Source organism: Lysinibacillus sp. NPDC093210 (genome assembly GCF_044753985.1).
Lineage (GTDB): Bacteria > Bacillota > Bacilli > Bacillales_A > Planococcaceae > Lysinibacillus.
This window is the reverse complement of record NZ_JBIVOE010000002.1, coordinates 57,672-248,946: the sequence shown is the minus strand read 5'-3', so window position 1 is coordinate 248,946 and position 191,275 is coordinate 57,672. Positions and strand designations below refer to the sequence as shown.

Annotated in this window: 182 protein-coding genes, 1 other RNA gene, 1 pseudogene, 1 riboswitch and 5 other annotated features (1 of these 190 running past the window's edge); of the genes and pseudogenes, 150 read left to right on the top strand and 34 right to left on the bottom strand. The window is 36.8% G+C overall.

Annotated elements, in window-relative coordinates; translation table 11 throughout:
• Positions 1-190: 190 nt before the first annotated feature.
• Positions 191-796 carry a trimeric intracellular cation channel family protein gene (locus ACIP9C_RS06800; protein ID WP_340825716.1) on the bottom strand — a complete coding sequence of 202 codons (606 nt, stop codon included), beginning with the start codon at positions 794-796 and terminating at the stop codon, positions 191-193.
• A gap of 147 nt (positions 797-943) precedes the next feature.
• Here ACIP9C_RS06800 and ACIP9C_RS06795 point away from each other — a divergent pair, with 147 nt between their 5' ends.
• The 4 genes from ACIP9C_RS06795 (at position 944) to ACIP9C_RS06780 (ending at position 4,779) form a co-directional block, all read left to right on the top strand.
• Entirely contained in the window at positions 944-2,194 is a 1,251-nt protein-coding gene (locus ACIP9C_RS06795; RefSeq protein ID WP_401009392.1) for a methionine gamma-lyase family protein, read from the top strand.
• A gap of 325 nt (positions 2,195-2,519) precedes the next feature.
• A complete protein-coding gene (locus ACIP9C_RS06790) occupies positions 2,520-2,894 on the top strand; it encodes a MerR family transcriptional regulator (RefSeq protein WP_340825714.1) in 375 nt (124 codons plus the stop codon).
• Between the two features lie 91 nt (positions 2,895-2,985).
• Positions 2,986-4,320, top strand: a complete 1,335-nt coding sequence (gene glnA / locus ACIP9C_RS06785; protein WP_401009391.1) for a type I glutamate--ammonia ligase — start codon at positions 2,986-2,988, stop codon at positions 4,318-4,320.
• 168 nt (positions 4,321-4,488) lie between these two features.
• Positions 4,489-4,779, top strand: a complete 291-nt coding sequence (locus ACIP9C_RS06780; RefSeq protein WP_401009390.1) for a hypothetical protein — start codon at positions 4,489-4,491, stop codon at positions 4,777-4,779.
• 28 nt (positions 4,780-4,807) lie between these two features.
• Here the strand turns inward: ACIP9C_RS06780 and ACIP9C_RS06775 are convergent, their stop codons facing one another.
• Complete coding sequence (locus tag ACIP9C_RS06775) at positions 4,808-5,110, bottom strand: hypothetical protein (RefSeq protein ID WP_401009389.1); 303 nt, start codon at positions 5,108-5,110, stop codon at positions 4,808-4,810.
• 397 nt (positions 5,111-5,507) lie between these two features.
• Here ACIP9C_RS06775 and ACIP9C_RS06770 point away from each other — a divergent pair, with 397 nt between their 5' ends.
• Positions 5,508-5,822, top strand: a complete 315-nt coding sequence (locus tag ACIP9C_RS06770) for a hypothetical protein (protein ID WP_401009388.1) — start codon at positions 5,508-5,510, stop codon at positions 5,820-5,822.
• 39 nt (positions 5,823-5,861) lie between these two features.
• On the opposite strand, the gene ACIP9C_RS06765 is transcribed toward ACIP9C_RS06770, so the two are convergent.
• On the bottom strand, positions 5,862-6,749 hold the full coding sequence (locus ACIP9C_RS06765) for a LysR family transcriptional regulator (protein WP_401009387.1): 888 nt from the start codon (positions 6,747-6,749) through the stop codon (positions 5,862-5,864).
• A gap of 106 nt (positions 6,750-6,855) precedes the next feature.
• Here ACIP9C_RS06765 and ACIP9C_RS06760 point away from each other — a divergent pair, with 106 nt between their 5' ends.
• From ACIP9C_RS06760 to ACIP9C_RS06750, 3 genes are all read left to right on the top strand, one after another.
• On the top strand, positions 6,856-7,680 hold the full coding sequence (locus ACIP9C_RS06760; RefSeq protein WP_401009386.1) for a sulfite exporter TauE/SafE family protein: 825 nt from the start codon (positions 6,856-6,858) through the stop codon (positions 7,678-7,680).
• 207 nt (positions 7,681-7,887) lie between these two features.
• Positions 7,888-8,775: a hypothetical protein gene (locus tag ACIP9C_RS06755; protein ID WP_401009385.1), complete on the top strand. Its 888-nt coding sequence runs from the start codon at positions 7,888-7,890 to the stop codon at positions 8,773-8,775.
• A gap of 436 nt (positions 8,776-9,211) precedes the next feature.
• A complete protein-coding gene (locus ACIP9C_RS06750) occupies positions 9,212-10,006 on the top strand; it encodes a phosphotransferase family protein (RefSeq protein ID WP_401009384.1) in 795 nt (264 codons plus the stop codon).
• 359 nt (positions 10,007-10,365) lie between these two features.
• Here ACIP9C_RS06750 and ACIP9C_RS06745 read toward each other — a convergent pair whose 3' ends face one another.
• Positions 10,366-11,217 carry a helix-turn-helix transcriptional regulator gene (locus ACIP9C_RS06745; RefSeq protein WP_401009383.1) on the bottom strand — a complete coding sequence of 284 codons (852 nt, stop codon included), beginning with the start codon at positions 11,215-11,217 and terminating at the stop codon, positions 10,366-10,368.
• Positions 11,218-11,338: 121 nt separating this feature from the next.
• Here ACIP9C_RS06745 and fabF point away from each other — a divergent pair, with 121 nt between their 5' ends.
• The 4 genes from fabF (at position 11,339) to ACIP9C_RS06725 (ending at position 16,700) form a co-directional block, all read left to right on the top strand.
• Positions 11,339-12,574 (top strand): beta-ketoacyl-ACP synthase II, encoded by a 1,236-nt coding sequence (gene fabF, locus ACIP9C_RS06740; RefSeq protein WP_401009382.1) that lies wholly within the window; start codon positions 11,339-11,341, stop codon positions 12,572-12,574.
• 370 nt (positions 12,575-12,944) lie between these two features.
• Positions 12,945-14,093, top strand: a complete 1,149-nt coding sequence (locus ACIP9C_RS06735; protein ID WP_401009381.1) for a YhgE/Pip domain-containing protein — start codon at positions 12,945-12,947, stop codon at positions 14,091-14,093.
• Positions 14,094-14,187: 94 nt separating this feature from the next.
• The gene (locus tag ACIP9C_RS06730) at positions 14,188-14,727 is read left to right on the top strand and encodes a PadR family transcriptional regulator (protein ID WP_401009380.1); all 540 of its coding nucleotides are present in this window, start codon (positions 14,188-14,190) and stop codon (positions 14,725-14,727) included.
• Positions 14,728-15,137: 410 nt separating this feature from the next.
• Positions 15,138-16,700 (top strand): sensor domain-containing diguanylate cyclase, encoded by a 1,563-nt coding sequence (locus ACIP9C_RS06725; RefSeq protein WP_401009378.1) that lies wholly within the window; start codon positions 15,138-15,140, stop codon positions 16,698-16,700.
• A gap of 55 nt (positions 16,701-16,755) precedes the next feature.
• On the opposite strand, the gene ACIP9C_RS06720 is transcribed toward ACIP9C_RS06725, so the two are convergent.
• The gene (locus ACIP9C_RS06720; RefSeq protein WP_173478152.1) at positions 16,756-17,088 is read right to left on the bottom strand and encodes a CotD family spore coat protein; all 333 of its coding nucleotides are present in this window, start codon (positions 17,086-17,088) and stop codon (positions 16,756-16,758) included.
• Positions 17,089-17,417: 329 nt separating this feature from the next.
• Positions 17,418-17,960, bottom strand: coding sequence for a DJ-1/PfpI family protein (locus ACIP9C_RS06715; RefSeq protein ID WP_401009377.1), 543 nt, complete (start codon positions 17,958-17,960; stop codon positions 17,418-17,420).
• Positions 17,961-18,064: 104 nt separating this feature from the next.
• On the opposite strand from ACIP9C_RS06715, the gene ACIP9C_RS06710 reads away from it, so the two are divergent.
• Positions 18,065-18,502: a DUF4362 domain-containing protein gene (locus ACIP9C_RS06710; protein ID WP_401009375.1), complete on the top strand. Its 438-nt coding sequence runs from the start codon at positions 18,065-18,067 to the stop codon at positions 18,500-18,502.
• Between the two features lie 29 nt (positions 18,503-18,531).
• Entirely contained in the window at positions 18,532-18,864 is a 333-nt protein-coding gene (locus tag ACIP9C_RS06705; protein WP_401009373.1) for a hypothetical protein, read from the top strand.
• Between the two features lie 125 nt (positions 18,865-18,989).
• Here ACIP9C_RS06705 and ACIP9C_RS06700 read toward each other — a convergent pair whose 3' ends face one another.
• Positions 18,990-21,095 carry a sialidase domain-containing protein gene (locus tag ACIP9C_RS06700; protein WP_401009372.1) on the bottom strand — a complete coding sequence of 702 codons (2,106 nt, stop codon included), beginning with the start codon at positions 21,093-21,095 and terminating at the stop codon, positions 18,990-18,992.
• A 1,065-nt stretch (positions 21,096-22,160) separates the two neighbouring features.
• Here ACIP9C_RS06700 and ACIP9C_RS06695 point away from each other — a divergent pair.
• The 4 genes from ACIP9C_RS06695 (at position 22,161) to ACIP9C_RS06680 (ending at position 26,556) form a co-directional block, all read left to right on the top strand.
• A complete protein-coding gene (locus ACIP9C_RS06695) occupies positions 22,161-23,498 on the top strand; it encodes an ABC transporter substrate-binding protein (RefSeq protein ID WP_401009371.1) in 1,338 nt (445 codons plus the stop codon).
• Between the two features lie 183 nt (positions 23,499-23,681).
• Positions 23,682-24,572, top strand: coding sequence for a carbohydrate ABC transporter permease (locus ACIP9C_RS06690; RefSeq protein ID WP_340825698.1), 891 nt, complete (start codon positions 23,682-23,684; stop codon positions 24,570-24,572).
• Positions 24,569-25,402 carry a carbohydrate ABC transporter permease gene (locus ACIP9C_RS06685; RefSeq protein WP_401009370.1) on the top strand — a complete coding sequence of 278 codons (834 nt, stop codon included), beginning with the start codon at positions 24,569-24,571 and terminating at the stop codon, positions 25,400-25,402. The genes ACIP9C_RS06690 and ACIP9C_RS06685 overlap by 4 nt, the downstream gene beginning before the upstream one ends.
• Before the next feature lie 29 nt (positions 25,403-25,431).
• A complete protein-coding gene (locus ACIP9C_RS06680; RefSeq protein WP_401009369.1) occupies positions 25,432-26,556 on the top strand; it encodes a Gfo/Idh/MocA family protein in 1,125 nt (374 codons plus the stop codon).
• A 233-nt stretch (positions 26,557-26,789) separates the two neighbouring features.
• On the opposite strand, the gene ACIP9C_RS06675 is transcribed toward ACIP9C_RS06680, so the two are convergent.
• The 4 genes from ACIP9C_RS06675 to ACIP9C_RS06660 form a co-directional block, all read right to left on the bottom strand.
• Positions 26,790-27,506: a CPBP family intramembrane glutamic endopeptidase gene (locus ACIP9C_RS06675; protein WP_401009368.1), complete on the bottom strand. Its 717-nt coding sequence runs from the start codon at positions 27,504-27,506 to the stop codon at positions 26,790-26,792.
• 63 nt (positions 27,507-27,569) lie between these two features.
• Positions 27,570-28,265 carry a hypothetical protein gene (locus tag ACIP9C_RS06670; RefSeq protein WP_401009367.1) on the bottom strand — a complete coding sequence of 232 codons (696 nt, stop codon included), beginning with the start codon at positions 28,263-28,265 and terminating at the stop codon, positions 27,570-27,572.
• On the bottom strand, positions 28,262-29,128 hold the full coding sequence (locus ACIP9C_RS06665; RefSeq protein ID WP_401009366.1) for an ABC transporter ATP-binding protein: 867 nt from the start codon (positions 29,126-29,128) through the stop codon (positions 28,262-28,264). Before ACIP9C_RS06665 ends, ACIP9C_RS06670 begins: the two co-directional genes overlap by 4 nt.
• A gap of 3 nt (positions 29,129-29,131) precedes the next feature.
• The gene (locus ACIP9C_RS06660) at positions 29,132-29,491 is read right to left on the bottom strand and encodes a GntR family transcriptional regulator (protein ID WP_401009365.1); all 360 of its coding nucleotides are present in this window, start codon (positions 29,489-29,491) and stop codon (positions 29,132-29,134) included.
• Positions 29,492-29,964: 473 nt separating this feature from the next.
• Between ACIP9C_RS06660 and ACIP9C_RS06655 the strand changes: the two are divergent.
• Positions 29,965-30,065, top strand: a pseudogene (locus ACIP9C_RS06655) (IS3 family transposase); the annotation flags it as partial.
• 128 nt (positions 30,066-30,193) lie between these two features.
• Here ACIP9C_RS06655 and ACIP9C_RS06650 read toward each other — a convergent pair.
• Positions 30,194-30,664: a DUF2975 domain-containing protein gene (locus ACIP9C_RS06650; protein WP_401009364.1), complete on the bottom strand. Its 471-nt coding sequence runs from the start codon at positions 30,662-30,664 to the stop codon at positions 30,194-30,196.
• A gap of 717 nt (positions 30,665-31,381) precedes the next feature.
• Here ACIP9C_RS06650 and ACIP9C_RS06645 point away from each other — a divergent pair.
• Positions 31,382-33,343 carry a methyl-accepting chemotaxis protein gene (locus tag ACIP9C_RS06645; RefSeq protein WP_401009363.1) on the top strand — a complete coding sequence of 654 codons (1,962 nt, stop codon included), beginning with the start codon at positions 31,382-31,384 and terminating at the stop codon, positions 33,341-33,343.
• A 191-nt stretch (positions 33,344-33,534) separates the two neighbouring features.
• Here the strand turns inward: ACIP9C_RS06645 and ACIP9C_RS06640 are convergent, their stop codons facing one another.
• Positions 33,535-33,747 carry a hypothetical protein gene (locus tag ACIP9C_RS06640; RefSeq protein WP_401009362.1) on the bottom strand — a complete coding sequence of 71 codons (213 nt, stop codon included), beginning with the start codon at positions 33,745-33,747 and terminating at the stop codon, positions 33,535-33,537.
• Positions 33,748-34,341: 594 nt separating this feature from the next.
• Between ACIP9C_RS06640 and pdxR (ACIP9C_RS06635) the strand changes: the two genes are divergently transcribed.
• Both pdxR (ACIP9C_RS06635) and ACIP9C_RS06630 read left to right on the top strand, forming a co-directional pair.
• Positions 34,342-35,790 (top strand): MocR-like pyridoxine biosynthesis transcription factor PdxR, encoded by a 1,449-nt coding sequence (gene pdxR / locus ACIP9C_RS06635; RefSeq protein WP_401009867.1) that lies wholly within the window; start codon positions 34,342-34,344, stop codon positions 35,788-35,790.
• Positions 35,791-35,794: 4 nt separating this feature from the next.
• Positions 35,795-36,706, top strand: coding sequence for a D-alanine--D-alanine ligase (locus ACIP9C_RS06630; RefSeq protein WP_401009361.1), 912 nt, complete (start codon positions 35,795-35,797; stop codon positions 36,704-36,706).
• 274 nt (positions 36,707-36,980) lie between these two features.
• Here ACIP9C_RS06630 and ACIP9C_RS06625 read toward each other — a convergent pair whose 3' ends face one another.
• Entirely contained in the window at positions 36,981-37,925 is a 945-nt protein-coding gene (locus ACIP9C_RS06625; protein ID WP_401009360.1) for a helix-turn-helix transcriptional regulator, read from the bottom strand.
• 191 nt (positions 37,926-38,116) lie between these two features.
• Between ACIP9C_RS06625 and ACIP9C_RS06620 the strand changes: the two genes are divergently transcribed.
• Positions 38,117-38,620: a DinB family protein gene (locus ACIP9C_RS06620; protein ID WP_401009359.1), complete on the top strand. Its 504-nt coding sequence runs from the start codon at positions 38,117-38,119 to the stop codon at positions 38,618-38,620.
• Positions 38,621-38,875: 255 nt separating this feature from the next.
• Here the strand turns inward: ACIP9C_RS06620 and ACIP9C_RS06615 are convergent, their stop codons facing one another.
• Complete coding sequence (locus ACIP9C_RS06615) at positions 38,876-39,304, bottom strand: HEAT repeat domain-containing protein (protein WP_401009358.1); 429 nt, start codon at positions 39,302-39,304, stop codon at positions 38,876-38,878.
• Positions 39,305-39,795: 491 nt separating this feature from the next.
• Positions 39,796-40,047: a binding site (T-box leader), on the top strand.
• Positions 40,048-40,128: 81 nt separating this feature from the next.
• Between ACIP9C_RS06615 and ACIP9C_RS06610 the strand changes: the two genes are divergently transcribed.
• The 4 genes from ACIP9C_RS06610 to ACIP9C_RS06595 all read left to right on the top strand — a co-directional run bounded on the left by ACIP9C_RS06610 (position 40,129) and on the right by ACIP9C_RS06595 (position 44,105).
• Positions 40,129-41,490: an amino acid permease gene (locus ACIP9C_RS06610; protein WP_401009357.1), complete on the top strand. Its 1,362-nt coding sequence runs from the start codon at positions 40,129-40,131 to the stop codon at positions 41,488-41,490.
• A 376-nt stretch (positions 41,491-41,866) separates the two neighbouring features.
• On the top strand, positions 41,867-42,127 hold the full coding sequence (locus ACIP9C_RS06605) for a transposase (RefSeq protein ID WP_401009356.1): 261 nt from the start codon (positions 41,867-41,869) through the stop codon (positions 42,125-42,127).
• Between the two features lie 77 nt (positions 42,128-42,204).
• Positions 42,205-42,801 (top strand): DDE-type integrase/transposase/recombinase, encoded by a 597-nt coding sequence (locus ACIP9C_RS06600; RefSeq protein ID WP_401009355.1) that lies wholly within the window; start codon positions 42,205-42,207, stop codon positions 42,799-42,801.
• 260 nt (positions 42,802-43,061) lie between these two features.
• The gene (locus tag ACIP9C_RS06595) at positions 43,062-44,105 is read left to right on the top strand and encodes a zinc-dependent alcohol dehydrogenase family protein (protein WP_401009354.1); all 1,044 of its coding nucleotides are present in this window, start codon (positions 43,062-43,064) and stop codon (positions 44,103-44,105) included.
• Positions 44,106-44,502: 397 nt separating this feature from the next.
• On the opposite strand, the gene ACIP9C_RS06590 is transcribed toward ACIP9C_RS06595, so the two are convergent.
• Positions 44,503-44,994, bottom strand: coding sequence for a hypothetical protein (locus ACIP9C_RS06590; protein ID WP_401009353.1), 492 nt, complete (start codon positions 44,992-44,994; stop codon positions 44,503-44,505).
• Positions 44,995-45,388: 394 nt separating this feature from the next.
• Here ACIP9C_RS06590 and pnuC point away from each other — a divergent pair, with 394 nt between their 5' ends.
• The 12 genes from pnuC to ACIP9C_RS06530 all read left to right on the top strand — a co-directional run bounded on the left by pnuC (position 45,389) and on the right by ACIP9C_RS06530 (position 54,594).
• Positions 45,389-46,069 carry a nicotinamide riboside transporter PnuC gene (gene pnuC / locus ACIP9C_RS06585; protein ID WP_401009352.1) on the top strand — a complete coding sequence of 227 codons (681 nt, stop codon included), beginning with the start codon at positions 45,389-45,391 and terminating at the stop codon, positions 46,067-46,069.
• Entirely contained in the window at positions 46,066-47,076 is a 1,011-nt protein-coding gene (locus tag ACIP9C_RS06580; RefSeq protein ID WP_401009351.1) for an AAA family ATPase, read from the top strand. Before pnuC ends, ACIP9C_RS06580 begins: the two co-directional genes overlap by 4 nt.
• 26 nt (positions 47,077-47,102) lie before the next feature.
• The gene (locus ACIP9C_RS06575) at positions 47,103-47,990 is read left to right on the top strand and encodes an NUDIX hydrolase (RefSeq protein ID WP_401009350.1); all 888 of its coding nucleotides are present in this window, start codon (positions 47,103-47,105) and stop codon (positions 47,988-47,990) included.
• Positions 47,991-47,992: 2 nt separating this feature from the next.
• Entirely contained in the window at positions 47,993-48,550 is a 558-nt protein-coding gene (locus ACIP9C_RS06570) for a riboflavin biosynthesis intermediates N-glycosidase (RefSeq protein WP_401009349.1), read from the top strand.
• Positions 48,551-48,614: 64 nt separating this feature from the next.
• The gene (locus ACIP9C_RS06565) at positions 48,615-48,890 is read left to right on the top strand and encodes a hypothetical protein (RefSeq protein ID WP_401009348.1); all 276 of its coding nucleotides are present in this window, start codon (positions 48,615-48,617) and stop codon (positions 48,888-48,890) included.
• Positions 48,891-49,024: 134 nt separating this feature from the next.
• The gene (locus tag ACIP9C_RS06560) at positions 49,025-49,450 is read left to right on the top strand and encodes a DUF6508 domain-containing protein (protein WP_401009347.1); all 426 of its coding nucleotides are present in this window, start codon (positions 49,025-49,027) and stop codon (positions 49,448-49,450) included.
• Positions 49,437-49,745, top strand: coding sequence for a hypothetical protein (locus ACIP9C_RS06555; RefSeq protein WP_401009346.1), 309 nt, complete (start codon positions 49,437-49,439; stop codon positions 49,743-49,745). Before ACIP9C_RS06560 ends, ACIP9C_RS06555 begins: the two co-directional genes overlap by 14 nt.
• A 79-nt stretch (positions 49,746-49,824) precedes the next feature.
• The gene (locus ACIP9C_RS06550) at positions 49,825-50,088 is read left to right on the top strand and encodes a hypothetical protein (RefSeq protein ID WP_401009345.1); all 264 of its coding nucleotides are present in this window, start codon (positions 49,825-49,827) and stop codon (positions 50,086-50,088) included.
• A gap of 72 nt (positions 50,089-50,160) precedes the next feature.
• A complete protein-coding gene (locus tag ACIP9C_RS06545; RefSeq protein ID WP_401009344.1) occupies positions 50,161-50,541 on the top strand; it encodes an Imm10 family immunity protein in 381 nt (126 codons plus the stop codon).
• Between the two features lie 310 nt (positions 50,542-50,851).
• On the top strand, positions 50,852-51,907 hold the full coding sequence (locus ACIP9C_RS06540) for an ankyrin repeat domain-containing protein (RefSeq protein WP_401009343.1): 1,056 nt from the start codon (positions 50,852-50,854) through the stop codon (positions 51,905-51,907).
• A gap of 60 nt (positions 51,908-51,967) precedes the next feature.
• On the top strand, positions 51,968-52,996 hold the full coding sequence (locus ACIP9C_RS06535; RefSeq protein WP_401009342.1) for a hypothetical protein: 1,029 nt from the start codon (positions 51,968-51,970) through the stop codon (positions 52,994-52,996).
• A gap of 392 nt (positions 52,997-53,388) precedes the next feature.
• Positions 53,389-54,594 carry a YwqG family protein gene (locus ACIP9C_RS06530; RefSeq protein ID WP_401009341.1) on the top strand — a complete coding sequence of 402 codons (1,206 nt, stop codon included), beginning with the start codon at positions 53,389-53,391 and terminating at the stop codon, positions 54,592-54,594.
• Positions 54,595-54,691: 97 nt separating this feature from the next.
• On the opposite strand, the gene ACIP9C_RS06525 is transcribed toward ACIP9C_RS06530, so the two are convergent.
• Positions 54,692-56,074, bottom strand: a complete 1,383-nt coding sequence (locus ACIP9C_RS06525) for an SMI1/KNR4 family protein (protein ID WP_401009340.1) — start codon at positions 56,072-56,074, stop codon at positions 54,692-54,694.
• Positions 56,075-56,368: 294 nt separating this feature from the next.
• Here ACIP9C_RS06525 and ACIP9C_RS06520 point away from each other — a divergent pair, with 294 nt between their 5' ends.
• The 8 genes from ACIP9C_RS06520 to ACIP9C_RS06485 all read left to right on the top strand — a co-directional run bounded on the left by ACIP9C_RS06520 (position 56,369) and on the right by ACIP9C_RS06485 (position 63,770).
• Entirely contained in the window at positions 56,369-56,596 is a 228-nt protein-coding gene (locus ACIP9C_RS06520; RefSeq protein WP_401009339.1) for a hypothetical protein, read from the top strand.
• A gap of 189 nt (positions 56,597-56,785) precedes the next feature.
• The gene (locus tag ACIP9C_RS06515; RefSeq protein WP_401009338.1) at positions 56,786-57,604 is read left to right on the top strand and encodes a MerR family transcriptional regulator; all 819 of its coding nucleotides are present in this window, start codon (positions 56,786-56,788) and stop codon (positions 57,602-57,604) included.
• A gap of 62 nt (positions 57,605-57,666) precedes the next feature.
• Positions 57,667-58,338 carry a DUF554 domain-containing protein gene (locus ACIP9C_RS06510; RefSeq protein WP_401009337.1) on the top strand — a complete coding sequence of 224 codons (672 nt, stop codon included), beginning with the start codon at positions 57,667-57,669 and terminating at the stop codon, positions 58,336-58,338.
• A 337-nt stretch (positions 58,339-58,675) separates the two neighbouring features.
• The gene (locus tag ACIP9C_RS06505) at positions 58,676-59,344 is read left to right on the top strand and encodes a GntR family transcriptional regulator (protein ID WP_401009336.1); all 669 of its coding nucleotides are present in this window, start codon (positions 58,676-58,678) and stop codon (positions 59,342-59,344) included.
• Positions 59,328-59,999: a DUF2848 family protein gene (locus ACIP9C_RS06500; protein ID WP_401009335.1), complete on the top strand. Its 672-nt coding sequence runs from the start codon at positions 59,328-59,330 to the stop codon at positions 59,997-59,999. The genes ACIP9C_RS06505 and ACIP9C_RS06500 overlap by 17 nt, the downstream gene beginning before the upstream one ends.
• Positions 60,000-60,015: 16 nt before the next feature.
• Positions 60,016-61,284 carry an MFS transporter gene (locus ACIP9C_RS06495; protein WP_401009334.1) on the top strand — a complete coding sequence of 423 codons (1,269 nt, stop codon included), beginning with the start codon at positions 60,016-60,018 and terminating at the stop codon, positions 61,282-61,284.
• Between the two features lie 5 nt (positions 61,285-61,289).
• Positions 61,290-62,450 carry a nitrilase-related carbon-nitrogen hydrolase gene (locus tag ACIP9C_RS06490; protein ID WP_401009333.1) on the top strand — a complete coding sequence of 387 codons (1,161 nt, stop codon included), beginning with the start codon at positions 61,290-61,292 and terminating at the stop codon, positions 62,448-62,450.
• Positions 62,451-62,927: 477 nt separating this feature from the next.
• Positions 62,928-63,770: an aldo/keto reductase gene (locus ACIP9C_RS06485; protein ID WP_401009332.1), complete on the top strand. Its 843-nt coding sequence runs from the start codon at positions 62,928-62,930 to the stop codon at positions 63,768-63,770.
• A gap of 54 nt (positions 63,771-63,824) precedes the next feature.
• Here the strand turns inward: ACIP9C_RS06485 and ACIP9C_RS06480 are convergent, their stop codons facing one another.
• Positions 63,825-64,214: a winged helix-turn-helix transcriptional regulator gene (locus ACIP9C_RS06480; RefSeq protein WP_401009331.1), complete on the bottom strand. Its 390-nt coding sequence runs from the start codon at positions 64,212-64,214 to the stop codon at positions 63,825-63,827.
• A gap of 109 nt (positions 64,215-64,323) precedes the next feature.
• On the opposite strand from ACIP9C_RS06480, the gene ACIP9C_RS06475 reads away from it, so the two are divergent.
• The 4 genes from ACIP9C_RS06475 (at position 64,324) to ACIP9C_RS06460 (ending at position 70,140) form a co-directional block, all read left to right on the top strand.
• On the top strand, positions 64,324-65,511 hold the full coding sequence (locus tag ACIP9C_RS06475; RefSeq protein ID WP_401009330.1) for an MFS transporter: 1,188 nt from the start codon (positions 64,324-64,326) through the stop codon (positions 65,509-65,511).
• Between the two features lie 713 nt (positions 65,512-66,224).
• Positions 66,225-67,211, top strand: coding sequence for a LacI family DNA-binding transcriptional regulator (locus tag ACIP9C_RS06470; RefSeq protein ID WP_401009329.1), 987 nt, complete (start codon positions 66,225-66,227; stop codon positions 67,209-67,211).
• A 256-nt stretch (positions 67,212-67,467) separates the two neighbouring features.
• Complete coding sequence (gene hisD, locus ACIP9C_RS06465) at positions 67,468-68,751, top strand: histidinol dehydrogenase (RefSeq protein ID WP_401009328.1); 1,284 nt, start codon at positions 67,468-67,470, stop codon at positions 68,749-68,751.
• A 66-nt stretch (positions 68,752-68,817) separates the two neighbouring features.
• On the top strand, positions 68,818-70,140 hold the full coding sequence (locus tag ACIP9C_RS06460) for a GntP family permease (RefSeq protein ID WP_401009327.1): 1,323 nt from the start codon (positions 68,818-68,820) through the stop codon (positions 70,138-70,140).
• Between the two features lie 130 nt (positions 70,141-70,270).
• On the opposite strand, the gene ACIP9C_RS06455 is transcribed toward ACIP9C_RS06460, so the two are convergent.
• Positions 70,271-70,501, bottom strand: a complete 231-nt coding sequence (locus ACIP9C_RS06455; RefSeq protein WP_401009326.1) for a phosphoglycerate mutase — start codon at positions 70,499-70,501, stop codon at positions 70,271-70,273.
• Positions 70,502-70,666: 165 nt separating this feature from the next.
• Between ACIP9C_RS06455 and ACIP9C_RS06450 the strand changes: the two genes are divergently transcribed.
• From ACIP9C_RS06450 to ACIP9C_RS06430, 5 genes are all read left to right on the top strand, one after another.
• Positions 70,667-71,677, top strand: a complete 1,011-nt coding sequence (locus tag ACIP9C_RS06450; RefSeq protein WP_401009325.1) for a linear amide C-N hydrolase — start codon at positions 70,667-70,669, stop codon at positions 71,675-71,677.
• A gap of 230 nt (positions 71,678-71,907) precedes the next feature.
• Positions 71,908-73,338 carry a MocR-like pyridoxine biosynthesis transcription factor PdxR gene (gene pdxR / locus ACIP9C_RS06445; protein ID WP_401009324.1) on the top strand — a complete coding sequence of 477 codons (1,431 nt, stop codon included), beginning with the start codon at positions 71,908-71,910 and terminating at the stop codon, positions 73,336-73,338.
• A 553-nt stretch (positions 73,339-73,891) separates the two neighbouring features.
• The gene (locus ACIP9C_RS06440; RefSeq protein ID WP_401009323.1) at positions 73,892-74,338 is read left to right on the top strand and encodes a YfmQ family protein; all 447 of its coding nucleotides are present in this window, start codon (positions 73,892-73,894) and stop codon (positions 74,336-74,338) included.
• Positions 74,339-74,769: 431 nt separating this feature from the next.
• Positions 74,770-75,027 carry a hypothetical protein gene (locus tag ACIP9C_RS06435; protein WP_401009322.1) on the top strand — a complete coding sequence of 86 codons (258 nt, stop codon included), beginning with the start codon at positions 74,770-74,772 and terminating at the stop codon, positions 75,025-75,027.
• Between the two features lie 23 nt (positions 75,028-75,050).
• Positions 75,051-75,611, top strand: a complete 561-nt coding sequence (locus ACIP9C_RS06430; RefSeq protein ID WP_401009321.1) for a DUF4256 domain-containing protein — start codon at positions 75,051-75,053, stop codon at positions 75,609-75,611.
• 251 nt (positions 75,612-75,862) lie between these two features.
• Here the strand turns inward: ACIP9C_RS06430 and ACIP9C_RS06425 are convergent, their stop codons facing one another.
• From ACIP9C_RS06425 to ACIP9C_RS06415, 3 genes are all read right to left on the bottom strand, one after another.
• Positions 75,863-76,030: a YjcZ family sporulation protein gene (locus ACIP9C_RS06425; RefSeq protein ID WP_401009320.1), complete on the bottom strand. Its 168-nt coding sequence runs from the start codon at positions 76,028-76,030 to the stop codon at positions 75,863-75,865.
• A 169-nt stretch (positions 76,031-76,199) separates the two neighbouring features.
• On the bottom strand, positions 76,200-76,355 hold the full coding sequence (locus ACIP9C_RS06420; RefSeq protein ID WP_401009865.1) for a VanZ family protein: 156 nt from the start codon (positions 76,353-76,355) through the stop codon (positions 76,200-76,202).
• 293 nt (positions 76,356-76,648) lie between these two features.
• Positions 76,649-78,385 carry an ABC transporter ATP-binding protein gene (locus ACIP9C_RS06415; protein ID WP_401009319.1) on the bottom strand — a complete coding sequence of 579 codons (1,737 nt, stop codon included), beginning with the start codon at positions 78,383-78,385 and terminating at the stop codon, positions 76,649-76,651.
• A gap of 168 nt (positions 78,386-78,553) precedes the next feature.
• Here ACIP9C_RS06415 and ACIP9C_RS06410 point away from each other — a divergent pair, with 168 nt between their 5' ends.
• The 15 genes from ACIP9C_RS06410 (at position 78,554) to ACIP9C_RS06340 (ending at position 94,722) form a co-directional block, all read left to right on the top strand.
• Positions 78,554-79,984 carry an ABC transporter permease gene (locus ACIP9C_RS06410; protein WP_401009318.1) on the top strand — a complete coding sequence of 477 codons (1,431 nt, stop codon included), beginning with the start codon at positions 78,554-78,556 and terminating at the stop codon, positions 79,982-79,984.
• Between the two features lie 13 nt (positions 79,985-79,997).
• Positions 79,998-81,494, top strand: coding sequence for an ABC transporter permease (locus ACIP9C_RS06405; protein WP_401009317.1), 1,497 nt, complete (start codon positions 79,998-80,000; stop codon positions 81,492-81,494).
• Positions 81,495-81,519: 25 nt separating this feature from the next.
• A complete protein-coding gene (locus ACIP9C_RS06400; protein ID WP_401009316.1) occupies positions 81,520-83,331 on the top strand; it encodes an ABC transporter substrate-binding protein in 1,812 nt (603 codons plus the stop codon).
• A gap of 151 nt (positions 83,332-83,482) precedes the next feature.
• Entirely contained in the window at positions 83,483-83,821 is a 339-nt protein-coding gene (locus tag ACIP9C_RS06395) for a hypothetical protein (protein WP_401009315.1), read from the top strand.
• A gap of 220 nt (positions 83,822-84,041) precedes the next feature.
• Complete coding sequence (locus ACIP9C_RS06390; protein ID WP_172772247.1) at positions 84,042-84,242, top strand: hypothetical protein; 201 nt, start codon at positions 84,042-84,044, stop codon at positions 84,240-84,242.
• 209 nt (positions 84,243-84,451) lie between these two features.
• A complete protein-coding gene (locus ACIP9C_RS06385) occupies positions 84,452-85,630 on the top strand; it encodes a beta-ketoacyl synthase N-terminal-like domain-containing protein (RefSeq protein WP_401009314.1) in 1,179 nt (392 codons plus the stop codon).
• 12 nt (positions 85,631-85,642) lie between these two features.
• Positions 85,643-88,051 (top strand): sensor domain-containing protein, encoded by a 2,409-nt coding sequence (locus tag ACIP9C_RS06380; protein ID WP_401009313.1) that lies wholly within the window; start codon positions 85,643-85,645, stop codon positions 88,049-88,051.
• A gap of 303 nt (positions 88,052-88,354) precedes the next feature.
• Complete coding sequence (locus ACIP9C_RS06375) at positions 88,355-89,563, top strand: SH3 domain-containing protein (protein ID WP_401009312.1); 1,209 nt, start codon at positions 88,355-88,357, stop codon at positions 89,561-89,563.
• Between the two features lie 32 nt (positions 89,564-89,595).
• A complete protein-coding gene (locus ACIP9C_RS06370) occupies positions 89,596-89,763 on the top strand; it encodes a hypothetical protein (RefSeq protein ID WP_401009311.1) in 168 nt (55 codons plus the stop codon).
• A 241-nt stretch (positions 89,764-90,004) separates the two neighbouring features.
• Positions 90,005-90,382, top strand: a complete 378-nt coding sequence (locus ACIP9C_RS06365; protein WP_401009310.1) for an SET domain-containing protein — start codon at positions 90,005-90,007, stop codon at positions 90,380-90,382.
• Between the two features lie 295 nt (positions 90,383-90,677).
• On the top strand, positions 90,678-90,881 hold the full coding sequence (locus ACIP9C_RS06360; RefSeq protein WP_053582012.1) for a cold-shock protein: 204 nt from the start codon (positions 90,678-90,680) through the stop codon (positions 90,879-90,881).
• A 342-nt stretch (positions 90,882-91,223) separates the two neighbouring features.
• Positions 91,224-91,826, top strand: coding sequence for a TetR/AcrR family transcriptional regulator (locus ACIP9C_RS06355; protein WP_401009309.1), 603 nt, complete (start codon positions 91,224-91,226; stop codon positions 91,824-91,826).
• Positions 91,827-91,883: 57 nt separating this feature from the next.
• Complete coding sequence (locus tag ACIP9C_RS06350) at positions 91,884-92,756, top strand: alpha/beta hydrolase (RefSeq protein WP_401009308.1); 873 nt, start codon at positions 91,884-91,886, stop codon at positions 92,754-92,756.
• Positions 92,743-94,137 carry a dihydrolipoyl dehydrogenase gene (gene lpdA, locus ACIP9C_RS06345; RefSeq protein WP_401009307.1) on the top strand — a complete coding sequence of 465 codons (1,395 nt, stop codon included), beginning with the start codon at positions 92,743-92,745 and terminating at the stop codon, positions 94,135-94,137. The genes ACIP9C_RS06350 and lpdA overlap by 14 nt, the downstream gene beginning before the upstream one ends.
• Positions 94,138-94,308: 171 nt before the next feature.
• A complete protein-coding gene (locus ACIP9C_RS06340) occupies positions 94,309-94,722 on the top strand; it encodes a YugN family protein (protein ID WP_340823280.1) in 414 nt (137 codons plus the stop codon).
• Between the two features lie 127 nt (positions 94,723-94,849).
• On the opposite strand, the gene ACIP9C_RS06335 is transcribed toward ACIP9C_RS06340, so the two are convergent.
• Positions 94,850-95,263 (bottom strand): NUDIX hydrolase, encoded by a 414-nt coding sequence (locus ACIP9C_RS06335; RefSeq protein WP_401009306.1) that lies wholly within the window; start codon positions 95,261-95,263, stop codon positions 94,850-94,852.
• Between the two features lie 143 nt (positions 95,264-95,406).
• Here ACIP9C_RS06335 and ACIP9C_RS06330 point away from each other — a divergent pair, with 143 nt between their 5' ends.
• Together ACIP9C_RS06330 and ACIP9C_RS06325 are read left to right on the top strand one after the other, a co-directional pair.
• Entirely contained in the window at positions 95,407-96,483 is a 1,077-nt protein-coding gene (locus ACIP9C_RS06330; protein WP_401009305.1) for a PQQ-dependent sugar dehydrogenase, read from the top strand.
• A gap of 52 nt (positions 96,484-96,535) precedes the next feature.
• Positions 96,536-96,958 carry a universal stress protein gene (locus ACIP9C_RS06325; RefSeq protein WP_401009303.1) on the top strand — a complete coding sequence of 141 codons (423 nt, stop codon included), beginning with the start codon at positions 96,536-96,538 and terminating at the stop codon, positions 96,956-96,958.
• 152 nt (positions 96,959-97,110) lie between these two features.
• Here ACIP9C_RS06325 and qoxD read toward each other — a convergent pair whose 3' ends face one another.
• The 6 genes from qoxD to ACIP9C_RS06295 all read right to left on the bottom strand — a co-directional run bounded on the left by qoxD (position 97,111) and on the right by ACIP9C_RS06295 (position 103,252).
• A complete protein-coding gene (qoxD, locus tag ACIP9C_RS06320; RefSeq protein ID WP_069508640.1) occupies positions 97,111-97,392 on the bottom strand; it encodes a cytochrome aa3 quinol oxidase subunit IV in 282 nt (93 codons plus the stop codon).
• The gene (qoxC, locus tag ACIP9C_RS06315; protein ID WP_401009302.1) at positions 97,392-97,991 is read right to left on the bottom strand and encodes a cytochrome aa3 quinol oxidase subunit III; all 600 of its coding nucleotides are present in this window, start codon (positions 97,989-97,991) and stop codon (positions 97,392-97,394) included. The genes qoxD and qoxC overlap by 1 nt, the downstream gene beginning before the upstream one ends.
• A 1-nt stretch (position 97,992) precedes the next feature.
• Positions 97,993-99,936, bottom strand: coding sequence for a cytochrome aa3 quinol oxidase subunit I (gene qoxB, locus ACIP9C_RS06310; RefSeq protein ID WP_401009301.1), 1,944 nt, complete (start codon positions 99,934-99,936; stop codon positions 97,993-97,995).
• Positions 99,937-99,963: 27 nt separating this feature from the next.
• Positions 99,964-100,905 carry a cytochrome aa3 quinol oxidase subunit II gene (gene qoxA, locus ACIP9C_RS06305; RefSeq protein WP_401009300.1) on the bottom strand — a complete coding sequence of 314 codons (942 nt, stop codon included), beginning with the start codon at positions 100,903-100,905 and terminating at the stop codon, positions 99,964-99,966.
• Positions 100,906-101,674: 769 nt separating this feature from the next.
• Entirely contained in the window at positions 101,675-102,517 is an 843-nt protein-coding gene (locus tag ACIP9C_RS06300) for a DUF2785 domain-containing protein (protein WP_401009299.1), read from the bottom strand.
• A gap of 270 nt (positions 102,518-102,787) precedes the next feature.
• Positions 102,788-103,252, bottom strand: a complete 465-nt coding sequence (locus ACIP9C_RS06295; protein WP_401009298.1) for a hypothetical protein — start codon at positions 103,250-103,252, stop codon at positions 102,788-102,790.
• Positions 103,253-103,448: 196 nt separating this feature from the next.
• On the opposite strand from ACIP9C_RS06295, the gene ACIP9C_RS06290 reads away from it, so the two are divergent.
• The 39 genes from ACIP9C_RS06290 (at position 103,449) to ACIP9C_RS06100 (ending at position 146,158) form a co-directional block, all read left to right on the top strand.
• The gene (locus ACIP9C_RS06290) at positions 103,449-104,438 is read left to right on the top strand and encodes a DUF3196 family protein (RefSeq protein ID WP_401009297.1); all 990 of its coding nucleotides are present in this window, start codon (positions 103,449-103,451) and stop codon (positions 104,436-104,438) included.
• 287 nt (positions 104,439-104,725) lie between these two features.
• Positions 104,726-106,015, top strand: a complete 1,290-nt coding sequence (tig, locus tag ACIP9C_RS06285; RefSeq protein ID WP_401009296.1) for a trigger factor — start codon at positions 104,726-104,728, stop codon at positions 106,013-106,015.
• Positions 106,016-106,624: 609 nt separating this feature from the next.
• Entirely contained in the window at positions 106,625-107,896 is a 1,272-nt protein-coding gene (clpX, locus tag ACIP9C_RS06280) for an ATP-dependent protease ATP-binding subunit ClpX (protein ID WP_172772230.1), read from the top strand.
• Between the two features lie 230 nt (positions 107,897-108,126).
• Positions 108,127-110,451: an endopeptidase La gene (lon, locus tag ACIP9C_RS06275; RefSeq protein ID WP_401009295.1), complete on the top strand. Its 2,325-nt coding sequence runs from the start codon at positions 108,127-108,129 to the stop codon at positions 110,449-110,451.
• 4 nt (positions 110,452-110,455) lie between these two features.
• Positions 110,456-111,037, top strand: a complete 582-nt coding sequence (gene yihA / locus ACIP9C_RS06270; protein WP_401009294.1) for a ribosome biogenesis GTP-binding protein YihA/YsxC — start codon at positions 110,456-110,458, stop codon at positions 111,035-111,037.
• A gap of 209 nt (positions 111,038-111,246) precedes the next feature.
• Positions 111,247-111,420 carry a YjfB family protein gene (locus tag ACIP9C_RS06265; RefSeq protein WP_401009293.1) on the top strand — a complete coding sequence of 58 codons (174 nt, stop codon included), beginning with the start codon at positions 111,247-111,249 and terminating at the stop codon, positions 111,418-111,420.
• A 166-nt stretch (positions 111,421-111,586) separates the two neighbouring features.
• A complete protein-coding gene (locus ACIP9C_RS06260) occupies positions 111,587-113,239 on the top strand; it encodes a hypothetical protein (protein ID WP_401009291.1) in 1,653 nt (550 codons plus the stop codon).
• Between the two features lie 76 nt (positions 113,240-113,315).
• Positions 113,316-114,764: an S-layer homology domain-containing protein gene (locus ACIP9C_RS06255; protein ID WP_401009290.1), complete on the top strand. Its 1,449-nt coding sequence runs from the start codon at positions 113,316-113,318 to the stop codon at positions 114,762-114,764.
• Positions 114,765-114,781: 17 nt separating this feature from the next.
• Positions 114,782-117,709 (top strand): VWA domain-containing protein, encoded by a 2,928-nt coding sequence (locus ACIP9C_RS06250; protein WP_401009289.1) that lies wholly within the window; start codon positions 114,782-114,784, stop codon positions 117,707-117,709.
• Positions 117,710-118,060: 351 nt separating this feature from the next.
• The gene (gene hemA / locus ACIP9C_RS06245) at positions 118,061-119,425 is read left to right on the top strand and encodes a glutamyl-tRNA reductase (protein ID WP_401009288.1); all 1,365 of its coding nucleotides are present in this window, start codon (positions 118,061-118,063) and stop codon (positions 119,423-119,425) included.
• Between the two features lie 222 nt (positions 119,426-119,647).
• Positions 119,648-120,475: a cytochrome c biogenesis protein CcsA gene (gene ccsA, locus ACIP9C_RS06240; protein ID WP_401009287.1), complete on the top strand. Its 828-nt coding sequence runs from the start codon at positions 119,648-119,650 to the stop codon at positions 120,473-120,475.
• A gap of 18 nt (positions 120,476-120,493) precedes the next feature.
• Complete coding sequence (hemC, locus tag ACIP9C_RS06235; RefSeq protein WP_401009286.1) at positions 120,494-121,426, top strand: hydroxymethylbilane synthase; 933 nt, start codon at positions 120,494-120,496, stop codon at positions 121,424-121,426.
• Positions 121,416-122,177 carry a uroporphyrinogen-III synthase gene (locus ACIP9C_RS06230; RefSeq protein ID WP_401009285.1) on the top strand — a complete coding sequence of 254 codons (762 nt, stop codon included), beginning with the start codon at positions 121,416-121,418 and terminating at the stop codon, positions 122,175-122,177. Before hemC ends, ACIP9C_RS06230 begins: the two co-directional genes overlap by 11 nt.
• Positions 122,174-123,154: a porphobilinogen synthase gene (gene hemB / locus ACIP9C_RS06225; protein WP_401009284.1), complete on the top strand. Its 981-nt coding sequence runs from the start codon at positions 122,174-122,176 to the stop codon at positions 123,152-123,154. The genes ACIP9C_RS06230 and hemB overlap by 4 nt, the downstream gene beginning before the upstream one ends.
• Positions 123,155-124,447 (top strand): glutamate-1-semialdehyde 2,1-aminomutase, encoded by a 1,293-nt coding sequence (gene hemL, locus ACIP9C_RS06220; protein ID WP_401009283.1) that lies wholly within the window; start codon positions 123,155-123,157, stop codon positions 124,445-124,447.
• Between the two features lie 118 nt (positions 124,448-124,565).
• Positions 124,566-125,012: an SRPBCC family protein gene (locus tag ACIP9C_RS06215; protein ID WP_401009282.1), complete on the top strand. Its 447-nt coding sequence runs from the start codon at positions 124,566-124,568 to the stop codon at positions 125,010-125,012.
• 136 nt (positions 125,013-125,148) lie between these two features.
• Positions 125,149-125,832, top strand: a complete 684-nt coding sequence (locus tag ACIP9C_RS06210) for a valyl-tRNA synthetase (RefSeq protein ID WP_401009281.1) — start codon at positions 125,149-125,151, stop codon at positions 125,830-125,832.
• Between the two features lie 275 nt (positions 125,833-126,107).
• Positions 126,108-126,431, top strand: a binding site (T-box leader).
• Positions 126,432-126,609: 178 nt separating this feature from the next.
• Complete coding sequence (locus ACIP9C_RS06205; protein WP_401009280.1) at positions 126,610-129,255, top strand: valine--tRNA ligase; 2,646 nt, start codon at positions 126,610-126,612, stop codon at positions 129,253-129,255.
• 122 nt (positions 129,256-129,377) lie between these two features.
• A riboswitch (cyclic di-GMP riboswitch) is annotated at positions 129,378-129,479 on the top strand.
• A gap of 85 nt (positions 129,480-129,564) precedes the next feature.
• Entirely contained in the window at positions 129,565-129,966 is a 402-nt protein-coding gene (locus tag ACIP9C_RS06200; protein WP_401009279.1) for a hypothetical protein, read from the top strand.
• A gap of 130 nt (positions 129,967-130,096) precedes the next feature.
• A complete protein-coding gene (locus ACIP9C_RS06195) occupies positions 130,097-131,389 on the top strand; it encodes a bifunctional folylpolyglutamate synthase/dihydrofolate synthase (RefSeq protein ID WP_401009278.1) in 1,293 nt (430 codons plus the stop codon).
• A complete protein-coding gene (locus ACIP9C_RS06190) occupies positions 131,386-132,645 on the top strand; it encodes a bifunctional folylpolyglutamate synthase/dihydrofolate synthase (RefSeq protein ID WP_401009277.1) in 1,260 nt (419 codons plus the stop codon). Before ACIP9C_RS06195 ends, ACIP9C_RS06190 begins: the two co-directional genes overlap by 4 nt.
• 353 nt (positions 132,646-132,998) lie before the next feature.
• Positions 132,999-133,649 (top strand): hypothetical protein, encoded by a 651-nt coding sequence (locus ACIP9C_RS06185; protein ID WP_401009276.1) that lies wholly within the window; start codon positions 132,999-133,001, stop codon positions 133,647-133,649.
• A gap of 98 nt (positions 133,650-133,747) precedes the next feature.
• Positions 133,748-134,341 (top strand): Maf family protein, encoded by a 594-nt coding sequence (locus ACIP9C_RS06180; RefSeq protein WP_401009275.1) that lies wholly within the window; start codon positions 133,748-133,750, stop codon positions 134,339-134,341.
• Between the two features lie 33 nt (positions 134,342-134,374).
• Positions 134,375-135,046, top strand: a complete 672-nt coding sequence (gene radC, locus ACIP9C_RS06175; RefSeq protein ID WP_401009863.1) for a RadC family protein — start codon at positions 134,375-134,377, stop codon at positions 135,044-135,046.
• A 639-nt stretch (positions 135,047-135,685) separates the two neighbouring features.
• Positions 135,686-136,705 (top strand): rod shape-determining protein, encoded by a 1,020-nt coding sequence (locus tag ACIP9C_RS06170; protein ID WP_340823403.1) that lies wholly within the window; start codon positions 135,686-135,688, stop codon positions 136,703-136,705.
• 13 nt (positions 136,706-136,718) lie between these two features.
• Positions 136,719-137,630 carry a rod shape-determining protein MreC gene (gene mreC / locus ACIP9C_RS06165; RefSeq protein ID WP_401009274.1) on the top strand — a complete coding sequence of 304 codons (912 nt, stop codon included), beginning with the start codon at positions 136,719-136,721 and terminating at the stop codon, positions 137,628-137,630.
• A complete protein-coding gene (mreD, locus tag ACIP9C_RS06160) occupies positions 137,630-138,154 on the top strand; it encodes a rod shape-determining protein MreD (protein WP_401009273.1) in 525 nt (174 codons plus the stop codon). Before mreC ends, mreD begins: the two co-directional genes overlap by 1 nt.
• Positions 138,155-138,183: 29 nt before the next feature.
• Complete coding sequence (minC, locus tag ACIP9C_RS06155) at positions 138,184-138,852, top strand: septum site-determining protein MinC (protein ID WP_401009272.1); 669 nt, start codon at positions 138,184-138,186, stop codon at positions 138,850-138,852.
• Between the two features lies 1 nt (position 138,853).
• Positions 138,854-139,651 (top strand): septum site-determining protein MinD, encoded by a 798-nt coding sequence (minD, locus tag ACIP9C_RS06150; protein ID WP_172772210.1) that lies wholly within the window; start codon positions 138,854-138,856, stop codon positions 139,649-139,651.
• A 142-nt stretch (positions 139,652-139,793) separates the two neighbouring features.
• On the top strand, positions 139,794-140,348 hold the full coding sequence (locus ACIP9C_RS06145) for a peptidoglycan DD-metalloendopeptidase family protein (RefSeq protein WP_340823410.1): 555 nt from the start codon (positions 139,794-139,796) through the stop codon (positions 140,346-140,348).
• A complete protein-coding gene (locus ACIP9C_RS06140) occupies positions 140,338-140,949 on the top strand; it encodes a zinc metalloprotease (protein ID WP_340823411.1) in 612 nt (203 codons plus the stop codon). The genes ACIP9C_RS06145 and ACIP9C_RS06140 overlap by 11 nt, the downstream gene beginning before the upstream one ends.
• Positions 140,950-140,994: 45 nt before the next feature.
• Positions 140,995-141,070, top strand: a sequence feature (ribosomal protein L21 leader region).
• Positions 141,071-141,084: 14 nt separating this feature from the next.
• The gene (gene rplU, locus ACIP9C_RS06135) at positions 141,085-141,393 is read left to right on the top strand and encodes a 50S ribosomal protein L21 (protein ID WP_010860053.1); all 309 of its coding nucleotides are present in this window, start codon (positions 141,085-141,087) and stop codon (positions 141,391-141,393) included.
• A 16-nt stretch (positions 141,394-141,409) separates the two neighbouring features.
• Positions 141,410-141,766, top strand: a complete 357-nt coding sequence (locus ACIP9C_RS06130) for a ribosomal-processing cysteine protease Prp (protein ID WP_401009271.1) — start codon at positions 141,410-141,412, stop codon at positions 141,764-141,766.
• Positions 141,763-142,062 (top strand): 50S ribosomal protein L27, encoded by a 300-nt coding sequence (gene rpmA / locus ACIP9C_RS06125; RefSeq protein ID WP_024363181.1) that lies wholly within the window; start codon positions 141,763-141,765, stop codon positions 142,060-142,062. The genes ACIP9C_RS06130 and rpmA overlap by 4 nt, the downstream gene beginning before the upstream one ends.
• A 137-nt stretch (positions 142,063-142,199) precedes the next feature.
• Positions 142,200-142,727 (top strand): Spo0B domain-containing protein, encoded by a 528-nt coding sequence (locus ACIP9C_RS06120; protein ID WP_401009270.1) that lies wholly within the window; start codon positions 142,200-142,202, stop codon positions 142,725-142,727.
• Between the two features lie 5 nt (positions 142,728-142,732).
• Positions 142,733-144,022 carry a GTPase ObgE gene (gene obgE / locus ACIP9C_RS06115; protein WP_401009269.1) on the top strand — a complete coding sequence of 430 codons (1,290 nt, stop codon included), beginning with the start codon at positions 142,733-142,735 and terminating at the stop codon, positions 144,020-144,022.
• Between the two features lie 24 nt (positions 144,023-144,046).
• Positions 144,047-144,502 carry an ACT domain-containing protein gene (locus ACIP9C_RS06110; protein WP_172772204.1) on the top strand — a complete coding sequence of 152 codons (456 nt, stop codon included), beginning with the start codon at positions 144,047-144,049 and terminating at the stop codon, positions 144,500-144,502.
• Between the two features lie 367 nt (positions 144,503-144,869).
• Positions 144,870-145,748 carry a prephenate dehydratase gene (gene pheA, locus ACIP9C_RS06105; RefSeq protein WP_401009268.1) on the top strand — a complete coding sequence of 293 codons (879 nt, stop codon included), beginning with the start codon at positions 144,870-144,872 and terminating at the stop codon, positions 145,746-145,748.
• Positions 145,749-145,768: 20 nt separating this feature from the next.
• Entirely contained in the window at positions 145,769-146,158 is a 390-nt protein-coding gene (locus ACIP9C_RS06100) for a thiol-disulfide oxidoreductase DCC family protein (protein ID WP_401009267.1), read from the top strand.
• 283 nt (positions 146,159-146,441) lie between these two features.
• Here the strand turns inward: ACIP9C_RS06100 and ACIP9C_RS06095 are convergent, their stop codons facing one another.
• The gene (locus ACIP9C_RS06095) at positions 146,442-146,972 is read right to left on the bottom strand and encodes a transcription repressor NadR (RefSeq protein WP_401009266.1); all 531 of its coding nucleotides are present in this window, start codon (positions 146,970-146,972) and stop codon (positions 146,442-146,444) included.
• Positions 146,973-147,114: 142 nt separating this feature from the next.
• Between ACIP9C_RS06095 and ACIP9C_RS06090 the strand changes: the two genes are divergently transcribed.
• The 8 genes from ACIP9C_RS06090 to ACIP9C_RS06055 all read left to right on the top strand — a co-directional run bounded on the left by ACIP9C_RS06090 (position 147,115) and on the right by ACIP9C_RS06055 (position 154,294).
• A complete protein-coding gene (locus ACIP9C_RS06090; protein WP_401009265.1) occupies positions 147,115-148,152 on the top strand; it encodes a LysM peptidoglycan-binding domain-containing protein in 1,038 nt (345 codons plus the stop codon).
• A 70-nt stretch (positions 148,153-148,222) separates the two neighbouring features.
• Positions 148,223-149,020, top strand: a complete 798-nt coding sequence (locus tag ACIP9C_RS06085; protein ID WP_401009264.1) for a phosphotransferase — start codon at positions 148,223-148,225, stop codon at positions 149,018-149,020.
• A gap of 112 nt (positions 149,021-149,132) precedes the next feature.
• Positions 149,133-149,753: a Holliday junction branch migration protein RuvA gene (gene ruvA / locus ACIP9C_RS06080; protein WP_401009263.1), complete on the top strand. Its 621-nt coding sequence runs from the start codon at positions 149,133-149,135 to the stop codon at positions 149,751-149,753.
• Positions 149,754-149,771: 18 nt separating this feature from the next.
• On the top strand, positions 149,772-150,776 hold the full coding sequence (ruvB, locus tag ACIP9C_RS06075) for a Holliday junction branch migration DNA helicase RuvB (RefSeq protein ID WP_340823427.1): 1,005 nt from the start codon (positions 149,772-149,774) through the stop codon (positions 150,774-150,776).
• An 18-nt stretch (positions 150,777-150,794) separates the two neighbouring features.
• Positions 150,795-151,841 carry a tRNA preQ1(34) S-adenosylmethionine ribosyltransferase-isomerase QueA gene (queA, locus tag ACIP9C_RS06070; protein ID WP_401009262.1) on the top strand — a complete coding sequence of 349 codons (1,047 nt, stop codon included), beginning with the start codon at positions 150,795-150,797 and terminating at the stop codon, positions 151,839-151,841.
• Positions 151,842-151,955: 114 nt separating this feature from the next.
• Positions 151,956-153,101 carry a tRNA guanosine(34) transglycosylase Tgt gene (gene tgt / locus ACIP9C_RS06065; RefSeq protein ID WP_401009261.1) on the top strand — a complete coding sequence of 382 codons (1,146 nt, stop codon included), beginning with the start codon at positions 151,956-151,958 and terminating at the stop codon, positions 153,099-153,101.
• Between the two features lie 147 nt (positions 153,102-153,248).
• Entirely contained in the window at positions 153,249-153,515 is a 267-nt protein-coding gene (gene yajC, locus ACIP9C_RS06060; protein WP_401009861.1) for a preprotein translocase subunit YajC, read from the top strand.
• 143 nt (positions 153,516-153,658) lie between these two features.
• Positions 153,659-154,294, top strand: a complete 636-nt coding sequence (locus ACIP9C_RS06055; RefSeq protein ID WP_401009260.1) for a DUF421 domain-containing protein — start codon at positions 153,659-153,661, stop codon at positions 154,292-154,294.
• Here the strand turns inward: ACIP9C_RS06055 and ACIP9C_RS06050 are convergent.
• Complete coding sequence (locus ACIP9C_RS06050) at positions 154,291-155,808, bottom strand: putative polysaccharide biosynthesis protein (protein ID WP_401009259.1); 1,518 nt, start codon at positions 155,806-155,808, stop codon at positions 154,291-154,293. The two genes, ACIP9C_RS06055 and ACIP9C_RS06050, sit on opposite strands and share 4 nt — an antisense overlap.
• Positions 155,809-155,901: 93 nt before the next feature.
• Here ACIP9C_RS06050 and ACIP9C_RS06045 point away from each other — a divergent pair, with 93 nt between their 5' ends.
• Both ACIP9C_RS06045 and secDF read left to right on the top strand, forming a co-directional pair.
• Entirely contained in the window at positions 155,902-156,240 is a 339-nt protein-coding gene (locus ACIP9C_RS06045) for a post-transcriptional regulator (protein ID WP_401009258.1), read from the top strand.
• A 356-nt stretch (positions 156,241-156,596) separates the two neighbouring features.
• Entirely contained in the window at positions 156,597-158,864 is a 2,268-nt protein-coding gene (secDF, locus tag ACIP9C_RS06040; protein WP_401009257.1) for a protein translocase subunit SecDF, read from the top strand.
• A gap of 609 nt (positions 158,865-159,473) precedes the next feature.
• Here the strand turns inward: secDF and ACIP9C_RS06035 are convergent.
• The gene (locus tag ACIP9C_RS06035) at positions 159,474-159,704 is read right to left on the bottom strand and encodes a hypothetical protein (RefSeq protein WP_401009256.1); all 231 of its coding nucleotides are present in this window, start codon (positions 159,702-159,704) and stop codon (positions 159,474-159,476) included.
• A gap of 107 nt (positions 159,705-159,811) precedes the next feature.
• Here ACIP9C_RS06035 and ACIP9C_RS06030 point away from each other — a divergent pair, with 107 nt between their 5' ends.
• The 9 genes from ACIP9C_RS06030 to ACIP9C_RS05990 all read left to right on the top strand — a co-directional run bounded on the left by ACIP9C_RS06030 (position 159,812) and on the right by ACIP9C_RS05990 (position 169,410).
• The gene (locus tag ACIP9C_RS06030) at positions 159,812-160,000 is read left to right on the top strand and encodes a hypothetical protein (RefSeq protein WP_401009255.1); all 189 of its coding nucleotides are present in this window, start codon (positions 159,812-159,814) and stop codon (positions 159,998-160,000) included.
• 147 nt (positions 160,001-160,147) lie between these two features.
• Positions 160,148-160,439 (top strand) — a binding site (T-box leader).
• Between the two features lie 102 nt (positions 160,440-160,541).
• Entirely contained in the window at positions 160,542-161,915 is a 1,374-nt protein-coding gene (locus tag ACIP9C_RS06025; RefSeq protein WP_401009254.1) for a chorismate-binding protein, read from the top strand.
• Entirely contained in the window at positions 161,915-162,946 is a 1,032-nt protein-coding gene (gene trpD / locus ACIP9C_RS06020) for an anthranilate phosphoribosyltransferase (RefSeq protein WP_401009860.1), read from the top strand. Before ACIP9C_RS06025 ends, trpD begins: the two co-directional genes overlap by 1 nt.
• Positions 162,943-163,734 carry an indole-3-glycerol phosphate synthase TrpC gene (trpC, locus tag ACIP9C_RS06015; protein WP_401009253.1) on the top strand — a complete coding sequence of 264 codons (792 nt, stop codon included), beginning with the start codon at positions 162,943-162,945 and terminating at the stop codon, positions 163,732-163,734. Before trpD ends, trpC begins: the two co-directional genes overlap by 4 nt.
• Positions 163,731-164,345 carry a phosphoribosylanthranilate isomerase gene (locus ACIP9C_RS06010; RefSeq protein WP_401009252.1) on the top strand — a complete coding sequence of 205 codons (615 nt, stop codon included), beginning with the start codon at positions 163,731-163,733 and terminating at the stop codon, positions 164,343-164,345. The genes trpC and ACIP9C_RS06010 overlap by 4 nt, the downstream gene beginning before the upstream one ends.
• Positions 164,345-165,556 carry a tryptophan synthase subunit beta gene (gene trpB / locus ACIP9C_RS06005; RefSeq protein WP_401009251.1) on the top strand — a complete coding sequence of 404 codons (1,212 nt, stop codon included), beginning with the start codon at positions 164,345-164,347 and terminating at the stop codon, positions 165,554-165,556. The genes ACIP9C_RS06010 and trpB overlap by 1 nt, the downstream gene beginning before the upstream one ends.
• A complete protein-coding gene (gene trpA / locus ACIP9C_RS06000) occupies positions 165,553-166,335 on the top strand; it encodes a tryptophan synthase subunit alpha (RefSeq protein ID WP_401009250.1) in 783 nt (260 codons plus the stop codon). Before trpB ends, trpA begins: the two co-directional genes overlap by 4 nt.
• A gap of 208 nt (positions 166,336-166,543) precedes the next feature.
• The gene (gene recJ / locus ACIP9C_RS05995; RefSeq protein ID WP_401009859.1) at positions 166,544-168,883 is read left to right on the top strand and encodes a single-stranded-DNA-specific exonuclease RecJ; all 2,340 of its coding nucleotides are present in this window, start codon (positions 166,544-166,546) and stop codon (positions 168,881-168,883) included.
• Positions 168,884-168,897: 14 nt separating this feature from the next.
• A complete protein-coding gene (locus tag ACIP9C_RS05990; RefSeq protein WP_401009249.1) occupies positions 168,898-169,410 on the top strand; it encodes an adenine phosphoribosyltransferase in 513 nt (170 codons plus the stop codon).
• 77 nt (positions 169,411-169,487) lie between these two features.
• Here ACIP9C_RS05990 and ACIP9C_RS05985 read toward each other — a convergent pair whose 3' ends face one another.
• Positions 169,488-169,940 (bottom strand): MarR family winged helix-turn-helix transcriptional regulator, encoded by a 453-nt coding sequence (locus ACIP9C_RS05985; protein ID WP_401009248.1) that lies wholly within the window; start codon positions 169,938-169,940, stop codon positions 169,488-169,490.
• A 189-nt stretch (positions 169,941-170,129) separates the two neighbouring features.
• On the opposite strand from ACIP9C_RS05985, the gene ACIP9C_RS05980 reads away from it, so the two are divergent.
• From ACIP9C_RS05980 to ACIP9C_RS05955, 6 genes are all read left to right on the top strand, one after another.
• A complete protein-coding gene (locus tag ACIP9C_RS05980; RefSeq protein WP_401009247.1) occupies positions 170,130-171,386 on the top strand; it encodes an MFS transporter in 1,257 nt (418 codons plus the stop codon).
• A 192-nt stretch (positions 171,387-171,578) separates the two neighbouring features.
• Positions 171,579-172,670, top strand: coding sequence for a carbohydrate kinase (locus ACIP9C_RS05975; RefSeq protein ID WP_401009246.1), 1,092 nt, complete (start codon positions 171,579-171,581; stop codon positions 172,668-172,670).
• Between the two features lie 3 nt (positions 172,671-172,673).
• Positions 172,674-173,588, top strand: coding sequence for a pseudouridine-5'-phosphate glycosidase (locus tag ACIP9C_RS05970; protein WP_172772180.1), 915 nt, complete (start codon positions 172,674-172,676; stop codon positions 173,586-173,588).
• A 206-nt stretch (positions 173,589-173,794) separates the two neighbouring features.
• Complete coding sequence (locus ACIP9C_RS05965) at positions 173,795-175,990, top strand: RelA/SpoT family protein (protein ID WP_401009245.1); 2,196 nt, start codon at positions 173,795-173,797, stop codon at positions 175,988-175,990.
• 81 nt (positions 175,991-176,071) lie between these two features.
• Positions 176,072-176,512, top strand: coding sequence for a D-aminoacyl-tRNA deacylase (gene dtd / locus ACIP9C_RS05960; RefSeq protein ID WP_401009244.1), 441 nt, complete (start codon positions 176,072-176,074; stop codon positions 176,510-176,512).
• Between the two features lie 71 nt (positions 176,513-176,583).
• Positions 176,584-176,793, top strand: a complete 210-nt coding sequence (locus ACIP9C_RS05955; RefSeq protein ID WP_401009243.1) for a DUF2642 domain-containing protein — start codon at positions 176,584-176,586, stop codon at positions 176,791-176,793.
• Positions 176,794-176,850: 57 nt separating this feature from the next.
• On the opposite strand, the gene ACIP9C_RS05950 is transcribed toward ACIP9C_RS05955, so the two are convergent.
• Positions 176,851-178,434 (bottom strand): N-acetylmuramoyl-L-alanine amidase family protein, encoded by a 1,584-nt coding sequence (locus ACIP9C_RS05950; protein WP_401009242.1) that lies wholly within the window; start codon positions 178,432-178,434, stop codon positions 176,851-176,853.
• A gap of 163 nt (positions 178,435-178,597) precedes the next feature.
• Positions 178,598-178,840 (top strand) — a binding site (T-box leader).
• A 121-nt stretch (positions 178,841-178,961) separates the two neighbouring features.
• Between ACIP9C_RS05950 and hisS the strand changes: the two genes are divergently transcribed.
• The 13 genes from hisS to ACIP9C_RS05885 all read left to right on the top strand — a co-directional run.
• Positions 178,962-180,227, top strand: a complete 1,266-nt coding sequence (gene hisS, locus ACIP9C_RS05945; protein WP_401009241.1) for a histidine--tRNA ligase — start codon at positions 178,962-178,964, stop codon at positions 180,225-180,227.
• Positions 180,228-180,245: 18 nt separating this feature from the next.
• Positions 180,246-182,015 (top strand): aspartate--tRNA ligase, encoded by a 1,770-nt coding sequence (gene aspS, locus ACIP9C_RS05940; protein WP_401009240.1) that lies wholly within the window; start codon positions 180,246-180,248, stop codon positions 182,013-182,015.
• 137 nt (positions 182,016-182,152) lie between these two features.
• Positions 182,153-182,356: non-coding RNA, 6S RNA (gene ssrS / locus ACIP9C_RS05935), on the top strand.
• Between the two features lie 324 nt (positions 182,357-182,680).
• Entirely contained in the window at positions 182,681-183,838 is a 1,158-nt protein-coding gene (nagA, locus tag ACIP9C_RS05930; RefSeq protein WP_401009239.1) for an N-acetylglucosamine-6-phosphate deacetylase, read from the top strand.
• 30 nt (positions 183,839-183,868) lie between these two features.
• Entirely contained in the window at positions 183,869-184,591 is a 723-nt protein-coding gene (locus tag ACIP9C_RS05925; protein WP_340823470.1) for a GntR family transcriptional regulator, read from the top strand.
• Positions 184,592-184,595: 4 nt separating this feature from the next.
• Positions 184,596-185,315: a sugar isomerase domain-containing protein gene (locus tag ACIP9C_RS05920; protein ID WP_401009238.1), complete on the top strand. Its 720-nt coding sequence runs from the start codon at positions 184,596-184,598 to the stop codon at positions 185,313-185,315.
• Positions 185,316-185,333: 18 nt separating this feature from the next.
• On the top strand, positions 185,334-185,603 hold the full coding sequence (locus ACIP9C_RS05915; protein WP_401009237.1) for an HPr family phosphocarrier protein: 270 nt from the start codon (positions 185,334-185,336) through the stop codon (positions 185,601-185,603).
• Positions 185,597-187,309 (top strand): phosphoenolpyruvate--protein phosphotransferase, encoded by a 1,713-nt coding sequence (gene ptsP / locus ACIP9C_RS05910; RefSeq protein ID WP_401009236.1) that lies wholly within the window; start codon positions 185,597-185,599, stop codon positions 187,307-187,309. Before ACIP9C_RS05915 ends, ptsP begins: the two co-directional genes overlap by 7 nt.
• Positions 187,310-187,348: 39 nt before the next feature.
• Complete coding sequence (locus ACIP9C_RS05905) at positions 187,349-188,524, top strand: GNAT family N-acetyltransferase (protein WP_401009235.1); 1,176 nt, start codon at positions 187,349-187,351, stop codon at positions 188,522-188,524.
• Between the two features lie 261 nt (positions 188,525-188,785).
• The gene (locus tag ACIP9C_RS05900) at positions 188,786-189,097 is read left to right on the top strand and encodes a PTS sugar transporter subunit IIB (protein WP_401009234.1); all 312 of its coding nucleotides are present in this window, start codon (positions 188,786-188,788) and stop codon (positions 189,095-189,097) included.
• A gap of 12 nt (positions 189,098-189,109) precedes the next feature.
• On the top strand, positions 189,110-189,430 hold the full coding sequence (locus tag ACIP9C_RS05895; protein WP_401009233.1) for a PTS sugar transporter subunit IIA: 321 nt from the start codon (positions 189,110-189,112) through the stop codon (positions 189,428-189,430).
• Positions 189,431-189,466: 36 nt separating this feature from the next.
• Complete coding sequence (locus tag ACIP9C_RS05890) at positions 189,467-190,798, top strand: PTS sugar transporter subunit IIC (protein WP_401009232.1); 1,332 nt, start codon at positions 189,467-189,469, stop codon at positions 190,796-190,798.
• A 26-nt stretch (positions 190,799-190,824) separates the two neighbouring features.
• Positions 190,825-191,275, top strand: partial view of a DUF871 domain-containing protein gene (locus ACIP9C_RS05885; protein WP_401009231.1) — the 5' end (the start) only. Its footprint extends 632 nt past the window's final position; the window shows 451 of its 1,083 coding nt (coding positions 1-451); its start codon is at positions 190,825-190,827; its stop codon lies off the right edge, out of view.

The following is a 191,275-nucleotide window of genomic DNA, read 5'->3' as shown; positions in this document are numbered from 1 at the left end:
AACGCACGCAGCGTAAGACGCAACAAACCGCGCGTTAGCGAGGGTTGCGGCTTACGTCGTGCCCGCGGAAAGCGCACACCGAAGCGGACATCAACGGTATAGCAGAAAGAGTTCGACTAATATGATGACATTTTTACGTTGTACCCGCGGCAAGCACTCGCCGAAGCGGACATCAACGGTAAAGCCTCTATTAAGCTCGGTTCAACTTCCGTAAAGGCAAACGCCATTTCTTCATATATGAAAGAACTCGTAAAACCGTAATGACACCGAATAATACATATAAGAAAATATCCCCCGGTAGTAATTCCAGTCCAATAAGAAGACCTGCAAGTGCGGCCCATACACCGTAAATTTCATCGCGTAGTACGAGTGGCTTACGTCCAGCTAATAAATCCCGAACAATACCACCTCCTGAACCAGTTAAAACAGCAGCAACAATTACTGCACTAATGGGCATATTGAGTTTGACAGCGTACAATGCACCTTGTATAGCAAAAGCCGATAAACCAATAGCATCTGTGAAATTGCCCCAACGATGCCAATGCTGTATTAAATGATGCGGAAAAATAAAAAATATAGTAATTGCAGCAATCGCAATTTGGAACATCATATCTTGCCCCCACAATGTTGTGACAGGTAGACCAATCAGTAAATTACGAATGGCACCTCCACCAAAAGCAGTTACAATGCCAAGTATATATACACCGAATAAATCGTATTCTTCTTCCATTGCAATTATTGCTCCGGAAATAGCGAAGGCAATTGTCCCGATGATGCTAAAAACTTCCCAAGCCATCACTTTCCCCCCTTATACGAGAATAATTTGTAGTAAGTCCGCCCCTTAGCTTAGCGCATTTAACAGCTAGACACAATAGCAATTTTTGCAGGGTTGCAAACAAATTGATAAGATAGGAAAGAACAATTTGAAACGGAGACGAAAACAATGACTTTTACAACCCATTTAACAGCAGAGACGTTAACATTAGCGGAAAAAATAGAAGAAAAGGTGCGCCCTTATCACACGAAGGTAGAGAATATGGCGTTCATCAATCAGCAAAAGGTACTTGCCGCATTCAGAGCGCATCAAGTAAGCGATTTTCATTTACATCCATCGAATGGCTATGGCTATGATGACGAGGGTCGTGACAATCTTGAGCGTGTTTATGCACAAGTTTTTGGAGCAGAGGCAGCGATTGTCCGTCCGCAAATCATATCTGGTACACATGCGATTACGCTTAGTCTATTCGGTGTGCTACGACCAGGTGATGAATTGCTTTATATTTCAGGTCAACCATATGATACGCTACAATCGATTGTCGATGGTGGTGACAAAGATACGGGATCGCTGAAGGATTATAAAATTGGTTATCGCCATGTAGATTTGATTGATAACAAAGAAATTGATTGGACTGCAGTTGCTGCAGCTCTTACACCAAACACGAAAATGATAGCTATTCAACGTTCAAAAGGCTATGCAACTCGTCCATCCTTTACCATCTCACAAATTGCAGAAATGTGTGAGAAAGTAAGAGAATTGGCTCCAAATGCCGTTATTTTTGTTGATAACTGCTATGGTGAATTCGTGGAGGCACAGGAACCTACAGAAGTAGGTGCTGATTTAATGGCAGGTTCTCTTATTAAAAATCCTGGTGGTGGCTTAGCAAAAATAGGTGGCTATATTGCAGGCCGAGCTGATTTAGTAGAAAAATGTGCTTATCGTATGACATCACCAGGTATTGGGGCAGAAGCAGGTGCAACATTAAATACACTTGGTGATTTCTATCAAGGCTTTTTCCTTGCACCGCATGTTGTTAGTCAAGCATTAAAGGGTGCCATTTTCACAGCAGCAATGCTGGAGGAAATAGGCATGAATACTTTCCCAAGTTATCATGCGGAGCGTACAGACTTAATTCAATCGGTATCATTTAAAACAGCAGAGCAAATGATTGCTTTCTGTCGAGAAATTCAAGCAAACTCTCCAATAAATGCGCACTATGCTCCAGAGCCTGCTTACATGCCAGGCTATGAAGACGATGTGATCATGGCAGCGGGTACATTTATTCAAGGCTCAAGCATTGAACTTACAGCGGATGGTCCAATTCGTCCGCCGTATACAGCATTTATTCAAGGTGGGTTGACATACGAGCACGTGAAATTTGCCATTTGTAGCGCGGTCCAAAGCATACGGAAATAGAAAATGAATAGAAGTTAGACAAGCCCTATCACAGTTTTGTGATGGGGCTTGTCTCGTAATAGTGGGAGGTTGACACTTCAGTACGAATGGAAATTACATTTTGTATAGAACCTTGAAGTGAAAATTAGTATAAAAAGGAGCGAATGGAACTGAAATCTACTGTTTCTTACAAGTTATTAACAAGAAAAAAACTGTAATTTGTATAGTTTTTAACAATTTTTCATCAATTCAAAAAAAAATTAAAAAACCATGTTAGGAAACCTTACATCTTTATTGACAGTGAAAATTATTCGTTATATGATAAGCGGGTATTGGGGGGACTTAAATGAGTCGTGAAATTAGACGAACGATGCCGTTATTATCCATGAGTATCGTGATGCAATTGACCGAGCTTTCGGCACGCCAAATTCGTTATTATGAAGAACACCATTTAATTGAGCCACACCGAACAGAAGGTAATCGTCGAATGTTTTCATTAAATGACGTCGATACGCTTCTTGAAATAAAAGATTACTTAGAGCAGGGTATGAATATGGCGAAAATTAAAAAATTATTTGCTAAAAAATTAGATCCTGTTGCAGCAGAAGAACCTGATTTAACTGACACAGAATTACGTCAAATTATGCGCGAAGAAATGCGTCAAGCACAGCGCATGCAAAAATCATCTATCCGACGTGGGGATTTATCCCGATTCTATTAAATAAATACAAGTATTTTTCAATTGGTCTGTTTTTATTTAGTAGGGTAGGGTAAAGATATAAGCTAGACAATTTATAGGAGTGTGGAAAACTGTGGGTAAATACACAAAAGAGGACATCAAGAGTTTAATCGAAGAAAAAAATGTTAGTTTCATTCGTTTACAATTTACGGATATACTAGGTACAATTAAAAACGTTGAAATTCCTGTTAGTCAACTAGACAAAGCATTAGAAAACAAAATGATGTTCGATGGCTCATCAATTGAAGGTTTCGTGCGTATCGAAGAATCAGATATGTATTTATATCCTGATTTAGATTCTTTCGTAGTGTTCCCTTGGACTTCAGAAAAAGGGAAAGTAGCACGTTTCATCTGTGACGTATACACTGCTAAAGGCGAACCATTCGCTGGTGACCCACGTAACAATTTAAAACGTATCCTTAAAAAAATGGAAGATATGGGCTTCACAAGCTTCAACTTAGGGCCTGAGCCAGAATTCTTCTTATTCAAATTAGATGCAAAAGGTGAACCTACGTTAGAAGTAAACGACCACGGTGGTTATTTCGACTTAGCACCTACTGATTTAGGTGAAAACTGTCGTCGTGATATCGTTTTAGAGCTTGAAGAAATGGGCTTTGAAATTGAAGCTTCTCACCATGAAGTAGCACCTGGCCAACATGAAATTGACTTTAAATATGCAGATGCCATTACAGCATGTGACAATATCCAAACGTTCAAGCTAGTTGTTAAAACAATTGCACGTAAACACGGCTTACATGCAACATTCATGCCAAAACCGTTATTTGGTGAAGCTGGCTCTGGTATGCACTTTAACGTGTCATTATTTAAAGGTAAAGAAAATGCATTCTTTGATGAGTCTACAGAGCTAGGCCTTTCTGAAACAGCAATGCAATTCATGGCAGGTGTCCTTGCACACGTACAAGGATTCACAGCAGTAACAAACCCAACTGTTAACTCTTATAAACGATTAGTTCCTGGTTATGAAGCGCCATGCTACGTTGCTTGGTCTGCACAAAACCGTTCACCACTTATTCGTATCCCATCTGCACGCGGACTTTCAACTCGTGTAGAAGTACGTTCAGTGGACCCAGCAGCAAACCCATATTTAGCGATGGCTGTTATTTTAGAAGCGGGTCTAGAAGGTATTCGCCAACAATTAACACCACCAGCGGCAATTAACCGCAATATCTACGTAATGACGGAAGAAGAGCGCAAAGCAAACGGTATTGCCAATTTACCACCAGCGCTTGACGATGCGTTAACATTACTTGCGCAAGATAAAGTGGCTCAAGCTGCTTTAGGTGAGCACATTTACGCAAACTTCAAAGAAGCAAAAGAAATCGAGTTCGACATGTACCGTACAACAGTACACCAATGGGAACGCGACCAATATTTAAAAATGTATTAATTAAAAGCGTTGGGGCTTTATGTTATCTAGGGTGAAATATTTATAATCAAACTACCAAAAAGGTATTACATTTTAATGATGTAGTACCTTTTTTATTGTATTTATATATAAATATCTATGGTATTATACATAACATTATAATCAAAATATAGGTATAGGAGGATATATATGAGATTTGTTCAGGTATCTTCAAAAACATATAGGGATAATACAGGAAGGAGCATAGACTTTCCTACTCTTCTAGTTGAGTATAATAGAGAGACCATGCTTTTTGAACAATTACACAGATATCAAAAAAAGAATCGTAGGAAAAGCAGAACTTGGCATAAGAAGTTAGTACAAGCAATTGGACTATTGCTTGATTATATGGAAGCTAATCAGAAATATAATTCTTCTCCAAAAGAATTCTTTGATACATTTACGGAGTCTGTTTATTCAGGAACAACTCCTGAATTGTAAGCTAGTTGATTGGATGTTGGCGACCATTTTATTTCATTTGCTCAATTATAGGATACGGCTTATAACTTTCCTTTTTCTTTACATCATAAATATATAAATTCGATTTTCCACCCTCCTCCTTACCTGCTAAATAGGCAATAAATTGACCGTCTTTTGACCACTTTGGAGAGGATACATACTGACCTGTCGTAAGCTGTAGTTCCTTATCACCCTCTTTTATCCAAAGTTGGTGGTCTCGTATGAAAGCAGCTTTAAGTGGGCCTTCAGCAGAAACACCTATTGAAAAATTAAAACCAATAAATAGTATTAATAATAAAACCCTAATTGCCATTAATCCCACCTCTTTATCATAGGATGTTCTTTTGAAGAGATTAAATTCATCCATCAATCATAACAAATGCTGGATTGTTGCTTTTCGCTGATACCATCCTCCATTACCTACACGTTATTTGAATAGCAACAATCTTTTTGGAAATAGCCTTTAATAAAGATGGATAATTTATTATTAAGTTCGATCAATTTATAATAAAGTTTGGTAAAAACTTGTATGGAAATGTAGGGTTTTTACTTATTCAGCAATCGGGCCAGATTGTTGAATAACGATTTTTTAAGATATGTTACCAAACGGCACTTTGGGAATGATATACTTTAAATAATTAATAAAATAGTAAATTTAATCATAAAATGTAATTTTAGTACAAACGGAAAACAATGTGGGAGGCAATATGTTGTTTATAATTAGAACAATTATTTTTTGGTTTGTTATAACAATTAGTATTAATGCATATTTAATGACATTACCTATACTTGTTTTACGCAAAAGAGATTATCCACCTAATTATCTTATTCAACAAAATAATCGAATTGATTTACAAAAAAATACGGAATGTGCAGCATTTTCAACAGCATATCTACTACGGCATTTCGGTATAGAAGCTGAGGGAGAATCGTTATATACACATTTTCCTTGTAAAACGAGACGGGCGCTATTCTGTAACAAGAATCAGCGCTCATTTGCATTAAAGGGCCATATTGTTGAATAACATTCTTTATGAAAAGTTACCAAACGGCTGTTTGATAACTTATTGTTTGTTATTTAAAAGAAAATCTAAAAACAATTCAGAACTAGTATTTAGCTGCATGTTTAATCGTGTGCATACATATACAGGGCGTATAATTTCTATGTTTTTCACATAAATCCTCTGCAGTTGATTAGTATCTAAATACCTTTCAACAGCAATAGATGGAGATAAAGTAATACCATAACCTGAAAGAACTGCATGAACCGATTCCGTTAATCCATTAAAAACTAATCCTATTTTAGGAAATGGCACACCTTGAGTATGACAAATAGATTGAAAAAGTTTTTTTGTTGAACTCCCTTCTTCTCGCATAACAAATGAGTATTGAACAAGTTCATCTAAAGTGACCTCTTTATTTGCTAATTTATGCTTTGGGTGAGTAACAAAATAAAACTCAATATCTTTCCAAGGTTTACTTACTATATTAGACTCATCTATATTTTCAGTAACAATAATTCCTATATCTGCCTTATAATTCAGCAAATTATGAATCATGTCTTTTGTGTTTCCTGATTGAAGTACAAATTGAATATGCTCATTTTCACCTTTATACTTTGAAATGAATGGTGGAAGTATAGCTGTAGCTGGTAAATATGTCGACGCAATGACAATTGTTTCAGCTGCTTGTTTTTTTATATTCGCGATTTTTGTTTCTATCGAGGTTTCTAATGAAAAAAGGTTTTCCGCCTCTTTTGCAAGAATGCGTCCTACTTTCGTTAATTGAATTCCTCTACCTTTCGATTGGATCAATGTCACATCAAGCTCTTTTTCTAAATGGCGAATTTGTATCGTTACAGCTGGCTGACTTAAACATAGATACTCTGCTGCCTTTGTTACATTTTCAAATTCAGCTACCGTTTTAAATATTCTTAAAGCGTGTAGATTCATGAAAATCCCCCTTGTATAAATATTATTTATGAATATTACTTAATTATATATTAGATTAATTGATAATAGCGTTGTATGGTTTGTATAAAAAGTTGAGGGGAAAATAATGAAAACATTGATTAATCTTTCAATGATATTTGCAGGTGGAGTTTTTCTATTATTACAAATCAATTCTACAACAAACATCTCGTTTCTCAGTATCCTGATTTGCATTGGCATGTTAGGTTCATTTATAGGGACACTTGCAGGAGGCGGGGGCTTAATTACGTTACCTGCAATGCTATTACTTGGAATTCCTATTCATTTTAGTATCGCAACAAATAAATTTTCTTCAGGAATCGCATCATTTTCTAGTTTATTTGTTCTTCTAAAGACAAAAGAGTTGAATATGAAAATAATGAAATCCTACATTATTTCTTCGATTATCGGAGGAGGCTTTGGTGCGCTAGTTACGTCAATTCTTCCAGAGAAATGGCTAAATCTAATTGCAATTTGTTTGCTCATATTTACATTCGTTGTATCTATTAAAAGTAAGAAATGGTATAGCGAACTACAAGCAAATAATACAAACCTTAATAATAATCGTTCTTCTAAAGTGATGTCATTCTTGATTGGGATGTATGATGGTGGATTTGGTCCTGGGTCAACAACATTCAGTATTTTATACTTTATAAAATCTAAAAATACTTATGTAAAGGCAACACAAATGAGCAAAGTGTTGAATTTCGGTAGCTGTTTTGGGGCATTTTTCATTTTTTTTAAGACAGGTTTTTTACAATGGGATTATGCAATTGCTATGGCTACTGGATCTATCATTGGTACACAAGTTGCATTAAAAATCGTTTCAAAAATACCATTAAAAATTGCTAAAGGGTTAGTAACTACCATCCTAATTTTATTAATCGTTCAAGTAGCATGGCAATTTAAATAGATATGCAGTACTAAATCATGATCTTCCGCAATCGAGCGCGTTTCTTTAATAAGGAATGCGTCTTCCTCTATTAAAGGGCCAGATTATGAAGTGACTTTATTAATTGTTTCGTTAAGATTGTGAAGAAGTGTACTTATGCCAACATGGCAGTTTAGTTGAATCAAAATGTTATAATATTATTAAAATTCAAGAAATGGAGTTTGGATAATGAAGAGTATTAAAAGATTGATTCAAGTCATCTTAGCAAGTACATCAATCCTAATTCTTAGTGGATGTTTCTCTAAAGATGATCTGAATCAACCAATACAAGAATATTTAGATACAAACTATGGAATACAAGGTGAGTTTTCTGTTATTCGGACAAGTAATAATTGGTTTGAAGGGATTGACCATCAAACTTATATAGAAATGAAAAAGCCATATCGTGCTTATCCGTACCTAATGATTGATAGAGATACTTTGAAGATTTTAGAAAAAGAAAGTCATGACGATATTTACCTTTCACAATTCAAGGGTGCATATATTGAGCAACATCCAAAGGTAGTTCAAGTAGTTGAACAGATAATAACAAAATATGGTTTAGTGAAATACCCTAATGAATATGCACCAGAAAGAAATGCCCCAGTTTCAATATTTCCCTACGACAATATTGAGATAGGTGTAGCTAATTATCAAGAGCTACTTGACGATTTTAAAACGACACAAAAGATAGATACTGCTAAACTTTTACCTACACTGATACCAAGTGACCCAAAAAATAATATTCCTGATGATGAGCATGGCAGGTTTGCAACGAAACTAGGAGTGGTGAATTTTTATTTTAAATTTGACATAAATGAAAATAAACACCCTATTCCAAACGCCAAAGAATTAATTGAGGACTTCCAAAAAAGTGAAGTATTAGCAAAGGGTATATACAGTATCTATATGCTCGTAGATGACTCAAAACATTTTGGGGGATGGGGACATAATAGTGTAGTTTTGTTTGAAGTTGACGAAAATGGGGAATATACAATAATTGCCACTCCTGAATATGGTGATTTTTGGGACACTTACTTTTATGGTGATTACGCAACAAAAAAATATATAGAATAGAATTTTAGGTTGAATTACTTAATTGGAATTGACTAAAAATACACATGGTGCTACCCCTATTAGTAATATTTTGTAATTAGGATTAGCGCTTGTTTTCATTAAAGGGGAAGATTAATTTAATATAAAACTGAGTATGAAAACTGCGCTTATATTCGTTATGGAGAACTGTATGTAATTAAATGTCGAGTCTATATGGTACCAAGATTTAATATTCGTTATTCAACAATCGGGCGCATTTCTTTAGTAAGGAGGAATGCGTCTTTCTTCATTTAAGGGCCCGTTTGTTGAATAACATCGTTAAGGAAATTCAGGATAATTATGTTAAAATTTAGGTTAGAGTGTGTATTAATGTAATTAAACTAACGAAGCAGGTTAGTTTAAAATTTAAATGTAGATAAGAAATATTACAATCATTTACTAGATGGGGTGTACTCAATTGCTACCAATTCAAACCGAAGAAATTCCAAGTGAAATACAAGAATATCTAAGCAAGATTAATTCTTTGAGATTTCCTCGACAAGGTTATAGTTCGAATGTTGGATTGATTGAAAATAATCAAGGATTTTATGCACTCAAGCGAACAAAGGGAAAATTAAATTGTTCTTTGCTAAATCGAGAAGTAAAAGTTATAAACTGTTTGACTCATGAAACAAAATTACCTATTCCGAAGGTTAAGAAATTCATTGAACAAAATTCGCAGAAGGAATCCTGGGCTCTTATTGAGTTTATAGAGGGGGAAACTCTAAGAACAGCTTTATTTAACGAAAAAAGTAAGGAAAAACGACAAGAAATAATATTTAACTTTGGAAATCTATTGTGGCAAATCCATTCAACCCCTTGTCCTAATGAACTTATAGGTGAAAGACCTTGGCTAGATCAAATGTTATATCAGGCAGAAATAAATTTGAAAAAACACAATGTGGATGGAACTGAAGAATTATTAGAAAAAATTAAATCCATTAAACCGAAAGTATATAACCAAACGCTCATACACGGAGATTTTACGATTGATAATGTTTTAGTTTCCAACGGATTAATTACAGGCGTAATAGATTGGGGTGGTGGAGCTTACGGAGACCCGAGATATGACATATCATTAGCTATTCGCCCTAAACCCAATGCCTTTGAGAATGAAATAGATAAACAAATTTTCTTTGAAGGGTACGAGGGGGAAATAATTGATGATAATGTTTACGATTATTTTGTAAAAGGGTTATATGAGTTCTTTTAATTAATGATTCATTGTTACTCAACAATCGGGCGCGATTCTGTAACAAGAATCAGCGCTCGTTTTCATTAAATGCTATCGTACCAAAATGATTTTAGAAAATGATGTAGTGGCGCAATTTCCGCAGTTCCAAAGAATGCAAACTTATATAAGTATGCCAGATTATTGGAAACCTTGGATTACGGAGAAATTAATGAAACTCCACTTTGGTTGATGAATTAAAGGAAAAGTTGGTTAGCGTTGCAGACAAATTAAGAAATAAATTTCAAAAATCATAGTAACAAGAACTTTAAATGTTCTTGAATGAAGTTTAGGAAGTTACAAATGCCCAAGAAATGCTGTGGTCTGCCAACAAATCCGTTTTATTTTTCAGCGGATACCTTCTTCATTAACCGCTTTAATTTATCCTCTGTTTCTGTTTCCTCTGCAGGTGTATAAATACTGCAACGTAAATCCATATCACCTTGAACTTGAAGAGAAGTTAGATTAAACAACATTTTTCCTGCTTTTGCATGTCTGAACTCGATAATCATTTCTGGCGCCTTACTCACTTGACTTTCTTGCCATAAATCTCGGAATTCTTGATGGGAATGACTCATGTCCTCAATAAATTGGTTGTACCATTCATCACCTAAATAGTGTCCATAGTAGGTACGAAAAATAGCAAGAAAACCTTTCGCAAAATGTTCCCAATTGACGGCTAACGCTTTAAATTCTTTTCTAGTGAACACTAAACGAATCAAATTTCTTTCATTGTATGGTACTTGGTCAAAGTCTAAAAAAACATGCGCAGCAGCAGCGTTCCAACCGACAATATGACAATGGCGATCCGTAATAATCGTTGGACAAAATGTTAATTCAGCTAATATTCGTTTTAATGCAGGGCTAAGCTCTGAAGAATTCTTTTTTAGATTTGTCATTTCAGATTTTACATCTAATGCAAGGTTGTATAAGTAGTCTGTTTCATCATTACTCAATTGCAAAGCAGTAGCAATACAATCAAGCACACTTGCAGATACTTTAATATCTCTTCCTTGCTCTAGCCATGTATACCAAGTAGTACTTACACCTGCTAATTGGGCAACTTCTTCTCTGCGTAACCCTGGTGTTCTTCTCCGCGTTCCGGCAGGCAAACCGATAGACTCGGGCTTTATTTGGGCACGTTTCGATTTTAAAAATGTCGACAAAGCTTCAAGCCTATTTTTATCATTCAAGTTAATAACACCTCAGTATCATTTTTTTCCTAGTAGTTATTATACCAGGATAAACAGTGTCTTGTAATAGGATATTAACGATGTAAAATACAACTATAATATTGATTTGGAGGAATGAAAAATGGAGAGAGTTGTGATTACTGGAATGGGAGTAGTTTCTCCTTTAGGCAACGACGTTAAAACATTTTGGAACAATTTGATGAATGGGCAATCGGGCATATCAATGATTGATACATTTGATACTACAAATCAAAAGACAAAAATTGCAGGTATTATTAAAGATTTCAAAGCAGAGGAAGCGTTAGGTAAGAAAGAAGCAAGAAGTTTAGATCGTTTTGCTCAATTTGCCTTAGTTGCGGCAGAACAAGCATGGCAAGATGCCAATTTAGACCTCAATCAAATAGATGCAGAAAGATTAGGCGTATACGTCGGCTCAGGTATAGGTGGAATTGAAACTTTCATTGAAAATATTGATGCGCTTAGACAGAAAGGGCCACGAAGAGTTAGCCCAACTTTAGTACCTGCCATGATGGCTAATGCTGCTGCAGCTCAAATTAGTATTAAGTGGAAAGCGATGGGTCCTTCCATGTCACCTGTTTCAGCTTGTGCAATCGGAAATACAGCTATCGGAGAAGCATTTAGATTAATTCGTTACGGTGAAGTAGATGTTATGTTTGCAGGTGGAACAGAGGCTGCGATAACAGATTTATCGATAGCTAGCTTTGGAAATGCTACGGCATTATCAACAAGAAACGATGAACCTGCTATGGCTAGCCGTCCATTTGATGACAACCGTGATGGATTTGTTATGTCAGAAGGGGCTGGCATTTTAATTTTAGAATCTTTATCACATGCATTATGTCGAGGGGCAAAAATATATGCAGAAGTAATTGGCTATGGTGCAAGTTCAGACGCACATCATATCGTAGCCACGCATCCAGAAGGCGAGGGAGCCTATCTTGCCATGAGATCAGCTTTAAAAAATGCCAATATATCGCCTGAAGAAATTGATGTCATTAGTGCTCATGCGACAAGTACAAAAGTAGGGGACATTTCTGAAACGATGGCTATTAAGCAGTTGTTTGGCCAACAAGCTTATCAAATCCCAGTAACAGCAAATAAATCAATGCTTGGTCATATGCTAGGAGCGGCTGGTGGAGCGGAGGCAATTGCATTAGCGATGAGCTTAAAGGAAGGAATCATTCCTCCTACTATCAACTTAGAACATCCCGATTCATTATGTGATCTAGATTATGTACCATCTGTTGCTCGTCATGTGAATATAAATACCGGATTATCGAACTCATTTGGCTTTGGCGGTCATAACGCAGCAATTGTTTTAAAGAAATATGAATGAATTTATTAATCAATTGAAATAATTCTTTTCATACAGAAAATGAGACGGGATAGTAATAAAACTAAAAAAGCGTTGGAGCTATACGTCCAACGCTTTTTATTGTTCAAATATAAATATCTTTATACGCTCCCTGATTACAAATAATACCTAAATTTCTAAGTCTGAACTTGTAAACGTTATCAAAGAGATTCTATTTCACACTTTAGACAAATTATAAAAATTAATATTAGTAGGCTATATGTATTGATTGCAAAGTAAATAGTATTTTTGTAGAATTACACTCACGGTTTAATTAAACTACTTAAATTAAACTATTCTGTTTAAATTATAAATTGGAAAAACAGGTTTGTAGAAGGGGAGTACTAATTAAATGAAGTTTAAAGAGTTTTTGAAAACGAAGGGTGCAAAAGGCTCTATTTTTATGGGGATCTTATATGCGGTCTGTATGTTGGGTATCTTTTTACCAGGGTACACAGCAATACCAGGCAATATAGATCAATTACCGATTGCCATTATTAATGATGATAAAGGGGAATATGGCGCTCAAATAGCTGATAGTTTAACTGAACAGCTGCCATTCGAGGATATTCAAACAGACATCTCAAATAAAGAGGCTATAAAAGATTTAGAAAAAAACGACTTAGCTTTAGTTGTTCACATTCCAGAAACGTTTTCAGCTGATTTACAAAAAGGAGATATATCATCTAGCATTGATTTCTCAATCAATGAAGCTGGTGCAACAGCAGTGTCATCTTCTATGCAACAAATCGTAATGCAAATTAATGCACAACTCAGTGCACAATTTTCACAACAAACAGCTCAAGGAATTTTAATGAACTTACATATTCCAAAAGAGCAAGCAGCAGAACTAGCGGCGCAAATTGAAAATAGTTATGTAGGAAATATTGTTACAATAAATGACGTGCCAGATGGTATGCATAACAATATGCTACCAATGTTCTTAACAATGGCAATTTATGTTGGGGCTATGATTGGTGCGATGCAATTAGTAGGTGCATTTAAAGCGAGTCGTGGGAAAGCAACGAAAACACGTTTATTTATCTACATGCAATTAACATCAATTTTTATCGGTATGTTAGCTGGTTTAGTATCAACAGCAATGTCATTTGCAATCAATGATTTATCTGGAGCAGATTCATTCTTCCAAATTTGGGGTCAACAAATTTTAAACTATTGGGCATGCTTTAACTTCACTGCAGTTTTCGTTTTATTAGTTGGTGAAGCAGGTATGATTTTAAATATTCCAGTTCTATTAATCCAAACAATCGCAAATGGTGCAACAATCAATCGCGATATGATGTATTTACCGTATAAATGGATGAGTCATATTTCACCAATGTATTATTCTGTTCAAGCATACTTTAACAGTATTTTTGGTAGTGTGAGCGCGGCTCCGTTCGTTTTAGGATTAACAACAGTTGGTTTTGTAGCAATGGTCATTAATGTTCTTATTGTTTGGGTACTTCATAAACCACTACCAGTAGCTGTGGAGAAGTAGTTTTTTTAGAATTTATCAAAGGCTTAAAATTCTGATGAAGTAAATCGTTAGTTTTGATAAAATAGAACTAATATTTGCCTAAGGAGCTGAAACAATGGCAATTCAAATTTTCATTCTTAGCAAGCTTATGCAAGGAGATAATTATCCTTATAATTTAAAAAAACAAATCTCAGAATTACAGTCCCTTGATTCGATAAATGGTTTAACGGAAAGTAAGTTATATTATCATTTTGAATCATTAGCGAAGCAAGGACTAATTGAGACGAAAGAAGTTATAAAAGAGGACAATCGACCAGATAAGCATGTGTTTTCCATTACGGAAAAGGGCCGCGATGCCTTGCCAAAAAAGATTTATAAATCTCTTGAAAGTGCAAATACGATAGGTGATATGGTTATCGGTTTAGCGAATATGGAATATGTTGATCGTGATAAAATCATCCATATTTTAGAAAAAAAGTTAAGCGGTATGCATTCGAAATGGGACAATCTTTTTAAAATGGACAGACATCATTTAGTTAAACCTGGTGTAGAAGTACTGGCGGATTTTGTTAGCGACTATGCGAATTTTAGAATACAAGGTTCTATACAGTATTTAGAAAGATTAATTGAGCATGTTCGAAAAGAAGAAATATAAGAAAAAGACTATTTACAATTATTGTGAATAGTCTTTTTTGTAATGAATTATCATCTCGTACATAAAATTCGGTTGCTATATAATAGAATAGTTGCGTTTCAAGTAACGTATCTACTTTTAAAAGAGATATCTAAATAATCATAAAAATATACATTAATTTAGAGAATTTTACTAAAAATAATAAAATATTGAGTTTATAGTTTCGTATTTAAACCAAAAAAATGATTAAAAGTTTAGTTTTACAATTACGGTATAGGTCTTTAACAATACTTCTTTTACAAATACTTTTAATATATACAAGAAATTTGTAAAATAAAATGAAATTTGTGTTTTAATAGATAGTGGAAAGTGAGTCTTTCAACTTAATTAATAAGATGTCCAAAATACATAAATAGGAGTAATAAAAAACAATGAAATCAACACAATTAAGGCTAAAGCATTTAATAATGGGTTTAGCTATGGCAGCATTTTTCCTTACAAGTATCGGTAGCTTATGGAGTGGCTATCGCATGAATGTTGATTCGATCAAGGAAAATTCGCTTGAAACCAATCGTGTATATGCACAAAAATTAGCAACTACCGCAAGTGCATACTTAGAAGAAGCCTTTCAAATTTTAGGATATAGTGCGGGCAATATAGAATCTATCATGAACGACGAGGCTGCCTTGGATCAGGAAACAGATCGTTTAAAAATGCAAAATAATATGTTTAACTCTGTCATTGTGTCCAATGCAGATGGTTTAGTATTGTCTGTATCACCTCCTTCTGTAGATGTCAAAGGTAAGTATTTAACCTCTGTAGGGGGGAAAGAGGCATTATCTAAAAGAATCCCTCTTGTATCCAAACCATATGAAGGCATAACAGGAAGACTAATTATCTTTATTTCATATCCTATATTTTCAGCGAACAAAGAATACTTAGGAATGGTAGCAGGTACAATTTATTTAAAGGAAAAGAATGTATTTAACTTGCTATTAGGAGAGCATTATTACCATGACGGTTCGTATGTTTTTGTAGTAGATGCAGATGGACGTATTATTTACCATCAAGATCCAACGCGCATTAACGATGTTGTCATAAAAAATAAAGCTGTTCAAGAAGTTGTTGCTGGAAAAAATGGCGCAAAGCTAGTAACGAATACAAAAGGGGTAGAGATGCTGGCAGGATATAGTGCAGTACCGTTAGCAGGGTGGGGAGTCGTTTCCCAAAGACCGCTAGATGTAGCGCTAGAGCCTTCGTTCGATCGAGTACAAGATGTAGCGATTAAGGCTATCCCTCTTATGCTATTATCAATCATCATTTTACTATGGACAGCGGCGCGAATTGCCCGCCCATTGCAACAGTTAGCAACGTTAACGGAAGAAAGTTTAGATTCACGAAATGTAGAAGGGTTAAAGTCCGTACGCAGTTGGTACTTTGAAGCGTATTATTTAAAAAGTGCCCTTATTCGAAGTTTGTCCTTTTTGCAGGGGCAAGTATCTTATTTTAAAGATCAATCGACAACAGATCCTTTAACTGGTGTAACGAATCGACGCACAATGGATGCCATGCTATATGAATGGCAGAAAAAACATATGATGCATTCGATTATTTTACTTGATTTAGATCATTTCAAGAGCGTTAATGATACCTATGGTCATGCAGTAGGAGATAAAGTACTGCAATTTTTAGCAAAGAAGATGAAAGCTGTAGCACGGGAACACGATATTTGCTGTCGGTATGGTGGTGAGGAATTTATTATCTTATTGCCAAATACGTCTGTTGAAGAGGCAGCAACTGTAGCCGAAAATTTAAGACAACAATTAGCAAATGCGAATAGCCCATGTGGACGTCCAGTAACATTATCAGCTGGGGTTGCGGAGTATCCGAAAATGGCTAGTACGACAGAAGCCCTTTTTGAAGCAGCAGATGGTGCCCTGTATCTTGCTAAGCAAGCGGGTCGAAACCAAGTGAAGATTGCTGGAAAAGAATAGTGCAGCCTATAGATGAGAAAAGCGATGAGACAAAAAGTGTCTCATCGCACAAAAATTAATACCCCATACCCATGCCCATATGTTTATGGTGACCCATATGGTGTTGTGGCATATGGCAGTGATTGTGTGGCATACCGCATAGTGTATGGTTTTCACAGCACTCGTTTACTACGTTTTCAGTGCATGGGAAGTAGTATTGATGATCAATGATATGTTTGTTAACAGTTGTGATATGTGCTGGCTGAACGTGTGGTACAACTGTATGGATATAATTTGTGCGAACATATTGCTCTGGTGGTAAAAATTGTGGTGGATCAAATTGTGTTGGCATTGTTTGTGGTGGGCAGCATTGTGGTCCTCTTCCATGGTGACGCTTACGATTAAACATGTTATTACCTCCTGTTTTGATAAGTTGTGGTTCATAATTAACATATGAGATGTAAGACTAAGTGGTCTATTTGTATGCCTATTAAGGGCTAGTTAAATCTCTTAACTGCCACAGAGCAGTGAAATTTCGTGGCATGTAATGTTTATTTTCCAAAAAGGAAAGCTGTTGTATTTGAGGAATGTATCAATTTGTGAAAATCATTTATCGTTGGATACAGCCAAAAAGTGAAAACCTGCAGCCTTCTGAAAATAATAAGAGCAGTTGGGATAGAGCCTAGAGAAAAAGGATAGTTCTCGTCAAGAACTTGGCGACAGAACTATCCTTTATTTTTATGCTTGATACCAATTTTCATCAAAATTAAGCTGTAGCGCCTTACCAAAAGCAACACCAAACTGAATAAAACCTCTTCCTCTTGCAGTAATAATCGGACCATCCTGGACGATTAAATCGTCAGAGTAATAGTTTAGGTCAAAAACCCCTAATTGCTGCATACCTTCAATTGACAAGCCAACTGTATAATTTTTGCCCTTTAATATACCAGCCTTAGCTAAAAGGTATGGAGAGCTTGAAATACTAGCAATGATTGCTCCATTAGAACTCATTTTTCTAATAAAATCGATTAGCTCTTGCGCATCTACTAATGTCATAATGTCCAAACAGCCAGGTAATAACAGACTATCAAACTCGTCTAAATTGACTTTGCAAAGTTGTATATCTGCTAAACAAGATAAACCTGACTCACCTTTAATGCTGCTATTCTTATTTAAACCAACTGTCACAATAGGTTTATTCCCTTGCATTAATATTGATAATGCTACACTTAATTCATATTCACTAAATTGCGGGTATAACAATACGGCAGTTTTTTTCACTTTAATCACATCTCCAATAGGTTCAAGGATACAATATTAATTTTACAATATATTGGAAATTTAGTGTATAATATATAAAAAAGATGAAGGACATATACTAAATAATGATGAAAAATGTAATGTTTTTAACGTTTATTTTCATAAGTATGCTTGTCTTAATGGGCTGCTCAAAAAGTAGCTATAGTTCAGCAGATGCCATTAAAAAAGGGGATATTACGGTTACACCTAGTGAGGTTCACAACCTAGAGCGTTTTGAGCAATTTTTGCAGAGCATATCAAAGCAGCAAGAGGACAAGATTCGGGTGACATCCTATACCATCGAAGGTGATCCTATTTTTCAGGATTTACATTATGATGGGGACACCATTCAATATTCATACGATAACACTAATGATGCATTCGGTGGACAAGATAAAGGAATTAAAACAGAAATTTGTACATCGATAACTAGCAAAGGTAAGATGCAAGGCAAAATAGAATATTATATTGCTGGTTGTGAGGACAATTTCGACTATTATCTATTGGAGGTAAGCGATCGCTGATAAAATATGAGAACCAAGGAGATAGGCTATTGAAATACATTGTGACTTTGATGTGCCTGCTACTATTGCTATTGTATTTTTATAAGACACCAATTTTAGATAGTAAAGATGCAGTTTTAAAGGCAGAAATGTATTTAAATAATCCTCCTCAACATACCTATACTGCGCAAATGAATGTGAATGTAAAGGAACTGACTGCTGAACAAATAAATACACAATTACACAATCAAACTGGCATGTTAAATCTAATGTTTAACCGTAAAGAATGGGTAATTATGCTCCAATTTGATAATAGAAATCCAACTGTCGTGTTAGATGCTCATAATGGGAAACTTATTCAAATAATAGGAGCAACCAATTAGATTACAAAAAAATATCAAGGGCTTCTGGAGGCCCTTGATATGCTACTACTATATTATTGTACGAATGCTTTTTTCTTAACTTGTCTCCATTATCAAATAGCAATACAACGCTCGGAATGGGTGAGTTAATTCATAATGTCATCAATAGTTAAAGTTGTGTACTTCAATACATTTTTTAAATGTAACTCATTTCTAGACCACGCATCATATTTTTCATACAATAAACCGATTTCATGATTTGGTAACTCGGTTAGTGCTGAATATGAATATCCATATTGCGGATAATCGACATCATACTTGTGATTCCAGTCGATTGTATTTGTAGATTGATTGATGAATCCTACCCATAACTGTCCATTTCTCCGGCCATTTGTGGAATTTGGTGTACTTAATATTACTGCCTCTTTGCCATTTATTAGCTGAGAATATTTAATAATCGACAGTTGTGTACCATAAGAGGTATTTTCCACGATGTCTAGATATTTCACTTCACTCCAACTATCTCCACTATCTAAACTCGTCATATATCCTATTTTGCCTGTTGTCGTTCTTAAATATGTTTGAATGACACCTGGTTTAATTTCCACCATTTGTGCTTCGGCAGTTGCATTCGTAAACGGCAGTGGAGCGGTTTTATGTGTCCAAGTTAGCCCATTGTCGTCGCTAATAATATATACCATTTGCTTACTTGCATATGATGAAAAGATAATACGATTCGTGTCAGCTAAGACCAAACCTTGTCCAGGGCTTAAGTATGAAGCGTTAGAATTTAATCCAAGGAAAGGCGGTAATAATAGCGGTGCATTCCAAGTTTCCCCTGAATTATTACTTGTCGTATAGCCTATATAGTTCGTAGGTGTAATTTTCAATAAGGAATCTTTGTAAAAGATATTCATTTTAACTTGATTGCCATTTTTGAATTCAACTAGATTACCGTTTTCAAACTTGACAGAGTACTGCTCCACATTTAAATATTCATGGTTCTTTTTTATATTGTAGTAACTATCCACACTATATTCAGTTGGTGTATTTGAAATATCATTATAAATTACACCGTTTTCACGAATGGAATAATTATATGCCGATTCAGAGCCATATTTCAATTTTAGATAGAACTGTCCATTTATTGATTTGTAACCTGAATCCGTTTTTAATGCATTCTGATTTCCAATACCCGCAGGCATAAAATCAGACATCAAAATTACCTTATTGTTCTGTTTATCCTCCACTAATGCAGAATCAATAAAAGAGGCACTACCACTTATTTGAATATTTTTACCTACGTCATCCCTAGGCCAATCAATTGTTTGTTCTGCATAGTCATCAAATTTTAAGGCTAGTTTGGGATTGGACCAAGTCACCCCATTATCATCACTATATGAGGTAGCAATATTTATTTTACTTTTAGAATCATGTGTCCCTCCGTATCTAGCGTCTACACTTGCAAGAACTCTTCCATTACTTAGCGTATATAAAGCAGGAATTCTGAAATAATTAGCTTTTGTTGTATCCCCAGCTTTAAAAATCAAGTTGTTTGTAGTGGAATTTGTCGTTTCATTGATCAGTTGGTCATTAGATAACGATTCATTAAATATTTTTAGTGATTCTATTTCTCCATTAAACTTAAAGTCTAGTTTCCCTTCTCGGTTAACCCCACCTAAAATAAAGGAATTTGCTCCTGAAATTTTGTTAATTGGTTTAAAATTTGAAGCTTTACTTTCAACAATTTTTTCACCATTAGCATATAACGTATACGTACCTTGTTGTGAGTTTGAAACAAATGCTACAGTGTTAGAAACCTCTCCATTCTCATCTTTTCCCCATAGAGAAGCGGGTCTTGCAATCAAATAATTAATACTTTCATTGGCGTCTCTTACTTCGACACCCAATTCACCATTATTTCGTAAAAAAATATCAAAATAATTATTTTTATAGCCAATGTCTTTATTTGATATTCCAAACAAAGCTTGCAATGCATTTTGATTGTTGGACTTAAACTTAATGATTATTGTAGAACTTTCCGATGTAAGAGCTTGTTGTAGTTCATTCGTTACATCTAATCCTTGGTTATTTAACACTATATTATTCTTTTCAAAAATTGGTGTACTAACGTATTGTGTTTGATTACTTGTAACATTAGTTTCTGCACTTGCATAAGTTGGACTCACTTGACCAAAACCAAGCCCTAAGAGCAGTGTAGAGATACCGATTACCTTAAAAGTATATTTCATATTTAAGCCTCCCTCGTATATTTGTTTAAGAGTTTCTGTGAAAAGAGTTTTCAGTTGATTCAAATTGTCTTACATGTGCGCTATAATCCTAAATTTGTGAAACGAAAGCAAGTACGTGTTAAAGATATGTTGTTACGCCTTACAACTTTAAGTTACTAGCTTTATTCTTTTACAGCAAAACGACAAAATCGAATATATTAACACCTCCTTACAAAATCAACGCATTAAAATATACTGAGTAATAAGGATTTTATCCTACATTTTTAAGTGTAGGAATATATTTTCCTCAAATGAAATGCGTACACATGTGAATTATACATATATTCCGAAAATTCTCAACATTAACATTTTTAAAAAATCCTTAATGAAATCAACTTGTCATTCACAGAAAAAGATTGGTGGAACCTATGCGTTGCTTACAATATTCTTTATGTAAGTGCGATGAAAATCGGATTATTATTGGTGGATTTTTTTTTCAAAAACTTAAAATATAAAGAAAATTATTTACAATTAATTTTTAATTTGGTATATTTCATTTGAAAGCGGTAACAGATAAATATTGAAAAAAGAAAGGGGGAAAATGACATTAAAGAGATTTAAATAAGTTTTTCCAGCTTTTTATGCTTGTTAAGACGACCCGAAAAATGGGGTGCACGGGTATTATGTAGGCATGAGTATTGGAGAATATATTTATGGAAAGTTTGAATCTCGAATGAAAACGCACATTAATTGCCCACCTAGAAGCATTAACAACAGAGGAATGTACGGCGTTTGCGCGCTAGTCCTTTAACTAGATATATCTGAAATTTCAGTTTTTGTGTTGTTCCAATCTTTCTAGAAAGCTTTTTAAGAAGTTAATAGAAAATAAAAGAAGTATTGGTGCGTTCCATGTTCTTATGGGAAGTATAAGTGCTCCATGAGAAGAAATTCCAGCAGGGAATTACATACCATAGAGGTCATGAAGGATAGAATCGATGGAGCAATTGCTTAACGTTTTACATGCATTGTTATAAGTTAGTTTGTATTACTTTTCATACCTATAAATATTTAAGGGGTGGTATTTGAATGAAAAAGAAATTGTTAGTGCTGTTCGTCATATTAGCTATGATGATTACTACTGCTTGTAGCAGTGGAGAAAAAGAAGCAACAACAAACCAAAGCTCTTCAGGAGAATTTGAAGGTGAAATCACAGTTTGGCATTCCTTCACACAAGGGCCAAGACTAGAATTTATGCAAGCAGCTGCAGATTCATTTATGAAAGAACACCAAAAAGTAAAAATAAAAATCGAAACGTTTGCGTGGCCTGAATTTTATACGAAATGGACAACAGGCTTGCAATCTGGACAAGTTCCAGATGTGAGTACAGCATTGCCAAACCATGTTGTTGAATTAATTGATGTTGATGCACTTGTGCCATTAAATGATGTCATTGATAACATTGGTAGAGATCGTTTTTATGAAGCCCCACTAAAAGAAGGAACAGTGGATGAAAATAATTACTCCATCCCATTGTATTCACATGCGCAAGTTATGTGGTATAGAAAAGATTTATTAGAAGAAGCGGGATTGGAAGTTCCAAAAACATGGGATGAACTATATGAAACTGCTAAAAAGTTAAATAATGCTCCTGATGTTTATGGATTATCAGTGCCAATGGGATCTGGCGACATGATGGCAACAAGATTCCTAAATTTTTATGTTCGTTCTGCTGGTGAAACATTAATAACGAAAGATGGAAAAGCAAACTTAACAAGTAAAGCCGCAATTGACGGTATTAATTACTGGATAAATATGTATAAAACTACATCACCTGAAGGTTCAGTCAATTATAAAGTATTAGATCAAGCTAATTTATACTATCAAGGAAAAACTGCGTTTGACTTTAATAGCGGTTTCCAAATCGGTGGAGTGGAAACGAATTCTCCGCAGTTGCTCGATAAAATTGATGCTGCGCCAATGCCAAAAATAAATGCGAATGATCCAGAAAACGGAATTGAAACTTCTAACATTCCAGTTGTAGTGTGGAAAAATAGTAAGCACCCTGAAATTGCTAAGGCATTTGTAGAAAGCTTATATGAAAAAGAAGAATACATTAAGTTCTTACATTCAGTACCAGCAGGTATGCTACCAGCTTTAAAAGACATTGCTGAGGACCCAGAATTCTTAAATAATCCGACAATCCAGAAATTTGATAATGCCGTAAAAGTTATTAGCGCAGCCGTAGATAAAGGGACTGCAATCGGTATGGAGAATGGTCCAACCTTACAATCAGGTATTATCGTGAGTCAAGGCGTTATTGAGAAAATGTTCCAGGATATTGTTCTTAAAGATGTACCTGTAAACGAAGCTGCTGAAAAGGCCGAAAAGGAATTAAATGACTTATTTAAGATGTTAGGTAAATAAGCGGGGCTCGGAATACACAACTTACGACGCTCTCATGAATTATGAGAGCGTTTGTTTTTTAACTGGTTTCATAGAAATCCTCTACTTCTTAAAGTGTGCGATGGCTCAATAAAATTTAGAGACAATTACACTGAGGCGTAATTGATATCACAGTTCTTTACATAACAGGAAAGGAGACGAGACATGGAAAAAAAACTTAAGTCTTTTAATTTGACAGGTATGCTGTTCGTTTTACCTTCTGTACTAATAGTTATTTTACTATTAATCTACCCAATCTTTTCGAGTATCTATTTTAGTTTTACTTCGAAAAATTTAATCCGTCCATTTTATGACTTTGTATGGTTAGAAAACTTTAAATTTGTTTTAACCAATCCAGATTTTTATAGGGCTTTTATGAATTCCATAAAATGGACAGTTTTGTCGTTAGCAGGGCAATTATTTATTGGTTTTACTGCTGCATTAGCCTTAAATAGAATTCCAAAATTCACCGGACTTTATCGAACTTTATTGATAATTCCGTGGGCATTTCCAGCAATCGTCATTGCCTTTTCGTGGAAATATATTCTAAACGATGTATACGGATTTTTACCTAATTTACTTACTAAACTCGGAATAACAGACGCAAATATTAACTTTCTAGCTAATCCAGATTTGGCTTTTATCGTTGTAGTATTAATAAATATTTGGTTTGGGGCACCGTTGTTTATGGTTAATATTTTATCTGCTTTGAAGACGGTACCATCAGAACAGTACGAAGCAGCCCAAATGGATGGGGCATCCTCGTTTCAAGTATTTTGGCATATTACGCTAAGACATATTCGTGTCGTTATCGGGTTATTATTAGTTTTAAGAACGATTTGGGTCTTTAATAACTTTGACATCCTCTACTTAATTACTGGAGGGGGACCTTCAGATATTACAACAACACTGCCAATCTTTGCATTTAAAGCAGGATGGGGTATGAAGCAACTTGGAGTCGCTTCTGCCATTACCGTCATTCTATTATTATTTTTACTTGGTATTTGTTTCTTGTACTTTAAATTACTTGATAAATGGGAAAGGGAGGATCGATGATGGTAGGGAAAAGCAAACTATCTACAACAATGAATTATATTTATCTGACTTTATTAGCCATCGTGTCGGTCTTCCCGTTACTTTGGATTATTTTATCGTCAGTAAAGTCCTCAGGGGAAATGGCTAATAATCCACTCTCGTTCTTTCCTGAAAAAATAACATTTGATTACTATTTCAGAGTGTTAAATGACTTATCGTTTACTACCAATATAAAAAACAGCTTATTAGTATCTTTTTCAGCTACATTCATTACAATCGTAGTGTCCGCATTAGGGGCATATGGCATTGTTCGTTTCTTTCCGAAGGCAGGAAAGAAAATGACGAAAATCTTAATCACGACTTATATGTTCCCGCCTATTCTTTTAGCAGTCCCATATTCGATTATTATCGTATCTGTAGGTCTAGTAAATACATGGACGGGACTAGTCATAACATATCTTTCCTTTTCAATTCCTTATGCGATTTGGATGCTTATTGGATTCTTTCAAACCGTGCCATTAGAAATAGAGGAAGCAGCAAAGGTGGATGGAGCAGGGATAGTGCGTACCTTTGTGCAAGTCGTGCTACCAATCGTAGCGCCAGGTGTAGTGGCAACAGCTATTTATACCTTTATCAATACTTGGAATGAGTTTTTATTTGCCTTGCTACTTATTAATAGTTCTGAAAAGATGCCAATATCAGTGGCATTGTATTCCTTAACAGGTTCAGAAGTATTGGATTGGGGAGAAATGATGGCCGCATCTGTGATTGTCATTTTACCTTCTATTATATTCTTTATGATTATCCAAAATAAGATTGCAGGCGGTTTATCCGATGGAGCAGGAAAATAACAATTGTTTAAATAGAGAGGAGAATAAATATGAGTCAAATCAACTATGGAGTAGTAGGGACAGGCTATTTTGGAGCAGGTCTTGCAAGAATACTTAACAGTTTAGAAGATGCGAAGATTGTAGCGGTGTATGATCCAAATAATGCTGAAGTGGTTGCCAAAGAACTAGATTGTGAGGTTGAACCTGATATTGAAGCATTGTGCCAACGAGCAGATATTGATGCGATTATTATAGCTTCCCCTAATGGATTCCATAAGCATCCCGTTTTAAGCGCTGCACAAAATAATAAACATGTATTTTGTGAAAAACCAATTGCCTTATCCTATGAAGATTGTAATGAGATGATTGAAGCTACGAAACAAAATGGCGTTACATTTATGGCAGGGCATGTTATGAATTTTATGAACGGGGTACGTACAGCTAAAAAATTGATTAACGAAGGTGAAATTGGTGAAATTCTTTTCTGTCACGCAGAACGTAATGGCTGGGAAGAAGCACAAAAAGAAGTAAGTTGGAAAAAGCAAAGGGAACTTTCAGGTGGCCATTTATATCATCATATTCATGAACTTGATTTTATTCAGTTTTTAATGGGTCCAGCTAAACGTGTGTCAATGGTTGGGGGAAATGTTGCGCATCAAGGGGAACAATTCGGTGATGAAGATGATATGTTATTAATTACGCTTGAATTTGAAAATAAACGATTTGCAACATTACAATATGGGTCTGCTTTTAGATGGAGCGATCATTATGTAAAAATCCAAGGAACAAAAGGTGCAATTTTAATCGATTTGCAAGATGTAAAAGTAGTTTTAAAAACACCTGAAAAAGAAGAAAGATATTTATTGCATGAATCAAAAGAAGAGGATGAGGATCGTACAAGAATTTATAGTGGGCTAAAGTCTGACCAAGCGATTGCCTATGGTAAACCTAATCAAACACCACCAATGTGGCTGCATTCAATCATGGAGAAAGAGATGAAGTATTTCCATAGTATTATGCAGGGGGCAGAGGTTGAGGAGGAATTTATTCCTTTACTGGACGGTACTGCTGCGAGAGCATCAATTGCTACTGCAGATGCTCTTACATTGTCTCTAAATGAAGATCGAAAAGTAAGTGTTGAAGAGATAGTGTCTAAAGAAGCTTTTCAAAAATAAGATTGAAAGAAGAATGAACCGATGTGAATGGGGCATTATCGTGGGCAACCTTTATAGGACAGCTCATGGTAATGCCTTTTTATTAACTGCATGCAGATAGTAATAAGAGAAGTAACTATGCAACGTTCAAACGTATAGAAAAATACGAGAGATTGTAAACGATAGAAAAACACCTCCTAATTGAAATTAAGGTATTTATACCAGAATTCAATCGTAGATGCTTTTAATTTGATCTATGCTGTTGGGAGTAGCCCCTTTTCTTTTTTCTTAACACGTCTCCATAAAAATAACATATAAACAAATAGGACAATAATGATAATATACGCTGTTAGCATAGAGCTTTCAGCATTCCCCATAAAGTTGAAGAAATTATTAAAACCATGGAAGAGAATTGTCAAAATAATGGATTGGCCATCGATAATTAGTAATGAAAGAACAAGACCTACGAGAAGGGCATAAATAATTTGAATGACGGTATCTTCAACCGATTGCCCTCCAATTAGTTGCAATGAATGTGTGACGCCAAACAATATGCTCGAAATCCATACTGCAACAAAAGCTCCCTTAGGTTGCAACATACGAAGAAGGATTCCTCTGAAAATTGTTTCTTCAATGAACGCAACAATAAACATTTGCATGATAAACATAAGAAATAAATTGCTAATCGATTCGAAATTTAAACCTTTCGTGCCTATTAAAATAATACATAACACAATAAGAAGCGGTGAGAATACTATAATATTTTCTTTATTGATTGCAACAAAAAAGTAATGGTTCCATTTTTTTTTGACAGTAATATAAAGTAAGAGGCCAACTGCTAAAGGAATCAAAAAGGAAAATTGTAGAAACGGACTAGATGGCTGTTGAATGGATACGTAGGCGCCATTTGCAACATAAAAAAATATAAGAAGCATTTCTAATCCAATAATTTTAAAAATGATTTTTTTCATTTTGTTGATTCCCTTCAAGGTTAATGTTTTACTTTTCTTTATTTAATGTTTTCCTGCACCTTTTTATGATGGAATTGCAGAAGCTTTTCTTAATGCACTTGATATTACGATATAGATGAAAATAATAATAACTAGTAAGCTAGCAATGATAGTAAAAGCAGAAACCTCTGATACTAATTTAAACAGCGGTGTATACCATTTGAAAATGACCATCATAATCGGAATCAACGCAAGTACACCAATAAAACTATAGCCACCTAATGTTCCGAAGCGGTAAAAGACGACATTTAAAAGTAAGCTTGAAATTAGACAGAGTAGAAGTAACACAGTATCCATAGACATGGTTAAAAAAAAGGAATCAGAATTGCTGAAAAATAAAATAGGGTGGATAATAATCATATTTTTATAATCAAATAGGTTAGAAACGAGGGTAATAATTTTATGCGTACAAGCGATTACGAATGCACCAGCAAGGCTCCAAATGATAAAAAATATGCCAACGTTACACACATACTGCATACGACTTAAGCCAAGCTTTAAAAAATAGGGCAATGTTTTATTTAAAATTTTCGCTCCCTTCACACTATAAAAAATATAGACAGGTATTGAAATCGTCATGGCAAAGGATACATACTGCCCAAAAAAAGTGTCTATAAAAAAGGACAGTATGACGATTGAAAACAGAATGCACCAAAAAATAATATTACTTTTTTTATAGCTTTGAAAAAGAACGTATAAGCTACCCTGTACTGTTTTCATTTCACTAACCTCGCTTTCTGCTGTTTACTTAAATACACTAATAGGTCTTGTAAAGATACATTTTCTAGTGTGATGTTATCATCTTCAATAGGCTGACCACTGGCATACACAACGGCTGTCATCTCTTGCATAAAAGTATGTTTATAAATTACTTTTAAGTTTTTAATTACTAGCTCAACATCTTGTGCGCTTCCTTTTACTGCAACAATATACTTTTCCCATTCCTTCGCTGTTTTTTGAAGCAATAATTCACCTTCATGGAGGATAAGAATTTCCTCGAACAATTTACTAGCTTCATCTATTAAATGCGTTGATAAAAGAAATAGCCTTGGATTTTCTATTTGTTGATCGATTAATAAATCATAAAAAGTACTTCTTGCAGCCGCGTCTAATCCAATATAAGGCTCATCGAAAATCGTGATTGAAGCATTACTGGCAAACCCTGTAATAATACCGAGTGCAGATACCATCCCTTTGGAGAGATTGCGCACCTTATCTTTGGGATTAAGTGCAAACACTTGAAGTAGTTCATTTGCAAGCTGTTCATCCCACTTTGGATAGAAAAAACTATTAGTCTTTAAACTTTGCGCAACTGTCATATCTTCTTGAAAATTCCCACTCTCTGCAACAAAACAAATGTCTCGTAATATAACAGGTGCATTAAAAACATGCTCACCATTGACACAAATTTGCCCTTCAGTTGTAGAAATAAGCCCCGCTAAAAGGTTTAAGAATGTCGTTTTACCAGCGCCATTATGGCCTAAAAAACCGATAATTTTTGGTCCTTCTATAGTAAACGATACATTTTTCAAAGCACGCTTCTGTTTATATAATTTGCTTACATTTCTCACATCGATTTTCATAAGTTATCCCCTTTGTAACATATTTTGTAATTCTTCATCTGAGATACCTAAACGTATTGCCTCTTTTTTCAACGGTTCAATATGTTGTGCAAAGAAGATTTCCTTACGTTCTGCTATTAAAATCTTTCGTGCGTCAATACTAACAAACATGCCTACGCCTCGTTTTTTATAAATGACACCCTTTTCCACTAATTCGTTCACACCCTTTCCTGCTGTTGCAGGATTTATTTGATACTCTTTGGCAAATTCATTTGTCGATGGAATGCGATCTTCAGATTGTAAATGCCCATCAAGAATTGCATCTTCAATCCGTTCCCGAATTTGTTGGAAAATTGGTTTTTCATTGCTTAAAGAATAAATCACAATCCACCTCCTAGTTAATCGGTTCATTACTTGTGTAACTAACCATACAACGTAGTGAATTAAATGTCAAATTTTTGTTGGTAAAATTTATATGTAACGTATAGAACAAATAAAGTGGGAAACTGTGGATTAGTTTTATGCCACCTTATTATCAGAATAAATCTAGAACGTGATGAACTGGTATGGAAAAAGGAAATGGACAGTACTACCAAGAATAATGAGAAAGATTCACAGATAAATAAGTAGTTTTAGAGAGGATTTAAAAGCATGAATTGATAGTGAAATAAATGTTTTGAAAAGAGTGAAAAATATGCTGGAAGATAAGAGTAATGTTCAGTTTGAAGTAGGATTCGAAGAGCAAAAACAGGAGGCCGAGATAACAAAGTTCGTTTTTATAAATAAAGATTGATTAAAAATCCTGTGTTGATATGCAGGATTTTTTTATTTCTAATCGGTCCAGATTGTGGAGTAATAAGCGTGAACTTGAACTATATATTGAATACATAATCACAAACGTATAAAAGAGGAATTAAAAGGATTGAGCTCGGTACAATACCGATTTCAACCCTTCTAGCTGCTTAACTTAATATAATAGCTAAATTTATGGTGTCTTTTCGAAAAAGAATAGGCGTCCATTTTTCATTTATGGGTAATACATAATTCAGTTGGGGAAAGTGGTTATTATACTTGCAAAATAAACACCTACATTTTTTCTAGGATATTTTTTATGGGCTTTTGAAGTACGTCTATAATGGCAGCAATGATAGCTGTTACTAAAATTCCTATTAGACCAAGTGCTATCGGACCTGCTGCGTCTTCACCCGTGAACATAGCAAAAACCCTTAAGTAAACGATTAAAAACAAAATGAAGATAATCATTGTAAAAGCACACTTTTTTATAACCTTCAAGGATTTAAGGGATAACTCAGAAAAAGCATTGTTTATATTGATATAACTCAATAGTTTATATGCTTGATACAACGCAACAGAAAACGTAATGCATACTCCATAAGCACATATTAACAATGGATATATCGAGTAATCTCCTGGATGCATTTTCGCATCTCGTATAGCTGCTTGAGGTAACCAATATATACATACAGCAAGTACCGCAACTCCAATTAGAAAAGCAACGGTCTTTAAGAAAAAAGCTGAACTTAGTTTAACATTCATTTGAAGCACCTCACTGATTTAATAATAATATGATTTAATACGATAGTAGTCTATTTTTTATCGTTTATCAATATATTTATTTTGTTTTTCATTAAATAATTGTTGTTATTCACATAATTATTTAATAATCATGTGGGAATCGTACTTCAGTTAAATGGGATTTTAATGCATTACAAAACTCAACAGGTTGTGCTGTATAATCAAAACTCTAACTTTAAGGGGTCACTACCTCCTGGAACAAGGATTAGCGCTCGTTTGCATTAAAGGGCCATGTATTTGAATAACATTTCTAAATTAAAAAGGGGATTTGAACTGCACCTTTATTAGATTTCCCTTTATCGTTGGAGAGTGCAGATAAAAAGTATAAGGAAATAAATAATACAAAAATGTAAATGTTAGTTTTTTTCTTTTCATCATAGATCAGCCTTAATAGTTAATATTCAAGAAAATTTAACATTTGCTGATGATTCAATAGACTTGTTATTTACTTTGACTGAAAGCGAATTCTCCTTATATTGTCATCAAAATTGTGGTGAATATAGGAGATTTTTATTTTTCCTTAAAAACTGAATAGTAGGAAAATCATAAAGTTTGTTTGAAAAACAATTTTTCGTCCGATAAAAGTTTAGTGAGAAATGTTAAATAGATAAAGAGAGGGAAAGGTAGTGGAAAATAGTTAGTAATTTTTCACGAATTGAATCAAAAGGAGATTGATATATGAAAAAATTATTTAGCAGTTTTAAGGTCAAACTTTATACGCTATTTGCATTTGTATTACTTATCCCAGTTATAGCTGTAGGGAGTTTATCTTACTTATCTGCAAAAGATTCCATCGAAGAAGAAATTTTATTTAGTGCCAATGAAAGTGTAGAAATTTTAAATCAGCTTATAGATAAAACTATTAGTGAGAAAATCAGTGACGCTAACGTGTTTAGTAGTGAAATAGACGCTTTGCAATATAAGCAATCGCATGCATCTATTCTGTTGAAGCTTCAGCAATATGCGAAGCTCCACCCAGATGTTTTAAGTATTTATATTGGTATGAACGACGGCGATTTTACACAGGAGCCCAGATTAAATGATGCGGACTATAATCCTTTAGATCGTGATTGGTATAAAGAGGCAACAGCTTTAAAAGGAGAAACCTTAATTACGAACCCATATAAAGATGCGGGAACTGGAGATATGGTTGTCACAGTTGCCAAACAGATTAAGGATCACTCTGGTGTTTTAGCAATTGATATCAAGCTAACAGACCTGCAAAAAGTTGCGGAATCTATTCAAATCGGGAGAAATGGTTACTCCTCTATTTTCGGCGAAAATAACTTAGTAATCTCACATCCGTCTTTAGAAGCAGGCGGGGAGCTGAAAGAGAGCTTCCTTGATGAAATGTACGAAAACTCATCGGGTACTTATAATTATATCTTTGACAATGATGACCGGATACTATTTTACACAACAAATGAATTAACGAATTGGAAAATTACCGGAACTATTTTTGCTAAGGAGATTGATGAATCAGCTTCATCCATTTTGTATCACACAATCCTTATATTAGTAGCAGCTATTATTATTAGTTCCATCGTCTTTTATTTTGTAATGAAGGCCGTTATTAACCCAATTAAAGCCTTAAAGGATAGTGCCGTTACAATTAGTGAAGGTAATCTGACAGAGTCAGTTACGGTTACTTCAAATGATGAGATTGGTCAATTAGGACAAGCCTTTAATGATATGCAAAAAAGTTTACGGACACTTATTCAAAAAATTGAACAAAACGCAGAGGAAGTTGCTTCCTCGGCAGAAGAGCTAACAGCTAATGCGAATCAGACAAGTATTGCTACTGAAAAAGTAGCCATTTCGATTCAGGATGTTGCAACAAGTGCAGATTCTCAAACGATCAGCGCCAATAAAAATGCTGAGTCACTGCACGAACTTTCAACAGCTATTCTTCATATTGCAGAAATATCCTCTGCTGTGACAGATCTTTCACAACATGCAACATTACAAGCAGATGAGGGCGGACAATCCGTTCAAAATACGAAAAATCAAATGCAATCCATTCATTTATCAGTTGCGGATTCCAATGCGAAAATCCAAACATTACATGAACGATCTCAGCAAATTACGACCATATTAGATGTCATTACAAGCATTGCAGATCAAACCAATTTACTGGCGCTAAATGCGGCTATTGAGGCAGCAAGAGCGGGTGAGCATGGAAAAGGCTTTGCAGTCGTGGCAGATGAAGTGCGCAAGCTAGCAGAGCAGTCACAGGAATCGGCAAAGCAAATTTTTGAGCTTATTCGAGGAATTCAGCAAGAAACAGAGCAATCAGTTAAGATTATGGCGAAGGTGACGGAGGATGTGCAAAGTGGTTTGCATATTTCTGATGAAGCCATTACAAAATTCCAAGTAATCATGACAAGTATGAATGAAATTACACCTAAAATGGAGGAAGTATCTTCCGCCTCGGAACAAATGTCAGCAGGTGTCCAAGAGGTAGCAGCAGTCACGGAAGATTTGGCATTCTCAGCGAAAGGCAATTCAGCTGCGTCTGAGGATGTGGCCGCATCGACGGAAGAACAATTAGCTTCAATGGAAGAAATTAATGCTTCCGCTCAAGCACTCGCCCATATGGCAGATGAATTAAAACAACTCATTAGTCAATTTAAATATTAAAGCAAAACGCCACTCCTGTTAAACTAGGAGTGGCGTTCGTTGTTTTTATCAATCTTCATCCTAAAAATCCGAATTTATTAAAAATCGATTTTCACTTTCGCTCCTGCTTCTTGCATTTGTTTAATTTATTCTATTTTTTCGTTAAATTTGTTAAGAGATTTAATCGCATTTATTAATTAACTGGTTTTAAATCATTTATTTTCTATTTCTAGGGTTTCACTATTTTTAGTAACTGGTAAATCTGGTAAACCCTTGTATGTATCGCTCTTTATTTGATAAACTTTTTCATCTATTTCAACTGAAGTCGTAGCAATACTTTTGCCATTATCATTAAACTCAATATAGCAATTACCCTGTGCTATTTGTACTTCTCCAGCTTGCAAATTTAAAAAAGTCGAATCCATATATACCTAAAATGATTCCAGTTAAAAGTAATAGAGAAGATAAAGCTAGGACATTACCACCTGTTGCCCTATTATGTTTTATGAGATGGAATAAATAACCAAGCGTGAAAATGAATAAAATGAAAAAGATAATGAGAGTACTATAAAAAGCTATTAACATCTTTATCACTCCGTCTGATAAATAGTTACTATACATACGTTTTGTAATCGTGAGAATTTAATAAAAGTTGCACAAATTCACCCAAACACCGCTTTTTGTCTATTTTCATTCTTCAACAAACAGGCGCTTTCCTTGATAAGGAAAGGGTCTTTCTTCATGAAGAAGGTCAGATTGAATTCGCATAATTTCAGCATTATTTATAATGTTCAACTGGAATGGCATATTAAAGTTTTTCCAACTTCACTAGATGCAATGTCATAATAATTACTTTAAATTTCAAGTTTCAAAATATTGTATTAAAATAAAATGAACAAATGGATATTTAAAAACATGATAGTTCCACACAGCTACCACAAGACAGTAAAAATACATATTGGGTGGACCTTTTGAAATCAGTACAGGAATGTAAAAATGTTAGCAAGGAGATGAATGGAGTGTTTAACGATTTTAAGATTACGGAAGGTCGTCCTGTCTATATCCAACTTAAGGAATATTTAAAAAGAATGATAACCAACGGGCATTTACTTGAGCATCAAAAGCTTCCATCCACTCGTGAACTCTGTTCTTTATTATCAATTAGCCGAAACACCGTTCTAACAGCTTATGCGGATCTGGAACAAGAAGGGCTTATCTATGCGGTAAAGGGAAAGGGAAACTTTGTCAGTCATGTTGAGATAATCAAATCCCCATCCATCCAGTTAAATTGGACTGAAAAAGTTAACGAGCAAACCTTTTTGGCAGATGAATTGGACCTTAAAAAGCAAGGTGTACGCTGGAATAAGGAAATTATTTCATTTAATAGCATCGCACCCGATGAAAAGCTTTTTGATATAGAAAATTTTAAACGGGCTTTTTTAAATCGAATGTCTATTGAAGGAGACATCGTTCTTAACTATGGATATGCAAAAGGCTATAAACCACTTATCGAATACTTGCTTCGCTACATGGAAATTAAAGGAGTAGACACTCGAAATAAAGATATTTTAATTACCAATGGATTCACGGAAGGTCTGGATCTCATTTTATCCTCTTTAAATAAAAAGAGCGGCCGTGTTATTTGTGAAAATCCAACTAATGACTCTGCTCTTAAGCTCTTTCGATTACATGGCTTCGAAATTGATGGAATTGCAATGGATGATGATGGTGTAAATATTAGTAATCTGGAAACAAATCTATCGAAAAAAGAATATGATTTTGCGTACTTAATTCCGTCTTACCATAATCCAACTGGAATCGTAACGTCTTCAAAAAAAAGGAAAGAAATCATGGATTTGTTTTCTGCATATCATCTTCCTATCATTGAAAATGGATTTAACGAAGAATTACGTTATTCAGGGTCACATCTCGCATCATTGGCATCCTTCGCTGGACAAGGAAATAATGTTATTTATATTAGCAGCTTCTCTAAAATTCTTTTTCCTGGTTTACGGATTGGCTGGATATTGGCAGATAAAGATTTGATTAATTACTTAGAAAGTATGAAAAGAGCTCGAACAATTCATACGTCTACATTAGATCAAGCTGTGTTATATCAATATTTGATTGATGGATACTTTGAGAAGTATATAAAAAAAGCTAAATCAGTCTATAAGAAAAAGTATGAAATAACCGTTAGTTATTGTAAGCAATTTATTCCATTCAAACGACTAACTGGTGACGGAGGACTTCACATTTTTATAGAACTAGAAGACCACATTGATTCACGAAAACTTTTAGAAAAATGTTATCAAAGGGGCGTTGTTTTCTTACCTGGTAATGTTTTTCACACGGACAATAGTGGAAACAATACTTTACGATTAGGATTTTCTAGGCTGAATGAAAGAGAGATTATTAAGGGTATAAAAATCATAGGCGATACGTTAAAAAATAATTATGGGGGCTAGAAAAATGAGAGTTGGCGTAATTATGGGAGGGGTTTCTTCCGAGAAGCAAGTTTCAATTATGACAGGTGAAGAAATGATCGCGCATTTAGATAAAAATAACTATGAAATTGTACCGATTCACATAGAGCACAAAGAAGACTTAGTGGAAAAGGTGAACGAACTTGACATTGCACTACTGGCGCTGCATGGCCAATTCGGTGAGGATGGTACTATTCAAGGTACTCTTGAAACCATGGGAGTTCCTTATACAGGGAGTGGCATTCTGTCCAGTAGTTTATGCATGGATAAGAATATCTCAAAAAAAATCATCCGCTTTGAAGGCGTGCAAACACCAGATTGGATTCACCTTACGAATATGGAAGAACTTAAAATGGATGAACTAGACAAAATGGGCTTTCCACTAGTTGTGAAACCTAATTCAGGCGGTTCAAGTGTGGGAGTCAAAATTGTTTATAATAAAGAAACACTAAAGCCAGCTATTGCGGAAGTATTCAAATGGGATACCGAAGTGATAATTGAAAAGCTAATTATGGGAGAGGAAATCACTTGTTCCATTTTGGATGGAAAGCTTTTACCGGTGATTTTGATTCGTCATCAGGGAGAGTTTTTTGATTATACCTCCAAATATAATGATGTGGCTACGATTGAAGAGGTGGTCCAGCTCCCTCCCGAAACACATGCCCGTGTCTCTTTAGCTGCTATGACTTGCTATAATTCATTAAAATGTAGTGTTTACGCCCGAATCGACATGATGATGCAAGATGGTATCCCTTATGTGATGGAAGTTAATACATTACCAGGGATGACGAAAAATAGTTTACTGCCAAAAAGTGCACAGGGAGCGGGTATTCCTTATCATAAGCTACTTGACTTAATCATTGAACATTCACTTGAATTGAGGAAAAAGGGTATTTAGAATGTACGGAAGTTAGTCCTAAAAATATTTCGCATAATACTAGATTCAGAAGGATGACTCTTAAATCCGCAGCAGTTTAGTTGAAATTAACAGTCATAAATGGAATCACCAAAAGATCTTATTAAAGTGTTACCTCAATCTGAATAATATCTATGGAATCTTCTCGATTTCATTAAAGGGCCATTTAATGGAATAATTACAAATGGAACTTACATTTTGATTTATATTATTTATAAATGTAAGTTCCATTTGAGTATAAGAGTTTAATTTTTAGTTAATTATACTGATTTAAAATATTATTTAACTTTTCCTTCATACATTCAATTAATTCAGATGGACTTTTAATAAAAGCTTCTTCACCAAAAGTAATAAAATAATTACAAAAAAAGTAAATGTCACTTTTGGAGATATTACCATTCAAAATGCCGGTACCATCTTCTCTTTTAGACAACTCTATATTTGCCCATTTCTCGGATTTATACATTTCCACTCCCTTGTTAGTTAGTTCCACATTTAATTGGAATGTACATTCTTTAGTATTAATAAGGCTAAAACGGTTTTTTAAATAAATATTTGATAAATCTATAGGGCCATTCTTTTCATCACGTTCTAAGGATGTTATACGATCACATCTAAAGACTCGATAATCCTTATTTAAAAAACTATAAGATGGACAATACCACTTTCCTCCATTTGCATAAATACCAATTGGTTGAATACTTCTATAAGTTAATTCCCCATTTTTTTCATATTCTATTTTCAGTACTTCCTGTTCGATTGATGCCTCCAATAATCGCTTTAAAAACGGGATTTTTTCCTGTTGGTAAACAGATACAAAATCAACTCGATTTTTCATTTTATCAATCGCATCTCTTATGTCTCCAGAAAGAGTTAAATAAAATTTCTTTTTTATAGATTCATATTCAGTATCAAATGGAAGGGAAATATAGTGTCTTAAAGCATGAATCGCAAAAAAAATAGAGATAGCTTCATCTTCACTAAAAGCAATTGGAGGGAGAATTCTTTCATTTAGAACTTGATAACCACCATGAGGGCCTGCTTCAGAATATAATGGGACACCCATCTCACTTAATTCTTGCAAATCTCTTAAAATGGTTCTTTTTGAAACTCCAAATTCTTGCGCTAGTTCCCTAACGGTAAATCTTTTCTTTCGATTAACCATCATTATCATTTCATTTAATCTTTTTGCCTTTGACATACATACCTCCAAAAAATAACAGTGACATAAGTTGTCACTATCATAATATATAATCACAAATAGATAAAGAATAAGGGAGATGTGAGTCTAATTAGATTTTCCTAACAGATAATATGGGAGTAACTAGTAATAAATAACTCATTACAGCTGTCTTAGAATTATCAATTGAATGGAATGTGGAGGAATTAATTATGTATGAAACGATTTTAGACTTTATTGAAGAATGGAATTTGGAAGCAATGCTAACTCAAAAAGTGTTGGATAGTTTAACGGATAATTCATTAAAACAAAAAGTTTATCCAGAAGGTCGTACTTTGGGAAGGATTGCATGGCATTTAACGACTAATATCCCTGAATATTTAGCAGATTTCGGGTTGAGGATAGATTGTTTTGAAAATGGTGAGAGCGTCCCTTCATCGGCAAAGGAAATCGCTGAAACCTTTAAAAAAATAAGTTCTTATGCAGCCGAAGTTATTGAACAACAATGGACAGATGATTCTCTGAAGCAAGTACAAAATGCATTTGGAAGAGAACAATCAAATGCTCGAATTTTAATGGGTCTCATTAAGCACATTGTTCATCATCGTGGACAAGTTACTATTCTTATGCGACAAGCAGGAATAAAACCTTTTGGGGTTTATGGTCCGCCAAAAGAAGATTGGATTCATTTTGGGGTGGAAAATCCACCACTTTAATAATATTGAGCTAATGGGCATTTCTCTAATCAGGTTATCTTTACCAATTGCGTGCTTTCAAGGAAAGTGACTCATTTCTAATTTTTAACTGGATGCGGAATAGCCACGCTACTTCTCCCATTTATTTTAATATTGAACTAACGGAGCAGGTTAGTTTAATAAGGTGTTTATACTATCATTAAAAAAGATAAGAAAAAGTCATTCCCTCCACAAGCGGAGAGAATGACTTTCCTTTATAAATCGCAAAACTACTGATTACAGTTTTACCCAACGTTCCTCTAACCAGTTCATAAATTCTTTACCTTTGTCACCTTCATACGCATCAAAGACATCTAAACGCATACGTTTTAGTTTATCAGCAAAGTCTGCCACTGTATGGTCCTTCGGCAAGCTCTTTTTCACCCTAAGGAAAATTTTGTCTGTTCCTTTAATAATATCAAAACGTGCAGGTGATGGCTTCTCTACGTCCTCACCGAGCGCCACAAGTGCTTCATAGGCGGCTAATTGCACCTTGTTGACAGTATCATTCTGCATACGATTTTTTAATAAATCTATGATTTTGTCATGTTGATAAGCCGATAATATTTCGACTGCATCTAAACGCTCTCGCCAGCTAGACGTATAATTGGCTTGTTTTTTTAATGCTTCATACTGCTCAGGTAATGCTGTTTCAAACTGTTTCAAGTAATAGCACCTCTTTTTTTAACTAGAGGAAAAATGAATTCTTCTTCTGCTTCTCTTATTATACGTTGTTTTGGAGAAAATAGCGATGAATCGCTGGTAAAGATATATATAGAAGATGGAAACTAACTACATTAAGGTGACCTGTATCATAAGTAGGTAGTATTCTTTATTAGATTTGCTTTTCTTCTTAAACTAACGGGGTGCAATAGTTAAACAAGAAAGATGCTTATACTCTCCCACAATCACAATCGGGCTCGATTCTGAATAAGGATCAGCGAACGTTTTTATTAAAGGGCCAGATTGTTGAATAACATTCTTAAAAAACTTTTGTTGTAATATTTCCTTTAGCTTATATATTTAAATGGTGAGTTGTTTTTATATGGTGAATTGTCATATATAAATTAAGAGGTTATGAAGAAATTTTGAAAATTATATTGACAAAATATTTTTTTTCTGTAAAATGAAAAACAATTCAAAAATATTTGTATAGAACAAAGGCTATGAAAAGAAATAGTATCAATTACTTTTACGAACAGAAAGTTACCGGTTGATGAGAGGTGCATGTAAAACGATTGAGAATTCATCTTGGAGCCGTGTACCGAAAAGATTATTCTAAGTAGGCTACGCCGGTAAGCACCCGTAATCATGTGCGAGAGTATCGTCAAATGACCGTACTTCTTAAGGTAAGTAATGTGAATTGCTTATAAATTAAAGGTGGTAACACGAGTTGAATCGTCCTTTTGGTTAATCCAAAAGGGCGTTTTTTTTTATTCCTTTTTTGAGCAAAGTATTTGAAAATCTAAACGTATTAGGAGAAAAACATTATGAATGACAATCATCAAGATTCACAGCTAAAACGCGGATTAAGTACTCGTCACATGCAACTAATTGCACTGGGCGGTTCCATTGGGGTCGGTTTATTTTATGGCTCGAGTTCAACGATTCAAATGGCTGGGCCATCTATTTTACTAGCTTATTTAATTGGCGGATTAGTTATTTTCACAATTATGCGTGCATTAGGCGAAATGGCAGTAGAGGAACCTGTATCAGGCTCGTTCAGTACGTACGCGAATAAATATTTAGGCCGCTTTGCAGGGTTCTTATCTGGTTGGACGTATTGGTTCATGTGGATTGTCGTTGGCATGGCAGAATTAACAGTAGTCGGTGTATACATTAACTACTGGTTCCCTGATATTCCACAATGGGTAACTGCCCTTGTAGTACTTTTTATTATGATGCTTGTAAACTTAGCAAATGTAAAAGCTTACGGAGAATTCGAATTCTGGTTTGCGATGATTAAAGTTGTTGCGATTATCGGTATGATCGTTCTAGGATTAGCCATTATTTTCTTCGGAGTCGGCAACCACGGTGAAGCAATTGGCTTCGATAATTTATGGGCACACGGTGGCTTCATGCCAAACGGTTTCCATGGTATTTTAATGTCACTAGTATTAGTAATGTTCTCATTCGGTGGGGTTGAATTAGTTGGTATTTCTGCAGGAGAAGCAAAAAATCCTAGCAAATCAATTCCTTCAGCTATTAACAACATCGTTTGGCGTATTTTAATTTTCTACATTGGTGCATTAGGTATTATGATGGTTATTTATCCTTGGAACGAAGTAGGTTCAGAAGGTAGCCCGTTCGTTCAAATTTTCGATTACGTCGGCATTCCTGCTGCGGCTCACATTATTAACTTTGTTGTAATTACAGCAGCAATGTCAGCATTTAATAGTGGTTTATACGGTTCAGGACGTATGCTACACAACTTATCGGTACAAAAAAATGCTCCAAAATATTTTAAAACAGTAAGTAAAAACGGTAGTCCGCGTAGAGGAATTTTATTTTCTTCAGCGGTGTTATTAATTGCAGTGGTCTTAAATTATATAGTACCTGAAAAAGTGTTCATCTATATTTCGGCTGTTGCGACTGTTGCAGTCATTACAAGCTGGATGATTATATTATTAGCACAATTGAAATTTAGAAAGTCAAAAACGAAAGAGGAAGTAGCCGAACTGAAATTCAAAATTCCGCTATATCCACTTTCTACGTATATTGCCATTGCATTCTTATTAATGGTTATTGTGTTAATGGCGTTTATTCCAGATATGCGTGTTGCCCTATATGTCGCACCAATTTGGTTTTTAATCTTATTTGTTGGATACAAAACAATAAATGCTAAAAAGTAGTTAAATCATTTCACTTTAACTGATACTTCTTCAACGAAGACATATATTAAAAAGTCCTTTTGGTTAACTCGATTGGTTACACCTATCTCTAGTTGGTTCTCAAGTTCAGGCGTTTATAGAAGTCGGAAAAAGAGATTCCTGCAGGAGCGTCTCGTAAAGCCTTACAGCCATAATGGCTGTAAGGCTTTTTATTTTTATACGTAGTTATGGATAGCTTAAAAATTTGCCTAAAATTTGTCCAAATCGATCTTCTTGGTTATAGGTTGAAGAAATGAGAACTTGCTCATTGGTCAGTTTCTTGAAAAAGGTAGCCATTAACATATCTAGACATAAATATGACTAGATACTATGATAAATAGAAAATGGGGGGCTCAAAATGGGGAGAAAACGATATTCATCAGATTTTAAATTAGAAATTGTTAAACAATATCGCCTCGGCACTGCTGTAAGTAAATTATCAAGCGAATATGGTATATCAGAGGTTACGATTTATAAATGGATTAAATTATACGCACCTATTGATGGTGTAGTCGACATGACTAAGGCAGAGGTATTAAGCGTACAAAAAGAAAACGAGCGCTTAAAACAAGAGGTTGATATTTTAAAAAAGGCTATAACCATATTCGCAACCAAATAGCTGAAATAGATATAATTGACTATATAGAACGAGAAAGTGAAAAATATGCTGTTAAAGTACTTTGTGCGCTACTAGACTTGCCGAAAAGTACTTATTACAGCGCTTTGCCAAAAAAAGCAACAGACATACCTCCAAAGTCAGCATCAGAGGTATTATTAGAGGAAATTGAGCAGATTTTTATTGAAGATGGACAACTTTACAATGGTGCACAGCTATATGAAAGATTAAAAAAGCGAGGCTTTCAGGGAAGTTTGCGGAAAGTACAGCGGGTGTTAAAAAAAGCTAAGGAAGTACAAGTAGTAGAAGCGCAGAAGCCAATAGTAAATAGGGGATTTGAAACAACAAGAGCGAACGAAAAGTGGGTAATCAATGTAAGTTATGTACCAACGTGGCATCAGGGTTGGGTTTATATGGCATCTATTATAGATGTACATACAAAGAAGTTAACAGGATTTAGCTTTGATCAATCAATGAATGAAAACTTAGTTGTACAGGCACTACAGAAAGCATATGCCCAATTTGCAATGCCAGTTGTATTGTATACAAGCCTACAACCAGCGTTTATTGAGCACTGCAAAGAAGCAAGTAAAGAAAAAGAATTGTTATTACCACCAATTGTTTATAAGGATTATTTGTATGATGAGGAATGTTTACAAGCAATTGTCCCTTTTTAACAGGTACGGAAAATCGACTGCGCCGAGGTCATGCTTCCATCAGCGATTTAAAATGAACATAATGAGAAGATGAAAGCTTCCTTACTTGGCATATATGATGCCATTTAAGGAAGCTTATTTTGTTAGGCATTATATGGTGTTATAAAAATTAACTAAATAGTGTCCTAAATATTGACGTTTTCTGAAAAATTAATTATATTTATGGTGTATTAGGATTTTGTAAGCCTAATCAAATTCTATTGAGAGAGGAGACATTCTAAATGAAAGCACTTGTATTTGCGGGACCAGGTAAAAAGGAATTGCGTGAAGTTGAAAAACCACGTGTAGTGAAAGACGGCGATGCAGTTGTTCGTCTTGTAAAAACAACAATTTGTGGTACGGACTTACACATTTTAGGCGGCGATGTACCTGCCGTTAAAGAGGGTACAATTTTAGGTCATGAAGGTATCGGAATCGTAGAAGAGGTAGGCGCAGGCGTATCAAACTTCAAAGTGGGCGATAAAGTAATTATTTCTTGCGTGACTTCATGTGGTAAATGTCATTATTGTAAAGAATCATTATATGCACACTGTGAAGACGGTGGCTGGATTTTAGGTCACTTAATCAATGGTACTCAAGCAGAATATGTTCATATACCACATGCAGATAATTCTCTTTATCACATTCCTAAAGGGATATCAGATGATGCAGCCGTAATGATTTCTGATATTTTACCAACTGGTTTGGAAATTGGTGTATTAAATGGTCAAGTATCACCTGGTGATGTAGTAGCCATTGTAGGTGCTGGCCCAATCGGTATGTCTGCATTATTAACTTCGCAATTTTATTCTCCTTCTAAAATCATTATGATAGATCTCGACGATAACCGTTTAGAAGAATCCAAGAAATTCGGTGCGACAGATACAATCAATTCACGTGATGCGCAAGCTGCAATTGATAAAATTTTTGACATTACCGATGGTCGTGGGGTGGACGTAGCAATTGAAGCTGTAGGTTATCCTGCAACATTCGATATTTGCCAACGTATTTTATCACCTGGAGGCCGTTTAGCAAACGTTGGTGTGCATGGCAAACCTGTCGATCTACATTTACAAGATCTATGGATTCGTAACGTTACAATTTCTACGGGCTTAGTTTCCACAAGCACAACGCCAATGTTAATTAAAACGTTGGAAACAGGGAAGATTAAGCCAGAGGGATTAGCAACACATCGTTTCAAATTTGATAAAATGATAGAAGCGTACGAAACATTCGCTAATGCTGCGAAAGAGAATGCTTTAAAAATCATTATTGATTTTGAATAATCGAGAATTATCTTAAAAAGTCCTTAAAGTTCAGTGGGGACAAGCTCCAAAAATTTGTTTTAAAAGTAAAGGAAAAAGGCTGTGCCCACAGGGGCCTAAATAAATATATATAGAAGAAATCTTCTAAAGTAGCATTTCAAGCTAGATGTTAACAGTTTAGTAAGCACCATATATATGTTTTTAACAATATGAAACCGTGTATGTCGTCGGTAGGTAGTGGAGTATAAGGTGCTACGTACATGGGAAGTTGTGAGAACGATTTAAAAAGGACTTGCATAGATGCGTATAAGTCATACATGCAAGTCCAATTGGTATTAAATTGACGCACCTGATAGCTCAAAATGCGAACTGGATGTCAAAAAAGATTGCTCGGTCCACTACGCATTCGTACGGTAGTTCACCCATGCAGGAAATTTTCAATCTTATTTCGTACTACTGCTGGGGGTATTAGTTGGATATGTTCACCTTTATCGTCACATGTGAAAATGCCTTTGAAAACTTCGGGCATGGCATCGTACTGATTCTCTAACTGTTCATTAAATTTCTTAAAACAGTCATAAGAATATTTTTCTAGCAGGTAGGGTAACAAAAAAGCTGACCTTAAGATTTCATATTCCTGATAATTATATGGTGTACTTTCGGGACGCTTCTTTAAGATTTCCAACATCTTATTCATTAAATGGACAACCTCTTCTTCGCTTGCAAATGCAGCATATCCTCTAACGGCAGTAAGCCGCATATCCAAATACCGTTCTTTTTTAAAGACTTTTAGAAAAAAGTCCTTTCCGTCCTCTGGCAAGTCAAATACTAATTGCTTTAATAAGGTATTACGTTTAGCAATATCCTTTGTCTTCAAATATGTTTCCATTTTTGTGCTTTTATCATCCATATAATTCACCTCCATTGCTGAGCTGTAAGCTTACATCTTTAGAAAGAATATGGTGAGGGAGCTTGATAGTTCTATTGCTTCGAGTGTTCCAATTTCCCTCTTTTAATCATCCCCTTTAGTATAACCTGTATTATTTCCAAAGTGCACCATGTGATGGATTTCTTCAACTAAGCATGGAAGTAGCAGTGAAAGGGTTTTGAGGCGATATATGCTCCCCTTTGATATCGAACCATAATCAATAAATAAAAATCTGCCAGTAAAAAAGGGAAAATTTACTTGACCCTCGTAAGATTTTCTGTTAATTTTGATAGTAACAAAATGTTATTAACAAATTGATACTAAGAAGAATTGTTTGTTCACTCTATGAACGAGTGGGAAAGCGGAGGGATGCAAGATGAAGAAGATGGCGGGTAGCTGGAATCTTTTTGAAATTACATGGTTAGTGCTGTTTACCTCAATCGCTGTCGGGTTTACGGTAATTTCAAAGGATTCTTTATTTGGATTTACAGTTTTTATTACCGGTGTGTTATGCGTGGTGCTTGCGGCGAAGGGGAACCTCATGAGTTATGTTTTCGGTATGTACAATACAGTTGGTTACACTTATTTGGCCTTTATTAATGGTTTGTTTGGAGAGGTGATGTTGAATCTGCTATTTTTCGTTCCAATGAATGTCATTGGCTTTTACATGTGGAAAAATAACCGCCAAGAAGACGGTAAGCTAGTCATGCGACAGATGAATCTAAGCGGTTTATTTCTCGTTGTAATGGTCAGTGTCATTGGCTGTTTGCTACTTGGATTGGGGCTTTCGTTCATTCCAGGTCAGAATTCGCCATACATCGATGCTACGACGACCGTGCTGTCCATTGTGGCAACCATTTTAATGGTTCGAAGATTCAAGGAACAATGGCTGGTCTATATTATGCTAAATCTCTTCACAGTGTTATTATGGGCGATTCGTATGCTGGATGGTAGCGGCGAAGGCTTACTGATGATTGTGATGTGGAGCGCGTATCTAGTCAACGCGGTTTATGGGTACTATACTTGGAATAAAGTGGTTAAGGAGGTGGCGGTATGAAAACACTAGGACTAACATTGGGGAAGTTTGCCCCGCTGCATAAAGGACATCAGTTGATGATCGAAACAGCACTACAAGAGGTTGATGAATTGATTGTAGTCATTTACGAAACAACGGTCAGCCCGATTCCGCTTCATATACGAGCAAATTGGATTCGCAAGCTTTATCCGCAAGTCCGTGTCATCGAAGCTTGGGATGGTCCGGACGGCTATTCGGATGATAGAGAGCATGAGATTCGAGAAGAACAGTATATACTCGGTTTGCTGGACGGAGAGCAAGTAACGCATTTTTACTCAAGCGAGTTTTACGGCGAGCATATGAGTCTCGCTTTGGGTGCGGTAGATCGACGTGTAGATGAAGCGCGCGAGCTAGTTCCAATTTCCGCGACGATGGTCCGTTCCAATCCATATAAGTACAGGAAGTTCGTAAGTGATATTGTGTACAGGGATTTAATCACGAAAGTCGTCTTTGTAGGCGCAATGTCGACGGGAAAATCGACAATCACAGAAGAGCTGGCACGGCGATATGGCACGACGTTCGCAAGCGAATATGGACGCGATTATTGGACTGAGCATCAGGTGGATCGCCGAATCAACTTAGAAGCGTTCGATGAAATTGCGGTGGGTCATATCGAGCGTGAAGAACAGGCATTGCTTGCGGCGAATCGCTATCTTTTTGTCGATACGAATGCGATTACGACGTATATGTTCGCTCTAGACTACCACGGGCGGGCTCCTGAGTTGTTAACACGGATTGCTTTGGAAAACGCGCAGCGCTACAATTTGTTCTTCCTGTGCGATGACGATATACCTTACGATGATACATGGGACCGCAGTGGAGATCAGAAGCGGCAGATTTTTCATAAACAGATTATTGCGGATTTAAAGGAGCGACGCATTCCTTATATTACGCTGCGGGGTAGCCTGGAGGAACGTATGCACAAGGTTGACGAGGTGCTAGCGAAGTTTGAGCCCTTTGGAAACTATTTCGGAGAGATGAATGGTTAACTTATTAAAATAGGAGGCGAACCCAATTGGATTTGTTAGATAAAGATGGGCTTACGGAACGAGAATTTTTACAGCAGTACAGTGCAGGAGATTACGAGCGGCCTTCATTGACGACGGATATGGTTATTTTCACTGTGACAGAAGAGGAGGCTGACAGTTATCGCAAACTGCCAGAAAAAGAGTTACGCGTTTTGCTTATTTGCCGGGCAGGGCACCCTTACTTAGGCAAATGGGCTCTACCAGGAGGCTTTGTCCGTTCGAATGAGACGACTGAGCAGGCAGCAGTAAGAGAACTATGCGAGGAAACAGGCGTGGAAGACGTTTATTTGGAGCAGCTATATACGTTCAGTGATATTGGGCGTGATCCAAGAACCTGGGTGATAAGTTGCAGCTATATGGCTTTAATCAATAGCGACAAGTTAGAGCTTAAGGCGGGAGATGATGCAGCAGACGCCGCCTGGTTCAAGGTATCCTATCGACCGCTACGGGAAGAAAAAGAGCTGATTGAGGACGGATACATTAAGAAGATGGAGTACGAACTCAAACTAAGCAGTGAAGAAGAAGAACTTTCGGCGGTTGTGGCGAGGACTATAACAGCGAAGACGACATCGACTGGGACAGATTATGAAATCGTATCGAATGACGGATTAGCATTCGACCATGCTAAAATCATCGCATGTGCTATTGAGCGATTGCGGGGAAAAGTAAATTATACCGATATTGCACTGCACTTGATGCCGAAGTTATTTACGCTAACGGAACTACAGCAAGTTTATGAGGTAGTGATGGATAAAGAGTTGTTGAAGGCGGCATTCCGACGTAAAGTGGTCGATCTTGTGTCGGAGACTGATCAATACACCGAAAATGCGGGGCATAGGCCATCTCGCCTGTATCGGAGAAATTGGGAGGATTAACGATGATTTACAATATAGATGAGTTGAAAAATGCATATAACGAGGGGAAGAAATTTAAATTCGTGTTTTTTTGGGGGCATACGCCGTCTAAGGACGGGCGTGTCGACAAAAGCTGCTTCAGCCAATGGTGGATGTGCCCGTTCACGGTAGAGGGAACGCAATACTCTTGCGCCGAGCAGTTTATGATGGCTGAGAAGGCAAGGTTGTTCGGTGATGCCGAAATGCTAGATTCTATCCTTCATGCTAAGCATCCGAAGGAGATGAAGGCTTTTGGACGCGCGGTTCGAAACTTTGACAAAGAAATTTGGGATAAGGAATGCTATGAGATTGTCAAAAGAGCCAGCTTGGCCAAATTTTCGCAAAATCCGAAGCTTGCTGATTATCTCAAATCGACGAAGAACCGCATACTTGTCGAGGCTAGCCCGCGGGACCATATTTGGGGGATCGGCATGGGTCAGTCCAATCCAGATGTGGAGAATCCAGTGAAATGGCGGGGCAATAATCTGCTTGGATTCGCGTTGACGGAAGCGCGAGACGAGTTGCTGCGGAGTGAGAAGTAAGATTTAAATCTTCTAAGTTCTAATAAATGGACATGAGGAATAAACGAAAGAATGAGTGATGACCTTGAGATACACAGAATATGTCCGTCTAAAAACAGGCAGATACCAATCTGTAGGAACATTTGGTGAAACTATTTATGCCTATGAGGTACTAACGGGGATAACTGACTCCCCAGAGTACCATCAGATTTCTAAGGATGAATTCGATTCATTTGAAACGTGGGCCCAAGAGAATATATCGGATCTTAAAAAAATGTATGAAATCATTAACCGCCCTGTTATTTGTAGCGGTTATTTGGGGAAAGAGGAATTGGATACGTCACTTTTTCGTGATTTATGAAAAACTAAGCTCCGACCACAAAGAGAATTTTTAGAATCGTGGATTTCTGAAGCTTCAATCATCTTCTTGAAGAATTCCATAAAGAAATAACTGAAAGCCATATTTTTTTAAATAGATTGATTGAGGTGAACCAGGTGTTACAACTGCCAGAAATAAAATATGAAGAGTTAAATAAGCTGGTTAAATTTCTTGATTTTTTTCAAAGACTAGACGCAATGACGAGTGAAAACGAAAAAAGAAATATGCTTGCATGTGAAGAAATTCGAGAATTCCACGATGAATTATGTAATACAGGGTTTCTCATTGTATTCGATTGGAAGAGTTGGTTGCATGAAAATGAAACTTATCAGCATATTGAAAATGATATAGAAGAGCATGTCATGAAAGCAGATTTAGCTACGCTTCGAAAATTGATGACCAGTTATATACGTGGAGATCGATTTACGGAAGGACTATTCCAAGGCGTAATTATAAATGGACATGTAACAAAGATACTAACAAGGCTTAGAGAGTTAATAGCAATGGAAGGCAATAGGAGGGACACAAATGAGTATCAGTAACTCTCAACAATGTAATTTAAATATATGGTATGACCTATCTGAAGAAGTATGGGATAAGGTAACGAATATATACGAGCGTATGCCAGGTTGGATAGGATATAAAAATGGTATTCCTTATTGGTTCGGACAGGAAGATGATGATGTTTTTATTATGGCATCAGTAGAACCAAGTGGGTTATCCTTTTTTGCACAGATGAATCAAGATGATTGGAGTTCTTGGATAGAGCGATTTAAAGTGGTAGCAACAAAAATATTAGGATTTGATGTCGGTGAACCTGAGGAAGGATTTATCTAATTATCGTAGTTAACAATGAAAATAACATATTGATAGATTTAATAAAAAGAAATGAGGGATAGCTATCAATAACAATATCATGAAAGAACATATTGAAGGGCTTTCAGAGAAATTGAAAGCTATATTACACAATGAATTATTGCTAGGGAATGTAATTACCGAGACTTGGGAAGGGTGGCCTCCTGATAGCATTGTTGTATTTTTGAAAGAGCCATTTAGGACAGATTTAAAAAAGATAGATAAAGAACTAGAGTATAGAGAAATTAATGATAGGCATTATTGGAAAGCAGAAATACATGATAGAAAGTCGAATCGTATATTGCTATGCGGATTTGATAATTAAGAATTAATAAATCTAGAAATATAGAGATAAACATTTTATCTAGGAAAATATCGGGGTGAAAGGGGTAATGACATGTCAATCTTACTAAAAGCCTCTTTTGTTTATTGTGGTATTGAGGATGAGACAATAGTAATTGGATTCGCAGATGATGAATTTGACACGAAGGACTATGTGTTATTTCAAAAGTCGTTATTTACTGATGACATACCCATTCTAAATAAGGTTCATATTACGCTTAATAGTGACAATAGAGCAGCATATGGAGGAATAGTAAGGATAATACTTAGCCAAAAATTAATTTCCATCATTTTATCAAAAGAGACTGCAAGTTCACTTGGCGTAGCTGATTCCATTGACATTGAGTATGATGTAGATAAAAAAGAATTTAATTCCTTAATAAGTCACTTTCATAAGCTGAATGTCGAGCAAGAAATGGTCATTGAAGTTAAGTAGATTCAAGCCTTCATTGAGCGAGTTTTGAATGTTATGAATGATGAAATGACAATGAAAGATAAAGTACTAAAGAACAGAGCCCTTCGTATGACCATCATATTTACGCCTCAGGCATGCTCCATCGATCCCTTATATTAAGGGAATCTCTCCATAAATATATTTATAACTATATAAGAGACTTGATGGTAGAGCTTCTCACCTTCGTAGGATGCTATATTTATGAGGGCAGGAAATAGTAGAAGAAATGAATGAGTGGTAAAATTTAGAGAATATGTAATTTTAAAATTTGAGGAAGGGAAATAAAACAACTATGAGCAAGAAGAAAAAGACCTTACCGAAAAATTTCGATGAACTAATTGAAGCAGGTGATATATTAGCATTAAAAGAGGTATTTATGAAATGCGAATTAAATGCTCGCGGCGGTTACAGCAAATCAACAGCCTTGAGCTTTTTCAATATACCGAATGAATTGGTTCACTGGCTTGTGGAACAGGGTGCTGATATAAATGCTAGTGATAGTTATGGAAGAACGCCGTTACATAAACATGCAATAAGTTCGAGCTGTACTACTGAAGTGCTAATTGATTTGGGTGCAGATATAGAAGCTAGTGATTATCAAGACGAGACACCTTTATTTGTCGCCGCAGGTTTTTGTAATCCAAATGCGGTTCACATATTGGTTGCCAAAGGGGCAAATATAAACGCAGAAAATAAGATGAAACAGACGCCTTTAGAAAAAGCTTTGGCAATATGTAAAAACATCGATATCGTCAACATGGCGAAAGTTGCCGATATTTTGCTTCATGCTGGAGTAACCGTAACGCAGGAAATGAAAAAATCTATTAAGCGAATTGGAACCGACTTTGAATTTCACAGAGAAGGCTTTAATAAAGAATATTTGAATCAAACAGATGAGGCACTTTTACATCTATATGAGCTATTTGATGTCCAACCAGTAGGGAAACGAAAGACTCACGATGGCGTCTCTCCAATAGAAGTAGTAACAGAGGGATGGCAAGCACAACATAATGAACTGTGGAGTTTATTAATTCCTTCACAAGGACATGCGAAAACTGTACAGGGTGAGGTTATCCGTATTACAGGTAAAGTATCATATGAAATTTTAGATAACGGCGGAATCAACTGGGATATTCAATATCGTAAAATGCTTAATAGCCTTAACCATTATTTTAGCTTGGGTACACCATTAAATGCTGCTGCACTTCAAGAGGCAGAAACATTAGTAAAGGAACTTCACAACGGCAACGGTAGTGATGAACCAGTGAGACTGTGCGAACTGGCAGTGCGCTGGGTACTCAGCAATTTGAATCCTATTACGTTAGAACAGCCCGACTATAAGCGATAACTTTAGTACGACGATGGTAGAAAATTAACATAAACGTATTTAAAGGGGATGCATTTCAGAATGAGTTATGATGTCCATGTTGGAAAGTTAATCAGTGGGAGAAGAAAATTGGAAGGTAGAGGGACGTATCTGCTTTGCACAACAGATCAAAGCATTCAGGAAATCTCGACATTTGGTCCCCATGAAGGAATATTCGTTAGCAGAAGCGATATTGAGAATGCGCTTTACGACTTCTGCAAATCTGCTATATCTAATTATATTGAAGAAGGAAGAAACAAGGATGTGTATACCTTCTCTATCTATACCGATAGCTATAACGGTAGTTATTTAGTGTACATGAATAATCAAGCTTCTTTAGACCACAATGTTGCTGATTGCTACGCAAATTATCAAGAAAGTTTCTCTAGAACTGGTGATGAAATCTATAATCAAACTAGAGAGCAGATATATAGTTCATGTAAATTTAGTGAAGGCGATTATCCCTTTATGTTTGAAGAAATGCCTGATTGCCTAGAAAGCTACCTTGAAATTTTTAGCTGTATTAGCCAAGAAACGCCCGAGTATTTAAGCAATGAGGAGAACTATATATTTGAGAAGACGATAATAGATTCGGAGCTCTTCTTAATCGCCATTGATGTTATTCATCGATTGGAGAACGACTTAAAACAATTGGACCGAACGGAGGACTTCATTGCCTACGTTTCAGCAGCGGATGGCGTTGGTGGTGATTATTTAACACTAAGCCAACTCGTAAGAAAATGTGTGCTCGAAGACCAATTGTATAAAGCAATGCCTGAATTAAAGATTAAAGACCATGAATTTCGGTCTGCTGTCGAAGCGCTACACCAACTCCCCCTTGTTCAGCAGATAAAACATTGGATCAATGTTATAGAAGGAGGAGAATTTGGTGAAGGTAGCATGAAAAGTTTCTGGAGAACAGATTATGAAGCCTATGAACAACTTGTTGAGCTTGGAGGTCAAGCCATCCCATATATTAAAGAATATTTGAACGGTGATCTTAAGAATGAGAGCAGGAATATTCTAAAGTTAGTATTAGAAAATCTGGACGAACAAGCTAATACCCGATAATACCGTTGCAAAATTGATTATGTAGGAAACAATGGATAGTCGAATAAACGATTCCGTAGAATGTAGGGATTATATTCATGAAGGAAACATATTAGTCTTTATTTTTTATCACCTTAAAGTATAGGGGAATTAATAGCACAAAGTTTAACAGACGAAGAAGGGAGACAAATTGAAAACTGATATTCAATTAAGTTTCCTCCAGATTTATTAAAGGTTCAGATCCTAGACCTATAAAATTTTAGGATGACTTGTTGGTTGAATTTGTCTTTCAAAAAAATCAAGGACTTAATAAAGGGGGGAATCCAAATATGACAGAACGAATACCATGTAAGATGGAAGGCTGCAGCGCAACAATTTTGCCGAGCACCGCAGCCAAAACAGGCGGAATCTGCATGCCCTGCCATCAAGAGCAGGAACGAAAAAAACAACAAGCATATATTGAGCAGCACCGAAAGACGGTCAATCTCTATGATGGATTAACAGATCGTATAGACATTCTCAAGGTGATGCATGCGCCGAGAAAGTATGAACCACTTATCCAGTATGTTTCGCATCCATTAAGCATGGAACAGATGTACTTATCATTATCAGACCAAGAAGCGGACTGTATGTTGAAATATGCATTGGAATTACTCGCTGTTAACAATGGAAGTGAAGCAGAAGATATATTATTATCTCTGGTGTGCTACCGAGATGATAATATATCAGATGCTTTGCCTGAGCTTATAGAGCGCGGCTTGTTTGATAACCCGATTCTTTATAAATATGCACCACAAGGCATACGAAATCTGCTTTTAGAGCAGGTGAAATGTGATGAAGACAATCGAAATCATCTCCTCCTAGTACTCAGCTGGATTGGTGATACTGTTGTTACAGAGCAGTTTCGGGAATGGCAAATGCAGCCACCAACATGGGCGGAGCAGTTGTTTGTAACGCCTGAAACGTACGCACTTGATGGAGGATGGGAGCTTACCCCAGACGGAAAGAAGCGTAATCTAATTAACCATTTATGTTATGCGATTAGGCAAGCAGACCAACAGTTGGATAATCTAAACGAAGACCATCATGCCCATTTTCTAGAGTCAAGCCATTCAACATGTCCATGGTGTAACAGGAAGTTAACGAAGTTGATGGACGTAGCTACCTCCCATCCTGCATTAAAATATCTACACTTGCAGATGGAGAACCTACAGGTCATAACCTGTGATGTTTGTGGAAGTTTTAGCACAATATACATGGAGTTGGACAATCATGGTGTGCCTGTTTGGAGCCGCCATAATCAAGAACCTGATTATCTCCCTGATATCGATGACCTAAGCAGTGAAGCGGAAACCGTACCTAGTTTAGTCCTTTCGCATGAACCGCAATCACCATATTATGCTGCTGTTTGGACGATGTCACAATTGGATTCGCAGATTGGCGGCCATCCAAGTTGGGTACAAGAGCCAGAGTATCCACTTTGTCCTTGTTGTGAACGAAGTATGCAGTATATCGGACAGATTGATTTTGCTGATTTCGACGAATATGCAGAAGGCATTTTTTATATGTTTATATGTCCAAAAGACAGAATAACAGCAACGGGATATCAGCAAAGTTGATTAACGTTCATGCTTTAAGGAATAAAGTAAACAAAAGAAGAAGAGACTGCTGTAAAAGCAGGCTCTTTTTATTATTAGGCATGAACCTAATCTGCAATTATGCATTTTTTAACGTATTAATTACTTCCTCTGTATAGGAATCAGTAAGGCGAATATTCCCGTGTTCCTGAACGATTCGACCTTCCTTCATTAGGTAATCAAGCCAATCCGTAATAAAGGCAGGGGCATACCCGCCTTGCCCAAATTCCCCGCCAAATGCGATGATGTCCTGATAAACTGATACATATTGATCGTAATTAGTGTTTGGATAAGACTTGGTATATAACCAAAACTGCACATCATACATATCATAGGATAATTCATCTGCATGAAAACTAAAATGGCCTTTCTCTTCGACAATTCGTGTACATAGGTTGCGAATTTTTTGTTCCACCTGAGCCACTTCAGATACCTGAGAGCACAACTCCTCTAGCAGAGGAGAAAATTTTCCGTGCGCTACTTTATCTAGTGCTTCTACTTTGTCCTCTTCAAAAGTATCGTATTGTTCTTCGCTCACTAAGCCTCTAATAAAGTCTTCAAAATTATCGGCAAGGAAGGTAATTTCATAATCATCTTCTTGATCGACATGAATAACTTCAGGTTCACCATTCCTACCGCAAGCTCGATAGTCTAACATTACGACATCATGACCGGCTGATGGACAATCGCAGATTACTACTCCAATGTCTGGATATCCCCATTCCTCAATCATAAACGGACTACCTAGATCTCCGCACAGGGAATAGCTTTTATCGCGTCCAATCCCCATGATACCGGTAATGGCAATATGATCCTCAGCCCAGGAAGTTGGCTCCTCTGTTGGAAAACAAGTGTTCCTCGGCACCCCACCATTTTGCTGCTTCATGAGATAAATATAAGAAGAGGGGAGCTTATAACCAAGTTCTTTTTCTATAGAATCAATGAGTTCGTCTGTAGGTGGCTCACATTGATAGGATGTTATTGCGTACTCGCTGTCATCCCAGAAATCAGTTAGAAACATGTCTGAAAAAGGAATCTTCTTCTCTACGGAGCCGCAACGCGCTAAGTAATCTTGCTTCTTTGCAAGCCGGAGTTCTTCTCTTTTCTGCTTCTTCGCTTTATGAGTACTCTGACTCAAAAAGTATTGTGTACTTTGTTCACCAGGCTTTAATTGATCAGACCTGCTGAAAGCTTGAGCTGCTTCATCATATCGGTTTAAATGATAAAGAGCAAAGCCCACCCGATAATGCCATAGAGAATCCTGTTTGCCAGCATCAGAAATTTTATCAAATTGATGGAGCGCTTCTTCATAAAGCCCCGAATTGTTATAGGCTCTAGCCAAAATGCTAATTAATTCATAGTCGCGCTCTTCTTCAGGAATTGCTAAAAGCGAATCGATAATTCGCTGATGTTCGTCTACTTCATGCCACTCATGCAATTGATTAATAAGCCTTTGTTCCATGTCTACCTCCAACTGATTATTTAATTAATAACTACATATGTTTCTAGTAGCCTCTACCTTAAAATAGTAACATCTATAAATGAAGGATTCTAGAATTTTCCTATAGGTTACAATTAAGCAGAAATTTAAGGGAATGAGTTTAATATTACATCGGACTCATACTTATTTTGCCTTGATACGTAATTGACTTACTCACTTTAACTACGAAGTGCCTTTTTATGATTCTTAAAATTTTTAGTTGATTACTTCATTCCCATTTGTCCCATGATATAGGTAGATGGGGGGTGTTGGCTTATGGATTATGAATATACAGTGAAGTTTCACTTCAACGAAAGTCGTGAAGAAGAATATAAAATCAAAAATAATATTGGACAAGAAACATTTGTAGAAGAAATTTTTAATGGGTTCAATGAAAAGTCCTGGTATTCATTTACTGAAACAGAAAATTATAAAACGATATTAATTAGTACAAAAGATGTTTATAAGGTATCGGTAGTACAAGATGTTGTAACCTTTGATTAATTTAATGAATTAAGCCACAACCATTTTTGGAGTGGCTTTTTATTATGATGAAGTTAGTCACCAGCAACGACAGGGAGTGATGTAGTACTACATTAGGCTAATCAGCTTTAGAAAAGTTATTTTTAGCGGGCTAATAGACATAATCGAGTATGATAGTGATAATATTAAGTTTTTTAAAAGGAGATTTAAATGAAAAATAGATTTTCAATTGGAGAAATGGCTAAGCTTCATAATACAACCATTAAAACTCTTAGATATTATGATGAAATTGACTTGTTAAAACCTGTACATACAGATAGCAACAACGGTTATAGATACTATTCGACGGAACAATTTGAACAAGTGAATACTATAAATTATTTAAAGGAATTAGGTCTTTCATTAAAGGAAATTAAAAGACATCTGGATCACAGGGATATCAACGGTTTTTTGCATCTTTTAGAGGAACAGCAACGATTAACTGAAGTAAAGATTAAAGAATTGGAACAAATTAACCGCAGATTTCAACATCGAATCAAGGATATAAAATTAGCACAAGAAATAAAGGAATTAGAAGTTCCATTCGTAAAGGAAATAAAAGAGAGAAAGATAGTAAGGTTAATGGAAAAAATTAGTTCAGAACCTCAACTGGAAGTTTCTCTGCGGCAGCTTGAGAATTCGTCCAATATGAATTCTTCTATATTTATTGGAGGAGTAGGTCTAACGATTAGTATTCGTAATCTATTGAATAACAAGTTCAATGAATATAACTCGATATTTATTTTAGTCGAGGAAAATGATATACAAAGTCCTTTAATAACAACTCTTTCAGAAGGAAAGTATGCGTGTATTTATTATAATGGAAATCATAACAATTCTCCTAAACATTATGAATCCTTGCTGAATTGTATAAAAGATAATGGCTTTCAAATTATTGGAGACTCCATTGAAAGGACAATCATTGACCATTATATTTCTGAAAGGAAAGAAGACTATCTGACAGAAATTCAAATACCAATAAAATGTTGACCCTCCCCATACAGGAGGGTTTATTTTTTACTTATGAACAATTTTCTAAAGGAGACATAACTATGTTTGGAACAATATTTAATACAATGATGATAATAATTGGAAGCATTGTCGGAAGCGTTTTTAAAAATGGGATAAAAGATGAATATCATAATATCCTTATGCAGGCTATGGGCTTAGCTGCTATGGGGTTAGGAATCAATGCACTCGTACAACATTTACCTTCCAGCAAATATCCGGTACTTTTTATAGTAAGTTTAGCTGTAGGGGGATTAATCGGCCAAAAACTTAATTTGGAATCAAAATTTAATGCTTTAGTTAATAAATATTCTAAAGGCAATTTAGCAGAAGGGTTATCGACTGCTATCTTATTATTTTGTATTGGCACATTATCTATATTAGGTCCGGTCGAGGCCGCGTTAAAGGGAGATTATACGTATTTACTTGCAAATGGTATATTAGATGGCATTACTTCAATTGTTTTAGCTACTACATTTGGTATTGGGATAGCTATATCAGGAATTGTGTTATTTGTATGGCAAGGTTCAATCTACCTAATTGCTATTTTAATGGGGAGCTCCATTAATAATGATCTTCTAAATGAATTGACTATTATAGGAGGTATATTGATATTAGCGTCAGGTTTAAGTATTTTGGGTATTAAAAAATTTAATACTTTAAATCTATTGCCAGCATTACTCATTCCTTTAATTGTATTTTTATTTATATATTAATGGCATTTATAATATTTGTAGAGGAATAAAAATGATTGATTTTTAGGTGAAAGGTACCTTAATTAAAAAAATAGATGTCAATTCTGCGATTTGATATAGAAAGAGTTATAATGCAGTGCCTCATAAATTTTTAGAGGCACTGCATTTTTATTTGAATAATTCATGTACGAGAATAGATTTTAATTTTTACAATTCAAGCTATAGATTGATTGTTCATCTTCATTTAAAATCGCAAAATAATATTTTGTTAATTCAAAAAGTACGTACAATTTTTAATTGACGGAATTTTTTGTTTGTAATATTATATGTGGTATACCACATACCAATAGGAGGAAAAATGAAAAAGATAGAGACAGTTATGCCGTTAAGAGATATTGCTTTTAGGGAAATTAAGAAATCAATTTTAAATTATGAACTTCTACCGGGACAACCAATCTATGAAAGAGAACTAAGTGAAAAATTAGGAATAAGTCGAACGCCTATAAGAGAATCTCTGTCTTTGTTAGAAAGGGAAAAGTGGATAATTTCAAAACCACGGGTTGGTACGTTTATTAAAGAAATTACAGAAGAAGATGTAATTGAAGTAATGGAAATACGAATGATTTTTGATCGTTTTGCACTTGAAAAAATATGTGGAAGTATTACTTTAGAACAAATAAATACTTTAGAAGAGTACGTTATAGAACAAGAAAAAAATAAAACAGACCACCAAAGATTTATTGAGTTGGATAAGGAGTTCCATTCTCAAATCGTTTTATTAACTAAAAATGAGCGATTAGAAAAATGGTTTGAGGAAATAGGAGATCAAATAAGATGGTTTGGGTTAAAAGCTATAACGGAAAAGTCTCGTATTGAGGAAACAATTTCTGAACATAAAGAAATTATTAAAGCTTTAAAATCACAAGATATAAATCAGATTTTGATAGCTTCAAATAACCATGTGGATAATACGAAAAAAGAACTTATTAATCAGTTAAGGAGCAATTTAAATGAAGATGGTAATTAATTTACACCTTATCAATGGTGAGGTTAAAAAACATGAAATTGAAATTAATAAAGTGATTGTTGTTGGCTATGGGGGAAGAAATATCGATAAAATTCAAGAACATATAGATGAATTACAAGAATTGGGGATTGCACCACCACCAAGTGTACCTATGATCTATCCACAAAATATTGAACAACTTAACTTTTCTAATGAATGTCATGGTAGCAAGTTTTCTTCTGGAGAGGCTGAATATGTATTATTCCATGATGGACAAGAATGGTTGTTTACCCTAGGTAGCGACCATACGGATAGAGAAGTCGAAAAAGAAAATATTTTAAAGTCTAAATTAATATGTGATAAACCGCTAGCATCTGATTTTTGGAGATTAGAGGATTTAAAAGAAGACTGGGATTCTATTATTTTACGTTCCTATGTTACTTCAAATAGTGAAAGATTTTTATATCAAGAAGACACTTTGGAAGCTCTTTTAGAGGTAGATACTTTACTAGAAAAACTAAACAAATTAGGGGAAAGAGATTTAGAACATACTGTTATTTATTCAGGTACTGTACCTACAAAAAATGGTTTTGTATTTGGAGAAAAATTTGAATACGAAGTTGAACAGCCGAAGTTAAACAGAAAAATTACACATCATTATTCGATAATCAATTAAGCAAGGGGGAGCTTTTTTGAAAGAAAAACCAACAAAAGTTAGATGGGGATTAGCATTCTTTTTCTTTATCATTGGTGTAATCGCTTACATGGATAGATCAAATATATCAATAATTGCAAAACCAATGATGGATGATTTAGGTTTAGATAAAGTACAGTTTGGTATGCTTGCATCATTATTCTCTTTAGGATATGCATTAGTACAAATTCCAGCAGGTCTACTGGCTGAAAAGTTTGGTCCAAGAAAAATGGTCACTTTTGCTCTTATATGGTGGTCAGTATTTACTGGTTTAACTGGTTTAGTTAAATCTCATGGTCTGTTGTATGCGGTGAGATTCTTATTTGGAGTAGGAGAAGGGCCAATGTTTCCGGCAAACGCGGTATTTAATACAAATTGGTTTAGACGAGATGAAAAGGCTAGAGCATCTAGTGCTTTATTAGCAGGTTCCTATTTTGGACCAGTTATAGCCCCTATCGTAACTGTATATATCTATCAATATTTTGGTTGGCAAGCTGTATTCTACATTTTTGGATTGGTAGGTATTATTATTGCGGGTGTATGGTGGGTTATAGCAAGAGACTATCCTGAAATTCATAAATTAGTTAATGAAAAAGAAAAAGAATATATATTAGAAGGCAGAGAAATTGTTAATACCACTAAAGCTAGAGCACCATGGAATACATTTTTGAAAAATTATAGATTTTGGGCAATAGGTTTGCAATATTTTGTTGTTTTGTATATCATTACATTCTTTTTAGTTTGGTTACCCACTTATTTACTAGAAGATAGAGGATTTTCACTAAGCAAGATGGGGTTTGCTGCAAGCCTACCTTGGTTAGCAATACTGATAACTGTAATGACTGGTGGTATTCTTTCTGACTACTTAGTACGTAAAGGTTTTTCAAAGCAAATATCAAGATCTTCTTTAGCTATATCAGGTTTAATCGTTTTCATTATTTCAATGTACTTGGCCGTTATGGCAGTATCGCCTTATATGAATGTTTTATGGTTATCATTATGCTTAGGTTCACTAGGATTCACAGTAGTGTGTTCATGGGCTTCTGCTACAGATTTAGGAAGAAACTTTTCTGGTTCTGTTTCAGGTTGGATGAATTTGTGGGGGAATTTAGGGGCATTCGTATCCCCATTGTTATGTGGTTGGTTAGCAGAAAAGTTTGGTTGGAATATCACATTAGGGGTGACTGTAATCCCAGTATTCATTGCAGCTATCTTATGGTTGTTTGTGAAACCAGATACTTCATTACTAAATTCACTTGAGGAGTGAGCAATATGAATTATTTAGTATTTCAAATGGAATTGGAAGTAGGAAATCCAGAAAAGAATAGGGAAATCATAGAACGGTGGTTAGAAGTTAACTACTATGATGACTTAGATGTTGTAGTTCTACCAGAAATGTGGTCAACGGGCTATGCATTGGAAGGATTAAAAGAAATATGCACAGTGGATGGCAATCAATCAATTGAATTTTTACAATTACTTAGTAAGAAGTTTAATGTAAATTTGGTGGGAGGTTCGATTGCTTATTTAGAAGGTCAAGATATCTTTAATCGAGCGATTATTGTAAATCGAATGGGTGAGATTGTTCATACATATGACAAGATGCACCTTGTTCCAATGTTAAATGAGCCAGAGTTTTTAACAGGTGGTCGCAATCAAGTTAATGTATTTGAGCTTGAAGGGGTAAAGATGGGTGTAATAATTTGCTACGATCTAAGATTTACTGAAATTATTCGGGACTTAGCATTACAGGGTATTCAAGTACTCCACATCGTGGCAGAATGGCCACTAGCAAGAGAAACACATTGGAATACCTTGCTTCGTGCACGCGCAATTGAGAACCAGATGTATGTTGTTGCATCAAACGTAACTGGGACAAAGTTAGGAGTAAAATTCGCAGGTTGCTCTCAAATTATTGACCCTTGGGGAGATATAGTTCAGAAATTAAATCAAGAAGTTGGTGAATTAAAAGCAACTTTAGATTTGGAGACAGTGCCGCAAGTCAGAAAAGATGTGCCTATCTTCAGTAGTCGTGTACCATCACTTTATAGGTCCAACCAAAGATTTTTCTTAGACGGAGTGGAGGGGAAATCGAGACCTGAAGTTGAATTTACAGACTATAAGAATTTTAAACTTGAACCAATTGATGGGCTGGTAGAAGGGCTGTCACAAAGGGTAATCTCAGAGAATTTATCAACACAGGAAATGGTTCGTATTTTGGAGTTCGCCCCTGGTACAGATACGACGCCTAATGGAGTTCAAGTGCATAATTATTGGGAAGAGCTATATGTCATTAAAGGCTCTGTCATAGATTTAACTTTAAATAAGACCTTCACTGCGGGAATGGTAGCTTCACGTCCCCCAGGAATGCAACATGGTCCATGGAAATCAACGGATGGTTGCGTAATGTTTGAAGTACGATACAGTCGATAATAAAGTGCTGAGAATTTGAGAATGACTGTAGTTTTTAATAACGGGTACCACTTATTTAGATGACAAAATGACGACAATCCAAAGGAAAGTTGTCATTTTTAACGATAATTGCGCATTTTATAATTGTTATTTTTCACTGCTAGGTTAAGTGAAAAATTTGTTTATAAATTCCCATTTTAAAAAGTTTAAGCTTTATTTTCTATATTATATTTTAAATAATATTGAGACACAGTCCATTTTGGAAGGTGTCTTTTTATTTTTATGTTTTGAAAATTCTTCGCATATCCCATTCAACTTTTAACCCAGCTCACATTCTCCCCTACAATTATAAAAATTTTTATTCCGCTAATCATTGCCAACTCACAAATGTTACCTCGACGTTACTATGAAACAAAATTGTGCGTACTTTTTTTTGCTCTTTCGAGACTACATAATGAGAAAGCAATCAAGTAAACACACATTGGAGGAATAAAATTAATGGATCATTTACAAGATACAATCACATTAAATAACGGGTTACAAATGCCTGGTATAGGTTTAGGCGTTTTTCAAGTAGAGAATGATGCTACTGCAGAGATGGTTAAAAACGCTATCGAGGTTGGATATCGAAGCATCGATACTGCTGCTATTTATGGCAATGAAGCGGGCGTAGGGGAAGGTATAAAACTAGCGCTAGCATCTACTGGTTTACGTCGTGAAGACTTGTTTATTACATCAAAAGTATGGAATGACGGATTAAACTATGACGAAACAATTGCTGCATATGAAGAGAGTCTACAAAAATTAGGGTTAGATTATTTAGATCTTTACCTTATTCATTGGCCAGGTAAAGATAAGTATGCTGAATCTTGGAGAGCGCTTGAAGATTTATATGAACAAGGCAAGATTAAAGCAATTGGCGTATGTAACTTTACTGTAGCACACTTGGAAAAATTATTATCATTTGCTCGTATTAAACCTGTTATCAATCAAGTGGAATTCCACCCACGCTTACAGCAAGTGGAGCTGCGTTCAATTTGTGACAAGCACCAAATTCAACTAGAAGCATGGGCTCCATTAATGCAAGGTGGGCTTCTTGAAGATGAAACGATTTCTAAAATCGCTACAAAATATGGGAAATCGATTGCTCAAGTTATTTTGCGTTGGGATGTCCAAAATGGAGTGATCACAATTCCAAAATCTGTGCGTAGAGAACGCATGATGCAAAATGCCGATATTTTTGACTTTCATTTAACAGACGAAGAAATGGCTACTATCAATTCAATGAACCTTGAACAACGTGTTGGACCAAACCCAGATGAATTTGACTTTGCTCTATAAGCATTAAAAAGGAAAAGAGACTGTCTAGTGTGTGACAGTCTCTTTCTTCCCTCATTATGATGTTTGCTGCATAGCGATAGCGATATCTTCATCGCGTTGTTTTAAAACGACATCTTCGCCTTTTTCCTGTAATACTTCAATATGATTTTCGCCCCAAGTGCAAAGCATGTTTAAAATAGGTTCCATTCCTTCTCCATATGGCGTTAAGGAATATTCAACTTTGGGCGGTACTTGATTAAAGACCTTGCGATCGATTAGTCCAGCTTGCTCTAACTCTCGTAATTGGCTTGTAAGCATTTTTTGAGAAATTTTTGGAATCAATCGTCGAAACTCATTTGTTCGAATTTTACCATGGTGGTTTAAATGACAAAGAATAATCGGTTTCCATTTTCCACCGATTACTTCAAGCGTCGCTTCAACACCAATATTATATAATTTTTGCATTGTAGCCTCCGTAGTATACAAAAGTAACTAAAAGTACTCTATAGGTCATTTAGGTATGTACTGAATGTTACTACACATGCAAAGAAAAATCAAAGGAGATAGTATTCGTATGTCACAAACAAAAAAGCCAAATGCTAAATTAACTTTGTTAGCACTTGCAATTAGTGCATTTGGTATAGGGTCCACTGAATTTATCAGTGTTGGCCTTCTACCATTAATAAAAGATAACTTTGGTATATCGTTAAGCACAGCAGGCTTAACCGTTTCTATATATGCACTAGGTGTAACGATTGGGGCTCCATTATTAACAGCCTTTACATCACGCCTCAGTCGCAAAACAGTTTTATTGCTTGTTATGACCATTTTTATTATTGGTAATTTAATAGCAGCATTAGCACCTATTTTCTCCATCCTGATTATAGGACGCATAATTTCAGCATTAGCACACGGTGTGTTTATGTCCATCGCCTCTGTCATTGCGGCAGATGTAGTTGAACCAAATAAACGAGCAAGCGCTATTGCCTTTATGTTTACAGGTTTAACATTAGCTACTGTAACAGGCGTCCCACTTGGTACATTTATTGGACAAGTAATGGACTGGCGTATGTCCTTCATGTCTATTGTCGTAATTGGGGTTATCGGTTTAATTAGTAATGCGATGTTAGTCCCTAGCCAATTATCGAAAGGCAACCCAATCTCATTACGTGATATTAGCAAAGTATTAGGTAATATCCGCATGTTATTAATACTTTTCATTACTGCAATTGGTTACGGTGGTGTCTTTGTTGTTTATACGTTTGTTTCGCCGATTTTAGAGCAATATATGGGGTACTCACCACATGCTGTTGTTGTGATTTTAGTTGTCTATGGTATTTGTGTTGCAATTGGTAATACATTAGGCGGTCATTTCGCTAATAAAAATCCGCTTCGTTCAATCTTTATTATTTTTGTTGGGCTTGCCTTAGCATTACTTGGCATTAGCTTTACGCTTGAATCACCAATTATCGGATTAATCATGGTGCTGCTAATGGGGTTATTTATGTTCATGAATGTCCCAGGCTTGCAATTATATGCGGTTATTTTGTCTGAAAAATATGTGCCATCAGCTATTTCCATGGCTTCCGCATTAAATATTTCTGCTTTTAACATTGGGATATTTCTAGGATCATATATTGGAGGCATTATTATTCGCCATCAATCGTTAGCGCATACACCACTTTACGGATTCTTAATGGTGATGCTTGCAGCGGTTGTTACACTACTATGGTTTCTTTTTGATAAAAAGAAAGTGGATTAATTTTAGGCGTGAGTAATAATGTGGAGATAAATAAAAAAGGAAGCACATTATGGTTTCCTTTCAGGTTATAGACAAACTCGAAAAAACTCGAGTTTGTCTATAGTCTTTTTTATTTACAACAAATATTGTTGGCTACTGCCGTTGATTTCCGTTTCGTGCGAACGCTTTCCGCGGACACACCATAAGAAGCAACCCTTGCTAGCGTGCGGTTTGTTATGTCTTTCTTTCTGTGCATACCCGCAGGAGTCGCCACCCTTCACTCCAATCATAGTTTCCTATCTTCTATTTATATCAATCTAAGTGAAAGTAGCTCAATTGTACTTTAATTATTACATGCTAATTGCCATTCCTTTAAATAGCCTTGACTTCTAGCTTGGTTTTTAGTTTTATTATAAGTATATAAATTAATTCTTTTAACTAATTGCTCTCAAATTTAAAAACAAAATTATGAATCATTTAGCTAATTTTAAAATGCAATGAACAAAGTTTTTTTGGTTACGTATAGGTAGGACCTCTAGTGTATAGATGGTCTTTTTTTGTGGGCTCATATCGGCTATACAAATCTGGGAGGACATTAAATAACCTAGAACTTGCTTTCCACCCAAGTTCTAATGTAGTTTGTTGTTAAAGAGAATCGTTTTATCGAGGACACGTGTATGCTTATAGAACAATTTGTTGAGATGAAATATTGATTGAAAGAGGTTATGTACAACATGAAACAAGGAGTTACTGCCAAAGATGTAGCAAAATTGGCTGGTGTTTCACAATCTTCGGTATCAAGAGTGTATTTTGAAGGTGCGTCAGTATCTGCGAAAACTAGAGAAAAGGTTTTAGCAGCAGCACAAGAGCTTGGCTATAGACCGAATGAATTTGCACGAAGCTTAATTACAAATCAATCCAAAATTATTGGTTTAGTGATGAAAGGTGTTCAAAATCCTTTCTACCCCCAAGTATTAAAGCTATTTACGACTTCCCTTAAAAAACATGGCTATAGCGTACTATTCGTCTACACCAATAATGATGAAATCCAAAAAGAAGATATCGAAATATTATTTAATTATAATGTTGCGGGTGTAGTTATTACCGATGCATCACTTTCTTTGTCGGTAACAGAAGATTTCATAAAGTATCAAATACCGTTAGTTCTGTTTAATCGAAAAATAGATAATAATAAATTTTATTCTGTATGTTGTAACAACTTTGAGGCAAGTAAAAAGATTGCAGAATATCTATTAAGTATCGGTTGCACAAAGATGATTTATATTTCAGGAAATGAAAATACATCTACTAGTAGAGAACGGGAAAAAGGATTTAGTGCTATGTTACAGGGGGAAGAAGTGCACTATCAGAAATACAGTTCTGATTACACTTATGAAGGTGGGTATAATATTACTCGTAAAATTATATTAGAAAAGCAATTGCCGGATGCGTTCTTTGTGGCCAATGATATTATGGCGTTAGGAGTAGTGGATGCATTAAAGGACAATAATATCGCTATCCCGAATGAAACGAAAGTAATTGGTTTTGATAATATTGAAATGGCAGCTTGGCCTACATACAATCTAACAACATGGGAGCAACCAATTACAGAAATGGTGGAAGAGACTGTGAAGTATTTGCTTAATGAACTAGAAGAATATTCAGGTGAAGCTAAAAATCTCGAAATTGACGGAGCCCTTATTTTGCGAAAAACAACATAGTGTAAAAAGGTCGTAAAGACTTATTCCATAGGCATCATGCTATATCAAAATAGGATGCATACAGCAATATGTATGTGTATCTTATGAGAGATAGTGTGATGCTTTTATTATTTTCTCATTAGTTATGGTAAATATTTATTAAAAATAACGAAAATAAATACCTGTTGACAACCTTTTATTTTTCGAATAATCTTACTTATATAATTTCTGCATACGTATGCAAAAATGAAATACTAAACAAAAAGGGGTAATAACAATGGCTAAAGTATTGAAATCTGGAAAATCAAAAGAAGAAGTAAGCATAAATGACTCGCAGGTCTCTCAAATTGTAGCGGAAGCAATTAAGGACATAGAAAAGCGAGGAGATCAAGCAGTTCGTGAACTATCTGAAAAATTCGATAAATGGTCTCCAGAAGCGTTCCGTTTAACTGACAAGCAAATAAATGAAATCGTATCCAAAGTGCCTAGCGAAGTAATTGAGGACATTAAATTTGCTCAAAAAAATATTCGCGAATTTGCAGAAGCGCAATTAGCTTCATTACATGATGTGGAAGTCGAAAATATTCCTGGGGTAATTTTAGGTCACAAAAATATTCCAGTTAACAGTGTTGGATGTTACATACCTGGTGGTCGCTATCCAATGGTTGCATCTGCGCATATGAGTGTTTTAACGGCTAAAGTGGCAGGCGTAAAACGAGTAATTGCTTGTACGCCACCTATTAACGGAGAAATTCCACATGCCACAATTGCAGCAATGTCATTAGCAGGTGCTGATGAAATTTACCTTCTAGGTGGTATTCAAGCAATGGCTGCGATGGCAATTGGTACAGAAACAATCGAATCTGTAGATATGATTGTTGGACCAGGGAATGCCTTCGTTGCCGAAGCAAAAAGACAATTGTATGGTCGCGTAGGAATTGACTTGTTTGCAGGTCCAACAGAAACATTAGTAGTTGCTGACCATACGGCAGATGCCGAAATGATAGCAACGGACCTTCTTGGACAAGGGGAGCATGGACCAACATCACCTGGAGCGCTTATTACAACATCTGAAAAATTGGCAGAAGAAACTGTAAAAGAAATTGAACGTCAATTGCAAACGTTACCAACTGCTGATGTTGCACGTGTATCTTGGGAAGATTATGGTCAAATCCTTTTAGTAGATTCTATTGAGGAAGCTAGAGTTGAAGCAGATCGACTTGCTTTTGAGCATGTAGAGATATTAACGGAAGATCCTAATTACTTCCTTGAAAAGATGACGAACTATGGTTGCTTATTCTTAGGCCCTGAGACAAATGTTGCTTATGGAGACAAAGTAATTGGCACAAATCATACATTACCGACTAAGGGTGCTGCTCGTTATACAGGTGGATTATGGGTAGGGAAATTTATTAAGACTGTTACCTATCAAAAAGTAACACCAGAGGCAAGTGCCTACATTGGGGAATATGCAGCACGTCTTTGTCAGTTAGAAAACTTTGCTGGTCATGCAGAGCAAGCTCTTCTACGTGTGAGAAGATACGGTAAAAAGAATGATTAATGCTAGGTATGACGGCAAATAATTGAAGGTTAATAAAGCGCAAAAAGGGGATTCGGGGGGAACAATATGTTAGGGATGATTGGGTTATTTGGCGGATTGGCACTATTAATATATTTAACAATGAGAGGTATGAACTTACTCATTGCTGCACCTATCACTGCATTGCTTGTAGGGCTATTAAATGGGCTGCCGCTTTTCCCGCAGCTTGCAGAAAATGATGCTGCAAACTTTTTAACTAATTATATGTCTGGTTTCACAGGCTTTATCGCATCTTGGTATTTAATGTTTTTAACAGGGGCTATATTTGGTAAAGTAATGGAAGATAGTGGAGCTGCGGACAGTGTTTCGCAATGGATTGTCAGTAAAATCGGCATGAAACAAGCTGCATTAGCGATTGTAGTTGCCTGTGCGGTTTTAACTTATGGTGGTGTGAGCTTGTTTGTTGTAGCCTTTTCTGTTTATCCTATGGCACTTAGCCTATTTAAACAGGCAGATTTACCAAGACGCTTTATTCCAGCGGCTCTTGGTTTTGGTTCCACAACGTTTACGATGACATCTGCAGGATCGCCTGAAATACAAAACTGGATTCCAATTCAGTTTTTAGGTACCTCACCATATGCAGGATGGGAAGTTAGTTTTATTGTCGCCGTATTTATGTTAGCGTTCGGTTATTGGTGGCTCAAAAAGATGATCAAAAAAGCTATGGCGAATGGAGAACGATTTGTTAGTAGAGAGACGGATATATTGACAACAACTCGGACAGATTTACCAAATCCGATTTTAAGTATTGTTCCACTATTTGTGGTATTAATTATTTCTTTTACCTTCCATAATTCATTAGGAACGTCTGCATTGATCATCGCGTTAACGGGCGGTATATTAGCAAGTTACCTCATCAACAGAAAGTTCTTTCAAAATTTTGGTGCAGCAGTAGGAGAAGGGGCAATGGGCGCTATTGTTGCGATTGCGAATACAGCTGCGGTTGTTGGCTTTGGGGGTGTCGTAAAAGCAACACCTGCTTTTGAATCTGCTGTAAAGGTTATGACAGATATTCCAGGAAGTCCATTAGTCGGTGGTGCATTAGCGGTAGCAGTTATTGCAGGATTAACGGGTTCGTCATCTGGTGGACAAGCCATCGCATTACCATTATTAGCACCACATTATTTAGATTTAGGTGTCAATCCGGAGGCGTTACACCGAACAGTTGCCATTTCTTCGGGGTCACTTGACTCGCTTCCACAAGGAGGATATGTTGTTACGACTATTCGTTCAATCTGTGGAGAAACACATAAAGATGCGTACCCAGCATTTGGTGCATTAACAGTTGTAGTGCCGGCATTAGGAGTAATATTAGCCGTAATTTTATTCTCATTAGGTTTGGGCATTTAAACGATATATGAAAACAGAAACCCAACAAATGATGATCATCGTTTGTTGGGTTTCTTTGCTTATAAAATAAAAGGAAACTTACTTGAGTATAGTTCTGCAATCGTTTTATTTCATCATAGCCAAATGTTAGTTAACGGTGTATCGTATTTTCTGTTTCATACTGTATATTTAATTTAATTTTGTTCAAGTCCCTATCAATTTTGGAAATTAACATATGTAATTCTTCATTTTCTGGAGCGTTAAACGTTTCTCCTCTTCGTTTGCTTAAAGTGACTGTTTGATTAATCAATCGCAAACAGGATTTAATTAGAGCCAAATCAGTTTTGATTGCTTCTTTGTTTATAATGTCTATTTCATCCATTAATAATCACCCCTACAAACATAATACAATATTAGTAATCATTATCCAATACGATGAAGTGTATGATACATCGTTAGATAATGTGCCTATGATTTAAAGCGTACCATTTATATTCATTTACCACTTTGAAAATGGGTTAAACAACATAATAGAGGGAGTGTATTTATGTTTGGTTGCAGTAGCTTATCAATTCATACAACAGATAAGAAAACATTATTTGCTCGGACAATGGATTTTACAATGGAACCAGATAGTAAAGTAGTTATTGTCCCACGCAAATATGGCATTCGATTGCTTGAAGAAAAAAATAAGGTGACCATTAGCAATCCATACGCGTTTATTGGAATGGGCAGCACGGATCTCGCATCTCCTGTTCTCTACGACGGTGTAAACGAAAAGGGTTTGATGGGAGCGATGCTTTACTATGCCACATTTGCGACTTATTCAGACGAACCTAAAGAAGGCACAAGAGGTATTAATCCGATTTATGTTGTTTCACAAGTTTTGGGAAGCTGTGTAACAGTCGACGATGTCGTTGAAAAATTAGGCGCTTTTACATTATTGAATGAAGCAAATAATATACTTGGCTTCGCACCACCTCTTCACTATACATTTACGGATGCTAGTGGTGAAACGATTGTCATTGAACCTGATAGAACAGGCATCACTATTCATCGCCAAACAATAGGGGTCATGACCAATAGCCCTGGTTACGAATGGCATCAGACAAATTTAAGAGCTTATATTGGTGTCACGCCTAATCCTCCCCAAGACATTACAATGGGAAATTTGAAATTAACACCGTTTGGGCAAGGGGCAGGCGGGTTAGGATTACCAGGTGATTTCACACCATCTGCACGATTTCTTCGGGTCGCTTATTGGAAGAAGTATACGGAACAAGCGAAAAATGAAATTGAGGGGGTAACTGCCTTGTTTCATATTCTATCTTCGGTTAATATTCCGAAAGGAGTTGTCTTAAATAAAGAGGGGAAGGCGGACTATACAATATATACTTCGGCAATGTGTGCGCAAAGCAAAAACTATTACTTTAAACTTTATGACAATAGTCGAATTTCAGCTGTTTCATTATTTGCCGAGGATTTGAATAGCCATAAATTAATTACATTTGAGTGGAACCGTAAACAGGATATTAAACAGTTGAATGTGACAAGCTGATATAGTACCAGGCGCTTATTACGAAGTATGAGCACCTGGTCTTTTTATGTCTTTAATAATCTCAGAAACTCATTAGTGATAGAGATTGGATTTTTTAGTGGATGGCTAAAATAACATAGTAGTGGCTGGTTCATGACAAGCAAACTTAGATTAATATATAATCTTTTAGCTTGTATAAAACTGCTAAAAGATGAAAGCATGTTTGATAGAATATTATGAGGTGAGTAGATATGGATTGGAAACCAGATAGAAAAGCAAAGAAAGCTATCTATAAACAACTCGCAGAATATATTGAAAAGGGGATTGCTGATGGTACATTCCCACCTGATAAACCATTACCCTCTGAGAGATATTTGGCTAGTACATTGCATTTAAATAGAAGTACGGTCGTTCATGCATATGACGAATTAGAATCTTTAGGGCTAATTGACAGAACTAGAGGTAGCGGTACTACCATAAGTAAAGATATATGGGGTATAACAAAAAAGCGGATTCCGAGCTGGAATCGATATATTGAGGCAGGTTCTTTTTTACCTAGTCTACCTGTAACACAAAAAATAAGAAAAGAAGCAGTTGAACATAAATTAATCAATTTAGCTTCCGGTGAATTGTCAGAAGATCTTTTCCCTAAAAGATTTTTAAGCGAGATTACTTCAACGCGTTCTTTTATTGGAAGCTTAGGGTACGATCATCCACAAGGGAATGAGATCCTTAGAAGTACACTTACAAAACATGTGAAAATAAGTCGAGGAATCGAAACAAACCCTTCTTCAATACTTATAACATCTGGAGCGCAACAAGCATTACATTTAATTGTTCAATGTTTGTTAAAGCCTGGCGATGCAATTGCTATAGAAGATCCTTCATATAATTACAATCTTCCTACTTTTAAATCAGCAGGTATCCAAATACATTATTTACCTGTAGGGAAAGATGGGGTTAATCCAGAAGATTTGCAAATGTTATATAAAAAGCACCGAATAAAAATGATTTTTTTAAATCCATATTTTCAAAATCCGACTGGCTCCTTAATGAATCAAAAGAAAAAAGAAGCGATTTTAGACATATCCTCTAAGCTTGGAATTCCTGTTGTAGAAGACGATCCTTACAGTTTAACTGCTTTTTCTGGAGAAAAAATTTCAACCCTTAAATCAATGGATAAGAATGGCAATGTTTTATATATTAGCTCATTGTCTAAAATTGTCGCTTCAGGACTAAGAATAGGGTGGATTATAGGCCCAACATCAGTGATTGAAAGATTGTCCGATGCGAAGCAACAATTAGACTTTGGTCATTCAAGCTATACACAATGGATAGCCAATGATTTTTTGGAATCAGAAAATTTCCTTTCGCATATTAAAAGTTTAATTAAGGAATTAGAAAAAAGAAGAAATACAATTATTAAAAGTCTTGATACCTATTTAAGAGGGCTTGTGGAATATTCGATTCCGCAAGGTGGTATTCATATATGGTGTAAAATACTAAAAAGCTTTAATGAAACCCAATTACTTGAAGAGTCCATTAAGCAAGGCGTCATTTATGCTCCAGGCTCTACATTGGGTTCCAAAGAAAGCTTTGTTCGTTTTACTTTCGCAAGGGAAGATGAAGATTCGATTGATGAAGGTATTAAAAGGTTTGCACAAGCTCTTCATAGTTTGTAGTTAATTGGATGACTAAAAATAAGCAAGAGTGGATGGTTTAAACGATATAGAAAACCTATATGATCGTAATAAGGGAAGTTAGCATCGTCCCTTAAAAGCATTAGCTGCTGATGAGAAAAACTCAAGGTAGCTACCTTTTATTATATTTTATATCGCGTTCATTTTATGCTTTAGAGTTATTCCCACTCTAAGCTTAAAATGAAAGAAAATAGAGTAACCCTCCAATCCTCAGGTTGGAGAATTGCTCTATTTTTATTATGTCACAATACTTTCATTTGATATTCAAATCTTGTATGGTATGGTGTTGAATGGAGCTTTTCATGAAATCCAATTACTCAATGAATGTAGCGAAAAGATCATTATATTTATTTTTAAAATAAATGGATGGTCAAAAAAGTATCAAATTGGATGGTTATAATCACTATAATTCCTTTATCATTGAGAAGTGGATGATGAGACATTCATCTAGGCATTTAGTGAAAATATCGCAATGAAGGTGATAATAAATTATTTGCTATAAAAATGATAAAATTATTGAAAGAGTTGATATGATATGACATGGGGTTTAATTATTACAATAGTGATTGGATCTATTGTTAAATTGTTAATGAGTCCTCCAAGTATCGTTGTGGCATGGACTGTAAGTAAATTTGAACTTCATAAAAAACTGGATTCAAAAGATGTTACGGTAACCTATAACGGAAAGAATTTAGAAGAGGTAGAAAAAAACAGATTTACCGACTATTTTAATGAAGCTTCCTTTTTAAAAAAGCATTATATCTTCCCAGGCAATGAAAAATTATTTCTAGAGCCAGAATCGAATGTGACGCCATTTGTCATAAACGTAAAAAAGGGTAAAAAAGAAGATGTTAATTTCTTTGTTTTTAATTATGATAATCACGTTGATGTAGTGAAGAAATACAAGGAGAAAGTGGTTTCTTATAGTATAAGTTCTGAACATCTACAAAAATTTTCTTTGTCTCCTAATGGATTAATTTAAAGGGGATAAAAATCCCTTACTATACAATTACAAAATCATTTATCCAGCCAGTTGTCGGTATTGTACCGATAACTGGTTGTTTTAAGTTTTGCTTGTATTCGAAAATGAAGTTTTGACCGCTTGTTCTATATAACTTAATTTATTCGTCTATCAGCTTAAAATCTTTACTAGAGAATGATGGGAATAATAAATAACTTCAGCTTTTTTTGAGACACATTTCATGATGGTAAATGGAGGATGGGTAAACTACCAGCCACAACAATTATGAATAAAGATAAAAAACGGTTAATATAAATTTTGCTTTTTTCATATAGAACCCTCTTTATCCTTTTTCAATAATTATAATATGACAGCAAGTAGTTGAAAACGAAGAAGAAACAGGTTATTTTATATAGATAAATGAGCGTGTTTTTCAAGGTGGAATTAATGAATTGATAGAAGATTTACTTGCAGCATTCATACCTAATGGTAGTATTGCTTTAGATACGAGAAAAATCGATAGAAATATTGGATTGTTAAAAAATGAATTATGGTTTGAAGATATTTATAATGAAGAAAAATATCGAAAGTTATTTTTCGTAAATAGAAAAGTAAGGAGATATCTACAAAATACTCATCGTGTGAAAAGAATGATAAAAAAGGAAAAAATTCAAAATGTATTTATAGCCTTTTTAAATAAACAACTATGACAATTAATATGGGGGAAACGAATATGCCAAACAAAGAGTTATCACTTGAGCAGCATGAGGAACTACTAAAAACATTGCAAGACCGATTTGAGAAAAATATGAACCGCCATCAAGGTCTTGACTGGGCTAAAGTACAAGCTAAGCTTGTAGCTAATACGGAAAAACTTTGGTCGCTTAATGAAATGGAAGTGACAGGCGGCGAGCCGGATGTTGTCGAGTATGACGAAAATACGGACGAGTACATTTTTTATGATTGTGCAACGGAAAGTCCTAAAGGTCGTAGAAGCTTTTGTTACGATCGTGAAGCGTTGGAATCAAGAAAGAAGCATCAACCAGAAAATACAGTAATCGATATGGCAACTACCATGGGCATAGAACTGTTAACGGAGGAACAATACCGAAAATTGCAGGAACTAGGGAATTTCGATTTGAAAACATCAAGCTGGGTGCAAACTCCTGCAAATATTAGAAAACTTGGCGGGGCTATCTTTTGTGATCGTCGCTACGGTACGGTCTTTATGTATCATAATGGAGCAGATTCCTACTATGCTGCAAGAGGCTTCCGTGGCTCGCTTAAAGTCTAAGTGATTAGAGCTGTTTAGACAGCTCTTTTTTATTTCTTAATATTAACATAGCAAATTAGTTAGAACCATAATGAAAACAGTCATCAATGCAACATTTGCAATGGTGACTGTTTTCGATATAAGTATTATAAAAACTTTAGCTAGTCTATTTTGAGTTACTTCTTACCGGATTAAGGATTAGATTAAAAGGGTCACCAGGCTGGGAGCAACCCTTTGATTTAGAGAGGTGCATTCCATCTAGTATGATAGTATTAACAATCTTCTCCAGAACTTATGAAAGTAGCGCCGACAATAATTAAAAGAATAAATAGCACAACGATTAGCACAAATGTTGAACCGTTATTGTTATTACCGTAATCATAGTTATTTACTCCACAACAATTATTGTTCCAATTGCCTGCATTTCCGTAGTATCCCATGGAAAAATCCCTCCTTTCTTCAATGTATAATATGTATTCTGCAAAGAAGTGGGGGGGTGTTTATCCATTAAAAATTTAAACTAGTTATATTTTGTGGGAGAAGACAAAAAGAGGTGTCGACGGAAATGCTACTCTATATATGAAATTTGCAAGCCATCTTCAACAAGTTTCATAAGGAGCCTTTAGTTTGTGAAATAGCGACCACTTTATAAACTTTCATGTAAGTTTTCCATAGGAAATAGCCTAAAACACTACTAATAAGATTTAGTAGAATATCATCAATATCAAAACTACCTAAATAAAGAATTAACTGAAGTCCCTCTATACTAAGTGACCTTTATTAATCGGAAATCGCCGATAAAATCTACAGAATCGCCGATAAGGCATGAAAAATCGCCGATAAAACTGTTTCAATCGCCGATAAGGCACTACGAATGTATCTTAGGGAGAATACTGATATAAAAAAAATCCACTAGCTTTCCGCGGGCACAACGTAAGCCGCAACCCTCGCTATGCGCGGTGTTAAGTCTTACGCTACGTGCGTTCCCGCAGGAGTCACCGTGGATTTTTACCTAAAGACCGAAAATTCAAAATTGTTTGAGTGACTGGCACTTTTCGTTACATTGCTACCCAGTGATCTTTAGAAACTTCCACAAGTTGTGTGTTGTCTATATTAAAACGATTAATCATCAACTCTTCCTCGGACATGACCTGACGTTTCTTTTGTTTTTCAATTGCTGGGTCCGGTATTGGAATGGATTGTAGTAGCATTTTTGTATAGGGATGCTGTGGGTTTGCATAGAGTTCTTCGCTTTCGGCTAATTCCACAATTTTTCCTCCGTACATCACGGCTACGCGATCACTAATATGCTTCACCATCGACAAATCATGTGCGATAAATAAATAAGTCAAACCTAGTCGTTGTTGTAATTCTTTCAATAAGTCTACAACTTGTTTTTGAATCGAAACATCTAGGGCAGAGAGTGGTTCATCACATACAATAAAATTCGGCTCGACAGCTAAAGCACGGGCAATACCAATACGTTGTCGTTGCCCCCCGCTAAATTCATGTGGATAGCGTAATGCATGCTCCTTTTTTAAGCCTACTAGTTCGAGTAATTTCTCTATACGTGCGCGACGTTCCTCAGCTGATCTCGCCAATTTATGTACATCGAGTGCCTCCCCAATAATATCAAGAACCTTTTTACGAGGATTTAATGATGAGTATGGATCCTGGAAAATGATTTGCATATGTCGTCGCATACTTTTTAATTCACTTTTAGATAAGCGTGTGACAGGAACCCCTTTATACAATACTTCACCATCAGTTGGTTCATGGAGCTGTAAAATTGTCCGTCCTGTTGTCGATTTACCTGAACCAGATTCGCCTACGAGCCCGAGTGTCTCACCAGGATAAATACGGAACGATAAATCATCTACTGCTTTCAATAGTTCACCTTTTTTTAAATCGAAATGCTTAGATAAATTCCGTACTTCAATTAACGGTACGTTTAAATCTGTACCTTCTTCGATATTAGGAGGCTGTTTTGGTTCTTTCTTTTCATGAAGCTTCGGCAGTGCATTTAATAGTTTCTTCGTATAAGGATGTTGCGGATTTGCAAATATCTCTTCCGTAGTTCCTTCCTCTACAATTTCTCCCTCTTTCATGACAATGACACGATCGCACATACCTGCAACAACACCTAAATCATGCGTAATTAAAATGATTGATGTTCCTAGACGTTCTTGCATTTGCTTCATGATGCTTAAAATTTGTGCTTGAATTGTGACATCCAGCGCAGTTGTTGGTTCGTCTGCAATCAAGAGGGAAGGGTTACATGCAAGGGCCATCGTAATCATGACCCGTTGACGCATACCACCACTAAATTCATGTGGGTACTGCTGGTAACGCTCTTCACTATTTTTAATGCCAACTAATTTTAATAATTCGATCGTTTTTTCGTAAGCTTGCTTCTTGGACATTTTTTGATGCTTCATTAAACCTTCAGCAATTTGCTCACCGACACGTATTGTTGGGTTAGTAGAAGTCATCGGGTCTTGGAAAATCATACTGATGTCTTTACCACGGATGGCTTCCATTTGTTTTTCCGATTGTGTCACTAAATTTTCCCCTTGGAAAAGGATTGTACCTGACTTTAAAAAAGAGGGCGGTGATGGGAGAAGACGCATAATGGAACGAGCGGTTACACTTTTTCCACTTCCTGATTCTCCAACAATGCCAACTGTTTCTCCTTTATTGACATAAAAGTTAACACCTTTTACTGCTTCAAATTCGCTTTCTCCCGTAATAAAAGAAACGCGTAAATCTTGTATTTCAAGAATTTTTTCACTCATCGAATACTCATCCTTTAATAAATTTCAAATATTCTTATTGACGAACTGTAGTCGTTCATACATACTATACTATACAGGTAGGTATTGTACAATATAGAGTGTGATGTAAATTTTATCATTTTATTTTCATACCTTACTACTATAGTAAGCGAAGAAAGGAGGAAATACATGAATAATTTTCAGAATATTAGAAAGCTTAATAAAAGTTACTACTTTAAGCAAATTTTTAATGAAATGACGAGGAAAAATAGTTATTCTTTTGTGTTATTTTTACTAGGATTTCCAGTGCAGATTGTTACATATTTTTTATATTTGTTAAAAAAAGATAAACATTCATATGCTCAAATGTTTGCACAAACGAAAGAACGATTTATTTCGCAAGGGAAAATTCAAGCATGGGAAGCGGAATATAGGCAGCAAGAACAAACGAAGGCAGCATTTTTTAATAAATCGCTGAATGAACAGCAACTTGCATCAGTAGTTAATCAACTAACGGAACAAAAGCTTAATAGAGAAGTAGAAAATATACTAATAAACGAAGGTATTGCAAAACAATCCTACAAAAAGTATTTTAGTGGACTACTCGAAAATCCGATTTTTTTAGCTGTGTCATTTATTCCGGGTATTTTAATGTATTGTTTCCTAATTCTATGCAGTAATGCGTTTAGTCGATTTATCGTTGAACGCTTATTCCAAAGTGCATTTGTCATTGTTGGTGTGGCGACATTAGTATTTACTATTTTATATTTATCGCCATTTGATCCAGCGCGTAATTTGCTAGGTATCGAGGCAACACCTGAACAAGTTGCAAATTTTAATAAAATTTATGGATTAGATCAGCCATATTTAGTGCAGCTCTGGCATTCCTTATCTGGACTATTTACGTTTGACTTAGGAAATTCTTTTGAAGGCAAAGAAAATATTACGCAAAGTATTATGAATAAGTTTCCAGTAACATTGGAGATTGCGCTATTTTCATTACTGATGGCGGTGGCGATTGCAATTCCTGTTGGGATTATTTCAGCGGTTCGACCGAATTCATTTGCAGATTATGCGTTTATGTTTATCGCACTTATTGGTTTATCGATACCAAGCTTCTGGCAAGGACTCATTTTTATTTTAACGTTTTCATTAAAATTACAATGGTTCCCTGCTACGTATAATCCGAATAATTGGTTATCCATTGTTATGCCAGTTGTGGTATTAGGTACTTCAATTACTGCGTCGATTGCACGAATGACAAGATCAAGCATGCTTGAGGTCATTCATGAGGATTATATTATTACGGCAAAAGCGAAAGGGTTGAGTGAGCGCAAAGTCATTACAAAGCATGCGATTCGCAATGCAATGATTCCGATTGTTACCGTAATTGGTCTTTTATTTGGTGGTATGCTTGGCGGTGCTTCTGTTACTGAAAAAGTATTTAATATTAGTGGAATTGGAAGTTATATAGTAGATAAGCAATTCATTCCGGATATTCCTGCTATCCTTGGCGGGGTAGTTTATATTGCCATTACCATTTCGATTGTCAATATGGTGATTGATGTGCTATATGCGTTTTTTGATCCACGCATTCGTTCAAAAATGAAGAAATCTTAGGAGAGGGTACATTGTGAAATTCATATCGAATGTAAAACTGCTTATGAAAATAACGCAAGAATATGTCAATGCACAGTTTACCATTGCCTTTTCTGCTATTTTTTCAGTGTTGTTTTTACTAAATAGTTTTGATTTTGTAAATGGCGTATGGCGACCTTATATCCTTACGATATTTGTTATTTATGCCTGTACGACATTGTATATATGGTTTACAACTTTTCAAATAAAAAAGGATTTAGCAAAAGAACGAGAAATCCAAACACGTACACGACTGCTTGGTTATCCATTAATGCTAACAGTCCTAGTGGGCAATGTATTTGCAGCAGGCTTCGGCTTTATGCTAGCTACGAAAAATAAAACTGCAGAATATACTTTTGCTATATATGCATTTATTACTCAGATTTTTATAATTCTTATTTCGGCATTGAATCTATTTAAGCCATATGTGGTGGATACGTTTTTATTAGCAATGGGAGCATTTTTAGTACTCGCGGTCTTTTATGCAGTAATGGCTGTACTTGTAGCTCGATACGTTACAGTAAGCGATGCCCCTAAATGGATGATACCACTTGGAGTAGTATTGCTTTTACCAGCCCTAACAGGAAATCTTTTCTCATTCCTACTTGGCTGGACATTAATTAAAAAAGCCCGAAATACGGATCCATCTGCCGTTGAAAAGTGGCAAAAAATATGGAATAAAATATTGCGTAATACGATGGCGGTATTCGGTATGTTCTTCATTATATTTATGTTCTCGCTATCGGTCGTTAGTTCATGGACATTTGATTACGATTTTGCAGTGCAAAATAATTATAGTGCGTTACTTCAAACACCTTCTTTGGATTATCCACTAGGGACGGATAACTTTGGTAGAGATTTATTTTCAAGAATCGTGTTTGGTGCTCAAATCTCCTTAATTGTTGGTTTCTTTTCAACTATTATCCCAGCTGTAATAGGAGGAGCACTTGGCGCATTTTCAGGCTATTACGGAAAAAATACAGATAACATCATTATGCGTTTACTTGATATTTTATATGCTATCCCAGGTATCTTACTGGCGATTGCAATCATTGCAGCATTTGGTGCAAACACAGTAAATTTAATTATTGCATTGAGCGTAGGGGCAATCCCGACATACGCAAGAACGATGCGTGCGAATGTCATGCAAATTGCCAATTTTGAATTTGTTGAATCAGCAAGGGCACTCGGTGTATCTGATGCTGCCATTATTTTCAAGCATATCGTACCGAACTCTCTCGCTCCGATGATAGTGAAAGCGACTTTGACAATTGGTGGAGCGGTTATTTCAACTAGTAGTTTAAGCTTTCTTGGACTTGGAATTGAGCCACATATACCAGAGTGGGGCAATATTTTAAAAGTAGGCAGTACGTATTTAGAAACAAATTCTTATGTAGCTATTTTCCCAGGTTTATGCATAATGCTACTCGTTTTATCGTTTAACTTTTTCGGTGATGGGTTACGTGATGCACTTGATCCTAAAACAAACTAAATTTATTTATTGGAGGAATAGAGAGATGAACAAAAAATTATTTACAATTGCTGCATCAGCAACCGTTGCGGCGGTCGCTTTGGCAGGGTGTGTAGAAACGAAATCGAATGTTGAAAATAAAGGTGATAAAACAGATACAGCGAGTACAAAGCCCGTTATTGAAGTGCTAGGTATGGCAGCTCAAGAACAAGATATGAATATTGTGCGCGACCAATTAGTGAAAAATGGCTTTGAAGTAAAATTAAATATTCAACCAGACTTCGGTTCATATTCAGCACAAAAAGATGCTGGCAACTATGATGTGGCCATTTCTAGCTGGACGACTGTAACAGGAAATCCAGACTACGCAGTACGTGGGTTATTTAAAACTGGTGGAGATTATAGTGTGACTGCAGATGCTACAGTCGATAAATTAATTGATGAAGCTAGTACTTTAACTGGCGATGCTGCTAAAGAGAAATATAAAGAGCTTGAGCAAGCATTAGTATTTGATAATGCTTATATTGCACCGTTATACATTTCTCAAAAATTCCAAGGTATTTATTCGAAAAAAGTAAATCCAGATACTGTACGTTTACCAAAATCACGTGCTCAGGCATGGGAATCAATTGCATTTAATGATACTGCCAAAAATGCGACAGACACTTTAGTATTGCATCAATCAATTGGCTCATTAACTTCTCTAGACCCGATTAAAGGGAATGACGGTTCCATTAATACATTAAATACGAATATGTATGTTCGATTAGTGAATTTATCTGATACCGATGAAGTAGTATCTGACGGCTCATTATCTTATAATCATGCTATTTCTGAAAATAACCAAGAGTACTATTTCGTATTACGTGATGATATTAATTTTGCTAAAGTGGAAAATGGCAAAGCAGTGGATACTGGTGATCTAGTATCGGCTGAGGATGTTGTATTCTCATTAGAACGTGCGAAAGATCAAAATTCGGTACCAGACCACCGCACATATTCTATTCATGAAAATATAGATTCTGTAGAGGTAGTTTCAGATATTACTTCACTTGAATCAGTGAAAACAGCTGACGGAAAGTCAGTTTTAGATGAACTGTCAGATAAACTACCAGCAGCAATTGCTCAAGTCGTAACAGATGAAGCGAACGTAGATAATGCAGCAGGTAAATATCAAGTTGTGAAAATTACAACACCAAATCCGTTCCCTCAAGTGCTGAATTATTTAGCTCATCAATCGGGAGGAATCGTGTCTGAAGCAGCGGTTAAAGCGGTTAATACTTTTGACGTAGCAAGCTATGATCCAAATGTAAATGTTGCATACGGTGACCAAGCAACTGTTACAGAAGGTGCAACTTATGCTAACCATTTAGCAGCTTCTGGTCCTTACATTTTAGTTCAAAAAAATGATTACGAAGCAACATTTGTTAAAAACCCTGCATACCAAGCTGGTACTGACAATGAGCCGAAAATTAATAACATAAGTGTTCGTTTCATTGAAGATAATGACAGTGCGCTATCTGCACTTCGTAATGGTGAAATTGACGTATTACAATCAGTACCAGAAACTAAAATTGATGTAGTAAAGGGCGATGCAAACTTAACGTTAAAAACAGCCGATAGCAACGCTGTCTCTTATTTACTAGTTAATCCAAAAGGTCGTGAAGTATCGAAATCGGTAGACTTACGTAAAGCAATCCTTTACTCTATCAACCAAGATGAATTTATTAGCTACTACCAAGGCAATAAAAAACCAGCGGTATCAACAGTTTCTCCACTTGTTGACACAGGCTTAAAGCTAACAGCAGATAGCTCAAAAGTAAAAGAATTCTTAAGTGCTTATAAAGCTAGCAAATAAAGTGTCAGGCAGATGAATTGAAGTGCTTCAAATCCTAATCTAAGGGTTTGAAGTGCTTTTTTTTTGAGTGCCTGGCACCTTTTTGTTTAAATTTGGAACTTAAACCAATTTTAAACGTATGTAAAGGAAAAGAATATAAGGGGAGTTGTATATGCGAAAGAAAGATTACATCATTATGATTGTCACATTGTTTGTTGAAGCGATTATTACGTACTTTATTGCATCATTTTTCTCGGTTAGATTTATCGAAATAATGTTCTTTATTGGCTTTGCAATTGCTGGTGGTATTTTTTACTTTTCGAGTAGTGGAGGCCCAATGGCTAGATTCAATGAAGTGCAAGTTACTGCTCAAACAGGGATCATTCATAAAAGCGAGCAATATATCGCAAAGAAAGGACCGATTTTTTTTGCCTCCGTACTATTTTGCTTAATAGGACTAGTTTTCTTTCTCCTTCTAATTGCAGGAATAATTCCACCTAAAGAAATTTAAATATTTGTTATTTAGAAGAGAGCATACGGCTGACGCAGCTCTCTGCAAAATAAAAAGCCTTTCTAATTTTTCAAGGATTAGAGAGGCTTGTTGTTGTTTACGAGAGGATTAGAGATTCAACAAGTATAGGTAAAAAATCACAGCGTTTTTAATCAACGTAACGAATAAATTGCATAATATTTGGAAAGTACTTTATGTAAAAAAGTTGGAGTTGATTTGTTTGGAATTTATTAAAGATAAAGAGCTTTACTGCTATAGCTGTCGCAAAAAGACGGTCTTTACATGTAAAGATGGACATCATAAAAGTGGCGTAGAAAGTCATTGTAGCGAATGTAGTGGTATTTGGTTTGAATGGCAAAATCGAGCAGTTGAAAGAGAAATGGAAAAATGGGTTGAATATAACCAAAGAATCGTAAATTAATACAAGCGCTTCACAATTTATGTTATTCTACCTTGTAAATTATTATATTAAAAGAAAGATTTTACCTTAAATTATTGCGATAATTTGCTTAAAAGTGATACAAATTATCCAAATAGTTCACTTACTTAGAACTTAAGGCTTCCGAATATAGACTATGTCCGATTTAGTTGTATATAATGGAATAAAGTTAAAGTGTGAAGGTGATATATTTGGACGACATAGTCATAACAGGATATGGCATTAAAGCTCCTGGAATTTTAGATAAATTTAGCTTTTTAAATGTATTAGAAAAAGGTATTTGTACTCAGGGCATATTAAACTATGCTCATCAGCCTCACACTAATATCGTAGCGGGTTTGATTGAAGATAGCTTCTTGGAGATAAATGGGGTAAGTTATCATCGCCATCCGCGTTCTGTAAGAATGGCAATTGCCGCTGCATTGGATGCATCTGAAATGTCAAATTTAAAAGATTTTAAATCACATCGAATTGCAGTAATTATGGGAACATCCGCTGGAGCAATTCTTGAAATCGAAAAATACGCTACAGATGCTTTTGATTTAAGGAAATTTCCGATTCATGGGGTTTCCTTAGTTGATACGCATACACTTTCAAGCTCTGTTGCCGAAGCAATCGGTTCGTGTGGTTCTGCATTTACAGTAACAACAGGCTGTAGTGCTAGTTTAGATGCTATATTAATAGGGAAACAGCTATTGGAGTCTGGAAGTGTAGATGCTTGTATTGTAGGAGGAACAGAGGCTCCATTAGGCCAATGGACAATTAATGGCTTTAAAAAAATAAGGTCACTTTCTACGGAGAGTTCTATCGAAAAAGCTGGTGTACCGTTTTCAACTCAGCATCGCGGCTTTGTTTTATCCGAGGGAGCTGGGGTAATGGTTTTAGAGCGTAGACAATCAGCAATTACAAGAGGACAGAAGATATATGGAAAAGTTGAACGTGTTGTTTCAAGAAATGAAGGGCAAAAACTATTAACCTCTGATATTACAGGTAGACATATGCTGGACGTTTTTCAAGAAACAGTCGGAGATACTATACCAAGCTATATAAACAGTCAGGCGTTAGGTATAGAGTTAAATGATCAGATAGAACGTTTTACTCTGAAAGAAACATTTGGCTCTAAAGTGCCTATTACTTCAATTAAAGGAATGATAGGTCACACATTTGGAGCAATGGGTGCGATGCAAATTATTGCATCTTTATTATCAATGGAATACGGGTTTATACCTCCAACGATTAAAACATCAGGTCATGGGTTTGAAGACATACCTATTGTTTATGAAACTAGACATCAAGCGGTAGAGTCTGTATGTATTACTACTCATGGGAGTAGCGGGAATAATGCTTGTCTATTACTGACACATACATAGGAGGCTCTTTATATGTTTTTTATATTTTTAATTTTATTATCTTTTATTCCCGTTTGTGTTGGGATTACGATTTTAGTGTTATTCAAAAAAAATAAACTTTCTAAAATTATTTTTTTATTCCTTCTTTTAGCCTCATTTTGGCACATAGATGTTTCGTTTTTGTACGCATATCGACTGTTTACCGAAGAAACTATAATGTTCTTTTTCAAGCTTTTTCGATTTGGGTCCATCATGGTCACACCAACGATTTTTTATATTGGTTATACCATTGTTCAAGAAATACTCCCTAATGAGTATCAAAAAAAGTGGCGCTATCTAGTTAATCGTACGACCGTTTTTATATCTTACGCATTTGCTCTTCTTGGTTACATAATCGGTTGGAGTTCAAAAGGGATTAGTAAATTAGAACTTATTAAAATGGATAGTAGTATATTTTATTTTCCAGTGGATGGCGAGCTGTCATGGATTTTTAATTTTAATGTACTTCTATTTATAGTATGTATCATTATTAGTTTGTTGATTAGTTTAGATGTACAAAATAAGAGTGAACGTTCGTTTTTGTTATATTTTAATATTTTCACGGCCATTGGGTTTACCATTGGCTACTTAAATATGTTTCCTAGTTCAAGATTGTATCCTAGCTCGATTGCCGTTTTAGTCTTTGCAATTTCTATATTAATTCTTTCGAGTCGCATGCATCTGGAAATCGTAAACAATATGAATAAAAAGCTATATGAGCAAAAGCAGTTTTTATTTAGGGTCATTGATTTAAATCCTAACTACATTTATGCGCAAGATGAAAATGGTCGTTATACTTTGATGAATAAATCCTATGCGCAGTTAATGGGCATGAGCTTTCAAGATATGATTGGGAAAACGGACACTGATTTACTAATCGATTTGTCTGATGAGGAAGAGAGCCTCAATCAAGAGGAAGGGATGTTCAATCTACCCGAAAAACATTTTATAAAAGAGGAAGCTATTACAGCTGCATCGGGAGAAGTCGTATGGGTCCAAACTGTCAAAGTACCTATTCACTTACATGAAAGTTCTACATTACTTGCTGTATCAACTGATATTACCGAACGCAAGCAGTATGAAGATGAAATTAAATTTCAAGCAAATCATGATGCCTTAACGGGGTTACCGAATAGAAGAATGTTTAATGATGATTTAATTGCCCTTTTAGAAAAGGCTAAAGCGGAGGGTAGTCAGAATGCAATATTGTTCTTCGATTTAGATCGTTTTAAATATATCAATGACACACTTGGTCATGATGTAGGAGATTTATTATTAGTAGAAGTTTCAAGACGTATTGAAATGCTATTAGAAGAAAAACATAACAGGGCCAACATCTATCGACTTGGTGGAGATGAATTTACAATCTTATTACCCTATTATGATGCCACTGAAAGTGAGGCATTTGCTAAAGACTTATTAGCACAATTTATTACAGGCTTTTGGATCGATGGAAGTGAATATTTCATAACACCGAGTATTGGCATTAGTACGTTCCCAAATGATGGCTATGATGCTAATACATTAATTAAGCATGCAGATACAGCCATGTACTATGTAAAAGAAAGAGGGAAAAATAACTATCAATTATTCACTTCAGAAATGCAACAACATTTCTATAGAAAAATGATGATTGAAAAGCAATTACGTACAGCTCTCGATAATGAGGAATTTGAACTTTACTATCAGCCTATTATGGATGTGAAAACGAATGAAATTATCGGTATGGAATCTTTAATCAGATGGAACAATGAAGTACTTGGACAAGTTACCCCAGATGAATTCATTTCCATTATGGAAGAGACTGGAATGATTATTCCTATCGGTAAATGGGTATTGAATACGGCAATTGCACAAACTGCTCGTTGGCATCGTGAAACAAATAAGCGATTAAAAATAAGTATAAATGTCTCAGTGAAGCAGTTACTCGAATCAACATTTGTAGATAGTGTGCAACTTGCAATAGAGAATGCAAAATTTGATGCGACCGATGTTGTATTAGAGATAACGGAAAGTATCGCAATGTATGCTGAGTCGATGATAGAAAAATTATGTGCTTTAAAAAAACTAGGTATAAGTCTATCAATGGATGATTTCGGAACAGGGTATTCATCACTTAGTTATTTAAATAAATATCCACTTGATTCTTTGAAAATTGATAAATCATTTGTTATCGGCATGAATCAAGATGATGAGAACAAAGCACTCGTAAAAACGATTATAGCAATCGCCAAACAACTCGATTTGAAAGTGATAGCTGAAGGCGTAGAAGGTAAAGAAGAATATAACTTCTTAGCTGAGATTGGCTGTGATTATGCTCAAGGGTACTTGATTAGCCGTCCAATCCCAGTTGCAGAATTTAAAGGAAAATGGCTTATAGATACTGACGTCTCGCATAAATAGTATATTCATTTAAATGATAAAGAAAAAATTGGTAGCGAGGCTTTCTCTTCATGAGGAAGCCTTTGCTTGTGGGCAACTATTTGATTTAGTAACGCCAACAACTGTGCTGTTGTTGGCGGGCAATGGGTATCATCGATAGGCATGAGCCTGAGCCTTTTTATTAATGTATCGTTTTGCTTTCTTATAGAAGTTCCATACGGGTCTTACTTCGTACAATGGACGTTGTCTACCTCTTTTCAGGGAATGGAGTAAAATGCTACGTTACAATGTTATTAAAATAGATTAGAAGGAGTGGTAGTAGATATGAAAAAGTGGATTGTATTATTTACTTTCATCTTGTGTGTAAGCTTCCAATCAAATACTGAAGCAAAAGTTATATGGGATGGAGCGGAGATTACAAAAGGACAAACGGGTAAATTAACATTTTCTAAAGACGTGAAAATATATAAAAAAAATGCCGACGGTACGTTTATTTCGCTCGTTGTGAAAAAAGGGGAGTTTTATCGCGTATATGGCCATGAGTATTCGACTGTTGGCAAAGTTTATAAAATGAGTGGCGGCTATCGTGTACAAGCAACGGATTTAGTTATTTATAAGGAAGTGCCGTTAGCTATCCAACAACAAGTATCAGGTGTGAAGTTTACTGTAGGTACGCCTGTTTTTGCTAATTCTGCAAAAGGCGTGTCCATTAAAGAAGCCCCGAATAGTACAGCTAAAACTATTTTGCATACACCTTATGGGGCTGTTTTTAAAGTGGTCGAGATAAGCGGTGATTATGTGAAAGTAGAATACAATCCAAGAACTGATACGACAATCGATTATGTATGGGGATATGTACCTCAAGACTATGTGTCGAACTTACCTGAAGGAACAATTCAATATGTGAAACAAATTGTTGATCTATCCGTTCGCCCTGGATGGCAAAGTCAGTCATTAAAGACTGGCACATCTGTTACAGTCTATTTCACAACTGCAGATGGGCGCGCATATGTGTCTTCAAATAAAGTATATGGATACCTCCCTGATAGTGCTTTATCAAAGACTCCAATTATTGACAAGGAACTGCAAACATTAGCGGAACCGTCGAGTTTATTATTTGATGCAACTAAAAAAATTTCCTTATCAGAAACAGCACCCTATTACTATTTAGCCGAGTTTTCACCGACTTCTAGTAATCGTTGGCAAGGACATATGCAACTTGTAAATGACGACGAAATTAACGGGGGCAAACAAATAGAAGGTTCACTTAGCTACACACTCGTTAATAAGAAGCTAACTTATCATCTAGAAAGCGAACTCCATGACCAAAGAATTATGATTCAGTTCCCGCTAAAAGTGAATGATTCAATTTATGTAAATGGACAACCGCAAAAGGTTACAAAAATTTATGAGCAACTGGCATTAAATATAAGAGGTAGTTATGAGTCATTTAAAAATGTAGTAATAGCTGGCGATTATATAATTGCTAAAGGATTAGTCAAGGGACGTTACGATTATTGGGTGCAATCTTAAGTACGAAGTGGAAGAGGAGTGAAGATAATAAAATGATATATCGATTTTTATTGATACTAGCTACATTAATCTTTATATTTAATTTATTTGTCCTTCCAACATTTTTTGATATTGAATCAGATGATACGGGTACTTTTATCGGTTTAATGATAATCATGGTTATTATCAATCATCTATTAAAAAACAATATTAAAAATTGATTTACTCAAAATATTACTTCGTGCAGCGCATTTGAAGGAACATGTGCTGCACGATTTTTTTATGAAAATAACGTTATTACATGGAATCTAGATGCATTAGATTACCTATTATTTCACTTTTTAAAGACAGTAAATGTATTTATTTTAAAAAAATGAACAAAAAAATTAAAAAAATGCACTCATTGACCAAATTAATGGTACAGTTAGTAAGTATATTTTAATAGTGAGTAGGAGACAAAACATGATTGAAATTAAAACATCTCCATTAAGCGATGGAGAATTCAATAGAGGGGTATTTGCTACATGTGATATCCAAAAAGGAGCGCTTTTACACGAAGCACCTGTTATTTCGTATCCAAATGAAGAGCATCAATACATTGAGCAAACATTGCTTGCGGATTATGCTTTTGAATATGGAATAGGTCGATCCGCTATTCTTCTTGGCTACGGCATGTTGTTTAATCATTCTTATGAACCGAATGCAACATATGAGATTAATTTTAGAAACCAGACATTCGATTTCTTTGCTTACAAAGATATCAAAGCGGGGGAAGAAATATTAATCAATTATAATGGCGATGTCGATAATCAAGATCAACTATGGTTTAACGAGGAATAAAAAAGAATTAAAAGCTAGACAGCCCCGTACAAGTAACTTGTATGGGGCATTTTTTGATGCCATACGGAGTAAAGAAAACATAATAATAAAGAAAAATAAAAACATTTTATATTAGTGGTAGACAAATGAGATTTTGTATTATATAATAAATGTAATAACATCGTTTGCGAAGAACAATGAATTCACATGTTACAAAGAGTAATCGTGGTTTATTCGGTACTTTTTGTAATATGTGAATTTTTTTCTTTTGAGGAAATCGGATATTATTAAATACAAATTAATGGAGGTCATTTAAATGACACAACAAGGTACAGTAAAATGGTTTAACGCAGAAAAAGGTTTTGGTTTCATCGAAGTAGAAGGCGGAAACGACGTATTCGCTCACTTCTCAGCTATCCAAGGTGATGGTTTCAAATCACTTGACGAAGGTCAAAAAGTTGAATTCTCAGTAGAAGATGGCCAACGCGGACCTCAAGCTACAAACATCGTAAAACTTTAATTTTTTATTAAGCTAACGATACACACAATAGGCAAACTCAAAGAAATTTGAGTTTGCCTATTTTTTTTTGAATGAAATTTATGTAGTAGCCTTTGATTACGTCACTATAAATTATACTTGACTGTCCTTAAAAGCGTCTAGAATACGTGTAAAGTAACAAAGCCTTATACGTGGAAACACACTTCTATTATGGAGATAAAGCGCCTTAAAAGCTTGCTAAGAAGCTTATGAACGATTTGTAAATCTAACTTTGTATTTCATTGCTGTTAAAAAGTACTTGAGTTTGTATTGGATTTCCGTTATATTAAATGAGACTAAAGGGTATCTTTTTTGGAGGTGCACATGAAAAAAGGTGAAATAACAAGGCTTAATATTATTCGAAAATCTGCTACAATTTTTAACAAAAAGGGTTATATGACAACGACGATGAGCGACATTATTCAAGAAACAAATATTCAAAAAGGGGGGATATATCGACACTTTAAAGATAAAGAACAACTGATGCTCGAATCTTTTCAGTTCTCAACCGAAACAATGAAAAACCATCTAATGTCAAGTGTTGCTCAACACGACCATGCAACGGACAAATTACTTGCATTTGTGGAGGGCTTTTTACAATTAAGTGAAGGAGAACCAATCGTAGGAGGGTGCCCTATTTTTAACGCAGCAACCGAAATGGATGATCTAGAAGGAAGTGCGTTGCTTCCATCGATTACAGAAGCAATGGATATGATGGTCATGTGGTTGGTAAAAATAATAAAGGATGGTATGAGACATCAGCAGTTGAAGCAAACGATCCAACCATATGAAACAGCAATATTTATTGTGTCGACACTTGAAGGTGGACTCGTTTTAGATAGATTAAAAAAGGATGAGCATTTAACGGAGGTCTTAATAAATCATTTAAGGCAATATATTTCAATGATAGCTACAGAGCGGCAATAAAGCCGTCTTTTTTATAATTAAAAAGAGACTGTTTGGTATCTTTTTGGAGGGATTAGAATGAGCTATTTATTATTCTTTGCTTTCTTCGTTCTTATTTTATTTTTGAGAAGCTATATCATTTTGCATATTTTTACACCAAAACGAAAAAAGGATAAAAAATATCCACAATCAACTTTTGAAAATATCGAATTTAGGATGGAAATAGGAGCTGTCAGAGGTTGGCTTATAAGAAGCGACATGGGGAAGGGATGTTTTCTACTAATTCACGGGTGGGGCTCTAATAAGTCTGATATGTTGCGATATGTAGATCCAATAGTAGCTAGCGGCTATGACATTGTAATGGTAGATGTACTTGGTCACGGGCAAAGTGACTCCGTGCAAAAACAAGTAAGTATTGAATCGTTTGTCCAAACGATAACATCCACGATTGATTATGTGACAGAAAGGCCAGATATCAACAGTAAGTCTATTTATGTTTTAGGGCATTCAATGGGAGGAATAGCAGCAAGTATTGTAAATGCACAAGATGCAAGAATACAAGCTCTTATCACGGATTCAATGCCTACATCACTAAAAAGTATTAGCAATTCAATGGCGGAAAAAATAACACTACCTTATATGCCAATTGGTTGGCTATTTGTCAGTTGGTTTTTATTAAGAGGAGGTGTTTTTATAAAAGCTAGAAAAGAATGGCGTCTTGAAAAAATATTAAAAAACCAACAGTCACCGTCTCTTGCTATCCACTCAATGCAAGATAAAAAAGTGCCTGTTTCAAATGCGGAAGTATTAAAAAATGCTAGCAACTTTAAACAAATAATTAAAGTGGAAACTAAGGGTCACCATAATTGTGTGAAAGATCCGTTTTTTTGGAATTACGTTTTTCAATTTATAGAGAGTAATAAGGGGGATATAGTAAATGAAGAATATTGATACACTCGTGATAGGTGCAGGTCCTGGAGGGTATGTAGCGGCTATTCGTGCTACTCAAATGGGGCAAAATGTAACCATTATAGAGAGAGAATTTTTAGGAGGAGTATGCTCGAATGTCGGTTGTATTCCATCCAAAGTATTGATTTCTGTAGGTCATCGTTTTGAGCAAGCAAAGCATTCAGAGGATATGGGGGTAGTTGTCCAAGAAGTAAAACTAGACTGGACAAAAGTACAACAGTTCAAAAAGGGAATCGTTTCTAAATTAGTAGGCGGCGTTGAAATTCTGCTAAAAGGCAACAAAATCGACATAGTGAAGGGGCAGGCATACTTTTTAGATAAACATACTGTCCGTGTCATCGAGGGGGATAGTACAGAAACTTACACATTTAACAATGTGATTATCGCAACAGGTTCTCGTCCAGTTGAAATTCCAACTTTTAAATTCTCTGATCGTGTCCTAAACTCTACTGGCGCACTTTCTTTACAAGAAGTACCTGGTAAATTAGTTGTGATCGGCGGAGGCTACATCGGAACAGAACTTGGCTCAGCTTATGCAAACCTAGGTTCACAAGTAACGATTATCGAAGGTGGCAAAGACATTTTAGCTGGTTTCGAAAAACAAATGACACAAATCGTGAAAAAAGGCCTTAAAAAGAAAGGCGTTGAAATTGAAGTAAACGCATCTGCAAAAGGCGTTGAAGAAACAGAAAACGGCGTAGTTGTAACATATGAAGTTGGCGGAGAAGAGAAAAAAGTCGAAGCTGATTATGTATTAGTAACAGTTGGTCGTCGTCCAAATACAGATGAAATGGGTCTTGAAGGTGTTGGAATTGAATTCGGCGAACGTGGTCTAATTAATGTTGACAAACAATGCCGTACAAACATTCCAAACATCTATGCAATTGGTGACATCGTAGCGGGTCCACAGCTTGCACACAAAGCTTCTTATGAAGGTAAAGTTGCTGCTGAAGCAATCGCTGGCGAGAAATCAATCGTAGATTATTTAGCTGTTCCTGCTGTATGCTTCACTGATCCAGAAATGGCGACAGTGGGCTATAACGAAGATCAAGCTAAAGCGGAAGGTATTGAATATACTGCAGCAAAATTCCCATTCGCAGTTAATGGTCGTGCTCTTGCTCTGAATCAAACGGAAGGTTTTGTGAAACTAGTCGCGCGTAAAGAAGATGGCATATTAATCGGTGCTCACATCGTAGGTGCTGGGGCTTCTGATATGATTGCTGAACTGACGCTTGCAATTGAATCGGGTATGACAGCAGAAGATGTTGCATGCACGATACACGCTCACCCAACATTAGGAGAAATGACCATGGAGGCAGCTGAAGTAATAATAGGGAGACCAATTCATATGATAAAAGCCTGATATTGGAGCTATAAAGGAGAGCCTGTTTTGAGCACTTTGTTCAAACAGGTTTTATCATATGTGCAGAATTAAATGAACGAGCGACATAGTAATTCAAATCATGTCGTATAAGTTGTTTGTATTTTGTCACTTTAGGATAGACTGAAATCAAGAGTAAAGGAGGGCATGCAATTGTTACAAATTGAATCTAATATTGTCGGAAAAGAAATTAGCTTTGGCTATTTACGTGATCAAATCGAGAGGCATGGTTTTACAATTGGAGGCAATTGGGAGTATCACAAGGGTAGCTTTGATACGATTTTATCGAGCGATGGAGGCGAAACAATTTATTTACGCGTACCGTTTATCGTGACACAGGGTGAACTAGATTTTTATGATGCGCAAATCCGCTTTCAAAACCCCTTTGTTATTAAACATGTCACAAATGTTGGGTTAGATTATGATGAAGGATCATTGCTTGATGCTACGGGTGCTAGTCAATTCCAAACACCGCTTGATAAAGATGGTCATATACATGATAAAAGCAAATGGATACAAGTTGGTGAAAAGGTAGTAGCTGATAAAGTTCTTCCATATTTTCACTAGCCATTACACCAACATTATTACGTTAGTCACACTTTTAATAAGTAGTGGCTTTTATTATGCTTAAAACTTTAACAATATTAAATAATAAGCTAGCAGTCTGCAGTCATGCGTAAGGAAAGCATCCTTGCTATAGCGTGCCTTCGTAGTTATAGAGAGCATGATTTTGATAGAGATTAGCAATTCCACCTATATAATACGGCATTCTAGTGCTGGCTATATCAATAGGTGCCCATTCAATGTGAGAAATTTCATCAGGTAATGTTATTTCTTCTACACCTTCTACTATTTGCGCTTCAAAAGTGAAAAATAATGCATGATGATCCCTAACAGTAAATTTTGCCTCATTAACTGCGAGTAACTTTCCTATTTCAACAATATAGCCTGTTTCTTCTTTGACTTCACGGATTGCCGCTTCAAATAGTGTTTCATCTGCCTCAACTTTCCCACCTGGAAGCGACCAATGACCTTCGTGGTTATGAACCATAAGAATTTGATTCTCGAGATTTTTAATTAAAGCATAGACGACTTTTACTTCCTCCATGTCTCTCTCCTTTTAATATCATTTTTTAGTTAAATATGTACATAATAGTTTAATGATATTTATATGGAAAGTAAATATTTTATTATCTAGTAACATAGGAAGTTGGTATGTTGAAGAAAACTTTAAGAAAAGAGGGAAAGCGATTGAAGAAAAAAATTTACTTTTTGTTTTTCATCATAATTTTGATGACGGGGTGTTCCACAAATACACAACAACAGCCTACGAAGCACAGGCAGGAGAATGTTACAGATAATCTAGCACAAAGCGATAATTTAGAAATAGTAGCAGATAATTTAGATATACCATGGGCAATCGAAAAATACAAAAATATGTTTTACGTTACAGAGAGAGCAGGGCATATTGTGAAAATTAAAGAGGGAGAAGTGGAGAGACAACGAGTCAATTTAAAAAAAGAGCTAGCGACAGCTGCTGAAGCAGGATTACTAGGGTTTGTACTTGCACCAGATTTTGTAGATTCTAAACTTGCGTATGCTTATTATACGTATGTGGATGGAGATAAACAGTTTAATCGCATTGTGACACTTCGACAAAAGGGAGATGTTTGGCATGAAGAGCATTTGCTCCTTGATCGTATAGTAAGTGGTACCTTCCATCATGGAGGAAGGCTTAAAATTGGGCCGGACGGCAATCTTTATGCAACTGTAGGGGATGCGTTGCAATCGTCTGTAGCGCAAGACCCGTCTGCGTTAGAAGGGAAAATTTTACGTATTCATTTAGATGGGACTGTTCCCTCTGATAATCCATTTCCAAATTCATTTGTTTATAGTTATGGACACCGTAATCCACAAGGGTTGACGTGGTCGTTAGATGGCACATTATTCGCAAGTGAGCATGGCAACAGCGCCAATGATGAAATAAACAAAATCGAAGCAGGACAAAACTATGGTTGGCCAATCATAGAAGGGTATGAGACACGACAACTGATGAAAGCACCGTTATTTACATCAGGAAGTAGCACAACTTGGGCTCCGTCTGGCATCGGTTATTATGATAATAAATTGTACGTAGCTACATTAAGAGGAGCAGCTGTTTTGGAATTTGATCTTGAAACGAGCAATGAAAGGGAAATAATATCGGGGCTTGGAAGAATTCGAGATATACTCGTGGACGAGCAATATCTTTATTTTGTTAGCAATAATACCGATGGTCGTGGGAATCCATTAAATAATGACGATAAACTATATCGAATACCATTATGATATAATGATTTTGAAAACTTTGAATTGGTTGGAAAAGATGAGGAGGGTAATGATGACTACGAATTATAAGACAATCGCTGTAGCAATAGATTTTTCAGAGCAGTCGTTGAAAGCCTATGAGCGAGCAGTAAAATTGGCAATAGAGTATGGGGCAACATTACAATTAGTGAATGTCATTGACACGAAGTCGTTCGGGGCTGTTACGGCATATGACTTGAAGTATGCTGAGAAATTGAAAGAAGAGAATTTTATTAAAATAGAGAAGTTAAGAAAAGAAGCTCAAACAGCAGGTGTTATAGAAGTTTTAGTTAATGTGGAAACAGGTTCACCGAAAAGTATTCTTTCACAACTACCGGCTGTAGACTTACTTGTATGTGGTGCAACGGGGTTAAATCAATTAGAAAAGATGGTACTCGGCTCAGTAGCGGAGCGTATCGTCCGATTAGCATCATGTGATGTGTTGATTGTTCGCTAATTCAGATAAAAATAATCATATAATATTAGAAACTAGTGAGAAATAATTTTTGACAAGAGGAAGCGAATCTTTGAGATTTCGATGGTTGGCTTTTTTGCTAGATTTAAATAAAAAAGGCCGAGAAAATGATTTCATTTTCTCGGCTCTTTTTATTAGTAACCCCAGATCATTGCGAATAATGTACCAAGGATTGTCACAACAGCTACGAACACTGAATATAAAATTGTTGTATATAATGTTTTTTTATCTTCAGATTCACCGATGTGCATGAATAATACTAATTGAACAGTTGCTTGTGCAAGTGCAGTCACTAATAGGATAGCAAATGCCATATTGTAAGACATATCAAATTTCACAACTGCTAAAGCGATAATAGTTAGTAATAGTGAGAAGCCGAAGCCCATCACATGTTGTTTTGGGAATAGTTCCTTCATCAGCTAATCAGTCCTTTCAAGTAGACGAAGCTGAAGATGAAAATCCAAACAACGTCTAGGAAGTGCCAGTACAGTGAGAAGATAAACGCTTTGTTAGCCGTTTGTGGGTTTAAGCCACGTCTTGCTACTTGGATTAAAATTGCAACGCCCCAGAAGAAACCAAATGTTACGTGGGCACCGTGCGTACCAAGTAAAGTCATTAATGAAGATAAAAATGCACTTGTTGTAATTGTAGCACCTTCATGAACATAAGTGACGAACTCATCAATCTCAATACCTAAGAAGCCAAGACCTAAAATAAGTGTAATGATGAAGAATGTCATCATTGCTTTTTTATTACCAAGACGCATAGCATGTACGCCAAGACCGATTGTAAAACTACTTGCTAGTAGTAAAAATGTTTCTAATAATACTGGTGTTAACTCGAAAATCTCAGCACCATCTGGGCCGCTACCTGTACGAGTGTGGAGCGTAAAATAGACAGCAAAGAGTGTAGCGAATAACATGATTTCGGCTCCAAGGAAGATCCAGAAACCAAAAATCTTTAAGCGGTTTTCCTCTGTACTATATTCTAATGGAAGTGAAGAATCGATTTTCATATTATTTATCACCTCTCAAACTTTTTTCAGTTTCCATAATTTCTTCAACTGAAATGTAACGACCATGATCATTTTCAAATGAACGATGAGCCATAAAGCCAAATACAGCAAGCATGCTGATGATGGCAGGAATCCATAGACTAAATACAGCAAAGAATGCTGCTAGGAATAAGAATCCACTTGTCCAGAAAGGAGTACCTGTGTTGTTAGGCATGTGGATTTTTTCAATTTTACCTGCAGTAATATCGCGACCTTCTTTTTTAGCGAACCAGAATTCGTCTAAACGTGACACATTTGGTACTACTGCAAAGTTGTATTCAGGAACTGGAGAATGAGTAGCCCATTCTAATGAACGACCATCCCAAACATCTGCTTTCTCGTTACGAGGCATATGTTTCCAGCTGTAGTAAATGTTATAACAGATTAACGCAAAGCCTACTGCAAGTCCAAGTGCACCGACGAACGATAGCATGTTTAATGGACCGTAACCAGTTGAAGCTGAGTATGTGTACATACGACGAGCATAACCATCTAAACCTAAGATGAATAGAGGGAAGAACGTTACATTGAAGCTGATAGCGATGAACCAGAAACCAGCTTTCCCTAATTTTTCATTTAAACGGAAACCGAACATTTTTGGCCACCAGAAATGGTAACCTGCAAGTACACCAAATACTGTACCTGGAATTAATACATAGTGGAAGTGGGCAACTAAGAACATCGTATTATGATATTGATAGTCAGCACTTGCCATTGCTAGCATTACACCTGTAACCCCACCAATTGTGAAGATTGGGATAAAGCCAAGTGCATAAAGCATTGGGGTAGTGAATTGAATCTTACCGTGCCTCATTGTGAGCAACCAGTTGAACATTTTAACCCCGGTTGGAACAGCAATCGCCATTGTTGTAATAGAGAATACACTGTTTACCATAACGCCGTGACCCATTGTGTAGAAATGGTGGGCCCATACTAAGAATGATAGTAATGAAATGACAACCATACTCATTACCATTGATTTGTAACCGTATAAGTTTTTACGTGCAAAAGTTGCAATAACTTCTGAGAAAATACCGAACGCTGGTAGGATAACGATGTAAACTTCAGGATGTCCCCAAACCCAGAATAGGTTGGCCCAAAGCATATCCATACCGCCGTCTGTCATTGCAAAGAATTTTGTACCGAATTGACGGTCTAACATCATTAATGCAAGTGCTACAGTTAACACTGGGAACGCAAATACGATAATAACGTTTGTAATTAAAATTGACCAAGAGAACATTGGCATTTTCATTAATGTCATACCAGGAGCACGCATTTTAAAGATCGTTGTGATAAAGTTCACACCCGTCAATAGCGTACCAATCCCAGATAATTGTAGTGCTAATGAATAGTAGTTGTTCCCAACAGTTGGACTAAAATCAGTACTTGCTAATGGGAAGTAAGCTGTCCAACCTGCATCTGGTGAACCACCAATAATGAATGATAGGTTCAGCAAGCCACAACCTGCTGCGAATGCCCAGAAGCTGACTGCATTAAGACGTGGGAATGCAACGTCACGTGCCCCGATTTGTAATGGAATAACAATGTTCATTAAACCGATAACAAATGGCATCGCCATAAATAAAATCATGATTAAACCATGTGTAGTAAAAATCTCGTTATAGTGTTGTGCATCAAGAAGTCCGTTATCAGGAACGGCTGTTTGTGCACGCATTAAAAGTGCGTCGATACCACCGCGGAATAGCATTAAAAGTGCTACGGCGATATACATAATACCGATCTTTTTATGATCGACTGTTGATAGCCAGTTTTTATAGAAGTAGCCCCATTTTTTAAAATAAGTAAGGCCTGCTACGACAACAACTGCACCAACTACGATACTGATAGCTGCCGCTAAAATCATCGGTTCTTGCAGTGGATGGAATAATTCTTCCATACTCATAGGATGCGCTCCTTTCAAATTTGAAAATTAGTGTGAATGTGTTGATTCGGCATCAGTGTTTGAATGGTCCATATCTTCATGATTCATGTCTTCGTCAGACATATCCATGTCACTATGGTCCATACCCCCCATATCCATATCACCATGTGCCATTGGTGCTGGGCTGAAATCTAAGTGAGTAGATGAGTAGCTTGAACGACCTACGTGTTCAGCTGCTAATAATTCTTTGAATTTCTCTTCAGTTAATGGTTTTTCGTTCGCTTTTACATCAGAAACCCATTGATCGAAGTCTGCTTGTGTCATAGATTGTGCTTCGAATTCCATTTCCGCAAATCCACGACCGTTAAAGTTTGAGTTACGACCCATGAAAGAGCCAACCTCATCAGCTGCAAGGTGAATAGTTGTTAACATGTCACTCATCGCATATTTTTGACCAGCTAACTGTGGAATCCAGAAACTTGTGATTGGTCCGAATGAATACAATTTGAACTCAATTGGACGATCAGTTGGAATGTTTACATAGTTCACAGTCTCAATACCCTCTTCTGGATAGCTGAAATGCCATTTCCAGTTTGAAGATGCTGCATAAATAACAAGTGGTTCTTTATTGTCATAACCTTCTGGTGTTGTTTCTACCGTACTAGTTGATTTAACAGTAACAATTGCTAGGAATGCTACGATAATAATAGGAATAACTGTCCACGTAATTTCAAGTACGTGACTACCTTCTTCATGAGGTGGCTCATAATCGGCAGATGCTTTTGATGCGCGGTATTTTGTTAGCATAAACGCAAAAAGCACATACACGACTAGTAAAATAACTGCCATTGTAATAATGGATAAAATAATTGTGTTTGATAATGTTTGAGCATTCGGTCCTTTTGGATTGAAAACTGTTAATGGTTCACAACCAGACAGGATTGCGATAGCGCCAAATGCTAAAAACATTAAGCTTAATTTTTTATTCATGTTTGACTCCTTTCTATAAAACGGCTATTCATAAATTTCATGTGTAGTAGTATTGATTCACATTTATAAATAGTGGGTATTGAGGTCACCTCTTTTATCTGATGTACCAATCAAGTACAGTTGCATTTACAATGACAATGGCATGGTTCAATATGAAACATAATGTCTTGTAATTGATTGGTCTGATGCAAGCGTTCACATACATGATGATTTATGCACCATAAATTGGACAAAATTTTAATGTCGATGGTCGCATCATGTCTTTGTTTGCATATAGGATTATACGCCCGCTTCACTAAAAAAAAAAATAATTAATTATAAATATGATAATGAAAGGGGGGTGAATATGAACATTTTTTGAACAAAAAAAGCTATTTTGCTATTGGTATTTTTAGGTTTTGTTAATTAAGCACTGTATAAACGTTGAAAATACTGAGTTTATCGTATTTAACTAAGTAAATAAATTATTTGTGAAAAATCCTATTTCACATTTTAGACGACGATTTGTAATAAAGTCCTTGTCATGCCTCTGTTTTTAATTCTTTTTAGTTGCGTTTTTTTTAAAAAAGGAGTATACGAAAAGACCGTTTTCTGAAGATTAAAGGATAAATTTTCTATGTAAGGGATGATTAGAGAGAGGATATTGGAACAATGATAAAATTATGTTAACATAATTAAGCGCTTTCAATATTTAACAAAAATTAGTATATCAATATTAGTGGTTCGTGAAAAAAGAACATCCAATGAGATTTGGATGCTCTATCATTAGTTAAGAACCGAGCTTCAGCCACTTTGCTACTTGGATATACAGTGTGTTTTGAAGTTTAGGTGCTTGATTATTCATTTTTAAAGCGAAATACAATGTCTTCATCACGTTTAATGTGCAAGTACGTCCGCTAAAAAAGCTTTCGTTATAACCTTGCGTTACTAAATGCATTTCGAATTTATCAAAAGCTTGCTCTACCCATTCTGATAAGGCTTCTTCAGAATAGTCCCTGGCTAATAATGCCTCAATGATATTTACAAAGCGTTCTTCCTCATCGTTTACATAGACAACATCTTTCCAAGTTGCCAATTTCAGTGCGTGTAAAATGGATGGTGCATATTGCAAGTCAAACTTAGGATGTTTAATTGTCATGGCAGCTAAATCGGCCCCATGTGCAATACTGTGTGCCCAACCTTTACCTTCGACGTGACCTCTTGTATCCTTTTCAAGTAACAAATAACGACCGATTTTTTTAAAGAAAGATTGTAAGCTTGTCTCATTTAAAATAAGGAGCTCACTATCTTTTGCAAGAATGCTTGCTACAAGTAACGCTGAAAAGGAGCGTGTGAATACACTATCTTCCATTTGTTCCCCAATTTTTGCATATAAGTAATCGTCACCTATTGCTGTATCGAACAAATGTTGGAGTTGCTGTGAATTTAGTAAGTTATCACTGAGCAGGTCGATAAATGTGCGATATATAAGGTGATCTCGTAGCTTTTCATCAGTTGAACCGATGTGCGTTAACATTTCATCCAATAGCCAGTCGCCTTCTTTTTCAAAAAACGCTTGTCTTGCTGTAAGTGTCATTGAAGAAAATGTTTGTAATGCTTCTTTTATATCCATAATAATTGCCTCCAATAATAAATCTATTTTTTTATTATACCTTCTTTATTGAAGAAATTTGTCGGATGTGATTTTTTTAATGGTTACTTTCGCAATAGGAATACCGGAATCTATCGAAAGCTGATATGATTATAGCGCAACGAATGAAGGATTAGTGTTTGATTCATGACAAAAAGACATACTTTTCAAGTATGCCTCAGACTTAACAATAGTTTATGGGCTAGTCGGTTTCAAAAGCATCCTCTACATAAAAGGTTTTTGTTTAGCTTCCTATAATATAACAGCAGACTTTATGCCGAGCGGCCATTCGATAAATGTGTTTTGATTCGTTTTTAATTCAACAAGAATACTTGCATTTTTGATGGCATCTAAAAGCCACTCACTATAATAGAGCGTTGGGTTGGAATGCTGTAAAATGCGCTCCATATCTTTTGTGTCAATATGCAAAATCTTATAATTGCATTCAATGTGCACACTTTGGGGAATAATATAAAGTGATTCCTGATGATGCCCAATTGAGATGGAACCAGGTATAGTTCCTTGAATACTCGAGATATGTGTCGTTGCTTCTTTTGTAAACGTATTAATTTTTGTATGCGTAAAAAATTCGAAGTCAATTGAATAATCTTGTAGCGGACCGTGTGCTGTTGTAATCGATATAACTTTAATTGATAGTGCCTCGAAAGCGGGGGAGATGCGACTATCGAATTCAATGATTGTATCCATTAATGGCATGTATTACACTCCTTGTGAACAACTTGTTTTCGTCTAGCTGGCAATGACTATGGTTGAAGCGCTTTCTATCAATAAGGTAAATTATGTTAGGTATTATTAATTATAATTCAATTCATTACAAAATATGAATATAAATTCAATTATTTTTGTTAAAAATAAACAATTATGAATTAGTGAGCTAAAAGAGGTGAGAAAAATGACAAAGCAAAAGCGCCATGTTATTAAACATGACAATATTGTTGTTTTTCCAGGTGCAACCCAAACGTTAATTCGTGAGGGCCATATGTATGTGGGGAAATACCAATATGAAGAGGCTGTCGCATGTTTTGAAAAGGCGTTTTTATATGACCAAGGAGATGAAAAAGCCTTAAGTGCCTATGCGTATGCTTTATATGAGCTGAAACTATATGTGAAAGCTAAAGAAGTATGTGAGCAATTGCTAGCTATGGGCACTTCTATGTATGTTGAAGTGATGGAGCTATACATTACAATTTGCATGCAGTTAAAGGAATACCATCAAGTTGAATCTATAATAACTACGTTAATAGAGGAAAACGTTCTTCCAGAAGCACAGCTAGAAAAATTTGAACGCTTAAAAAGTATAAATAGTGAAGTCGCTAAAAAACTTCAACAACGAGAAGATGTACAAGAACTGATTGAAGCGCAAGAATATGAATTGGTAAAATTTACCTCGCTTACACCGAATGAACAATCGTTGGGATTACACCGGCTAATGGATACGAATGTAAGGCAGTTAAAAATGCCGTTAAAGGCTATTATCGAATGTTCAGATATCCATCCATTTGTGCAGAGTCTTGCACTTATTTTGCTAGTAGAGCAAGAAGTGTCATTCGAAGTTACTGTTACAAAATTTGAGCAAACAAAAACTATTAATCCGATTAATCTTGCGTTACCTAATCAATTACAGCAGTATGGTGAAATAAAAAAAATTATAGAATCTAAATTAGAACAAGACCCATCAACATTAGAAATGGTACAATATTTAATGGCTAAGCATGCAATAGTTACGTATCCGTTTGAATGGCATCCGTTTGCAGCCGATGATATTGCATATAGTTATATTGATTTTGTAAAAGCGATGCTTGGTAAGGTGCAGGAAATGGACTACGAAATCATCGACTTTTTACAAATGTTAGAAAAACTAACAGAACTCCATGAAGTATGAAATAAGTTGAAACTATGCGCATCTATGATATACTAAAATGGTTGTCAAAATCGTAGTTACGAATAAATTGTCTAACATTTAAACTTGATTCAACCGAAGTCCCCTACTTAACAAGTAGGTGGATGAATGTCAAAGGTCTTTACTATTTAGTAGGGGATTAAAACTTTAACTAAATGCAAAGTCTTTGACACAAGTTGCGGATTTACAAAAAATTATCGAGAAATCGAAATCCGAACACAATTACGTCATACGTAATTGAAACTAGATTATTTTGGAGGTATTTATACATGTCAGCAAAATGGGAAAAACAAGAAGGAAATATCGGTACTCTTACAATCGAAGTACCAGCTACTGAAGTAGATGCAGCGATGGACCAAGCGTTCAAAAAAGTTGTGAAACAAATTAACGTACCAGGTTTCCGTAAAGGTAAAATGCCTCGTAAAATGTTTGAACAACGCTTTGGAATTGAATCTTTATATCAAGATGCATTAGAAATCATTGTTCCAGATTCTTATGCAAAAGCAATCGACGAAGCTGGTATTATGCCAGTTGATTACCCAGAAATTTCTGGTACAGAAAACTTCGTTCATGGTCAAGACTTCTCATTCACTGCTCAAGTAACAGTGAAACCAGAACCAAAACTTGGCGACTACAAAGGCTTAGAAGTTACGAAACTTCCAGTTGAAGTAACAGACGAAGAAGTTGAAGCTCAAATTCAAGAACAATTAGCACGTAAAGCTGAACTTGAAATTAAAGAAGATGAAGCTATCGTAGAAGGCGACACAGCGGTAATTGACTTTGAAGGTTTCGTAGGCGAAGAAGCTTTCGAAGGCGGAAAAGGCGAAGACTACCCATTAGAAATCGGTTCAGGTTCATTCATTCCTGGATTTGAAGAGCAATTAGTTGGCGTAAAAGCTGGCGAAGAGAAAGACGTTACTGTAACTTTCCCAGAAGAATATCACGCTGCTGAATTAGCTGGTAAAGAAGCTACTTTCAAAGTAACTGTTAAAGAAGTAAAAACAAAAGTACTTCCTGAACTAAACGATGAGTTTGCAAAAGAATTAGATCCTGAAGTTGAAGGCGTAGAAGCATTACGTGCAAAAATTAAAGAACAAACTGCTACTCAAAAACAAGCAGAATCAGACGCTACACTTCGCGACGAATTAGTAGAAAAAGCTGCTGACAATGCAGAATTCGAAGTACCAGCTGGCATGGTTAACTCTGAAACAGATCGTATGCTACAAGAGTTTGGCCAACGCTTACAAACACAAGGTATGAACTTAGACCTTTACTACCAATTCTCTGGTCAATCAGAAGAAGATTTACGCGGTCAAATGAAAGAAGAAGCTGAAAGCCGTGTACGTGTTTCATTAACTCTTGAAGCAATCGCTGATGCAGAAAAAATTGAAGCTACTGAAGCTGATATTGAAGCTGAATTAGAAAAAATGGCTGCTCAATTCAATATGACAAAAGAACAAATTACTGGTGCTCTAGGCGGTACTGCTGTTCTTGAAAATGACATTAAAATCCAAAAAACAGTTGAATTTTTAGTGGAAAACGCTAAAATTACTGAATAAGATTTTTTACGTAACTAGATAGAAAAATTAAGAGGACAAGGTACGGCGCTAAACCGTGCCTTGTTTTATCACACATAGCTTTTTAGTTTAGGCTAAAGGGGCCCCAACCTCTCAAGGTCAAGGACGACAAAAAGTAAGTCTGATTTTTACTAACTGTTATACTTTTGGAGGCCACTTTAGTTAATATACTTATACATAGTATTGTTGTTTAACTTTTTACACGATGCTAAATTTTAACTTCATTGTAGTAGAGCCGAAAAGTAGCAGTAATTATAGCGCCCCCATTATAATGGAAGAAGTGCGCACATAGGTTTTACGAGTGAGGGAACTAAACCTCGAAGGAATGAAGCTAAACAATCAATCAGTGGTCATGGGTTATCTGAATGGTCGCATCAACACGAATTATTTGGATAAAAACGAGCAGGCAGAAGTTAATGTTTTTAGCGAGGATGACTGCCGATTCTTAGCTTACTGTCCTCGTGCTTGAAGACTTTGAAAATAATTGAAAATCTAGCTGCATTTGCGCCATGACGTAAATGTTGCAATCAATTTATTTGATAATGGTTCAATAATCTTGTAAGATTGTAGCTTGAATAGGGGTGAAACATATTGTTCAAATTTAATGATGAAAAAGGCAATTTAAAATGCTCATTCTGTGGTAAGCCACAAGAACAAGTACGTAAATTAGTTGCAGGTCCTGGTGTTTATATTTGTGATGAATGTATCGAACTTTGTTCAGAAATCGTTGTAGAAGAACTAGGTGTTGAGGAAGAAATCGATTTCCAAGATATTCCGAAACCAAAAGAAATCCAATCGATTTTAAATGAGTATGTAATTGGACAAGAGCGTGCTAAAAAAGCCTTAGCAGTTGCGGTTTACAATCACTACAAACGCATCAATACGAATAGTAAAATCGATGATGTGGAATTAGCAAAATCGAACATTGTGTTAATCGGCCCAACTGGTAGCGGTAAAACATTATTAGCTCAAACATTAGCACGTATACTAAACGTTCCTTTCGCAATTGCAGATGCTACTTCTTTAACAGAAGCAGGTTATGTAGGTGAAGACGTTGAAAATATTTTATTAAAATTAATCCAATCAGCAGATTATGATATTGAACGTGCAGAAAAAGGAATCATCTATATTGATGAAATCGATAAAGTTGCACGTAAATCAGAAAATCCGTCGATAACTCGAGATGTTTCTGGTGAAGGGGTCCAACAGGCGTTGCTAAAAATTTTAGAAGGCACTGTTGCAAGTGTACCTCCACAGGGTGGACGTAAGCATCCGCACCAAGAATTTTTACAAATTGATACAACAAATATTTTATTTATCGTAGGCGGAGCATTTGATGGTATTGAATCCATTATTAAACGTCGTCAAGGTGAAAAAGTAATTGGTTTCGGTTCAGATCCTAATAAAGTAGAAGTGGACGAAGGTTCATTAATGGCGAAATTGATTCCTGAAGATTTGTTGAAATTTGGTTTAATTCCAGAATTCATCGGTCGATTACCAGTACTTGCAAGCCTAGAGCAATTAAACGAGGCAGCACTTGTACAAATTTTGACGGAACCAAAAAATGCGCTTGCGAAGCAGTATCAAAAAATGCTTGAACTAGATGGTGTTGAGCTTGAGTTTGATGAAGGTGCCCTTTCTGAAATTGCAAAGGAAGCAATTGAGCGTAAAACAGGTGCACGTGGTCTTCGTTCAATTATTGAGTCAACAATGCTTGATGTAATGTACGAATTACCTTCACGTGATGACGTGAAAAAATGTATCATTACTGCAAAAACAATTACGGAAAAAGAAAAACCGAAATTGCTTCTTGAAGATGGCACTGAACTCGATGAAGGTAGCGACACAAAAACTTCGGCATAATAAACAGACGTAGCGTCTATTGTTATGAGAAAAAGAGTAACTTAGCTGACTTCGATTGTGCAATGTTCGCACATATCGGGAGTCAGCTTTTTATTCATACATAAAGCTGACGACTGTAAATAGATGAAATTTTTGGCTCGTTTGAATAGATAGTGTGAATCGGTTTTTTAAACACATACTAGAAGCGCGGGATTGTGAACAAGAAAATTTTGACGGAGGTGAATACCCGCATGGTAACAATTCAAAAAACAACAAATGTACCATTATTGCCTTTACGTGGACTTTTAGTATACCCGTCGATGGTGTTACATATTGATGTGGGTAGAAATCGTTCTGTAGCGGCGCTAGAACAAGCGATGTTAGAGGACCAATTGATTTTATTGGTAACACAAAAAGAAATGCACGATGAACAGCCAGAAGAGCAGGATTTATATCAAGTTGGTACAATGGCTTTTGTAAAGCAAATGCTAAAGTTACCAAATGGTACGCTACGTATTTTAGTGGAAGGTGTAGCGCGTGCAACATGGTCCAACTATCAAGCGTTAGAGAAATATACAGTTGTTGATATTGATGTTAAAGAGGAGAAAATCGATAAAGATGTGGAAACACAGGCCTTAATGCGTACATTGTTAACGTATTTTGAAAGATACGCGAAATCCTCCAACAAAATAACAACAGAAACAATTAATACAGTTGCAGACATTGAAGAACCAAGTCGTCTTGCTGATATTATTGCCTCGCATTTACCAATCAAAATTGCGGATAAACAAGAAGTTTTAGAAATGCTAAATGTTAAGAAACGCTTAGATCATTTAATTATTCGCCTGCATGATGAGCAAGAGGTCCTGGATCTGGAAAAGAAAATTAATTCAAAAGTAAAGCAATCAATGGAGCGTACGCAAAAGGAATATTACTTACGCGAACAAATGAAAGCTATCCAAACGGAGCTTGGGGACCGAGAAGGTAAAACGGGTGAAGTAACTGAATTACGTAAGCTCATTGATGAAACAGGTATGCCTGAATCTGCAAAAGAAGCAGCGCTAAAAGAACTTGATCGTTATGAAAAACTACCTAGCGCAAGTGCGGAAAGTGGAGTAATTCGAAACTATATTGACTGGTTAGTGTCTTTACCTTGGACGAAGTCGACTGAAGATCGAATGAATATTGCTCATGCTGAGGAAATTTTAAACAGAGATCATGCTGGACTAGATAAAGTAAAGGAGCGCGTGCTTGAATATTTAGCTGTGCGTCAGTTGAAAAATTCATTACGTGGACCAATTCTATGTTTAGCTGGTCCTCCAGGAGTAGGTAAAACATCGTTAGCACGCTCAATTGCCGAAAGTTTAGATCGTAAATTTATTCGTATTTCTTTAGGTGGGGTGCGAGATGAATCCGAAATTCGAGGACATCGTCGTACGTATGTAGGTGCGATGCCAGGTCGTATTATTCAAGGAATGAAAAAAGCAGGTACGATTAATCCTGTATTTTTACTTGATGAAATCGATAAAATGTCAAATGATTTCCGAGGAGATCCTGCAGCTGCAATGTTAGAAGTGCTGGATCCTGCACAAAACAATACGTTTAGCGATCACTATATCGAAGAACCGTATGACTTATCTAACGTATTATTTATAGCTACAGCTAATGATTTAAGTACGATTCCTGGACCTTTATTAGATCGTATGGAAGTAATTTCGATTGCAGGCTATACAGAAATCGAAAAGGCGCAAATTACAAAAAATCATTTGATACCAAAGCAATTAAAAGAACATGGCTTGAAGAAAACGCAAGTAGTTATCAAAGATGAAGCAGTGCTGGACATTATTCGTTATTATACACGTGAAGCAGGTGTCCGAGGTCTAGAGCGACAAATAGCAACACTTTGTCGTAAAATTGCTAAAATTATTGTTTCTGGAGAAAAGAAACGTGTAACAGTAAATTCAAAATCCGTAATCGAATATCTTGGTAAGCACCGTTTCCGCTATGGACAAGCGGAAGAGGAAAACCAGATTGGTGTAGCAACAGGACTAGCATATACAACTGTTGGTGGTGACACATTACAAATTGAAGTTTCCTTAACTCCTGGTAAGGGCAAAATTCAGTTAACAGGGAAACTCGGAGATGTTATGAAGGAATCCGCGCAAACAGCATTATCGTTTGTCCGAACTAAAATAGAGGAACTCAATGTAGACTCAGAATATTTTGATACACATGATATCCACATCCATGTACCTGAGGGAGCAGTACCAAAAGATGGCCCATCTGCAGGTATTACGATGGCGACAGCAATTGTTTCGGCTATTTTACATCGTCCGATTCGTCGTGAAGTAGGAATGACTGGTGAAATTACGTTACGTGGTCGTGTACTACCAATCGGCGGCTTGAAAGAAAAAACATTAAGCGCACACAGAGCAGGTTTAACAACAATCATTTGTCCAAAAGATAATGAGCGTGATATTGAAGATATTCCTGAAAGTGTACGCGAACAACTCACATTTAAACTAGTGTCATCTGCTGATGAAGTATTAGCAATTGCACTGGACGGAGGTTTTTAAGGAAATGAAAGTCCATAATGTCGAAATGGTCATTAGTGCAGTAAGACCGGACCAATACCCAGAAGATGGACTGCCAGAGTTTGCATTAGCAGGTCGCTCAAATGTTGGGAAGTCATCATTTATTAACCGTATGATTGGGCGTAAGGCGTTAGCGCGTATTTCTTCTAAACCTGGGAAGACACAAACGCTAAATTTTTACAAAATTGAAGAACAGCTGTTTTTCGTTGATGTTCCGGGATATGGTTATGCCAAAGTCTCAAAAACAGAGCGTGAAGCATGGGGAAAAATGATTGAACGTTACATCACTGGCCGTGAAGAATTAAAAGCGGTAGTTCAAATTGTTGATTTACGTCATCCTCCAACTGCTGATGATCGAATGATGTATGACTTTTTAAAACATTACAATATCCCTTGTATTGTCATTGCAACGAAGGCAGATAAAATTCCAAAAGGTAAATGGGATAAGCACAAAAAAGTTGTCAAGGAAACTCTAGATATGGATAAAAATGATCCACTTATTGTGTTCTCTTCTGAAAAGGGTCTCGGTTTTGAAGAAGCTTGGCGTACCATTGAAAATAAAATGTAATCAAAAAACATCTATTGCGTTTAGGAGCACAGTAGATGTTTTTTTATTGCCTAATATTAGAACTGCACACAATATTTTTATGCTCTCTTTATATGAAAAGAAGTGAATATGCTTTTCTGCTGCTAGTCTGAAAGTTATGGATAAATATGAGGAAATTACTTTATGAATGGCAAGTTTAGCCGATAAATTAAATAGGAGGTGGACTAAAAATGGATATCGCAGCTTTATCAATTGCAATGCATCAATCAAATCTTATGCAAAATGTATCTTTAGCTGTTACAAAGCAAGCAATGGACATGCAACAGCAAAATACTGAACAGCTTGTTGAGATGCTAGATGCTCCACATCCAACTGCTGGACATACAATTGACATCCAAGTATGAAGATGGCGAGGTAGCTTGAAATTGGAAGCTACCTCTATCTTTCTGTCTAATGGTAGATTCAAAAAAATATTAAAACACGTTAAAATGTAACTTTTTGAATAAGAAAAACTACCAATAATACGATATACTATTTATAAATAACAATTTTTTAAGGAGGCGGGAATTGTTGAAGAAGATTCCATACATATTGATTGCCCTGTTTTTAATGGCACTTAGCTTGCCATCAATACCAACTGTTCATGCCGCACAGTTAGTAACAGGAACCTTCGTTGATGTAACCTATTCAGAATACACAAATTCAAACGGAGAAGTAGAAAGGCAACTTAGTAAAATTACATTAGAAAATGCTAGTGGTCGTCAAGTAACATACAATATTAACAATAATGCCCGCCTATACATTAATAACACTGAAACTACGATTGATGGCTTTAAGATGGGCATGAAAGTAGAGGCTGAAATCAACCTTCGTAGTGTGGTTGAGCTCCGCGGTACTTCCAATACCACTGAGGAATCAACGACAGTTGCTCAAAATCCTAGAGTAATTGCTGGCGTAATCACAAGTATCGACCCAAAAGGTTTGTTTATAATTGTGAAGCCGGATATTGGAAAAGAAACTACCTATTATTTGAATAAGGATACTGCTTTTCAAAAGGGTTCTTCATCGGTAGATATTAGTGGGATGTATGTAGGTGATCGTGTAAAGCTTAATTTAAAAAATAAAAGTACATCGATTGTCACAAAAGTAGATATTAGTGAGACTGGAACATTAGTTGAAAATCTATACAAAGGTGAAATTCAAGCGGTTAATATCAATGCCAACAAATTAACAGTAAAAAATCAAAATGCCTTTGTGAACTGGCAATTTGGTTCAGCGTCAACAACTGCTCTTTCAACGATGAATTTTTCAACAAAGGTACCAATTTACGTTGGAAATACGAAAATTGAAAAGGGCCAATTGAAAAATTATATTGGCAGCGAAGCATATTATGCAACGGTGAAGCAATTTGGTAAAGAAGTTATTGAAAAGATTGTCGTGTTGAAAAACAATGAACGTACTTACTACGAGCCGATGATTGCTGTCGATACAGATTATCAATTGTTAAAGCTTAAATCTGCTGGCACACTATACTTCCATGATGGGTCAATTTTAATTCGAAATGGTCGTTTTATTCAACCAACAGGATTATTGGCATATGGTACGGCGTTTGTCATTACAGATGGTACAGCGCGTGATCATTATGCGCAAGTAGTAGAAGTTACAAGTGATAGCTTTATGTCACCAAATTTAGCTTCGCATGAATTATATTATGGCCGTTTAGCTCAAGCAGATGGCTACTTAATTGAAATTGATGATGCAATGAAGATTGAATCAAATGTTTTCAAAAAAACAGCTAGTACCATACTATCTGTTAGTAATACAACAAAAGCAATGGTAGACGATGGTAATAAAACGTACAGCGTAATGCCAGATATTGAACTGTATTTATCGGAAGGCGATTATGGTTACTTCTATGTAAACAACGGGCATGTGCAGGCTCTTCACATGTTAGATAATGCAAAACCTGTTGCCCCATTAATGCTAGTCGGAAAACTACAGTCAGTAAAATCGACATATCCAGCTACTATTAATGTGAAAAGTGTGAGTCAATGGCAAAATGGCCGTTGGTATGAAGCAGGCCAAATGGTCGATATGAATATTGATCAAGCTACGCTGATTAAAGCAGGGAAAGTCATTCAACCATCTGATTTGAATCCTTCTGATCGTTTAGTCGTATTATCTGACCGATTTGTAAAAGCACATTTCATTTTAGTTGATTAACAAGATAGAAGCTATCTCTACAATACGAGATAGCTTCATCTGTGCATATGCGAAGAAAGAGAGGGGAAAAGAACAGATGCGAAACCATTTATATAAAGTAATGGTAGCCATTCTAATGGTGTTCGTTTTGGGGACGAGTATTCTAGTAGATGCCTCCGCTGCATCGGTGGAAACAACAGGTGCTGTGAAAAATGAATATACATATGAAGAAGCAGTGTTCATTACTGGAACACCGATCATTTTTAAAGGTACGAGTAAAGATATTAAAATTACACAAAAAGAAACAAAAGGTAAATTAACAGAAACCTATAATTTAAAACTAACAGCAAGTAATGGGGCAACATTAACAAGAAATATTGCCTATGAATCTGATGTTGTTAATTATGCTACGATTGGGCAAAAAACATCCAATGGAGTTGTTAAAAAATACACTGAAAAAATTGTTGATGGAAAAATTACGTATACATTAGCAGACTACCAATTTTCACAAGGTACTGTAACGGATAATCGTGCAGCTTCTGATTATTTTTCAGGTAATGTTATTTCAAGAAAAACATATACCTATCAAACTGGCTCAGGAAAGAATGCAAAAACAAATACGGTAACAATAGATATTGATAGTCGTCATGCAGGCTACGAAAATTTCTGGGGCGCAACTGAAACGCAAATTACAGAATCTATTTATACGTACAGTGATGGTACAACTAGCCATGTGAAAAACCGTTTATCAACAAGTAAATCACGTGTCCTCAATTATGAGGAAAACCCAGGTAGTTTAGGTAGCTTCGATGGGGGCTATGCGGTCGTTAGTGAAAAAGACGTAATTTCAGAATATACGTATGACTTAGCTTCTGGCAAAAAAGGCAAAGTTGATTTGGATACTGAATTTACGCCAACAATCGAACGTCTAATAATTCCGAAGTTCCGAGATTTATCTAATCATTATGCTAAAGGTGCTATCGAAAAACTATATTCTTTAGGGATCTATTCAGATACAAGTAATTTCTTTTCCCCAAACACACCGATGAAGCGAATTGACTTTACAATAGCGATTGGTAAAGCAGTGGATCTCCGTGTAATGGAAGAAAAGAATACAAAAAAAACATCCACAAGTGTCTTTAAGGATGTTAAGCGTACTGTGAAAGATTATCCATATATTGAATCAGCAGTAAATAAAGGCATTATTAAAGGTGTGACACCAGATTATTTTAAACCTGATAATGCAATTACTCGTGCGCAAGCAGCTGCAATATTTGTACGTGCATTAGGGCTTGAAAATAAAGCACCAGAACCTGGCTATGTGACGGAATTTAAAGATGATGCACTAATTCCTGACTATTCAAGAGACGGAATTTATATCGTCAATGAGCTTGGTCTAATGACAGGTGACCCTGTAACTGGGCGTTTTAATCCAAACCAACCGTTAACGCGTGCACAAGCATCTGTTGTGCTTGAACGATTCTTAAACTATTTAGAAAGTGATTTAAAACAAAACTATCGAGATGATATTTTATTCTTTAACTAATGAAAGGATTGAAACGAATGAAGTATGCGAAAAAGGCATTGCTTTTACTTGCCTGTTTTGTACTAGCCTTTATGACTTTAACACCATCAGTAACACTGGCTGCTACAACGATTCAAGATGTACCAACATCTAATAGTAAATACAAAGCCATCTCTTGGGCTGTCGATAATGATTTACTATCGTTAAATAGTGCGAATAACTTTTTACCAAACGAACAAGTAACTGAGCGAGAGCTAGTAACAATGTTTGCTAAACTTGATAAAAACTATGCGTTATCTTATAACGAGAATGTTGCCTATAATTTTTATAGTGATTTTTATTTACCGTTTGATGGAACACATGTCATGGCGAATCGTTCAAAATCTATAACTCGAGGTCATTTTGCACGTATCTATGCTGCATTTCAAGGTTTAGACTTGGATGAGCCGCAAGCCGTACAATATTTATATACAAATGATATTTCAACTGGTAATACCGGCAAAAAAACATTTGCTGATTTTAATCCCTCTACGAAACTATCTCGCGGCGATGCAGCTGAGTTCTTATATCGTATTGTGCAAAACAATGCCTTTGCTGTACAAGGATTGAAACGATCTGCAGCTGGGCGTGATAATGACAAAATAACTTTGCCAGCAGGTTTTATGGGCTCTAATAGTGGTGAGTTTGAAGAGCCAACAGATAATGAAAATGATTTTACTGGTCCCGACTATGTTAATAATGCATTACAAAGTATTGAAGTTGAAAAACCAGATTTAATTGCGAATGGTGAGGATATGACGCCAATTACTGTATCTTTAAAGGCATGTAATGGTGACCCTATTGCCGATGATAAGTCATATACGTTCCGTGTGACTTCTTCAAATGGAGCGGATATTGTAAATGCAGCTGGAGAAGCTGTTCGTAATGTACAATCTGACGGCTCAACAGTAACAGCATTTGTTAAAGCGAAAAAGCTAACGAAATCAGTGCGTGATACGATTACTTTTGAGCTTATTAACAATACAGATCCTAGTATGAAATGTCTTGGTGGAGAAAAAATAAATGCACACGTTCGTTACTTACCACAGCCAGAATTGCGCATTGATTTTAAAGTGTATGACCCAACGAACACGGATGATAACGGAAGTGTAACACCACCATATGTACAATATGAAAAGCCACCTGAGTTTTTCACCGAAAATTTGATTGATGTATATGGTCCTGTGCCATTAAATCCAGATGCAGATGAAAAGAAATTCAGCATTGGGCAACAAACAAATGTTACAAATGCTCTTGGTCAAGTAGAAAATATCTACTTACAATATGGTGGCTCAGATCCGAAGTATCCAGCACTCGGATACGAGAATGCGATTTTACAATTTGAAAACTACAATATTTCGGTATATTTATTTGAAAAAATACTGAATGATCGACTAAAAGACTCAGTGACGACGCCAGCTAAGACTGAGATTATGTACATGATTTCTGAAGATGGTCGTCCGATTTATCGCATCCAAGGAATCGATGATAATATTGCGTCACAAGTTGAAAACATCAATCCGGTTGGTGCAATCATTCAATTAATGAGTCCAAAATACATGCCGGAAGAAAAGAATTTGACATTAGAGCATTATGATAGTGTTATGAAAATTTATGCGATTTTAACGAGCCTAAGTAATTATGAGCGTACAGTATTATTGAAATACCAAGGCGGTAAATTACTAGGACAAGTAGAAGCATATAAGAAACGTGTAGAGGCGTTAAAAGAAAGTGCTGACGCTGCAGCAAGACCAACTGGTAAGGATCGATATACACAAGTAATGGTGACGTTAGTGAGTCCAGGTGGAGAAATTATTACCGACTATCAAGGAACTGTAAAGATCAAATTTGATGGTGTTGAGAAAACTGCTTCCTTTGTCACGAATACTTCGGATTATTTGAATAATACAGGTGGTCCTGGAACTGCGGTCGCTTATTTTGACTCAATCATTTATGGAAAGTCTAAAATAGAAGCAACGCTCGTCAATAAAATTGATCCGCGTTATGCCACAATATTGAAGCCACTTACAGATAAAACGATTGCGAAAGAAATTTTTACAAATCCTTACTTTAGTAAAAATGCTTGTTCATTAGCAACTGAAGTCGCATATGTAGTCGATTACTCATCTTCTATGAAACGAATTGATCAAACGAATTATCGTGGCCAAAAAATGATGGAAATGATTAATCAAATACAAGCTAAAAATAATATTGTCATTGAGACTAATACAAGTGCGAATGTATTGGGAGAAGGCAGTACAGATAATGTCTTAAAGAAAGACCTATATCGTACTTCCAAGGATAAGGGTGCTACAGATATCTTTGCGGGTATAGAGTTGGCTCTTACTAAATTCTCAAACGATACAAAAACTTCTAAATCTATTGTTGTTGTGTCTGATGGTAAAACAAGCAAATCAAAAATGACAAAAGTAATCAATGATGCGAAAAAGAAAGGCATTAAAATTTACACTGTAAGTATGGGCAAGAAAAATCAAATTAATGAAGCAATCCTTACACAAATAGCTACGGAAACTGGTGGTATTTACTATCATGCTATTGATAATTTGCAATTCCATCAGGTTGCTCAAAAAATAATTGATTCGATTTTATGTAAAACTTCGCCTTCAAGTTGTATTAATCCAGAGGACATATTTGAAGAAGCTGAAGTAACATTACGAAAAGGTTATATTACAATGAATGCAAGAATTGATGGTAATTGTTCAAATGTTGCAAATGTCATTGTTCGTTATTCTTCTGTCAGCGGGGATGTTCAATTTGAACTTAAAAAGCGTAGTGATAGTGTGTTTATGTTGACTAAAAATGTGCAAACTATGTATGACTTTAAAGTTAATGGCGACATCGAGTTTCTAGCATATGATAAAGACGGAAATGTAATTTCGCAGCAAACTGTGAAAATTACAAATTAATAATATTGCTCTTATATAGAGCGATTCTAGACTGTAGATGGACTCAAATGCTTTTTTGAGTCGTCTACAGTCTATTTATATTTTGTTGTGAAGTAGAGTTAAAAGTCATTTCTATTTAAACCATCACAATCATCTGTATTTTCCTTATTTTCGACACAAGATGCTACTGCATATTTGAGTCCAGTTTTTAAATTTGAAACAAGCAGTATAATTTGTTAAACTTAGTTTATAATAATTCTAATGTAGAAAATGAATTATAGTTCTTCATGACATGTTCACAAATTATAGATGAACTATTGTCGAACTGTGCTATAATGAGATTTGTGAATTAGAACGTGTGAGGTGTTATTCATGCATACCATCGTAGTAGGCTTGAATTATAAATCAGCGCCAGTTGAAATTCGTGAAAAGCTATCTTTCATAGAGAGCGAGCTACCACAAGCAATGGAAGCGCTGCAAAAACAAAAAAGTATATTGGAAAACGTCATAGTTTCGACTTGTAATCGGACAGAAATATATGCAGTAGTTGATCAATTGCATACTGGCCGACACTATGTAAAGCAATTTTTAGCAGATTGGTTTAACTTGCCTGTGGAGACTTTTTCTTCTTATTTAACAATTCGAGAAGAAGATGAGGCATTAGAGCATTTGTTTAAAGTAACAGCTGGAATTGATTCAATGGTACTTGGTGAAACTCAAATTTTAGGACAAGTGAAGAAAAGCTTCTTAAATGGACAAGAGATTGGGACGACAGGTACGGTCTACAATCAGTTATTTAAACAAGCAGTCACATTTGCGAAGCGAGCACATAACGAAACAGCTATCGGAGAGAATGCGGTATCTGTTTCATATGCAGCAGTAGAATTAGCAAAGAAAATTTTTGGATCTTTACAGCGCAAGCATGTTGCTATTTTAGGTGCAGGTAAAATGGGCGAACTTGCCATTGAAAATTTATATGGCAATGGAGTAGGAAAAGTAACGGTTATTAACCGTACTTTTGAAAAAGCAGAGACTTTAGCTGCTAAATTCCAGGGCGAAGCAAAATCAATGAGGGAATTACAATGCTCGTTACTTGAGGCGGACATTTTAATTACGTCTACAGGGGCAACAGATTTTGTTATTGATTATGAATTAATGCAACTTGTTGAACGTTTACGTAAAGGAAAACCATTATTTATGGTAGATATTGCGGTACCACGTGATATTGATCCACGTGTTGGGGACTTACCAAACGTTTTCTTATATGATATCGATGATTTACAAGGTATTGTAGAAGCAAACTTAGCAGAGCGTGAACGTGCAGCAGCAGAAATTACACAAATGATTGGTAAAGAAGTTGTACAATTTAAAGATTGGTTTGCAACGCTAGGTGTCGTGCCAGTTATCTCGGCTTTACGTAAAAAAGCAAACCAAATTCAAGAAGAAACAATGATCAGTATTGAAAATAAAATGCCAGAGTTAACGGATCGTGAACGTAAGATTTTAAGCAAGCATACAAAATCAATTATTAATCAATTGTTAAAAGAGCCTATCTTACAAGCTAAAGAAATGGCAAATTCATCAAAAGCAAATGAACAGTTACGTTTATTCCAACAAATTTTTGGCATTGAAGATGCTGTGGAAGTAGAAGTAGATATGATGAGCAAGCAAGAGCTTGAGCGTAAAGAACGTTTACAGTCATCGCAAACACCTACCGAACCAAAGTATTCTTTCTAGATATGTCTAGACATTCAAGCTCCACAATCGCTTGAGGTTCACGATGTGAGTCATGTAGCAATAGCGCTAATTGCGCAGTTTTGCTGACGTGTGCGAACTTGAAATTACATGAGGCGTTTTCGTATCTGTATGGTAAACTAAAGATACGAAAACGTCTTTTTTTAGGCTGGGATACTGTTTATAGTAACTTTAGCACTTTTTGAAATAAAGAAGGGATGTCCATTGGCTGATTTGACAATGACAAGGCTCTATGAAGTAATGATCGTCTTGTACGCGATCAGTCTAGTGTTTTACTTTACTGATTACTTTTATAAGCAAGTACGAGCAAGGCGTATTGCTTTTTGGCTTGTTTCATTTGTATGGGTAATTCAAAGTGCCATTATTATATTAACTTTTGTAGAAACAAAACGATTCCCGATTTTATCCTTGTATGAGGGGATTCTTTTCTATTCCTGGTTACTTGTGTCACTGTCGATTATTCTCCATTGTATAGCGAGAGTCGATTTACCAGTATTTATTATCAATATATTAGGATTTGTATTTGCTAGTATATTCACATTTATGCCGAAAAGACCAACGGGTGCAGTAGGAGAGACTTTAATTTCTGAAATGCTCTTTATCCATATTTCATTTGCGATTTTATCGTATGCTGCTTTTACATTAACTTTTGTATTTGCGATATTGTACTTAATCTTATATCGCTTATTAAAAAAGAAAAAGTGGTCACAACTATGGACACGTTTGCCGTCATTACAGCAAACGAGCAATTGGATGAACATATCATTTTTTGTTGGTATTCCAATGCTATTCATAAGTTTAATTTTAGGGTTTGAATGGGCATTATTAAGATTAGAGAGTTTATCTATCTTTGATGCGAAGATAATAGGGTCCTTTATTATTTTAGTATTATATTGCTGTATTTTATATGTGAATCGTAAAAGTAAGCTGACAGGCACTAATTATGCGTGGGTACATATTTATGCTTATTTATTAGTTGTCGTAAACTTCTTTTTAGGGAGTAGCTTATCTCGATTCCATTTATGGTATTAGAAGAAAGGTTGGAGACTGTTGAGAAAAATTATTGTAGGTTCTAGGAGAAGTAAATTAGCATTAACGCAAACAAATTGGTTCATCAATGAGCTAAAGGCAGCAGGTGCGCCGTTTGAATTTGAAGTAAAAGAAATTGTGACAAAAGGCGATCAAATTTTAGATGTCCAACTTTCTAAAGTTGGCGGTAAAGGGCTTTTTGTAAAAGAAATTGAACAGGCACTTTTTGATAAGGAAATTGACTTTGCTGTTCATTCTATGAAAGATATGCCTGCGGTACTACCTGAAGGTTTAGTCATTGGTTGTATTCCACCACGTGAAGATGCGCGTGATGCATTTATTTCTAAAGGTCATGTGAAGTTTGCAGATCTTCCTGCAGGAGCGGTAGTAGGGACAAGTTCTCTACGACGTAGCGCTCAACTCTTAACGATGCGTCCAGATATTGAAATAAAATGGATTCGTGGAAATGTAGATACACGTTTAGCAAAACTTGAAACAGAAGAATATGATGCAATTATTTTAGCTGCTGCAGGGTTAAAACGACTTGGCTGGAGCGATGATGTCGTAACAGAATTTTTATCAGTTGAAAATTGCCTGCCAGCAGTAGCGCAAGGTTCTTTAGGGATTGAATGCCGTAGTGATGACGCTGAATTATTAGCTGAGCTAGCAAAATTAACTGACAATGCTACATGGCAAGAGGCACATACAGAACGTGCCTTCTTAGCAGCTATGGATGGCGGTTGCCAAGTACCTATCGCAGGGTATGCAAAGCTTAATGGGGAAGAAATTACACTTACAGGGTTAGTTGCTGCACCAGATGCATCTGTAATTTATAAAGAGACTGTAAATGGTATTGATGCCGAAACAATAGGCAAAGAACTTGCTGAGATATTAACGAAGCAAGGTGCCTATGATTTAATTCAACGTGTTAAGGCAGAGCAAGATGCAAAATAGTTTACCTTTACAGGGTAAAACAATCGTTTTAACAGGAACATCTAAAACAGCAACAGTTGTAGAAGATATTTCCTCTTTAGGTGGTCAGGCAGTTTTTGCCCCTTTGATAGAAACTTGCGAAATTATCGATATAAATGATGGCGTACATTTAGAATGTGCGCGTCAATTTAACTGGCTAATCTTTACGAGTCAAAATGCGGTAGATGCTTTTGCTAAGAAGATGAATCGCAGTCATTTACGTGCAAGTCATTTTCAAGGGAAAATTGCATCTATTGGAGCTAAAACGACTGAGGCATTAGAAAAGTTAGGTTTTCAAGTTAGCTTCATGCCTTCAGTATTTAGTGCTGATGTATTTGTTAAAGAGTTTCCAAATATTGTAGGGGGAAATCCAACTTGTTTATTTATTCGTGGGGAAAAAGCGAAAAAAACATTAAAGGAAGGTTTGCCCTTTAAACTTAAAGAATGGACTGTTTATGAAACGATTGAGCGCCACGACCAAAAACAAGTAATTATTGATTGCATTCAGAAGCATGCAGATGTCACAGTAATATTTGCAAGTCCTTCAGCTGTGGACGTATATGCAATGGATGTAGCATCAATCGTTGGTTGGGAAATGGTACGTGTGGCAGCAATCGGTCATATTACAGAAGCAGCTATTTTAAACCACGGTGCTACTGTAGACATTAAGCCGAGTGTTTATACAATGCAAGCAGTCATCGAGGAATTAACGAAAGTAGAGGAAAGAAAATGACAAATTTACAATTTCAAAGACATCGTCGTTTACGCGCAAATGCAACGATTCGATCTATGGTAAAAGAAACTTATTTACACAAAGAGGACTTAATTTATCCGATTTTCGTTATTGAAGGCGAAAATATTAAAAATGAAGTTCCGTCTATGCCAGGTGTTTTTCAATTTTCATTAGATAACCTAGGTACTGAAGTTGATGAAGTGGTTGCTTTAGGTATACCTGCTGTTATTTTATTCGGTTTACCAGCGGAAAAAGATGCGGTTGGTACAGGTGCTTTCCATGATCATGGTATTGTACAAGAAGCTACACGCCTTATTAAAGAACGTTATCCAGATCTTTTAGTTATTGCAGATACATGCCTTTGTGAATTTACAGACCATGGTCATTGTGGCTTAATCGAGGGCGATCAGATTTTAAATGACGCTTCTCTTGATGTTTTAGCACGCACTGCTGTATCTCAAGCACAAGCAGGGGCAGATATTATTGCACCATCGAATATGATGGATGGCTTTGTTGCTGCAATCCGTACTGGTCTTGACGAAGCTGGATTTGAAAATGTACCGATTATGTCTTATGCCGTAAAATATGCATCAAGCTACTATGGTCCTTTCCGTGATGCGGCTGATGGAGCACCGCAATTTGGTGATCGCAAATCGTACCAAATGGATCCTTCAAATCGTATGGAAGCTTTCCGTGAGGCGGAATCTGATATCGAAGAAGGTGCAGATTTCTTAATCGTGAAGCCAGCTCTTAGCTATTTAGATATTATTCGAGATATGAAAAATAACTATACATTACCGATTGTTGCCTATAACGTATCTGGTGAATATGCAATGATTAAAGCTGCAGCTATTAATGGCTGGATTGAAGAGAAAAAAGTCGTGCTTGAAACATTGCTAGGCATGAAGCGAGCAGGCACTGATTTAATTATCACATATCATGCTAAAGATGTAGCACGTTGGTTGGAGGAGAAATAAATGGCGCGTTCTTATGAAAAATCAAAGCAAGCATATGCAGAAGCTATTAACTTAATGCCAGGTGGGGTTAGTAGCCCAGTTCGTGCATTTAAATCTGTAAATATGGACCCGATATTTATGGAATCTGGTCACGGTGCAATTATTAAAGACATTGATGGCAATGAATATATCGACTACGTATTATCATGGGGGCCTTTAATTTTAGGTCATACTCATCCAGACGTTGTAAAAGCTATTGCTGAAACTGCAGCAAAAGGCTCTTCATTTGGCGCACCTAGTTATACAGAAAATCGATTAGCTAAATTAGTATTGGATCGTCTGCCTGGTATGGAGATGATTCGCTTCGTATCATCTGGAACAGAGGCAACGATGTCAGCATTACGTGTAGCGCGCGGTGTAACAGGACGCGATAAAATTTTGAAATTTGAAGGATCCTATCATGGTCATGGTGACTCATTACTTATTAAAGCTGGCTCAGGTGTCGCAACATTAGGCTTACCTGATAGCCCTGGTGTACCTGCAGATATTGCACGTAATACACTAACGGTTGCCTATAATGATTTAGAAGGTGCTCAACAAGTATTCGAAAAATTTGGTGCAGAGCTAGCTGCAGTTATCGTTGAACCAGTGGCAGGTAATATGGGCGTTGTACCGCCGCAACCAGGTTTCCTAGAAGGTTTACGTGAGTTAACAACTAAACATGGTGCATTGTTAATCTTTGATGAAGTAATGACGGGCTTCCGTGTTGACTATGGCTGTGCTCAAGGTTACTTTGGTGTGACACCTGATATGACAACGCTAGGAAAAGTAATTGGTGGTGGGCTTCCTGTAGGTGCGTTTGCTGGTAAAAAGGAAGTTATGGAGCAAGTAGCACCAGCTGGTCCGATTTATCAAGCTGGCACACTATCAGGTAATCCATTAGCAATGACAGCAGGCTATGAAACTTTATCACGCCTTGATGCAAACTCCTATGAGTATTTTAAAAAATTAGGAGATCAATTAGAGGAAGGTTTCCGAGCAGCTGCTACAAAATACAATATTCCCCATACTGTTAATCGTGCAGGCTCAATGATTGGTTTCTTCTTTACCAATGAAAATGTAATAGATTTTGCTTCAGCAAAAACGTCTGACTTACAATTATTTGCGGAATATTTCCGCTTAATGGCAGAGGAAGGTATTTTCTTACCACCTTCACAATTTGAAGGATTATTTATTTCGACTGCACATACAGAGGAGCATATCGCGAAAACTGTCGCTGCTTTCCATAAAGTGTTTGAACAATTAGCAAAATAACATAAAGCCATCCATTTAGGGTGGCTTTTTTATTAAAATTATAACTTTCAGCATAGCCAAATTGTGGGCGTTTTAGTTTATAATAAAAACTATTCATAATAGAAAGTAGTGAATTAAAATGGCAACAGGCACACATTCAGTAGAAGTACCCGTAGCAATCGAGCATGTATGGGAATTTGTTAGCGATATGGAGAAATGGGCAAAGCTTGTCCCAGGCTATAGTGCACATACAATGATAGATGATAAGCAATCTACATGGACATTTAAAGGTAATGTTGGCGTACTGAAAAAAACAGTAGAAGTAGAAATTACAATTTTAGAGTGGACAGCACCATCAAAAGTAACGTTCAATTTAAAAGGGTTATCAGATAATTTCACAGGAAACGGATATTTCCTTGCTGAAAGCATTGATGCAGACAATACAAAAATGACAGGCTTTTTAGAGGTAACAGCAGGGGGCTTAGCTGGTCCTGTTTTAAACCCTATCTTTAAGCCAATCGTTCCAAAAGCTACCCAAGTTTTAACTGATCGTGTAGCAAATAAAATTAAAATGGTTAACGTCTAAGCATAAAAAGCATGCCTGATTAAATTCGGGCATGCTTTTTATATGAAAGCTAACTTGCTAGTTGTCTAGCATACATTCCAATTGCAATTCATATGATGCAAAGGGAGGGATTATTATCGAAAAGAAAACTTGGAATATGCGTGAGACATTTTGTTTTCCGGGGTACGGTTGCCCAACAGAAATTGCTGCTGTACAGATAAAGCCACAATGGCAGTCAATGCAGTTAGAAGATTCTCTAAGATTAAATGGTATTTATCATATTACAGCGCATGTACGCTTTGATTTTCAAAACATGCAAACTTTCATGGATGCTGAAGACTTAATAAGTATTGATGCACTTGATGTTCAAGGAGACACAGGTTATTTTGAGTATGCGGTCCCATTAAATGTTGATTTACCAAAAGATGCAGCAATTGAGGATTTAATGGTAAAAGACATTCGTCCGATACTTTCCAATCAAAAGTGCCAACTAGAATGGACAGTGACAAGTACGTTTAGCGAATCGGTGCCAGTAGTCGAACAGGTCGATGCTTTAGAAGAAAAGCTTGTAGAAGCTGCACATGTTGCAGTAGAAGAGTCTACATTTGTTGCGCAATCTGTTCAAGTAAAGCAACCGACAACAGTAGAAGCTAGTGCAGCTACTTCAAAATCTAAACAATCGGCACCTGCCGAGCAAAAAATCGTCCTTAGAGAGTCTTCAAGCCTTACTGCTGTAAGAGAATCAAGTTCCTGGCATGAAGTGCCGACGATGATATGGGATTTAACAGAAGGGTATACACCACTTAAAGTTCGTGTATCAAATGATATCTTTCAAAAGTAAATAGCATAGAAGCAGTAAAAGTAATAAGATGATAAGGTCGCCAGAAGTTGGGATGATTATGACACGTATAAACTGAAAACCACAAATCGGTACAATAATTGTTCTACAATAAAATCGGAATTGTCGTAGCCAAGGTGGTAAAAGCCAAGGGTTATACTTACGTCGTCGCATATGAATAGTCACTTCCTTTTCTATTTACTTTTTAAGACTAGCTGAAATTGACGAAATCACTTGAAAAAATATATGAATTTGCGGTACAATGTGTAAAATCGAATATGGATGCTATGACAGGGAAGAGTAGATTATTTGTGCATTTATAGAGAGGAAACGGTAGCTGAAAAGTTTCTAATTGTGCGTAATTGAACGTAGCCCTCGAGCAGCTTTAGTGAACTAGTAGTAGTTAAAGCCGGTTAAACACCGTTAACGAATTGAGAGCCAGCTGTAATAAGCTTAAGTAAATCAAGCATGAATCATAATTTTGAGATGATAAGGGCATTTAGAGCACTTATTAAATGACAAATAGTGATGTGTAAGAGTACTAATCTTAAAAAGCTGGAATTAAAGGTGGTACCGCGAACTTAAACTCCTTCGTCCTTTTGTTGACGATAGGAGTTTTTTTATTTGCTAAAAAGATGTATGCATTTTATTAGCGAATAAGCCACGTGCAATTGTCACGGATTTACTCGGTGTGAATACACTGAAAAATCAAGACGAGTGGTTATCTAGTTTGCCAAAGCTGACGTATGTCAAAATTATTTACCAACAGGAGGAGACAATATGACAGAAAACATTTCAATGCCAACGAAATATGATCCACAATCAATTGAAACGGGTCGCTATGAATGGTGGTTACAAGGTAAATTTTTCGAAGCACAACCTGAAAGCGGAAAGGAACCATATTCCATTGTAATTCCACCGCCGAACGTAACAGGTAAATTACACCTTGGTCACGCGTGGGATACAACGCTACAAGATATTTTAATCCGTATGAAGCGTATGCAAGGTTATGATGCACTTTGGTTACCAGGAATGGACCATGCAGGTATTGCAACTCAAGCAAAAGTAGAAGCAAAACTGCGTGAGGATAATATTACACGTTATGATTTAGGACGTGAAAAATTCCTAGAAAAAACTTGGGAGTGGAAAGAAGAGTATGCTGGGCACATTCGCTCACAATGGGCGAAGCTTGGCCTTGCATTAGACTACTCTCGTGAACGATTCACACTCGATACAGGTCTATCAGATGCTGTTAAAACGGTTTTCGTTCAATTATATGAAAAAGGCTTAATCTATCGCGGTGAGCGTATTATTAACTGGGACCCAGCAGCGAAAACAGCCTTATCGGATATTGAAGTAATCTATCAGGATGTTCAAGGTGCATTCTACCATATGAAATACCCGTTAGCAGATGGCTCGGGCTATGTGGAAGTTGCAACAACACGCCCTGAAACAATGCTTGGTGACTCTGGAGTAGCAGTGCACCCGAAAGATGAGCGTTATCAACACCTAATTGGTAAAACAGTTATTTTACCAATTGTGGGCCGTGAAATTCCAATCGTAGCAGATGATTATGTTGATATGGAATTCGGTACAGGCGTTGTAAAAATGACTCCAGCCCATGATCCGAATGACTTTGAAGTTGGTAACCGCCATAACTTAGAACGAATTCTTGTTATGAACGAAGATGGCACAATGAATGAGCTTGCTGGTAAATACAATGGCATGGATCGTTTTGAATGTCGTAAACAAATCGTAGCAGATTTACAAGAAGCGGGTGTCTTAATCAATATTGAAGAGCACATGCACTCTGTAGGGCACTCTGAACGTTCTGGAGCGGTTGTAGAGCCTTACCTATCAGCACAATGGTTCGTTAAAATGCAACCACTTGCAGATGCCTCTTTAGAGCTTCAAAAAGACGAGGAAGGTAAAGTGAATTTCGTTCCATCACGTTTTGAAAACACATATTCTCGTTGGATGGAGAATATCCGTGACTGGTGTATCTCTCGCCAATTATGGTGGGGACACCAAATTCCTGCCTGGTATCACAATGAAACAGGCGAGATTTACGTAGGGAAAGAAGCTCCTGCTGATGCAGAAAATTGGACACAAGATGAAGATGTATTAGATACATGGTTCTCATCTGCACTATGGCCATTTTCTACAATGGGTTGGCCTGACGAGACAAATGAAGAATATCAACGTTACTATCCAACAAGTACGCTTGTAACGGGCTATGATATTATTTTCTTCTGGGTTTCTCGTATGATCTTCCAAGGTATTGAATTTACAGAACAACGCCCATTCAAAGATGTATTAATCCATGGATTAGTACGTGATGGTGAAGGACGTAAGATGAGTAAATCACTTGGTAATGGTGTGGATCCTATGGATGTGATTGAGAAATACGGTGCTGATTCACTTCGTTATTTCTTAGCAACAGGCTCATCTCCTGGTCAAGATTTGCGTTATACAACGGAAAAAGTAGAGTCTGTTTGGAACTTTGCTAATAAAATTTGGAATGCTTCTCGTTTTGCATTAATGAACATGGATGGTATGACATATGATGAAATCGACTTGACTGGTGAAAAATCAGTGGCTGATAAGTGGATTCTGACTCGTTTAAATGAGACGATTGAACGTGTAACATCATTAGCAGAGCGCTATGAATTCGGTGAAGTAGGTCGTGAGCTATATAACTTCATTTGGGATGATTTCTGTTCTTGGTATATTGAAATGGCGAAATTACCAATGAATGGTGAAGATGAAGCTGCTAAGAAAACGACACGCTCTATATTAGCATATGTACTAGACCAAACAATGCGTCTATTACATCCGCTTATGCCATTCATTACAGAAGAAATCTGGCAACATTTACCGCATGAAGGTGAGTCGATTACAGTTGCAGCATGGCCAACAGTACGCACAGACCTTCACTTTGCAGAGGAAGCAGACAATATGAAGCTTCTTATGGATATTATACGTTCAGTGCGCAATATTCGTGCGGAAGTTAACACACCAATGAGCAAAAAAGTACCATTATACATTTCTGCTAAGGATGCTGCTACAGTTGCCATTCTTGAAGCCAATAAAGGCTATTTAGAAAAATTCTGTAATCCAGAGTCATTAACAATTGGTGAAGGCTTAGAAGCTCCAGGACAATCTATGACGGCCGTAGTAACAGGGGCAGAGCTATTCTTACCGCTTGTGGGACTTATCAACCTGGAGGAAGAGATTGCTCGTCTAGAAAAAGAATTAGAAAAATGGGCTAAAGAAGTGAAGCTTGTAACTGGTAAGTTGTCGAATGAGAAATTTGTTTCAAAAGCTCCAGAGGCGTTGGTTAACGCAGAACGCGAAAAATTAGCGGACTATGAAGAAAAACATACCGTTGTTTTAAAACGTTTAGAAGAACTAAAAAATATGTAATAACATAGTGATTGATAGAAATAGCAGATGGCGAAAAAGTCATCTGCTATTTTTTTATATGAGTCAAAAGATATGTGTTGAGTTAGGAAAAAATGTATAGTATTATACAATGTAGTTAGTATAATAGATAAAGGCAAACTATCCGAAAGGTTAGGACGCAAAGCCTAGGGTCTAAGGTGAAGAGAAAATTATATTCTTTTAACTACGATTGCCTGGTTACCATTTAAAGTAATTTCATTTCATTTTATGGCTATTCTATGTTGATTAGAATGGCTTTTTTGTTATGAAAAATAAAAATGGAGGTTTATCATGTCTGGAAACATTGGAACAATAGTAGTGAAGGTGAACAAAGCCTGTGATGATTTAGATTTTATTAATGCAAGAGGGTTGATAGAGGCAAATCTTCTAAAGCTATCGGAAGCGAAATATTATCGCTTATTAAACGCAAGCGGGCGCGTTCTTATTAAACATGTTTTAGCGAATAGCAATGGACAAAATGAAGTGAAAAAAACATTAACACGTACAGATTTACTAGTTATTAATAAGATTAATGAGTATTGTTCGAATTTTGATATTTCGATGTTAAAAAGAACATTAAAGAACTCGTTTGAATTAGTGCAAAGATCGGATGTTTTGCCACTTTTAAATAATGATGCAAAAATTATTTTAGATGATATGGGTGCGCTATTAGGTGTCCATCAATTACATTAATTTTGATATAAACTAGTTGAAAACACACAGATAATCACTCCTAAAGTGCTTGTCTGTGTGTTTTTAAATTGTGTCTGAATTGTTTGTGTGCCTGACACCCTTTATACTAGAGTGAGAGGGAGTGTTTCTTTTGTTTACAACGATACAAGCATGTACAGATTTTATTTTTACATTAAAAGCAGTTGATTTTAAACGTGAGCCATTAGTAATGATGCGTGAAGTATTGGCTCGTTTGGGAGACCCGCAAAACAAGCTACGAACTATACATTTAGCTGGTTCTAATGGCAAGGGGTCTACAGTAAATGTACTGAGGGAAATGTTAGAGGGTGCAGGTTATCGAGTAGGAGCTTTTACTTCTCCACATTTAACGCGCGTTAATGAACGCATGACTATCAATGGCACGCAAATTTCTGACGAGCAATTTTTACAGTATATGAACAATATCGCTTCAATTATTGAGTCACATTATAATGGGGAATATCCGAGCTTTTTTGAGGTCGTAACACTTATTATGTTCCAGTATTTTGCTGAAGAACAAGTAGATTTGGCACTAATTGAAACAGGGCTTGGCGGTCGTTTAGATGCGACCAATGTCATCACACCACTTCTTTCAATTATTACGACAATTTCATTGGAGCATACAGCATTTTTAGGCGATACGTATGCCAAAGTTGCATTTGAAAAGGCAGGTATTATTAAAGAAGGCGTACCTGTTGTGTTAGGCGTTAAAAACGATGAGGCGCTTGATATTATTCAAAAAGTTGCACAAAAACGTCATGCGAAATGCCTTGTTTTAGGAAACGATTTTCATGTAGTGGCAAAAAATCAAGGGATTGGTATGCAAACTTTTAACTATCGTAACGCAACTGTTGAAATAAATGATATCCAACTAAAAATGGCTGGTGAGCATCAAATTGCGAATGCCAGTCTTGCCATTACAGCGTTGGATATTTTACGTGAGCGAGGACATATTCAACTAACAGAACAAACAATGCGTCAAGCGCTACAAAATGCACAGTGGGCAGGCCGCTTTGAACAATTTCCAAATAATATCGTGCTAGACGGTGCCCATAATTCTGAAGGAACTGCAGCGTTAATTCATACACTTCAGACAGTCTATCCAAATCATCATTATTGTTTCATTTACGCCGCGCTTTCTGATAAGGACCATGCAAATAGTATTGCTTTAATGGATGGAATTGCTTCATCCATGTCCTTTACGCAAATAGGCCTGCCAAATGCCATGCCAGCTGAAAAATTAGCGATGCTGTCAACGCATAATGACAAACAATATGATGCAAATTGGCAAGCAATTGTCCGTTCGGTTATACAAAGCAAGGGCCTTGAAGATATTGTTGTTATTACTGGCTCACTTTATTTTATAGCGGAAGTTCGCCAATGGTTGCAGGAGGAAGTACGATGATTCCACAGTTTGATATATATAAGGAAAAATGGGCATTAACAAGCGATGATATTATTAAGCCGGGTCTAAAGGCTATTGAAGAGGCATTAGCACTCGTAGGAAACCCAGAGAGAAAACTACAGATTGTACATCTTGCAGGTACGAACGGCAAAGGCTCTACACTTACATTTTTAGAGTCAATTGCACAAGAGCATGGCTTAAAAGTAGGCAAGTTTATGTCTCCATGCATTTTAAATGTGCATGACCAAATTCAAGTAACGAAAAAGCCCATTACAGAAGTAGAGATGGATCGCGTTTTTCAACAAATGAAAAGCGCTGGACTTAGCGGAAAGCTAACAGATTTCGAGCTATTAACGGTTGCTGCATTTTTGCACTTTGTTCATTGTGATGTCGATGTAGCATTAATTGAAGCGGGAATGGGTGGCTTATTAGATAGCACCAATGTAGTGATGCCAATTGTCTCCATTATTCCAAGTATAGCGCTTGAGCATACGAAATTTTTAGGCACAACAATCGAAAGTATTGCCGAGCATAAAGCAGGGATTATTAAACAAAATCGTCCTGTTGTAATAGGTGAGGTACCCTTAGAAGCAAAGGCAATAATTAATAAAGTAGCACAAGAAAAACAAGCACCAATTCTTGAGCTGAAAAAACAATTTACGCTTGAGCAATCGGATTATTATGAGTGCTATAAAAATAATGAAAAAAACATCTGTATCTCCAATCTTACGCGCAATATGAAAGGGCCACATCAAGGAAATAATATGGCATTAGCCATCACTGCTTTTATCGAAGTGGCTACAGCACTAGACGTTGCGATTAACGAAGAAAGCATACGCCATGGTATTAAAGTGGCAAGTATTTTAGGACGATTTGAAGAAGTAATGCCTTATATTATTTTTGACGGAGCACATAATCCTGCTAGTGCAGAGAAATTGGTAGAAACTGTTCGTCTTGAATTTCCTGATGAGTCGGTTACCTTCGTTATAGGCATATTGGGTGATAAAGATGTTAAAGAAGTTTTGCAATACTTTGAGCAAATAAGTGATAGCTTTTATTTTGTAGATTTTGATAATCCACGTGCAATGTCAGCAAAAAATATGGTAGAACTAAGTAATGCACCGCACAAAGCGGTTTTAAGTGATTATATTCAATTTATACAGCAGCAATCAGAAAATAAACGTAGAACAATTGTATCAGGCTCTTTATATTTGTTAACAGAAGTGCGCAGTAGGTTGCTACAGTCAAACAATTAGGACGTTAAGCCATTTTCACCTCATTGCGTCAAATTATGTATATGTAATTGTTAGAAAGACAAGCAATTCGTCATAGTTCTACTGAAAACAACGTAACATTACTTTTGATGAATAACTGGTTTCCTGAAAGCAGCAGAGGATTGAAACAAGCTATATACACTGCTTTCTATAATACCTAGCCCAATTGACCAAGAGAACACCAAAACACAGGCTAGATATGATGACGTGACGAGCTTTGAAAGTTATGGACGATTTTTGATAGTTAATAGCGATAAATTTTTTAGGCGAGACGACAGCAGTCTCGTCTTTTTTTATGCTTATTTTGATAGGTTGAAATAAGAGGTGATGAACGTATGAAAATTGTTAGTCAGGTAATAAGAAAACAAATAGTGCGTGCAATGCTAATTGGTGGCATCGTCGGGCTTTTTGGTGTAGCCATTTTTTTAGGCGTTCTCCAGGCGAGTACCCAATTTTCTTTAAAAAAGGACAGCGAGGTAGCGAAAAACGAAACTGAAACACAAGCAAAGACAGATTCAGAAACAATACCGACAGCAGGAGGTACTGGGACCTCAACGATGTTTTATGCGAGTCAAGCTGGTGTATTTTCTAATTATGAAAGTGCAAGTGCATTTATAGCAGAGCATCCTACACTACAAGAAAGTGCAGTAGTAGAAGTAGAGAGTAAATTTTATGTATGGACAAGTATGGTGACAGAGGAAAGTGACTTAGTTTTTTTAAAGGATCCCCCAACATTTAAAAAAGCATTTAGTGTTAGTGGTGATAGTTGTAAAGAGCCGACAATTGCAGAAATAACAAATGTATTAGCTGATAAAAATACTAAAAAATTAAATTTTAGTGAGGCGGCAAATGATTCAACGCTACCTGCCGATTGGCAAAGTATTGGCAAGGCCGCAACCTCTATTTCCAGTGATATAAGCATTATACGCCTTCAAATTTTCGCGCATTACAAATCAAAAAATGCCTGTCTTCAAACAAAATTTTAAGAAGATAATTTAGCTAAAAGTGCATTATCTTGATTTTTAGAAAATTTTCAAATACCACATTCTCCGTTATGATAGAGAGAAGGAGGAATGGTGAAAAAATGTTTGAAACGAATCATAAATTAGTGCTTGCTTCCGCTTCACCAAGACGAAAAGAATTGCTTGCGATGCTTGACCTTCCGTTTGAAATTGTGACAAGTAATGTAGAAGAGACAAGCGTAACAGCAACAACAATGCATGATTATGTAAAAGGTGTGGCACTTCTAAAAACGCGGGATGTAGCACAAAAAAATCCAAATGCAACGATTATTGGTGCGGATACGATTGTCGTCTTTGACAATGAGCTTCTGCATAAGCCAAAAACACGTGAGGAAGCAATTTCTCACTTATCACGTTTATCAGGCAAGCGTCATGCGGTCATGACTGCTGTTGCCATCATTGAACCAAACGGATTGGAAACGACATTTGTGGAAGAAACAGCAGTTGTATTCCATACTTTATCGAAGGAACTTATAGAAGCGTATGTAGCATCTGGAGATCCTTTTGATAAGGCAGGCGGTTATGGTATTCAAACAGCTGGTACCCTTTTAGTTGAGCGAATTGAAGGAGATTATAACAATGTTGTGGGCTTACCACTTGCAGCGTTGTTTGCGCAATTGGTAGCACGACATATTATCCAATTTGCGAAGGAGTGAAGCTAATTGCCAATAGATGTTTTACCAGATATGATGATTCGCGACGTCAATATAGCAGATCGACCACGCGAAAGACTTTTAAGGCAGGGTGCGAAGAGCTTATCCAATCAGGAGCTACTGGCCATTTTGCTGAGGACAGGCACGAAGGAAGAATCAGTTCTTGTACTTGCCAATCGTGTTTTAAGTACATTTGAACGTTTACACCATTTAAAACATGCAACAATTGAAGAAATGGTTGCCATAAAAGGTATTGGAGAGGTAAAGGCAATTCAAATTTTAGCTGCAATCGAGCTTGGAAGGCGCTTGTCTCAAAAGCAAAATGATGACAAGTATACTGTTCGTTCTCCACAAGATGCCGCAGCATACCTAATGCCTGATATGACCTCTCTGAGTCAAGAACATTTTGTTGTACTTTTTCTTGATGTGAAAAATCAAATCATTCATAAAAAAACGATTTTTATCGGGGGTTTGAATGCTTCTATTGTGCATCCGAGAGAAATTTTTCGTGAGGCTGTAAAGCGATCCGCTGCCTCTATTATTTGTGCTCATAATCATCCAAGTGGTGTGCCTACACCGAGTCCAGAAGATATTGAGGTAACGAAAAGAATTCAAGAAGCTGGTTTTATCATTGGTATTGAACTACTTGATCACGTTATCATCGGTGACCATCAATTTATTAGCTTAAAAGAAAAAGGTTATTTTTAGCACTGTACGTTTAAGGCTTCCTGAATAAGTCTTGCTTATGGTCGAACGACGTTTACTGGACAAGCTAGAGCTGTTTTGAAGCCGTACAATTAACTGCTCCTTGTCCGCTAAATGCGCGTATTAAAAAGAAGCCTGAAACTCACGCATGAAATACGTCGTAGTGGAGCTTGCTAGTTTTACTACAGACCAGCTTTTTGTAAATTAAATACCTTTGTCGACAAGCTGAGCTCTGCAAATATTTTGCAGAGCTCTTTAGATTGATACTTTCTGTTAATACTCCCAAGTGCATTATTTTAGGAGAAAAAATTTTTCTAGTATATTTTAGCTTCAGTATAGTTTAAGTAATTTTAAGCACTTTAATAAAAAATGAACCTTTTTGATTGAATGACGTTATTGTATTCGTAGAAATATATCTATAGCATTCACAAAAATTGGTAGCCTATAATGCGTTGTTTTACATGAAAAAAAATAATATGCTAATCTATACGTACTATTTTTAGTTTAAGAGGGAATTAAAATAGTAAGTTTTCTGCAAGATGAGGTATGTGGCACTACAAATTCTTGCATTTATCCGTTATAATGAACGGTATGATTTTATGTCAACGATAGTATGGCTTAAATAGAAAGGGAGTACACAATTTGTTTGGATTAGGTAGTAAAGATGTCGGGATAGACCTTGGCACAGCGAATACATTAGTTTTTATTAAAGGGAAGGGGATCGTTTTACGCGAGCCTTCTGTAGTAGCGAAAAACACGAAAACAGGAGACATCGTTGCAGTTGGTAATGATGCGAAAAATATGATTGGCCGTACACCTGGGTCAATCGTGGCGATTCGTCCGATGAAAGATGGCGTTATTGCTGATTATGATATTACAACAGCGATGATTGAATATTATTTAAAAGAAGCTTGTAAGAATTCTGGCGGTAATTGGAAAAAACCGAATGTAATGATTTGTGTGCCATACGGTATTACATCGGTTGAACAACGTGCAGTTATCGATGCATCTCGTCAAGCAGGCGCAAAAGAAGCCTTTACAATCGAAGAGCCATTTGCAGCAGCTATTGGAGCGAACCTACCAGTTTGGGATCCAACAGGGTCGATGGTTGTTGATATCGGTGGTGGTACTACTGAAGTAGCCGTTATTTCTTTAGGTGGTATCGTTACAAGTGAGTCTGTACGTATCGGTGGGGATGCAATGGATCAATCGATTATTTCATATATCCGTAAATCGTATAACCTAACAATTGGTGAACGTACAGCGGAAGCAGTGAAAATGGAAATTGGTACAGCGTTTGCTGAAGGACCTGATGAGAAAATGGAAATTAGAGGTCGTGACCTTTTAACTGGCTTACCAAAAACAATTGAAATTTCGTCTCAGGAAATTTCAGAATCATTGCGTGAAGCGGTATCGTCTATTATTGACGGTGTACGAAAAACGTTGGAACAAACACCTCCAGAATTATCTGCTGACGTGATGGAGCGAGGTATTGTCTTAACTGGTGGTGGCGCGTTATTAACAAATTTAGACAAAGTTATTAGCCGTGAAACAAATATGCCTGTATTTATTGCTGAGGATCCATTAGACTGTGTAGCTATTGGGACAGGTAAAGCTTTAGATCATATTGATTTAATTCGTCAACAACAAGTAAAAGGGTAAGGAGGTTTAGGCAATGCCACATTTTTTTTTCAATAAGAAAGTAATACTGCTACTTGTGGGCATGGTTTTTCTTGTGGCATTGATTAGCTTCTCATTACGAGATCGGACGAACGCAACTTTACCAGAGCAAATTATTAAAGATACTGTCGGCGTCGCACAATCTATTGTCGCGAAGCCGGCGAATTACATAACTGGTATTTTTAATAATATTGACTCCCTCTTAAACACGTACGAAGAAAATAAACGTTTAAAAGCACGCTTAGAAGATTTTGCAGCTGTACAAGCCGAAGCATTGGTATTAAAATCTGAAAATGAAAAGCTACTAGAACTTACAAAGTCAGAAAGTTTAAAGGCGTTTAATCCTATTCAAGCAACGGTTATTGCTAGAAATCCTGACCAATGGGAAGAAAAAATTATTTTAGATAAAGGTTCATCTCATGGTGTAGAAAAAAATATGGCAGTTATGACAGCGAAAGGGCTAGTTGGTAAAATTACATTAGTGACCCCTTTCACCTCTGAGGTTGAGCTTTTATATACAAATAATCCTAACTATCGTGTTTCAGCGATGGTTTTAGGAGAAAAAGAGGCATACGGTTTAATCGAGGGCTTTGATAAAGAACGAAATGAACTCATTATGAAGCGAATCGATTCTAGCTTAAATGTAAAAGTAGGCGAAAAAGTAGTTTCTTCAGGTCTTGGTGGTATTTTCCCTAAAGGTGTACCAATCGGAGAAATTACGGAAGTTAGCACAGATGATTTTGGCTTAACGAAAATGGCTTATGTAAAACCATCTGCTGATTTTTCTATTTTAGAAAATGTTGTAATCGCAAAACGATCAGTAACAGTTATTGATGGTTCTGACGGAGATGCAACAAATGAAGATTTAACAAATCCACAAAAGGTTACTGAAGAGGGGGAAAAGTAATGGTTCGATTTCTTATTCCCTCAGTTGCAGTATTGCTATTTTTACTAGAACCAGAGTTTGCTATGCTCTCACCGATTGAAGTCGGAGGGCATATCTATTATCTAGTACCTCGATTTTTAATTTTATACTTAATATTTATATCCATCTATTACAGCCGTCAACGAGCGGTAATGTATGGACTTTTTTTTGGTGTCTTGTATGATGTGTTTTACATTGATATTATTGGATTATATTCGGTACTATATCCGCTTATTTGTTTTTTAGCAGGGTCTATCGTGAAAATAATTCATCAGCACTTAGTTGTGACAACGACTATTTCAGTTGTTTTAGTAGCAATTTTAGAATTCGTGCTTTATCAATTCTTCTACCTAATCGCTTTTACAACGATACCGTTAACGGAATTCTTACAATCACGACTACTACCAACAATCATTGCTAATACGTTATTTTTAATGATTCTTGGTTGGGCCTTCAAGTATCTAATTAATGCGCGTGTCTTACAGAGAGCACGTGAAGTTTCTTAATATCAAGAGCAACGTGAGGTGAGGCATTCATGAAAAAACAATTAGTTAATATGAAGGGAACAAAAGATGGTTTTGTTCTTCGTTTAGACGATCAATGTTCGTATGCCGATTTAGTAGAAGAGCTAAAACGAAAAGTTTCAGAAGGCGGTATCGATGGTAAAGTAGATGTACAATTACATTTAGGCTATCGATACTGTTCAGATGAACAAGTAAAAGAGCTAGTAAAAATTGTTGAAGAATCAGAGCAGTTAATTGTAGCAAAAGTGCAAAGTGAAGTACTGACTGTCCATGAAAGCAACCAGAAAATGATAGAAAGCCAACAAGATACATATGTAGGGGTGGTCAGATCGGGACAAATTCTACGTGCCTCGGGGGATATAGTAATTGTGGGGAATGTGAATCCGAATGGGCGTGTAGAAGCTGGTGGTAATGTATACGTCCTTGGCAGACTAAAGGGAATTGTACATGCTGGTGTACATGGGAATAAGGAAGCAATTATTGCTGCCTCTCGTTTAGAAGCCACACATATCATGATTGCAGATCAGGTTGAGGCAATGTCAGATGAACATGTAAAAGCTATCAATCAAGCAGACATGGCTTGTGCATTTATTGGCTATGATGGGCGTATTGCGTACGATCAAATTCATGCGTTAAAAAATATTCGACCATTATTGAATGTGTCTAAGGGAGGAAGCTAGTGTGGGAGAAGCGATCGTCATAACTTCAGGTAAGGGCGGTGTCGGTAAAACGACAACAACGGCTAACCTCGGGACTGCATTGGCTCTACAAGGGAAAAAAGTATGTTTAGTAGATACAGATATTGGCTTGAGAAATTTAGATGTTATTCTAGGTCTCGAAAACCGTATTATTTATGATTTAGTTGATGTTGTTGAAGGACGATGCAAGATCCATCAAGCATTAATTAAAGATAAACGTGTAGATGATAAACTATTTTTATTACCTGCTGCTCAAACGACAGATAAAAATGCTGTCACACCTGAGCAAATGGAGAGCTTAGTAGAGGAATTAAAGAGAGACTATGATTATGTTTTAATTGATTGTCCCGCTGGTATTGAGCAAGGCTATCGCAACGCAGTAGCAGGTGCAGACCATGCAATCGTTGTAACGACACCAGAAATTTCAGCTGTGCGGGATGCAGATCGAATTATTGGACTGCTTGAACAAGAAGAAATAACTGCTCCTAAACTAATTATTAATCGTATTCGTCAACATATGATGAAAAACGGCGATACACTGGATGTCAATGAAATTACAACACATTTGTCAATTGATCTATTAGGCATTATTGTCGATAGTGAAGGTGTTATCTCATCATCAAATAAAGGTGAGCCAGTTGTTATGGATCCGACTAATAAAGCATCTTTAGGTTACCGTAATATTGCCCGTCGCATATTAGGTGAATCTGTACCATTGATGGCCATCGAGGACGAGCACCGAGGAATGTTCTCAAAACTTAAAGCATTATTCTCAAGATAAACAAAACCTTTTCGTGCATGTGCGCGGAAAGGTTTTTTTATTGAAAGCGAATTGTGTGAGAATTGTGTGAGTGACTGGCACATTTTTTACGTGCATGAATGGACATGCTGCCTCATATAGTGTGAAAAAAGAGGATGAGAGCTTGTTTAAAAAATGGAAATGGATTGTCATGATATTACTTGTGGCTGCAATTATGCTTGTGATTCGATTAGAAGATCAAGGCGTAATGGAAACACCTGTGCGAAAGCTTGTAACGACATCAGCAGATTTAACATATTTAAGTGAGCTCGGAAAAAGTCTGCTAAAAAAAGAGGAAGAAACGATAATGGTTTCAAGTGATGTAGGGCAAACTGAACTATTAACGTTCACGAATGCGCAAGTTTTTAAAGAAGGGTTTTTATTACAATATGATGTGGGCCTTCCTGTATACGCAGGGCAAAGTGGGCTCGTTGTTTTTACAGGCCATACAAAATATACCGGTAAAACGATGACAGTTAGCTATGAGGATGGCACAACGGTATCCTATGGGATGCTTGATAGTTTAGCGCAGTTACCTTACACGACTATACAGGCCAATGATTTAATCGGTATGAAGCAGACTGGACAACTCTATATTTCGATTGAGAAAGACAAAACTCATTTCGATTTAGAACAAATTGTGCAGTGGCTTGAAACAACGGAGAACGATGAAAGTTAAATTGCATTTACTCTGTATCCCTCTGATTCTGTTAATGATTTTTAGTGGCCAGATAGCTTATTATGCAATTATTTTAACTTCGTTACTATGGCATGAAGCTGGCCATATATTGGCCGCGGTGCTTTGTGGCGTGAAGATAAAATCATGTGTTATCGCACCATATGGAGGGGAAATTGAATTTGAAAATCCAGCAGCTGTGCAGGCATCTTCACTACTTTGGATTGCACTAGGAGGTCCAATCGCCACTATACTGGGGATTGGTCTTGCTTTTTTCATGCCGGATTTAATTGCAATTCGACTAGTTAATGTGCAGCTAGTGTTACTAGTAATTAATCTAATCCCAATTATTCCACTGGATGGTGGAAGGATACTCTTAGCGTGTTTATTTTTATTTTATCCAAGTGTGCGAGTATTTGAATATTATTATTCGCTCTCACTTATTTTTGCCACTATACTCTTCATTGTAACCTTAGTGAATTTGCCCCAATCCATTTTTTTGACTGTCCTTTGCCTATTTATATGGTTGCAAGTACTAAAAGAATGGAATTATCGAAAGTATCGTTTAGCATTTGAGAAATATGTAATGAACAGGTTGACTTGATAGAATTCGTGTGGTAGTATTTTAATGTTATTGTTTGTAGCACCCGTGCTACTACAACCGCTCTGGGAAGGTTTAAGTATCATTGGATCACCTTCATATACAGGCGAGTCTGAGTCTAAGAGGAGGTGCAGTAAAATGTACGCAATTATTGAAACTGGTGGTAAACAAATCAAAGTAGAAGCTGGTCAAGAAATCTATGTTGAGAAATTAGGCGTAGAAGCTGACGAGGTTGTAACTTTCGATAAAGTTCTATTCGTAGGTGGCGAAAACGTAAAAGTTGGAGCTCCATTCGTAGAAGGCGCTACAGTAACAGCTAAAGCTGTTAAAGAAGGCCGTCAAAAGAAAATTGTTGTTTTCAAATTGAAAGCTAAAAAGAACTACCGTCGTAAACAAGGTCACCGTCAACCTTATACAAAATTAGTTGTTGAATCAATCAATGCTTAATTGTGAGGTGTAACATTTGATAAAAGTTACGATACATCATGATGAAAACAGACATGTGTCTGCATTTGAATTTTCAGGACATGCTGAGTACGACGAATCTGGTAAAGATTTAGTATGTGCAGGCGCATCTACCATTGCCATTGGTACGGTGAATGCGATTTATGCATTACTACAATTACAACCAGAAGTTGAACAAGCAGCTGAAGGTGGAGGCTATCTTAAGGTATCTTTACCAACAGATTTAGAACCTGAAATCGATACAAAACTACAATTAATTGTCCAAGTAATGACTGCTCAAGTGTATTCTATGGTGCAAAATTACGGACAATATATCCAAATCAACTACAACCAAGTAGGAGGTGGAACAGAATGAAATTGTTATTAGCATTAGACCTTCAACTTTTCGCATCGAAAAAAGGGGTAGGTTCTACAAAAAACGGACGTGACTCTGAGTCTAAACGTCTTGGCGCTAAACGTGCTGATGGCCAATTTGTAACTGGTGGTTCTATTCTTTACCGTCAACGCGGTACAAAAATTTACCCAGGTACAAACGTAGGTCGTGGTGGTGATGATACGCTATTTGCTAAAGTTGATGGCGTTGTTAAATTCGAACGCTTAGGTCGCGATCGCAAACAAGTATCTGTATACCCAGCTACACAAGAAGCTTAATTTTAATAAAGTAGACATAAAGCGGAGGACTGCATTTATTGCAGTCCTTTTTTTGGCTAAATTTCAATGAAGAATTAAGGGAAAAATACATCAAAACTTGTTATACTAGTTAAGATAACTTTATTGGAGTGAATGGGATGAACAATCAATCACTAACCATTAGTGAGGTATTACGTTTTGCAAATCATGATTATGTGAATCAACTTCAACTTATTCGCATGAATTTAGATTTAGGTAGAATTGATGAATCAAAAGAACTTATTCAACATTATTCGGAACAGCTACGAGTATTGTCTATCATGAGTCGTCTACAATTACCACAAACAATGGAGTGGCTACAAACAGCAGGATGGCGCTATCCATCTTTACCGCTGGAGCTTAATGGTGAGATCAAAAAACCAGTCACTAATAATATTGACAAGGATGTTGTAGAGTATTTAAACAAAACAGTTATGCATGTTTATGATACATTAGATCCATTTACGGAGCAGAGCTTAGCGCTTGATGTACGTGTTGACGATCATACATTTGTTTTGGCGTTTACGCTAAATGGACTGTGGAGTGCAGACGCATTCACCGAAAGAGGTTTGAAACAATTCGACATTCAAACAATTGTGCAGACAAATACGTGCTGGCAATATGTGTTGAGTGCAAATAGGGAGTGAAATAAATGTTTGTCGATCACGTAAAGATATATGTAAAAGGTGGCGATGGCGGCGATGGAATGGTAGCTTTTCGCCGTGAAAAATATGTACCAAATGGTGGTCCAGCTGGTGGTGATGGCGGTCACGGAGGTAACGTTGTATTTGAAGTAGAAGAAGGCTTACGTACGTTAATGGATTTCCGTTATAAACGCCACTTCAAAGCAGACCGTGGTGAACACGGGATGAGTAAAGGGATGCACGGAAAACGCGCTGAAGATTTAATTGTCAAAGTGCCACCAGGTACAGTTGTGATGAATGAGGAAACTGGAGAAGTCATCGCAGATTTAGTTGAGCATGGTCAACAAGCGATTATCGCTAAATCAGGTCGTGGTGGTCGTGGGAATTCCCGCTTTGCTACGCCGGCCAATCCTGCACCTGAGCTTTCTGAAAAAGGCGAGCCAGGACAAGAATTAAATGTTATATTAGAGTTAAAAGTATTAGCAGATGTTGGTTTAGTTGGTTTCCCAAGTGTAGGAAAATCAACACTTTTATCTGTTGTTTCTGCAGCAAAACCAAAGATTGGCGCTTATCATTTTACGACAATCGTGCCGAATTTAGGAATGATTGAAACAGATGATCACCGAAGCTTTGCAATGGCAGATTTACCAGGGCTAATTGAAGGTGCGCATGAAGGCGTAGGGCTAGGACATCAATTTTTACGTCATATCGAACGTACACGTGTAATTGTGCATGTTATCGATATGTCAGGAATGGAAGGCCGTGATCCGTACGAAGATTATTTAACAATTAACGAGGAGTTAAAGCAATATAATCTTCGTTTAACAGAGCGTCCTCAAATTATTGTAGCAAATAAAATGGATATGCCAGAAGCAGAAGAAAACTTAGTGGAATTCCGCAAAAAGGTAGGCGAAGATGTGCAAATCTTCCCAATCTCAGCAGTTTCACGCCAAGGCTTAAAAGAATTATTATTTGCTATAGCAGATTTACTTGAAGTAACGCCTGAGTTCCCTCTATTTGAAGAGGTAGAGGAGCAATCAGACGCAACAGTGATGTACAAGCATCAATCACAAGGTGAAGATTTCGAGATTACACGTGATGATGACGGTACATTTATCATTAGTGGCTACTCGATTGAACGTCTATTTAAAATGACAGACTTTAGTCGTGAAGATGGTATTCGTCGTTTCGCACGCCAATTGCGCGGTATGGGCGTGGACGAGGCATTGCGTGAGCGTGGTGCTCAAAATGGTGATACAGTTCGTCTGCAAGAGTTTGAGTTCGAATTTATAGATTAAGACAGGAGTTTTAGGGGGAAGCGTATGAAGAATGTTGCGAATCAGCGATATTATTTAGTTCGTGAAGATGTATTGACGGATGCTATGCAAAAAACATTGGAGGCGAAGCAATTACTTTCAAGTGGTTCAGTATCCTCCATCTGGGATGCGGTAAAGCAAGTGGATTTATCGCGCAGTGCGTTTTACAAATATCGTGATGCTGTATTTCCTTTTCACTCTATTGTACAGGAGCGCATTTTAACAGTCTTTTTACAGCTTCAAGATCGAAAAGGAACGTTGGCTAAGTTATTAGAAACAGTGACAAATTCACATTGTAATGTACTAACAATCCATCAAACTATACCAATTCAAGGACGTGCTAATGTGACATTGTCATTAGATGTGACGAGTATGACTTCTGAACTTGATGACTTAATACAGCAGCTAAAACGATTAGATTTTGTTGAGTCTGCTGAGGTAATTAGTTCTGGTGCATTGTAAGGGGCTATTTGAAAAAGCCCCTTTGCCTTTTATTAGTTAATGCTGGTAGCTGTTGATACAAAATTTCGCTCCCTTTCCGCATGCGATGAGCAAGCCTCTCTGAAGCTAAAAATAGCCTCTGTGAGGTTTCGCTTAAGTCGCTATCCTGCGAAATACTGCGAAATTTTTTTAAAATACCCAAACATAGTGTGTAAAAGCTGCATTTGACATAAGCAATTTTATCTTAACAGCTAGCAAAAGCAGTACATATTTTCACATTTACTCTTTTTAGGGGAGGCTATGTTACATAGCCTTTTCTTTTTATAAAGAGTTTTCCAAACATTAAAAATGTTTAAGATACTATGAATTGTAGAAGGAGGTCATTTTGATGACAGAGCGACAGTGGGAGAAACGAATTGCATATTTAGGACCGGAAGCATCATTTACATATTTAGCAACAAAATCAATCTTCCCAACTGATAGCCTTGTACCATGTACAACAATACCTGAATGCATTGAGGCAGTAGCAGAGGGCAAGGTTGATTTAGCGGTTGTACCATTAGAAAATGCATTAGAGGGCTCAGTACCATTGACGCTCGATTATTTATTCCATGAGGCAACGCTTTATGTGACAGGTGAGCTACAATTAAAAATTCAACAACATTTAATGGTCAATAAGGCGCAAAAGGACAATTGGGAATCTGTCAAAGGAGTATATTCACATCCGCATGCTTTAGCACAATGTCATAAATATTTATTTTATCGCTTCAGTGATGTGCCTTTACATCAAACAACATCAACAGCGGCCGCAGCTAAATTTGTTTCCGAAAATCCAGATGAATGTATTGCAGCAGTAGGTAATGCAGCCGCTGCAGCGAAATACGGACTAGAAATCGTGCAAGATAATATACATGATTTTCATTTTAATCATACTCGTTTCTTTGTGTTATCCAAGCAAAATAAACGTCTACCCCAGGAATTATCAGAAGGTCAAGCGAAAACAACCTTCATGATTACGTTACCGACAGATCGTTCAGGTGCTTTACACCAAGTTCTTTCCGTCTTTGCGTGGCGACAATTAAATTTAAGTAAAATTGAATCACGTCCATTAAAAACAGGTCTTGGGGATTATTTCTTCATGATTGACGTTTTAGCAGATGAAAAAGTACCCATGATGCGGGGGGCTATGGAGGAGTTAGCGGCTCTTGGCTGCAAAGTGAAATCTCTAGGTACATACTTTACGTATTTAACATCTGACGAGGACTAACAGGTTTAGGAGTGTCGAAAATGGGTGGGATTATATTGTTTGATGGTATTTGTAATTTCTGTAATAGCAGTGTGCAATTTATAATCAAACGCGATCAAGCTGCGTTTTTCAAGTTTGCTTCGATTCAAAGTGATGTTGGGCAAGCCCTTCTGGCACAATACAAAGTACCAGCAAATATCGATAGTGTGATTTATATTGAACAAGATAATATTTATTTTGAATCAACAGCAGCGCTTAAAATTAGTCGACGTTTAGATGGCTTATGGCCTGCTTGCTACTTGCTAATTGTTATTCCACAATGTGTACGAAATACAGCATATAAACTTTTTGCAAAAAATCGTTATCGTCTTTTCGGTAAAAAGCAAGCATGTCTATTACCAACCCCTTCACAACGACAACGTTTTCTTTAAAGTGCCAGGCACACAAACAATTCTGAATTGAGCACAAAATAAAAGCCGCAACAGGCGACGCGACAGCGACGGTTGCGGCTTAAACTGAAGGTGCCAGTCACTCAAACAATTTTGAAAATTTTATTACTATCCAAGTAAAAATCCACGAAAGCTCCTGGAACTTACATCGTGCCCAAGGAAAGCAAAGTGGATTTTTTACGTTCGTTATAGAAAGCCTGGATTATGCACAAGAAAATCAATGAGCTAGCTCTCGGCTCTAATTTCCGTCTGTCGCCTGACATTATTAATCTGAGACGAGATAGCCCTTTTTTTGCAACGAGTGCTCAATTAAGTCTAAAACTTCAACGGAAGGTGCTGAAATAACATGAAGATGAGTGCCGCCTGTAAGTGCAGATAAGTAGCTTGCTTGTGTGTCGTTTACACGTTGTACAAATTTTTCAACTTCATGACGATTGGAGACCATGAACGAAGCGGTAAGCTCTCCGTAAATGGGATGCTCGACAATTACATTTTTAACGGTTCCACCACAGTCCACAATTGTTAACAATTCGTCTTTAGCGTCTTCGGGTTTGTGGAAACATGGGATTGTCCGTTCAACCGTTTGACTGAGTTGCTCTTGGTGCATATAAATATAACCTTGGCTTGTTGCAATGATAGGTTCATTTCTAGCCTTTAATAATGTCATATCATTAACAATGACCTGTCTAGAAACGTTTGCAAATTTAGCGAAGTCTGTCCCAGTTATAGGTGTGTTGCTTTTTTTTAGCAGTTCTAAAAGTTGCAGTCGGCGTTCCTCGCCTAACATTTTTTTCATAAAAGATCACCTCTGCCATGTAATAAAGGAAGTGTTATTCCTTAAGCATTAGTGTACCATGAAGCATTTCCACCATGCGTAATTTTTTGTATCCAAATGAAACATTGAACATATGATACGTAGAGAGGAAGGGAGGAAAAAATTGCGTATTCATATTGTTCAAAAGGGAGATACGTTGTGGAAGATTGCGAAAGAGTACGGTATTTCGTTTGAGGATTTAAAGCGACTCAATGCCCATCTTGCCAACCCCGATTATATTGTTCCGGGCATGGAAATTATTTTGCCTGAAAAAATAAACATGGAGCCACATAAAGGATCACATAAGGAAACACATAAAGAAACACAAATGCATAAAGAGATGCCAACTCAAACAAAGCCTAAGGAAAGTGTTAAAAAAGAGGTGCAAAGACCGATGCCGGTACCGCCACCTATTGTTATTCAACCACCAGCACCGATGCCTATGCCAGAACCACAGATGATTCCAATACCGTTTCCAATGCCAATGCCGATGCCACAACAACAGCAACCGATGTGGGTGCCTCAGCCAGTAGAACTTAGCTGGAACCAACAATTAGTAATGCCACAAATGCAACAACCAGCACCGGCTCCTGCACCACCACCAGTAGCACAGCCAGCACCGCCGCCACCGCCACCGCCAGCACCAGCACCGCCGCCGGTTCATATGGTACCACATATGCCAATGGTACCTCATTGCTCTAGCTGTCATCAGCCAATGCATCATCAAATGTGGTGGCACATGCCAATGCATCCACAAGTAGAGGCATATACAATGCCACAGCAACAAATGCCATATGCTATGCCGCAACAACCAATGCCAACATATGTAGAAGGTGCGAATTTCTTAGAATCGAGCTCATCACCATTCTTTAATGAGCCACAAATGCAGCCTCAATTTGAGCAGATGCCAATGATGCCGATGATGCCGATGAATCAACCTTGCGGATGTGGCTCACAGCATGGAATGGGTCAATCTTGCGGATGTGGTTCACAACATGGGATGGGTCAATCCTGTGGATGTGGCTCTCAGCCGGTAATGATGCCTAATTGGCAATTTGACCATGGTCAATGCCCGCCGCCATGCCCGCCACCATGCCCTTCAACTGGACCATGGGTTTCACCGAACTTTTTCCCAGGCGGGATGACGCCTTATCGATGGTAAAAAGGCATTCATTGTTGAAGAAGTAAAACCGAACATTTGGAAGTATAAATATCGATCAAATCATTATTTTGTGAAACGAGCAAAGCAGTTAGAAATAGCAGATAAGGTGAGGGCAATTCATCGTCAACTTGGACGAATAGAGCCCTCCCTCGTCCTGCCTTTAGTAAAAAGTGATGATGAGCAACTTATCGTTCAAATGTGGCAAGAGGGAAGCCACAGTGCAAATTTTGCACATAAAAAAGATAGAGAACAATCTTTAAAGTTATTAAACACACTGCATGATACAAATCAAAAAATTGCGTGGCAACGAGTGCCAGGTTTGTATACCTTCTCACAGCTATTAAAATGGCAGATGCGTCATATGCGTTTTAAAAGTAGACGAAATGAATTTAGAACATTTTTAACGAGAGAAGAAGTGGATCAAATCATTCATTTTAGTGAAAAGGCTTTGCAGTTAATGGAACAAGAAAATGTGCCAGAAAAAGATATAACGTTGCTACATGGTGATGTCGTTCATCACAATTTCTTATGGTGTTCAGATGGGGAATTACGCTTAATCGATTTTGATCTTGCACATCTTGGTGAAGCCGATGATGAATATATATTATGGCTGCATCGTGTATTACCTGCAGTAGATTATAATATTGATAGTATATTGAACGAATTACCAGAGCTTCAACGGTTAGATAAGAGAAAGTTACATCGTTTAAAGTTTCCGAATGAGTTATTACGAGAGTGGTTATTTGCTGTAGATTTGCCTCTAGAACAACAGCTAGTATTTTTAGATTATTTAATACCGTTTACTAAGCGAGCCTTAACATACTGGCCGAAACTGTGGTACGATATTGATAGAGTGATGAAGAAATGACCGTCCACGAGGCGGTCATTTTTGCATGTGAACGGTACGATCGCCATTTATATAGTCGAGCATTCGTTCGCTATATGCTATAATCGAAGACGATGAATGTGAGGGATTTTACATGTATGATTATTTAAAAGGACAAGTAGTGCGTATTACGCCTGAGTATATCGTTCTGGAGCAACAAGGGATTGGCTGGCAGTTGAATACACCTAATCCATTTGCATTTCGTGCGACAGCCGTAGAACAACAAATATACGTACATCTACATGTTCGAGAAGATGCACAAATGCTGTATGGCTTTCCAAATTTAGACCAACGAGAGCTGTTCCGAAAATTAATTTTAGTGTCGGGCATTGGGCCCAAAGGTGCGCTTGCGATTTTAGCGACAGGCAACCCACAACAAGTAATCAGTGCCATCGAGCGAGAAGATGAAGCATTTTTAGTGAAATTCCCTGGTGTTGGTAAAAAGACAGCACGTCAAATGATTCTAGATTTGAAAGGCAAACTTGGTTCTTTACTTGACACAATTGAGTTACCTAGCTCTGAGGATGAGTTACCATTATTTGGCGTAAATCCATATAAGCATGAACTAGAAGAAGCCATTCTAGCATTAATGGCACTTGGCTATTCGGAAAAAGAACTCGATAAAATTCGACCGCTTCTTGAAGATAATGACAAGCTGGAAACAACAGATGCCTATATGAAGCAAGCATTACAGCTTCTACTAAAGTTAAAATAATGAAAGGGGGGCAGGTACATGTCAGAGCGCATGATAGCAAGTGAAGCAGGTAGTTATGATGAACAATTTGAATTATCTCTAAGACCACAAAGATTAGCTCAATATATTGGACAGCAGAAGGTAAAAGAGAACTTACAAATTTTCATTGAAGCGGCGAAGCTTCGGCAGGAAAGTTTGGATCATGTACTATTATATGGTCCTCCTGGATTGGGAAAGACGACATTAGCCGCGATTATTGCAAATGAAATGAATGTTAATGTTCGTATGACGAGTGGCCCTGCTATTGAACGTCCAGGAGATTTAGCCGCAATTTTAAGCTCACTGGAGCCGGGGGATGTATTATTTATTGATGAAATTCATCGCCTTCCCCGTGCAATTGAAGAGGTACTTTATCCGGCAATGGAGGATTTTTGTTTAGATATCGTTGTTGGAAAAGGCCCTGAAGCACGTTCTGTCCGTCTTGATTTGCCACCTTTTACACTCGTTGGGGCAACTACAAGAGCGGGAGCGTTGTCAGCGCCACTGCGAGATCGATTCGGTGTTCTGCTACGTCTAGAATTTTATGATGATACATCACTAGCTGAAATTGTAGTTAGAAGCGCGCATTTATTTGATGTCGATATTGAGCAAATAGCCGCAGGTGAAATGGCAAGACGCTCTCGTGGCACGCCCCGTATCGCTAACCGCCTACTTAAACGAGTGCGAGATTATGCACAAGTGCTTGGAGATGGTATGATAACGGAGGACCTTGCCAAGCAAGCGCTAGAACTTTTACAAGTTGATCCTAGAGGGCTTGACCATATTGACCATAAACTTGTGACCAATATGATTGAGCGCTTCCGTGGTGGCCCAGTAGGCTTAGATACACTTGCTGCCTCCATAGGTGAAGAACGAGTGACGATAGAAGATGTGTACGAGCCTTATTTAATGCAAATAGGCTTTATTCAACGTACACCGCGTGGACGTGTTGCAACGCATCTTGCTTACGAACATTTTGGATATGATTATCCACAACAAACATAAAAGAAGGAAGTTTTTTCAATGCGTGTAGAAGATTTTGATTTTGAATTACCAGAGGAGCTCATTGCACAAACGCCACTTGTCGATCGTACGGCAAGCCGTTTAATGGTCGTGACACCGGGCTCAGAAAAAGTCGAGCATCATCATTTTGCCCATATATTAAATGAGCTACATGCTGGTGACTGTCTTGTATTAAATGATACAAGAGTATTACCAGCACGTTTAATGGGTGTGAAAGAGGAAACAGGCGCACATATTGAAGTTTTGCTTTTAAAGCAAACAGCAGGCACTGATGAATGGGAAACGCTTGTAAAGCCAGCAAAACGTGTTAAAGTGGGTACCGTTGTGACATTTGGCGACGGTTTACTAACCGCTACTTGTACAGCTGAGTTAGACCATGGTGGCCGTATGTTTGAATTTAAATACGACGGTATTTTTTACGAAATTTTGGAGCAACTTGGAGAAATGCCATTGCCTCCATATATTCGCGAAAAATTAGATGACAGTGAGCGTTATCAAACTGTATATGCGAAAGAACGCGGCTCGGCTGCAGCACCAACAGCAGGTCTTCATTTTACGCAAGAATTATTAGACCAAGTTCGCGCAAAAGGTGTGGAAATTGTTTTTATAACGCTGCATGTTGGTCTTGGAACATTCCGTCCTGTGAGTGTCGACTCGATAGAAAATCACGAAATGCATGCTGAATTTTATAGTGTAACAGAAGAAGCGGCTGCTACGATTAACCGAGTGAAAGCTAATGGTGGTAATGTGATAGCTGTTGGTACAACATCTACTCGTACGCTCGAAACAATCGGCTCTAAGTATGGAGAAGTACGGGCAGAGCAAGGTTGGACATCTATTTTCATTTATCCAGGCTATAAATTTACTGTAGTGGATGGTTTAATTACAAACTTCCATTTACCGAAATCGACTTTAGTGATGCTTGTTAGTACACTTGCGACGAAAGATACGATTTTAAGCGCCTACAATCAGGCAGTAGAAGAAAAATATCGCTTCTTCAGCTTTGGGGACGCTATGTTTATACGTCCAAGTTCAATTCGTAAATAATGTTTGATCAACATTCTATTAAGACAGTTGAATGTTGATATTGATTTTTCAAATGAAAAATTTAAAAAATCGGAGTACTGTTTTTACTTTAGATAAGAGAGGATTTATTATTTTATGACACAACCAGCAATTCGTTATGAGCTACTTCATACATGTAAGCAAACAGGAGCACGACTAGGCATCGTGCATACACCACATGGCTCTTTTGAAACACCAGCATTTATGCCTGTGGGGACTCAAGCGACCGTTAAAACGATGTCTCCTGAGGAATTAAAAGAAATGAATGCGGGCATTATTCTTTCAAATACGTACCATTTATGGCTTCGTCCAGGCAATGATATTGTGAAGGAAGCAGGTGGACTGCATAAATTTATGAACTGGGATCGCCCGATTTTAACGGATTCAGGTGGCTTCCAAGTGTTTTCATTGAGCCAATTCCGTAAAATTGAAGAAGAAGGTGTCCATTTCCGTAACCATTTAAATGGAGATAAGCTGTTTTTAAGTCCAGAAAAGGCGATGGAAATTCAAAATGATTTAGGATCAGACATTATGATGGCATTTGATGAATGCCCACCTTACCCAGCGACATATGACTATATGCTGAAATCAGTAGACAGAACAACGCGATGGGCAAAGCGATGCAAAGAAGCGCATGGTCGTCCAGAAGATCAAGGCCTGTTCGGCATTATTCAAGGTGGGGAATTCGAGGAATTACGTCGTCGCTCTGCTGAAGCATTAGTAGAGCTTGATTTTCCTGGTTATGCAATAGGGGGCTTATCAGTAGGCGAACCTAAAGATGTGATGAACCGAGTGCTAGAATTTACGACACCGTTAATGCCATCCAATAAGCCGCGTTATTTAATGGGTGTTGGTTCTCCAGACTCTCTTATTGACGGCGCTATTCGAGGAATCGATATGTTTGACTGTGTATTACCAACACGAATTGCACGCAATGGTACATTAATGACATCTGAAGGCCGTTTAGTCGTTAAAAATGCGAAATATGCACGTGATTTTGGTCCAATTGATCCAAACTGTGATTGCTACACATGTAAAAATTATTCTCGTGCGTATGTTCGTCATTTAATTCGTACAGAAGAGACATTCGGTATACGTTTAACTTCTTATCATAACTTACATTTTTTACTGAAGCTCATGGAGCAAGTGCGTGAGGCTATTCGTGAGGATCGTCTTGGTGATTTCCGTGAAGAATTTTTCGAGAAATACGGTTTTAATGGGCCAGATGCTAAAAACTTCTAAAAATGGAATGAGTCTTAGCGAAAATTTACCTGTTATAGAAAAACTATTGATAATATAGAAAAATTTTGGGCTTGTCCATCGCTTTTTTAGGGTGAAATAGTCTATACTAAAAAAGTGAGATTTGGAAAGGGGGCTAACAATATGAATATGGAATCAATTTTAGGATTTGCGCCTATTATATTGATGTTCGTGGCGATGTGGTTCATTTTAATCCGTCCTGCTAAAAAGAGACAGCAAGAAACGCAAAATATGCAAAGTAGCTTACAGCGCGGTGATAAAGTTATTACAATCGGTGGCTTACATGGTGTTATCGACTCAATTGAGGATACTGCTATCACTTTAGTTATCGCTGATAATGTTCGCGTTAAATTTGACCGTCAAGCAATTGGACGTGTCGTAAATGACCAAGTATAATAATATAAGGCGTTGTCCCAAATAATTTTTGGACAACGCCTTTGCAATTTTAAAAGCTTTGTCGAAATGTGCGCATTTTTGACACAGCTTTTTTGTATAAAAAGCAACTGATACGGTCACCTTGATATTGTGGGGGTGTCTGGATGGAAGAATATTTAACAATTATTTTTAGAACGTGCTTTTTATATGTGTTTATACTTATTGTTTTTCGTTTAATGGGTAAACGAGAAGTAGGTGAACTTTCTGTCATCGATTTAGTCGTGTTTGTTTTGATTGCGGAAGTTGCTGCTTTTGCACTTGATGATTATGAAAATCCTTTATTTAATGCCATTTTACCGATTATTATTTTGCTCTTTATTCAAATATTGAGTGCTTATTTATCGTTAAAAAATAAAAAGATACGTGATTTAGTAGATGGTGATCCAGCATTGCTCGTTAAAGATGGGATTATCCAAGAAAAAGAAATGCGGAAGCAACGCTATAATTTAGATGACCTATGTCAGCAACTACGGGAAAAAGGTATTGCCTCAGTTACTGAAATCGCTTTTGCCTATTTAGAGCCTTCTGGCAATCTTTCCGTTTATAAAAAGGATGAGAAGGCATTTGTCTATCCGCTTATAATTGATGGTGATATACAAGATAGACATTTATTGCTAATTCATAAAGATGAGGATTGGTTAATGGATGAGCTAGCTAAAAATAATATTCAGGATACTAGTACAGTGTTCTTTTGTATATGGGAAGACAATCGACTCCATATTCAATTAAAGGAATTTTAAACCTTCTTGGCTAATTTACGAATATAAAGGAAATCTGTAAAGCGTAATTGGTTGGTCATTAATAACAGCGTAAATAGTAAAAATAATGTAACACAGCTACTTAATAGGAATGGTAGTGGCATAATTTGCATGAAGAAATATTGCGCAATACAAACGCCAATAAAACAACTATAAGGTACAACAAACATACGGAAGCCTGCGCGTAAATTTTTACGTTGTCTAACTGTAGCAATATGTAAGAACGATGTTAGTAAAACACCGAAGCCAATTGCTACAACAGCACCTTTTTCTTGTATCCCAGGTTGAGAGGCCAGTACAAACATGACGAATAGTTTGCCAAGACCACCGTATATTGAATTCATCATTGCAGCACGAGCTTCACCGACAGCTTGTAAAATCGAATGTAATGGACTTTGAATGTAATAAAAATAAAAAATGGGTGCTAAAATTTTCACATAGCCTCTATTTTCTTCTAAGTGAAATAATTTCATTGCTAAGTCATCACCGTGTACGAAAAAATACGTAGCAGCGACGCAACCTACCAATGAAGATAAGCGTAGAGAAACGGATATACGTTCCTGTAAAAGAGCGTTATGTTGACGAGCGACTGCATCACTGACAGCAGGAATAAGCACAATTGAAAGTGCTGTGGATACAAAGGCTGGGAATAATAGCAGGGGCACTAAAACTCCTGAAATAACTCCGTATAATATAGTCGCAGCAGACGCTGTCAATCCTGCCATCGTTAATGCCTTTAAAAAGATAATTGGTTCTAAAAACCAAGTGAAAGAGCCAAATAGTTTGCTTCCCGCTGAAGGTACGGCAACCCGCAACATAGGTGAAGCAGGATAGGACTCCACTTTGCTTTTTCTTGGCAATAATTTTTTCTTTGATACCGTATAATGTAGCCATAAATACAAGAAAGCAACTACTTCAGCTAACAGTGTAATACCCATTGCAGAAGCTGCAGTTATCGAAGCATTATTATAAGCAGCAACCAATGGTAACATGAAGGTAATAAACCCGATACGAACAACTTGTTCAAGCATTTGTGCCCATGCAGTTGGTGTAATTTTAGCAACGCCCTGTAAATAAGCGCGGAGTAATCCTGAACCGACCGAAACTGGCACAGCAAAGAGTGCAATCCAAAGTGTAAAGGTAGTTTGTTCATTATGTAACAGCGTAGTAGAGATATAAGGTATCGTAAGTGCAACGAGTGGCATAAAAACAATCATACCGATAAACGACCAAAGGATTGCTGTACGCATAACGCCAAAAATGCTTTCGCGTTTATTTTTTGCTAGTAATTCAGCTACAATTTTTGCTACAGCGATAGGTAGTCCAAGTTGAATGAGTGAGATGAAGAAAATAAATGCAGGATAGGCGGTCATATAAATACCGACTGCCTCTTCACCGGCAATACGCATAAACTGCATTCTATAAAAGAAGCCAAAGAGTTTAGATAAGAAAATCACAAACATTAAAAATAGTGTACCTCTTACAAAAGAACTCATGCCATCCGTCCCTTCTCAAGCCGCAAAAATTCATTTACACTATTTGTATGCAAACACTTCTTACGATACAACTTTGATTGGAGATGATTCAAAATGAGTATGCAACATGCACAACTATTTGAAAAAATTCGTCCGGCAATTGATAGTAAGATTGCAGAATTTAAGTATTATAATTATGATGCGATTACAGCAGAAGAATTATGGCGTTTTTGCGTAGAAAAAAAATGGCGGAAAAAAAATGTAGAGCAATTGCGCTTATATGAAGTTATTGCTACTATTTTTGCAGTATCACCGTCTGATATTGTCTCATTCAACCAAGTAGAGTTTTTGCAAAGTGATGATTGGTTTGCAGAAATAAACACAGAGGAGCTAAAATCATTGCTTGGTCCGGTGAAAACACAAGCAGAATATGTCGGTTCTGTAAAAGATTAATAAGAATCCTACAGTGTTGAATTGACACCAAGCGCAACGTGTTTCATAATGAGTGTGTTGCGCTTTTTTACTTTGTACAAGCCATATCGAAAAAAAGGCTGTAAAAAGTTGTAAGGAATTTTGATTTCCCTACATAAATGTTCCGCTTACTATTCATAATGAAATGGGAGACGCATCTTCTATTAGTACGGGATTTGCGCGTTATTGAACGATTAAAATAAGTAAAGCAACCCTTTTGAAGCACGAGCTACAATTATTCTAAGGTAAAGGAGGAATACAAGTTTCAAAAGGTATTGCTAGTATACTTGTTTGCAGTGTAAGGGATGCCCTTGCACCAATTCGAGGAGGATTTATAGATGAAATTAAGAAGTCGAATTGTTGCATTCGTGCTACTTTTGGTGCTATTTGCAGCTTCCATGGGTACGACTGTAGATGGCGTCTTAAAGGACATTAAGCTTGGTCTTGATTTACAAGGCGGGTTTGAGGTACTTTATGAGGTCAATGAATTAAAAGAAGGACAAAAAATCACACCAGAGGTTGTAACCGCAACGGCAACAGCGCTTAGTAACCGTGTCAATGCAATTGGGGTAAGTGAACCAAGCATACAGGTTGAAGACAAAAACCGTATTCGCGTGCAATTAGCGGGGGTTGAAGACCAAGAATCTGCTCGTAAAATGCTATCTACATCTGCGAATTTAACATTCCGTGATGTCGATGATAATTTACTTTTAGATGGTGATGATTTAAAGGCTGATGGTGCGTCAGCTTCTTTTGACCAACAAAACCGTCCAATTGTTTCGCTAACGTTAAAAGATGCGAAAAAATTTGCGGATATTACGAGTAAAATTGCTGCCAAACCACAAGGCCAAAATTTACTGGTTGTATGGCTAGACTTTGAAGAAGGTGTCGATTCATATAAAGCGGAATCACAAAAAGCGAAACCTCGCTATGCTTCTGCAGCAACTGTTAGTCAAACGTTAAATACTACAGATGTAATGATCAGTGGTAACTTTACAGTGGACGAAACAAAAAATTTAGCAGGTATTTTAAATGCAGGGGCACTTCCTGTGAAACTTGATGAGATTTACTCTACATCAGTTGGTGCACAATTCGGTGACCAAGCATTAAAAAGTACAGTATTTGCAGGTATTGTGGGCGTAATAGTAATTTTCTTATTTATGCTATTCTATTACCGTTTACCTGGCTTTATTTCAATCATTACACTTGCTATATTCACATTCCTAGTACTTGTTGTGTTCGACTGGATTAATGCCGTGTTAACATTGCCAGGTATTGCGGCTATCGTGCTCGGAATAGGGATGGCAGTCGATGCGAATATCCTAGCAGCAGAACGTATTCGAGAAGAGCTACGTGTTGGTTATTCGGTAAAACAAGCATTCCAGATTGGTTCAAAACAATCTTTATCGGCGATTGTCGATGCGCAGCTAACAACATTATTAGCTGCAGGTGTATTATTCTACTTCGGTACAAGCTCTGTTAAAGGATTTGCAACAACATTAATCATTAGTATCTTATTAAGCTTCCTAACGGCTGTTTGGGGTTCTCGTGTGCTACTAGGGTTACTTGTAAACAGCGGTTACTTTAATAATCCAGCATGGTTTGGTATACCAAAATCTAAACAACATAGCTTGGATGAAAAAATTGGTACATTAGATTTATCAACGAAATTCGATCGTTTTGACTTTGTTCACAACCGTAAAAAATTCTATACGCTCTCTTTAGCTATTTTAGTTGCAGGGATTGTCGTTCTTGGAATTTTCCGCTTAAATCTTGGGATTGACTTCTCAAGCGGTACGCGAGCGCAAATAGAAGCGGATCAAACATTAACGAAAGAAGAAGTTTCAAAATATGTGTCTAGCATCGGTTTCCCATCTGATGATATTGTGCTTTCAGGTGAGAAAAATAATATGGCGGTTATCCGTTATAAAGATGACTTATCACAAAGTGAAGTTTTAAAATTCAAGAAGGTAGTAGGCGAGAAATATGGTCATGAGCCTGCAGTTAGTACTGTATCTCCAACTATCGGTAAAGAGCTCGTGAAAAATGCTATTAAAGCATTAGCACTTGCTGCTCTTGGAATCATCATTTATGTAGCGATTCGATTTGAATGGCGTATGGGTATTGGCGCGATTGTATCGCTTCTGCATGACGTATTCCTAATCATTGCTGTCTTTAGTTTTATGCGCTTAGAAGTGGACATTACGTTTATTGCAGCCGTACTGACAATTGTTGGTTACTCCATTAACGATACCATTGTTACATTTGACCGCATGCGTGAAAACTTAGAGCAATATGATACAATTCAAGACCGAGAAGTCTTGGCGAACATTGTTAATAAATCGTTGCGTCAAACGATGGGACGTTCGGTAAATACGGTATTAACTGTAATTATCGTTGTAGTGTCGCTCCTTATTTTCGGTGCACCGTCAATTGAAACGTTCTCAATTGCGTTATTAATTGGTTTAATTACAGGTATGTATTCTTCTATCTGTATTGCAGCCCAAATCTGGTACTCACTAAAAGTGCGCGAGATGAAAAAATCAGATGGTCAATTACGCAAAAAAGAGAAAAAACAATGGGGAACAGACGAACCTACTGTTTAATAAATAGTTAAAAGAGCCATTCTCAACTGATGTTGAGATGGCTCTTTTTTTAATGTTAGGACTAGTAGTTTTATTAAATCTTAATTATTAAAATTTTTGTTTAAAATATCAATACATTTAATAATTGGATTTTATAGTGTTAATGATAGATTATTTCGTGCCAATAAGTCCCGTGTACTGTGAATATTTATAAAAATATACTTCTTCTTTATATCTTTTGTATAGTAAAGGAAACTGTTCGTTTGGTTTGGTATATCTAATGTGTTTGTAATATACACTACCTCTTTCAGAAGAAACAGAGGAAAAAATTGTTGTTGCTATAGAAGCTAGAACACCACCTATTACATTTTTCGTAAGTATTGCAGCCAGTGCTCCTATTAGTGCAGCTTTAGTTAAGCCAGTTACATTAATCTGTCCATAGTTTGTAAATTCATAGACCCATGTTGAACCAATTCCAGCTCCTTGGTCAATTGATAAAGAGACTGGTCTATGGTTTTGTAAGAGTGCAGATTGAGAGTAATTGATTATAGTATCTTCTTTTTCAATTTCTGCAAAGTATTTTAAAGATTTACCGTTTCATCAGGTATTTTTTCACCGTTTAAAAGCATTTCATTTTTTTATTGTGTCGTAAACAATATTTTCAGTTATGTATCCGTCATCTACAATCACCGTTTTTATAGCGTTATTAATATTTATTGTTACATTGAAAATTTCATTATTTGAAGTGTCGGTTAAGATAAAGCTTTTATTGTTGATTGATACTTCTGCTATTGCTAAGGGGGGAGAGAAATTAAAAAATATTAGTAGAATTAACAATGTAAGATTTAACAATTTTTTCATGATTATACTCCTTTCTTAATTAAAAAGACTATAAATATGATCTAAAAATTATATATAATAAATGCGATAAAATAAACCAAAAAGTGATTTTATAGGAGGAATATTCGATGAAATTGCTGAAAATCGTATTCAGTTTATTGATTGTGCTGGTGGGCTCTTTCTTTTTAAATACAACAGTAAAAGATGAATTGTTTAAAAATATTGTATTGGATATTTTCGGGGTTATGCTTTTATTTGTCGGTCTCTTTTATCTAGTAAAAACAATGAAAGTGCCTCACAAATACAAAAAAGAATAAGCTGCATTTTAATCTATTTATCAGAATTGGTTGACAATCATTGTAGGGTGGCATAGAATAAGGCTAACTTTTCGTTCGGATAAGGTAGAAGGTCTCGGGAGCGAGATCAGCCTAGAACAGATGAGCAGAGCATAGACGAGAATAGCTGAGAAATTGTTGAATAAGAGTAGTAGCATAAGTGTGCAATCTAGAGAGTCAGTGGATGGTGAAAACTGATTTGTAGCTTATGTGAATGGACTTATGAGAGTTGCTATGCATAATAGCAAACGGATTCCCCACGTTATCGGGGGTGCTTCAATTAAAACATTTGCCTATTAAATCTTTCGTATAAAAACACTGCGATAGATTTTATTTGCTATAGGTAAAAATGATGAAGCACATAAGTGAGAGCTTTATAGCTCTAATATGAGGTGGCAACGCGGTCATGATCGTCCTCTGTAATTAGGAAAATTCCTTTTTGCAGAGGGCTTTTTTTGTTTTGTTTTATGCTTTTGCTAAATCGAGAAACGTAAAATTTATTTTTAAAAGGAGTTTAGTCGATATGCAAACAACTAGTTCAAGAACAAAGGTGAAGAAAATAAATGGGGATTCGTTAACACCAATATTAATTTTTAGACGCTTGCAAGGTACACATAAATTTTTGCTAGAAAGTTCAGCACAGCATGAAGGGGCAGGACGCTATTCGTTCATAGGTGCCAATCCTCGAAAAACATATAAAGGTATAGGCGATGAGATTAAGGAATACTCCTATAAAACGGGAAAAACCTACACACATAAAGGCGACATTTTCGTATTGTTGAAACGCTTGATGCCTCGTATTTCGAATACGACTGAATTTCCATTTTCAGGTGGTGCAATAGGGTATATTGGCAGTGGTGCTACAAACAACGTAGCAAGAAATCAAGAAATTATAGAGGGGCCAGATATACATTTTCATGTTTATGAAACGATTGTTGTTTTTGACCATCTAACGGATGAAGTTACATTAATCCATACAAACATCGATGCAGAAAATAAAGAGCCGAATTTAGAGGAATTGGCTCAGCAGTTATTAACAGGCAAAGAAGTTGAAGATACAACATGGAGCAATCAAGCGCTCAAGCCGTTATCAGAAAAACAACTTGCAACATCTGTTACAAATATAACAGAGACGTTAAGCGAGGAGCATATACGTGTTATTCTGTCCAAACACTTTATGGCTACTATGCATGGAGATGCCTTTGCATTATATCGTCAATTACGAAAGAAAAACCCTGCCCCATATATGTATTATGTAACATTTGATGATCATATTGTGATGGGAACATCTCCTGAAAGTTTGGTTCAAGTAAAGGGCGAACGCGTTATTGCGACACCTACGGAGGGCTCTTTTCCACGCGGCACAACCAACTTAGAAGATCGAGAAAATGAACGTAAGCTGTACGAAAATACTGAAGTGAGGAAATCGCATGCAGTTCTTGTTACGGCTGTACAACAAGAGCTAGCAAATGTATGTTTTCGTGATTCTATTCAAGTGATTGATGCGATGAGAATTGAGCGTTCGAAGCAAAAGCTGCATATGACATCCTATGTAGAAGGGCAACTATTACCGATGCTACATGCAATAGATGTCTTAGCTGCGACAATACCACCATTTTCATCTATAGGTATGCCAGATCACCAAGCTGAAAGTAATTTAGCAAAGACAACTCAAACAGCAGATGTTTTTGGCGGTGCTATCGGATTTATAGGATTTAATGGGCATTTAGATTTTGCATTAACAGGTAAGTCAATTGTTGTTGAAAATGAAACAATGCATATGCAATCCACGATAACAGTAACAAAATATTCAAATGTGAAAAATGTACAGAAACAAGTAACAGCGGAAGAACAGTCGTTTTTACAACATTTGAAAAATGAAGGTGAGATAAAATGATGGAAATGATAAAAAGAAAGGTTCAGCAGCGCCAGCATTTAATGTATGAGGAAATGATAGAAGCTGCAAAATGGATGTTCCAACCAAATACGCCGAAAGAAGAAATAGCTAATTTTTTATTGAGCTTATCCGCAAAGGGCGAAACGGCTCATGAAGTAGCGGCATTAGCAACGGTTATGCGTTCGTTTGCACTGGAAGTACCCGCTAAAGCAGGTGTCTATATGGATAACTGTGGTACAGGTGGTGATGGATTAAATACATTTAATATTAGTACTGCATCGGCCTTTGTATTAGCGGGGGCAGGTGTCAAAATGGCGAAGCATGGTAATCGCAAAATTTCATCTGCATCAGGTAGTGCGGATGTGTTAGAGGCATTAGGTATTCATACAAATATTTCTATTGAGCAAACGGTAGAGCTTTTAGAAAAAGAAGGTATTGCTTTTTTATATGCTCCAAATGTACATCCAAAATTGAAGCGTATCGGAGAGGTACGCCGTGCCTTAGGAAAGCCAACTATTTTTAATCTTGTCGGGCCGCTGACAAATCCAGTCCCATTATCAACTCAATTTACTGGCATTAATCGCCCGAACTTTGTGATGGAATATGCTTCCGTTTTACAAATGCTCGGACGTGAGCGAGCGATAGTTGTTTCTGGTCCAAAGGGTTTAGATGAAGCTTCACTTGCTGGTCAAAATACATTTGTCTTAGTAGATAAGGGAGATTTGATTCCGTTTGCCTTAACAGCAGAGGACGTAGGACTTCACTATGCACCTTTAGAAGCGATTCGAGGTGGCAATGCTAACGACAATGCAGCCATTATGCGCAAATTGCTGGCAGGTGAACAAAGTGCTTATTTTGACACAGTATTGCTAAATGCTGGAATTGGTTTATTTAGCCATGGGATTGCGCAAACCGTCAAAGAAGGTGTAGCTATTGCTAGGGATAGTATATTCAGTGGACGCGCATTACAAAAATTAGAGGCAGTAGCCGCTTATAGTGAGAAAATTAAAGAGGTGGAGATTGGGCAATGAATATATTAACTAAAATTATAGAACAGAAAAAAATAGAGGTAGCCGAATTACTTACACAGCCAGATCCATTAGCCGATTTCAACGAAATAAAGCGCAACTCTCTTTTTGCAACGTTAAACACTGCTGACACTTTGCAAGTCATTGCGGAAATGAAACGTGCTTCTCCGTCAAAGGGACTTATTGCACAAGGCGCTGATCCTGTAAAACAGGCGAAAATTTATGCTGAAGCAGGTGCAGCAGCTATTTCAGTCTTAACTGACAAAGCATTTTTCCAAGGTTCGTTTGAAGATTTGGCTGCAGTTGCGAAAGCTGTGCAAACACCTCTACTTTGTAAAGATTTTATGATTGATCGTGTGCAAATTCAATTTGCCAAGGCTGCTGGTGCATCTATTATTTTACTCATTGTTGCAGCACTTGACGATGCAACGTTACAAGAATTATTTAGCTTTGCAACAAGCTTGGGACTAGAAGTGTTAGTAGAAGTTCACGATATTGAAGAGCTTGAACGAGCAGTAGCTCTAGGGGCAAAGTTAATTGGTGTCAACAATCGAGATTTACGCACATTTGAAGTAGATTTAGCACGTACGAAAGATATTGCAGAGGCTTTTCCATTTGGGGAGCAACGGGTGCTAATTAGTGAAAGCGGCATTTGGAACAATGAAGATGCTAAAAAGGTTGCGGCAATGGGAGCAAGCGCTGTTCTTGTAGGAGAATCATTAATGCGCAGTGGCGATGCAGGTAGTGCGCTTCGACATTTACAAGTAAATAAAGAGGGTGCATCGGTATGACGAAGGTGAAAATTTGCGGTTTGAAAGAAGTAAAGCATGTGAAAGCGGCGGTGCAAGCAGGAGCGGATGCCATCGGTTTTGTCTTTGCACCAAGTAAACGCCAAGTGTCCATTGAACAGGCGCAACAATTGGCCCAACATGTACCTGAAGGAATTAAGAAAATAGGTGTTTTTGTTAATCCAACGCCTGAGGAATTACAACTGGCAGTCTCGAGTGTGCCATTGGATTATGTGCAGTATCATGGCGAGGAAACGCCTGACTTTATTGTTCAGCAGGGCTATCCTTCGATTAAGGCTCTGTCTGTCCATTGCGCTGAGGATGTGCAGGTGGCAACAAACTATGATGTTGACTATTATTTATTCGACGCTCCTGGCACGGATTATAAAGGCGGAAGTGGTCATACGTTTGATTGGACATTACTGGAGGCAGCTGGCATCCAACGTGACAAGCTAATACTAGCAGGCGGCTTAAAGTTAGAGAATATTCAAGAGGCATTGTCACTTGTATCACCTTCTATGGTAGATGTTTCAAGTGGTGTTGAGACAGAGGGTAGCAAAGACACGAAAAAAATAGAAGCATTTTTACAAGCAGTAAAGAGGGGGAGAGCATAATGACAAATTCAATCGCAAATAGTGTACCGACGAAGGAAGGGCGCTACGGGAAATTTGGCGGCCAGTATGTTCCAGAAACATTAATGACGGCATTAATCGAATTAGAAGCATCTTTTGATGAGGCAATGGCAGATCCAACATTCACTAACGAGCTAGCTTATTATTTACAGGAATATGTAGGACGTGAGACACCACTGTACTATGCTGAAAATTTAACAAAAGAGCTTGGTGGAGCCAAAATCTATTTGAAGCGTGAAGATTTAAATCATACAGGCGCCCATAAGATTAATAATGCCATTGGTCAAGCGCTTCTTGCCAAGCGCATGGGTAAAAAGAAAATAGTGGCGGAAACGGGAGCAGGACAACATGGTGTAGCAACAGCGACTGCTTGTGCATTGTTAAATTTGGAATGTGTCGTTTTTATGGGTGCTGAAGATATCAAACGACAACAATTAAATGTTTTCCGTATGGAGCTACTTGGCACAAAGGTAGAGTCTGTTGAAACAGGTTCGAAAACGTTGAAAGATGCAGTTAATGCTGCTCTTCGATACTGGGTGACGAATGTCGAAGATACACATTATATTTTAGGCTCAGCTCTAGGTCCTCATCCCTTCCCGAAAATAGTGCGTGATTTCCAACGTATCATTGGTGTGGAGACAAGAGCACAAGTCCTTGCAAAAGAAGGACGTTTGCCAGATGCCGTTGTCGCTTGTATAGGCGGTGGTAGTAATGCTATTGGCATGTTCCATCCATTTGTCGATGATGAATCGGTAGCGTTATATGGTGTAGAAGCAGCTGGAAGTGGTATTAATACAGGGAAACACGCTGCTGCCATTGCAGGCGGTCAGTTAGGCGTTCTTCATGGAGCGTACATGTATTTACTTCAAGATGACAATGGTTTTGTTCAGGAGGCACATTCGATTTCAGCAGGTCTTGATTATCCTGGGAAGGGACCAGAGCATTGTTATTTGCATGATATCGGACGCGCAAATTTTGATTCTATTACAGATAAAGAGGCGCTTGAAGGTCTACAATTATTAAGTCGCACAGAAGGTATTTTACCGGCTCTGGAAAGTGCACATGCTATTGCATATACAGCAAAGCTTGCAAAAGAAATGAATGCTGGTGATATCATTGTTGTTTGTTTATCAGGCCGCGGTGATAAGGATGTACATACTGTTCGTGCAGTACTTGGAGGTGATAAATCATGACAACATTACAGCAGGCAATTGACCAAGTGAACAACGCTGGTAATAAAGCATTTGTGCCCTATATTATGGCAGGAGACGGTGGGCTTGAAACGTTAAAGCCAACTATTTTGTCATTACAAAAAATGGGTGTGACAGCCATTGAAGTCGGTATTCCTTTTACCGATCCTGTTGCAGATGGTCCTACGATAGAGCAGGCAGGAGAACGAGCTTTAGCAGAAGGTGTAACATTGCGAAAAGTACTAGAAGCGCTTGCCTCATTCCGTCAAGAGATTACAGTTCCATTAGTTGTTATGACATATTTTAATCCCGTTTTAGCTTATGGTTTAGAGCAATTTGCCATCGCTTGTGTAGCAGGGGGGATAAAAGGGTTAATCGTTCCTGATGTACCCCTTGAGGAAAGTGAAATACTTCGTCAAACTTTAAATCCTCATGGTGTTGATATTGTACAACTTGTATCGTTAACAAGCCCACCAGAGCGAATTGCTCGTATAGCAGCGGCTAGTCAAGGTTTCGTTTATGCAGTAACTGTGAACGGTATTACTGGAGCTCGCGCAAGCTTTGCAGATGATTTAGAAGGTCATTTTGCACGTTTGCGTAAAATGAGTCACATACCTGTGTTAGCTGGCTTTGGTATTTCAACGCCTCAACAAGTGGTGAGCATGGGTGCCCTTGGCAATGGCGTAATTGTAGGCAGTACAATAGTGGCGGCTTTGCATGAAGGAAATGTTGCTAAAGTCGAAGCATTAGTCGCTGCCTCAAAAGGAACTGAAATTGTTTGAGTGCCTGACACTTTATTCGACGCCATCCACTCCTAAGTCTACTCTTTTTTAGAGTAGGCTTTTTAATATGCTGAAGGAAAGTGTCGTGCATGTTAGAAATAACGGAAAAATAGACGATCTATTAAATCAGGATAAATCTAGTAAGCTAGTGGATAGTGCGAACATGCTCGATTTTCGGTATAATAGCCTTCGTGAGGAAGTGAGAAATATGATTTTATCGAAAAAAAGATGGCAGGTCGAGCGTCCAGACGCACAACTTGTACAAACATTACAAAATGACTTACAACTTTCTGCTATTGCGGCGAAAATTTTGGTGGCCCGAGGCTGTTCAACATCAGCTGATGCAGAAAGCTTATTAAATATGACAGAAGCAAATATACATGATCCATTTTTAATGCATGGTATGGCAGAAGCGGTAGAGCGCATCCAGAAAGCGCTTGAAAATAATGAGAAAATTTTAGTTTACGGGGATTATGATGCCGATGGTGTGACAAGTACGACGGTCATGCTCAATGTATTACATGACCTTGGAGCAGATGTATCATTTAAAATACCTAATCGTTTTTTACATGGCTATGGTCCGAACGAAGCATTATTTCGTGAGGCCTATGAAGAGGGCGTTCAATTAATTATAACGGTGGATAATGGGATCTCAGGTATTGAACCGATTCGAGTGGCAAAGGAACTTGGAATGGATGTGATTGTGACAGATCACCATGAGCCTGGTGAAGAGTTACCACAAGCGGATATCATTTTACATCCACGTGTACCTGAGGGACATTATCCGTTTGGTGAGCTAGCGGGTGTTGGTGTGGCATTTAAATTAGCGCATGCCTTATATGGCGAGCTGCCAACACATTTATTTGAGTTTGTGGCAATTGGTACCGTTGCAGATTTAGTACCCTTAGTCGACGAAAACCGTTATCTTGTAAAACGTGGCATTGAGGAAATGAGACGTTCACTTAGCCCATGGATACAGGCAATGTGTGAAGTAGCAAGTGCAGAGCAAGCCACTATCAATGAAGAAACGATTGGCTTTTATTTTGGGCCACGTTTAAATGCAGTTGGGCGACTTGGCGAAGCGTCACCAGCTGTTGAGTTACTAATGGCAGAGGATGCACCAAAGGCGACAGCTCTAGCTAAACAGCTAAATGAATGTAATACAGAACGTAAAGATATCGTGAAAAGTATTACAGATGAGGCGATTGCCATTATCGAAGCAGATGAAAAGATTGGGGATTCTCTTGTTTTAGTTGTAGCAGGAGAAGGCTGGAATGCTGGCGTTGTAGGTATTGTAGCATCAAGACTTGTTGAACTTTATTATCGTCCAACAATTGTTCTTTCACTAGACTTTGAGAAAGGGACAGCAAAAGGGTCTGCACGCAGTATTGAAGGGTTCCATTTATATAATGAATTGGCGAAAAATAGAGATATTTTACCACATTTCGGGGGACATCCGATGGCAGCGGGAATGACGTTACCATTGGAGCATGTGGATGAACTGCGAGCACGATTAGATGTACAAGCAAGAGAATGTTTAACAGAAGAGCAATTAACGCCGGTTGTTTCAATTGATATTCCGCTAAAAATTGATGAGATTTCCGCGGATGCTATAGAGGAAATTGCGACGCTCGGCCCGTTTGGAACAGATTTCCAGAAGCCGGTGTATGTGCTTGAAGATGTGGAAATTGCATCGATGCGAAAAATTGGTGCTGCTGAAAATCACATTAAAATGGAATTAACAGACGGCCTTGAGAAATTGGATAGTGTAGGTTTTAATAAAGGGCATTTGTATAATGAGCTGACATACGGCATTAAAGTATCGTTTATTGGAGATCTTCAAATTAATGAGTGGCAAGGACGTAAAAAGCCACAATTTATGATTGAGGATGTTCAAACGACAGAATGGCAATTATTTGATATTCGTGGAATTCGCCAAACTTCTCGTTGGTTGCATACAGTGCCAAAAGAGGAAGCTATTTTTTATGCGTTCCGTCCTGAGACGATGAGCTATTATCACTCATTGCTAGGTGTACCTATTCAATTAGTTGATGCCGAGCTGTCCAATGTTGAGCAAACAAATTATATTGTGTTACTTGATTTACCGCACAACGTTCAATTATTAGAAAATGTATTACAAAAAACAGCACCTTCGCGTATTTATGCTCATTTTTATATGCCAGATTCCCAGTACTTCAACGGAATGCCTACACGTGAACAATTTGCCTGGTACTATAAATTTCTAAAGCAACGTCCTGCATTTCCATTAGATATGCATTTAACGGATTTAGCAAAGCATACGGGTTGGCCGTTAGAAGCATTAAAATTTATGACACAGGTGTTTTTTGAGCTTAATTTTGTTAGAATGGAGAGTGGACTGACGACTGTCAACGTGAATGCGCCGAAAACGCCATTAACTGAGGCGCCGTCTTACAAACAACGTTCAGAACAGATTGAAATAGAGCAAAAACTTGTCTATGCACCATATATAGAGTTAAAGCAATGGTTTGATGAACGATTAAATTTATATACGAATACAATTTCGTAGGAGGAGCAAGAACTATGGATTTAAAGCAATACGTGACAACAGTTGAGAACTGGCCAAAAGAAGGCATTAGCTTCAAAGATATTACAACAATTATGGATAACGGTCCAGCTTACAAATATGCAACGGATCAAATCGTTGAATACGCTAAGGAAGTTGGCGCAGAGGTTATTGTAGGTCCTGAAGCTCGTGGTTTCATTATAGGTTGCCCAGTTGCCTATGCGCTTGAAATTGGCTTTGCACCAGTTCGTAAACCAGGAAAATTGCCACGTGAAGTAATTAGTGCAGATTACGGTTTAGAATATGGTAAAGATACATTAACAATGCATAAAGATGCCATCAAACCAGGTCAAAAAGTGCTTATTTGTGACGATTTACTTGCAACTGGGGGGACAGTAGAGGCAACGGTTCGCTTAATTCAGCAATTAGGTGGGGAAGTTGTTGGCTGTGCATTCCTAATTGAGCTAATCGAACTAAACGGTCGTGCAAAACTTGGCGATCTAAGCATGAAAACATTAATTCAATATTAAGAAACGAAAAAGGCTGTCCCGAATGTTGGGACAGCCTTTTTTATAAAGTGCCAGTCACCCAAACAATTCTGACAAAACTAGTCGTAGGATTTCACTACTTTTTGAATTTTTTTTAGCGTTTCATAAAAGTCTATATATTTTTCGATTCCAATATCCTCTATGATTTTTTCTTGTATGTCCATCCAAATTGGTGTTGCTTCATTTAATTTTTCATTTCCTATAGCCGTTAAAGAAATGATTTTCGTTCGGCCATCTTGTGTATCGCGAGTAACATCCACAAAGCCATTTTTCTTCAATAGATTGACATTACGGGTTATCGTTGTCTGATCAAGTAATAGAATATCACCCAATTGACTTACTGAAACTGCTTTATGATGGGCAATATTTGCTAGCATCGAGTATTGAGTAACTTTTAAATGAGTAGGTTCAAGAGCTTTATCATATAGCTGCGTAACGGCTCTAGTCTTTTTTCTAAGATTCGCACATACGCAAATTTGAGTATAGTCAATGTCTGTGTAATTTCTCTCCATAACTAGATCTCCTTTTAGGTTTTTCGTTAAACTATATTGTACCACTAAAATGGAATTATTTTCTTGACATCTAAAATAGCGAGTCATTATTATATATGTATATACATATATTTTTAGCATACCTGTTTTCTAAATTTATTTCATATAAAAACAATCGTTTTACATTTTTCTAGAAATGTAGGTGGGGTTATGAAACGTATTCATTACAGTTGGTTTATTTTAATGATAACATTTTTTTCAATTATTGTAGCAGGCATTACCTTATCTTCATCAGGTGTTTTTATTGGTCCGTTTGAACATGAATTTGGGTGGGATCGTTCGGTAATCGCAATGTCTTTTGCCATTAGTCTTTTTTTATATGGGATTTCCGGTCCGTTTATGGCGGCATTGCTCGAAGTTCTGGGATTAAAGAAAATGATGCTAGCTGCTATGGCGATATTAATTATAGGCATATCGCTTACATTGTTAATGCAGCAAGCATGGCAATTGATTATTATTTGGGGTTTTATAATTGGTCTAGGGGCTAGTCTCTTTTTAACCGTTTTAAGTCCTTTTGTAGCGAATCATTGGTTCGAAAAAAGAAGAGGGCTCGCTTTAGGGATATTAACTGCCAGCACTGCAACAGGACAATTAGTTCTTCTCCCGATATTAGCAATGATTATCGAAAATTCTTCATGGCGATGGGCAATTGCATTAATAATGGTGTTAAGCTCCATTATGTTTATCATTATTTTGTTGTTTATGAAAAATAAACCGATGGACGTTGGGCTTCTTGCATATGGACTTGAAGAAGAAAAAGCAGAAAGTGTAGTAGAAAATAAGAAAAACCCAATTATTATTGCTTTTAATGGTTTATTCACTGCAATAAAAGTGAAAGAATTTTGGCTTTTAGCAGGTAGTTTTTTTATTTGCGGGTTATCAACAAGCGGGTTAATTGGTACCCATTTTGTATCGTATTGTATTAGTTTCGGTGTACCTTTAGTAACGGCTGCTTCGTTTCTATCATTCATGGGAATATTCAACTTAGTCGGAACAACATTATCAGGCTGGTTATCTGATCGCTTCGATAATCGTTGGTTACTATTTTGGTATTATCTTTTAAGAGGTGCTTCTTTAGTTTTACTGCCATATGCATTAATGCAGGGTTCTCTTACATTGCTCATTATTTTTACTGCGTTTTATGGATTAGATTGGATTGCAACTGTACCGCCAACTGTTAGTATCTCAAGACAAATTTTTGGCACGCAAAAAAGTGGTATTATTTATGGTTGGATTTTTGCATCCCATCAGGCAGGTGCTGCAGTAGCAGCATACGGTGGAGGTCTAATTTATAAATTTTTTAACTCGTACACATGGGCGTTTTTCTTAGCTGGTGTATTATGTGTTTTAGCTAGCTTGTTTGTCATCATCGTGAAAAAGCAATCTCCGAATAAACTAGCACATTAAAACGATGCTCCTATAGTAATGAACAGAAAGGATTGAACATAATAGTATAAACGACATGAAAAGTACAAATAGTATGCTAGGAAGTATTCTAGCGTGCTATTTTTTTGTTGTAAAACCTTATAAATAAGAGAAATGTTGACTTAATTCAAACAAAAGTTTATAATGTAAACAAATATAATAAAAGGTGATGCTATGAATGAAAGAGAACAAGCGGTACTGGCTTTAATTCGTAAAAATCCGTTTATGTCTCAGCAAGAGATGGCAGATAAGATGAATCTGTCCCGTCCAGTACTTGCAAACCTAGTGTCGAGCTTAACGAAGCAAGGGAAGATTGTTGGCCGTGCTTATATTTTACCTGAGGAAAATGAAATTATTTGTATCGGCGGAGCTAATCTCGATCGGAAATTTCATGTAAGAGGGACCGTGCAATTAGGAACTTCTAATCCTGCTAGCTCCTCATTCAGTGTAGGTGGGGTTGGTCGAAATATTGCGGAAAATTTAGGTCGACTTAATCATGAGGTGACGTTACTCACGACAGCTGGAAAGGATGCGGATTGGCAAGTAATCCAAGAAGCATCAGAATCATTTATGAATTTACGCTATGTCGAGCAGTTACCAGATGCTTCAACTGGTTCCTATACTGCGATTATGGACGAGCAAGGTGAGCTTGCATTAGCTGTTGCAAACATGGAAGTTTATGATTTATTATTGCCAAGTTTATTGAAGAAATATGAGCCAATGCTAATGAATGCAGGCTGCTTTATTATGGATTTAAACTGCCCGAAAGAAACGGTAGCTTACATCCAACAAGTAGCGATTGCGCGAGCTATTCCGTTCGTCATTGTACCCGTATCCTCGCCAAAAATGAATCGATTACCAGATACATTGCAAGGGGTTACATGGTTTATTTGTAACACAGATGAAGCAGAAACAATTGTTGGTCATAAGATTGAAAACGATGCAAACTATGAAAAAGCTATTCAAAAGCTTCTTCAATTAGGGGCCGAGCATGTCATTATTACTGCTGGTAGCAAAGGTGTCTATGCTGCATCTGAAACTAATACACCAAGTCATTTTGCTGCTAAGGCCATCACTAAAATTGAAGATGTAACTGGCGCGGGTGATGCTTTTGTAAGTGCTGTCATCCATAGTTGGTTAAGAGGACAATCATTTGAGGATTGCATTGATGCAGGCTTAACAAATGCCAAAAATACACTTGCATCCCCGTACACAGTAAGACCTGAATTATCAGAAGAATTGTTAAAAAGTGAAATGGAGGAATAACACATGAAAGAATTCATCGTATTATCAGAAGAAGTAAAAGCTGGACAAGCAAAAGGACTACCAATTGTTGCATTAGAGTCAACAATCATTTCACATGGTATGCCATATCCTCAAAACGTACAAACAGCTCGTGAGGTTGAGCAAATTATTCGTGACAACGGTGCGGTACCTGCAACGATTGCGCTAATTGACGGTAAAATTAAAATCGGTTTATCTGACGAAGAGCTTGAAATGTTTGGGAATGCACAAGGTGTTGCTAAAACTTCTCGCCGTGACCTAGGCTATTTATTAGCTACGAAAAAATTAGGCGCGACAACAGTTGCTGCAACAATGATTTGTGCTGAGCTTGCTGGCATTGAAATTTTCGTTACAGGTGGTATCGGTGGGGTGCACCGCGGTGCTGAAACAACAATGGATATTTCAGCAGACTTAGAAGAATTAGCGCAAACAAATGTAGCTGTAATTTGTGCAGGTGCTAAATCTATTTTAGATATCGGTTTAACACTAGAATATCTTGAAACAAAAGGTGTACCAGTTGTAGGATATGGTACTCCGGAGCTTCCTGCATTCTACACACGCCAAAGTGGATTTGATGTAAACTTTAAGCTTGATACACCAGAAGAAGTAGCAGCAATGTTACGTGCTAAATGGGATTTAGGCTTACAAGGTGGCGCAGTTATTGCAAATCCTATTCCAGAAGCAGAAGCACTTGAGCACGAATTCATCACTAGCATTATCGAAAAAGCGTTACAAGAAGCTGAAGAAAATGGTATTCAAGGTAAAAATGTAACACCATTCTTACTTGGCAAAGTAAAAGAATTAACTGAAGGTAAGAGCCTTGATGCAAACATCGCATTAGTGAAAAACAATGCAGTAGTTGGTGCGAAAATTGCTGTTGCCTACAACAAAGCAAACTAACTAGTAAATTATAGACTCTTTGCGAAGCTGACCTGCTTTGCGAAGGGTCTTTTTATCTATAATAATGTATTTTTCACCCATTAATACGAAGTGTTCACGATATTATCTAAACTATATGACACAGTCCCTTTACAATCGACCTCTATTTTTTATACAATTAAGTTTATATCTAATCTGAAAAATTTGACGAGCAAGGTGGACATGTTATGGCGAAAGAGCAAATTTTGACTCCTGAAGACGTTTTTGATTTAGTCAAATCCTATATGAATGAGGAAAATGTCGCATTCGTGAAAAAAGCATATGAATTGGCAAGAGATGCGCATATTGAGCAATTCCGTAGCTCTGGTGAACCGTATATTATTCACCCAGTGCAAGTTGCCGGTATTTTAGCTGAATTACAAATGGATCCAGAAACTGTGGCAGCAGGCTTTTTGCACGATGTTGTTGAAGATACGGAATTTACACGAGAAGATTTAGTCCGTGAATTCGGCGAGGAAGTTGCGGTACTTGTTGACGGAGTAACGAAGCTTGGAAAAATAAAATATTTATCGAAAGAAGCACAACAGGCGGAAAATCACCGCAAAATGTTTGTAGCAATGGCTCAAGATATTCGCGTCATCTTGATTAAGCTTGCTGACCGTCTGCACAATATGCGCACGTTAAAGCATTTACCTGCTGAAAAACAACGTCGTATTTCAAAAGAAACGCTTGAAATTTTTGCACCACTTGCACATCGTCTAGGGATTTCGACAGTAAAATGGGAGCTGGAGGATACTGCACTTCGATATTTAAATCCACAGCAATATTACCGTATTGTCAGTCTGATGAAGAAGAAACGAGATGAACGTGAGGCTTATTTAGACAATGTCATGGGGGAAATGAAATCTCAGCTTTCTGATGTCGAAATTGATGCGGATGTTTATGGTCGTCCAAAGCATATTTACAGCATATATCGTAAAATGGTGCTACAAAAAAAGCAATTTAATGAAATTTATGATTTATTAGCGATTCGTGTACTTGTTGATAGCATAAAAGATTGCTATGCAGTATTAGGAATAGTCCATACTTTATGGAAACCAATGCCTGGACGTTTTAAAGATTATATTGCAATGCCAAAGCAAAACTTATATCAATCATTGCATACGACCGTTATTGGGCCCTATGGTGACCCATTAGAAGTTCAAATTCGTACAAAAGAAATGCATAAAATTGCAGAGTACGGGATCGCTGCTCACTGGGCATATAAAGAAGGTAAAAAGATTGATATTGAAAAACAAAATGTCGATCAAAAATTAACGTGGTTTAGAGAAATATTAGAATTCCAAAATGAATCTTCTAACGCAGAAGAGTTTATGGAATCATTAAAATTCGACTTATTCTCTGATATGGTGTACGTATTTACACCTGAAGGGGATGTTATTGAATTGCCTGCTGGTTCTGTACCTATCGATTTCGCATACCGTGTGCATTCAGAAGTCGGCAATCGTACAATCGGAGCCAAAATTAATGGTAAGATGGTACCGCTCGATACACCATTAAAAACAGGTGACATCATTGAAATTTTAACATCGAAGCAATCATTTGGTCCGAGTCGCGACTGGCTAAAAATTGCGCAATCATCACAAGCAAAAAATAAGATTAAGCAATTTTTCAAGCGTCATCTGCGTGAGGAAAATATCATCAAAGGTAAAGAGATGATTGAAAAAGAGATACGCTCACAAGATTTTGACATGAAAGAAACAATGTCATCAGAAAACTTAAAACGTGTTTGCGATAAATTTAATTACACGAATGAAGAGGATTTATATGCGGCTGTTGGTATGAATGGTATTACGGCACAACAAGTTGTAAATCGTTTAGCCGAAAAACGCCGTAAAGAGCGTGAGCAAGAAGAAGCACTTGAAAAAATCGAACAAAAAATGAAAAATCCGATTCCACAAAAACGTACTGAGTCAGGCGTTATTGTGAAAGGCATTGATAATATGCTTATTCGACTATCCCGTTGCTGTACACCTGTTCCTGGTGATGACATCGTCGGCTTTATTACAAAAGGTCGAGGCGTATCAGTACACCGTGCGGATTGTCCAAATATCCTCATAGAGGATGAGCAGGAGCGTATCATCGAAGTTGAATGGGAGCATGGGCTTACACCAGAGAAAAAAGAGTATCCTGTTGATATCGAGGTTTCTGCCTTTGATAGACCTGGAATATTAAATGAAGTCATGCAAATCGTTAGCGAAACAAAAACGAATATTTTAGCTGTGAGTGGTCGCGCAGATCGTGATAAAATTGCGACCATCCACCTAACCATTTCTATTTCAAATATTTCACATTTGCATAAGGTTGTTGAACGCATTAAACAAACACCGGATATTTACTCTGTGCAACGTGTGATTAATTAGAAGTGCTAGTATTTATACGCTAAGGCACTTCAGTTAAAACGACAGATGGAACGGATTTTGATAGATTGAGGGGTTAACATTATGAAAGTAGTTTTACAGCGTAGTAAGGCCGCATCTGTAACGGTACAGGGGGAAGTTACAGGTGCTATTGATAAAGGCTATGTGCTTCTCGTTGGTATTACACATGAGGATACAGCAGATGACGTCGCATACCTAGCAAAAAAAATCGCTAATCTACGCTTATGGGAAGATAGTGAAGGGAAAATGAATTATTCCATTTTAGAGCATGGTGGCGCAATTCTCTCTGTATCTCAATTTACATTGTATGGAGATACAAAAAAGGGCAATCGTCCGAGCTTTACAAGTGCAGCAAGACCGGAAATAGCTGCGCCGTTGTGGGAAGCTTTTAATGATGCTTTACGTGGATACGGCTTACAAGTAGAGACTGGTATTTTCGGTGCTATGATGGACGTTGCATTGACGAATGACGGTCCAGTCACGATCCTACTTGAGTCAAAATAGAGGTACATTTCCTATCATTCCTACATATACTAAAAAGAATGGCAAATTTGTAGGAAGGAAGTGTATCGTCGATGACGCAAATAGGAAGGATATCGAATCCTTATTTATATGAAACACTTAAATTGATGATTAGCCAAATAATTGTAGTGCAAACAGAGAAAAGTATCCAGCAAGGTATTTTAACCTCTGTATTACCTGACCATATCGTTATCGAGGTTTATCATACACCCTTCTTTATTCGTATGGAGGAAATTATATGGGTTACATTAGCGACAAAATAAACATAAACAAATAAAAACCTTCATTTTCTATAATTATAAGAAAATGAAGGTTCTTTTTTATTCGTTGGCATCAAAGTAATCTAAAATGCCTTGATAAATGCCGAGGGTAGCCTGTTCTCTGAATTTAGCCGTTGTAATGATCCGTTCTTCATTGGCATTACTTAAGAAACCTAGCTCGAGAAGCACTGCTTTTTGTCGGTTTTCACGAAGTACTAAGTAATTTCCTTCCTGTGTACCACGATCTTTAATGTTAATTTTACTAGCAAGGCCGTTGTGTATTGCTTCAGCAAGCCCTTTTTGATTGTTGTTCAAATAGTAGGAGGTAAAACCTGAAACCGAACTATTATCAGTAGCGTCATAGTGAATACTTATAAAAGCATCTGCATCATGCTGGTGGGCAACGGATACACGTTTACGAAGTGCAACATATTCATCTGATTCACGTGTCATCACAACATTTGCACCTGCTGCACTTAACTTAGATGCGAGAAGAGACGCAGTTTTCAACGTTATATCTTTCTCGTCAGTTCCTCGCTGTCCAGTTGTACCGTGGTCATTTCCACCATGACCAGCATCCACAACAATTGTAAGTCCGTTTAGAGTCCCTTTTTTTCGAGGCTCAGATTTTGTATAGCTAGTTGTTATTGCTTTGCTTTGTGAAGTGGAGACTACCCAGTTTGCGACGAATGCGGTTTTATCTTCTAATTGTATTTCGTAAAAATCATCTTTAGCCCCTACAATTGGATAGGTTTCGCCAGCATCTACACGTTTAACAACCTCCGCAGTTGTGGTCGCGTCAGTACGTAAGTTTGTCCCATTATAAATAATTGTGACAGATTCAAGCGAGGATGATGATGCGGGTGATGATGACGTTGAAGTTTTCGCAGTCGTTTTTACCGTATCAGAAAATGTCCCATAGAAGCTGTATACCCAACCAGTTTTTTTGTTACTGTACTGAATTTGAACCCAATTATGTTCTTGTGCTAGTACTTTAAAAGATTGTCCATTAGAAACAGTTCCTATTTTTTTGGATGTTAAATCTGCCTTTTTGCGGACATTTAACGTATCGACTAAAATAGTAAATGTAGTACCTTTAGGCTCGGTTGTTGTAGATACTTCTACTACTTGGTCAGTTGTTGTTTTTTCTGTTGTTTCATTAATCGTCACATAGTCTGCAGATACCCAACCGACTAGTCCATTCCAATTGATTTTTGCCCATTCACCATTTTCTGTTATTAGTGCTGCTTGATTGCCTGTTGACAGTTGCCCAAGGACTGGAGATGAAATATCCGGTTCAGTACGGATATTAAGGCGATCAACTTGGGATATAACCGTTTTATCAATTGTTTGTTGCTCATTTATAGAAGCTGTTAGCCAAGATGCTACCCATCCTTCATAATTGGCTGTTTTTACTTGAATCCAATCACCCTCGCGACTGATGGATGTTAACAAATCACCTTCATCTAATGTTGTAATAATCGGGTAAGAGAGCCCAGGTCCTTCGCGTAAATGAAGTATAGTTCCAGTAACTTTTAAATCACTCGAATCAGCAAATACTAGCTCTTTTTTGCTAATACTTGGAAACAGAAATGTTAATAATAGGATAAAGATAATGGTTTTATGTATAAGTTTTGTCGTCATTGGACCCCTCCTTTTCTTGTGCTATTTTACCATGTTTTCATGATAAAATTCGAGGGAAAAAGGTAACAGAAATCATTATTTTAATAACTACTTTGTGAAAAATAAGAAAACAGTTGACATTACCTTTCGTTGTGACTAACATAAAGGGTAATCAAAAAATGATTAACCGCTTATGACCAAGCAAGTAGCGTATACCTCTATTGGAAAAGAGAGGGAAAGACTTAGGCTGCAATCTTTCCTACAAAAAAGTATAAGGCGAATAACACTTGAGAGGCTTTTTTCTGAAAAGGATTACTTAGTAGGAAAAAACGGAATCGGCCGTTACCCGATTATGAGGAGGACGCAATGTAGTTTGTGCGTCAACTAGGGTGGAACCGCGGAAGCATATACAGCTCTCGTCCCTTGCAATTTTGCAAGGTGGCGAGGGCTTTTTTTGTTGGATTTCTCTAAAAAAGTCGCTCTGTACTGCTGTTTCGTGCTTTACATACGAAGGCTGGCTCATAAGCAATTGATAAGGAGGTATTTACATGAGTTTTAAAGTGCCACGAGGGACCCAAGATATATTGCCAGGTCAATCAGAAAAATGGCAAAAGGTCGAAGCAATTATTCGTGATATTTGTCGTGTGTATCGATATAACGAAATTCGTACACCTATTTTTGAACAAACAGATTTATTTGCGCGCGGTGTTGGAGAAACAACTGATGTAGTGCAAAAGGAAATGTATACATTTGAAGACCGAGGCGGTCGTTCATTAACATTACGTCCAGAAAATACAGCTGGGGTTGTTCGTGCATATGTTGAACATAAAATGTTTGGTGCACCAGATCAACCTGTGAAGCTATCTTATTTAGGACCAATGTTCCGTTATGAACGTCAACAGGCTGGTCGTTACCGTCAATTTGTACAATTTGGTGTTGAAGCTATTGGCTCAGCTGACCCTGCAATCGATGCAGAAGTGATAGCATTAGCAATGGACATTTATGAATCAACGGGCTTAAAGGATTTGAAATTAGTCATCAACTCACTTGGTGATAAAGTAACGCGTGATGCACACCGCACAGCATTAATTAATCATTTTGAGCCACATATCCATGAGTTTTGCTCTGATTGCCAAAATCGTTTGCAAAAAAACCCATTACGTATTTTAGATTGTAAGGTAGACCGTGAGCATCCATTAATGGCAACTGCTCCTGCATTAACTGATTTTTTAACAGAGGATTCAGCGGCATATTTTGCTCAGGTTAAAACGTATCTCGATACGCTAGGTATTTCATATGAAGTAGACCCGAATTTAGTACGTGGCCTTGACTACTACAACCATACAACATTTGAAATTATGTCAACAGCTGATGGCTTTGGCGCAATCACAACGCTTTGCGGTGGTGGTCGTTATAATGGGCTTGTAGAAGAAATTGGTGGTCCGGATGTACCTGGCATCGGCTTTGCATTAAGTATCGAGCGTTTATTATTAGCGCTTGAAGCTGAAGCGGTAGAGTTAGATACAGAATCAGCATTAGAGGTCTACATGATTGCGATGGGCGATGAAGCGAAACTAAAGGCAGTAGAGCTGACAAGCTCATTCCGTGCAAAAGGTATTTCTACGGATATGGATTATTTAGATCGAAAAATGAAAGCACAAATGAAATCTGCAGACCGTTTAGGTGCTAAATACACTATCGTTTTAGGTGAAACAGAAATAGAAGAGCAAGCAGCAACAGTAAAGCATATGGCATCTGGGGAGCAGCAAAAAGTAGCCTTCTCAGAATTAGTGAACTACTTATTAAATAAATGATTTTGGAGGAAATACAAAATGGCAAAAAGAACACATGCTAGTAACGAGCTTTCTGAAACGTTACAAGGCGAACACGTTGTATTGAAAGGTTGGGTGCAACGTCGTCGCGATTTAGGTGGATTAATCTTTATCGACCTACGTGACCGTACTGGTATTACACAAGTTGTATTTAGTCCTGATGAAGCAGAAGCACATGCTTTAGCAGATAAAGTACGTAGCGAATACGTAATCGAAATTGAAGGAAAGGTAATTCTTCGTTCGGAAGATCAAATCAATCCAAATGTGCCAAACGGCAAAATTGAAGTGGAGGCGACAAGCTTAATTGTTATTAATACAGCGAAGACACCTCCTTTCCAAATTGAAGATCGTACGGATGTATCAGAAGATTTACGATTAAAATATCGTTACCTAGATTTACGACGTCCTGCGATGTTCGATACGTTCAAAATGCGCTCAGACGTAACACGTACAATTCGTAACTTCTTACAAAATGAGGGCTTCCTAGAAGTAGAAACGCCTATTTTAACAAAATCAACGCCAGAAGGTGCTCGTGACTACTTAGTACCATCTCGTGTACATGAAGGCGAGTTTTATGCATTACCACAATCTCCGCAACTATTTAAACAATTATTAATGGTAGCTGGATTCGAAAAGTATTTCCAAATTGCTCGTTGTTTCCGTGACGAAGACTTACGTGCTGACCGTCAACCTGAATTCACACAAGTTGATATCGAAACAAGCTTCTTAACACAAGAAGAAGTTTTAGAAATGAACGAACGTTTAATACAAACTGTTATGAAAGATGTAAAAGGCATCGATATTCCTGCGCCATTCCAACGCATGAAATACCAAGAAGCAATGGATCGTTACGGCTCAGATAAACCAGATGTTCGCTTCGGTTTAGAATTAGTAGCGTTAAACGAAGTATTTGATGGCTGTGATTTCAAAGTATTTGCTGATACAGTAGCACAAGGCAAGCAAGTGAAAAGTATCAACATTAAAGGTGCAGCTGATAAATACTCTCGTAAAGATATGGATGAGCTTACAAAATTCGTTGGTATTTACGGTGCAAAAGGTCTTGCTTGGTTGAAAGTAACGGAAGAAGGGTTAAATGGACCAATCGCAAAATTCTTTGATGAAGCATTAGCTGCTGCATTAATCGAGCGTATGGGTGCTGAAATTGGTGATATTTTAGTATTCGTAGCTGACAAAGCTGATGTAGTTGCAGCATCACTAGGTGCTCTTCGTACAAAATTAGGTCAAGATTTAGGCTTAATCGATGAATCACAATTTGCTTTCTTATGGATTACGGACTGGCCTTTATTCGAGTACTCTGAAGAAGATGGTCGATTCAAAGCAGCGCACCATCCATTCACTCGTCCATTTGACGAAGATATCGAATTAATGGATACAAACCCTGCTGCAGTTCGTGCACAAGCTTACGATATCGTGTTAAACGGTTATGAGCTTGGTGGTGGTTCATTACGTATTTATGAGCGTGATTTACAAGAAAAAATGTTTAAACTACTTGGTTTCTCAGATGAGGAAGCACAAGCACAATTCGGCTTCTTATTAGAAGCGTTTGAATACGGTGTGCCTCCACATGCAGGTCTTGCATTTGGTCTTGACCGTTTCGTAATGTTACTTGCTGGTCGTAATAATCTACGTGATACAATTGCATTCCCAAAAACAGCAAGTGCAAGTTGCTTATTGACAGATGCTCCAAGTGAAGTATCTCCAGATCAATTAAGCGAATTAAGTTTAGCGATTAAAACATTTAAAAGATAAAAATAATGCAAAATACCTGGATTCTCTAACAAAAAATGTTGGGAATCTAGGTATTTTTTGCGTTTTCTGAAAGAATTTATTTTTTTGCTAGAAATCGTTTGAATTATCTGAAATATGGTGTTATTATAACTGTAATACGAATCCTGATGTGTTTGTCTAACTGCTAACTCTATTTAACAGTTTTGACCGAACACTATATCGTCGGGAGCCATCTATTTTTGTAGTGGCAAACAAGCCCCATTTTGGAGAGGGACGTTTAAAGCTATAAAGCGGGCACCCACCTGCAAATTGCGGGTTCAAAACGAATGTTTCATTGGCATTACGGCACAATCGGGATTCGTCCATACATAGTATAATAGAGGCTAAAGGTACGGTGTGTCGAATAGCGCAAACTGTAGCGAACTTTAACGTTTTCAACATAAAAGTGTTAGATTGATTAAAATCAATCTAACACTTTTTTCTTTTGTCCCAGCTTTTTTAAGCCTAAGAAGCATCGAGGGAGTTATTTGCTAAATTAAATGAAAAATAAGAAAAATTGTAAAATTCGCTTTTTATTTTTGATGTTCCATACTATAATTGGTATAGACAACTATACCAAATAACATAGCTTGTCCTTACTTTAAAAAAGTAAGCTTCTTAAAAACATAGACAGCGGAGGTGTTAAATTGAGCAGTACATTATTAATTTCCAATGTAACTATCGTCAACCATAACGTCATACCTTTTAAAGGGGACGTATTGATTGAGAATGGCAAGATCATTAAAGTAGGTAAAGAATTATCCGATAAGGCAGAGCAATATATTGAAGGCAAGGGGAAAGACTTGTTACTGTTTCCTGGCTATATTGACATGCATATTCATGGGTCGGCAGGCAATGATGCAATGGATGCAACACAGCAAGGGCTTCATGATATGGCTGCGTCATTAGTTAAAGAAGGTGTCACAGGCTTTCTTGCAACGACGATGACACAAGCGACAGAAGCTATTGAAAATGCATTGAAGACAATCGCTCAATTTGAAAATGGTGACAATGAGGCTAGTTTATTAGGTGTACACGTAGAAGGACCGTATGTTTCGAAAAAGCGTGCTGGAGCGCAGCCAATTGACTATATGATTTTGCCATCTATTGAACAATTTGCGCAATGGCAAACATTAAGTAACAACCGCATTAAACAAATAACTATTGCCCCTGAGCTGGAAGGTGGCTATCCGTTTATTGAAGAGCTTTACAAGCAAGGGGTTATTGTATCAATCGGACATTCAGATGCAACGCTTGAAGAGGTAGATAGAGCAGTAGCACTAGGTGTAAGACAGGCAACGCATTTATACAATCAAATGCGACCATTTCATCATCGAGACCCAGGCGTTGTTGGCGGAGTACTTGTTGAAGATGCTGTTAAAGTCGAAATCATTGCAGACTTTGTGCATTGCCATCCTATGTCTGTAAAGCTTGCCTACCGAGTAAAAGGGGCAGCAGGTATTATTTTAATTACAGACGCTATGCGTGCAAAAGGATTACAATATGGCGATTATGATTTAGGTGGTCAAACGGTGCATGTCACAGAAAGCGGAGCACATTTACCAAATGGAGCATTAGCTGGAAGTGTATTGACGATGGAACAAGCAGTGAAAAATATGAAAGCGGTCACAAATTGTTCGTTGTCAGAGCTTGTTGCAATGTCCTCAACAAATGCTGCGGAACAATTACAATTACGCACAAAAGGTCATATTGCTGAAGGCTTTGATGCAGATGTAATTTTGTTAGATCAACATTTAAATATTGAAAAAACTATTTGTCGGGGAAAAGTTGTATTTGAGAAATAATAGTAAAAATGCGATAGGATGGTGCAAGGCGTGTTAGATAAAAATTCTCATATACCAATCTATATACAAATAGAAGAAGTATTAAAGCAACGGATTTATTTAGAGGAATACAAAATTGGCGAAAATATTCCATCAGAGCGAGAGCTTTCAGTTCAATTTGATGTGAGTAGAATGACTGTCCGTCAATCGATTACCAATTTAGTAAATAGTGGATTGCTTTATCGTGAAAAAGGCAGAGGTACTTATGTTGCCAATCCAAAGTTGGAACAGCCATTAATGGGATTAACAAGTTTTACGGAGGATATGCGTGCAAGAGGTATGGAACCAACTAGTAAAGTACTACGTTTCGAAAAAATTGTACCACCGTTAGATATTGCAGGAGATTTAATGTTAGAACGGGGTGAGGAAGTATTTTTCGTAACGAGGATACGAAGTGCCGATTCTAAACCGATGGCGATTGAAAGAACATATATTCCAGTGAAAGTATATCCTGAATTAGATGAAAAGAAAATTATGGGTTCGTTGTATGCGCTTATTGAAGCGAAATTCCATCAGAAAATTGGCAATGCCATTCAGCAAATGGAAGCGGCAATTGTAGCAAAAGAAGATAGTAAATATTTACAAATTAATAGTACTGCACCGGTTTTAATTATTAAACGAACAAGTTATTTAGCAGATGGTGTGCCATTCGAACTTGTGCGAAGTACTTATCGTGCTGATCGATACAAATTTATAAGTGAAATTAAAAGGTGATATGATGCGTGCTTATTTTCATGAACTACAAAGGCTATTAGATCTTGTGCTAGAGCAGGAAAATACGCTATTAGCAGAAGCTGCACAAATGATTGTTTCACGTCTTCAAAGTGGTGGAATTGTCCAATTGTTTGGTTGTGGACATTCACATCTTTTAGCACAAGATGCATTTTACCGTGCGGGAGGACTTGTGCCTGTACGTCCAATTACTATTGAGCCATTAACTTTATATGCAGGAGCTTTAACATCTTCAAAAAATGAAAAGGACCCAACGATTATCGTACGACATAAAGATGAATTTCAATTTCAGGAAAATGATGTTTGCATCGTCATTTCCACATCTGGTCGAAATAATGCCCCAATAGATGCGGCATTACTAGCAAAACAGTCGGGTATCCTTGTTATGTCTATGCAATCACTTGAGTATTGTGAACAACCAACACGTCATATTAGTGGAAAACGTTTAGAGGATGTTGTGGATGTTGTTATCAACACACATATTCCTGTAGGGGATGGTCTATTGCACCATCAACAGATGCAATACGCACCTGCGTCGACGGTGATTGGTTCTGCAATTCTTCAAGCGCTATTCAGTCACGTTATTGAGTCATTGGCTGATTGTCAGGAGGTATTGCCTGTTTTTGAAAGTAACAATGTTGAATCGAATAAGCATCATAACGAATTGATGATTGCAAACTATCAATCTCGCATTAATTTTGAGTGAAAATTTGGAGGGGTATCAATGAATAAAACATTTAAAATTACAACACCAGAAGGTTTACATGCTCGACCAACAGCGCTATTAGTAAGTGCTGTCACACCATTTGAAAGTGAAGTTCAGTTAATCTACAATGATAAGTCTGTTAATTTAAAGTCCATCATGGGGGTCATGGCGCAAGGCATCGTGACGGGAAGTACGATTACGATTTCTGCACAAGGAGCAGATGCAAAACAGCTAATGCAAACAGTTACAGAAGTGATTGTAACTAAAGGAATTGGTGAAGAATGTTAGAAATACAGGGTATTGCCGTTTCTGAAGGCATTGCCTTTGCGAATGCTTTTTGTTTAATGGAACCAGATTTATCATTTGAGAAATTAACGATTACAGATATACAGGCAGAATTGGAACGTTTTAAAGTAGCACTCGCGCAATCGAAGAGGGAATTACAAGAAATTTTAACACTCGCTCAGAATAAATTTGGCGAAGACAAGGCGGCTATATTTGCTGCGCATTTATTATTGCTAGAAGACCCTGAAATGTTAGCAGCCATTGAAGAAAAAATTAAAACAGGCAGTAATGCTGAGTATGCTTTACATGAAGTTTCCAATATGTTTATTGGCCTGTTTGAAGGAATGGACAATGTTTACATGCAAGAGCGAGCAGGGGATATTCGTGATGTATCAAAGCGTTTACTAGCCCATTTATTAAATGTTGAGCTACTAGATATGAGCCGTTTATCAACGGATGTCATCATCGTAGCTGAAGATTTAACACCATCAATGACGGCACAGCTAGATACTAAATATGTCAAAGGATTTATAACAGATATTGGTGGTAAAACATCTCATTCTGCTATTCTCGCACGCTCACTAGATATACCTGCAATCGTTGGAACAAAAATGGCTACAAAGGCAATTAAACATGGCACACCAATTATTATGGATGGCTCAAATGGCAATATTATTATCGATGCTACACCAGAAGTGTCAGCGTTTTATGAGCAACAGCAACAAAGGCTTAATCAGCAGCGGCACGAGCTCCTGCAATATCGCGCAATGTCGAGCGTAAGTGCGGACGGTCATAGTGTTGAGCTTGCGGGCAATATCGGCAAGCTAGAAGATGTGGAAAAGGTAATGGATGCAGCTGGAGATGGCATCGGCTTATTTCGAACTGAGTTTTTGTATATGGAACGACAGGAGCTCCCAAGTGAAGATGAACAGTTTCATGCGTATCGCACAGTCCTTGAAAAAATGCAGGGAAAGCCAACGATTGTTCGGACATTGGATATTGGTGGTGATAAGCATCTCCCTTATTTAAAGCTACCAGCTGAAATGAATCCATTTTTAGGCTATAGAGCGATTCGTATTTGCCTAGACCAACAAGCAATGTTCCGTACACAGCTACGTGCATTACTAAGAGCAAGTGCTTATGGCAACTTGAAAATAATGTTTCCAATGATTGCAACGTTAGATGAATGGAGAATGGCAAAGCAATTGTTGTTTGAGGAAAAAGCACATTTGCAAGCAGAAGGGGTTGCAATAGCTGAAACAATTGAACTCGGAATAATGGTAGAAATTCCGGCAGCCGCGATGATTGCTGATTTATTTGCAAAAGAAGTAGATTTTTTCTCGATCGGTACAAATGATTTAATTCAATATACTTTGGCAACAGATCGTATGAATGAAAATGTCTCGTATCTATATCAACCTTATCACCCAGCAGTACTGAGACTTATAAAAAATGTTATTGATGCAGCTCATAAACAGGGGAAGTGGGTAGGTATGTGCGGTGAAATGGCAGCAGATGAAATAGCAATACCTATTTTACTCGCTTTAGGCTTAGATGAGTTTTCCATGAATGCTTCCTCCATTCTCAAAACGAGAGCACATATTGCAAAGCTTTCGAAGAAGCAGTTAGCCCAACATATTGAGCAGCTTTTAATGTTATCTACTGCATCTGATGTTGAAGCATATGTAAAAAACCATCTAGGTATTTAAGTGTTTATTTTAGAATATTCTGAAAACAAGGAGGGCGTCATGGACATACAATATGTTCCGGCAAATGATTATCAACAAATTCATCGATTACGTGATTATTGCTTTCCAAATAAATATAGCGGTGCGCGGCGCGAAGATTTTCATTATTGGATTGAGCATAGTGCAACTTTAGGAGCTTATGATGGCGATAAAGTTGTTGGGCAGCTTTTAATACTACCGCTTAATATGACGATACATGGTGAAAACTATGAAATGGGTGGTATTGGATTTGTGGCAACATATCCTGAGTACCGTCAGCAAGGAATTATAAAAAAGCTAATGACGGCTTCTCTAAAGGAGATGCGACAACATGGGCAAACCATCTCGGTACTTGCACCCTTTTCCGTTTCTTTTTACCGTTATTTTGGCTGGGAATTATTTTTTGACAAACTGCATTATGCAATTCCTAACTCACAGTTTCCTCAGTTCGGCAAACAGTTAGATGTGGTAAAGCGTATGAGCTTTGAATGGCCAGATAGTACGCTGTTCAAAGCAATTCAACAATTTCATAATGCACAGGCAAGCGTTACAAATGGGGGGATGCTACGTGACGCAGCTTGGTGGAAACGCATTGAAAGAAGGTCACCTGAAAGTCATTTTGCTGCGTGTTTTCTGGAACAAAAAATAGTAGGATATATCCGCTATACGATTCAAGATGGCATCTTTTCAATCCATGACTTTATTGTAAAGGATCATTTAGCGGAACAAGCACTATGGCGCTTTATTACATCACATGCAGCAAGTGTACACACAATCGAAGGAATTACGGCAAATGATAGCCATTTTGGTTTTAATTTTGAAAATCCGCAATTTCCAAAAAAGATCATACAAGATGTTATGGTCAGAATCGTGGATGCTTTTGCTTTTATGCAACGCTATCCATGGGGAGATTTACAGCAAACTTTGTACGTTCGACTAGAGGATCACTTTTGTCCGTGGAATGAACATATTTACATGATAAATAAAGATGGTGATATCTCAATAATTGAGGAAAATTCCATGTCTGAAAAGCATATGCTAACATTACCAATCAACTTATTTTCTGCGATGATGGTCGGTTATCTTAGTGTGAAAGACGCAGTGACTTTTGCGAATAAAGTGCTAGATGCTGAAGTAGTACGTTATTGGCAACAGGCGATTCCAGCAAAGCGACCTGCATTTTATGAATATTTTTAACTTGCTGTAGCAAAAGATAAAAATGAAAATTTTTTTGAAGTTTTTTCTGGACTATACCAGTTAAGGAAAGCCATTTATTAGCAAGTATCGAACCAATAGCCCAATTATTTATTACCTTCGAAAAGGTATAAAATGACTAAAAAAGTATATTGTGGTATATACCAATTGGTGCTATTCTCAATATAAGAAAGCGATTTCATTATAGTCGTCAAATCGTTAAAAGGTACTAAATTAAAAAAAGACAATGAGGGAGTGCTGACGATGAAAAATATTATGTTAGTTTGTGTGGCAGGGATGAGTACGAGTTTACTAGTTTCGAAGATGCAGAAGGCTGCTCAGGAACAAAATATTGAGGCTGATATTTTTGCTATAGCAGAAAGTGAAGTAGATAAAATTTTAGCAAATAAGAAGGCGGATGTACTGTTACTTGGACCGCAAGTTCGTTACTTAAAATCAACATTTGAAACAAAATTCAAGGAATTGAATTTTCCAATTGATGTAATCAATATGGCTGATTACGGCATGATGAACGGTGAAAATGTCTTAAAACAGGCATTAAAGCTGATTGGATGAGGGGGTAAGCCAATGGAAGAAACAGCAATGATGCAGTCCATTATGGGGTTAATTGTCCATAGTGGTAATACGAAAAGTGAATGTATGGAAGCACTTCAGTTAGCAAAAAAGGGGCAAATTAACGAAGCAAAGGAAAAAATAAAGCAGGCAAATGAAGCGCTAGTTGAGGCTCATCATTCACAAACAGCATTGTTAACGCAGGAAGCAAGGGGAGAAAAAGTCGAAGTATCGATGCTATTAATTCATGCCCAGGATCACTTAATGAATGCAATCACGTTTCGTGATTTAGCGCAAGAAATGATCGAACTATATGAACAAATCAAAGGGGAGTAACATCAGTTTTTGATGTCACAATAAAAAGCAAAGGGAGTGTGTGGAATGTTCCGATTTTTAGAAGAAAAATTTGTGCCGGTAGCTGCTAGAGTTGGGAGTCAGCGTCATTTAGTTGCCATTCGTGACGGTTTTATTACGATTATGCCATTGACAATTGTAGGCTCGTTAGCTGTATTAATTAATAACTTACCAATTGACTTTTACCAAAATGCACTGGACTCCATTTGGAAGCATGAAACATGGACGCAATTTGGCGGTAATATATGGGGTGCGACATTTGGTATTCTGTCGCTGTTACTCGCGTTCGCAATTGCTTATAACTTAGCAAAAAGTTATAACAAGGACGGTCTTTCAGCTGGGGTTATTAGTCTTTCAAGTTATTTAACATTCGGTACGTTTGGTGAAGGTGGTTTAACAGGTTTAACAACGGGAACGGGCGGGATATTTATCGCCATTATCGTGTCCTTGTTGTCTACTGAAGTATTTTGTAGATTATCAGGTAATAGTAAGCTACTAATTAAAATGCCTGATGGGGTACCACCAGCAGTTTCGAAATCATTTGCAGCATTGCTGCCAGCTATTATTACAATTGGTGTTTTTGCATTAGTTCGTACAATTATTTCTGCAGGCTTTGATATTCCGGATATTGTTGGTTCATTCTATTCAACGATTCAGGAGCCGTTTATGGGCTTAACAAATACGTGGGTTGCTGCCATAATTTTAGCCTTTATTCCAGCATTCTTATGGACGCTAGGTGTTCATGGTGCTAACATTATCGAGCCATTTATGCAAACGATTAATTTACCCGCGATTGATGCAAACGTTGCAGCAATTTCTGCTGGTAAAGTTGCACCTTATATCGTGAATAAGCCATTCTTTGATGCATTCGTCAATATGGGTGGATCTGGTACGACAATTGCACTTATTATCGCGATTTTCATTATTGCACGAAAAAATAAGCAATATAATACCGTTGGAAAATTATCCGCGGCACCAGGGTTATTCAATATTAACGAGCCGTTACTATTTGGTCTACCAATCGTTTTAAATCCAATTTTATTTATACCATTTATTTTAACGCCAATGGTTAACGTAACAATTGCTTTCTTTGTAACAAAATGGGGTTGGGTTCCAGCGGCAACTGTTTCAGCACCATGGACTACACCGCCGGTTATTAATGGATTTTTAGTAACTCAATCTTGGACTGGAGCTGTTTTAAGTCTTGTGTTAATTGCGATATCAGTTTGTATCTATCTTCCATTCCTAGCGATGGCGAACCGAATTGCTAAACAGGAACAAAAAAAGTCAGAGCAAGCACAAGAACAACAGCCTGACATCACACCAGAGATTCAAAAAGTAGAAGTGTAATAGCTTAGCATTGGAGGTATTGTCATTTGAGAAGATTAGGAATTTCACTATATCCACAGCACAGCACGCTAGAAGAAATGCAACAGTATGTTCAGCTAGCACACGATAATGGCTTTGATCGTATATTTACATGTCTTCTATCTTTAAACAATGAACATGAAAAGCTTAAATTGCAGCAAATAAATTATTTTGCAAAACAGCTAGGTTTTGATATTTCTGCTGATATTGCACCAGCTGTTTTTGAAGATTTAGGCTTAACGTATAAAAATATTGCTTATTTTAAAGAACACTACCATCTGGCGGCATTGCGTTTAGATATGGGATTCTCAGGTCAAGAGGAGGCGTTAATGTCTTTCGATGATAGTCAGTTGAAAATTGAGTTAAATATAAGTAATGGAACAAAATATGTGGATAATATATTATCCTACCAACCGAACCGTGACAATATTATAGGCTGTCATAATTTTTATCCACGAC

Coding starts and splice junctions, on each gene's coding strand:
- ACIP9C_RS06800 (WP_340825716.1), bottom strand. CDS start 796: ATGGCTTGGGAAGTTTTTAGCATCATCGGGACAATTGCCTTCGCTATT.
- ACIP9C_RS06795 (WP_401009392.1), top strand. CDS start 944: ATGACTTTTACAACCCATTTAACAGCAGAGACGTTAACATTAGCGGAA.
- ACIP9C_RS06790 (WP_340825714.1), top strand. CDS start 2,520: ATGAGTCGTGAAATTAGACGAACGATGCCGTTATTATCCATGAGTATC.
- ACIP9C_RS06780 (WP_401009390.1), top strand. CDS start 4,489: ATGAGATTTGTTCAGGTATCTTCAAAAACATATAGGGATAATACAGGA.
- ACIP9C_RS06775 (WP_401009389.1), bottom strand. CDS start 5,110: ATGGCAATTAGGGTTTTATTATTAATACTATTTATTGGTTTTAATTTT.
- ACIP9C_RS06765 (WP_401009387.1), bottom strand. CDS start 6,749: ATGAATCTACACGCTTTAAGAATATTTAAAACGGTAGCTGAATTTGAA.
- ACIP9C_RS06760 (WP_401009386.1), top strand. CDS start 6,856: ATGAAAACATTGATTAATCTTTCAATGATATTTGCAGGTGGAGTTTTT.
- ACIP9C_RS06755 (WP_401009385.1), top strand. CDS start 7,888: ATGAAGAGTATTAAAAGATTGATTCAAGTCATCTTAGCAAGTACATCA.
- fabF (WP_401009382.1), top strand. CDS start 11,339: ATGGAGAGAGTTGTGATTACTGGAATGGGAGTAGTTTCTCCTTTAGGC.
- ACIP9C_RS06735 (WP_401009381.1), top strand. CDS start 12,945: ATGAAGTTTAAAGAGTTTTTGAAAACGAAGGGTGCAAAAGGCTCTATT.
- ACIP9C_RS06730 (WP_401009380.1), top strand. CDS start 14,188: ATGGCAATTCAAATTTTCATTCTTAGCAAGCTTATGCAAGGAGATAAT.
- ACIP9C_RS06725 (WP_401009378.1), top strand. CDS start 15,138: ATGAAATCAACACAATTAAGGCTAAAGCATTTAATAATGGGTTTAGCT.
- ACIP9C_RS06720 (WP_173478152.1), bottom strand. CDS start 17,088: ATGTTTAATCGTAAGCGTCACCATGGAAGAGGACCACAATGCTGCCCA.
- ACIP9C_RS06710 (WP_401009375.1), top strand. CDS start 18,065: ATGATGAAAAATGTAATGTTTTTAACGTTTATTTTCATAAGTATGCTT.
- ACIP9C_RS06700 (WP_401009372.1), bottom strand. CDS start 21,095: ATGAAATATACTTTTAAGGTAATCGGTATCTCTACACTGCTCTTAGGG.
- ACIP9C_RS06695 (WP_401009371.1), top strand. CDS start 22,161: ATGAAAAAGAAATTGTTAGTGCTGTTCGTCATATTAGCTATGATGATT.
- ACIP9C_RS06690 (WP_340825698.1), top strand. CDS start 23,682: ATGGAAAAAAAACTTAAGTCTTTTAATTTGACAGGTATGCTGTTCGTT.
- ACIP9C_RS06685 (WP_401009370.1), top strand. CDS start 24,569: ATGATGGTAGGGAAAAGCAAACTATCTACAACAATGAATTATATTTAT.
- ACIP9C_RS06680 (WP_401009369.1), top strand. CDS start 25,432: ATGAGTCAAATCAACTATGGAGTAGTAGGGACAGGCTATTTTGGAGCA.
- ACIP9C_RS06675 (WP_401009368.1), bottom strand. CDS start 27,506: ATGAAAAAAATCATTTTTAAAATTATTGGATTAGAAATGCTTCTTATA.
- ACIP9C_RS06670 (WP_401009367.1), bottom strand. CDS start 28,265: ATGAAAACAGTACAGGGTAGCTTATACGTTCTTTTTCAAAGCTATAAA.
- ACIP9C_RS06665 (WP_401009366.1), bottom strand. CDS start 29,128: ATGAAAATCGATGTGAGAAATGTAAGCAAATTATATAAACAGAAGCGT.
- ACIP9C_RS06650 (WP_401009364.1), bottom strand. CDS start 30,664: ATGAATGTTAAACTAAGTTCAGCTTTTTTCTTAAAGACCGTTGCTTTT.
- ACIP9C_RS06645 (WP_401009363.1), top strand. CDS start 31,382: ATGAAAAAATTATTTAGCAGTTTTAAGGTCAAACTTTATACGCTATTT.
- ACIP9C_RS06640 (WP_401009362.1), bottom strand. CDS start 33,747: ATGGATTCGACTTTTTTAAATTTGCAAGCTGGAGAAGTACAAATAGCA.
- ACIP9C_RS06630 (WP_401009361.1), top strand. CDS start 35,795: ATGAGAGTTGGCGTAATTATGGGAGGGGTTTCTTCCGAGAAGCAAGTT.
- ACIP9C_RS06625 (WP_401009360.1), bottom strand. CDS start 37,925: ATGTCAAAGGCAAAAAGATTAAATGAAATGATAATGATGGTTAATCGA.
- ACIP9C_RS06620 (WP_401009359.1), top strand. CDS start 38,117: ATGTATGAAACGATTTTAGACTTTATTGAAGAATGGAATTTGGAAGCA.
- ACIP9C_RS06610 (WP_401009357.1), top strand. CDS start 40,129: ATGAATGACAATCATCAAGATTCACAGCTAAAACGCGGATTAAGTACT.
- ACIP9C_RS06605 (WP_401009356.1), top strand. CDS start 41,867: ATGGGGAGAAAACGATATTCATCAGATTTTAAATTAGAAATTGTTAAA.
- ACIP9C_RS06595 (WP_401009354.1), top strand. CDS start 43,062: ATGAAAGCACTTGTATTTGCGGGACCAGGTAAAAAGGAATTGCGTGAA.
- ACIP9C_RS06590 (WP_401009353.1), bottom strand. CDS start 44,994: ATGGATGATAAAAGCACAAAAATGGAAACATATTTGAAGACAAAGGAT.
- pnuC (WP_401009352.1), top strand. CDS start 45,389: ATGAAGAAGATGGCGGGTAGCTGGAATCTTTTTGAAATTACATGGTTA.
- ACIP9C_RS06580 (WP_401009351.1), top strand. CDS start 46,066: ATGAAAACACTAGGACTAACATTGGGGAAGTTTGCCCCGCTGCATAAA.
- ACIP9C_RS06570 (WP_401009349.1), top strand. CDS start 47,993: ATGATTTACAATATAGATGAGTTGAAAAATGCATATAACGAGGGGAAG.
- ACIP9C_RS06555 (WP_401009346.1), top strand. CDS start 49,437: ATGAGTATCAGTAACTCTCAACAATGTAATTTAAATATATGGTATGAC.
- ACIP9C_RS06550 (WP_401009345.1), top strand. CDS start 49,825: ATGAAAGAACATATTGAAGGGCTTTCAGAGAAATTGAAAGCTATATTA.
- ACIP9C_RS06545 (WP_401009344.1), top strand. CDS start 50,161: ATGTCAATCTTACTAAAAGCCTCTTTTGTTTATTGTGGTATTGAGGAT.
- ACIP9C_RS06540 (WP_401009343.1), top strand. CDS start 50,852: ATGAGCAAGAAGAAAAAGACCTTACCGAAAAATTTCGATGAACTAATT.
- ACIP9C_RS06535 (WP_401009342.1), top strand. CDS start 51,968: ATGAGTTATGATGTCCATGTTGGAAAGTTAATCAGTGGGAGAAGAAAA.
- ACIP9C_RS06530 (WP_401009341.1), top strand. CDS start 53,389: ATGCCCTGCCATCAAGAGCAGGAACGAAAAAAACAACAAGCATATATT.
- ACIP9C_RS06525 (WP_401009340.1), bottom strand. CDS start 56,074: ATGGAACAAAGGCTTATTAATCAATTGCATGAGTGGCATGAAGTAGAC.
- ACIP9C_RS06520 (WP_401009339.1), top strand. CDS start 56,369: ATGGATTATGAATATACAGTGAAGTTTCACTTCAACGAAAGTCGTGAA.
- ACIP9C_RS06515 (WP_401009338.1), top strand. CDS start 56,786: ATGAAAAATAGATTTTCAATTGGAGAAATGGCTAAGCTTCATAATACA.
- ACIP9C_RS06510 (WP_401009337.1), top strand. CDS start 57,667: ATGTTTGGAACAATATTTAATACAATGATGATAATAATTGGAAGCATT.
- ACIP9C_RS06505 (WP_401009336.1), top strand. CDS start 58,676: ATGAAAAAGATAGAGACAGTTATGCCGTTAAGAGATATTGCTTTTAGG.
- ACIP9C_RS06500 (WP_401009335.1), top strand. CDS start 59,328: ATGAAGATGGTAATTAATTTACACCTTATCAATGGTGAGGTTAAAAAA.
- ACIP9C_RS06490 (WP_401009333.1), top strand. CDS start 61,290: ATGAATTATTTAGTATTTCAAATGGAATTGGAAGTAGGAAATCCAGAA.
- ACIP9C_RS06485 (WP_401009332.1), top strand. CDS start 62,928: ATGGATCATTTACAAGATACAATCACATTAAATAACGGGTTACAAATG.
- ACIP9C_RS06480 (WP_401009331.1), bottom strand. CDS start 64,214: ATGCAAAAATTATATAATATTGGTGTTGAAGCGACGCTTGAAGTAATC.
- ACIP9C_RS06475 (WP_401009330.1), top strand. CDS start 64,324: ATGTCACAAACAAAAAAGCCAAATGCTAAATTAACTTTGTTAGCACTT.
- ACIP9C_RS06470 (WP_401009329.1), top strand. CDS start 66,225: ATGAAACAAGGAGTTACTGCCAAAGATGTAGCAAAATTGGCTGGTGTT.
- hisD (WP_401009328.1), top strand. CDS start 67,468: ATGGCTAAAGTATTGAAATCTGGAAAATCAAAAGAAGAAGTAAGCATA.
- ACIP9C_RS06460 (WP_401009327.1), top strand. CDS start 68,818: ATGTTAGGGATGATTGGGTTATTTGGCGGATTGGCACTATTAATATAT.
- ACIP9C_RS06455 (WP_401009326.1), bottom strand. CDS start 70,501: ATGGATGAAATAGACATTATAAACAAAGAAGCAATCAAAACTGATTTG.
- ACIP9C_RS06450 (WP_401009325.1), top strand. CDS start 70,667: ATGTTTGGTTGCAGTAGCTTATCAATTCATACAACAGATAAGAAAACA.
- pdxR (WP_401009324.1), top strand. CDS start 71,908: ATGGATTGGAAACCAGATAGAAAAGCAAAGAAAGCTATCTATAAACAA.
- ACIP9C_RS06440 (WP_401009323.1), top strand. CDS start 73,892: ATGACATGGGGTTTAATTATTACAATAGTGATTGGATCTATTGTTAAA.
- ACIP9C_RS06430 (WP_401009321.1), top strand. CDS start 75,051: ATGCCAAACAAAGAGTTATCACTTGAGCAGCATGAGGAACTACTAAAA.
- ACIP9C_RS06425 (WP_401009320.1), bottom strand. CDS start 76,030: ATGGGATACTACGGAAATGCAGGCAATTGGAACAATAATTGTTGTGGA.
- ACIP9C_RS06415 (WP_401009319.1), bottom strand. CDS start 78,385: ATGAGTGAAAAAATTCTTGAAATACAAGATTTACGCGTTTCTTTTATT.
- ACIP9C_RS06410 (WP_401009318.1), top strand. CDS start 78,554: ATGAATAATTTTCAGAATATTAGAAAGCTTAATAAAAGTTACTACTTT.
- ACIP9C_RS06400 (WP_401009316.1), top strand. CDS start 81,520: ATGAACAAAAAATTATTTACAATTGCTGCATCAGCAACCGTTGCGGCG.
- ACIP9C_RS06395 (WP_401009315.1), top strand. CDS start 83,483: ATGCGAAAGAAAGATTACATCATTATGATTGTCACATTGTTTGTTGAA.
- ACIP9C_RS06380 (WP_401009313.1), top strand. CDS start 85,643: ATGTTTTTTATATTTTTAATTTTATTATCTTTTATTCCCGTTTGTGTT.
- ACIP9C_RS06375 (WP_401009312.1), top strand. CDS start 88,355: ATGAAAAAGTGGATTGTATTATTTACTTTCATCTTGTGTGTAAGCTTC.
- ACIP9C_RS06370 (WP_401009311.1), top strand. CDS start 89,596: ATGATATATCGATTTTTATTGATACTAGCTACATTAATCTTTATATTT.
- ACIP9C_RS06365 (WP_401009310.1), top strand. CDS start 90,005: ATGATTGAAATTAAAACATCTCCATTAAGCGATGGAGAATTCAATAGA.
- ACIP9C_RS06360 (WP_053582012.1), top strand. CDS start 90,678: ATGACACAACAAGGTACAGTAAAATGGTTTAACGCAGAAAAAGGTTTT.
- ACIP9C_RS06355 (WP_401009309.1), top strand. CDS start 91,224: ATGAAAAAAGGTGAAATAACAAGGCTTAATATTATTCGAAAATCTGCT.
- ACIP9C_RS06350 (WP_401009308.1), top strand. CDS start 91,884: ATGAGCTATTTATTATTCTTTGCTTTCTTCGTTCTTATTTTATTTTTG.
- lpdA (WP_401009307.1), top strand. CDS start 92,743: ATGAAGAATATTGATACACTCGTGATAGGTGCAGGTCCTGGAGGGTAT.
- ACIP9C_RS06335 (WP_401009306.1), bottom strand. CDS start 95,263: ATGGAGGAAGTAAAAGTCGTCTATGCTTTAATTAAAAATCTCGAGAAT.
- ACIP9C_RS06325 (WP_401009303.1), top strand. CDS start 96,536: ATGACTACGAATTATAAGACAATCGCTGTAGCAATAGATTTTTCAGAG.
- qoxD (WP_069508640.1), bottom strand. CDS start 97,392: ATGAAGGAACTATTCCCAAAACAACATGTGATGGGCTTCGGCTTCTCA.
- qoxC (WP_401009302.1), bottom strand. CDS start 97,991: ATGAAAATCGATTCTTCACTTCCATTAGAATATAGTACAGAGGAAAAC.
- qoxB (WP_401009301.1), bottom strand. CDS start 99,936: ATGAGTATGGAAGAATTATTCCATCCACTGCAAGAACCGATGATTTTA.
- qoxA (WP_401009300.1), bottom strand. CDS start 100,905: ATGAATAAAAAATTAAGCTTAATGTTTTTAGCATTTGGCGCTATCGCA.
- ACIP9C_RS06300 (WP_401009299.1), bottom strand. CDS start 102,517: ATGGATATAAAAGAAGCATTACAAACATTTTCTTCAATGACACTTACA.
- ACIP9C_RS06295 (WP_401009298.1), bottom strand. CDS start 103,252: ATGCCATTAATGGATACAATCATTGAATTCGATAGTCGCATCTCCCCC.
- ACIP9C_RS06290 (WP_401009297.1), top strand. CDS start 103,449: ATGACAAAGCAAAAGCGCCATGTTATTAAACATGACAATATTGTTGTT.
- tig (WP_401009296.1), top strand. CDS start 104,726: ATGTCAGCAAAATGGGAAAAACAAGAAGGAAATATCGGTACTCTTACA.
- lon (WP_401009295.1), top strand. CDS start 108,127: ATGGTAACAATTCAAAAAACAACAAATGTACCATTATTGCCTTTACGT.
- yihA (WP_401009294.1), top strand. CDS start 110,456: ATGAAAGTCCATAATGTCGAAATGGTCATTAGTGCAGTAAGACCGGAC.
- ACIP9C_RS06265 (WP_401009293.1), top strand. CDS start 111,247: ATGGATATCGCAGCTTTATCAATTGCAATGCATCAATCAAATCTTATG.
- ACIP9C_RS06255 (WP_401009290.1), top strand. CDS start 113,316: ATGCGAAACCATTTATATAAAGTAATGGTAGCCATTCTAATGGTGTTC.
- ACIP9C_RS06250 (WP_401009289.1), top strand. CDS start 114,782: ATGAAGTATGCGAAAAAGGCATTGCTTTTACTTGCCTGTTTTGTACTA.
- hemA (WP_401009288.1), top strand. CDS start 118,061: ATGCATACCATCGTAGTAGGCTTGAATTATAAATCAGCGCCAGTTGAA.
- ACIP9C_RS06230 (WP_401009285.1), top strand. CDS start 121,416: ATGCAAAATAGTTTACCTTTACAGGGTAAAACAATCGTTTTAACAGGA.
- hemB (WP_401009284.1), top strand. CDS start 122,174: ATGACAAATTTACAATTTCAAAGACATCGTCGTTTACGCGCAAATGCA.
- hemL (WP_401009283.1), top strand. CDS start 123,155: ATGGCGCGTTCTTATGAAAAATCAAAGCAAGCATATGCAGAAGCTATT.
- ACIP9C_RS06215 (WP_401009282.1), top strand. CDS start 124,566: ATGGCAACAGGCACACATTCAGTAGAAGTACCCGTAGCAATCGAGCAT.
- ACIP9C_RS06210 (WP_401009281.1), top strand. CDS start 125,149: ATGCGTGAGACATTTTGTTTTCCGGGGTACGGTTGCCCAACAGAAATT.
- ACIP9C_RS06205 (WP_401009280.1), top strand. CDS start 126,610: ATGACAGAAAACATTTCAATGCCAACGAAATATGATCCACAATCAATT.
- ACIP9C_RS06200 (WP_401009279.1), top strand. CDS start 129,565: ATGTCTGGAAACATTGGAACAATAGTAGTGAAGGTGAACAAAGCCTGT.
- ACIP9C_RS06190 (WP_401009277.1), top strand. CDS start 131,386: ATGATTCCACAGTTTGATATATATAAGGAAAAATGGGCATTAACAAGC.
- ACIP9C_RS06185 (WP_401009276.1), top strand. CDS start 132,999: ATGAAAATTGTTAGTCAGGTAATAAGAAAACAAATAGTGCGTGCAATG.
- ACIP9C_RS06180 (WP_401009275.1), top strand. CDS start 133,748: ATGTTTGAAACGAATCATAAATTAGTGCTTGCTTCCGCTTCACCAAGA.
- radC (WP_401009863.1), top strand. CDS start 134,375: ATGATTCGCGACGTCAATATAGCAGATCGACCACGCGAAAGACTTTTA.
- mreC (WP_401009274.1), top strand. CDS start 136,719: ATGCCACATTTTTTTTTCAATAAGAAAGTAATACTGCTACTTGTGGGC.
- mreD (WP_401009273.1), top strand. CDS start 137,630: ATGGTTCGATTTCTTATTCCCTCAGTTGCAGTATTGCTATTTTTACTA.
- minC (WP_401009272.1), top strand. CDS start 138,184: ATGAAAAAACAATTAGTTAATATGAAGGGAACAAAAGATGGTTTTGTT.
- ACIP9C_RS06140 (WP_340823411.1), top strand. CDS start 140,338: ATGAAAGTTAAATTGCATTTACTCTGTATCCCTCTGATTCTGTTAATG.
- rplU (WP_010860053.1), top strand. CDS start 141,085: ATGTACGCAATTATTGAAACTGGTGGTAAACAAATCAAAGTAGAAGCT.
- rpmA (WP_024363181.1), top strand. CDS start 141,763: ATGAAATTGTTATTAGCATTAGACCTTCAACTTTTCGCATCGAAAAAA.
- ACIP9C_RS06120 (WP_401009270.1), top strand. CDS start 142,200: ATGAACAATCAATCACTAACCATTAGTGAGGTATTACGTTTTGCAAAT.
- obgE (WP_401009269.1), top strand. CDS start 142,733: ATGTTTGTCGATCACGTAAAGATATATGTAAAAGGTGGCGATGGCGGC.
- ACIP9C_RS06110 (WP_172772204.1), top strand. CDS start 144,047: ATGAAGAATGTTGCGAATCAGCGATATTATTTAGTTCGTGAAGATGTA.
- pheA (WP_401009268.1), top strand. CDS start 144,870: ATGACAGAGCGACAGTGGGAGAAACGAATTGCATATTTAGGACCGGAA.
- ACIP9C_RS06100 (WP_401009267.1), top strand. CDS start 145,769: ATGGGTGGGATTATATTGTTTGATGGTATTTGTAATTTCTGTAATAGC.
- ACIP9C_RS06095 (WP_401009266.1), bottom strand. CDS start 146,972: ATGAAAAAAATGTTAGGCGAGGAACGCCGACTGCAACTTTTAGAACTG.
- ruvA (WP_401009263.1), top strand. CDS start 149,133: ATGTATGATTATTTAAAAGGACAAGTAGTGCGTATTACGCCTGAGTAT.
- ruvB (WP_340823427.1), top strand. CDS start 149,772: ATGTCAGAGCGCATGATAGCAAGTGAAGCAGGTAGTTATGATGAACAA.
- queA (WP_401009262.1), top strand. CDS start 150,795: ATGCGTGTAGAAGATTTTGATTTTGAATTACCAGAGGAGCTCATTGCA.
- tgt (WP_401009261.1), top strand. CDS start 151,956: ATGACACAACCAGCAATTCGTTATGAGCTACTTCATACATGTAAGCAA.
- yajC (WP_401009861.1), top strand. CDS start 153,249: ATGGAATCAATTTTAGGATTTGCGCCTATTATATTGATGTTCGTGGCG.
- ACIP9C_RS06055 (WP_401009260.1), top strand. CDS start 153,659: ATGGAAGAATATTTAACAATTATTTTTAGAACGTGCTTTTTATATGTG.
- ACIP9C_RS06050 (WP_401009259.1), bottom strand. CDS start 155,808: ATGAGTTCTTTTGTAAGAGGTACACTATTTTTAATGTTTGTGATTTTC.
- ACIP9C_RS06045 (WP_401009258.1), top strand. CDS start 155,902: ATGAGTATGCAACATGCACAACTATTTGAAAAAATTCGTCCGGCAATT.
- secDF (WP_401009257.1), top strand. CDS start 156,597: ATGAAATTAAGAAGTCGAATTGTTGCATTCGTGCTACTTTTGGTGCTA.
- ACIP9C_RS06035 (WP_401009256.1), bottom strand. CDS start 159,704: ATGAAAAAATTGTTAAATCTTACATTGTTAATTCTACTAATATTTTTT.
- ACIP9C_RS06030 (WP_401009255.1), top strand. CDS start 159,812: ATGAAATTGCTGAAAATCGTATTCAGTTTATTGATTGTGCTGGTGGGC.
- ACIP9C_RS06025 (WP_401009254.1), top strand. CDS start 160,542: ATGCAAACAACTAGTTCAAGAACAAAGGTGAAGAAAATAAATGGGGAT.
- trpD (WP_401009860.1), top strand. CDS start 161,915: ATGGAAATGATAAAAAGAAAGGTTCAGCAGCGCCAGCATTTAATGTAT.
- trpC (WP_401009253.1), top strand. CDS start 162,943: ATGAATATATTAACTAAAATTATAGAACAGAAAAAAATAGAGGTAGCC.
- ACIP9C_RS06010 (WP_401009252.1), top strand. CDS start 163,731: ATGACGAAGGTGAAAATTTGCGGTTTGAAAGAAGTAAAGCATGTGAAA.
- trpB (WP_401009251.1), top strand. CDS start 164,345: ATGACAAATTCAATCGCAAATAGTGTACCGACGAAGGAAGGGCGCTAC.
- trpA (WP_401009250.1), top strand. CDS start 165,553: ATGACAACATTACAGCAGGCAATTGACCAAGTGAACAACGCTGGTAAT.
- recJ (WP_401009859.1), top strand. CDS start 166,544: ATGATTTTATCGAAAAAAAGATGGCAGGTCGAGCGTCCAGACGCACAA.
- ACIP9C_RS05990 (WP_401009249.1), top strand. CDS start 168,898: ATGGATTTAAAGCAATACGTGACAACAGTTGAGAACTGGCCAAAAGAA.
- ACIP9C_RS05985 (WP_401009248.1), bottom strand. CDS start 169,940: ATGGAGAGAAATTACACAGACATTGACTATACTCAAATTTGCGTATGT.
- ACIP9C_RS05980 (WP_401009247.1), top strand. CDS start 170,130: ATGAAACGTATTCATTACAGTTGGTTTATTTTAATGATAACATTTTTT.
- ACIP9C_RS05975 (WP_401009246.1), top strand. CDS start 171,579: ATGAATGAAAGAGAACAAGCGGTACTGGCTTTAATTCGTAAAAATCCG.
- ACIP9C_RS05970 (WP_172772180.1), top strand. CDS start 172,674: ATGAAAGAATTCATCGTATTATCAGAAGAAGTAAAAGCTGGACAAGCA.
- ACIP9C_RS05965 (WP_401009245.1), top strand. CDS start 173,795: ATGGCGAAAGAGCAAATTTTGACTCCTGAAGACGTTTTTGATTTAGTC.
- dtd (WP_401009244.1), top strand. CDS start 176,072: ATGAAAGTAGTTTTACAGCGTAGTAAGGCCGCATCTGTAACGGTACAG.
- ACIP9C_RS05955 (WP_401009243.1), top strand. CDS start 176,584: ATGACGCAAATAGGAAGGATATCGAATCCTTATTTATATGAAACACTT.
- ACIP9C_RS05950 (WP_401009242.1), bottom strand. CDS start 178,434: ATGACGACAAAACTTATACATAAAACCATTATCTTTATCCTATTATTA.
- hisS (WP_401009241.1), top strand. CDS start 178,962: ATGAGTTTTAAAGTGCCACGAGGGACCCAAGATATATTGCCAGGTCAA.
- aspS (WP_401009240.1), top strand. CDS start 180,246: ATGGCAAAAAGAACACATGCTAGTAACGAGCTTTCTGAAACGTTACAA.
- ACIP9C_RS05920 (WP_401009238.1), top strand. CDS start 184,596: ATGCGTGCTTATTTTCATGAACTACAAAGGCTATTAGATCTTGTGCTA.
- ACIP9C_RS05915 (WP_401009237.1), top strand. CDS start 185,334: ATGAATAAAACATTTAAAATTACAACACCAGAAGGTTTACATGCTCGA.
- ptsP (WP_401009236.1), top strand. CDS start 185,597: ATGTTAGAAATACAGGGTATTGCCGTTTCTGAAGGCATTGCCTTTGCG.
- ACIP9C_RS05905 (WP_401009235.1), top strand. CDS start 187,349: ATGGACATACAATATGTTCCGGCAAATGATTATCAACAAATTCATCGA.
- ACIP9C_RS05900 (WP_401009234.1), top strand. CDS start 188,786: ATGAAAAATATTATGTTAGTTTGTGTGGCAGGGATGAGTACGAGTTTA.
- ACIP9C_RS05895 (WP_401009233.1), top strand. CDS start 189,110: ATGGAAGAAACAGCAATGATGCAGTCCATTATGGGGTTAATTGTCCAT.